We start from the raw sequence: 227,259 nt of genomic DNA, 5'->3' as shown, positions 1-227,259 counted from the left end.
GAGCAGGCCACCTTTGTGGGCGCCTCAGCCATTTTGGAAGCGCAGCTGCGCCAGCTGGAGGCCGGGGGCGCCATCCTTGAGCAAATCCGCCGCGCGCGCAGCCAGCTCAGCCCCGCGGAGCTGCGCGTGGCCGAGCATGTGCTGGCCCACGCTCGCACCGTGCTGAATGACCCGATTGCCGAAATCGCACGCGCCGCGCAGGTCAGCCAACCCACGGTCATCCGCTTTTGCCGCTCGCTGGGCTGCGAGGGCCTGTCAGACTTCAAGCTGCGCCTAGCCTCAGGTCTGACGGGCACCATGCCCGTGACCCACACCCAGGTCACGCCCGCCGACTCCATGCTGGAACTGGGCGCCAAGGTGTTGTCCAACACCGCCTCGGCCGTGTTGCAAGTGCGCAGCGCCCTCAACCGCGACATGATTGACCGCGCCGTGGCCCTGCTGCTGCAGGCGCGGCGCATCGAGTTCTTTGCCGTCGGGCACTATGGCGTGGTGGCCCAGGACGCGCAGTTCAAATTCCTGCGCTTTGGCATTCCCAGCAGCTGCAACACCGACCCGCGCCTGCAAGCCCTGGCCGCCGAGGTGTTGGGCGAGCAGGATGTGGCCGTCATCATCAGCGCCAGCGGCAAGCTGCCCGAGCTCATGCAGGTGGCTGAAGTCGCACGCGCGCGGGGCGCTAAGGTGCTGGCCATCACGGCCAGCCAGTCGCCCTTGGCCAAAAAGGCCGATGCGGTGCTCATCGTCGACCATGTCGAAGACGTCAGCGTGCAGCTGCCCATGATCAGCCGCGTCCTGCACCTCTTGATGGTGGACATCCTGGCCGTGGGCATGGCCATGCGGCGCAACCCCGAGGCCGCGCTCGTCACGCAGACTCGCGAAGCGCTGGATGAATCCAACAGCGCAGCCCGCCCACGGCGCGGCGCCGACAGCAGCGCGCCGGGCGTGAGCCTCTCGCGCCTGACCTCGCACAGCCACTAAGGCCTGTGCAGCTTCAGCCCTGCAGGCCCTCAAAAGTCGTGGCGTTGATCCAGTCCACGATTTGCGCGTTGGTGTATTGGCCGGAGGACTTGAGCATGGCCACCACCGGGTCGCAGGCGCGGGCGAAGAAGATGTAGAGCGGCAACTCCGGCGGCAGCTCGGGGCGGATGTCGCCGCTGGCCTGGGCCTCGGCAATCCAGATGCTGAGCCGGTTGCTCAGCGAAATGAGCCGGTCCATATAGGCGTCGTTGGACTGCAGCGCAGTGCTGAGGCTGGAGTTCTGCGCGGGCAGCGTGGGCATTTCGCCCTCCAGCTGCGTGAGCATGGCCCAGCCCGTGAGGGCTTTGAGCTGCTCCAGCGGCGTGGGCAGGGGCTCTAGCGCGCGGCGCTCGTCCACAAAGGCCAGCGCCCGCTCCAGCACCGCCACCATGGCCGCACCGGCCAGCTCCTCTTTGGACGGAAAGAGCCGGTAGAGGCTGGCCTTGGCCAAGCCCGCTTCGGCCGCCACCTCGTCCATGGTCATGGCGTCATAGCCCTTGGTGGCCAGCAGGCGGTTGACCGCGCCCACGATGGCTTGTTCGCGCACGCGCTGGAGCTGCTGTTTGATCGATGCTTTAGGACTCATGACGGCTCCATTCTAGAGGCGACAGACCCCAATCAAAACCCCCAAGTCCATGGTTTGAACTTAATGGTTGCATTTTTGGACTGATGAGTTCACACTTTGCCCCAGAGAGTTCAAAACACAGGAGCATCTATGCCTCGCGTCGCCGTCGTCGGCTCAGGAATTGCGGGTTTGGCCGCTGCCAGGCATCTGGTGCAGGCTGCAGCCGGCCTGGAGGTGGTGCTGCTGGAAGCAGGCAGCCATTTCGGTGGCCACGCCCATACGGTGGACGTGACGCTCTCGGGCGTCAGCGCCGGGGTGGACACGGGCTTTTTGGTCTTCAACCACCGCACCTACCCCTTGCTCAAGCAGCTGTTTGAAGAGCTGCATGTGCCCACGGCGGCGGCGGACATGTCCTTCTCCGTGCAAGTGCCGCAGCCCGACGGGCGCCCCGGGCTGGAGTGGGGCGGCAGCTCGCTGCAGGCCGTGTTCGCCCAGCGCCGCAACCTGCTCAAGCCGCGTTTTTGGTGGATGCTGCGCGAGATCGTGCGCTTCAACCGCCTGGGGACCGAGCTGGCCGTGCAAGCCGAACAAGGTCTGGCGCCAGCTGAGGTGATGCAGCAGCCCGTGGGCGACTTTTTGGCCCAGCACGGCTTTTCGGCGGCGTTGCGCGACGACTACCTGCTGCCCATGCTGGGCTGCATCTGGTCCTGCCCCACGGAGCAAATGCTGCGCTTCCCGCTGGCCACCTTGCTGAGGTTCTGCCACAACCACGGGCTCATGCAAATCAGCGACCGGCCGCAGTGGTACACGGTGCAAGGGGGCTCGCGCCAATACGTGCGCCGCGTGGTCGAGCAGCTGCCCGACGCGCGCCTCAACAGCCCCGTGCTGGCCCTGCACCGCCAGGCCGACGGCGTGCTGCTGCACACCGCGCAAGGCGCGCAGCACTTCGACGCCGTGGTGCTGGCCTGCCACAGCGACCAGGCCCTGGCCCTGCTGGGCGGCCAAGCCAGCGAGCCCGAGCGCGAGGTGCTGGGCGCGCTGCGCTACCAGAACAACCACGCCGTGCTGCACACCGACGCCAGCGTGCTGCCCACGCGCCGCGCCGCCTGGTCGGCGTGGAACTACGAGCGCGCCGCGCAAGTGGGCCAGGAGCACAGCCGCGTGTGCCTGCACTACTGGCTCAACGCCCTGCAGCCCCTGCCCTGGCAGCAGCCGGTGATCGTCTCGCTCAACCCCGCTCGCCCCATTGACGAGCGCCAGGTGCTGCAGCGCATCGACTACAGCCACCCGGTGTTTGACCTCGCCGCCATTGCCGCGCAGCAGCGCGTGGGCGCCTTGCAGGGCCAGCAACGCACCTGGTATTGCGGCGCCTGGCTGGGCTATGGCTTTCATGAAGACGGGTTGCGCAGCGGCCTGGCCGCCGCCCAAGCGCTGCTCGAACAGCGGCCCAGCTGGCGCACCAGCGCCGCACAAGGTGCCGCATGAAACTCGCCCTGCAGCCGCACATCGGCATTGGCACGGTCTGGCACCAGCGCCTGCGTCCGGCGGGCAATGCCTTTGCCTACCGCGGCTACTTTGTGCTGCTGCCCATGCGCACGCTGCGCCACACGCCCTGCGCCGCGCTCAAGCGCAACCAAAAAGCCGCGCTGCTGAGCTTTCACGATGCCGACCACGGCGAGGGTGGCGCCGACGCGCTGGCCTGGGTCGAAGCGCTGCTACAGCGCGAGGGCGTGAGCGATGCCGATGGCGAAATCTGGCTGCAAACCCTGCCGCGCGTGCTGGGCTTTGCGTTCAAGCCCGTGAGTTTTTGGTATGCGCTGCGCGCCGACGGCTCGCCCGCGGCCGTGGTGGCCGAGGTGAACAACACCTTTGGTGAACGCCACATCTACCTGCTGCGCCATCCCGCCTGGGGCCAGACGGTGTGGGCCGACAAAGCCTTTTACGTCTCACCCTTTTGCCGCGTTGAGGGGCAGTACTGCTTTCGCTTTCGCATCACCCCCGCGGCCGCGCACCGCGCCGCTGCCGTGCAAGCCCGCGTGGACTTGTACGACGCAGACGGCGCGCTGATTCAAACCAGCCAAAGCGGCCGCCTTCAAGCCCTCACCCCCGCCAGCGCACGGCACGCTTTCTGGAGCGTGCCGCTGATGAGCTGGGGCGTGGTGTGGCGCATCCACTGGCAGGCGCTGCGGCTGTGGCTCAAGCGCGTGCCTCTTGTTCCCAAACCTGCTGCGCCCAAGGACTTAGCCTGACCATGAACACCACCACAGCCCCCCTGCGCCCAGCGGCAGCACAGGCGCTGCCAGCACAAGCTCCGGCCACTGTGCGAGCCACGCTCAAGCTTCTGCAACAGCTGCCCCACGGCCAGCTGGAACTGCACACGCCCGATGGCCACACCCTGTTGCTGGGCAAGGCCGACGCCTCCGCCCACGGCCCGCACGCCATGCTGACCCTGCGCGACTGGCGCGTGTTCAGCCAGGTGCAACTGCGCGGCGACATCGGCCTGGCCGAGAGCTTTATCGACGGCGACTGGGACAGCCCCGACCTGAGCGGCTTGCTGGCACTGTTTCTGGCCAACCGCCGCCATATCGAAGCGCTCATTTACGGCAACTGGTGGGGCGGCATGCTGCACCGCATCCGCCACCGCATGCGGCGCAACACCCTGCGCGGCAGCGAGCGCAACATCCACGCCCACTACGACCTGGGCAACGCCTTCTACAAGCTGTGGCTGGACCCCAGCATGAACTACAGCGCCGCCTGGTTCCAAGACCAGGACCCGGCTGAGGTGCCGCTGCACGAAGCCCAGCTGGCCAAGATGCGCCGCGCGCTGGACGAGTGCGGCATTGCACCGGGCCAGCGCTTGCTGGAAATTGGCTGCGGCTGGGGCGCCATTGCCGAGCTGGCCGCCCGCGACTACCAAGCGCAGGTCAGCGGCGTGACGCTGTCGCGCGAGCAACTGGCCTGGGGCCAGCAGCGCCTGCAAAACCTCGGCCTGGCCGATCGGGCCCAGCTGCACTACCAGGACTACCGCACGCTGGCTGCGCAGCACGCCGCAGCGCCTTTTGACGCGGTGGTCTCCATCGAGATGTTCGAGGCCGTGGGCGAGGCTTACTGGGAGGCGTACTTCCGCACCTTGCACAGCTGCCTCAAACCCTCGGGCCTGGCCTGCGTGCAGACCATCACCATCGACGACGCGCTGTTCGAGCGCTACCGCAGCGGCACGGACTTCATTCAGCAGTACGTCTTCCCCGGCGGCATGTTGCCCAGCCCGCGCGTGTTCGAAGCCCAAGCCAACAAGGCGGGGTTTGAGGTCGTCAAGCGCCTGGCCTTTGGGGCCGACTACGCCGAGACCCTGCGCCGCTGGCGCGACGCGTTTTTGGCCGCCTTGCCGCAAGTGCAGGCGCTGGGCTTTGACGAGCGCTTTGTGCGCATCTGGCGCTTCTACCTGGCCTACTGCGAAGCGGGTTTTGACAGCGGCAGCACCGACGTCATGCAGTTCACCCTGCGCAAGCGTTGAACACCATGCCCAGCCCCACCACCCCAACGCTGCGCCGCCGCACTGCCTTGCTGGCCACGGCAGCTCTGCCCCTCACGCTACTGCCTTGCACCATGACACAAGCCGCCACCGACACCGCCCCAGCCGTTCCCGCCGAGCTGGCCGCGCTCCTGCCCCAGGCCCGTTTGGTGGGCAAGGGAAGCCTGCGCTTTTTCGGGCTTATGGTCTACGAGGCCAGGCTGTGGGCCGCGCCGGGCTTTGAGCCCCAGCGCTGGGAGCAGCACGCCTTTGGGCTGGAGTTGCAGTACGCCCGCAAGCTCGAAGGCAGCGCCATTGCCGAGCGCTCGGTGGCGGAGATGCGCCGCATCGGCCCCTTCAGCCAAGAGCAAGCACAGCGCTGGCTGGCGCTGATGACGCGCGCCTTCCCCGACGTGGTGGCGCAAGACCGGCTGCTGGGCTGGCACCGCGGCCAAGGCGAAGTGCGCTTTTTGCACAACGGTCGCCCCACCGCAGACCTCACCGACGCCGACTTTGCGCGCCTGTTCTTCGGCATCTGGCTGGCCCCGCAGACCTCGGCCCCGGCACTGCGCGAGGCGCTGCTGGGCCTCAACACACGCTGAAGCCGCCCATGACCACGCCCACCGCCCCCGCCCTGCCCTGGCGCCTGGGTGCGGGCTATGGGCTCTTGGCCGCACCGCTGGCCTTTGCCTCGCTGCCGCTGTATGTGCTGCTACCGCACCACTACGCGCAGGTCTACGGCGCGCCGCTGGCGGCGCTGGGCCTGGTGCTGCTGGGCACGCGCGTGGCCGATGCACTCATCGACCCGGCCCTGGGCCGTCTGGTGGACCGCTGGCTGCGCAGCGGCAGCCGCCAGGCCCTGGCCGCAGCCAGCCTGGCCGCCGTTTTGATGGCGCTGGCCTTTGCTGCGCTGTGGTGGCCGCCGCGCGCGCCTGCGGCCCTGGCAGGCACGCCCTGGCTGCTGGGCTGGTTGGCCCTCACCCTGCTGCTGTGCACGCTGGCCTATAGCGGCTTGAGCATCCTGCACCTGGCCTGGGCCGCACGCTGGGGCGGCCTGCCCGCCTGGCGGGCCCGCGTGGGCGCTTGGCGCGAGGGCCTGGCCCTGGGCGGCGTGGTGCTGGCCTCGGTGCTGCCCACGCTGGCCGGCCTGGCGCTGACCTGCGCCGTGCTGGCCGCCTTGCTGCTGGCGGGCCTGCTGGCCCTGCGCACCCTGCCAGCCAACCCGCTGAGCCAAGCACTGAACCACGCAGAGCTCACCGCCGAGCCACCGGCCACCGACGCTGCCACGCCCAGCGCCGCAGCCCCCGCGGTGTGGCGCAACCCGGCCTTTTTGCGCCTGCTGGCCGTGCACCTGTGCAATGGCGTGGCCGCAGCCACTGCCGCCACGCTGCTGCCCTTTTTTGTGGCCGACCGGCTTCAAACCCCGACGCTGCAACCGCTGTTTTTGCTGGGCTACTTTGCCGCCGCAGCCCTGGCCTTGCCGCTGTGGGTGCGCGTGGTGGCCCGCCTGGGCTTGGCGCCGAGCTGGCGCCTGGGCATGGTGCTGGCCGTGCTGGCTTTTGCGCCCACACCTTGGTTGACTGAGGGCGACGCCTGGGCCTTTCTGGCTGTGTGCCTGCTCAGCGGCGCCGCATTGGGGGCCGATCTGGCCCTGCCCGGCGCACTGCTCACGGGTGTCATTCACCACGCCGGTGCACAGCGTCAGGCCGAGGGCGTCTACCTGGGCTGGTGGACCTGTGCCACCAAGCTCAATCTGGCCCTGGCCGCTGGCCTGGCTCTGCCACTGCTCGCCGCCCTGGGCTACGAGGCCGGCACGCGCAGCAGCGCGGGCTTGCAGGCCCTGGCCTGGGCTTATGGCGGCCTGCCCGTGCTGCTCAAACTCTGCGCCTGGGCCCTGCTGCGGCGCAGCGAACACCATCACCCCACCTGGAGCGCCCTGTCATGAACCCATCCCTCGCCCCCCGCAGCACACGCTCCCCCAGCCGCTGGCCACACTACCTGCTGCTGAGCGCCGCCGCCTTGCTGAGCGCTTGCGCCAGCCCACAGGTGGAGGACTACCGCGCCGAACAGCCGGTGCTGGACTTGCGCGAGTACTTCAACGGCCCCTTGACGGCGCACGGCATCTTCACCGACCGCTCGGGCCATGTGGTCAAGCGCTTCACCGTCACCATGACCGGCCAGTGGCAGGGCGACGAAGGCGTGCTCGACGAGCACTTCCTCTACAGCGATGGCAGCACCCAGCGCCGCGTCTGGAAGCTGCGCCACTTGGGCGATGGCCGCTACAGCGGCAGCGCCGATGACGTGGTGGGCCAGGCCCAGGGCCAGAGCGCGGGCAATGCACTGCGCTGGGCTTACACCCTGGCCCTGCCCGTGGACGGGCGCGTGTGGCATGTGCAGTTCGACGACTGGATGTACCGCATCGACCAGGGCACCGTGCTCAACCGCGCTCGCATGAGCAAGTTCGGCATCACCCTGGGTGAAGTCACCCTGTCCTTTCACAAGCCCGCGTCCGCAGCCAGCGCTGCCCCAAGGTGAACGCCATGTCCAGGCTGTGCTCCCCTCTCAACCCGCCCCTGCGCGATTGGCGCGGCCTGCCCGTGTGGCTGATAGGCGCCTCCAGCGGCATCGGGCGCGCCACCGCGCACGCCCTGCATGCGCGCGGCGCCAAGGTGCTGGTGTCAGCCCGCCACAGTGCGGCCCTGCAAGAGTTCTGCAACAGCCACGAGGGCAGCCAGGCCCTGATGGTGGACGTCACCGACGCCGAGGCCATGCGCCGCGCTGCGCACAGCGCCCTCGCCTTCGCCCAGGCCTTGGGGCACCCGGCACCCGCCCTGGTGGCCTACTGCGCCGGCCATTACCGGGCCCAACAAGCCACGCAGTTTGACCTCGCGGAAATGCAGCGCCACCTGGCCGTGAACTACAGCGGCGCACTGCACCTGCTCGACGCCATGCTGCCCGCGCTGCTGCAAGCCGGGCGCGGCCACCTCAGCCTGATGGGCAGCGTGGCGGGCTACCGTGGCTTGCCGCTGTCGCTGGCCTATGGCCCCACCAAAGCCGCGCTGCACCACCTCGCCGAATGCCTGCACCTGGAACTGCGCCCGCTGGGGCTGGGGGTGTCCATCGTCAGCCCGGGCTTTGTGGACACGCCGCTGACCCAGCAAAACCACTTCCACATGCCCAGCCTCATCAGCCCGGAACAAGCCGCCGAGGCCCTCATCCACGGCTGGGAGCGCGGACACTTCGACATCCACTTCCCGCGCCGCTTCACGCTGTGGATGCAACTGCTGCGCCACCTGCCCGACGCCTGGTACTTCGCCGCCGTGCGCCGCGCCACCCAAGGTCAAGCCCATGAACACGCCCCGACACCCTGAAGACCCCGCGCGCGCCGTGCAAGCCCTTATCGCCGCCTACGAACAGCTGCGCCCCGACACCCTGCACGAGCTGCTGGCCCTCTACGCCGAAGACGCCCACTTCAAAGACCCCTTCAACGAAGTCAGCGGCCGCAGCGCCATTGCGCGCATCTTCAGCCACATGTTCCAAGTGCTGCACCTGGCACGCTTTGAGTTCGTGCACAGCGCCGTGCAGGGCCAGGACGCCTTCCTCACCTGGAACTTTCACCTGCAGCGCCACGCCAAATCAGCGCCGCTGTGCATCCACGGCGCCACCCACCTGCGCCTCACCACCCAGGGCCTAGTGCAACTCCACCGCGACTACTGGGACGCCGCCGAAGAGCTCTACGCCAAGCTGCCCCTCTTGGGCGCACTGATGCGGACGCTGCAGCGGCAGCTGCGCTGCCCGCAGACCTGACGCCGCAGGGCGCTGCTGCGGTTCAGCCCTGCGCCCTTCTCTGCCGCTGGCCCCGCTTCGCCCGTGTCGCTGGCGGTTTGACGGCTTGCTCCGGCGCAGACACCGGCGGGCCCACCTTGTCCAGCACCTCTGGCGGCCAGGCCACCTCGTATGCCGTCTTGTAGCTCAGCCAGTTGGTCGTGGCCATCAGCACCGCCAGCGGGAGCATCAGCGGCGAGATCAGGTGCATAAAGCTCATGAGAATGGGGTTCTCGCGCCAGCGGCGCACATAGCCAGTGCCCCACACACTCACCGCACCCAGGCTGTCCCACCACGTCACGGGCACGCTGGTGTCGGCCAGCGCCTCCCCGGCTGGCAGGGCGGGGCCGTTCTCGTTCATGTACCGCCTCACGTGCTCCCACACGCGGGGGGTCGTGTATTCGCTCAGCACTTTGGCGTCACCCAGACCAAAGCCGTCCACATAGGGCGGCAGATTGCTCGGGCTGATGGGGCCTTGGAACTCGCCCGGGTTCTTGTCTCGCACCATCAGCACCAGCGTGTGGTGGGTCTGCGCGCTGCTGCCCGTGGTGGCCGTGGTGACATGGTGCTCCGCCACGATGTCGTCCCAGTCGTGTTCGATCACCAGCGCTTGCCCACGCCGCTTGGGGCGGCCTTGCTCGTCCAGGTCCTCAACAAGGCGGTAAACCTTGCGGCGCTGGCGGTCGAACAGAATGGGCAGGTCGATGGGAAGGAAGAACTCCAGGCGGCTGAAGAACCACAGGGCCCAGATGCCGAAGGCGAGGAAGAGCAGGAATCCCGGGAGCGTGACGACAAAGTCCGTCCAGTGCGGCCCCCCCATCGTCCGGTCAGGCTGCTATACATTCCCAGTCCCATGAGGGAGCACCCGAATCCAGCCCCAAGCGCGCAACCCACCCCACCGATCAAGAACACCACCCCTCGCAGACTCTTGGCTGAAGTCGTGTACTCCAGGGCGTTGGCGTACACACCACGAACCCAACCACCAGAAGTGGTTTCTGGAACTGCACGCTGGTTTTGCGGGTACACCGCAAACGGAACAAGTTTCTCTTCGCTCATGCGGGTTGCGCTTCTTTGTGACCTCAAGGCTTGGGGCGGTCACGCAGGGGGTGAACCACAGGCCCTGGACCATCGACGTAGGTGCCAGGCAAGGGTGTGGGCTGATTCACGACGCAGCGAAAGCTCTCATAGGAATAGGCCACTTTTCGCCCCCGGAAGGTTTCGCCTTCAGGAAGACGTGCAGTCCGCTCTGTCAAAACAAAGCCGCGGATCATGCTTTCGTTTGGTGGTGAGCCACGCAGCACCTTTTGCACCCCGCTGGCTGGGCCTGCAGGGTTGTGGGTCTGTTGCAGGGTCTGGTAGGTGTCGGGCGCATACCAGTCCTGGGTCCACTCATACCCATTGCCCACCATGTCGTGAAGCTTCAGCTTGGACGGCGGAAAACGACCTACCGGGTACAGATAGTCCCCGCCTCTGCGCATCTCTTCCTTCTGCTCAAAATTTGGGTGATTGCGCCCCTCCTCCAGAATGCCGTTGTCCGTCGGCGCAGGCTCGTAGTGCGTCTTGCGTCCATTGCTCGCCGCGTATTCCCACTGCGCCTCCGTCGGCAGCGCAAAGGGCAAGCCCGTCACCTTGCCCAGCCACGCACAGTAGGCCTGAGCCTGCACCCAGGTCACCCCCGCCGGGGTTTCGTCTGAGGTACGAGACCTGCGCCAACCACGGTTGGAAACCGGCTCGTCGCCTTGCGGTGGGTGCGGCGGCAGGGCATTGGCCGCCACGTACACGTCAAAGTCCCCGTACGTGACCTTGAGCTGCTGGATGGAGTAGGCATCCAGCGTCACCCAGCGTGGGGGCTTGTTGTCTTCGTCTCTGGTGTAGGGCGGGTTCCCGGTGAGTTGGGCCTCTGGGCCCAGCACCGCGCCTGTGGCCTTGAGCTCCTCCGTCATCAACGGCCCGGGGTCACCCAGCCAAAAGCCCCCGGCAGGCACATGGCTCAGCCGCTGCTTGCTGCGCTGCGCCAGCGCCTCCACGCGGGCCTGCACTTCGGCAGACGGGGCTGCGGCCCCGGTGGCCCGGGAGTCACACCCCGCCAGCGCCACGGCTGCTGCCAGCAGCACCCAGCGCGCAGGGAACGGCAGCGTCAAACAAGAGTTTTTCTTCATGTGGTTTTGTCCGGTCGGTGCCATGTCTCAAGGCTTAGGGCGGTCACGCAGGGGGTGAACCACAGACCCTGGACCATCGACGTAGGTGCCAGGCAAAGGCGCGGGTTGATTCACCACGCAGCGAAAGCTCTCATAGGAATAGGCCACACGTCGCCCCCGGAAGGTTTCGCCTTCAGGAAGACGTGCAGTCCGCTCTGTCAAAACAAAGCCGCGGATCATGTCTTCGTTTGGTGGTGAGCCACGCAGCACCTTTTGCACCCCGCTGGCTGGGCCTGCAGGGTTGTGGGTCTGTTGCAGGGTCTGGTAGGTGTCTGGCGCATACCAGTCCTGGGTCCACTCATACCCATTGCCCACCATGTCGTGGAGCTTCAGCTTGGACGGCGGAAACCGGCCTACTGGGTAAAGCATCCCGCTGTTCTTGTTCAGCGCCTTGATTTGCCCATAGGTTGGATGGTTGCGCCCCTCCTCCAGAATGCCGTTGTCCGTCGGTGCGGGCTCGTAGTGCGTCTTGCGTCCATTGCTCGCCGCGTATTCCCACTGCGCCTCCGTCGGCAGCGCAAAGGGCAAGCCCGTCACCTTGCCCAGCCACGCACAGTAGGCCTGAGCCTGCACCCAGGTCACCCCCGCCGGGGTGTCGTCTGAGGTACGAGACCTGCGCCAACCACGGTTGGAAACCGGCTCGTCGCCTTGCGGTGGGTGCGGCGGCAGGGCATTGGCCGCCACGTACACGTCAAAGTCTCCATACGTGACCTTGAGCTGCTGGATGGAGTAGGCATCCAGCGTCACCCAGCGTGGGGGCTTGTTGTCTTCGTCTCTGGTGTAGGGCGGGTTCCCGGTGAGTTGGGCCTCTGGGCCCAGCACCGCGCCTGTGGCCTTGAGCTCCTCCGTCATCAACGGCCCAGGGTCACCCAGCCAAAAGCCCCCGGCAGGCACATGGCTCAGCCGCTGCTTGCTGCGCTGCGCCAGCGCCTCCACCCGGGCCTGCACTTCGGCAGACGGGGCTGCGGCCCCGGTGGCCCGCGAGTCACACCCCGCCAGCGCCACGGCTGCTGCCAGCAGCACCCAGCGCGCAGGGGACGGGGGCGTCAAACAAGAGTTTTGCTTCATGGAATCTTGCCCGGTCGGTGCCATGTCTCAAGGCTTGGGGCGTGCGGCCAAGCCCTGCGCCCTTCTCTGCCGCTGGCCCCGCTTCGCCCGTGTCGCTTGCGGTTTGACGGCTTGCTCCGGCGCAGACACCGGCGGGCCCACCTTGTCCAGCACCTCTGGCGGCCAGGCCACCTCGTACGCCGTCTTGTAGCTCAGCCAGTTGGTCGTGGCCATCAGCACCGCCAGCGGGAGCATCAGCGGCGAGATCAGGTGCATAAAGCTCATGAGAATGGGGCTCTCGCGCCAGCGGCGCACATAGCCAGGGCCCCACACACTCACCGCACCCAGGCTGTCCCACCACGTCACGGGCACGCTGGTGTCGGCCAGCGCCTCCCCAGCTGGCAGGGCGGGCCCGTTCTCGTTCATGTACCGCCTCACGTGCTCCCACACGCGGGGGGTCGTGTATTCGCTCAGCACTTTGGCATCACCCAGACCAAAGCCGTCCACATAGGGCGGCAGATTGCTCGGGCTGATGGGGCCTTGGAACTCGCCCGGGTTCTTGTCTCGCACCATCAGCACCAGCGTGTGGTGGGTCTGCGCGCTGCTGCCCGTGGTGGCTGTGCTGACATGGTGCTCCGCCACGATGTCGTCCCAGTCGTGTTCGATCACCAGCGCTTGCCCACGCCGCTTGGGGCGGCCTTGCTCGTCCAGGTCCTCAACAAGGCGGTAAACCTTGCGGCGCTGGCGGTCGAACAGAATGGGCAGGTCGATGGGAAGGAAGAACTCCAGGCGGCTGAAGAACCACAGGGCCCAGATGCCGAAGGCGAGGAAGACAAAGAAAGACGGGAGTACAACTATGTAGTCAAACCATGTCGCTGGGCCCCAACGTCGAACAACAAACTGATCGTGCAAAACCATTCCTATTAGCCAGCAAGCGAACCCTGACCCAAGCGCGCACCCCACCCCACCGATCAAGAACACCACCCCTCGCAGACTCTTGGCTGAAGTCGTGTACTCCAGGGCGTTGGCGTACACACCGCGAACCCAACCACCAGAAGTGGCTTCTGGAACTGCACGCTGGTTTTGCGGGTACACCGCAAACGGAACAAGTTTCTCTTGGCTCATGCGGGTTGCGCTTCTTTGCGACCTCAAGGCTTGGGGCGGTCACGCAGGGGGTGAACCACAGGCCCTGGACCATCGACGTAGGTGCCGGGCAAAGGCGCGGGTTGATTCACCACGCAGCGAAAGCTCACATCGTCATAAGAAACAGCAGCTCCCTGGAAGGTTTCGCCTTCAGGAAGACGTGCAGTCCGCTCTGTCAAAACAAAGCCGCGGATCATGTCTTCGTTTGTTGGCGAGCCACGCTGCACCTTTTGCACCCCGCTGGCTGGGCCTGCAGGGTTGTGGGTCTGTTGCAGGGTCTGGTAGGTGTCTGGCGCATACCAGTCCTGGGTCCACTCATAGCCATTACCCACCATGTCGTGGAGCTTCAGCTTGGACGGCGGAAACCGGCCTACTGGGTAAAGCATCCCGCTGTTCTTGTTCAGCGCCTTGATTTGCCCATAGGTTGGGTGATTGCGCCCCTCCTCCAGAATGCCGTTGTCCGTCGGTGCGGGCTCGTAGTGCGTCTTGCGTCCATTGCTCGCCGCGTATTCCCACTGCGCCTCCGTCGGCAGCGCAAAGGGCAAGCCCGTCACCTTGCCCAGCCACGCACAGTAGGCCTGAGCCTGCACCCAGGTCACCCCCGCCGGGGTGTCGTCTGAAATACGAGCCCTGCGCCATAGCCAATTCGAGCGAGGCTCATCGCCTTGCGGTGGGTGCGGCGGCAGGGCATTGGCCGCCACGTACACGTCAAAGTCTCCATACGTGACCTTGAGCTGCTGGATGGAGTAGGCATCCAGCGTCACCCAGCGTGGGGGCTTGTTGTCTTCGTCGCTGGTGTAGGGCGGGTTCCCGGTGAGTTGGGCCTCTGGGCCCAGCACCGCGCCTGTGGCCTTGAGCTCCTCCGTCATCAACGGCCCGGGGTCACCCAGCCAATAGCCCCCGGCAGGCACATGGCTCAGCCGCTGCTTGCTGCGCTGCGCCAGCGCCTCCACCCGGGCCTGCACTTCGGCAGACGGGGCTGCGGCCCCGGTGGCCCGCGAGTCACACCCCGCCAGCGCCACGGCTGCTGCCAGCAGCGCCCAGCGCGCAGGGGACGGGGGCGTCAAACAAGAGTTTTGATTCATGTGGTTTTGCTCCGTTATGCCAGACCATCAAGCCAAGTTGTCAGGGATCAACGTGGCCCCTCTGAGCTGCGCCAAGTACAGGAATGAGTTGCCCATGGCGACCTGCGCCATGAACTGGTTGGTGTCGTTTTGAACCAGCGCGTAGCCCCGTGCAGGATCTGAGGGCAAGCGGTCATACAGCTGCTGCAGCTTGGTGTCCCATTTGCTGTCCATGGGCCCGATTTCCATGAAGTTCAGCAGGTGCTGGTAGTTGGCCTTGAAGTCACTCTTGGCGCCTTCTGGGCCCATGTGTTGCACCATGTTTTCAAACTGACTCCTGCACTGGGCCCAGGTGCAAATCAGGTAGATGGCGCGCTTACGGCGGCCCAGCATTTCCATGCCCTCGCTGTTCTCTGCCGCGTGTGTGGTTTTGGTCAAGAAGCCATGGCGGCTCATTTGCCACAGCAAAATGCCGTGGGCTTCTGGTGTGGCCAGACGCAAAGCAACCGGATTGCCAAGGATTTTGTTCATCAGGGCAACGCGCCGATCTTCCCTAGCCATCCCATCGGACAGATCGTCAACAAACTCCGCCCAGGAAGTTGTCAATTTTTCGTAAGCCGTCTCACCGCCCTCTACCATCAACACCGCCAGCCGGGTTGCTTGTCGATACGCATCCCTATGCACCACCTCCAAATACTCAAACCCGACATTGAGCAGCGCATGGAAAAACCACTGCAAAAAGCTGACCACTCGCCGGCCATTGATCTCGAGTGCGATTTCCCCCTTGGCGCCTAGACCCAGACACAGAGCGGCTTTGGCCCGGACCATAAAACGCCCTTTTTCAAAATTCACCATCAAATTCGCCCCTGCGCCCACACCCATTTGGCCCTCTAGCTTGGGGCCGACCGAGGCCATGAAGTCAAATTTGTCGCCCTTCTCCGGGTTGAGAAATTGCAAGCCGCCCACCAGTTCGCCGGAGGCCTTGACACCCGCAAAGACTTCCGCCCCAGCGCTGGCTGAGACTGTGTATTTGCTGAGATTGAGCTGTGTCGTTGGTGGGGTGGGTTTGCTGCGACGCCCGCGCACGGCGGGTCCGGCCGCACCTGCTTTGGTGGCGCTGTAGTCCAGTTCCACAGCCAGTTCAACAGCCAGGCTGGCGCCCGCGCCCGCACCGACTTTGATGGTGGCCATCAGGCGCATGGCACCGATATGAAAGGTCTTGCCCGACTTGGGGCCTACCAAGGCCCACACCCAGCCGGTCTGGCTTGGGAACACGCATTCCAGGGCCGCTTCAGCGCGGGCCACCTGAACTTCGGCCTTTGCATTGGCCTTGCCAAAGACTTTGCCCTCTTTCGGGCTCCAGCTGCCCTCCAAGCCACAGCCCAAGAAGTAGCGGAACAAATGCGCTTCGGACTTGAACAGCAGGTTGCCGTTGTCATCCAACTTGCGTTCGGAACGCAGGGCCTCGGCCCAGCTCTGGAGCTGGGGGAAAAAATGGCCCGCAGCCAAACCCCACTCAGCCTTGAGCTTGGGGGTGATCTTGGTGAATTGGTCTTTGAGGGCCTGACGGTCGATCTGCCCGTTTCTGACGAAGCTGTCGTTTTGCCGGGTGTCGGCTGCACTGAGGTTGTAAGTGCGCCAGTGGTTCTTCATCTTTTCAGAACGAACATAGGTGGCTTTGCGTCCCCAAGGTTGCGCCGGCTGCCCGGGCTTTTGGCGCATGGCCAGTGGCAGCAGACTCATCAATTCCCGGCCATTGCTCGCGCCAGTCAGATAGCCTTGGTCGCCAAGCTCATTTTTGATCTTCTCGTAGGCTTGGTCGTATTTCTTTTGGGCGGCCGTCAATCGCTGCGTCAGCTCTGTCTGAAGACCCAGTGGAGGGAATCTCTGCTCACTCAGCTCTGCCAGCGCTTCTTGCGCTGCATGGATCTCTTGCTTGGCCTGGAGCAGCTGCAAGCACAGGGCCTCCATGGCATTGGCTTCAGCCAAGAAGGCTTGCACATGCTCTTTGGGAACACTGAGCAACTGGTTGCGTTGGGGGTCAAACAGCAGCAAGCCATCGGGCGGCTCCACATGAACCTGCACCTGAGTTGGGCCGTTGGGGTTGGTGGTGGCGGAGCCCTGGTCCTGTGCCGTGGTGTTGGCGGTCATGATTTATTCGTCGTCTCGGAACAAGGAAATGGCAACAGCGCTGCTGGTGTAGACCCGCTGTGTGCGTCCCTGCGCGTCGGTAAAGCCTCGGGCGAGTACCGTGCCGCCAGCGTCTTCGATGCGGTACTTGTAGTTGCACAAGGGCTCGCCGCTTTGCTTGTCTCTCAGAACGAATTGCTCGTCGTAAACCTTCCCGGCCTTCTTCAAGCTCAATCGCTCAGCCCTCGCCCCGCCCCCACTGGTCAACTCCTTCATTCCGGCTTTGAAGTTGACCTGCCCCGGTGCCTTGAGGGTGATGTTGCCGCCTTTGATTTCGATGGCGGCACCCGCGGCGGCCAGTAGCAGGCGCTCGGGGGCTGCCACGCGCACCAGGGCTTGGGTGCTGGCGACATCCAGGGCTTTGTCGGCAGCCACTTTGAGCGCGCCGCTTTGCGCTTGCACGTTCACACTGCCGCTGGCGGCGTGGAGCTTGAGCCCCGTTTCTTGGTTGGGCTTGTCGGCGTTGGTGGCTTTGCCGTAGCTGTAGAGCACCAACCCAGCACGAGCGGCCACGCTGAGATTGCCTTGCGCGAGCAGGTTCACGTCTTGCTGGGCCGTCAGCACCATCTGAGCACCGGCGCTCCAGATTTGGTTTCGCACACAGTGCTGCCCCACGCCCTGTGCCGCGCTGAGCACCAACTCAGGCCGCGTCCAGGCGGCCACACTGCCTCCGCCTTGGTTGCTGCTGCTGATGCTGTCGGCACTGGCTTGCAGGGCCTGTGCGGCACCAAGCTTTTCAGGCGCGGGCTCACCGGGCAGGCCCGCCTTGTGCTGCTGTGCGCTGCGCGCCAGTGTGATGAGCAGGTTCTGTGCTTGTTGCAGCTGCTGTGCTGCGTCTTGAGCTTGCATTTGCGCACTGCGCGCGGCACCGAGCTGTGCCGTCAGCAGCAGCCCAGAGGCCGCCCTGAGCGCGCCCCAGCCCTGGGTGCTGAGTTCCAGCCCGTGGCCTCGCTCACGCAGCCGCTGGTTGTCTTGCTGCTGGCGCAGCTGGCCGAGTTGCAGCCGGGTGTCCAGCGTGCTGCTGGACAGTTCGATGCGGTTGGCGTCTTCGCTGTCATCCAGCACCAGCTGGTTGGCCCCACCTTGGCCCTGGGCGCTGGTGGTGAGTTCTTGCGTTTTGATGCCACTGAGCGCTGCCGCGTGCCCGTTGCCGGTGAACCAGGCTGGCGCACTGCCCAGACCCGCCGCACCGCAGACGGTGTTGCCCGCGGCATCGGCTTGGCCGCGCCCGTTGTAGAGCGCGCCCAGCACGACGGGCCGGTCAATGTCGGCGCCAACAAAACCCACCAGCACCTCTTGCCCGACGCGCGGCGTGAAAGCGCTGCCCCAGTTGGCACCCGCCAGGCTTTGCGCCACGCGCACCCAGGGGGTGGCGGCATCGTCGCGCTGCCACACAAAGCGCAGGCGAACGCGTTGGTCCCGGTCGCTGTGCACGGGGCCGCCCGTGCCCACCACATGCGCGGTTTGCACGCCATGGATGCGGGGCCGCAAGCGCATGCGCACGTCCAGCACACCGCGCGCGTCCAGCTGCTGAGGCCGCACGGCCAGAGTGTGGCGCTGCAGTTGCAGCTGCACTTGGTATTGCGTGTCCGCCGCCAGGCCCGTTGAAGCGTCTTCAGCGGGCAAGGGGCCCAGCCGCTGCAGCAGGGCTTGGGTGTCGGCGCTGAAGTTGCTGCGCGCCCGGTGCTGCGCCGCAAGGATGACGAAGCGGTCGCGCTGGGCGTTGCGGCCATCGTGCACGGGGTGCTCGGTCAGTGTCAGGACGGCGCCAGCGGCAGCTTGGCGCAGGGTGCCCTGAGCTTGCACTTGCTCGGCCCAGGCCTCCAGGGCCTGCACCTGACGCAGGGCCAGACGTTGGCCTTGCGCAGGGTCGGGGTAGGCGTACTGACCGGGCACATCCACCACGGCCAGCTCAGGCAGCGCGGCTTGCTGAGTGGCTTGGCTGACTGGGCGCAGACTGCGCGCACGGTAGTCCGCACTGGCGAGGTCCACACGGGCCGGCGCCACGGCAGCGCGCCGGCGCCACCGCGTCAGGCTGTCTTGGGTGAGTCCGGCACCGGCCTGCGTGTAGCGCACCGGCCCCAGGTCTTGGGTAAAGGCGCCGTTGTGATCGCCAATCACCAAGGTGTGCTGCCCAAACTGCCCATCCAGCGGCTGGCCCTGGTGCTCCCACCAGCACACCAGCCCCTCTTCGCGCATGAGGCGCAGCACAAAGTCAAGATCGCTCTCCTGGTATTGAATGCACAGGCTGCGAGCCGGATAGACGGCTGCATCTTGCAAAGCCCAGCGCCATTGCGGCACCAAGCGCCCCTGCCCAGCGTAGGCGGCGAACACCTCATCGAGGATTTGCGGCACGCTCAAGTCGAGGAAAACGCGCGACTGCTGCTGCAGGGCCAGCAAGGCCAACCAGGGGCGCAGCGCCAAGCGGTAGCGTGCCAGCCCACCGTCGGCCCCCACCAGTGCGGCCTCAGCGACATGGGCATGCCAAACACGGCGGCTGCCGTCGGCCAAGCCCAACTCCACCAGCACCGCTTGCCCCAACAAAGACTTGAGCGAGAAGTGGGCGTTGGTGGACAGCGCGTAGAGCGTGGCGTGAAACCCGGCCTGCGGCCTGAGGTCGGGCGCCGGAACAACGGCCTCGTGCAGCTCCAACAACTCCGCCAGCAAGGTGTCGGGCCCCAAGGGCGTGTGCACACGCAAGAGGCGCGTGCCCTGTTCCATGCCGCCCGTGAATGCGGCATGCAAGATGTCCAGGGCGGCAGTCATGGGCGCCTCGTTGAGCTGAGATTGGGCAGCGCCTCAATGCGCACGATGCGCGAGCGCGGCTGTGTAGCGAAGTGCAACCACCACTGGGAAGACCCGGCTTGCACGCGAAAGCCCAGTTCGTGTGAGCCACCTGCCCCCACCGCGAACACCGACCAAGGGTGCCGCTGCAGCGCCCGCTGCAGGGTTTGGGCGGCAGGGCGCAGGGGGTCTGCCACTTCGGCCAACCATTGCAGCAAGACCGCCGGGGTGGCATCTGTGGGCACATGCATCTGGGCCAGGCGCGCGGCCATGAGGCGCCAGGTGTGAACGCGGCAATTGAAAACAGCTTGCTCGTTGGCGTCGATCATTCGCTTGTGACTCCCCTGTCAGGCCAGCGCACTGCGCGGGCTCGCATGCGGCTTATTGAACGGTGTACCGAAACTCACCGCCCTTGCTGGTGGTGGCCTTGATGCGGCGCACGGCAATGCCATCGGCCATGCGCGCCAGCACCTGCTCGGCCAACTGCGGCAACAGGTGGCCGTTGAGGATGTGGTCCACGTTGCGGGCGCCGCTGTCAACTTCGGTGCAGCGTGCCAGCACGGCCTCGACCAGCTTGTTGTCGTACTCAAAGCTGGCGCGATGGTTTTGCTGCACGCGCTGGGCAATGCGATCCAGCTTGAGGCGGATGATGGACTCCAGCACGTCGTCGCCCACGGCGTAATAGGGCACCACCTGCAAACGCCCCAGAAATGCCGGCTTGAAGCTCTTGTAGAGCGCCGGGCGCAGGGCTTCGAGCAGCTCCTGCGGCTGGGGCCGTTCGGCCTCCGATTTGTTCAGGCAGGCCTGCATGATTTGCGACGAGCCCACATTGCTGGTGAGGATGATGATGCAGTTGCGGAAGTCGATTTCCCGGCCTTCAGCGTCGTCCATCACGCCCTTGTCGAAGACCTGGAAGAACAGCTCCAGCACGTCGGGGTGTGCCTTCTCGACTTCGTCCAACAACACCACGCTGTAGGGATTGCGGCGCACAGCCTCGGTCAGCACTCCTCCCTCGCCATAGCCCACATAGCCGGGGGGCGAGCCCTTCAAGCCGGAGACGGTGTGCGCCTCCTGGTACTCGCTCATATTGATGGTGATGAGCTTCTTCTCGCCGCCGTACAGCACGTCGGCCAGGGCCAGTGCAGTCTCGGTCTTGCCCACGCCGCTGGGCCCCACAAAGAGGAACACGCCCTTGGGTTTGTTGGGGTCTTCGAGCTGCGCGCGTGAGGTGCGCACGCGCTGCGCCACGGCCTCAATGGCATGGGCCTGACCCAACACACGCTCCTTGAGCAGCGGGGCCAGCTTGAGCACGGTGTGGATTTCGTCCTTCACCATCTTGCCCAAAGGAATGCCAGTCCAGGCGGCAACGATCTCGGCCACCACATGGCCGTCGACCTGCAGCGGAATCAAAGGGGCGTCGCCCTGCAACGCGCTCAGGGCCTCGAGCTTGCCCGCCAATTCAATCTGCGCGGCCTCGTCGATCTTGGTCCCTTGTGCGCTGAGTTGCTCCAGGCTCTGGCGCTGCTGCTGGATTTGGCTCACCAGAGCACGTTCGGCTTCGTAGCGTTGGCGCAGCGCATCGAGCGCCTGCTGGTCTTGCTGAATCTGGGTCTTCAGCTCAGCCAGCTGCGCCTCATGCTGACGCCCCGCGGCAGCTTCGCGCTCCAGCGAGGCCACTGCGGCCTGCGCCCGCTCCAGGCTGCGCAGCAAATCCTCCATGGCCGCAGGTTGTGCGGCTTGACCCAGCGCCACCTTGGCACATGCGGTGTCCAGCACGCTGATGCACTTGTCCGGGAGTTGACGGCCACTGATGTAGCGCGCCGACAAGCGCACGGCCTCGGTGATGGCCTCGTCATAGATGCGCACGCCAAAGTGCTGCTCCATCAAGGGCGCCATGCCCCGCATCATGGCGGAGGCCAGGGCTTCGCTGGGCTCCTCCACTTTCACGACCTGAAAGCGACGCGCCAGTGCGGCGTCTTTTTCGAAGTACTTCTTGTACTCGCTCCAGGTTGTAGCCGCCACAGTGCGCAGCTCACCCCGCGCCAGTGCGGGCTTGAGCAAATTGGCGGCATCGTTTTGCCCGGCCTGCCCGCCCGCGCCAATCATGGTGTGGGCCTCGTCGATGAACAGCACAATCGGGTGAGGACTTTGCTTGACTTCGTCGATGACGCCCTTGAGCCGATTTTCAAACTCGCCCTTCACACTGGCCCCGGCTTGCAGCAAGCCCATGTCCAGCACGTGCAGGGCCACACCCTGCAAGGGTTGTGGCACATCACCCGAAGCAATGCGCAAAGCCAGCCCCTCCACCACGGCTGTCTTGCCCACCCCCGCCTCACCGGTGAGGATGGGGTTGTTCTGGCGGCGGCGCATCAAGATGTCTATGGTTTGCCGAATCTCGGCATCACGGCCAATCACCGGGTCGAGACGTCCGTCGCGCGCGCGCTGAGTCAAGTTGGTGGTGAATTGGTCAAGCGCCGGGGTGCGGGTGCTGCCCTGCGGCGTGGCGGCATTGTCAGCAGCGGTCTGCGCTGCGGGGCTTTTGGCCTGAGGCCGCAGAGGCTCGCATTCAGCCGAACCCTGTGTGAGTTCTTCCAGTCGATGCTTGAGTTCATCCACCCGGAACTGCGCAAAGCCCGGGCTGGCGCGCTGCGCCAATTGGCCCAGGGTCGGCTCCGTCAGCAGGGCCAGCAGCAGATGCCCGCTGCGCACCCGCTGCTCGTGCGACTCCAAGGACGCAATCAGCCAAGCATGCTCCAGCAACTGAGGCAGATGGGCACCAAACACCGGGGTGCGCGTATTGCCGTTGCGCAGGCGTTGGAGTTCGCGCTGCAGGTCCTGTGCCAGCGCATCGGGCTGCACGTGGAAATGCCGGCACAGCACAGACAGATCGCTTTTGGGTTGCTCCAACAAGGCCAACAGCAAGTGCTCAGGTTCGACCTCGTAATGCCCGTAGGACATGCAAAGGCTGGCGGCACGCTCCGCCGCCTGGCGGCAGGAAGCGTTCAGTTTGGAGATCAGCGTTTTGAGATGGGTGGCCATGGGATTTTTCGATGGCAAAGGTCAATCGGTAGGAATGAGGTGCGGCGCCAGGCTCAATGCAGGGTCATGAGCTCGTAGCCCGCTTCGGTGCGATCAAGCGTCTCGGCACGGGTGATCAGAAAGCTGTCCCAGCCCAGCCGCGCGCTGCCCGAGTCGTCGAGCCGCACACCGCGAACGTCGGCGCCCGCAACGGTCAGGCGCACGCTGAACTCGAACTGTTCGCCGCACATCAGGCTGAGCCAATGGCGCAGCGCAAGCGCGGCCGCACCGCCGGGCAAAAAGCCGTCGAACTGCGCTTTGCTCAGCGGCCCCAAGGTCAAGCCGACGCGCTGGTGGCGCTGCCACAGCCGCTCGCCCAGCATGGCGTCGCGGCCAAGGCAAACCTGCGCCACGCCCAAGCGCGCGTGCAGTGCCGGCGGTTTTTGAACCCAGCTTCCGACAAAAGCTTTGACCTGCACGGGAACGCCAAAGTACTGCTGCAAAACGCCAACCAAAGCCGCTTGCGACATGGGGCGCCGCTGCAAAACACTGGCGTAAAAGGCCAAAGCGTCGTCAGACACACCGCCGCGTTCGCCGCCCAAACGCTGGTGCAGGCTGCGCTGCCCCAAGCCGCCCACAGCCAGCATCAAGGGCAGAAAGCGGTTGCGCCGGTCGTGCTCAAACTGGAGCTCAAGGCGGTGCTTGCGCCAGGCCTGGTAGAAAGCCAGCACCGCGCGGTGCTGGAAGATGTCCAGGAAGGCACGCGCTGCCGGGGCATCGGCGTCTCGCTGCCGAGACTCGCGTTCACCCAGCATGTCGCTGTAGTGGACCGGCAAAGCGCCGTTGATACCCAACAAGCCGAAGAAGGCGGGCGTGAGCTGCACGGCCGCGACCTGCGCCAAATCCAAGGCTTGCCCATCGACATCGCCGATGTGGGGCAGACCATCCGCCCGCCGCTCCAGCCGCAAAGCAGCAATTTCGCTGGCCGGGAATGCCAGAGACAGAGAATTGTTGAACTTCAGTTGCTTGTGCGTAGGCTGCCCACCATCGCGTTGGTGCAACCAACGCTCCAGCAAGCGCACGGCCTGAAAGAACTCATAACCGTGGGGCTCGCGCAGCAAATGCGCCAGCGCGCTTGCATGGCGACGCACCGTCTTCACAGCAGCGCCCCTTCACCCGAGCGCGGCTCAAACGCCATGAGTTCCTGGCCCGAGCGCTCCGAGACCACCTTGAGCTGCACAAAGCTGTTGAGCGTGACATACAGGCCCAGGAACTGGTTGAGCACCTGCGCAAACAGGCGCAGGCCAATGCCGGCAAAGTGCGTCTCGTCAACCGTCAGACGCACTTCCATGCCCCGCACAAAGGCCGGGAATGGCTCGCCGCTGAGCCAAGTGCTGGCGGACACATACTCCACACCGCACAGCGCATCAATCACACGGCGGTTGCTGGCGCTGCCGGGCAAATCGTAGAGACGCAACAACTCCTTGATGGCCTCTATGCCCCCTTGCGTCAAGCTCAGGTGGTTGAGCGAGAGGTGGGAAATCAGCTTCCACAACGCCCCCTGCCCGCGGCTGAATCGGTAGGCCTGTGTGGGGCGCCTCAACATGCGAATCTCCCGGCACAGCCCTCCGCCGGGAATGAACAAATCGCCGCCCGGCGAACCGACTTGCAACTGCGCGGGCAAGTCCCGATTGGTGGCCGTCACCTCCACCGAGAGCGTGTCAGTTTGCTCCTGAGCGGGGTCAAAGCCAATGTCGACAATCGACAGCTCTGTCTCGTAGCCAGGGCTGAGCTGTGCCACGTCTTCATTGCGCCTTGCATGCCAATAGCGCGGTGCCTGCTCCAGACCGGCCACGTATTCGTCGTGCTGCAGGGAGTAAAACGGCTTGAAGGCCTCCACCTGCTCGCCCTTGACGGTCTGACGGACTCGCTGCACTTGGTCGATGGAATAGACCTCATAGGCATGGGCGCGCCGCCCATCGGGCAAGACTGGGTATGACAGCGACTGATGCGTAAGCCGTATCGGGTCGGCCCGCTGCTTGAAAAGATTCACCACCGGCGCACAAGAACTCAAGAAGTTGCGCTCGGTGAGCGTCTCCAAGAGGCGTGCCTCGTCCGAGTCACTGCGCAGCCCACTCAGCACATAGTGAAGTGTGATGCTCGACGTGCCCATGCCCTGCGATGCGGTGGGCAGAGGCAAATCGACAAAATTGAATTTTTCGGGGAAGGCAAAGTACTCTGTGAGCAGCCGGTAGGCGGGATGGGTGCGGGCATCGGTCGGAACAATGGCGTCCTCTTCTGCGAACCCCACGGCACGCGGCAAGGCGTCGGGCGCGGGGCACCAGACGTCTTGCCCTTGCGCCTGCACAAAGACGCTGTTCACGCAGCCCAGCAGCGCCTCGCGCAGCGCCGCCACTTGCGAAGCCTCACCTTCGAGGTAGAAGCGCAGCGGCGCATCCGCCAAGGTGGCCCAGCTCACCAGGGGCGAACTCAAGCTCAAAGTCAGCGACAACATGGCCGAAGAGCCGGTGGGTACGAGCACGCCCTTGGGCGGGATCACAGCACCGCGGAATTGCACCGACTGCACGGTCAGTGGCACCAAACGCACCTCGGTGACGGTGCGGAACTTGCATGTCACGCCCCCTTTGAGGGGCCGGGTTTGCAGCAGCGTGCCGCGTGGCAGGGTGTTGCTGCGGCTCAACTGAGCCAGCGCCTCGCCAGCATCAAATCGCGCGATCGCGCAGGACGGAAAGGGGCGGAGGTAGTGCGGATACAGCACCTCCAAAAATGACTCGGTAAAGAGCGGAAAGTCGTCGTCCAAGCGCTTGTGGACACGCGCAGATAGCAAAGCAAACGACTCGATCAGGCGCTCGACGTGCGGGTCTTCGCCCACGTCACCTGAGAGCATCAAGCGACCGGCGATTTTGGGGTGGCGTGCAGCGAAGTCAGCGGCGTGGTCGCGCAAAAACGCCAACTCGCGCTCGTAGTGAGGTAGTAAGTCATCCATGTCAGCAGCTCCCTGTCCGCTCAAGCCGCCAGGGCGTTGCCAAAGCGCGCCTGGGTCACGCAAAAGCGCGCCACCGAAGGCTGAAGTACGGCATCAAAGCTCACCGCCTCACGTGTGGGGTGAACCATCAACATGGCCCGAATGGTGAAGGCCAGCGAGTTGATGGATTGGCCCTCTCCGCCATCAAAGCTCACTTGCACCTGGGTCAATCGCGGTTCATGGGCCTCAATGGCAGTGGCCAAGCTGCGGCCGATATAGCGCTGTTCCTCGGAGTTGGTCAGTACGCGCCCGACAAAGTCCCGAACACCAAAAGTCAGCACGGAACGGCGCGCGCAGCTGAAGCCGTGCATGGCGTCAAAGTCCATGGGCGCACGTGCGTTGAGCAGCGCCTCCAGGTCACGGGCTACGGCGTCGCGCATCTGCGCGACCGACTGGGTCATGACCACGCCAGCAGGCGCATCAACGGCCAACAAGCGGTCCAGCACGCTGCGGCGGATTCGTACGTTGGAACTCAAAATGCACCCGACAGAAATAACAAAGAAAGCGGGGCGTCCTCAAACGCCCCGTGAAATCCTGGCCCCGAACCCGTCGGGACCCTAGGACCATCAGTTCGGCGCTTCGAACACAGGCTTGTTCGTCGCCAAGCTCCACATCGCTGGGGTGCCCTTGGCCACCTTGCCATCCATGGTTTGCTGGATGTATTCCCACTGGACAGCGGCGTACTTGAGGCTGAAGGTCTCGGTCGGCAGGCCCTCACCCACGACTTCTGGGGTGACGGAGGAAATGATGACCTTCTTCAACTTGATGGTCAGGTACTGCACACGGCCTTGAGTGCCGTTGGCACGCATGAAGTGGATTTCCACGTCGTCGTACAGCGTGCCTGCGGAGCAGGCTTCCCACAGCTGCGGGCTGATGAGGTCCAGATCCTTGGTGAACACCATTTCAGCGTGCTCGCAGCGCTCTGCCGTGTGACCACCAGCGGTCGAGGCGGTTGCCGACTTGGGCTGGCGGATCAGGTGCGACCAGCTCGACACTTCGAACCAGGGCTTGCTGTGCTCTTGATCGCGCGATTCGCCCTCGATCTTCTTGCCATTGAGCGGGTTGCCGAATTTGATGTAGATGTCTTTCATGCTCATGTATCTCCCTGTTGAAGGACTACGGATTGCTGTTTACGACTTGCCCGTCGGCAGCTCTGCAACCAAACGCAGAGAGACCGAGAGCTCATCCAGCTGGAAATGCGGTCGCACAAAGGCCACCGCGCGGTACACACCCGGACGCCCGGGAACCTCGCTGACCTCGACTTGGGCCTGACGAAGCGGGCGCTGAGCGCGTAGTTCATGAGAAGCGTCGTCGGAATCAACCACGTACTGCATGAGCCAGTTGTGGAGGTAACGCTCCACCTCCAGCGTGGAGGAGAAGCTGCCGATCTTGTCGCGCATCATGGATTTCATGTAATGCGCGATACGGCACACAGCCATCATGTATTGCAGCTGTGCGGACAAGGCCGCATTGGCGTTGGCCGCTTCGTTGTCGTACTTTTTGGGCTTGTGGGTTGACTGAGCCCCAAAGAACGCCGCGTAGTCAGTGTTCTTGCAATGCACCAGGGGGATGAAGCCCAGGTCAGAAAGCTCCTTCTCGCGCCGGTCGGTGATGGCCACCTCGGTGGGGCATTTGAGTGCCACTTCGCCATCGTCTGTCTTGAAAGTGTGGGTGGGCAAATCGTCCACCAGTCCGCCCCCTTCCACACCCCGAATGGCGGCACACCAGCCATAGGTTTCAAAGGCCGCCGTCAGACGTGCGCTGAACGCGTAGGCCGTGTTCACCCACAGGTAGCGGCTGTGGTCTGCGCCGTCGACACGTTCAACAAAGTTAAAGCCTTCGGTGAGCGTGCCGTCTTTCGGGTTGTAGGGCAGACGACCCAGGAATCGCGGCACCGTCAGACCCACATAGCGGGAATCTTCCGATTCGCGAAAAGCCTTCCACTTGGCGTAGTCCACGGTGTCGAACACCTTGGAGAGGTCGCGTGGCTTGCCCATGTCGGTAAAGCCTTCCAGACCAAACAACTCCGGCGCAGCCGCAGAGATCAGCGGTGCGTGGGCTGCGGCAGCCACATGCGACAGCTGCTCGAGCAGGTACATATCGTCGGCCTGGCGCGAGAACTCGAAGTCACCCACCAAAGCGCCGAAAGGCGCGCCACCGAAGGTACCGAACTCTTCTTCATAGACTTTTTTGAACAGCGCGCTCTGATCAAAGTCGATGGCCGTCTGGAAGTCGCGAATGAGATCGCGCTTGGTGCAATTGAGCACCTGAATGCGTTGCTGCGACCCCGTGGCCGTGTGCTTGCACAGGTAGTGCAGGCCGCGCCAGCTGGACTCCAGGCGCTGGAAGTCTGGGTGGTGCATGATCTCCGAGAGCTGCTCGGAGATGAGCTGGTCGATCTCAGCCACACGCGCGTCCAAGGAAGCGGTGAGGTTGCTGGACATCACCACCGAGCCCTGCAGCACCTCGCGCACCAGCTCGGAGATGATGTCTTTGGCACGCACATGCTCGCTGGAGGAGCGCGCCACTTTGCTGTCGGCAACGATCTGGTCAAGCAGGGTCACCGATTCAGCATTTGCTGGGGCTGGGGCCGTGTTTTGAGGGATTGCGACGGTCATGGTGCTCACTCCCCTTCTTTGGCAGTCTCGTGGCTGAGTTGCTGCAGCTTTTCGGTGTTACTCAACACATCGCCCAGCAGGTCTTCGAGCTTTTCGTTGCCTGCGAGCTTGTTGCGCAAGTCAGAGAGCTTGGTTCTGGCCTCAAGCAGCTTGCGCAGCGGCTCAACCTGCTGCATCACGGCCTCGGGGCGGAAGTCGTCGATGGCGTTGAACTCGAGGTTGACCCCCAGCTCTCCGTCACCGCTGAGTTTGTTGACCACACGAAAGCCCGCTTTGGGTGACATGCCGGCCATGACGTCGTCAAAGCTATCCAGATCGATGTTGACGAACTTGCGGTCGCGCAACTTGGGCTGCGGCTTGTTCGGATCAGCCTTGCCCGTGAAGTCCCCGATCACGCCTGTGACAAAGGGGATCTCACGCTGCTCCACGCCGTTACCGATTTCCACGTCGTAGCTCAGTTGCACGCGGGGCGGACGCACCTTCTGGAGCCGCTTTTGTACGCTGTCGTTCTTGGCCATATATCTCTCTTAGGTGGATTGAAGGCTGTTGGGTGTGTGATCGAGGCGCCGCTGATGAGCGCGCTGACTAGTTGAGCTTGTCAAAAGGATTGGTCGGCTTCTTCGCTGGCAGTGGTGCCACAACCGGGGCTGAAGCTGGCTTGACCGGCGCTGTGCTTGCACCCTTTGGCGCGGCTGTGGCTGCGGAGCCCACGGCAGGTGTGGGTCCCGCACCTGGTGCAGGAACAGGAACCAAACGCTTGGGTGCTGCGGAGCGACGCGGCGTGGTCGTTGCGGGTTCAACAGGTTTGGGCACCAGCACCGGCTCACCCAAAGCCTCGCGAATGCTCTTGACCAAATCGGCGGCCTGGCGTCGGGTGTCTGCGTTGATTTCCTGATCCTGGGATTGGCGAAGGCTGGCCAGGGCAGTGGTCGCCACTCGAAGGCCGCTGACAGCCAACAAGCTGGTGGCCACACGATCGGAGGCATCGCGCTGCAAGACCTCCTGCGCGGCCAGAACTGTGTTGCCATAGTCCCCTGATTCGAAATAGCCCTCCGCCAATTTCAGCCAAGGTTCTTTGCTCGTGGGGTAGGCCTGAGCCGCCTTGCGATAGGTTTCACGCTCAGAAGTTCGCGCACCTTCTTGGCGCGACTTGGCCGCCTCGGACATGAATTGCTCGAGCGGAGCAACGGTGGGCTCCACCGGAGTGGGAGGCGGGGTGGTGGGGGTCGTGCTGCACGCCACCAAGGTGGCGGAGCAAACCAACATGAAAACCGTTCTGACGAAGGAAGACATCTGACAACCAGGTAAGTGCTTAACGACCAGGCAGCACAAAGGAACGCGCCACCCATCAGTCTTCAGGGTCTGTATTCGCATGTCGAGCAGCAATCAAGACCTGCTACTGACACCTGAAACGCAGGGCAATGTAGTGGCCAATTGAACGCTTACGCACTCCCCCAAAAGAAGGTCACAAGCCCCAGGACACGAAAGATAGGATCAGCATTGACTGACCCCTTGACATGCCGAAAGCATGCTCAAACACGGTCGATAGATCGCCCTCAAAGCCCCCTCAACTGACACCCACCCATGAGACCGAATCGCAGCCAATCCACCCCTTCAAAACCCGGGTCGAGCGGCCGATTCAAAGGACTTCTTTCACTAAGTTTTGCCGCCGCTTGCACGCTGATGACTGCTGGATGCAGCTCTGGCTCCGGCGGTGTTCTGTCCAAGTCTCTAGAGGCTGTCGGGCTCAAAGCACCAGACAACATCAACCCCACCACCATCAGTGCCGCCATGCCCAAGATGGAACGCAAAGTGACATTGAGAATTCATGCTGGCGAACAGTTAAACACCGACCCCCAGAAACGTTCGCTTGCAGTTGTTGTGCGGGTTTACAAATTGCGTGGCGTTAACGCATTCCTCAATGCCCCCTATAGCAGCTTCGCATCACCCAAAAACGAACGCGAAGCCTTTGGCAATGACCTCGTCGACGTTCGCGAGCTGGTGCTGACTCCGGGGCAAAAACACGAGGTCATCGAAACGCTCCCCGTGAGCACAAGCCATATCGCCGTGGTGAGCCTGTTCCGAGCGCCAGCGCAAGGTCGTTGGCGCTTTGCATTCAAGGCGGCGGAATCTGAAAGCAGTGGCATCACCGTCGGCTTGCATGGCTGCGCCATGAATGTGGCCGCCGGTGTCACGGAAGGTGCTGACCCCGACACCCTGCGTCTGGCGGGCGTGAACTGCCACTAGACGCCGCGACATCAACTCCCCGCACCGCGGGGAGGCAACTTGATTCTGGAGATATCCGTTTGATACCGACTTCTAAAGTTCTTTGGGGTGAGGGCCTGTTTTTGCGACCTCAGCATTTCCAACGCCAAGACAGCTACCACGAGTGGCGTCTTGCCGAGGCCATGCGTTCCTTGCATCCTTACTCTTGGGGCGTACGCAATCTGAGCATAGACACATCCGGCCTTGCCAGCGGGGTGCTGCGCTTGCAAGAGCTGGCTTTGGTGTTTCCAGATGGCGAGTTCTTCTGTGCTCCAGGCGAGGACGAACTCCCTGCAGCACTCAATCTTGCTGCGCTGCCCACTCATCAGTCTGAAGTCGTCATTCACGCCACGATTGCACCGCTCAGAACTCAGGCCAGCAACGCGGCCATGGACGGTACGGGTGACGACGGCTCGCTGCACTACCAACGCAGCACCCAGGCCCAGGCCGACTTGTTCACACAGGCGGCCCGTGCCGAAGTCATTCAGCTGCAACGCCTGGTGCGTTTGCTGCCTGAGCACGATGTGCAGCCCCATCTCGTGAGCGTTCCCGTGTGCCGATTGCGTCGCACCTCTGCGGGGGGATATGAGCTGGACGCTCGCTTCATTGCGCCGTCGCTGTCCATTCACGCCATGCCCGCACTGGGCGCGCTGCTGAGGCGCTTGCTGGACATGCTGCAAGCCAAGGTGGACGCCCTCTATGGCTTCCACCGTGAACCCTCCAAGCACGTCATTGAATTCCGCTCCGGCGACATTGCTTCTTTCTGGCTGCTGCACACCGCCAGCACCGCCTGCGCGCAGCTGCAGCATTTGCGTCAGCACCCACTCTTGCACCCCGAGCGGCTTTTCGAGCAACTGCTCGCGCTCAGTGGCGCCTTGCTGACCTTCTCAAAGTCCTACACCCTGGCGGATTTACCAGGCTACGAGCATCGCCAACCCGAACGTGCGTTCAACGCCATCGAAGGCATCATTCGCGACCTGCTGGAGACCGTGATCTCCACTCGCTACTTTGCGATTGCGCTGAACGAAACCAAGCCGTCCTTCCACCTGGGCCGACTCGACAGCGAGCAGCTTGGAGGCAACAGCACGCTTTACCTGGGCGTGAGTGCCGCAATGCCGGCCAGCGACTTGATCAGCGCCGTGCCATTGCGCTTCAAAGTCGGTGCTCCAGACGACGTCGAAAAACTCGTGCTGTCAGCCATGGGCGGTGTGCGCCTGACCCACATGGCGCAAGTGCCGCCCGCCATCCCGGTGCGCCCCAACACCCAGTACTTTGCGCTCGAGCCTCGCGGCGCCCTTTACGAGCGCATGTTGCAAGGCCAAAGCGCCACCATCTACTCGCCTGCCGGCTTTGATGAATTGCAGCTGGAGCTGTTTGTTGTCAACGCCTGAATACGGCCGCTTACCCGCTTAGCCCCACTGAAGCTCTCACCACCATGAACGCCCCCTCGCTGCTGGCCTCTGCGCCCACTACACACGCCTCCCAACTGGCCACAAGCAACGAAGCCAAAACACTGCTGGAGCTGATGTACAACGGCTTCTACATGCTGTTCCTGCTGCGCGGACGCGGGACACCCACCGACGCCGCCAGCTTTCGCGCCAAGGTGCGCGAATTTCTGCTGAGTGTGGAGCGAGGGTCGCGTCAGTTCGAGACCTCCGCCAAAGACATCTACTTGGTCAAGTACGCGTTTTGCGCCCTGGTCGATGAAATGGTGCTCATGGGCCAACCCGCGCTCAGAGCCGACTGGGAAAGCCGCCCACTACAACTGGAGTTCTTTGGCGAGCAGCTCGCCGGGGAAAACTTTTTCGTGCTGCTCGAGGAATGCCGAGAGCAAGGGCTGGAAAAGCTGCAGGTGCTTGAGGTCTTTCACATGTGCCTGCTGATGGGCTTTCAAGGCAAGTACCTGATCGAAGGCAGCGAGAAGCTGGGCTACCTCAGCGCACGCTTGGGGGACGAAATCGCCCATCTCAAAGGCCGCCGGGCTGAATTCGCGCCGCACGCCACACCGCCCGATCGCCTCAGCCACAAGCTCCGCGCCGAGGTCCCCTTGTGGGTGCTGGGTTCCATGTTTGCACTGGCTGCCGTGCTGGCCTTTATGGGCGTGCGCGGCACGCTGCAGCAGCAAACCGAGCGTGACCTGGCGCGCTACAGCCAGCTCGTCAAGCTGCCCGCACAGCAAGCCCACGTCACGATCACGCTGCCCTGATCCCTAGACCCCATAGGGGCGACAGACCCAGCAGATTCGAAAAGAGGGAGTTCCCATGTCGACATTTGCAGCAAGCCTTTGGAGCTCGCTGAGTACGCACATTCTGGGTGAACTGGCATCGCGGCTGGATTTCGCCCGCCTGCTGGACCAACAGGGGCGCCTGCTCCAGCTGCAAACCGCGCTGCCAAATCTGGCCCTCATTCCTGAGCGGTTGGTGCTGCGCGAAACCCTCAATCAGCCCTTTGAGCTGGTGCTGGATGCCCTCTCCACCAGCCGCTACCTGGAACTGAAGGCGCTGGTGGGCGAACAAGTGACGGTGCAACGCCTGCTCAATGACGGGCGCTACAGCGCCTGGCACGGCTATGTGATGGAGGCCGTGCAACTCGGTGCTGACGGGGGTCTGGCGCGCTATCGCCTGGTACTCGCACCCTGGCTGAGCTTTCTGGGCCTGCGCCGCGATTGCTTTGTCTATCAAGACAAGACGGCGCTGGAAGTCATTGAAGACATCTTCCGTGACTACCCCCAAGCCCACTACGAGCTGCGTGTGAGCGAGCCACTGCGTCGGCGCTCGGTGTGCGTGCAGTACCGCGAAACCGACCTGGCCTTTGTGCAGCGCCTGTTGGCGCAAGAAGGATTGAGCTACCACTGGCAGCATCAAGACTCCGCCCAGCAGCGCGACGGCAGCGCTCAGGCTCGCCACACCATGGTCATCTGCGACCGCCACAGCCCTCGCGACGACCTGGGCACGCTGCGATTTGCGCAAGCCGCGGTGGCTGCGGGCTCACGGGGCGACACCGTCACGCAGTGGCGCGCCTCTCGGCAGATTCAAGCCCAACATGTGGCGCTGGCCAGCTGGGACTACAAAACCCTGCATGCCACCGTCGGCCAGGCCGACAGCGCACTCCAGCTGGGCGAGCTGCCCGCGCTCAGCCTCTACGACAGCAGCGGCGCCTACCGCTACGAAGATCCGGCCCACGCGCAGCGCGCCGCGGAGTTGGCACTCAACGCACTTGAACTCAGCAGCAAGCACTATGAGGGCCAAAGCCAGGTGCGACAGCTGCGCCCCGGTGTGAACTTCGGCCTGAGCGAGCACCCCATCTGGGGACTGGATGCCCAAGGACCCCACCCTACCCGCAACGCGCAGCGTTTCGTCACGCTGGCCGTGGAGCACCATGTGGCCAACAACCTCGGGGGCGCCATGCGCGCAGGGGCGGCGCCTCTGCTGGAGCAGGCCACCGAACTTGAAAGCGGCAGCTACCGCAACCACTTCCACGCAGCACCCGCTGACGCCGCACTGGTGCCGCGTTGGCGCCCGCAACCCACCGCACCCGGCCTGCTCACTGCATTGGTGGTGGGCCCAGAGAGCGAGCCCACGCACAGCGACAGAGACGGCCGGGTCAAAGTACAGTTCCCCTGGCAGCGTGGCGTCAACCCTGCACCAGGAGGGCTGGCGCACAACAGCAGCGCCGACGCCAACGGCCAAGCCCCCGGCAACGAACAGGCCTTCACCTGGGTGCGCGTGGCACAGCCCAGCGCTGGGCCCAACTGGGGCACCGTGCTGTTGCCACGCGTAGGCACGGAAGTGGCGGTGCAATTCATCGAAGGGGATATAGACCGCCCCGTCATCGTGGGCCAGCTCTACAACGGGCAAGACACCCCCCCCTTTGCCGCCGGTCACGACAGCGGCGTCAATCACCCCGGTGCCATCAGCGGCTGGCACAGCCACAGTTTGGGCGGCGGTGCTTACAACCAATGGGTGCTGGACGACAGTACCGGCCAACTGCGCACCCGGCTGCTGTGCAGCTACACCCATGCCCAACTGGGCTTGGGCCACCTCATCCAGCAAAGCCCCAGCAGCGCACAGCGTGGGCCGCAACGCGGCAGCGGCTTTGAAGCCCTCACCCAAGGTTGGGGAGTGCTGCGTGCGGCACGCGGCGTCTTGCTCTCCACCAGCGCTCGGCCTCAAGCCCAAGGGTCACACATGGACGCCGCCGAGCCGCTGGGCCAGCTGCGCGCCAGCCAAGCGCTGGCCCAGCGGCTTGGCCAAGCCGCACAGGCCGCGGGCGCTCTGCCCCTCAACGCCGACGCCGCCAAACCGCTGTGCGAATCCATAGACCCTCAGCAAAATGGCCAGCTCAAACTCGGCAACGCCGACGGCCTGAGCGCCAGCGCTGCCGATGGCCGCAGCCCCGGCGAAAGCGCCTGCGCCTACAGCGAACCCCACCTGGTGCTGGATGCCAACACCAGCGCCAGCTTGACCACCCCCGCCAGCATCATGAGCTACAGCGCCGCCGACGCTCTGCTGATGGCACAAGCCGACACCCAGCTCAGCGCCGCCCACACCGTGAGCGCCGTCAGCGGGGGCACCACCAGCCTCTACACCCACAGCGGCGGCCTCAGCGCCATTGCGGCCAATGGCGGCACCTCGCTGCGCGCCCACACCGACACCCTTCAGCTGTGGGCCGACCAAACCATCTCACTCACATCCTCCAACGACGAAATCCGCATCAGCGCCCAGTCCAAGATTGAGCTCACCGCAGGACAAAGCGCCCTGACCCTGGACGGCGCCAACATCACCTTCACCTGCCCCGGCACCTTTGCCGTGCATGGGGCGCGGCATAACTTCCTGGGTGGGGAGAGTGGTGCAGTTGAGCTGAGCACCCTGCCCGATACACGTCTAAAGCTGTATCAAAAGCAATTCGTGGCCCGAAACGAGGTGACTGGCCAGCCTGAGCCCGGCATGGGGTATCGCATTGAATTTGGCGGCGAAGTAATTCGGGGCGTCACAGATGCTGAGGGAAAAACCGTCATCGTGCGCACTGCACAGAGCCAAGAAGTTCGGCTGTTTTGGGAGCCGCAAACCCAGGCAACCGAAGACCATTTCCTATCGACGAACACGCCAGGCTGCTAAACGTGACATCCCGAAAACAACCCGCGGCCAGTGCGCCGACCCTGTCCGGCCCTCCGGGGCCTGCTCAAGAGGTGCCCGTCGCCCCCACTCGCACAGTCACCTATCAGTTCAGCTGCAGCACGGCGAAGAACCTCGATATCCCCTACGCCATCGCCGTCGATGGACGGGCGCTGCCTCAATTTGCCACCCAACCCGGGAGGGTCGACTGCTCGCGCGAAAAGATTCAGCTGAAAGTACAGCAAGGGCGGAGAGTCTCGCTCTACCTCAACAGTGACGCCCACCCGTCCTTCCGCCAATCTCCGGTCTACGCCGTCACGGTGGGTGAGCGCGACGTCCTCGTCACCATCACCGAGAAGACAGGGCGCCACAACGACCCCGACACACCCACGATTGCCCAACAGACCGACACCCTGGACAAATACACCGCGCCGCTGACGGGCAATATTTGGATGCGCATATCCCACCGCTACACCGCCGACGAAGTCGCCTCCCGCCTGCCCGACGGCACCAGCGCTGCCGTCGCGGCCGCGGTCACCAGCATCTACCGGGGCTTGAGCGCCGCCACCTTGACCATCAACGAACCCGCCACAACCACCCAGCCTGCCCGACGTCTGGTGGTGAATTTCCGGTCAGAAAACAACCCGAGCAGCAACATCACAAACTTCAACCACCTCAGCGACGGCCTGCCTCGCGCACACCCTGCAGGCTACGCCGCGCTATTCAGTGCAGCGCTGGACGTGGGGATCGCAAGCTTGACCATGTCCTCCTGCTGGCGCCCCATGCTGGGCTCCATCGCCCACCGCGCCGGCTTGGGTTTGGACGTGGCGGTACTTGGCGGCACTGTGCTCAATCGGGAGGAGTTGCGCCAGGCCATGAAAAAAATGGGCGCCGAGCAAGGGATCGGCAACAAAAACGACAAAGACCTTGTCTCCGAGGCTGAAATCACAGCCTTTGCCGCGTATGAAAAGTCCATGGCAGCCCAAAAAGCAGCCGACGACGAACTCGACACAGCCATAGCCAAAAAAAGAGAAATCAGCAGAAAGCTTCCCAAAAACGAAGAGGCCATCAAACAAGCAGCAAAAGCCGAAGCGGACGCAAAAGAACGAGCCAAGAATGCCGCCAAGAATGCCAATGAAGAACTAAAGAAATGGACAGCAGCCCGTGATGCCAACGAACCCGATCATGTCCACCGGTATCGGGCCGCATTACTGCAATGCCGCTGCGTGCGGCAACTGTTTGACCCCTGGGTGATGGACGACAACACCCGAGACAACAAAGCCCCCTCGTCCAATATTCAGAAAACTGATTCAGAAACCAACCACGCCCACCACCTGCACATCACCGTGAGTGACGCAAATATATTGCCATGACTACTTTTTGTATTTTTCTCCGCATCAAAAAGTCAGCGCTGGTGCTCCTATTTTTATGCGCTTTCAACTCAACCATTTCCGCAACTGCCGCACCAACACCGAACCCAGACATCCCTCGCTGGATCGAACGCCCCTGGGAGTGGCGGTATATCATTTACATCACCAACAACAACTGGGCTTCCGAGCTTAAGTTCTCCAAAAAATACGATGCAACCAAACAAGGTAACTACAAGTTGCTTTCCTGGGAAACTGCAGCACCCGACCCGCTAAGCATCCCCGCGGAGAAGAACTATCGATCAGACCATCCAACGGTCGACGTGGTTCTTTTTGAATTTGACAAGGACGGACTCATTCTCTCCGCCCACAAACACCCGACACCTTTGCGTGGACGCCTTGAGTCAACCAAGCATGTAATGCTGGCGCCGCAGAACACAGAGTCTGAGGGGCGCTATCTGCTGGCAAATTGGTTCTTGGGCTATAGCGAAGACAGTCCACCCTGGATGGTTGGGATATGTGATCTCAATCAAATCCCTTCCCCCTCTCCGCTGGCGGACTCCCTGTACCTTTACGGTGATAAATTCAAAATGAGGCCTTATCGCCCAACCACCGGCTGCCGGGAGTGGGCCAATCAACTCACCAACCCAGACCGTCCGTATATTGACGTCACCAGCTATATCCCCAAGCATTTAGACCCCGATGAGCCGGGCACTTATGTCCACCCCATCATCGGTTGGGCCCGCTGGGAGGACCCGCCCAAGCCCGTCATCGGCAAGGAAAGAAATACCTGGTACTGCCTGCACGAATGCCCGAACGGCGAGGCCCCTGGCCCCATCCCAGACATCCAGGCCTGGGCCCAGCGCCATGGCTGGCATGCCCCGCTGCCGCCCACACGCATCCCCGTCTTCCCAGACAACCCCGCCAGGCGCGGCTTCTACCCACTCTCGCCGGATGAAGTGCCTCCACCCCCTAAACCCAAACGGCCAGGCAAGCGCGCGGCAAAGCCTTAGCGTCACCTGAGCTGCGCCGTTTCCTGTGGTTCGGCGCCATGTCGCGGCCAGCTGGGGTTTAGCGGCCAGATTCCGGTTCTGGGACGCCGAGCAGTTCTTCGATTTGGGACAGGGTGTTGCTGTCCTTGGTGACGGCCCGAAGCCATTGATGCAAGGGCATGTCGCCCCACTTGGCGGCGCGCTCGGCCAAATAGGCCACAGGGCTGTGGGGCTCGGTACGGCGGAAGTAGGCCGCGACGAGGCGCAGCTGCTCCAGCGCTTGAGCGCGGCTGGTGGGTGCCACTCCCATGCCCGCGGCAGGCAGCTGGGCACGCTCTGCCTCAGGTGCTGAGTCGCTGTCAGCGCTGGGCTCGGGCGTCCCGCCCATGTCGCGTTGCAATCGTTCCAGCGAATGCAACACATCGCCCAAGCATTCGCGCGCCGCAACAAAACCTGGACCGTCCTGCCCGAGGTGGTGGTCGACATCGGTTTGGAGTTCGGCCAAGGCCTCTTGCGCCTCGCGTACATGCGCTAGCGCTTGAATCACCTCAGCCACAGGCGTGGCTTGCTGGGCTTTGGCCAAGGCGTCTAGCAAGGCCTGAGCTTGCTCGTCACCATGATCACGCGCGGCGCCAGACTTTTGCCGAATGCTGTCAATTTGCTTGAGCGTATAGGTGTTCTCAGCACTTCGCAGCAGTGGCACGTCCTGTGCCCAAACTTGCAGCTGAGTCAACAGCCAGTTGACGCTGCCGATGCGCAACTCAGGATCGCCTTCTTCGGGCAGTGGATGCACTTGATCCCAGTAGTTGCGCACCAAGCCGGCGTAGAGCCGCAAGCCGCTGGCAAGCCCCCCATACCCATGAACACGTGTGGCGGCCTCAGCGTACCAACCGGCGATCCGCAGGTCTTTGCTGCGGGTGCTCAGCAAGGTCTGGCACAGCTGCAGCAGTCCAGGCCAATCGGCGCGCTTGATTTCGGTGACCCACTCGCCCTGATCCAGCGTCGGATCGTCTTGGCGCCTCATTTCGCGCATGCGGTCGAACTCAGGCGAGAAACTCATATCCAACCCGCAGGGCGTGTCGCCATCCAGCGGGCGTTGCAGCATGTCGATGGTGCTCATGTCTAAGACGTGAAACTGATCGGTTCATTATGGCCAAGCTAGGCCACCAACACGGCATGGTTCAGGGGGCAGACGGTGTGCGTAAAGAAGGGTGAAGTCCCAAAAGCCAAGCCCCTGCCCATGCGATGCTTGCACATGGCGGTGCTTGCGCTGCTGCGTCCATTTCCAATGCCAACAAACGCCGCAATATTCATGTTCGTCTTCAAGCCAAATGTCTTGCTCCTGGCTGGTCTGAGTGTGTTGAACCTCAGCACAGCGGCCTGGACCCAGAGTGCCGCCGCAGAAGCTCAAAAAGTTGAGTCCCCGGCTAAGGCAGCCAGCGAGCCCAACCGGCTCGAGACCGTGCGCGTGCAGGGCAGCGCCAGTGATGAGATGCAGCGCCGTGCGGCCACGGCGGCGCGCATCGTCATTGGGCGCGAGGAGATTGAGCGCTTTGGCGACGCTAGCGCTGCAGAGCTGCTCAAGCGCTTGCCTGGCGTGACGCTGGGCGGGCGGCCGGGCCGCGGTGGCGAGCCGCGCATGCGCGGCATGGGTGGGGGCTACACGCAGATCTTGGTCAATGGCGAGCGCATGCCGCCGGGCTTTTCGCTGGAGCAAATTCCGCCCGAGCAGATCGAGCGCATCGAGGTCATGCGGGCGCCCACGGCGGAGTTTGGAGCGCGTGCGATTGCCGGCACCATCAACATCGTGCTGCGCGAGGCGCTGCAACGCCGGCTCAACGAGCTGCGCCTGGGGCTGGGCATGGAGCAGGACTTGTACTCGCCCCAGCTGAGCTGGCAGCGCAACGACCGCGTGGGCGAGACCGGCACCTACACCTTCAACCTCAACGGCCAGGTGCAGCTCCGCCTGGATGAGATCGACACCCTCAACCTCACGCGCTGGACACCCAGCGGCGAGCAGCGGCAGATTGTGCAGCGCGGGCAGAGCGACAGCACGCAGCGCTCCTTGCACTTCGGAGGCCGCGTGCAGTGGCGCCTGGGTGAAGGCAACACGCTGGCGCTGCAGTCCTTTGCCGCTTTCAATCGCAACCGCTCAGGCACGGACCTCACGCAGCAGATCAGCCGCAGTGCGCTGGCCCCGGCGCCCTCCAACTTCGATGAGGCTCACACCCAGGGCAGCAACGACTTCGACATGCTGCGCCTGGGCCTGCAATGGAACCACAAGCTGGGTGCAGACACCCGGCTGGAGCTGCGCGCCGGTGGGGGCAACGCGCAGTCACGCAGCGACAGCTTGCGCCGTGAGCTGCTGCTGGCCCAAACCACGCGCACCCAGCAAGACAACAGCGAGGGACGCAACCGCAGCTGGAACCTCAGCAGCAAGCTCTCGCACCAGCTCGGTGATGACCACAGCCTGGTGGCCGGCGCCGAAGCCGAAGGCAACCGCAGCACGCAGCAGCGCAGCTGCTTGCAAAACGGCCTGGACTGCAGCGCCCTGGCGGACTACGGCGACAACCCCACGGCGGGCACGCAGCGCCTGGCGGCCTATGCGCAGGATGAGTGGACCTGGGGGCCGAAGTGGGCGTTTTATGCCGGGCTGCGCTGGGAACAAATCAGCACCCACAGCGACCGTGCTGCACAGCAGCTGCGCCAAAGCAGCGCCGTCACCACGCCCTTGCTGCACGCGCTCTACAAAATCGACGAGCGCAGCAAAGAGCAGCTGCGCGCCAGCCTCACGCGCAGCTACCGCTCGCCCAATCTGCAGGACTTGATTGCGCAGCCCAGCATCAACAACCAATTCCCTTGCGTGAACGCGGCAAGCTGTGGTGCCAACGAGTACGCCTACCCCGACCGCATGGGCAACCCGGAGCTGCGCCCGGAGCTGGCCACGGGGCTGGAGCTGGCCTATGAGAAGTACCTCAGCAAGGGCGGTGTGCTCAGCGCCAATGTGTTCGCGCGCCGCATCACCGACTTGATACGCACCACACCGCAGCTCGAGAGCGTGAGCTGGGCGGCCGTGCCGCGCTGGGTGAACAAGCCGCGCAACATCGGCCAAGCGCGCACCTACGGCGTGGAGCTGGAGGCGAAGTTCCGCCTCGACGAGTTCCTGGAGGACGCGCTGCCGGTGAACATCCGCAGCAATCTGAGCCTGTACCGCTCACGCGTGGAGGGCATTCCCGGGCCGCACAACACACTGGACCAGCAACCGGGCTACACCGCCAACCTGGGGGCGGACTACCGGCTGCGCAGCCTGCCGCTGAGCCTGGGGGCCAGCCTCAACCTCACACCGCGTCAGGTGATTCAGCAGTCGATAGAAAGGCGTGCCGAAAGCGATGCCAAGCGGGTGCTCGATGCCTATGCCACTTGGACTTTCAACAGCGCGCTGATGCTGCGCCTGTCTGCCAGCAATGTGCTGGCGCAAGACCATGGCAGCAGCAGCTACACCCTCGCCCCCGGCATGGAGAGCTGGAGCCGCAGCCAAGGCCGCAGCTACCGCGCTATGCAGCTGCGCCTGGAGTGGAAGGTGTGAGCACTGGCCGACCCGCCACATAGCAGGCGTGCAGGTGGCGCTCGTCGGCCAGGTTCATCCAGGCGAACACGCGCTCGTGCAAGGCTGCGGCGCGTGACTGGCGCCAAGCGTCCACGGCGCCACAGCTCCAGTCCCACACGCAGACATCGGCCATGGTGCCCTCGCTGAGGTGGCCGATTTCATGCGACAGCGACAGCGCCTCGGCCGCGCCCAGCGTGGCCGCATGCAGCCCCACCCAGGCGCTCAGGCGCTGCCCGCCCAGGGCTTGCAGCTTGTAGGCGTCGCCCAGGTTGCGCAGCAGGTTCAGGCTGGTGCCCGCCCCCACATCGCTGGCCAGCGAGACTGCCAGGCCCGACTCATGCGCAGCACGCCAATCGAACACGCCGCTGCCCAAAAAGAGGTTGGATGAGGGGCAATGCGCCACGTGTGCGCCGCGCTGGCGCAGCACGGCACGGTCCTGCTCGTCGAGCCAGATGCCATGCGCCATCACCGCGCGCGGGTGCAGCAGCCCGGCTTGCTCGTACACATCCAGATAGCTGCGCGCTTGGGGAAAGAGTTCAGCCACCCAGGCACATTCGCTGCGGTTTTCGGCCACATGGGTTTGCATGTAGAGGCTGGCATCGCTGCGGCACAGCGCGCCGGCCATGGCCAATTGCTCGGGCGTGCTGGTGGGGGCAAAGCGCACCGTCACCGCATAGGCCAGGCGGTCCACGCCGTGGTAGCGAGCGATGAGGTCTTCGCAGTCCTCACGCGCTTGCTGCACGTCGTCGCGCAGGCCGTCGGGGGCGTGGCGGTCCATCAGCACCTTGCCGGTGATGAGGCGCATGCCGCGCGAGCGCGCCGCTTCAAAAAGAGCTTGGGCCGAGTGCTTGTGCACGGTGGGGAAGACCACGGCCGAGGTGCTGCCGTGCGCCAGCAGCACCTGGATAAAGCGCTCTGCACCCTCTTGGGCCACCTCGGGGTCGCCAAAGCGCATTTCCGCAGGGAAGGTGTAGCGCTGCAGCCAGTCCAGCAACTCGGTGCCGTAAGAGGCCATCACCTCCAACTGGGGCGCATGAACGTGGGTGTCGATAAAGCCCGGCAGCAGCAGGCGCTGGCCATAGTCCTGGCGCAGCCAGCCCTCGCCAGGGTCTTGGGTCTGCGCACCCACAATGCGGCCGTCCTCGATGAGCAACCAGTGCTCAGGGCGCCAGCGCACGGCCCCATCGTCAAGATGGGCCCATTGCGGTTTGGCGGTGAAGTCAAGCAAGTTCCCTTTGAGCGCAAGGCGCTGGGCGCCCGCTTGATCCACCACGGTCATAAATCAGTCGTCAATGCAGCAGTTGGTCGGCGTCGGCGGCCACATCACCCGCAGCGGTGATGCGCTCTTCCAAGAATGCCAAGTCTAAGTGCATGTGTTCGATCAGCTCAGGCACGGCCGCACTGAGCGCATGCGCGGGACTGTCTTGCGCCTGTGCGGCGTCGGCCAGCACCTCGGCCAAGTGCAGCACGGCAGCCATGCGGCAAAACGGTTTGGTCTCGAGGGGTTCCCCCGCATCGGAAAAAGCGCGCACCAAGGCATCAGGGAAGTGCCAGTGGCTGGCCAGCGTGGCGGTCACGTCCGCGTGCGTGCAGCCAAAGCGGCTCATCTCCAGCGAGTAGCGCGAGCCCGGCTCCTGCGCATGGGCCTCCACTTCGGCCACTTGATCCGGATCGCTCATGGCCATCATGAGCTGGCCGCAGCGCATCATCAGCCCGGCCAGGTAGGCGGTGTCGGCGTCCATCTGCAGCATGCGGCTGAGGATCTTGGCGTAGTTGGCCGTGGCCAAGCTGTGGCGCCAGAATTTGTCGCGCGGCAGGCCTTTGACATCCGGGAAGGCTCCCGCGACGCAGGCCGCCAGGGAGAGGTTGCGCAAGGTGTCCATGCCCAACGCCGCCGCCGCGTCGGGCAGCGAGGAGATGGTGTGCGAGGGGCAGTAGCGGGCTGAGTTGGCCAGGCGCAGCACCTTGGCCGAGAGGGTGGCATCTTTGCCAATGAGCTCTGCCAGCTGGCCCAGCCCGATGCGATCGTCGTCAAAGCTCTTGAGCAGCTTGGCGGCCACTTCGGGCATGGTCGGCAGCTTGGCGTATCCGGAAAAAAACTTTTCTGCTGCAGCTTGCACTGGAACCTCCTTCAAATTGAACGTAGCCCTTGGTGTTCGGCATGCGTCCGGTCCAGTCTAAGCGCGAGCCCCTCAAATGAGGGGGAAATTTCTGATGACTTTTTAACGCCACTCTACGGCGGCAATCGGCAGCCTGGGCAAGGCCCGCCTCAGCACTGCGCCAGGGCCGCCAAGCCCTCGGGGCGCAGCACATGAACGGTGTAGCCCTGCATGTCGATCAAGCCTTTGAGTTTGAGCTGTTTCATCAGGCGCGAGAGGGTTTCGGGTGCGATGGCCAGCTGCGCGGCGATGTCGCGCTTGCGCTCGCCCAGCGCCAGGCTGGGCAGGCCGCCCGCGCGGCGCAAGAGCCAGGCGGCCAGGCGCTTTTCGGCGTCCAGGCGCATGAACTCGTGCGTCAGCCCGCTGAGCTCGGTGACTTGGCGAGCCATGGCCTGCAGCAGCGCGTCGGCCAGCTCCGGTTGGCGGCGCAGCACATGGCGCAGCGCCAGCACAGGCAGCGCCAGCAGTTGCGCGCTGCTTTGCGCCCAGATGTCCTGGGCGCTGGCTTGGTGCAGCCAGGCGCTGGCCAGATTCAGCCACTGCGGCCCCCGCACGCTGCGCTCCAGCACTGGGGCCTCGGTGCTGCGCAGCTCACCCACGCCGGCCTGGCCTTGCAGCAGCGCCAGCACGTCGGGCTGGGTTTGGCTGTGGCGCAGAATCAGCGCCCCGGGCTCTACATGGCGCACCACGGCACGGGCCTGCAGCTCGCCCAGCAAGTGCGCCCCGACACCGGGCAGCAAGCCCTGCCACATACCCAGGGCGGGCTGGTCCGGGTAGGCCGATGCACAAGTCTCAAGCGAAGCAGAACATTCCATGGGCACGGTGCGCCATGCGCGACAAGTCAGTTCATGAAGCCTGCACTGTGCGCCAGTAGCACAGGCGAGCACTTGCGCTGTGTCAAATGGCTCTGCACCTGGCCCTGGCGGGCGTACCGCGCCCACGGCTCACGCTGTGCAAACCTTCGTCTGTCGCAAGCTCAGGCCACAGCGAAGAACGCCAGCACCAGCGCTGGGCACAATGGACTGCACTTCACAGCGTGCGCCGCAGCCTTGGCAGCGAGCGCCCGTGCTTGCGATATGGAGATTTCCCTCATGACCCACCGCTTGAAATCAGCAGCAGCCCTGGCTTTGTGCCTGGGCGCGCTGAGCACCCAGGCTCAAACCGGCACCCCAGCGCCTTTGAGCTACCCCGAGACCGCCAAGGTCAACCAGGTCGACACCTATCACGGCACTGCCGTGGCCGACCCCTACCGCTGGCTGGAAGACGACAACAGCGCCGAAACCAAGGCCTGGGTGAAGGCGCAAAACGCCGTTACCGACCGCTTCCTCGAGGCCATGCCGCAGCGCCAGCCCACGCGAGCGCTCTACACCCAGCTCTACAACTTTGAAAAGTTCGGCCTGCCCTACAAAGAAGGCGGCCGCTATTTCTGGAGCCACAACAACGGCCTGCAGCCGCAGTCGGTGCTCTACACCGCACGCACGCTCAAAGACAAGCCGCAAGTGGCTCTGGACCCCAACACCCTGTCCAAAGAAGGCACGGTGGCGCTGGCAGGCACGGCTGTGTCACGCGATGGGCGGCTGCTGGCCTACGGCGTGGCCGGTGCGGGTTCGGACTGGGTGACTTGGCGCGTGCGCGATCTGCAAACCGGCCAAGACCTGGAAGACCGCATCGAGTGGGTGAAGTTCTCCGGCGCGGCCTGGACGCCCGATGGCAAGGGCTTCTTCTACGCCCGTTACGACGCGCCCAAGGCCGGTCAGGCCCTCACAGGCGCCAACTACTTTCACAAGCTCTACTACCACCGCCTGGGCACGCCGCAGAGCCAAGACTTGCTGGTGGCCGAGAACCAAGCCGAGAAGGAATGGGGCTTTGGTGCCGAAGTCAGCGATGACGGCCGCGTGCTGCTCATCAACGTCTGGAAGGGTTCAGCGCGCAAGAACGGCCTGATGCTGCTGCCGCTGACGACGCGCGGCGGCTACGACGCCCAAGCCAAGCCCGTGACGGTGACGCTGGACTTCGACGGCGAATACAGCCCCGTGCACATCGACGCCAAGCGCCTGGTGCTCAAGACCGATGTGGGCGCGCCGCGCGGCCAGCTGCTCTACGTGCCGCTGAACGCAGGCCTGAAAGTGGCCGAGCGCAGCCAGTGGCGCACCCTCGTAGCCGAACACACCGACACCCTGCAAAGCGCCAGCGCCGTGGGCGGCCGCTTTGTGCTGAGCTACCTGGCTGACGCCGCCACGCGCGTGGCCGTGCATGACGCCAAAGGCCAAAAGCTGCGCGACCTGCAGCTGCCCGGCGTGGGCTCGGCCGGTGGCTTCCATGGCCGCTGGAGCGACCGCGAGACCTTCTTCAACTACACCAGCTTGGTCAGCCCCAGCAGCATCTACCGCCTGGATGTGGTCAGCGGCGCTAGCAGCCTGTTCAAGCGCCCGCAAACCGCCTTCAACCCGGATGAGTTCGAGACCCGCCGCGAGTTCGTCACCAGCAAGGACGGCACGCGCTTCCCCATCTTCATCGCTCACAAAAAAGGCCTCAAGCTCGACGGCAACAACCCCGCCCTGCTCTACGGCTACGGCGGTTTCAACGCGCCCATGACCCCCGGCTACGGCGTCACCGCCGCGACCTGGATGAAGATGGGTGGTGTGTACGTGCTGGCGGCCATCCGCGGCGGCGGCGAGTACGGTGCGGCCTGGCACGAAGCTGGCACCAAGCTGAAGAAGCAAAACGTCTTTGACGACTTCATCAGCGCCGCCGAATGGCTCATTGCCAAGCAGTACACGCAAAGCGCCAAGCTGGCCATCAACGGCGGCTCCAACGGCGGCCTGCTCGTCGGCGCGGTGCTCAACCAGCGCCCTGAGCTCTTCGGTGCTGCTGTGCCGCAAGTGGGCGTGATGGACATGCTGCGCTTTCACAAGTTCACCATCGGCTGGGCCTGGGTGCCGGACTACGGCAGCTCGGACAACGCCGAGGAGTTCAAAGCCCTGCTGGCCTACTCGCCCCTGCACACCATCCGTGATGGCAAGCGCTACCCGCCGGTGATGGTGACCACCGGCGACCACGACGACCGCGTCGTGCCCGCGCACAGCTTCAAGTACACCGCCGCGCTGCAGGCCGCCAACACTGGCTCGGCGCCCAAGCTCATCCGCATCGAAACCGATGCCGGCCACGGCGCGGGCAAGCCCACGGCCAAGCTGATTGAAGAGCGCGCCGACATGCTGGCCTTCTTCGCCCACAGCTTTGGCATGCAAGTCAAGTAATCCGGGCGCTTTGCGCTCCGGACGGGCGTAAAAAAGGGTGCAAAAACCGTTCAGGCAACTGATTGGATTTGCGCCCTTTTCTCCAAGGGTTTCATCAAACGCTGCCAGGGCATGATTTGCACCTGTGATGGAGACCGCGCCTGCAAGCCCTCTACGCCACAGCTCTACACGCTGCGCTCTCAACCAGCGCGGTGTGTCTGGGTGGCGTCTGCCGCGCCACTGCCTGCGCCCGCTGCCTTCCCAACCCGGAAGCAGCGGGCATTTTTATGGCCTCAATCAAAGCCAATAGGCCAGGGCAAAGCACAGCACCATCAGAACGCCCAGCGAGAGCTTGACCACCAGGCCCAGCACCACGCTCAAGCCCGCGGCCGTGCCCACGCGCAGTGCCTGCGCCGCGTCGCGTCGCGCATGCCATTCGCCGGCGCTGGCCGCCAGAGCCGGCCCCAGCAGCAAACCCCACCAGCCGGTGAACAAACCCGCCACGGTGCCAGCACCTGCCGCGGCCATGGCTTGGCGGCTGGCCCCGGCCTGACGCACCGCAATGAGCGCGGCCACATAGTCCACGCCCCAGGCCAGCACTGCCAGCACGGTGATCAAACCCATGGTCCACCCGCTGACCAGGGTAAAGCCGTCGATCGCCGCCCCCAGCCACAGCCCCGCCAGCACCAGGGGCGAGCCCGGCAGCAGCGGCAACACCATGCCCACCAAGCCCACCACCACCAGGGCCACCACACCCAACCACGCCAACCATTCCATTGCTCAATCCCTTTCTCGCATGCAGCCCCAACACCAGCTGGAGCAGCTCAAGCTGAGATGGGGGGGGCACAGCGCTCACCCAAGCAGCAAGAAGCGAAGCCCACCTCAGAAAATCATGCAAGGTCGCGCCAGAAATCGTCCAAATGGGTAAAGCCCCAGTCTGAGGCCTGCTCGCGACCGACGATTTTGTCGGTGCACCCCGGGGCCGCCAGGTCCAACAACTGTTGCGGCAGCGGCATCTGTGATTTGGTCGAATACATGACCTTGACCTGCGGCGCAGTCGGCGCATCGGGGTTGTGCCCCACCACCACGGCCAGGCGTGTGGATTGCAAACGCACCAAAGTACCCACGGGGTAGATGCCCACACACATCACAAACGCGCGGAACACCGCTGGGTCGAAATGCGTCCCTTGCCATCGCGCCATGCGCGAAATCGCTTCGGCGGGGTCCCAGGGATTTTTATAGGGGCGCAACGAGGTCACGGCATCGTAGACATCGCAAACCGCACCCATGCGTGCCAGCAGGGAAATGGCCTCCGCCGCCAGCCCGTTAGGGTAGCCACTGCCATCGAGTTTTTCGTGGTGGTTGAGGCACACGTCCAGGGCACCAGCGGGCACGCCCTTGCCCTCGAGCAACCAATCGTGCCCTCGCTGCGGGTGGGAGCGCATGAGCGCAAACTCATCATCAGTGAGCTTGCCGGGCTTGTTCAGAATCGCCAAGGGAATGGCCATCTTGCCCACATCGTGCAACAAGCCTGCCATGCCAGCGGCACGCGTATCCTCCTCGCTCAAACCCAGCTGGCGCGCCAGCGCCACCATGAGCGCGCACACAGCCACCGAGTGCATATAGGTGTAGTCGTCACGGCCCTTGAGCCGTGCCAGGCTGATCAGGGCCGAGGGGTTGCGCTGCACGGAATCGGCGATCTCCTGCACCAGGGGCTGGCATTGTTCGGCCTGAATGGCCTGCCCCATGCGCACCTCGCTGAACATGCTGGTCACGGCGGCGCGTGAGCGTTCCACCACGCGCGTGGCCTGGGCCAGCTCGCCGGCCATGGACACACGCTTGGCCCCGCTCGGCTGGGCTGGGGGCGGTGGCTCAGGCGGCGCGGCCACGGGCGTGGGCGGCGCCACGGCTGGGCCAAGCCCGTCTGCTGGCAGCACGATGGACTTCGCCTCATCCACACAGCAATACGCCACACCGCTGCGTTGCAGCTGGTCGAGCTGCTGCGCGTCACGCAAGACGAAGCCGGCCTTCCAAAATGGGTGACTCAACCAAGAGCCCTCCAGGGACTGGATATACATCCCTAAGCGCAAGTCCTTGGTGGTGATGCGTTTGAGCATGCCAAATTCAATGTTGTGGCTGCTTCAAACAAAAGCAGCTGAGCCAAGACACCTCAGTATCGGCCAGCACCCACACAATTGCTGGGCAGATGTCACGCCGTGGCGGCGTCTAAAAGCACAAACGCCTGGTGATGCGCCAGGCGTTTGTGCTTGAGGGGAAAAAGACCGAAAAGGCTCAGCGCGTGGACGACTGCGGCACGGTTTTGAGCTCGCCGTCCAGCGATGCCAGGTATTGCGCCATCTGCTTGAGTTCTGCCGGCTTGAACTGCTTGACCTGCGCGCCCATGATGGCGTTGCCGCGGCCCACCACCGGGTTGCCCTCAGTGTGATAGGCCTTGAGCGCCACATAGAGGTAGTCGGCATGCTGCCCGCCGAGCTTGGGGTAGCTGGGGTCCAGCGGCTTGCTGAAGTTGGTGCCATGGCAGCTGGCGCAAGCACCGCGCTCAAACAGCTTGGCCACGTCTTGGGAGGGTGCGGGCACGGTCTCGGGCGCGGTGATCTTGACTTGCTGTGCGTAGTAGGCCGCAATGTCTTTGATGTCCTGCTCAGACAGCGACTGCGCAATGCCGCGCATGGTGGGGTGCTTGCGCTCGCCCTTGGCATAGGCCTGCAGGGCGTTGGCGATGTAGCGCTCGCCCTGCCCCGAGATCTTGGGGACCTTGTGAATTTCCGGGAAGCTGGCCTGGTAGCCCGGGATGCCGTGGCAGCCAATGCACATGGCGATTTTGGCCTGCAAGTTGGCGGCCTGCTGGGCCTGTGCACCCAAGCTCAGGGTGGCCAAAGACAGAAGGATGGCTTGCTGCAGCTTGATCTTCATGGTCCCGATTTCGGCTGGAGGTTGGTCGGCTGAGGTCAGTCCTGAAACCAGAATATCGGAACAGATGCGGCTTATATACTGGGTCGATCCCCTGCTGTCTTTGATACAACACATGAAATTTCACGGCACCCAGCAGTACGTCGCCACCCCCGATTTGATGCTGGCCGTGAACGCCTCCATCACCTTGCAGCGGCCCTTGCTCATCAAGGGCGAGCCCGGCACGGGCAAGACCATGCTGGCCGAAGAGGTGGCCCAGGCCCTGGGCCTGCCGCTGCTGCAGTGGCATGTCAAAAGCACCACCAAGGCCCAGCAAGGGCTTTACGAATACGACGCGGTGAGCCGCCTGCGCGACAGCCAGCTCGGCGACGCGCGCGTGCACGACGTCAACAACTACATCGTCAAAGGCCAGCTCTGGCAGGCCTTTGAGTCGGAGCAGCGTGTGGCGCTGTTGATCGACGAAATCGACAAGGCCGACATCGAGTTCCCCAACGACTTGCTGCGCGAACTCGACCGCATGGAGTTCTTCGTCTACGAAACCCGCCAGTGGGTGCGTGCACGCCAGCGGCCGCTGGTCTTCATCACCTCCAACAACGAGAAAGAGCTGCCCGACGCGTTTTTGCGCCGCTGCTTTTTCCACTTCATCCAGTTCCCCGAGCCCGAGACCATGCGCGCCATCGTGGACGTGCATTTCCCCGGCATCAAGCAAGAGCTGCTGGCCGCTGCACTGAAGACCTTCTACCAAGTGCGTCAGCTGCCGGGGCTGAAGAAAAAGCCCAGCACCTCGGAGCTCATCGACTGGCTCAAGCTGCTGCTGGCCGAGGACATTCCGGCCGAGGTGCTGCACAGCGCCGACCTGCGCGTGCCGCCCTTGGTGGGCGCGCTGCTTAAAAACGAACAGGACCTCGCGCTCTTTGAAAAGCTGGTGCAGATGCAGCAGCACCGGCGCTGAGGCACAGCCCATCGGCTCATCAGCCCCTCAGTCCAACGGGCCGCCACTGCCCCACGCGGCCCCTCCCCCATTGCTCACGGAGACCCCATGACCGCTGCTGCTTCTTTGGACCCCTCAACCCTGTGGCAGCTGGCACGCCTGGGCGCGCCCAGCCTGTGCCCGGACGGCGCGCAGGCCGTGTGCGCCCTCACCCAGCCCGAGCTGGCGCACAACCGCAGCAGCAGCGCGCTGTGGTTGCTCTCCACCCTGGGTGGCGCGCCGCGGCGGCTCACCAGCGCGGGCAGCCCGCAGGGCAAGGACGGCAACCCACGCTGGAGCCCACGCGGCGACCACATTGCCTTCATCGCGCAGCGCGAGCAAGAGGGCGTGAAGGACGAAGCGCCGCAGCTCTACCTGATCCCGCCCGACGGCGGCGAGGCGCGGCGCCTCACCCAAGTGCCCAGCGGCGTGGAGGACTTCAAGTGGTTCCCCGATGGGCGGCGCATTGCCTTCATTGCCTGGGTGTTCCCGCAGCTCAAGGGCCAGACCGCGCAGGCCAAGGCGCACAAACAGCAGCAAGAGCGCAAAGACAGCGCCTACGTCACCGAAGAAACGCTCTACCGCTACTGGGACCAAAACCTGCCCATGGGCCGGGTGCCGCACCTCTTGGTGGTGGACGTGGACAGCGGCCGCGTGCAAGACCTGTTTGAAGGCAGCGCGCATGAGCTGCGCCGCGCCGAGCCCAGCGCCACGGACTTCGACATCTCCCCCGACGGGCGGCGCATCGTCTTCGTGCACGACCCCCATCCGCACAAAGACCTGCAGCACTGCCATGCGCTGGCAGAAATCGAGCTGCGCAGCCGCCAGGTGCGCCCCTTGCTGCAAGACCCTGACTGGGACTTGAGCGCCCCCGTCTACAGCCACGCCGGCCAGCACCTGGCCTTTTTGGCGCGCCACCAGGCCCGGCGCTACACCATGCCCGAGCAGGTGGCGGTGCTGGACACCCACGGCCACTGGGCCGTGCTCAGCGAGGACTGGGATCACAGCGCCCAAGCACCGCTGCGCTGGGACGAAGACGACCTGGGCCTGCTCTTCTGTGCCGAGCACCACGGCCGCGCCCACCTCTGGCGCCTGGACGTGAAGACCTGCGCCACGCACATGCTCTACGAAGGCGGGCATTGCAGCGCCTTTGACCTGAGCGCAGGCACCCTGGTGCTGCTGCACGACAGCGCCCTGCACCCCAGCCGCCTGTCGGTGCTGGAGCAAGAAGGGCAAGAGGGCCAGGAGGCCGCCACGCAGCGGCTGCGCCGCATCGAGTCCTTCAACGACACGCTGCTGCAAAACCTGAAGCTGGGCCGCTGCGAGGAGCAGTGGTTCAAAGGCGCGCAGGGCGACGATGTGCAGATGTGGGTGACCTACCCGCCGGGCTTTAGCGCGCGGCGCCAATACCCGCTGCTGCACGTCATCCACGGCGGCCCGCACACCGCCATGGGCGACAGCTGGCATTGGCGCTGGAACGCCCAGGTGCTGGCCGCCCAGGGCTATGTGGTGGCGGCCGTGAACTACCACGGCTCCTCGAGCTTTGGCTTTGAGTTCCAGGACAGCATCACCGGGCGCTGGGGGCAGTTGGAGCTGCAAGACATCGAAGCCGCCACCGACACGCTGCTGCGCCAGCCCTATATCGACGCCAAGCGGCTCTACGCCTCAGGCGGCAGCTACGGCGGCTATATGGTGGCCTGGATGAACGCGCACCTGAGCGCTGGCCGCTACCAGGCCTATGTCTGCCACGCCGGGGTGTTTGACTGGCAGGCCATGCACGCCTCGGACGCCTACACCGGGCTGCATGAATCGCTGGGCGCGCGCTACTGGGAAGACCCGCAGCGCATTGCCGCGCAAAGCGCGCACGGCCGCGCTCAGCACCTCAGCACACCCACGCTGGTGGTGCATGGTCAGCGCGATTTCCGCGTGCCCGACGCGCAGGGCCTGGCCTACTACAACACGCTCAAAAGCCTGGGGGTCAGCGCGCGCCTGCTGTGGTTCCCGGACGAGAACCACTGGGTGATGAAGCCCGCCAACAGCGTGCTGTGGTACCAGGAAATCTTTGACTGGCTGGGCCGCCACAGCGCAGGCCCGAGCCGAGCTCAGGCACGGCGCCCGCGCAGCACCTCGGTGGGCAACACGCCAAAGCGCGCCCGGTAAGCCTGGCTGAAGCGGCTGGGGCTTTGAAAGCCCCAGCGCGCGGCCAGCGCCTTGATGGAACGTGCCTGCCCGCTGCGCAACTCCTGCTGAGCAGCCTCCAAGCGCTGAGCCCGGATATAGGCAGCGGGCGTGCAGCCCAGCTCTTTGTGAAACAGGCGCAGCAAGGCGCTCACGCTCACGCAGGCTGCCTGCGCGAGTTCATTCAAGCTCAGCGACTGCTCCAGCCGCGCATGCACCAGCGCCAACACACGCCCCAGGCGCGCCGACACTGCAGCAGCGCTCACACCATCGCGCTGCGTGAGCTGAGGCTGCAGGCCTAGCAACAGCTCCAGGCCCAGCAGCTCGCTCCAGCGCTGCAGCTGCGCACGGCGCCAAGCTGGAGGCGCCTCACGCGTGGCGGCATCGGCGGCCTGCCATGCCCCTTGCAACAAGCGCTGCGCCAGCGCGGGAGCCAGCTCGGCCGGGGCCAATGAGCGCTCCAAGCTGCTGTCTGCGCTGAGCTGCTGCAAGAGCTGGCGGTCGAGATCGAACTCCACAAAATGCGTACCCGGGGCCACCTCCACCAGCTCGGTCTGGCGTGGATCGATGAGCAGCCCCGCACCCGCACCGGCCTGTGTCCAGCCGCCGTGCTGCAGCACCCGCATCTGCCCACTCAGCGGCAAACAGATCGAGCAATTCGGTGCGTCCTCAGGTTGGGTGCGGGTGTGCACGTCAAAGCCCAAGCTGCTGTAGGCCTCCAGCATGAACAGGCCGCGGCCGGGTTGGCCATCAGGCAGCTGCGGCACAGTGCCCACCTGCAGCTGGGGCGACTGAGCCGACGCGCTGCGCAGGCGCCGCTGCGCAGCGGGCGAGACGGTGTCCAACTGCGCGAAATAGGCTTCGATGGGTGCCAAGCCGCGCAGCTGAAATTGCGCTGGCAAGCGGGTGCGGCGCGGCAGCACCTGGGGAGACAAAAGCAGGGGTTCATTCATGGCGTGTCATGACATTCTGTGACCGCCAGGTGCTGGGACTGGCACTCAAACAGGGGGGGCTCGGATACACCAAAGCCGCACGCAGGAATCGTCAGCTTGCGCCTGAAATCGTCAATCTCGAATGCCAGTGCTGGCGCAATGGCGCTGGGCGCGATACCGTGAAAAACATCACGGATCAACCTCGCGCCGGACGTCGGAGGGCTCTGCCGTTGATATTGAACAAGGATTCACCGTCATGTCTCACCGCACTCCTCTCTCCATCCCGCGTTGCTTGCGCCTGGGCACCCTGGTCTTGAGCCTCAGCGCGGCACTGCCCGCTGTGGCGGCACCCAATTTCCAAACCTGGGCGGCGCCGCAAAACGCCATCCCCATCGCTGTGAGCGGCGGCGGACAGCCCCAGATGACCGCATACACAGGCAGTGGCAGTGGTTTTTTGATGGTGCAAGCTGGCCAGTCAACGTGGAGCACGATCGGGGGCACGGGCCACAGCTTCAACCCGAAAATCAGTGCCGATGGCATGACGGTGGCACACGCCACGCAAAGCAGCGTCGACCGCAGCCAAGCCGCCCTGTATGACGTGAGCAGCGGCAGCTGGCGCGCGCTGGGCAGCTTGGGCTTTGCCGCCAACAGCAACGGTGCCTCCGGCGGCTACTACATTGAAAGCACGGCCAATGGCATTTCCGCCAACGGCCAGGTGGTGGTGGGCTCGGCCTACTCTGACGCCTCAGGCAACCGCACGCACCCGGTGGTGTTTCGCGACGGGCGTGTTTTTGACCTCAATGCCGCGGCCACCACGCAGTCCGGCATTGCTCAGTCGGTCAGCGCAGATGGTCAGACCGTGGTGGGCTACACCAGCACCAGTGCGGCGGGTAGCGTGTGGCAATGGAATGGCAGTGGCTACACAGCCACTGCGCCCAAGGCTCAGCACCCTGAAACGGGGGCGCTGGTCTCCATTCAAGCCTCCCAAGTCAGCGCCAATGGCCGTTGGGTAGCCGGAGGTTCAGTCAACGCATTGGCCAAAAACTACGGCACCGCCTTTGCGCCGGTGACCTTCAGCCCTGCCACGCTTTGGGACGCCAGCACCCAAAGTGCCGTACTGATTCCCTTTGACCATGTGATCGACACCTCGCCCACAAGCACCGATGTGATCCGCAACATGAAGGCCACCGTCTACGGTGTGACCGACAACGGCACCGTCATCGGCGCCTTCGATCAATGCCTGGGTTGCAGCACCGGGATGCTGCAGACCGACACCTGGATCTACCAAACCAGCACCGGCAAGGCCCTGAGCTTTGACGACTACTTGCGCGGTGTGGGCGTGTCGCTCAGCGCCACCCAGCATGTGTGGAAGCTCACCGCCATGTCCTCCGACGGCGACGCGATTGCCGGCATGGTCTTCGACAGCGCGACGGGCACTTCCAGCACCTTCTTGCTGAGCCAAATCAGCGCCGTCCCTGAGCCCGGCACTTGGTCGCTGATGGCCCTGGGCCTGCTGGCAGTGGCACCGCTGCGCCAGCGCCGCAAGGCCAACGAGGCCAAAGTTTGAGAACGCAAGTGCCTGTTTGAATTCGGTCTCCATTCCCCGCTTGGGCGCCCCGTCTTTGGGCGCCCTTTTTTATGCCTGCTTTGTGTCTGCTGGGCTCAGGTCTTGAGCTGGGTGTTCAGGCGCCTCACGCCCTCAGGCAGGGCCACGGCCATGAGTGGCGTGCAAAAGTGAAAGCCCTGCGCCGACAGCACGCCGCAGGAACGCACGAAAGCCACGTCGCCAGGGGTTTCCACGCCCTCGGCCAACACCTGGTAGCCCAGGCGTTGCAAGATGCCACACACGGCACGATAGAGCCGCTCACCGCGTGGCGAATCCACCCCTTGCAGCAGCGAGCGCCCGAGCTTGACGGCGTCGAAATCCGCTTCGTGAAAGTGGCGCAAATGGGTGTTGCCCGTGCCGAAGTTGTCCACGTAGATGCGCACACCGAGCTGTCGCAGCTGGGCCAGGCGCTGCCCCACCACGAGGGGAGCCTCAGTCACGCAGTCCTCCTGCACTTCCAGCTCCAGGCCTGGGCGCAGCATGGGCAGCTCGCGTAGCAAGCGCGCAAACGCCTCGTCCTGGGTGAGAGTGCCCGGCGAGATGTTCACCGCCACAGGCAGGCTGGCGATGTCCGGCGGCCAGCGCTGGCGGTCTTCATCCACGCGGCGCAAAGCCCAGCTGTCGAGCACATCACCAAAGCCCGCCTGGCCCAGCACCGGCACAAAATCCTCGGGCTGACGCATGCTGCCGTCGGGCATGTGCAAGCGCAGCAGCGCCTCCATGCCGCTCACGCGCCCCAGAGCCAGGTCCACGCGCGGCTGGTAGTGCAGCACCAGGCGCCCGTCTTGCAGCAGACGCAAAGCCTGCTGGGTGCGCTGACCCCAACCCGCATGGCCGCCGTCACTCGCACCTTCGCCCATCGGCGGCACCACACCTTTGAGTTGTGCGCCCACCGCGCGCAAGGTGGTGTGCAGCCCCGAGTCCAGCGGCAGCCACTGCCGGTACACCCAAACCGAACTCGCAAAACACAAGGCTTGCAGAGCCAACACACGCCAGGGTTGGTCCGACAGCACCCAGGCGTTCACACCGTAAGGCAGCACCCAGGATGCAGGACGCTGAATCGACACCCAACCCAGTCCAAACACAAACAGCCACACCCAAGCCACGCTCAGCAGCGGCGCCAGCACAAAGGGCAAGAGCAAGCGCGGGTTGCCCACCAGCGGCAGGCCGTAGCTCAGCGGCTCGCTGATGTTCACCACGTGAAAGGGCAGCGTCCAGCGCAGCAGCGTGCGCCGGTGCGGCGCCTGCCACCACAGTGCCAACCACAGCCCCAACATCGCCCCCGCACCGCCGGGGTAGACAAAGGCGTAGAGCAGGCGGCCCAAACCGATATCTGGCAGCACCTGCACATCACTCAGTGCACTGCCCGCGAGGAAATCCCAAATCACCGAGCCATGCACCCCCAGCCACCACAGCAGGTGAATGCCCAGCACCGACACCACCGCCACCAAAAAATTGGGCAAGGTCTCCAGCAGGGGACGCAAGACGGGGACGGGCCAACTCACCCAATGGGAGGCCGGCAGAGCCAACAGCGCCAGACACAGCAGCCAGGTGAGTGTGGCCTGGCGTGGCAGCAAGCTGCCTTCGCGTTCGGGCACCCAGCGCCGCACACCCTGCCCCACCAGATACCAGCACAGCACAGTCACCATGGGCACCAAAAAGGCCTGGTTCCACAACAAGGCACGGGCCTGGCGGATGGTGGCCCAATCGCTGAGCGACACCCCATGCACAGGCAGCAGCACCCCACGCGCGTTCAGACCCAGCAGGCTCAACACCATCATCAAACTCAAGAGCTGCAGGCCCGGCAGTGCATAGGCCCGCGCCAGCTGCAGCGTCAAGCACCAGCCCACCAACAAAGGCCACAGCAGGAGCCAGGATTGGCTCAACACATACAGGCACTGCCCCAGCCAGCGCCCTTGGGTCCAGCCGCTGAGTTGGCCCAGCGCCTCGCCCATGAGCACCACATTGCCCAGCACAAAGTAGGGCAAGAGCGTGAGAAAGCTCTCGCGCAGCGCCAGCACCGGTCGGGCGTAGCCCAGCTCGGTCAGCGCGCGCAGCCCGGGCCAGTCAAAGCGTGCGTTGCTCACCGAACTGCTCCAGCACCTGTTGCGCACTCAAGGGGCGGCCCACCCACCAGCCTTGCACTTTGTTGACCCCACAGCCGCGCACGAATTCCAGCTCAGCGGCTGTTTCCACGCCCTCGGCCACCAACTCATAGCCCAAGCTGTCAAGCGCCTGGCACAGCTCTTTGTAGAGCTGTGCACCGCGCACCGCGCCCGCCGCATCAAGCAAGCTGCGGTCGAGCTTGATGGCATCAAACGCCGCCACTCGAAACACGCGCAGGTTGGAGTGGCCGGTGCCGAAATCGTCCACATACACGCGCACCCCCATGGCGCGCAGGCGTTGCAGGCGCGCACGCACAATCTCGGGTTGGGCAATGAAGCTGCTTTCCAGCAACTCCAGCTCCAAACGGTTGTCCGGAAATTGCTCCAGCATGCCCAGAAGCTGCTCAAACGCCGCGTCTTCTTGCAAGGTACTGGCGGTGAGGTTCACCGCCACGGGCAACACCAAGCCACGCTGGCGCCAACACAGCTGGTCCTCCAACACCTGGCGCAACACCCACAGGTCAAACACATCACCCATGCCCGCCAGCGTCAGTGTGGGTAAAAATTTCCCGGGCAACACCACCTCGCCATCGGGCAGCACCAAACGCAGCAAAGCCTCCATGCCGACCACGTGGTTGCTGCGCGCATCGCGTTTGAGCTGGTAGACCATGTGCAGCGTGCCCGAGTTGAGCAAATGCACGGCCTGCTGCACTTGGCGCGAGCGCACACGCTCCAGGTGCAACTGCTGTACAAAGCGCCGCTCGCTTTCAATCTCCAACTCAGGCCGCACTTGATCGGGCGTCAATAGCGGCGGCCCTTGCCCCGCCCCGCCTTGTGCCGCGCCGCGTGCCAGCACCCAGCCAAAGACCTGCACACAAAACCCCACCCACAACAGCTGCAGGAGCAAGGCCGACCCCGACCCTGCCGACACCAACAACGGCGCACTGCCGTGACCGGCCCAGGCCGGGCTGACCCAGCCCAGCGCCTGCAATGGCCACACCACCAGCAGCAGCGCGGTAGGCAACAGCAGCAAAGGCAGCAACACACGCAACTGCCCAAACACTGGCCACATCAGCACCATGGCGATGGGCTGCTGCAACAGCGCCATAACCACACCCAAGCACCACAGCGTGTTCTGGGCTGCGGGCAAAGTACGGGGGCGCTGTGCCAGGGCCAGGGCCAGCCAAGTGCCACCGCCAAGGGTGGCCATCCAGGGCTGCAAAGCTGGGTCCATGCTGCGCAGCGCCGCGCCATCCCACCCCAGCCAGCCCATGAGCTGCAACTGCAGCATGCGCAGCAGCGCCGCCGCGCCCTCCACGAGCGCGCCCTGCCCAGGCTGCACGGTGCCCAGCGCCAACCACTGCTGCAGCGGCCCAAGCCCCAAGCCCACGAGCAACACGCCCACCAACAGCAAACAAACCAGCAAGGGCAAGGCGTAGGCAATGCAGCGCGACAAGGCCGGTGAATACACGCCCATGCTGCTGGGCTCCATGCGCAACACGCCGTGGTGCAGCCAGGCCAGCGTGCCGACGAGCAGTAGCGGCAAGAGCACGCCACAAAGCCCAATGCCCAGCACACGGTAGGCCTCGCTTTGCACGCCGTACATCAGACTGCCGCACCACAGCAGGCTCACAAAGAGCTGCATACACGCCACCACGCTGACGTCAACATTGAAGCTGCGCGCCAGCTGGACCGCCACCGACACGCCCAGCATCAAAGGCCACAAGGCCTGCAACTGCACCGCAAGCCCAGCCAAACCAGGCGCTTGCTGCGCCAGCCACGGCAAGCACAGCCCGAGCAGCGTCACCACCAAGTGCAGTGGCAACACCGACAGGTAGGCCGCCCGCAAAGCAGGCTGCAGGTCAGGGCCAGAGCGCAATGAATAGCGTGTCAGCATCGATACAACCTTGAAGCACACCCCGGGCGGCAGCTCCACGAGCTGCCGCACCATGCACCCGGCGACAAACATCCTGACACAGCGCCCAAGCGGCCCGCAATCCCAAATTCCGGGTGGCGCAAAGGGCAGACCTCAACAGGTAGGCCCCGTCTCGGCCGCCAGTGGCGCTGCTGCCCCAAATTGCAAGCACATCGCGGACACAAATGGCGGCGGCCACCCCCCGCCTGCGGCTGCGCAAGCTGCCAGAGCCTGGGCGCGCTGGCTATCATCACCCCAGCGCCTTGGCGTGCCACTCCCCCTCCTTCCGATGCTGACCTCGTTTTTCTACACCCTGCGCGCTGCCCGTCTGCCCGTGTCGATCCGGGAGTACCTGACGCTGCTCGAAGCACTCAAGGCCGGGGTACTGGACGACGACGGTGGCCCCACGCTGGACAAATTTTTCGTGCTGGCGCGCAGCTGTCTGGTCAAAGACGAGGCCTTGTTCGACAAATTCGAGCAGGCCTTTGCCAGCTACTTCCGTGGCGCCCAGCTGCAGCACGAAGCGCTGATCAAAAGCCTGCCTCAGGACTGGCTGCGCCAGCAGATGGAGCGCGAACTCACGCCCGAGCAAAAAGCCCAGCTCCAGGCCCTGGGTTGGGACGAGCTGATGGAGCAGCTGCGCCAGCGTCTGGCCGAACAACAAGAACGCCACGAAGGCGGCAGCCGCTGGATTGGCACGGGCGGCACCAGCCCCTTTGGCCACGGCGGCTACAACCCGGCGGGCGTGCGCATTGGCGGCCCGGGGCGCCAGAACAGCGCCGTGAAAGTCTGGGAGCAGCGCCACTACCGCGACTACGCTGACGACGTGGTGCTCAACACGCGCCAGATCAAAGTCGCGCTGCGGCGGCTGCGCCGGTTTGCGCGCGAGGGCTCAGAGCTGGAGCTCGATCTGGACCACACCATCCAGGCCACCGCCAGCAACGCCGGTCTGCTGGACCTCAAGCTGCGGCCCGAGCGGCACAACAAGGTCAAGCTGATTTTGCTCATGGATGTCGGCGGCACCATGGACCCGCACGTTCAGCGTATACAAGAACTGTTTTCCGCGGTGCGCAGCGAGTTCAAGCACCTGGAGTTCTTCTACTTTCACAACTGCGTGTACGACCACGTCTGGAAGAACAACCAGCGCCGCCAGCGCGAGCGCACCTCCACATGGGATTTGATCCACACCTACAACCGCGATTACCGGCTGATCTTCGTAGGCGACGCCACCATGAGCCCCTACGAGATACTGCAGCCCGGCGGCAGCGTCGAATACCACAACGAAGAAGCAGGCGCGCAATGGCTGCAGCGCCTCACCCAAGCATTCCCCCGACACGTATGGATCAACCCCGAGCCCTCTGGGCTGTGGCAGTACCGGCAGAGCATTGCATTGATGCAGCAGCTCATGCACCAACACATGTATCCACTGACGCTGCAAGGCCTGGAGCAGGCCATGCGCCAGCTCAGCAAATAGTGGCGCTGGGCCAGCGCCTGGGGACCCTCGCCGCAGCCTTGCTGCTGACCGCTTGCGCCGGCCTGCTCCCGCCCCCCCCTGCAGCTCTGCCACCGGCCAGTGCCGACGCGGCCTCCAGCCCCGCGCCGCTCACACCGGCCGTACCGGTGCGCTTCAAACTGCAAATCGAAGCTCCCAGCGCTCAGCGCGAGCTGCTGCAAGAGCACCTGGACCTGGCGCGCTTCGAGCGCTCGCCCCCCAGCGGCGGGCTCAGCAGCACAGAGCTGGCGCGCTTGGCCCTGAGCACACCCGACCAAGCCCGTGCGCTGCTGCAAACCCAGGGCTTTTTCAACCCTGAGCTCACGCTGCTGCGCCCGCCGCCCGAGGCCAACGGACTGCGCCTGCTGCAGCTCTCCGTGCAGCCCGGCGCTCAGGTCCTGGTCGATGGTGTGGACTTGAAGCTGCAAGGTGCCGTGCAGACGCAAGCGCAAGCCGAGGCACTGCGCCAGTCCTGGGCACTGGGCAAGGGAGCCGGCTTCAGCCAAAGCGCCTGGAGCGCGGCCAAGTCCGCACTGCTGACCCAGCTCAAACGCAACGGCTACCCCTTGGCGCGCTGGGTCTCCACCAGCGCTCGCGTGTACGAACAGGAGCAGCGTGTCGACCTTGAGCTCACGCTGGACAGCGGCCCGCAGGTGCTGCTGGGCGCGCTGGACATTCAGGGCCTGAGCCAGCAGCCGCAATCGGTGGTGCGCCGCCTCGCGGGCTTCAGCCCCGGTGAGCCTTACAGCGAAAAAGCGCTGTTGGATTTCCAGGACCGCCTCATCGCCACCCAGCTATTTGACAGCGCGGCGGTGGAGCTCTCCACCGAGCAAGTTCAGCCTATGGCCGATCAGGCCAGCCTGGAGCTGCCCGTGCAAGTGCAGCTGCGTGAAGCGCCACGGCAAGAGCTCACCGCCAGTTTGGGCTACCTCAGCGCCGACGGCCCACGCCTGGGCCTGGAGCACAAGCACCGCCGCGCCCTGGGCCTGAACCTGCGCTCGCACACCAAGCTCGTGCTGGGGCGCGAGAAAAGTCAGCTCGACATCGAACTCAGCTCCCACCCCCAGCCCGACATGCAGCGCACGCTGGGTACGCTCAACTTTGAACGCCAGCGCCTGGCCTCGCAGCAGCTCTACGCCGCTTGGGCGCGCCTGGGCTATGTGCGCGAAACCGAAGCGCAAGACCGCCTGCGCTACCTGGAGCTGCTGCGCGCCTGGGAGCACAGCCCGGGGCAGCCTACGCTGTCAGCGGGCGCCATCACGCTCAACCAGCAATTGGTGTGGCGCCAGCTCGACGCCAAGCTGCTGCCCACCCAGGGCTACAGCTTGGCGCTGCTCACCGGTGCGGGCTGGACCACCAACAGCAGCCAGCCCGCGGGCCCCATGGCGCGACTGAAATGGCAAGGTCAGGCCTATGCGCGGCTGGGTTCGCAGTGGCTGCTGAGCAGCCGTGCCGAAGCCGCCCAAGTCCTGGCGCGCTCCAGCCTGGAGTTGCCCGAGGTGCTGCGCTTTCGCACGGGTGGGGACGACAGCGTGCGCGGCTACGGTAGCCAAGAGCTGGGCCCCACCGACGAGCTGGGGCGCCCCACCGGCGGCCGCGTGATGCTGGCCGGGAGTGTGGAGTTCTCCCACCCCTTGCGCGAGCGCTGGCCCGGCGTGATGGGCGCCGTGTTTGTCGATGCCGGCCAGGCCGCGCAGCGCTGGCAAAGCCTGCGCCCGGACTGGAGCTGGGGCCTGGGCCTGCGCTACCGCAGCCCCGTGGGCGTGCTGCGCGTGGACGCCGCCCGCGCCCAAGCCACCGGCAGCTGGCGCTTTCACTTTGGCGTCGTCGTCGGGCTGTAGGCCCCTCTCCCCGCCCTCACGCCATGCAAAACACCCACACCGCACCCGACCCAGACTCCAACAAGGCCCACAGCACAACAACGCCGCGCAAGCCCTCGCGCGGGTGGCTGCGTACACTGCTCGTGGCGGTTGGGTTGTGCGCCCTGGCCCTGCTGCTGCCCGTCTGGCTGCTGGGCAGCCAAGCCGGCACGCGTTGGCTGCTGGGCCATGTGCCCGGCCTGCACGTGACCCAGCCCCAAGGCAGCTTGCTGGGGGACTTCCGCGCCGCGCAGCTGCGCTACGAGCTGCCTGCCCAGGGCGGCTCGGTGCAGATCGACGCGCCGCAATGGCAGCAGCTGCGGCTGCAGTGGGACGCCAGCCAGCGCTTTTGGGCACGGCTGACGCTGCGCCAGCTCAGTGCCGAGCGCGTGCAGCTGCATCTGCGCGCCAGCACCGAACCCTCGGCACCGCTGCGCGACTTGCGCCTGCCCCTGGGTCTGCAGGTGCACGCGCTGCACATCAAGCAGTTGGTGCTGAGCCCGCAGGGGCCCACGCTGCAAGACATCAAAGCCGAGCTTGATCTCAGCACCGAAGCCGCCCAGGCCCACCGCCTCACCCTGCAGCAGCTGCGCTATGAGACCGTGCAGCTCAGCGGGCAGGCGCGCATGGGCACGGCAGCACCCATGCCGCTGAACAGCCACTGGGTGCTCAACGGCCAGCACGGCGATATGCCTGCCTGGCAGCTCGACACCCAGATCCAGGGCCCGCTGCACCAGCTCGCCCTGCAAGGCCAACTCAAAGCCGCCGCACAAGCCCTGCAGCTGCAAGCCACGCTCACGCCGCTGGCCGACTTCCCGCTGCAGCAGCTGCACGCCAGCGCACAGGCCCTGGACTTGCACGCCCTGCTCGCAGCCCTGCCGCGCACCGCGCTGCACGGCACGCTGGACGTGCTAGAAAAATCGCGCCAGCTGCAGCTGCGCGCCGCGCTGGACAACCGCGCCTCGGGCCGCCTGGACGAAGGCCGCGCACCGCTGCGCCAGCTGCGCCTGCACGCGGGCATAGACCGCCAGGACTGGAGCCGTCTTGAACTGCACGAGCTGCTGCTGACCCTGCACGGTGGCGGCCAGCTCAGCGCGTCTGGCAAGAGCCAGCAAAAGGACGGCGCCCATCTGGAGCTGACGCTGCGCGAGCTCGACACCCAGCAGCTGCATCAGGCCTGGCCGCGCCTGCAGGCCCAAGGGCGCATCACCCTGCACAGCCGCAGCGCCTGGAACAGCGCCACACCGCCCACAGCCCTGCAAATCAGCGCCGAGCTCAACGGCCAATGGCTGCTGCCCCAACACCCCGCGACGGCGCTTGCCCTGGCCTTGCAGGCCGAGCTCAGCCCCCAGCTGCTGGCGGCACGCCAGTTGCGCGTGAGCTCAGGGTCGGCCTCGCTGGAAGGTCAGGCCACGCTGCGCTTGGCGCAAGCACTCAAGCTCGGCGAAGGCTGGCAGCTCGACAGCCAGCTGCAGCTCAAAGGCCTGGACCCGCTGCAGCTGTGGGCCTCAGCAGGCAGCCCCACGCGCGCCAACGAGCTCAACGGCAATATCAACGCACAGCTTCAACAACTGCCGCAGCAGGCTTGGCCCCAAGGTCAAGTCGAGTTGAACCTGCAAGCCAGCCGCTGGGCCAACACCGCACTGAGCGGCGAGCTGCGCTACGCCCGCGCGGCAGGCTCGGCCCCACCCCAGCTGCAGCTGCAAGCCCTGCTGGGCGACGCCCGGCTCAGCGCCAACACCCTGCCAGCCCCGCCCGAGACCGACCCGCGCCGCCAAACGCTGAGCCTGGCTGTGGCCCTGAACGCACCGCGCCTGGCCAGCTTGCAAGCGCTGTTGCCGCCCTCGCTGGCGCGCGCCCAATTGCAAGGCCAGGCCCAGTTGCAGGGTGAAGTCAGCCTGCAACCTGCTCAGGGCAGCTCGCCCCTGGCACTGCACAGCCGCGGCACGGCCGAGCTCAACGCCCTGCAGCTCAAGGGCATCCCTGAAGCCAAAACCTCGCTGGCCAAAGCCAACGCCAGCTGGCTGCTCAACAGCGCCACCGCCGCGCCGCTGCAAGTGCAGCTGCAAATGCAGCAGCTGCGCCACCCCCAGCTGCGCCTACAACAAGCCCAGTTGCAGCTGCAAGGCAGCTGGGCCGCACACCAGCTCACCCTGCAGTCCAACGCCCTGCTGCCCTTGCCCGCGCTGCTGGACGACACCCACGGCCCGCGCCCGCTGCCGCGCCCCGAAGGCCTGCACCCCACCGAGCTACGCCTGCAGCTGCAAGGCGCGCTCTCGGCCGCTCCCTGGCTGGCCTGGCAGCAAGGCGGTAGCTGGCAACTGCAAGAGCTGCAGTTCTTGGCCCGCCCCGCGGAACCTGAACCCGCCCCTTGGATCAAGCTGGCCAGCGGCGGCGCGCAACTGCAATTCCTGGCGGACGGCCAAGGCCTGCAAAGCCTGCGCCTGCAACCCGGCCGCATGGAGGTGCTGGACGCCGCGCTGCGCTGGGACCAAGCGCAGTGGCAGGGCGAGGCCGACTGGGCGCTGCAAGCCCAGCTCGAACCCCTGCGCGTGGCCCCGCTGCTGGCACGGCTGCAACCTCACTTCGGCTGGGGCGGTGACCTGCTCATGCAAGGGCAACTCAAGGCCAGTGCCAGCGCCCAAGGCATCAGCGTGGACGCTGTGTTGCAACGCATGCAAGGCGACTTGAGCGTTACCGATGAGCTCAACACCCAGAGCCTGGGCCTGAGCGATTTGCGTCTGGGCCTGCTGGCGCAAGACGGACGCTGGCACATCACCCAAGGTCTGGCCGGGCGCAGCCTGGGCGCTTTGGGCGGGGCCATCACCCTGCTGGCCGACAACCCCCACGCCCTGCCTGGCCCCAAGGCGCCGCTACAAGGCGTGATGCAGCTGCAGGTCCAGCAGCTGGCGCAATGGGGCTTTTTCTTCCCCGCGCCCTGGCGCGCCAGCGGCACGCTGCAGGCCGCACTCTCGCTCTCGGGCACGCTGCAAAGCCCTGAAGTCACCGGCCAAGCTCAGGGGCAGGACCTCGCCCTGCGTCAGCCGCTCATGGGGGTGGACATGCAGCAAGGCAGCTTTGCCCTGCAGCTCAACGGCAGCCACGCCCAGTTGCAACACTTCAGCGCACGCGCCGGGCAAGGCAGCCTCACGCTCATGGGACCCATCAGCTTTGGCGCACAACCCAAAGCCGAACTGCTGCTCAAAGCCGAGCGCTTTGCGCTGCTGCAGCGGGTGGACCGCCAGCTCGTCACCAGCGGCCAAGCCCAACTCACCCTAGGGCCCCGTGGGCTCAAGCTGCACGGGCACGTCGGCATCGACCAAGGCTTGTTCGACTTCTCCGCAGGCGATGCGCCCAAGCTCGACGAGGACGTGCACATCGTGCGCCACGACGCCCCCCCGACACCCAACGCGCCGCGTGATGCCGACAGCATCGATTTGCAGCTCAGCATCCAACTCGGCGAGCAGTTGCGCCTCATCGGCTATGGCCTCGACACGCGGCTCACCGGCAGCTTGCAGCTGGCGCAGCACAACGGTCACGCGCCGACTTTGCACGGCGAAGTCAAAACCGCCAATGGCCTCTTCAGCGCCTATGGTCAAAAACTCAAAGTCAACCGGGGCGTGCTGAGCTTTGTCGGCCCTTACGACAACCCCCGGCTGGACGTGCTGGCCCTGCGCCCGGGCTTGGAAAACGAGGAGCTGAGCGTCGGTGTCACCATCACGGGCAGCGCCAACAACCCGCGCATCCGCCTCTATAGCGATCCGCAGTTGAGCGACACCGCCAAGCTCTCCTGGCTGGTACTGGGACGCGGCCCCGACGAGCTCGGCCGGGGCGACACCCTGCTGCTGCAACGCGCCGCCATGGCCCTGCTTTCAGGCAGCGGGCCCAGCGCCAGCGACAACCTGCTGCAGCGCATCGGCATCGACGAGCTGTCTTTCAGCAACCGTGGCGAGGACGCCAGCACCACCGTCGTTCGACTGGGCAAGCAGATCACCAAAAACCTCTACCTCGGCTATGAGCGCGGGCTCAACACCACCACCGGCAACTGGCAGCTCATCTACAAGCTGGCCCAGCGCTTCACCCTGCGCGCCCAGGCCGGGGACTCCCAGGGCCTGGACCTCATCTGGCAGTGGAAATGGGAGTAAACCAGCCCCAAACCCGCTCACGCCATCGGGCTAGAATGCTCGGCTTACCCCGCGGCAGGATCGGCTGCAACTGCCGTCACAAAGCCCTGCACAGCTCGCCGTAGTTCAATGGATAGAACGGCCGCCTCCTAAGCGGCAAATACAGGTTCGATTCCTGTCGGCGGGACCAGTTGGGCATGCACTCAGCGCACCCCAGGTCGGGTCGCCACAAAATCCGCGATGGCCTGCGCCACGCCACCCCAGAGCGGCCCTCACTGTTACCAAATCCATCCACCCAGACTGTGGACAAATCGCTGGACAAGCTGAGGCCGGCTGCCGCAAGCCTTTGTCAGCAAAGGGGTTCCACTAGGCTGCCACAAATAGTGGCAGCGCGGCAGGCTTGGCGTGAACGCTCAGGCTGAGGTGCCCGCGCTGGGTTTTTGCGTCAGCCCCTTGGCGCGCTCGGCCAGCCAGGGCTGGACTTGGGCCAAGCGCGCTTGCAGGGCACGCCAGCGGCGACCACCCTGGGCACGGGCCAGCGTCCACCACAAACCCACGCCCGCGAGCAGCGCTGCCAAGCCAGAGAGGGTCAGCAGCGTCAATTGAGCGCCAAATGCTTGCTCTTGCTGAACCGTCGTCAGCAGCGCGCGTTGGATCTCGGGCTGCATGGCTTGTTGCTCGATTTGCAGGGCTTGCAGCTGTTCGAGCAGGCGGCGCTGCTGCGCGGTTTGGATGGGGGAGAGCCCCGCGGCCGGATTGGCGCCAATGGTCAACGTGTCCCAGGCCCACTGCAGCACCGTCCCCACGGAGGAGATTTGCCAGCCCTTGCTGTGTGCGCCGGAACGCTCCGGGGAAACCCAGGAGGACTCCATCAACCACTCCCGCTCACCCAGGGCCACACGGGTCACGCTGGGTTGCGCGTCAGCGGGCTCGGCACTGGCCAAGGCCCGCACCACACCACGGCCGCTGACGGAGTCGGTGTGAGCCACCATGTCGTGCTTTTCCGGCGCGGGTCGGCTGCCGGTAGGGGCCGCTGCCGACTCAGTGCCCAGCGCACCATTGGCTGCGGGCAAGTGCAAGGCAAGCTGCCCGCCAGAGCAAGCCAGCAGCAGGCTCAAATCGGGATGAGTCATGGGCACGCTGGAACGCACCCAGATGCTGTATTCACCACTTTCACCGGGCTGGCTCACCACGCGCTGAAGAATCACATCGTCCAGCACACGCTGACCGGCCTTGATCGTCACGCGAGCGCATTGCGGCGGCAGGGTCTGCCCAGCGGCCACCCGCACGGGGACCACCAAACGCAGTGGCTCGCCCAGCACTGAATTGAGTTGGGGGGAGCCATACTGGACCGCATGAGCCGCCGTCGAGGCCAAAAGGGCTGCAGCCATAACTACTTTGTTCAGCGTCGTCGCTGAAATATGGCTGAGATCGAAAACAGTATTGTGTTTGGCCATGACACTCCCCAATGTGGGCTTCACTCTAGCACCCACACTTTGAGCTGGCATGTGCACAAATTCACGGTATTTGGACATGTGCACCCCCGCTCGAACCCGGGTGCCGTATCTTAATTCCGATCTATACAATCGCGAGCTTTATTAGCCCCATAACTCCCGACACTCATGGCCGCAAAACGTTCTGTGCTAAGCCGCCCGCTCCGCTCTTTGTGCGCCGGTCTGATGCTCGCGGGCTGTTTGTCCAGCGTTTTCGCCGACGATGTCGGCGATGTGCTGGGCCTGCTCAACGCTGGCAAGCATGCCGAGGCGCTGAAAAAAACCGATCAACTTTTGGCCGCCAACCCCGGCGATGCACGCCTGCAGCTGCAGCGTGGCATTGCACTGTCAGCGCTGGGGCGCAAGAACGAAGCCATCACGGTGTTTCAAAAGCTGATTGAAGCTCACCCTGACCACCCCGGCCCCTACAACAACTTGGCAGTGCTCTACGCCTCCCAAGGCGACTACGACAAAGCGCGGCAGTCCCTAGAGCTGGCCATCAAGACCAACCCCAGTTACGCCACGGCGTTTCAAAACCTGGGGGATGTCTACGCACGCTTGGCCGGGCAGGCCTACAAAAAGGCCCTGGCGCTGGACAAGAACGACGTCAGCCTGCCATTGAAGCTGGCAGTGATCCAAAACGTGTTCGAGCCCACCGTGGACCCGCGCCCTGGCAAAGCGGCCAAAGCGCCAGTGCCTGCACCAGCACCCGCCCCGGTGGCGGCCGCCAAGCCCGTGGCACCTGTCGCACCCGCGCCAGCCCCAGTGGCGGCCGCGCCCAAGCCCGCGGCACCGGTGGCTGCTGCACCCGCCGCCCCCGTGGCAGCTGCTACAGCCCCAGCCAAGCCAACGGCTGCTGCACCCGCCCCAGCCCCGGTGGCCAAGGCCAGTGCCGACAGCGACCAAAAGGAAATCGAAAAGGCCCTCAAAGGCTGGGCACAGTCCTGGAGCCGCCGCGATATGGATGGCTACTTCGCCGCCTACTCGCCCGAGTTCAAAGGCAAGTCTGGCAGCCGCAAGGCCTGGGAATCCGACCGTCGCAACCGCATCTTGAGCAAGAAGAAAATCTCGGTGGAGATTTCCGATCTGGATATCAAGATCGACGGCAACAAGGCCAAGGTCCGCTTCCGTCAGGACTACAACTCTGACTCCCTGGATGCCAAGAGCACCAAGAATGTCGAGCTCACGCAGGTCAAACCAGGCCAATGGCGCATCACGGCTGAAAATTCGAACTGAGTTCCTCAACCCCGGGCGGTGCGCCTCTTTGTCGGCGCATCGCCCCGTTGACTGCCTTGCAGCGTGCGCGCAGCGCGCATGCCGCCGCGGCACAGCGCGCTGCGGCGCCGCTTCCCCGATACTTCGCGCATGAGCACCGATCGTTCCCAGCAATTTCTTGCCAGCCTGCGGCAGATCCACCAGCCGCCGCAGGCACAGCGCCGCCTCAAGGGCGCCACACACCCTGGGATGCTCGTCTTTGGTGGGCTTTTGGCATTGCTGGGCGTGGCCGGTTTGGTGTCGGCACGGGTTGAACCCAGCGACCCCAGCTCCCCCGAGAGCTCCGTGCAGCAGCTTCAAAAAGAACGCACGCTGCTGAGCGCTCGCATCGAAGGTCAGTCGCCCGAAGCTCGCCTGATGCGCGGCCTGCAACTGCTGGCCAAGGGCGAGGAAGACCAAGCCTTTGAGGCCTTTGCCTCGCTGGTGCAGCAGCAGCCCGACTTCGCACTGGCGCAGCTGATTTATGCGGACTTGCTGATGGCCCGCTCCGGGCATATGGTGAGCCAGATCGGCTCGGCCGCGCCACTGCCCTCGGAGCACCATGTCTCGCTCATGCAGCTGCGCCTGGAAGCACGCCAGCGCCTGACCGCGCTGATTGCCCCGCCCGACCCCAACACCTTGCCCAAGGTGCTGGCGGGCCTGCCAGCGGCCACGCGCCACGCCATCGTGGTGGACACCAGCCGCTCACGCTTGTTTGTGTTTGAAAACTCCGCGCAAGGCCCCAAGCTGATTGACGACAGCTACATCGCCATCGGCAAAGCAGGCACGGGCAAGCTGCTGGAGGGAGACTTCCGCACGCCGCTGGGTGTGTACTTCGTGGGCATGCCGCGCCAAGAGGCTTTTGAGCGCTACGGCGTGGCCACGCTGCCCCTGAACTACCCCAACGAGCTGGACCGCCAAGTCGGCCGCGGCGGCACCAGCATCTGGCTGCATGGCGAACGCCTGGGCAGCTATTCGCGCACGCCACAGTCCACCGACGGTTGCGTGGTGCTGCCCAACGACGAGATGGCCAAACTCGCCAAAACCGTACTGCCGCGCGAGACCCCGGTGTTTGTGCTGGATCACGTGGAGTGGGTGGACCGCGCCAAAGCCAAACCCGAATTGGCCCCGGCCTTCTTGACGGCCTTCCGCGGCTGGCAGCAGGCCAAGCTGCGCCAGGACGGGCAAGCCCTGCTGCAGTATTACGAAGCCGGGCTGGACCGCGGCTCCGACAGCGAGGCCTCGCGCCTGACGGCCAATGTTCAGCGCATGCAGCGCGGCGAGCTGCCGGTGCAAAACGTCGAGGCCACCAGCATGCTGCCCTGGGCCGAAGCGGGCCAGCCGCAATCGGTGATCGTGACCTACCATGAGTTCACGCCCGACAGCGCCCAGCCCAAACTCAAGCGCCAGTACTGGCGCGAACGTGGCGGGCAGTGGCGCTTGTTCTTCGACGGCGCCGTGGGCTGAGGCCCCAAAACCCGGGGGCGATAGAATCCGCCCCTTTTGCAACGCAGCCACTGGATCTACACCATGTACCGCTGTCAGCCACCCGCCGGTCGCCACGGCTCACGCCCTCTTTTGCTGCTTGCCTTGCTGGCAGGCAGCGCCTGCTTCGCACCCCAGGCGCGCGCGCAGGACGACAGCACCCGTGTGGTGCTGACGGAAATCAAGTCAGCGCGTAACTTCCCTGCCGCAGCGCTGCGTGGCGAACTCGTCGTCACACAGCCGCCGCTGGCCAAGCTCAACGGCCAGCTCGTGCAGCTGGCACCGGGCGCACGCATCTTCGGGCCCAGCCACCAGCTGCTGCTATCGGGCGGCTTGATTGGTGAGCCCTTGCTGGTGCACTACACGCGCGACCTCTACGGCAACCTCAAAGACGTGTGGGTGCTCAACGAGGTGGAGCGCGCCAACCGCCTGTGGCCCACCACACCAGCCGAAGCTGCGGCCTGGCGCTTCAACCCCGGCACGCAAACCTGGACCAAGCCCTGAGGGCTTGAGACCGGGCCCGCGCCCCTCTTCTCTTTCCTACCCAGCCGTGCCGGCCCCTCCGGCACGCGGAGCAGTTCCATGAGCAAAAAAGTCTTTATCAAAACCTTCGGCTGCCAGATGAACGAGTACGACTCGGACAAGATGGCCGATGTGCTGCGCGCCGCCCAAGGCTATGAGCCCACGCAGGACGTGGAAGAAGCCGACCTCATCCTCTTCAACACCTGCTCGGTGCGCGAAAAGGCGCAGGAGAAAGTGTTCTCCGACCTCGGCCGCATCAAGCACCTCAAAGAACGTGGCGTCTTGATTGGCGTGGGCGGCTGCGTGGCCAGTCAGGAAGGCGCGCACATCATCGAGCGCGCGCCCTATGTGGACGTGGTGTTTGGCCCGCAGACCCTGCATCGCCTGCCTGAGATGCTGGCGCAGCGCCGCGCCCTGGCGCAGCCGCAGGTGGACATCAGCTTCCCCGAGATCGAGAAGTTCGACCACCTGCCCCCGGCGCGCGTGGAAGGCGCCTCCGCCTTTGTCTCCATCATGGAAGGCTGCTCCAAATACTGCAGCTACTGCGTGGTTCCCTACACGCGCGGCGAAGAGGTCAGCCGCCCCTTTGAAGACGTGCTGGAAGAAGTGGCCGGGCTGGCCGACCAGGGCGTCAAAGAAATCACTTTGCTGGGCCAAAACGTCAATGCCTACCGCGGCAAGATGGGTGAGAGCGGCGAGATTGCAGACTTCGCGCTGCTGCTGGAATACGTGGCCGAGATCCCCGGCATCCAGCGCCTGCGCTACACCACCAGCCACCCCAACGAGTTCAGCCAGCGCCTGATCGACGCCTACGGCAGCATCCCCAAGCTGGTCAACCACGTGCACCTGCCCGTGCAGCACGGCAGCGACCGCATTCTCATGGCCATGAAGCGCGGCTACACCGCGCTGCAGTTCAAGAGCATCGTGCGCAAGCTGCGCGCCGTGCGCCCCGACATCCGCATTGCCAGCGACTTCATCGTGGGCTTCCCCGGCGAGACCGATGAAGACCACGCCAAGACCATGCAGCTCATCGAGGACGTGCAGTTCGATGCCAGCTTCAGCTTCATCTTCAGCCCGCGCCCCGGCACCCCGGCTGCCAACCTGCACGACGACACGCCCTACGAGGTGAAGGTGGCCCGGCTGCAGCAGCTGCAGGCGGTGATCGAGGCCAATGCCGCACGCTACAACGAAGCCCTGGTGGGGCAGACCGTGCCCGTGCTGGTGAGCGGTCGCGCACGCAAAGACGCCACCGAGCTGATGGGCCGCACCGAGTGCAACCGCATCGTGAACTTCAAGGGCGCAGACCGCCTGATGCACCAGATCATCCCGCTGCGCATCACCGCCGGTTACGCCCACTCGCTGCGCGGCGAGGTGCCGCTGACCGAGCCCACGCTGGACTGATGCGCAGGGCAGGCCGCGCCGGGCTCGCTAAGCGGGCTGGGCGCGCTCCAGGCGCCACCACTGGGCCAGGCTCTGGCCCGCCAGCATCAGCGCGTAAGTGCTCATGCTGCCGTCGCGGCCCACCAGCGCCAGGCCCAGCCCCAACCCCAGCGTGCCGCCCACACCGCCCCACAGCCACAGCCGCCGCCACCCTGCGGCGCGGGCCTGGGGGCGCCACAACAAGCACAACAGCAGGGCCATCACGGCCGCCACACACCACGGCGGCGCCAGCAAATTGCCAACATGCCACAAAGCATCCAGAGGGCTCACGCGAAAAATTCTCCGAAAAGGGTTGTGTACCGGCAAAACATGGGGCTTTGGAAGGGCTGAGCCCAGCGGGCTTGATGTCAACTCCTGCTTACAAACCGGAGCTGATTGACTTGCGTCAAGCTCACACCCTGCATCTCGGTGCCGATGAGCTGGGGGCGAATTTTATAATTCCATGTCATGACAGTTTTCACCCTGGGGCTGAACCATCAATCCGCGCCGCTGGATTTGCGCGGACGGTTTGCGTTCGCCTCCGGCCAGCTGGCACCGGCCCTGCTGCGCCTGCGTGAGCAGCTCGGCAGCGCGCGTGCGGCCACGCCCGAGACCGCCATGCTGTCCACCTGCAACCGCACAGAACTCTATGTGGCGGGCGATTTGGGCATGGTGCAAGGCGCCGTGCAGTGGCTGGCGCGCCATGGCGATGTGTCCGAGCAAGCGCTGCTGAGCCACGCCTATGTGCGCGAAGACAGCGCCGCGGCGCGCCACGCTTTTCGCGTGGCCAGCGGGCTTGATTCCATGGTGCTGGGCGAGCCGCAAATCCTGGGGCAGATGAAGCAGGCCGTGCGCGAAGCCGGTGATGCAGGCACCCTGGGCACCACGCTGCACCAGCTCTTCCAGCGCAGCTTTGCCGTGGCCAAGGAAGTGCGCAGCTCCACCGAGATCGGCGCGCACTCCATCAGCATGGCCGCAGCGGCGGTGCGCCTGGCCAGCCAGATTTTTGAAGACCTGGCCGACATCCGCGTGCTCTTCGTGGGCGCGGGCGAGATGATCGAGCTGGTGGCCACCCACTTTGCCGCCCGCAACCCGCGCGCCATGGCCGTGGCCAACCGCACGCTGGAGCGCGGCGAAAAGCTCGCCAACCACCTGGGCGCTCAAGCGCTGCGCCTGGCGGACCTGCCGCAGCGCCTGCATGAGTTCGACGCCGTCATTTCCTGCACCGCCTCCAGCCTGCCGTTGATTGGCCTGGGCGCTGTGGAGCGCGCGCTCAAGCTGCGCAAACACCGGCCCATCTTCATGGTGGACTTGGCCGTGCCGCGCGACATCGAACCCGAAGTGGCCCAGCTGCCCGACGTCTACCTCTACACCGTGGACGACCTCTCCCAAGTCGTGCAAACCGCAGGCGCCAAGCGCCAGGCCGCGGTGGAGCAGGCCGAGGCCATCATCGAAACCGGTGTGCAGAGCTTTGTGCACTGGCTGGGCCAGCGCCACACCGTGCCGCTGATCCAGGCCCTGAACCAGCAAACCGAGCAATGGCGCAGCGCCGAGCTGCAGCGCGCCCGCAAGCTGCTGGCCCGTGGCGAAGACGTGGAAGCCGTGCTCGAAGCCCTGGCGCGCGGCCTGACGCAAAAAATGCTGCACGGCACCCTGGCCGAGCTGCACGCCACCGAAGGCGACCAGCGACTGGCACTGGCGCACACCGTCTCGCGCCTGTTCCTGCGCGCCAGCCCGCGCGACCCCGCCGACTCTTAGCGGCGCGTTTTGGGGCGGGGCCTCGGCGGCCCATGCTGCCCCACCCCGCGGCCCTGCCCGCACCCGGCTTTTCGTTTTTGGCGCACACTGCGCCGCTTTGCTCACCCCTCCTCTCGCACCCGCCCCATGAAAGACGCATTGCGCCAACAGTTTGAACGCCTGGGCTACCGCCTGGCGGAGCTCGACGCCCTTTTGGCCGATGGCAGCGTGGCGGCCGACATGAAGCGCTACCGCAGCCTCTCCAAAGAGCAGGCGGAGCTCTCCGAGCTGCTCACGCGCTACCGCCAATACCTGCAGCGCGAGCAGGACTTGGCCGCCGCCCAGGAGCTGCTGGCAGCCGATGACGCCGACATGGCCGACATGGCGCGCGAGGAAATCAGCGCCGCCCAGGCCGACATGACACGCCTGGACGACGAGTTGCAGCTGGCCCTGCTGCCCAAAGACCCGGACGACGAACGCGCCGCGTTTTTGGAAATCCGCGCCGGGGCCGGGGGCGATGAATCGGCCCTGTTCGCCGCAGACCTCACGCGCATGTACCTGCGCTTTGCCGAAGCCCAGGGCTGGCGCGTGGAGGTGATGTCGGCCAGCGAGTCCGACCTCGGCGGCTACAAGGAAATCGTGCTGCGCATCGACGGCGAGGCGGTGTACGGGCGGCTGAAGTTCGAATCCGGCGGCCACCGCGTGCAGCGCGTGCCCGCCACCGAGTCGCAAGGCCGCATCCACACCAGCGCCTGCACCGTGGCCGTGATGCCCGAGCCCGACGAGGCCGAGGACATCCAGCTCAACCCCGCCGAGCTGCGCATCGACACCTTCCGGGCCAGCGGCGCGGGCGGCCAGCACGTGAACAAAACGGACTCAGCCATCCGCATCACCCACCTGCCCACCGGGCTGGTGGCGGAGTGCCAGGACGACCGCAGCCAGCACCGCAACAAGGCCAAAGCCATGGCCGTGCTGGCCGCGCGGCTGCGCGACAAGGACAAGAACGAACGCGCTGCCAAAGAGGCCGCCACACGCAAAAGCCTGGTGGGCAGTGGAGACCGCAGCGACCGCATCCGCACCTACAACTTCCCGCAGGGCCGACTCACCGACCACCGCATCAACCTCACGCTCTACAAGCTCGGCGCCATCATGGACGGCGACTTGCATGACGTCATGGCCGAGCTGCTGCGCGCGCAAGCCGCTGAACAACTCGCCGCCCTGGAAGCCTCGGCATGACCAGCCGCCTGAGCGTGACCGCCGCGCTGAGCCTGGCGCAGCAGCAAGGCCTGCCCCGGGGCGAGGCGCAATACCTGCTGCAAGCACTGCTGGGGCAGTCGCGCGCCTGGCTGATCCAGCACGACGACGCGCTGCTGAGCCCCGAGCAAAGCGCGCAGCTGCAGGACTGGCTGCAGCAACGCCTGGACGCCGTGCCACTGGCCTATCTGCAAGGGCACAAAGAGTTTTATGGCCTGAAGCTGCGGGTGACGCGCGACACCCTGGTGCCGCGCCCCGACACCGAAGTGCTGGTGGCCTGGGCACTGGAATGCCTGCAGCCCTTGCAAGCCCCTTGCGCGGCCGACCTGGGCACGGGCAGCGGCGCCATTGCCCTGGCCATCAAATCACAGCGGCCCGACGCCACCGTGCACGCCACCGACCTGAGCCCCGCCGCTCTGGCCGTGGCCCAGAGCAATGCGCAGGCGCTGGGCCTGCCGCTGCACACCCACCCCGGCAGCTGGTGGGGCGCCCTGCCCGCCGCGCTGCGCCTGCAGCTGGCGGTCTCCAACCCGCCCTATATCCGCGGCGACGACCCCCACCTGGCCGCGCTGCGCCACGAACCGCGCCAGGCCCTCACCCCCGAAGGGGACGGGCTGGCCGATCTGCGCACGCTGGTGCAGCAAGCACCCGCGCACCTGCTGCCCGGCGCCTGGCTGCTGCTGGAGCACGGCTACGACCAAGGCCCGGCCGTGGCTGAATTGCTACGCCTGCGGGGTTTTGAACAGGTGCAAACCCGGCAGGATTTGGCGGGAACCGACCGCTGCAGCGGCGGGCGCTGGCCGGGCTGAGGCAAGCGTCACAAGCGCAGCAAATAGCCCCACTCCTTCCCTCACCAAAGGCTATCCAAGCGCAAAGTCGGGGCGTAGCATGGTTCAGACCCAGGGGAGATTTCCCTGAAAGCCGCCACCCACGCTTTGGAGGTCCGCCATGCCCGCTGCCACCCGCCTTGCCAAGCCTGACCACCGTCTGCAACGCCTGCGCTGGGCCCTGTGCGCCAGCCTTGTGGGTGGGCTTTTGTACCTGGTGAGCCAGCCCGTCCAGGCCCAGGGCCTGCAGGTGCCAGCCGACACCCTCTCCCCCTGGCAGCTGCGCCTGCAGCTGAGCCAAAACACCCCAAGCAGCGCCGCACAACGCAGCAGCACCAGCAGCGTCAACCTGCTGGGCGACTACTACCTCACCCCCTCGGGCCTGGGCCAACGCACCGGCGGCGGCCTGCGCGCCACAGGCGGGCTGATGCTGGGTCCGGCTTCGCAGAGCTACAGCAGCGCCGGGCTGGCACTGGGCGCGCACACGCAGTGGGCGCCGTTTGCCTCTGCCTCGCTGCGCAGCTTGAGCTCGCCCGTGCCGGGTGTGCAGGCCGAGCCCAGCAGCCAGCTGAGCTATCTGGGCGTGGGCTATAGCGGCTTTGCACTGCGCGGCGGCTGGGGCTTCAGTGCCGACTTGGGCTTGGCCGCCCCCCTCACCCCGCGCCTGGGCGCCAATGCGCGCACGCTGGGCGACCCCAACACCCTGAGCTTTTGGCCCGTGGTGCAGCTGGGGCTGAGTTACAGCTACTGAAGCGGCGCGCGACAGTGTCCTGTGCCGCACTGGGGCCTTGAGGGCTGCCGGATAATGCGTCCTCATTGCAGGCCGGCGACGCCGGCATTGAAACCACGAGGACACACCCATGAGCGACACCCAGCAACGCATCGACGAATTGGTCAAAGGCAACCGCGTGATGCTGTTCATGAAGGGCACCGCCCAATTCCCCATGTGCGGCTTCTCGGGCCGCGCCATCCAGGTGCTCAAAGCCGCTGGCGCCACCGAAGTCAAAACCTTCAACGTGCTGGAAGACGAAGCCGTGCGCCAGGGCATCAAGGAATACGCCAACTGGCCCACCATCCCGCAGCTCTACATCAACGGTGAATTCGTCGGCGGCTCCGACATCATGATGGAGATGTACGAGAGCGGCGAGCTGCAACAGCTGCTGACGCAAGGCTGATGCACACCGCGCCCACACGTCTGGTGGTGGGCATCACCGGCGCCACCGGTGCGGCCTATGGGCTGAGCCTGCTGCGCCGCGCACGTGCGCTGGGCCTGCAAACCCACCTGGTGCTCACGCCCGCGGGCGTGCTCAACGCCCACCACGAACTGGGCCTCACGCGCGAGCAGCTCGAGGCCGAGGCCGACCACGCCCACGCCCCCGGTGACGTAGGCGCCTGCGTGGCCAGCGGCAGCTTTGCCACGGCCGCCATGGTGGTGGCCCCCTGCTCCATGCGGACGCTGGCCGCCATTGCCCACGGCCTGGGCGACAACCTGCTGACCCGCGCCGCCGACGTCACGCTCAAAGAGCGCCGCCGCCTCATCCTGATGGTGCGCGAGACTCCCTTCAACCTGGCGCACCTGCGCAATATGACGGCCGTGACCGAGATGGGCGGCATCATCTTCCCGCCCCTGCCGGCCTTCTATCACCACCCCAGCAGCATCCAGGCCATGGTGGACGACACCGTGGAACGCGTGCTGCAACTGGCCGGCATCGAGCACGCCGCGCCTCAAGCCTGGGGCGGCCTGCGCAAGAGCTGACACCCCACCAGCACCCCACCCATGTCCGAACCGATTGAACGCTGGCAGTCCTTCTACCAAGACCGCCAGCGCCCGGTGCCGTTTTTCCGGCCCGTTCCGGACGAAAACCTGGTGGACTGGGTCCCAGCGGGCAGCACTGCCGGGGGCGCCCGGGCCTTGGACATCGGCTGCGGCAATGGGCGCAATGCCCTGTTCTTGGCACGCCAGGGCTACGAGGTGCTGGCGCTGGACTACTCGGCCTCTGCCATTGCCTGGGCTCGCGAACTCACGGCCGAGGCGGCACAGGGCTTGACCAGCGGTGGGCTGACGCTGCGCCAAGCAGATGTGTTCAACACCGAACTGCCCAGCGCGGGCTTTGAGCTGGTGTGCGACTCCGGCTGTTTCCACCACCTGCTGCCCGCGCAGCGCCAGCCCTATATCGACCTGATCGCGCGGGTGCTGCGCCCGGGCGGACTGTTGTCTTTGGTTTGCTTCGCCCCAGAGGGCGGCAGTGGCCTGAGCGACGCGCAGGCCCAGGACAGCGGCTCCACCGGCGGTGGTCTGGGCTATGACGAGGCCCTGCTGCGCCAGCTCTGGAGCCCCGCCTTCGACATCCAGACCCTGCGCCGCATGCATGAACTCGACGCCAGCGCCCCCTGCTTTGGCAAGGCCTTTTTGTGGGCCCTGCGTGGGCTGCGGCGCTAACCCTGCGCCGCAGGCTCAGGCCGCGGCAAACCTCAGGGCCTCGGCCGCCACCAGGCGCGCGCGTGGGCCATAGCTGCTGAGTTCGCAGAGCGTGGCGTTGTGGTGGGCGCTGATTTGTGCGGCGCTGAGCACGCCGTTGTCCAGCGTGGAGTGGCCGTCTTGCACCAGGCAGACCTCGTAGCCCAAAGCCAGGGCGCGGCGCACGGTGGAGTCCACGCAGAAATCGCTTTGAATGCCGCACACCACCAGCTGGCGCACCCCCGCGGCGCGCAGGCTTTGCTCCAGATCGGTGTGCTGGAAACAGTCGCTGGCGGCTTTGTGGAGCCGCCAATCGCTGGGCTGCACGCTGAGGTCTGAGGCCAATTCCCAGCCCGGCTCGCCGCGCCGCATGGGGCCGCTCACAGCTTCGTGCTGCACCAGCACCACGGGCACGCCCGCGGCGCGCGCGACTTGGGTGAGCGTGTTGATGCGCGCCACCAGCGCCGCTGCCTCAAACACCTCATAGCACCCGCCACGGCACAGGGCTTGTTGAACATCCACCACCAGCACGGCGGTGCTGCGTGGGTCAAGCGGCATGGGGCAGGGGCTCATCAGTTTGTCCTAGCTTCTGCGGGGTGTGTTCGGGGTCCTGTGCCGCATTGTGCAAGCTGGCACGGTGCCAAAGGCTGCACGGTTCCAAGAGCAGGGGCGCGATTGCGCCGTTTCGGCGCAGGGGTGGCGCTGTCACCGTCGCGTTATGGGACAGCGCAACAGCCCGGGGCTGGCCCGCTGGTGTTGGCACGGTTTGTGAGTGCAATGTGTTTGGCCCGCATGGCGCGGGTTTGGCACCACTCAAGGAGACTCACATGCTGTATGCACTGCCTGGCGCCGCTGGCGCCCCTCTGAGCTTCAAGCCCCAGTACGACAACTTCATTGGCGGGCGCTTTGTGGCACCGGTCAAGGAACAGTATTTCGACGTCGTGACGCCCATCACCGGCAAGGCCTACACGCGAGCGGCACGCTCCAGCGCTGAGGACGTCGAGCGCGCGCTGGACGCCGCGCACGCCGCGGCCGATGCCTGGGGCAAAACCAGCCCGGCGCACCGCGCCAACATCCTGCTGCAGATTGCCGATCGCATCGAGCGCAACACCGAAAAGCTGGCCTATGCCGAGACTGTCGACAACGGCAAGCCCATCCGCGAAACGCTCAATGCCGACATTCCGCTGGCGGTGGACCACTTCCGCTATTTCGCGGGCTGCGTGCGCGCTCAAGAAGGCGCGTTGAGCGAGATCGACGAGCACACCATGGCCTACCACATCCACGAGCCGCTGGGCGTGGTGGGGCAGATCATTCCCTGGAACTTCCCCATCCTCATGGCGGCCTGGAAGCTCGCACCGGCGCTGGGTGCGGGCAACTGCGTGGTGCTCAAGCCCGCCGAGAGCACGCCCATCAGCCTGCTGGTGCTGGTGGAGCTGATTGCTGACTTGCTGCCGCCAGGTGTGCTGAATGTGGTCAACGGCTTTGGGCGCGAGGCGGGCATGCCGCTGGCCACCTCCAAGCGCATTGCCAAGATTGCGTTCACGGGCTCGACCAGCACCGGGCGCTTGATTGCGCAGGCCGCGGCCAACAACCTCATTCCCGCCACGCTGGAGCTGGGCGGCAAGTCGCCCAACGTCTTCTTCCCCGACGTGATGGACCGCGACGATGGCTTTCTGGACAAAGCCATCGAAGGCCTGGTGCTGTTTGCCTTCAACCAGGGCGAGGTGTGCACCTGCCCGTCGCGCGCCATCATTCATGAGTCCATCTACGACCAGTTCATGAGCCGCGCGCTCAAGCGCATTGCCGACATCAAGCAAGGCAACCCGCTGGACACTGACACCATGATGGGCGCGCAGGCCTCGCAGGAGCAGATGACCAAGATCAGCAGCTACCTGGAGCTCGGGCGCCAAGAAGGCGCTGAGGTGCTGGCCGGCGGGCAGCGCGCGCAGCTCGGTGGCGAGCTCGCCAGCGGCTACTACATCCAGCCCACGGTCTTCAAAGGCCACAACAAGATGCGCATCTTTCAGGAGGAAATCTTCGGCCCGGTGCTGGCCGTGACCACCTTCAAAGACGAAGCGCAGGCGCTGCAGATTGCCAACGACACGCTCTACGGCCTGGGTGCGGGCGTGTGGAGCCGCAACGGCAACGTGGCCTACCGCATGGGCCGCGCCATCAAGGCCGGGCGGGTGTGGACCAATTGCTACCACGCCTACCCTGCGCACGCGGCCTTTGGCGGCTACAAGGAGTCGGGCATCGGGCGCGAGACCCACAAGATGATGCTGGACCACTACCAGCAGACCAAAAACCTGCTGGTGAGCTATAGCGAGGCCAAGTTGGGCTTCTTCTGATGAGTATCAAGTGTTGAGAGCGCGGCGTGCACTGCCGCGCCCCCTTGTGGGCCTAGGATTTTTGGCAGCAGCGCCGCTGCTCTCACCACACAGACATTCACGGAGCTTCACCATGGTCAGCAGTTTCTTCATGCCCAGCGTCAACGTCATGGGCGCAGGCTGTTTGCAAGACGCCATGAACGCCCTCAAGGGCTATGGCTTCAAGCGCGCCTTGATCGTCACCGACAGCGTGCTCAACCAGCTGGGCGTGGCCGCGCGCATTGAAGCGCTGCTGGCCGAGAAGGACATCGACGCCGTGGTGTTTGACGGCACCCAGCCCAACCCCACGGCAGGCAATGTGCGCGCCGGGCTGGCACTGCTGCAGGCCAAGCGCTGTGACTTTGTGATCTCGCTGGGCGGGGGCTCGCCGCACGACTGCGCCAAGGGCATTGCGCTGTGCGCCACCAACGGCGGCGACATCTGCGACTACGAAGGCGTGGACCGCTCCAGCAAGCCCCAGCTGCCGCTGGTGGCCATCAACACCACCGCAGGCACGGCCAGCGAGATGACGCGCTTTTGCATCATCACGGACGAAACACGCCACATCAAGATGGCCATCGTGGACCGCAACGTCACGCCCATCTTGTCGGTCAACGACCCCGAGCTGATGCTGGCCAAGCCCAAGGGCCTGACCGCTGCCACCGGCATGGACGCCCTCACCCACGCCGTGGAGGCCTATGTCTCCACCGCCGCCACCCCCATCACCGACGCCTGCGCGCTCAAGGCCGTGGCCCTGATTGCCAGCCACCTGCGCACCGCTGTGAACCACGGCGACAACCTGTCCGCCCGCGAACACATGGCCTATGCCCAATTCCTTGCGGGCATGGCCTTCAACAACGCCTCGCTGGGCTATGTGCACGCCATGGCCCACCAGCTCGGCGGCTTCTACGACCTGCCCCACGGCGTGTGCAACGCCTTGCTGCTGCCTCATGTGCAGGCCTTCAACCTGCCCACCTCCGCCGCACGGCTGCGCGACGTGGCGCAGGCCATGGGCGTGGACGTGCAGGGGCTGGACGCCGAGGCTGGCGCCAAGGCGTGCCTGAGCGCCATTCGCCAGCTGGCGCTGGACATCGGCATTCCCAAGGGCCTTGCCGAACTGGGCGTGAAGGCCGCCGACATCCCGCTGCTGGCCAGCAACGCCCTCAAAGACGCCTGCGGCTTGACCAACCCACGCCGCGCCACGCAGGCCGATATCGAAGCCATCTTCCACGGCGCCATGACGGCGGCCTGAGCCGCCGCCCCGGGGCCATTTGACCCAAGGAGCTCACCCGCATGACCACCCCTGCGACCACCCCACCCCCACCGCGCGTGCTGGCCACCCCTGCCGCGCTGGTGCTGGTGGACGAGCTCAAGGCTCAACACGGCCCCGCGCTGATGTTCCACCAGTCCGGCGGCTGCTGCGACAACAGCGCCGCCAATTGCCTGCTGCCCGGCGAAATCACCATGGGCCCGGGCGACGTGCTGCTGGGCGAGATCGGTGGCTGCCCCTTCTACATCAGCCGCTCGCTCTACCAAACCTGGGCCCACACCCAGCTCATCGTGGACGTGATCGAGGGCCAAGGCGGCAGCTTCTCGCTCGAAGGTGGCACTGGCAAAGCCTTCCACACGCGCTCGCGGGTGTTCAGTGCAGAGGAGTTTGCAGCCTTGGGGGCGTTGGGCTGAGGGGAGAGGCCCTCTCCCCAACCCCTCTCCCAGGAGGGAGAGGGGCTTGAGTGGTGGCATGGCATGGCATGCCATTCCCCTCTCCCCTCGTGGGAGAGGGGTCAGGGGAGAGGGCTCCTCTCCCGCAATGCTGCCCAAATCAGCCCCAACACCGCTTCACGCTGGCTCAGCCATTGGCTGTTCCAGACGCGCAAGATTTCAAAACCCTGTGAGCGCAGCCATGCGTCTCGTGAGGCGTCGTGCTCTTGCTGGTCGTGGTGGTGCGCGCCGTCGAGTTCCACGATGAGCCGGGCCTGGAAGCACACAAAGTCGGCGATATAGCGCCCCACCGGCGCTTGCCGGCGGAATTTCCAGCCATCCAAACGCTTGGCACGCAAGCAGGCCCACAGCTGCTGCTCGCAGTCGGTCATCTCGCGGCGCAGCTGGCGTGCGCGATGTCGGGCCCAACGGTGTGTTGGAGGGCATGCCATGGCATAGGCTCTGAGCGGTACGGAGCAAAAACTCTTGCGCAGAAGCGGGGCCGTGCCAAGGTGCGGCGCAGGGTTGGTTCATCAACGGTGGGGGTGGTTGGGCCCTCTCCCCAACCCCTCTCCCAGGAGGGAGAGGGGCTTGAGTGGCGTGCCATTCCCCTCTCCCCTCGTGGGAGAGGGGCCAGGGGAGAGGGCCACCAGCCCCATCACCCCTTCGTCAAGGCCAAAAACGCCGCTTGGGCGTCGGCCTCACCCGTGGCGTGCAGCAGCTCGGCCACGCTGCCTTGGTGGCGGATGCGGCCTTGGTGCAGCACCAGCAGGCGCTGGGCGCCCGCGACTTCTTCCACCAGGTGGGTGGCCCACAGCACGGCCACACCTTCACTTTGCAGGGTGCTCACCGACTGCAGCAGCTGCGCGCGGGAAGCTGGGTCCAGGCCCACGGTGGCTTCGTCCATGAGCAGCACGCTGGGGCTGTGCAGCAAGGCGCGGGCGAGTTCGACTTTGCGCCGGGTGCCGCCCGACAGCGCGCGGCAGGCTTTGCCGTGTTCGCCTTCAAGGCCCAGGCGTTGCAGTGCGGCGTCGATGCGCGGTTCGGCCTCGCGGCGGGGCATGCCGTGCAGGTCGGTGTGGAAACGCAGGTTGGCGCGCACGCTCAGGTCCAGGTCCAGCGCGGGCTGCTGGAACACCACGCCCAGGTGCGCCAGCGCGCGGTGCGGGTGGCGGCGCAGGTCGTGGCCTTCGATGTGGATGCTGCCAGCATCGGGCACGAACAGGCCGGTGAGCAACTGCAGCAAGGTGGACTTGCCCGCGCCATTGGGGCCCAGCAGCACCACGCGCTCGCCGCGCTCGAGCTGCAGCGACACCTCTTGCAGCGCGGGTTTACCGCGCCGGTAGCTCTTGCACAGGCCCTGAGCCTGCAGCGGCAGCGGCGCGGCGCTCATGGGGCGGCCAGCAGCTTCATGCGCGCCAGCAGCGCCTGTTCTTGCTGGCGCGCGTGCAGCAGGGCTTGGCGGTAGGCCTCGGTGTCCAGGTAGGCAGGCTCTTGCTCAAAGCGCTCCAGCTCCGCGAGATGGCGCGGCGTGTGCATGGCGGCTTTGAAGACCTCGTGCAAGCGCGCCACCACGCCCGCAGGCGTGCCCGCGGGCGCCACCAAGCCCCAGGGTGAGTTGAAAACCATCTGCGCGTAGCCCAGCTCTTTCATGGTGGGCACTTGCGGCCAGCGCGGGTTGCGCTGCGCGCTAAAGACGGCCAGCAAGCGCAGCCGCCCCTGCTCCACCCAAGGGGCAAAACCGGTGGAATTGACCCCGGCCATGAGCGTGCCGTTGGCCAGCGCCAGCATTTGCTCGGACGTGCCTTTGAAGGGCACATGCGTGTACTCCAGGCCCTGGGTTTTGAAGAGATCGGCCATGGCCAGATGCGGCGTGGTGCCCACGCCGTTGGAGCCCACCATCAGCGCACCGGGGTGCTGACGGGCCCAGGCCAGCATGTCGGCCACGCTGCGCCAGGGGCTGTTGGCCGCCACCAAAAGGCCAAAGCCCGTGCTGGCCACTTGCAAGATGGGGCTGAGGTCGACCAACGGGTCCCAGGGCACTTTGTTCATGAGCGCGTGGCGCAGCACCGGCAAGGCCAGCTGCCCCACCGTGAGGCCATCGGCGGGCGACGATTTCAGCACCGGCACCACCAGCGTGCCCGAAGCACCCGGGCGGTTGTGCACCACCACGCTTTGCCCCAGCAGGCGCGCGGCTTCTTCGGCCAGCACGCGCAGCGCCAGGTCAGTGGCCCCACCCGCAGGCCAGGGCACCACCAGCTGCAGGGGCCGCGCAGGCCAGCCCGGCGGCGCGGCCTCGCGTGCTGCGGCGGCCATGCCGGCAAAGGGTGCGCTCAGGAGCCCACCGACTGCCGTGCGGCGCGTGAGATGAGCGGCAAGACAGCGTGAGGGTGAACGTGCAGACATGCAGCGACTATGCGCAGGCCCACACAGCCCTGGCGACCCCCATGCTTGCGGGGGTGTGCGGGGCGCACGACGCGCGAGGCCCGGACTTCCCCTGAGTGGCGCTGCGCACGCCATGGCACACGATGGGCATCCCTGTGGTTGCCTCTTACCTGGAGCACAAGCCATGTCCTGCCCCCACCCTGCCCGCGCTCTGGCGCGCTGGCTTTGGCTGCCCTTGAGCCTGTTGAGCAGCGCCGTGTGGAGCGGCCCAGCCGCCGTGCCGCCCGAACAGGCCAGGCTCTATGTCTCCAGCGAGAAAGACCACCAGCTGGCCGTGTTTGACCTGGAGGGCAAGGCCCTGGGCCAGATTGCCGTGTGCCAGCGCCCGCGCGGCATGGCCTTCAGCGCCGACCGCCAGCACATCCTGGTGGTGTGCGGCGACAGCAACGAGCTGGGCGTGGTGGACCGCCAGCAAGGCAAGCTGGTGCGCCGTCTGCCCTTGGGCGAAAGCCCCGAGACCCTGGCCCTCTCGCCCGACCGGCAAACGGCCTACATCACCATCGAAGACGACAGCGTGCTGGCCGCCTTTGACCTCGCCAGCGGCAAGCGCCTGTTTGAAGTGCCCACCGGGCGCGAGCCCGAAGGTGTGCTCGTCACCCCCGATGGCCACGAGGCCTACGTCAGCTCCGAGGTGGCCAATCTGGTGCACCACATCGACCTGCGCCAGAAAAAGGTGCTCAACCACATCAAGGTGGGGCAGCGGCCGCGGCGCTTTTCGCTCTCGCCCGACGGCAAGGAGCTGTGGGTGAGCAACGAGCTCTCGGCCAGCGTCAGCGTGGTGGATGTGGCCACGCAAAAAGTCAGCGCCACCGTGGCCTTCAAGCTGCCGGGCATGCGCAGCACCGACATCACCCCCGTGAGCCTGGTACACAGCCCCGATGGGCGCAGCGTGTGGGTGGGCCTGGGCCGCGCCAACCATGTGGCCGAGGTCGACACCGCCACGCGCCAGGTGCGCCGCACCGTGCTGGTGGGCAAACGCGCCTGGGGCCTGGCGCTCAACCGCAGCGGCAGCCGCCTCTACGTGGCCAATGGCCTGTCTGACGACATGAGCATCGTGGACACCGCCACCGGCAAAGCCCTGCGCAGCGTGAGCGCCGGGCGCGTGCCCTACGGCGTGCTGGTGTATGACTGAGCGGCCCTGGCGCAGCGCCCTGCTGGCTGCCCTGCTGTGGGCGCTGAGCGGGCCACTGCTGGCGGCCAAGCCTGCGGCCCCAGCCCCTGCCAAGGCTGGCGCACGCGTACTGGAACTGGCCGTGGTGGGCGTGGCCGACGACCCGCGCTACCTGCCGCGCCGCCTGGAAAAACGCTGGCCAGGGCAGAGCCTGGGGCGGCTACTGGGCGCCGCGCAACTCAGCGCCGAAGACGCACAGCTGGAACTGGAGCAAGCCCAGCTGCAGCTGCGCGTGCAAGACGCCCAAGCCCCCAGCAGCGCGGAGCTGGGGGCCTTGCTGCAGCAGCTGGGCTCGCGCAAAGTCGGCGTGTGGCTGCTGGACCTGCCCGACGCCCTCATGCCCCAGGCCCTGCAAGCCGCGCAGGCCGCGCAGGCCCTGGCCATCAACGCCAGCAGCAGTGCCGACGCGCTGCGCGCCCAGGCCTGCCGCAGCGCCGTGCTGCACACCCTGCCCAGCCAGGCCATGCTGGCCGATGCGCTGGCGCAATTCCTGGCCGCGCACCAGTGGCGCCAAGCCCTGCTGCTGCACGGCGGCCATGCGGACGACGCCGCCCTGCTGCAAGCCTGGCAGCGTGCCGCCAAGCGCTACGGCATCAGCCACACCGACACGCGCCGCTTCAAGTTCAGCACCGACCCGCGCGAGCGCGAGGCCGCCAACCCACGCCTGCTCAGCGCCGAGCGCCGCCACGACGCCGTGCTGGTGTGGGACAGCGAGGGCGAGTTCGCCCGCGCCCTGCCCTACAACACCCAGCAGCCCCGCCCCGTGCTGGGCAGCAACGGCCTGGTGGCCCTGGCCTGGCACCCGCTGTGGGAACGCTATGGCGGCCCGCAGCTCAACCGCCGCTTCAGCAAGCGCGCCCAGCGCCCCATGAGCGGGCAAGACTGGGCTGCCTGGGTGGGCGTGAAGGCCGTGGTCAGCGCCTGGGTGGCTGCGCCCGAGGCCACGCCGGTGCAGCTCTCGCAGCGCCTGCGCGCGGGCGGCGTGCCCATCGACGGCTTCAAAGGCCTGCCCCTGAGCGTGCGCCCCTGGGACGGCCAGCTGCGCCAGCCCGTGCTGCTGGGCCATGCCGATGGCGTGGCCGCCACCGCGCCCGTCGAGGGCGTGCTGCACCCCACCGACACCCTGGACACCCTGGGCCTGGAAGAGAAGGAGAGCGCATGCAAGCGCTGAACACCGCCGCCGCTGGGCGCGCCCAGCCCGTCGCCCGGGGCCTGCGCGCTGCGCGCGCCATCATCGGCCGCGAGGTGGCCAAGTTCCTGCGCCAGCCCGCACGCCTGGCCTCGGCCCTGGTGCGCCCGCTGCTGTGGCTGGTGGTGTTTGCGGCGGGGTTTTCCAATGTGTTTGGCGTCTCCATCATCCCGCCCTACGAGACCTATATCGACTACCGCGTCTACGTGCTGCCGGGGCTGCTGGGCATGGTGGCGCTGTTCAACGGCATGCAAAGCTCGCTCTCGCTGGTGTACGACCGCGAGATGGGCCTCATGCGCCTGCTGCTGACCGCACCGCTGCCGCGCGGCTGGGTGCTCACCTTCAAGTTGCTGGCCGGGGCCACGCTCTCGCTGCTGCAGATGCTGGCGTTTTTGGCGGTGGCCCGTCTGCTGGGCCTGGAGCTGGCGCTGCAGCACGCGCCGCTGCTGCTGGGCGCCATGGCCGCGGCCGCGCTGCTCATGGCGGCGCTGGGGCTGGCGCTGTCGGTGCATGTGCGCCAGCTGGAGAACTTTGCCGGAGCCATGAACTTCGTCATCTTCCCCATGTTCTTCATCAGCTCAGCGCTCTACCCGCTGTGGAAGTTCGAGGAAGCCGGGGCCTGGTGGCTCTACCAGCTGGCGCTCTTGAACCCCTTCACCCAAGTCGTTGAAGCCATGCGCTTTGCGGCCTACGGCCAATGGCACACCAGCGGCTGGGTCACCGCCGTGGTGGGCACCGCCCTGGCTCTGGCCCTGGCCATCCACGGCTACGACCCCCAGCGCGGCTGGGCGCACCAGCGCGGCGGCTGAGGCGTACTGCTGCGCGGAGGTGATTCACCACTAAGCAAAGGCGTGCCAAGTTGGCGCAGCTCTGCGCCGAAATGCCGCAGCACCAGCGTTGCCACAGCGTGGCACGGGCTTTGCACCCCAGTGGGCGTGCGGCTGCCACAGCCGCCAACAACCCCCAATGGAGGAGACCCCCGTGAAACGCACCGCCCTCTCGTTGCTTGTGCTGCTGGCCGCCACACAAGCTGGCGCCCAAGTCAGCGCCGACATGATCCACCGCGACGCCAACACCCCCGAGGACGTGCTGTCCTGGGGCATGGGCCCGCAAGGCCAGCGCTACTCACCGCTCAACGACATCAACCGCAAAACCCTCTCGCGTCTGGTACCAGCCTGGAGCATGTCTTTTGGCGGAGAAAAGCAGCGCGGCCAGGAAAGCCAGCCGCTGATCCACAAAGGCAAGATGTTTGTGACCGCCTCCTACTCGCGCCTGTACGCGCTGGACGCCAGCACCGGGCGCAAGCTCTGGAAGTACGAACACCGCTTGCCCGAAGGCATCATGCCCTGCTGCGACGTCATCAACCGCGGCGCGGCGCTGTTTGACAACCTCGTCATCTTCGGCACGCTCGATGCGCAACTCGTGGCCCTGGACCAGGACAGCGGCAAGGTGGTGTGGCGCGAGAAGATCGAGGACTACCACGCTGGCTACAGCTATACCGCCGCGCCGCTGATTGCCCAAGGCTTGCTGCTGACGGGCGTTTCGGGCGGCGAGTTCGGCGTGGTTGGGCGCGTCGAAGCCCGCGACCCCCGCACCGGCAAGTTGGTGTGGACCCGCCCCATGATCGAAGGCCATATGGGCACCCTCAACGGGCAAGACAACGGCATCACCGGCACGCTCAACGCCAGCTGGCCGGGCGACACCTGGAAGACCGGTGGCGCCGCCACCTGGCTGGGCGGCAGCTACGACCCCAGCACCGGGCTGGCCTACTTCGGCACCGGCAACCCCGGCCCCTGGAACAGCCACCTGCGCAAGGGCGACAACCTCTACTCTGCCTCCACCGTGGCGCTGGATGTGAAGACCGGCAACATCGTCTGGCACTACCAAAACACACCCAATGACGCGTGGGACTTTGACGGTGCCAACGAATTCATCACCTTCGACATGAACGGTCGGCGCGTGGGCGGCAAGGCCGACCGCAACGGCTACTTCTACGTCAACGACGCGCGCACCGGCGAGCTGCTCAACGCCTTTCCCTTCGTCACCCAAACCACCTGGGCCAAAGGCATAGACCTCAAAACCGGCCGCCCCAACTTTGTGCCCGACAACCGCCCCGGCAACCCGCTCGACGGCGATGGCAACAAAGGCCAGTCGGTGTTTGCCGCACCGGGCTTTTTGGGTGGCAAAAACCAAATGCCCATGGCCTACAGCCCACGCACCGGGCTCTTCTACGTGCCTGCCAACGAGTGGGGCATGGACATCTGGAACGAACCCGTGAGCTACAAAAAGGGCGCCGCCTTCCTGGGTGCGGGCTTCACCATCAAGCCGCTCTACCAGGACTACATCGGCGCGCTGCGCGCTGTCGACCCCAAGACCGGCAAGATCGCCTGGGAAGTGAAAAACAACGCCCCGCTGTGGGGCGGCGTGCTCGTCAGTGGCGACCTGGTGTTCTGGGGCACCCCCGAAGGCCTGCTCAAAGCCGCCGACGCCAAGACCGGGCAAGTGCTGTGGCAATTCCAGACCGGCAGCGGCATCGTGGCCCCGCCCGTCACCTGGAAGCAAGACGGCGTGCAATACATCGCCGTGGTCTCGGGCTGGGGCGGTGCCGTGCCGCTGTGGGGCGGCGAAGTGGCCAAGCGCGTGAACTACCTGGAGCAAGGAGGCTCGGTATGGGTGTTCAAGCTGCTCAAGTAAAGCGCGCCAGTGCCGCTGCGCTGCTGGCCTCGGCCCTGAGCCTGCCCAGCTTGGCCATGCCCTCTGTGGCCGACCCGCAGGCCCTCGGGCAAGGCCACGGCTGCAACTCCTGCCACGCTACGCACGAAAAAATCGTCGGCCCCGCCTGGGCCTCGATCGCACAGAAATACGCCGCTGACGCTGACGCCGAAGCCACACTGATGCAGTCCGTGCGTCGGGGCTCGCAAGGCAAATGGGGCCGCGCCGCCATGCCGCCGCACCCCAACCTCAGTGACGACGAGCTGCGCCTGCTCGTGCGCGCCGTGCTGCGCACCCCCGCCGCCGCCAAGCCCTGAGCCCCCCAAGGGGGGCCTCCGCGAGCCCAGCCTTGCAACCCAGGGCTGGGCCTTTTCCTGCCCCGCCCGGCCTACAGCACCGCGTAACGCCCGGGCCGGTGGTTCACGGCAATGAAGAGATTCATCACCACCGCGGCCAGCACCGAATAGGCCAGCCGCTCAGGGCTCACCACACTCAGCGCGCTGAGCAAAATCGTGCCGTCCATGACCATCTGCACCTTGCCCGCGCGCCAACCCCGCGCCTGCTGTAAATACAGCGACACGATGGTGGCCCCACCCAAGCTGGCGCGATGGCGCGCCAGGAACAAACAGCCCGAACCCAGCAGCAAACCGCCCAGCACCGCTGCATAAGCCGGATGAATGCGCTCAATGGCAAAGAGCTGCGGCGAGTACTCCGTCGCCAGCGACAACACGCCAACCGCCACAAACGTTTTGAGCGTGAACTCCCGCCCCATGCGCACCCAGGCAAACCAATAAAACGGCAGGTTGATGAGGAAGAACAACTTCCCCAAGCCAATGCCCGTGGCGTAATGCAGCACAAACGCCGCCCCCGCCGTGCCGCCCGTCAGCAGCCCCACCTGGGCAAACAAAATCATGGCCAGCGACACAAACAGCACGCCCGTGAACAGCGCCTGCGCGTCCTCAAACGGCGTGTGCCGCCGGATGCTGGGGTCCTCCAGCGCCTTGATCGCGGCTGGCTGCGGGTGGCGCGACGTCAAGCCACCGCGCACAGAAGGTTGGGTTGAAGAATTGGACTGCATAGCTCAAGGGTTAACCCTGAAGCATGCCATGAATACGCAGGCCCCAAACCCATGGCTGAGGGACAGCGAAGCGCAACACCACCCTAAGGCAGCGGGCCAACTCTCGGGCGTGGGCTCAGGTGCCGCTCCTTTTGGCCAGCGCCAGAGCTGCGCCAAAACCCATGAAAGTCGCCCCTCCGGCCTTGTTCAGCAAGCGCCCCCCACGCTCGGAGGTGAGCCAGGCCCGGGCTTGATGGGCAAAGAGCGCATAGCCCGTGTGAATGCACACCACGAGCGTGGCATATGAAGCCACCAAGAGGGCGAACTGCGCCTTGTGGCTCGGGCCAGATTCGACAAACTGCGGAAACACCGAGAGAAAGAAGAAAATCGCCTTGGGATTGGTCATTTGCAGCGCCAGCCCTTCGCCAAACCTGCGAAGAAATTTCGCCTCATGCACCGAGCGATTGCAAAAATTCGGTGGTGACGCCTTCCAGATCTTCAGCCCCAGATACATCAGGTAAGCCGCACCAACGAACTTCATGACGGAGAACGCTACCGCCGAAGCTGCCAATAAGGCCCCCAATGCCGTCGCCGAAATACCGGCCACGATGAACGCACCCGCAGCAATCCCAAAAATACCGCCCACCGTACCCCTGAATCCAAAGCGCAGCGCGTTGGCGATAGTCATGAGAACGCCCGGCCCAGGGCTCAGAACCGTGAGAGCCGCGACAGCGAGGAAGAGCAAATAAGAGGTCATCTGGTGGAATATAGTCAAACTTCCCGCCCGACCGCACTAGACTCGCATCAAAGCCAACAACTGCGTTGCATCCGCAACAGTGCGCGAATAGACTGGCGCACCGGGCCAGCCCCAAATCTGACCGTCGATACCCTCTTCGCAACCACCTCGCCCAACACAGGTTCAACCATGAAATTTATCACCATCATTGGCACTGGTCTCGCATTCACACTCAGCGGCTGCGCGATTCATCAAAATGTCAAACCTGTTGGCAATCTGGACCAGAAGCAGGTTTGCGTCATCGAAAACCCATCCATCAGGTCAGGATTTTTGGATGCGTACGTGAGGTCCCTCAACGCCAAGGGTTACCAAGTCAGAAAGCTGCCGCTCTCCGCGTCCCTGGTGGAATGCAACATCACCTCAACCTATACCGCCCACTGGCGCTGGGATTTGGCCTTGTATATGGCCTATGCCGAAATAAAGGTGTACAACGTCGGCAAACCCATTGGTGAAGCCAAGTACGACGCCACGCGCGGCATGGGAAGCATGAATAAGTTCATTGACGCCGACAAAAAAATCAGCGAACTGGTCGACCAGCTTTTCCCTGGGGGCGCGGGCCTGGCACCCGCGGCCCCACCCAAAGACCGTTAAAAACTTTTCACCACACCCACGGTAAGCAGCCCGTATTTATTTCGATGTGACCGGGCTGTGAGCGTGTTGTAATTCAATGGAATCTCGCCCACAAATTGATGGGTCATGAGCTGGTTTCTCATAAACACCGTTGTTTTGCCTGACAGGCGATACCCCAACTCCGCCATCAATATCGTGTTCGACCTGTAGGCTTTCCCGCCTCGCAACTCCACGATTTTGTCGACGTTATCGCGTTTCCAGTATGTATGACTGACGCCTGCTTTCGCCATCCAATTTTCCTGAACCCAAGCCACATTGACCCCAGCGCTGACAAAGCGTGAGCGGTATTGACCTTCGCGATTAACGTCGATTCCCGTTACCGCATTCGGTGTCGAAATTCGAATATCAACACCCTTCTCGGTACATGTCTGAATCACATCACTATCTGTGAATTGAACGTCATACACGCAGCCGGAACCAGATTTCCTCGTGGCCGAAACTTGGTCGAAATACACCTTACTGAAGCCGAAGCCCGCGAACCCACTGAGGCTCAACGCAGGAGTTACCTTTGTCGTAGCAATGGTGTCAAGCTGCAGTTGTAGGTCGCCTGGTTTTTTTGCGGTGACTGATGTAAATTCGTTTCCCTTGACTTTGGTTGACGTATTTCTTCTCAACTGCGGGGCTTGATTTCCCCAAGCCCCAACGCGAATAGCGGCTGAAGTATTATTATCAGGATCTGAAAATACCAGCCATTGTGCGTGCGCTTGCCACGAAGTAATGTCACCAGCGAAGCTCACGTATTCAATGTCGCGTCGAAAAACTTGAGCATCAATCCACACTCGGGGGTGGACTCGAACACCAATTCCTAAGTGGGCCCCACGGTAAACACCAGAAGGTCCATACGTACCGTCGGCACGCTTGGGTCGGAAGTCAAATAAATCAATTTTCCTATCTGCCAAGTCCACGCCAAATTCGACCTGCGGAATCATTAAAGGTTCAGAATTTCTAGCAGTAAGAAGCGTGTCCAATGGTGCTGCATTGGAAAAAACAGGGATTGTCGAAACCTGCACAAAGATCAATGCAGCAAGCGGGCGGGAATTGGCAGTTAGCGAATATTTACTCATCATGCATATCAGAGGTTTTGGCCACTCTCGGGGCCAAAATGCATGAAGGGCGGTTAACCGCCCTTCACGCTTTACGCATCAATGTCCCTTAGGACTTCACTTGATGCTCACACGACCCGCAAACGAAGGGCCTGTGACAGACTGGCTGGTATTGGGAATCGAGATGGTTGCCGTGGACAGGGCCACGCCATCCTGCAGGCGAATATTGAGCGCCTTGTCGGTAGCCACGGTGAAATCAAAATTCCCCTTCAAGTCAAGGAATGCAGAAGCTGTCGCCTTCGTCGTGTTATCTGCACTAGCGATAACCTTTTTGACGATGTTCGAATAGTTCAGCCTCAGCGCATTCTTCTCCACGGTGACAGGAGTGAATTCCAGATCCGTGATGGTCAAATTGACCACGCTGCCGTTGGATGTCCGGCCATAGGCATGCACCTTGGTTCCGGCCGGCACGCTGACAGTCAGTTGCTTGCTGGCGTCGATTTTGAACGCCACCTTCTCAATGAGAAGGTTCAAGATGCGGCCGCTGCCACCCTGCTCAAGGATAGAAAGCGCCATCGGCGCAAACACTTCAGCGGCTGGAGACCCAGTGACACTGATTGAAAAGCCAATCGTCTGCAGGCTTGGGATCTCGATGCCATCTTTGAGAGCCGCAAGTCGATGGACCGAATCGTTGATGAAAATCGAATCCGACGTCATCGACAGGTAGTCCGTGGTCGCAGTGGTGCTCAGAGGCTGCTTTGCCGGGCTTTGCAGGTTGGTAACCAAATTCTTCAGCTCCACATCGCCCGATTTGATCAGGATATGGGCTTCCGCTGCCAAGTTTCCAGCCAATTCACTGAGATTCACAGCAGTGATGTTTTTCGAACTGATGAGCGGTACGGTTGCAATGGCGTTCACCAGCGTTTGGGTGTCAACCGTACCAGATGGGGCGATCAGTTGACCAGAATTCGGCTTAGCCAAATTCTTTGCAATGCCAGAAATAATATCGCTGTAGGCCGTACGGTATTTGAGCTGGGAGGCCGGATCTTCGCCGTATGTCAGGGAGGTTGCAGCTCCTACCAGGCGGTCCACCACCTGCTGAAGAGCCAAAGTCCGCTTGCGCAGGTCCTGGTTTGCCCCATCGGCGATGTCAATTTGAGTAACATCAACTGAAGAGGGCAAACCCAGGGCAGCAGCCAAAGCCTCTTTCGACATGCCTGTACCCACCAGCATGGTCGTGGCAGGGGTCATCACAGCGCTGCCAGCAGGTGTTTTCAGCACGCCACGGAATTCATGGCCGGTGTCCGTATCGATGCCGCCAAAGCCGACGACGCTTCCCGAGCAGCCGCCAACCAGGGTATACGCCCCATTGCTCGCAGTGATTGTGCGTTCCTCACCGGAATCTGCATGCCCGTTGTCATTCGCGTCACAAAAGACAGTTGCACCCTGCACATACCCGTCAATCATCTTGCCGGAAACCGCCTTTGGCTTGACCGGCTCTTCGGCTGGGCTTGCGCCACCTCCACAGGCCGACAGCGCCGCAAGAGACGCGCAGAAAATCAGAGACAGGGTGAACTTATCGAATGACTTCATATTCAACTACTTCTAAACTATTAATCTCGCGCTTAATCGCAAGCTCCAAATCATCAACACATCACCGGCGCGCGCAAATACCCCTCAGGCAACACAAAAGAGTGCCCCTACCATATTTGGCCCGCATTAAAATGTGGCGAATTTTTGAAGTTTACATCAATGTTGATGACACCCCATGTCAATGCACATTAACACGGATATAAATTTATGAATTTATAGATATTTTGTCCATGACCGTCGACCCCATGGGCGCGCGCAAATAGCGGACTCCAAGGGAATCATGCATCCGACAATTTGAAATTAAACAAATCGGGCCAAACTCAACCCCGCACGGAATTGAGCCGATTTATGCAGCATTTACGGGGTAATGGCGCCGCAGTTTGAGACCATTGACGCCACGCCGCCCAAGCATTCACACCACCGCGCAGCCCTTGCACGAAGTCATGCAAAACCGCATCATGGCGAAATTGCTGGCCTCCAGGTCGCTGACTTCGATGTCCTAGTGATATCGGGCCTCCGGCGCTGCAAGCAGACTGACCACAGCCAGGGAGTCCAACTCCAGCACAGCCCCTAGCGGAGCATGCCCTGCAGCGCGTGAATAAGTCACACCATTCTAGGGTTGGCAGTCATCATCGCTACGTATGAAAAATTTGGCCTAAATTCAGATTTTTATATCGACAACGCCTAGCGCCACAGCCCACAAATTCTGCCCCTGGGTGAAACCCACCCTTCAAGCCTTCCTCGACACCGCATCACTACGAAACACCAGCGGCTGGGTTTCGCGCTGTTGGGGGGCTTGGCGCACGAGGCGGACCACGTCTTCGTGCTGGGGCGAGCGGCTGCAGACGGGGTCGGTGGCGGCGGGGTTGCCGGTGAGGGCGAAGGCTTGGCAGCGGCAGCCGCCGAAGTCTTTGTGGCGCTCTTCGCAGCCTTGGCAGGGGGGCCGCATCCAGGCCTCGCCGCGGTAGGCGTTGAAGGCAGGGCTGTCGTACCAGATGTCGCGCAGCGGGGTGTGGCGCACATCGGGCAGGGTGAGGCCGGGCAGTTCGCCGGCGTTGTGGCAGGGCATGGCGCGGCCGTCGGGGGCGATGCTGAGGAACACGGAGCCCCAGCCGTTCATGCAGGCTTTGGGGCGCTGTTCGAAGTAGTCGGGCACGACAAAGAGCAGGCGGCAGCGCTGGCCGATGCGGGCGCGGTAGTCATTGACCACGGCTTCGGCCTGGCGCAGTTGTTCGGCCGTGGGCATGAGTTGGGCGCGGTTGTGCAGGGCCCAGCCGTAGTACTGGGTGTTGGCCAGCTCCAGGTACTCGGCGCCCAGCTCCAGGGCCATGTCGATGATTTGCGCCACGTGCGGCAGGTTGTGGCGGTGCAGCACACAGTTCATCACCATGGGCCAGCCTTGGGCTTTGATGATGGCGGCGACGCGGCGCTTGAGGTCGAAGGTGCGGGTGTGGCTCAGGAAGTCGTTCATCTCCCGCGTGGAGTCTTGGAAGGAGAGCTGCACGTGGTCCAGGCCCGCGCGATGGAGTGCGGCGGCGCGCGCTTCGGTGAGGCCCACGCCGGAGGTGAGCAGGTTGGTGTAGTAGCCCAGGCGGTGGGCTTGGGCGACGAGGTCTTCGAGGTCCTCGCGCAGCAGGGGTTCACCGCCGGAGAAACCCAGCTGCGCGGCACCGAGCTCGCGCGCCTGGCGCAGCACGTCCACCCACTGCGCGGTGCTGAGCTCTTCGCGCCGCTGGGCGTAGCGCAGGGGGTTGTAGCAAAAAGCGCAGTGCAGCGGGCAGCGGTAGGTCAGCTCGGCCAGCAGCCACAACGGGGGGCCGGGGCGCGGTGGGCGCGGGGCCTCACTCAAACCAGCCACGCCGCCACCCCTCGCCCAGCAGGGCGCGCACATCGGGCTCGATGCCACTGCAGTCGTACTCAGACTCCAGCTCGGCCACCAGGGCGCTGATGCTGCGGCTGCCGTCGCAGCGGCGCACGATTTCGGCGGCGCTGGGGTTGAGCTGCACCATGCCTTCGGGGTAGAGCAGCACCCAGCTTTGCTGGGCGGGTTCGTATTGCAGGCGGAACAACCGACTCAGGCGCGGCCGGTTGGGCAAGGTGTCGGGGCTGCGGGGGGCAGTGGTCGTGGGGGGGGTGGTCGTGCTCATGGGCGGCAGGCCTTTTCAATGGCGTCGAGCATGCTCCAGAGGATGTCCAGCTTGAAGCGCAAGATCTCCAGCGCACGTTGCTGCTGGGCGGCGGTGGTGAAGTGCGTCAGCGTGACGCGCAAACCATGCTCCACATCGCGCGAGGCCAGCGGGATGCGGCTGCGGAAGTACTGCAGGCCTTCGGCCTCGATCCAGGGGTAGTGCAGCGGCCAGCTGGCCAGGCGGTCTTTGTGGATTTGCGGCGCGAACATCTCGGTCAGCGAGGAACACACCGCCTCCTGCCAAGGTGCCTGGCGCGCGAAGTTGAGATAGGCATCGCAGGCAAAGCGCACGCCGGGCACGACGTGGCGCAGCGACTGCAGCTCCTGGCGCGACAGGCCCACGGCCTCGGCCAGGCGTGTCCAGGCCTCGATGCCACCGGCCTCCGAGCCGCTGTAGTCGCCACTACCGTCGTGGTCCAAGATGCGCTGCACCCACAGCCGACGGTCCTCGCGATCAGGCATATTGGCCATGATGGCGGCGTCTTTGCGCGGGATGCACAGCTGGTAGTAAAAGCGGTTGGCCACCCAGCAGCGGATTTCTTCGGGCCGGCAATGCCCGGCGTTGAGCCGCACATTGAAGGGGTGGTGGATGTGATAGCCCGCGCCTTGGGCACGCAGCTGCGCCTCGAACTGCACCGCGCTCCAAGCCTCTGGGGTTGCCAGGTTCACAGCACGATCTCCAGTCCGTCGTAGGCCAGTGCCACGCCGGCGGCGCGCAGCTCGGCGTGCTCGGCCGAATCTTCACGCAGCACGGGGTTGCTGTTGTTGATGTGGATGAGCCACTTGCCGGTACTGGGGGGCAGTTGGCGCAGCCAGTGCAGCATGCCCTCAGCACCACTCTGCGGCAAATGCCCCATCTCAGCGGCGCGTTTTCCCGATAGACCGAGATCGATCATCTCGGTCTCACTCCAAAACGTACCGTCTACCAGCACCGTGTCGGCCCATTGCATGGCAGCCCACACGGGCGCGTCGATGCGGCCCAGGCCGGGGGCGTAGAAGAGCTTGCGGCCAGTTTGTGGGTTGTGGATCTTGAGCCCCACCGTATCGCCCCGGCGCGGGCGGCCACGGTAGGGCGAAAACGGTGGCGGCTGGCTGTGCAGGGGCAGGGCCTGCACTTGCAGCGGGCCCAGAAATGGGGCGTCGATGGCGCCACCATCCAGCGGCAACGCGCGCGGCGCCAGGCCGCCGTAGTGCCCCAGCAGGCGCGGCAGGCCCAGGCCCTGCTCCAGGTCGCCCAGCACCTCGGGCGTGGCATAGAGCGGCAGCGGCGTGGCGCGCTCGCGCAACATCAAGAGCCCGGCGGTGTGGTCGATTTGCGCGTCGATCAAAAGCACGGCGGCCACGCCGCTGTCGCGCAGCGCGCGCGCCGGTTGCAGCGCAGGCGTCTGGCGGATTTGCTGCAGCACCTCGGGCGAGGCATTGATGAGCAGCCAGTCTTGCCCATCTGCACTCAAGGCCACGGAGGACTGCGTGCGCGGCGCGGCGCGCAGGCCCCCAGCGCGCAGGCCCGCGCAGTTGGGGCAATTGCAATTCCACTGCGGGAAGCCGCCCCCGGCGGCAGACCCCAGCACTTTGAAAACCGCCATAGCCCCCACCTCTGTTTCAGCGGCACAACGACGCCAAAGCAGGCCCGCCCGCGCGGACTGCACAAACGCAGCCTGCGCGGGCGGGCCTGTGTCGGCGGCGCAGCACGGGCCGGGCCAGGCCCAGCACGGCTGGCCGCAAGGCCTCACGCATCAGCGATTGGCGATGTACATCGTGATTTCAAAACCGAAGCGCAGGTCAATGAAGCTGGGGGTCGTCCATGCCATGGTGGGGTCTCCTCGATGTCGTCGACGGGGTGCTGGCACAGTGTGCGCGCGGCTCAACGCGCCGCGTGGGACACCGCTTGCACGGTGACACACCAGCAGCAAGGGTGGTGCAAAACCCGTGCCACGTTGGAGCACTGCCCGCCCCGCCCTTGGCATGCCCTCACGCACCGCACCGCTGGCGTCAGCGCTTGTGCCAAACGGGTGTGCCAGCTGTTCCGATATGGAACACAGCGCACCGGCGTCAGGACAGCAAGCCCGGTGGCAGGCGGTCTTTTTTGCGATAGATGGTGTTGCGTGAGACGCCCAGCAGCCGGGCCGCTTGCGAGACATTGCCGTGGCACTGGCGCAGCGCCTCGACCATGGCCTGCAGCGCCACGTCCTGCAGCCGCGCGCCGGCTGCCGCCTCGCGTGCGGGCTCGGCAGAGGCGGTCTGCTGCGGCGCGGCGCTGGCGTCGGGGTCTTGCAGCTCATCGAAAAAGTCGTCGGGCAGGTGTTCAATGTCAATGCAGGGGCCCGCCCCGGCCATCACCACGGCGGTGCGCAGCAGGTTGTGCAGCTGGCGCACATTGCCCGGCCAGCGGCAGCGGTGAAACAGCGCCAGCACCTGCGGGCTCAGGCGCAGCGGCGTGCCGCCGCTACAGAGCTTGGTGAGAATTTTGTGCACCACCACGTCGAAGTCAGTGCGCTCGCGCAGTGCGGGCAGGCGCACCACCAAGCCGTTGAGGCGGTAGTACAGGTCTTCGCGAAACAGGCCTTGGGCCATGAGTGGTTTGAGATTTTTGTTGGTGGCACACACCAACGCCACGTCCACCTCGTACTCCTTGCTCGATCCCAACGGGGTGACACGCCGCTCCTGCAGCACGCGCAGCAGCCGCGCCTGGAGTTGGATGAGCATGTCGCCGATCTCGTCCAAAAACAAAGTGCCCCCATGGGCTTGCTGGATGCGTCCTGGCGCGCCACGGCGACGCGCGCCGGTGAAAGCGCCTTCCTCGTAGCCAAAGAGTTCGGACTCGATCAGGGTCTCGGGGATGGAGGCGCAGTTGATGGACACAAAGGGCCGCGCCGCACGTGGCGAGTCGTTGTGAATGGCCTGGGCCAGCAGGTCTTTGCCAGTGCCGGTCTCGCCCAGAATCATCACCGGAATGTCGCTGCCCTGCACGCGCTGGAGCTTTTGCAGCACGGCCGCGAGCTGCGGGTCGCCGGTGTTGAGGTAGCGCAGCCGCGACAGCGCCGGGCGCGCCTGCGCCATGGCCGCAGCCGGGGGCGCAGCGCCTGCAGACGCACCCGGCGCCGCCCAGCCCTGCACCAGCGATTTGGCCGGGCGCACGCGCACCTGCGCCACCACTGTCACGCCGTTGTGCAGGCACAGGCTCAGGGGCTGACCGGCAGCTTGGCGCAAGCCGTCGTGCAACTGCGAGACCGACAACCCAAACAGCGAAGCAAAGGTGTGCGCCCGCAAGGCACTGTTGGAGAGCCCCAGCTGGAACTGCGCGCTGCGGTTGGCACAGAGAAAACGTCCATCCGGCGTGAAGGCCGCAATGCCCTCCATGAGCGTGCCCAAAAACTCAGCGCGGGCATGAAAGTACAGGCGCATCGAGTCTTGCGTGGCATGGGCAAAGAGGCGGTTTTCAATCATCTGCGCAGACATGCGCACCAGGGCCATGGTGTGCTGGTGGTAGCTGCGCTCGTCGCCCGTCACGTCCAAGGCTCCCACCACCTTGCCATAGGGGTCCAAGATGGGCGTACACGAACAGGTCAGAAACTGGTTGGCATGCAAGTAGTGGTCACGCCCATGCACCACCACGGCGCGCTCCTCGGCCAAGGCCGTGCCCACGGCATTGGTGCCTTTGCTGCGCTCAGACCAATCCACCCCAGGCATGAGAGCCACCTTGGTGGCGCGCTCCAGAAAGTCCGCGTCGCCCAGCGAGTGCAGGATGAGCCCGCTGCGCGAGGTCAACAGCACCATGCTGTGGGTGTTGGCGATTTGCTCGTGCAAGGTTTCCATCACCGGGCTGGCGTGTTGGTAGAGCAGGCGGTTTTCCTCGCGCACGGTCGCGAGCCATCCCGGCGCCAGCGGGGCAAAGTCGGGGCGCTCATGGGCATCGAGCCCAAATGCAGCGCTGCGGTGATGGGCCTGGCGGATCACGTCGTCGTGCGGCGCCTGCACACCCAAACTGGCGTGCAGCGTGGACTGCGGGCCTCCAGGCAGCGGTGACAAATCGGCCATATGGTCTCCAGTGGCGGCGCCCGCTGCCCAGGGGGGAGCGGCGGGGGCGGGGCATCCCGGCATCAAACCGGGCTCAAGAGACGCACCGCCCCAGGCTTGCGCAGGGGTGTCTTGGGGGTGTTTGGCAAATGGATGCGACACGGATGCTCCTCGTTGGGGCACCCCCTGCGTCAGGCTGCCACATGCAAGCCCAGCGGGGCACCCCACCACAACACCGTGACACAAGCAAATCTGCGGCCAACCCGCGGGCACACCCAGCGCACACCCCGGTCGGGGGTGATGCGTCACAACTGAACAGCCTGCAACACGCCCATGGTCAGCCGCAGCGCGCGCTTGCAACACCCCGCAACCACGGGGTGCGAAGGCAGGTGGCACGGCTCTTGCCAACAACCGGGCTGTCGTCCATTCCTCCAACCTTTGACAGCTCTGTTGGCCATGCATCACCCTCGCTCACTCCCACGAACCGCCCGGCGCGCCGCCTGGGCGTTGGCAACACCCCTCTTGGGCCTGGCCTTGTGGCAGCTGCCCGCCACGCCCAGCCTGGCGCATGGCGACGTCACGCCACAGGCCGTCGACACCCGCTCACTGCCGCAGCTGGGCGCGGGCTGGCGCGACCGCAACCCCTTCAGCAACGGCCCCGCTCAGCCCGAGGCACTGCGCATTGGCAGCTCCGCCTACAACCAAAACTGCGCCCGATGCCACGGGCTGGAAGCCATCTCCGGCGGCATTGCGCCAGACCTGCGTCGGCTCGACGCCGACTGCATGAGCCTGGCTGAAGCGGCCAAACAGCAGGCCTGTCTGGCGGAGATCGACGACTACTTTTTGGGCACCGTGCGGCGTGGCCGCGCGCGCGACGGCCGCGTCTACATGCCGCCCTTTGAACAAACGCTCAGCCAAGAGGCGATCTGGGCCATCCGCACATATTTGGAGTCGCGCCGTGAACGCTGACACCTACCAGCACCCGCGCCGCCAGTGGCTGCTGCACAGCGCCGCGGCTTGCGCCTGGGCGGGCAGCATGGTGGCACGCCCGCTCTGGGCCCAAGCCCTCAGCACACCCGGCTGGGTCTCCCAGCTGCGCCAGGGCGGCCAGCTGCAAGTGGCGCTCTACAGCGACAACGCGCCCTACTCCAGCGCCCACCCCCGCGATCGCAGCAAGCTGCAAGGCGTGGATGTCGCCCTGGCTCAAGCCCTGGCCCAAACCCTGGGCCTGCAGCTGCAAGTGCTGCCCTTGATGGCGGGCGAGCAGATGCAGGATGACTTGCGGCACGCCGTCTGGCGCGGCCACCCGCTGGGCTGGGGCCCGGCCGACGTGATGTTGCACGTGCCGCAGGACGCCGCGCTGGCCCAGAACGTGCCGCAGACCCTGCTTTGCGCCCCCTACGCCCAAGACACCCTGGCCGTGCTGCACGCGCGCTCGGTGCTGCCGCAGTTGCCCGGCCCTGCGGTGCTGCGCGGCCACCCCATTGGCGCAGAACGGGGCAGCGCCGCCGCCAGCGCGCTGCTGGGCTTTGCCGGTGGAGAGCTGGCGGCGCAGCTGCACTTTTTCGACAACGGCGTGCAGGCCGCCGCCGCCGTGCTGGAGGGCCACTTGCATGCCGCTTGGGTCACCCGCGCCCAGGCCGAGGCGGCATTGCACCAGCGCGGTGACAGCGTCCATGACGCCTCGCCCTGGGCCCTGGGCAGCCCACCGCTGCCGGGCCTGCGCATCCAGGGCTGGCGCCTGGGCATGGCCGTCAAAGCCGCACATGCCGAATTGGGCGCGGCCTTGGGCGGCGCCGTGCAGCAACTCAGGGCTGGAGGCGTGTTGCGCCAGATCTTTGCGCAACAGGGACTGAGCGCCGACACCCTGCTGGTCTGAAAGCCAGCGCTGCCGCCCTCGCGTAGACTGCCGACCTGACAATGTGTTCTGGGCGCCGTCTCACGCCAGGGCTGGCCCGGATGTGCGGCTGGCTTGGCCGCTGGGGTGCCGCGCCCGCTGCAGCCCTCTTTCCTATCGTGAACCACCTCCAGCCAAGCGAAAAAACCATCGCCATCATCGGTCTGGGCTATGTCGGACTGCCCTTGGCAGTGGAGTTCGGCAAGCACCGCGCCGTCATCGGGTTTGACATCAACGCCCAGCGCGTGGCCCAGCTGCAAAGCGGCCACGACCACACCCTGGAGTGCAGCAGCGAAGAGCTGCGCAGCGCGCCGCTGCTGCGCTACAGCCACGATGTGCAGTCGCTGCGCGAGGCGCAGATCTACATCGTCACCGTGCCCACGCCCGTGGACCAGAGCAAGCGCCCGGACATGGTGCCGCTGGCGCGCGCCAGCGAGCTGGTGGGCCTGGCGCTCAAGCCCGGCGACATCGTCATCTACGAATCCACCGTCTACCCCGGCGCCACCGAAGAGGTGTGCGTACCGCTGCTGGAGCAGCACAGCGGCCTGCGCTTTAACGTCGACTTCTTCTGCGGCTACAGCCCCGAGCGCATCAACCCCGGCGACAAAACCCACCGCCTGCCCACCATCACCAAAGTCACCAGCGGCAGCACACCGGCCGTGGCCGACGAGGTCGATGCGCTCTACGCCTCCATCATCAGCGCGGGCACCCACAAGGCCAGCAGCATCAAAGTGGCCGAGGCCGCCAAGGTGATCGAAAACACCCAGCGCGACCTCAATATCGCGCTCATGAACGAGCTCAGCCTGATCTTTCACAAGCTCGGCATCGACACCCACGAGGTGCTCGCCGCGGCGGGCACGAAGTGGAACTTCCTGCCCTTTCGTCCAGGCCTGGTGGGCGGCCACTGCATTGGCGTGGACCCCTACTACCTGACCCACAAAGCGCAGGAGATGGGCTACCACCCCGAGGTCATCCTGGCCGGGCGGCGCGTCAACGACAGCATTGCCCGGCATGTGGCGGACGAAACCGTCAAGCTCATGCTGCGCAAGAACAAGCCCGTGCTGGGCGGCCGCGTGCTGGTGCTGGGCCTGACCTTCAAGGAAAACTGCCCCGATGTGCGCAACACCAAGGTGGTTGACGTCATCCACGGCCTGCGCCAGTACCACACGCAAGTCGACATCTGGGACCCCTGGGTGGACCCCGCACAGGCCCTGCACGAGTACGGCCTGCACTGCCTGAGCGCCGCCCCCGAGCCCGGCAGCTACGACGCCATCGTGCTGGCCGTGGGCCACCGCGAGTTCCTGGCCCTGGGCGAGGCCGGCATCAAAGCCCTGGGCCGACCCGACGTGGTGCTGTTTGACGTCAAAGGCATCCTGCCGCGCGGCGCGGCCGACCTGCGCCTCTGAGCAGCTCGCCTCTTGAAACGCGAGCCTTCGTCCCTATAATCACGTTATTAGCACTCGCCTAGCGTGAGTGCTAACAGTCCTCAGCGGGGCCTTGCGTCCCGACGGGACACCCCCTCTTGAGAGCTACAGTGCCGCCCCCATCCAGGGTGGCGGTGCTTCCAAGTCCATCAAGTACCGACTCAGTCAAGGAGATCAGATGAAACTGCGTCCTCTGCACGATCGCGTGATCGTTAAGCGCCTGGAAAACGAAACCAAGACCGCCTCCGGCATCGTCATCCCCGACAACGCCGCAGAAAAGCCTGATCAAGGCGAAGTGCTGGCTGTGGGCCCCGGCAAGCGTAACGACAAGGGCGAATTCGTGGCCCTGAACGTGTCTGTGGGCGACCGCGTGCTGTTTGGCAAGTACAGCGGCCAGACCGTCAAGGTCGACGGCGACGAGCTGCTGGTCATGCGCGAAGAAGACCTCTTCGCCGTGGTGCAAAAGTAAGCACGGCTACGCGCTGAACCCCAATTTCTGAATTCGGAGAACACAACATGGCAGCAAAAGACGTCATTTTCGGCGGCGAAGCCCGCGCCCGCATGGTTGAAGGCGTGAACATCTTGGCCAACGCGGTCAAGGTCACCCTGGGCCCCAAGGGCCGTAACGTGGTGCTGGAGCGCTCCTTCGGCGCCCCCACCGTGACCAAGGACGGCGTGTCCGTGGCCAAGGAAATCGAGCTCAAAGACAAGCTGCAGAACATGGGCGCGCAAATGGTCAAGGAAGTTGCTTCCAAGACCAGCGACAACGCCGGTGACGGCACCACCACCGCTACCGTGCTGGCCCAAGCCATCGTGCGCGAAGGCATGAAGTACGTGGCCGCCGGCATGAACCCCATGGACTTGAAGCGCGGCATCGACCGGGCCGTGCACGCCCTGGTTGCTGAGCTGAAGAAGGCCTCCAAGGCCACCACCACCTCCAAGGAAATCGCTCAAGTCGGCACCATCTCCGCCAACAGCGACTCCGACGTGGGCGAAATCATCGCCTCGGCCATGGACAAAGTGGGCAAGGAAGGCGTGATCACCGTTGAAGACGGCAAGAGCCTGAACAACGAGCTGGACGTCGTCGAAGGCATGCAGTTCGACCGCGGCTACCTCTCGCCCTACTTCATCAACAACCAAGAAAAGCAATCCGCGATTCTGGACAACCCCTTCGTGCTGCTGTACGACAAGAAGGTGTCCAACATCCGCGACCTGCTGCCCACGCTGGAAGCCGTGGCCAAGGCTGGTCGTCCCCTGCTGATCATTGCTGAAGAAGTCGAAGGCGAAGCCCTGGCTACGCTGGTGGTCAACACCATCCGCGGCATCCTGAAGGTTGTGGCCGTCAAGGCGCCTGGCTTCGGCGACCGCCGCAAGGCCATGCTGGAAGACATCGCCATCCTGACTGGCGGCAAGGTCATCGCTGAAGAAGTGGGCCTGTCGCTCGAGAAGGTCACCCTGGCCGATCTGGGCCAAGCCAAGCGCGTCGAAGTGGGCAAGGAAAACACCACCCTCATCGACGGTGCTGGCGCCGCTGGCGACATCGAAGCCCGCGTCAAGCAAATCCGCATCCAGATCGAAGAAGCCACCAGCGACTACGACCGCGAGAAGCTGCAAGAGCGCGTGGCCAAGCTGGCTGGCGGCGTGGCCGTCATCAAGGTCGGTGCTGCCACCGAAGTCGAGATGAAGGAAAAGAAGGCCCGCGTGGAAGACGCCCTGCACGCCACGCGCGCTGCAGTGGAAGAAGGCATCGTGGCCGGTGGTGGCGTGGCGCTGCTGCGTGCTCGCCAAGCTGCTGGTGAGATCAAGGGCGACAACGCTGACCAAGACGCCGGCATCAAGCTGATCTTGAAGGCCATCGAAGCTCCCCTGCGCGAAATCGTGGCCAACGCCGGTGGCGAGCCCAGCGTGGTGATCAACAACGTGCTGGCCGGCAAGGGCAACCACGGCTTCAACGCGGCCAACGACACCTACGGCGACATGATCGAGATGGGCATCCTGGACCCCACCAAGGTCACCCGCACCGCGCTGCAAAACGCCGCTTCCGTGGCCAGCCTGATGCTGACCACCGAGTGCATGGTTGCCGAGGCCCCCAAGGACGAAGGCGCAGCACCTGCCATGCCCGGCGGCATGGGCGGCATGGGCATGGACATGTAAGTCCAGGCTCCATGGCCTGCGGGCAGGCTTACCCATAGCCTGCCTCCCCTTCAAAACCCCGCGAGCAACCCTCGTGGGGTTTTTTCTTTGTGCCCTCCAAAAACTGCGAGCCCAGGCCTTGAGACTCACGGCAATACCCCCGCTTTCGACAAGCCGGGCTGCCACCGATTGGCATGACGTTTGCACCAGGAATCTTTGGCGTGCATGGAGCTGCCGCTGAACTGCACTGACACACCCGGCTCTGCAGCCCAAGCCCATGCCATGCCGCTTCTCGGGCCAAACCTGGCAATGGCCGGGCTTTGATAGGGGCCATGCGCAAGTCGCGTACTGGCGTCAAATTACCGCTTGTATAGGGGGACGGCCATCCGAGCGGAGCGCTTTTGCTATCAAATGGTGTGTTAATTACGCCAAAACTTCGCCCGCCGCCCATGCACACACAAGCACAAGCGCTGAAACTTCAGTCGCTGGTCGATGAGGCCATTGCATTCACCCCGACGCTGGTCTTGCAAGTCCACAACGCGCTGGACTCTGCCATCAAAACGCGACCGCAATATCAATACCTGCAGGCGGGCTGGCTCAAGCGCCGTGCCCGGTTCAGCCCGGACTTTGACGACGCTTTGCGCAGCTTGCTGGAAATCGCGCGGGGCGGCCGCGACCCTTTGCCACGCCCGCCTACAGCCTCGGGCACCACCGCATCGCTGTCCTTGATCGACGAGCGGCAAGCGCTGGAGGATGTGGGCGTGGCTCATGTCACTTCCGCCGTGGAAGAAGCCAACCGTGCCGAGCTGCACCAAATCGGCAACTACTTTGCGGCGCTGCACGGCATTGTCCGGCCGGTCAAAACCGACAACCTGCTTCGCCCGGATGTGTTTGCACATGCACTGCACCGCGCTGTGATGGGGACGGACCTGGACCAAGAAGGGCGCTATGCCGTGATGCGCCTGGCCGCTGACACCATGGCCTTGGAGCTGCATCGGCTCTACACGCTGCTGGGTGTGCGCATGCAAGAAGCTCGCCTGGCTGACATGGTGTCCAGCCATGCCGCAGGCACGCGCCAGCCCCCCCCGCCTGTCAGCGTCAGCAGCATTCGCCACACCTTGGGTGAGGCCGCGCAGCGCGTGGACGAGGTCAACCGCGCCAGCCGTCAGGCTGCGATGGATGTGCCCATCATTACCATGCGCGACTTGCTGCGCCGCTTGTTTGTCCAGATCCTCGACGACGCACGCCTCACTCCCAAGCTCAGAGAACTGCTCAGCGGGTTGCAGCCGGGATTGGGTCATATGGTTGAGCACGACCCAGACCTGATCAACTCCCACCACCATCCCGTGTGGCGGGTCTTCAATCGCATTGCCTCTCACGGCAGCGGCTACGCCAATATCGACGATCCAGACCTTCTGGCTTTTGAGGCATTTTTGACCAGGACCTTGGGGCCTTTGCATGCCAAGCCTGAGCTGCGACACGATGATGTGGTCAAGCTCGAGCAAGCCCTGGACGAATACATCACCGAGCAGGCGCTCAAGCGCGCCCAAGCCAGCTCACAGGTGATGGAAGCCATGGACCGCGAACAAAACCGCGACAGCTATGAGCGCTTGGTACGCGAACAGCTGACCGCCCAGCTCGAAGAAGCACGTGCTGGCAAGTTGCTGCAGCGCTTTTTGCTAGGCCCCTGGGTGCGCGTCATCACCCGCGCCATGGTGCGCGACGGGCGCGAGGCACCCAGCGTTTCGCGCTACGTTGGCACGGTGGATCGCCTGCTGAGCAGCCTGCTCCCCCATAACGACGAAGCTTCGCGCCGCATGCTGCGGGCCAGCCTGCCGCAACTGGTTGCCGAGCTCGAAGGGGGCATGGTCAGCATTGAGATGTCCGAAGAGGAGCGCGAAGCGGTGCTCAAGAGCCTCATGGTCATGCACACGCGCGTGCTCAGTGGCCAGCAGGCTCAGCTCGACAGCCCACCGCAAGTCGACCACCGCAAGCTCAGTTCCGGGGAGGTGCTGCAGCACTTGGTCGACGAGCAAGAATCCCAGCTGCCCTCGCGCTGGGCCAGCAGTCGCATCGACCGCGGCCACCTGCCCACCGTCCCTGTCCAGCTCTATCAGGACAGCACGGCGCACCAAAGTGCTGGCGAGGCCCGCGAAGCCTGGATTCAGCAAATGCAGGTGGGCGACTGGTACCACCTCTACATCAAGGGGCAATGGCTGTCCGTGCAATTGGCTTGGGTGAGCGAGAGCCGCCAGCTGTTCTTGGTGGTGGGGCAAGATGCCAGCGTGCGCCACACCATCACGCGTGGCGCGCTGGAGCAATTGCTCATCAGCGGGCTGGTGACGCGGCTGCACGAAGACGAATTGCTGGAGCGCGCGCTGGGCACCGTGCTGCAAGAGTTGGAGCAGTTGCCCCCACAATGAGCGCATGTTGCGTCACTCATTGCTTTTGGCCTGCGCTGTCCTGCTTTGCCCCCTGGCCACGGGAGCTGTCGGCGCCGATGCTGAACCCTCCGCTCGCCCTACCCCCCGTATAGGCCTGGTGCTTTCAGGCGGAGGTGCACGTGGTCTGGCGCATGTGGGTGTGCTCAAAGTGCTGGAGCGCGAGCGCATTCCCGTCGACTTTGTGGCCGGCACGTCGATGGGCGCCATCATCGGCGGGCTCTACGCCAGTGGTAGCACCGCGCAGGCGTTGGAGCAGGAGTTACTGCCACTGTCCTGGGAGCGGCTTTTTGCCTCCCGGGTAGACCGTCAGCACCTGTCACAACGGCGCAAAGAGGAGGACTTTGAGTTCTCCGCGGCGATTGAGCTGGGCATGCGCGATGGCGAGGTGCGCCTGCCCGACAGCACACTGTCGAGCCGCGGCCTGGAAGCCCTGCTACGCCGCCACACGCTGTCGGTCCGCCACCAGCAGAACTTTGACCATTTACCCATCCCGTTTCGGGCCATTGCCACAGACTTGGAAACCGGCGAGCAGCGCGTACTGGCCAAAGGCGACTTGGCTATGGCGCTGCGCTCCAGCATGAGTGTGCCCGGCGTGTTTTCCCCTGTGGAGCTTGAGGGCCGCATCCTGGGCGACGGCGGACTGGTCAACAACCTGCCCATTGACGTGGCCCGGCAAATGGGTGCCAACCACATCATCGCGGTGAACGTCGGCACGCCCCTGGCGGCGCGCAGCACGCTGACCTCAGTGCTGGGCGTGACGGCGCAGATGATCAACATCCTCACGGAGCAAAACGTGCGGCGCTCACTGGAGAGCCTGGGGGCACAGGATGTGTTGATCGCCCCTGAGCTTGGGCCGCTCAGTGCCACGGATTTCAACAGCGCGCGCGAGTTCATCGAGCAAGGCGAACGCGCGGCATCGGCCCTTATCGAGAAGCTTCGCCCGCTGGCCCTGAGTCCCAAGGCCTATGCGGCCTGGCGTGCACAGCGCCTGGCCCGAGGCGCCAACGAAGCCGCACCGCGCATTGCAGCCTTAGCCTTTGAGGGCAGCGCGCTCACACGCCCCGAGCAATGGGAGCCACGTCTGCATAGCCAGCCGGGGAAGGTGTTCAACAGCGCTGACGCCGAACGCGATGCGCGCTTACTCGCCTCCTCAGGCGACTACGAGCGCGTGGACTATCACGTGGAAAGCCGCACGGCGGGTGATACCTTGGTCTTTCTCACCGAAGACAAGTCATGGGGACCCAACTATTTCCGCATGGGGCTGGACCTGAGCACCGACTTCTCAGGGGAGAGTAGCTTCAACCTGCGCATCAGCCACAACAGACACTGGTTGACGAATTCCGGCACCGAGTGGCGCAATCAAATCAGCCTGGGCCGCACACCAAAATTGTTCAGCGAGCTCTACCAACCCCTGGGCGGCCACAGCAACACCAGCACGGGCTGGTTTGCCTCGGGCTGGAGCGAGATTGAACGCCGCCAGATCAAGCTCTACGACAGAGACACCGGCAGTGGCTTGGGCAGCGTGTCGCGCACCAGCGGTTCAGCCGGTTTGGATCTGGGGCAGCCTTGGGGCCAATGGGGAGAGGTTCGCTTGGGTGTAGTCACCCAGCTCTGGCGCTTCACACCCGAGCTGCTGATTTTTCCCTCCGACCAGAACGCCTATTTCAAAACCTGGCACGAAGTCTCGCTACGCCTCAAAGCTGTGGTCGACCAACTGGACTACGTCAGCTTTCCTCAGAACGGGTATAGGCTGAGCTTTGAGGCTGCCCGCGGTCGCGTGCGGGGCCCCGACCAAACCCAGGCGCAAGCACGGCGCGTTGAGCTCGTCGCAACGTCCGCCAAGAGCTGGGGCGCGCACACCCTCACCGGCCATATGCGCCTGTTCGACAGCCAGGAGTCCAAAGAAACAACGCTAGGCCCATATAGCCTGGGGGGCTTTCAGCAACTCTCGGGCTATCAGCCTGGACAGCTATTGGGTGAACGCTTGGCCTTTGCACGCCTGGGCTATCACCGACGCCTGTTGGAAGCCCCATTGTTGACGCGCGGCTTGTTCGTGGGCGGCTCCTTGGAGGTCGGCAATGCCTGGGATCCAGGCAAGAGCAACCACAAAGGGGCGCACTGGGCCAGCAGCATTTTCATCGGCGCAGATACAGGCCTGGGCCCGCTCTACCTGGCCCTGGGCTATGCCCCAAAGGGTGGCAGTGCTGTCTATCTCTTCATCGGGCGACCCTGAAACGCCGCCGCCGCAGTGCTGGCGCCGCAGCGCCCTTAGTCCTCCAGCGGCAGCTCAGGCTCAGGCTCTTGCGCACGCGGCAGCGGCGATTGCACCCACTCGCGCAGAATCAAGGCCACATCCGACACACCCTGCTTTTTCAGCGCGGAGAACAAAGACACCGAGACATCGGCCTCGTCGGTGACCATTTCGCCCAGCTGCTGCTGCACGCCAGCCAAGCTGGCATCGGCCTCTTTGCGGTTGAGCTTGTCGGCCTTGGTCAGCAACACCAGCAGGCGCACCTCACCAGCAGCCACGCGAGGCGCCACGAAAGTCAGCAGCTGCTGATCCAGATCGGTCAAACCCAGGCGCGAATCGACCATCAGCACCACCCCTTGCAGGTGCTCGCGCCGGGCCAGGTAGTTGGCCATCACGCGCTGCCAGCGCAGCTTGGCGTCGCGCGCCACGGCGGCATAGCCATAACCGGGCAAGTCAGCAAACAAAGCGTCGGGTTCGTCTTTGGGGCCCAGCGAAAACAAATTGATGTGCTGGGTACGGCCCGGCGTTTTGGAGGCAAAAGCCAGTCGCTTTTGCTGCGCCAGGGTGTTGATGGCGGTGGACTTTCCGGCGTTAGAGCGCCCGACAAACGCAATTTCGGGCAAACGATGTTCAGGGAGTTGATGCAGCTGGCTGGCGGTGGTCAAGAAGCGTGCGGTGTGCGTCCACGCTAGCGCCTGCCTTACTGGATCGGGGCTTGACAATATGATTTGTTCTGAGGTCTTGTTGTGTGCTGTACTCATGTTGCCACCGGTCTGCAAGGACGGCCATTGTAAAATTTCCCGGTTGCGGACATGGAAATATCGCTCTCATGAAAACAGCTGCACTTTGCTTGTTGGGCTTGACTTGGGCCGCCGTTTCGGTGGCCAACCCATCCCCCGCCCCTGCCAAGCCCGATTTAGCCAAAGGCCAAACCGTCGCCAGCCAGGTCTGCGTGGCTTGCCACACGGTTGACGGCAGCCGTGGTCTCCCCGCCAACCCCATCTTGCAAGGTCAGCACGCTGACTATTTGTTCAAGCAGCTCAAAGAATTCAAGAGCGGCAAGCGCGCCAACGCGGTGATGTCCGGCATGGTGGCTGCACTGAGCGAAGAAGACATGCGCAACGTGGCGGCGTTTTACGCCAGCAAGCAAGCCAAACCTGGCGCCGCAAAAAACAAAGACACAGTGTTGCTGGGCGAGAAAATCTACCGCGGCGGCCTGGCTGACCGCGGCGTTCCGGCATGCGCCTCCTGCCATAGCCCCAATGGCGCGGGCATCCCGTCGCAGTACCCACGCGTCTCGGGTCAGCACAGCGATTACACCGAAGCTCAGCTCAACGCCTTCCGCACCGGGGTGCGTGGCAACAATGCTCAAATGGCCGCGATTGCGGCCAAGATGAGCGAGCGCGAAATCAAGGCTGTGGCCGACTACATCGCAGGCTTGCGCTGACCCTATATTCAGGGCAACCTCGCCCGCTCCTGGTGCTAAAGGCCGGTGCTGACACCGGCCTTTTTGCTGGGCGTAGCATTCCCTTTCACCCCGCCAGGCTTCACCCTCGTTTGTGACCATGTCTGCAGATTCCGCCCAAGAGCCCTCCCTCCCGCCCCCCTCTGCGGAAGCCGCTTTGGGCCAAAGCGCCAAGCGCAGCCCCCGTCGGCCCCTGGCCACCGAGGCCTACGAGCTGCTGACCTCCATGCGCTTTGCCATCGCCTTGCTCACGGTGATTTGCATTGCCTCGGTGATTGGCACCGTGGTCAAACAGCGCGAGCCGCTGAACAACTACGTCAACCAGTTCGGCCCCTTCTGGTCTGAGGTGTTTGGGCGGCTGGACATCTACACGGTCTACAGCGCCTGGTGGTTTGTGCTGATTTTGGGCTTTCTGGTGCTCTCCACCAGCCTGTGCGTGGCGCGTCACACGCCCAAAATCATCAAAGAACTGCGCAGCTACAAAGAGCATGTGCGCGAGCAATCGCTGCAGGCACAGCCCCACAAAGCCCTGGGGCATGTGGCGGTACACCCCGACCAAGCGGTGGCGCATGTCTCGCAGTGGTTGGCCGATCGCGGCTGGAAGGCGCGCGCGCAACTGCGCAAGACCGGCATCATGGTGGGTGCGCGCAAGGGCATGGGGCACAAGATTGGCTACCTGGCCACGCACAGCGCCATCGTGCTCGTCTGCCTGGGTGGGCTCATGGATGGGGACCTCTTCGTCAAAGCCCTGACCTGGCTGCAGGGCAAGCAGGTCTATGCGGGTGCAGGTCTGATCTCTGAAGTCCCCCCTCAGCACCGCCTGTCCGCCGGCACGCCCAGCTATCGGGGCAATTTGCTGGTGCCCGAAGGCGGGCGCGCCGCCACGGCCATTCTCAGCATGCCCAATGGCGTGCTGCTGCAAGAGCTGCCATTTGATGTGGAGCTCAAGAAGTTCCACGTCGAGTACTACAGCACGGGCATGCCCAAGCTCTTTGCCAGCGACATCATCATCACCGACCACGACACCGGTCGCCAACGCAGCGCCACGGTGAAGGTGAATCATCCCGTCGAGCACCGCGGCATCACGCTCTACCAAAGCAGCTTCGATGACGGCGGCTCGCGCCTGAAGTTGATGGCCCGCTCGCTCACGCAAACCCAAGACGAACCGCTCTCGGCCACGGTCGGCGCCAACGCGCAACTGGGCGCGCAAGCACCGGATTTGACGCTGGAGCTCAGCGGGCTGCGCGTGATGAACGTCGAGGACTTCTCCAGCAGCAACACTGCCGAACCCGAGCGCAAGAACTTGAGCCAGCAGCTGGACCGCCATTTGGGCAGCGGCGCCAGCACCGAGCGCAACAAGCATTTGCGCAATGTCGGCCCCTCCTTCAGCTACCGCCTGCGCGACAGCGCCGGCCAGGCGCGTGAGTACAACAACTACATGCAGCCGGTGGAGATCGACGGTGCGCGCGTGCTGCTGGCGGGCGTGCGCGACACCCCCAACGAGAACTTCCGCTATCTGCGCATCCCCGTGGATGAGCGCGACAGCATCGAGCCCTGGCTGGCCATGCGCCGCGGCCTGGCGGACACGGCCACACGCGAGCTTGCAGCGCGGCGCTACGCTTTGTCGGCCGTACCGAAAGAAAGCCCGCAGATGCTGCCCCAGCTGCAAGCCACGGCGCTGCGCGCCATGACCTTGTTTGCTGGCCGTCCCGCCCAGGCGGGCTCGGACCCGCAAGGCGGCTTGCCCGCACTGCAGCAATTCATCGAGGCCGAGGTGCCGCAAGCCGAGCGCGAGCGCGTCTCTGGCGTGCTGCTGCGCATCCTCAACGGCAGCTTGTTTGAGCTCTACAAAGTCGTGCGTGAGCAGGCCAATCTGAGCGCCCCTGCGCAAGACGCCCTGACCCAGGCCTTCATGACGCAGGCTGTGCTGTCGCTGTCTGACGCCATGTACTACCCGGCCCCCGTGCTGATGCAGCTCGACACCTTCGAACAAGTGCAGGCCAGCGTCTTCCAGGTCACGCGCTCGCCGGGCCAGGCCATGGTCTATCTGGGCGCCGTGCTGCTGTGCGTGGGGGTTCTGGCCATGCTCTACATCCGCGACCGCCGCCTCTGGCTGTGGCTGGAGCCCTGCCCCAACCAGCCCGAACAGACACGGGTGCGCATGGCTTTGAGCGCCACACGCGACGGCCCGGACGTCGCCCAAGAATTCCAACAGCTGCAAGCCGAATTGCTGGGTGAACCCACACCAGCCAAGGAGCCCGCATGACCACCGTTGCCAACAAAGTCAGTACCCCTCCGTCGATTGCGCTGGGCCGTCGTGGCCTGCTGGTGACACGCAATGCCTGGGATTGGCTGTTTGCAGCCCTGACCCTGCTGGGGTGCGCCTACGCGGCCTGGCGCTACCACGCCTCCATGGATGGCTACGAACTGGCCATTCTGTTCGCCAGCGCGCCGGCACTGCTGGCCCTGGGCTGGGCCTGGCGACCTCTGCAAGTGCTCACACTGGTCAGTGGCGGTGCGGCCTTGCTGGCCATTCAGCTCTACCTCGGTCAAGTCGACAGCTTTGGCGCGGACCTGGCTGCGGGCGAGCAGCGCTTTTTGCTGAAGTACCTGCTGTCGAGCCAGAGCGCCATCTTGTGGATGAGTGTGCTGACCTTTTTGAGCACGCTGTTTTACTGGCTGGGCCTGTTCCAAAAAGGGCAACACAGCAGCGCTGAGAGCATGGGTTCGCGCCTGGCCTGGGCGGCTGTGGCCATGGCACTCATTGGCACGCTGGTGCGCTGGTTTGAGAGCCACCAAATCGCGCCCGACATCGGCCACATCCCGGTGAGCAACCTCTACGAGGTGTTCGTCATGTTCACCTGGATGACCACGCTGTTCTACCTGTACTACGAAGAGCGTTTTGCCACGCGCGCGCTGGGCGCCTATGTGATGCTGGTGGTCAGCGCCGCAGTGGCGTTTTTGCTGTGGTACACGGTGGCGCGCGACGCGCACGAAATCCAGCCCCTGGTGCCCGCGCTGCAGAGCTGGTGGATGAAGATTCACGTGCCCGCCAACTTCGTGGGCTATGGCTGCTTTGCCCTGGCCTCCATGGTGGCCCTGGCCTACTTGCTCAAAACAGCGTCGCCGCGCGCCTTGCTCATCGGTCTGGTGGCCGTGCCCACGGCGCTGGTGCTGGTGCTGCTGGTGTTTCGTTTTGGCGTCGAGCTCAGCGCTGAGACGCGCACCGGGCTGGAAGCCTGGGCGCGCAAAATGGGTGGTGTGGCCCTGTTTTTGGGCATGGCCGTGGCCCTGCGCAAACCGCTCACGGCGCGCCTGCCCGAGCTGCTGCGGCTCGACGAGCTGATGTACAAGGCCATCGCACTGGGCTTTGCGTTTTTCACCATCGCCACCATCCTGGGAGCCTTCTGGGCCGCCGAAGCCTGGGGCGGCTACTGGAGCTGGGACCCCAAAGAAACCTGGGCGCTGATTGTCTGGCTGAACTACGCCGCCTGGCTGCACATGCGCCTGCTCAAAGGGCTGCGCGGTGCGGTGTCGGCTTGGTGGGCGCTGATAGGCTTGCTGATCACCACCTTCGCCTTCCTGGGCGTGAACATGTTCCTCTCGGGCCTGCACTCTTACGGCACGCTTTGAGTTTGTGAGGTCAAGGCTGTAAGGTTGGGGGGCGGTGCCACGACTGATGGGCATCACCCAAGGAGAACGGCCATGCCATGGCGCCCTGACAGCCCCATCCCCAGCAGCGACATCACCCCGCGCGAGACCCTGCAGCGCTGGCAGCAGCAGCGCCGCAGCGGCCTGCTGCTGGCAGGCGCCCTGCCTCTGGCCCTGAGTGCGCCGGCTGCCCCCAGCAGCCCTGCGGCAAAGCCCTTGGCCGCACAGCGCTCACCCCTGCCCGGCGCCCTCAGCACCGAGCCCCCCACGCCGCGCGAAGACGCCACGGGCTACTGCAACTTCTACGAGTTCGGCACCGACAAAACCGACCCGCCGCGCTATGCCGGTGCACTGCGGACCTCGCCCTGGAGCGTGATGGTCGATGGTGAAGTCGGCAAGCCCAAGCGCTGGGACTTGGAACAGCTGCTGGCGCTGGCCCCCATGGAAGAGCGCATCTACCGCCTGCGCTGCGTGGAGGGCTGGTCCATGGTGGTTCCCTGGATCGGCTACTCGCTGCGCGAACTCATACGCCGCGCCGAACCCAACAGCCGCGCCAAGTACGTGGAATTCACCAGTCTGGCCGACCCCGCACAAATGCCCGGCCTGCGCTCAAGTGTGCTGGCCTGGCCCTATACCGAGGGCCTGCGCATGGACGAAGCCATGCACCCGCTCACGCTGCTGGCGTTTGGCATGTATGGCGAAGTGCTGCCCAAACAAAACGGCGCGCCGCTGCGCCTGGTGCTGCCCTGGAAGTACGGCTTCAAGTCCGCCAAAAGCCTGGTGCGCATCCGCCTCACCGAGCAGCCGCCTGCCACCAGCTGGAACCGCGCCGCGCCGCAAGAGTACGGCTTCTTTGCCAACGTCAACCCGCAGGTGGACCACCCGCGCTGGAGTCAGGCCTCGGAGCGGCGCATAGGCCAAGGCGGCTTGTTCGCGCGCAAGTCACCCACCCTGCTCTTCAACGGCTATGCCGAGCAAGTCGGCAGCCTTTACGCGGGCATGGACCTGCGTCGCAATTTCTGAGCGGCAAGACGGCTGTGCTCCTGCTCCCCTTGCGCGTGCAGACGCGCCTCAACCCGCTCTTGCGCCAGCGCTGGGTGGGCCGCAGCTTGACGCTGCTGTGTGCCGCGCCCTTGATCTGGCTGTTTGCGGCGGCCCTGCTGCAACAGCTGGGCCCCAACCCGGCTGAAGCGCTGATTCGCGGCTTGGGCAACTGGGCACTGCGCTTCCTGTGGCTGACCCTGTGCATCTCGCCCCTGCGCCGTGCCTGCGGCCTCACCGCGCTGGCGCCCTGGCGCCGCCATCTGGGTCTGTGGGCTTTTGCCTATGCCAGCTTGCACCTGCTGGCCTACGCCTGGCTGGACATGGGGTGGGCGCTGGCTGACATCACGCGGGACATTGCCAAGCGCCCCTTCATCTGGATGGGCCTCGCATGCTGGGTGGGCCTGCTGATCCTCGCCGCCACCAGCACCAAAGCGGCCAAGCGCGCCCTGGGCGGCCTGCGCTGGCAACAGCTGCACCGCGCGGTCTACGCCATTGCCATCGCCGTGCTGCTGCACTACATCTGGGTGCGCAGCGGCAAGCGGCTCTACAGCGAACCCCAGCTCTGGGGCGCGCTGCTGGCACTGCTTTTGGTCGAACGCTTATGGCGGCGCTTCAGCGCGAGCCCGCCGCGCTGAGCACGGATTCAGGCCTCACCCGGCAACAGCCAGCGCTTGCGCGAAGCCATCACGGCATTGGGGTATTCGGCGCGCCCACGGCTGCCGTTGTAGCGCCCCAGGGCGAGGAACAAATTGCCGCGCTCGATGTCCAGATAGTGGCGCAAGATCACGCAGCCAAAGCGCAGATTGGTCTGCATGTGAAAGAGCCGGGAGACCTGCCCATCGCCAATCACACGCGCCCAAAACGGCATGACCTGCATATAGCCACGCGCGCCGACAACGCTGATGGCGTATTTGCGAAACCCGCTCTCCACCTGCACCAGGCCCAGCACCAGGCTGGGCTCCAGCCCCGCGCGTGTGCACTCATACCAGAGCGTTTCGAGAAACTCAACGCGGGTCTGGTGCTCGGACTTGAAGCGCTTGAGCCGCTCGCTCATCTCGCCAAGCCAACGCAAGTACTGCATGCGCGCTTCAACGCTGGTGAAGCTGGGCTTGGGCGGCGCAGCAAAGGCCACGGAGCGCGACAGGGCCGAGCGCACGGAGTCCGCCAAGGGCTCTTCCAGCTGCCCGCCAGCCCAGGCCGGGAGCAGGCCCGACAAGCCCCAAGCCGTAGGCGCGAGCAAAGCCAAACGCCGGTTCACACCGGCGTCTTGTGCGCTGAATGTTGAGACGGCGGCCGGTATCGGGCCGCCCACGCGACCCTGGCTCACCGGCCCAGACGCGCTTTCAACTGCGGCAGCAGCTCGCTCAAGGCCAGCTTGGTGGCCTGCGCCTCACGGCGACCTTGCCACTCAACCTGCCCTTCCTTGAGCCCACGGTCGGAGAGGACCACACGCTCGGGCACGCCGATGAGCTCCCAGTCGGCAAACATGGCACCGGGGCGCTCGCCACGGTCGTCCAGCAGCACGTCCACGCCCAGCTCTTTGAGCTGCGCATAGAGCTGCTCGGCAGCGTCCTTCACGGCCTCTGAGCGGTCCATGCCAATCGGGCAGATGACCACTTCAAATGGTGCGATGGCCGCGGGCCAGATGATGCCGCGCTCGTCATGCCCTTGCTCAATGGCCGCGCCCAGGATGCGCGTCACGCCAATGCCATAGCAGCCCATCTCAAAATGCTTGGGCTTGCCTGTCTCGTCCAGGAAGGTGGCATTCATGGCGGCGGAATACTTGGTGCCCAGGTAGAACACATGCCCCACTTCGATGCCGCGCTGAATGGCCAGCACGCCTTGCCCGTCAGGCGACGGGTCACCCGCAACCACATTGCGGATGTCCACCACCAAGTCAGGCTCGGGCAGATCGCGCCCCCAGTTCACCCCGGTGTAGTGCGCATCCACCTCATTGGCGCCGCAAACAAAGTCGGCCATATGGGCCACGGTGCGGTCGGCCACCACCTTGAGCGGCTGGCGCAAGCCGACGGGGCCCAGGTAACCGGGCTTGCAGCCAAAGTGCGCGTCGATTTCCGCCAACGTGGCGAAGCGGAACCCGCCGCCCAAGCCCGGCACCTTGCCGGCCTTGACTTCGTTGAGTTCATGGTCGCCACGCACCAGCAGCAGCCAGACCTGGCTCTTCACCACCTCGCCGTGTTCGTTCTTTTCGTCAGTCGCCAGCACCAGGCTCTTGACCGTTTGGGCCAGCGGCAGACCCAGCAGGGCCGCCACGTCCGCACAGGTGGCCTTGCCCGGCGTGGGGGCCTTGACCAAGGGCTGCGTCGGGGCCGCGCGCTGGGCCAGCAGGGGCAGCGCTTCGGCCAGCTCGATATTGGCCGCGTAGTCGCTGGTCGGGCAGTAGACGATGGCGTCTTCACCCGTGTCGGCAATCACCTGGAACTCGTGCGAGCGGTCGCCACCAATGGCGCCCGTGTCCGCAGCCACGGCGCGGTATTGCAGACCAAAGCGGTCAAAGATGCGCTTGTAAGCCGCGTACATGCCTTCATAGCTGCGGCCCGCGGACTCGGCATCGCGGTCGAAGGAGTAGGCGTCCTTCATGGTGAACTCGCGCCCACGCATCACACCAAAACGCGGACGGCGCTCGTCGCGGAACTTGGTTTGGATGTGATAGAAATTTTTCGGCAGCTGCTTGTAGGAGCGCAGCTCCTGGCGTGCGATGTCCGTGGTCACCTCTTCCGAGGTGGGCTGCACGATGAAGTCACGGCCGTGGCGATCTTTCACGCGCATCAGCTCCGGACCCATCCCCTCAAAACGCCCAGTCTCCTGCCACAGCTCAGCAGGCTGGATCACGGGCATGAGCAACTCCACGGCGCCAGCGCGGTTCATCTCTTCGCGAATGATGGCTTCCACCTTGCGAATGACGCGCAGCCCCATGGGCATGTAGTTGTAAATGCCCGCCCCCAGGCGCTTGATCATGCCTGCGCGCATCATGAGTTTGTGGCTGACAACCTCAGCATCAGCGGGCGCTTCTTTGAGCGTAGAGATAAAGAACTGGGAGGCTTTCATGGGGAGCAAGTAACAGCCGGCTGTGCCACGCAAGAACCGGCACGCGTGAAGCCGTTGTGAGGGTTAGCGAGGAGCGCGCCGGGACGACGTCCCAGTGCAATAATCGATCCAACTAAGAAATCGAGGTTGATTATGCTCGACCGTGAAGGCTTCCGGCCCAACGTCGGCATCATCCTGCTCAACCACAAAAACGAGGTGTTCTGGGGCAAGCGCATCCGGACTCACTCTTGGCAGTTCCCGCAAGGGGGCATCAAGCACGGCGAGACGCCCGAGCAGGCGATGTTCAGAGAGCTCCACGAAGAAGTGGGGCTGCATGCCGACCAAGTGCGCATCTTGGCGCGCACGCGTGATTGGCTGCGCTATGAAGTTCCCGACCATTTTGTGCGGCGCGACGCACGCGGGCACTACCGTGGGCAAAAGCAGATTTGGTTCTTGCTGCAGCTGGTAGGGCGCGATTCCGACATGAACCTGCGCGCCACGGATCACCCAGAGTTCGACGCTTGGCGTTGGAATGACTACTGGGTGCCGCTGGAGTCAGTGATTGAGTTCAAACGCGGCGTCTACCAAATGGCGCTATCGGAGTTGGCGCGTTATTTGCCGCGCCAGAACCACCACAACCGCTACTTGCGCGCCGGCATGCGCCCGGCGAACAAAGGGGATCGGCCTCATCAACGCCCCAATGGTGCACCCGCTGCCGAGGGGCTCAACGCTGAGCCTCATCCCAGTGCGGCTGACAGCGCCGACAGCTGAATCGCGGCCTCAGGCGCTGGCTTGGGTGACGAAGCGCCCTGCTCCTAGGGCGCTATTTCTTATACCGCCGGGTGTATTGCCACCACAGGCCACGCACCGCTTGGACGCGGCGCAGCCCCCGTAGCGCCAAGCCAGCTCTGCGCAAAACCCACCGAGCCGCCTTGGCAGGCACTCAGGGTCTGCGCAAACACCTCCTGGGCGCAATCTCCACAGGCGCCGCAGGAGCTGGCCAGCCGTGTTTCTTCCTGCAAATCCTCAAAGCTCGCACCGCCTTGCTGGACGTAGCGATGGATATCACGATCAGAAACACGGTGGCAGAGGCAAACAATCATCGTGGCACCCGACGGCATGTCGGGCCTCAGGCAGGACCAGGGTGGTCGCCACGATAACGCAAACGCGAATTGTTCGCAATTGAATCCATCAATCAGCTGACGCTGCCCATCTGGCTTTGCAGATAGTTCTGCTCGCCCACCTTGCCCACCAGCTCCAGCTGGGTCTCAAGATGGTCGATGTGGTCTTCCGTCTCATCCAGCAAGTCCTCAAGCAAATCGCGGCTGACGTAATCCCGCACCGACTCGCAATGAGCGATGGCCTCTTTCAAGTGCGCTTGTGCTGCGACCTCCAGCTTCAAGTCGCACTGCATGGTCTCGACAGCGTTCTCGCCAATCATCAGCTTGCCCAAGTCCTGCAAATTCGGCAGACCTTCGAGCATGAGGATGCGCTCGACCAGCTTGTCGGCATGCTTCATCTCGTCAATGGACTCCTCGTACTCGTGCTTGGCCATCTTGTCCAAGCCCCAGTTGTCCAGCATCCGGTAGTGAAGAAAGTACTGGTTGATGGCAGTCAGCTCCATCTTGAGCTGAGCGTTGAGGTAGGCCAAAACCTTTGCGTCACCTTTCATGCGGCTCTCCTGTGTCAAATGCCACCCAACCGGATGGCGGAGTCGGATTTTCAAAACACAGATTCCGCACGTCAGCAATAACCACTGCGATGGGCCATAAACGCCAGTGCATCACATTCGCATTCATACATCGATATGAAGTCAACTCAACCTGCCAATCTTGCTATTGCGAATCGTTCTCATTTAAGATGCGCGGCATGAACAACATCACCACCCTCACCTTGCCCGCTGTCGGCTCGCTTGCCGCAGCGCCCTCCACCCACCCCCACGAGCGCGCGCCGTCTCTAGCCCCAAAGCGCCGACTCAGCTCTGAAACCCTCTTGGGCGGCGAGCGCGAAATCGAAATTGAGCACTCGGGCGCCCTCTATCGCTTGCGCCTGACGTCCTTGGGCAAGCTGATCCTGACCAAGTGACACCCTCTGCTTGACGCCATTTCGCTTCGCCCGACTGCAATCCCATGTGCGACAAGCCCAAGCTTTTCAATTCCTTGCTCGCGACATCTCCGTCTGGAGTGAGCTCTTCGCGTCACGCCGATTCGGTACACATTGATCCTCAACCTAGAGGCTCACGCCGCCGCCGTCTTTGGGAGATGCCAGCGCAGGCCTTATGTCCCGTCATCGGCGTGTGCTTGCCCATGCCGGTGTTACGCCGGGTGCTAGGCAAACTCGGCGACATCAACGTATCACCCAGTGATTACGAGCTGCATTGCGGCGCGATCAACGAAGGGGCACACCGCACGCCAGTTTCCGAGGCGCTGCAAAAAGAGCTGGACCGGCGCTACGCCACGGCTTTGCGGCTGGCAGCACAACACAAAACTGCCGAAGCACTGTCGCGCTGGTGGACGGCCTGCCTGTCGGGGCAGGATGTGGCGGGCAGCCTGTGGGCCACGCTCACCCATGCACGCTGTGACGCCGCCCTGCAAGAGCGGGTGCTGCGCGACATTCACATGCTGCAACACCAGGTAGGTGCCGCCAACCGCGCAGATTTGCAGCGCCTCGAAGCGCTGAGTGAGGAAAACGCGGTGCTGGGTCGTGAACTGGCCCAAGCCCAGGCGCGCAGCACCCTGGCATTGGCACAGCGGGCACGGGAACTCGAAGAAGAGCAGACCAAAACCTTGAAGCTGCGCGCGGAATTGATGCGCCAGAACACGCGCCTGGATTGCCTGCAACAGGAACTTGCTGCACTGGAAGCCGCCGCACCGGGGCTGCGCAGCCGTATGGATCAGGCTCGGGAACTCAATCTTCAACAAGAGCGCCTGCATGAGCTCGAACGCGCGCTGCTGCTGGCTCAACAACAGAACGAGCGGCTGCGCCAGCACAATGCCGAGTTGAGGCAAGCGCTGCAACATCAGCGCGACCGGGGGCCTAGCGCCCAAGCACAACATGAAAGCGAGCTGCTGGAGCTTGGCGACTGCGCCGTTCTGTGCGTTGGCGGGCGCCCCGCGGTGGTACCCGTCTACCGCCAGCTCATCGAGCGCACTGGAGGCCGCTTCTTGCACCACGACGGCGGTGAAGAAGATGCTGTGGCCATGCTCGACAAAAGCCTGGCCGCAGCAGATTTGGTGATTTGCCAGACCGGATGCATCAGTCACGATGCCTACTGGCGGGTCAAAGACCATTGCAAACGCACCGGCAAACGCTGCGTTTTTGTAGACAAACCCAGCGCCAGCAGCCTGCAAAAAGCCTTGCTTCACATACGCCAGGAACTGACCAGCGTCAACACGGAAGCAAACTCAGCCAAGCCAGATGCGCGCTAATCGCCCAAGCACGCCCAGCGCCACTGCATAGGGAACGGCACTTACAGGCCGCAGAAATAGAATCAAAGTCTTTCGGGAGGTTGCAAAATGTTGTCAGTAGTACGTCTCCGCCAGACCTGTGCCGCCGTGGCCCTGGTCGCCAGTGGCGCCGCAAGCGCTTTGCCCAGCATTGATCTGGGACCGGCTTCGGCTTTCAGCGGATTTTTCTTTGGCAACGTCAACGCCGCGTCTGACGTGGAAGGTCGTTTGGCCGTTGGTGGCGACCTGACCTCGGGCTTTGACATTGGCTATCGCAACCCCCTCAGCAGCACGGCACCTTCGCTGGTAGTGGGCGGCAGCGTCAATCTCAAAAGTCAGTGGGGTGGGTTCTCTGGCTCCATCTACAACGGCCCCAATTACGAGACCGACACCAACGCTTCGATTGGCCCGGGCCCCAATATTCCCTGGGTCAGCAACGGCAAAACCCGTGCGGGCGACATCGTCTATGGCTCCACCTTGGTGGCCAACAGCTGGCAGTACGGCAGCGCGACCAAAAACGCCAGCTTTATTGATTTCGCCAGCGCCAAGACGCAACTGAGTTCGCTGAGCCAGCAACTGAACTTGGCCACACCCAACGGCACCGTGACGGCTCAAGGTGGCAACTTGCTGCTCACCGGCGACGGCACCTCCAATGTCCAGGTCTTCAATCTGGGCGACCGCGCATCGATCGGCAACCTCACGCTGAGCAACGTCAAGGCCGGTGCACACATCATCATCAACAGCAGCGCCAGCAGCATCACCTTCTCCGGCGGCGTGGGTGGCGAGTTGGCGCGCCCTGCGGCCGATGATTTGCTGGCGCTGTCTCGCGACCGCCTCGTGTTCAACCTGAGCAATGCACAACAAGTGGATGTGCGCACCTTCGTCAACGGCAGCATTCTGGCCGTGGGTGCAGCCGTCACGGGTTCAGGGCACATCGAAGGCACTTTGGTGGCGGACTCCCTGTCACGCGGCCAGAACGGCACGCTGGAATTGGGCTACGAGTACTTCACGCCCTACGTGAGCCCCGTCCCTGAGCCTCAAACCGCAGCCTTGTTGGCCGCTGGCCTGGTTGGCTTGGGCTGGTTGGGTCGCCGCCGCAAACAAGCACAGAACCAGGCCTGATCGTTCACGCTTGAGACGCCAATGAAAAACCCGCCTGATGGCGGGTTTTTTGTTTTGGACTCTCGACTCACTCAGACCTTGCGGCCCGAATGAGTCAGAGGCTCAAGCCAGCTTGCCGTGGCAGTGCTTGAATTTCTTGCCGCTGCCGCAGGGGCAAGGGTCGTTACGGCCGACATGACCCCAGTCAGGTTGGGCGCCCTCAGCGCTTTCTTCGCTGACCGAGCCATCCTCGTTAGGATGGGTGTAGGTGACGTTGCTGACGTGCTCAGCGCGCTCTTCAATGGCCTGGGCAGCAGCAGCGGCCTCCTCTTCGGACTGAATGCGCACGTTGAGCAGCACGCGCGTGACCTCGGCCTTGACCACATCCAGCAGCTGGCTGAAGAGTTCGAAGGCCTCGCGCTTGTATTCCTGCTTGGGGTTCTTCTGGGCATAGCCGCGCAGGTGAATGCCCTGGCGCAAGTAGTCCAGCGCCGCCAGGTGCTCGCGCCAGTGCTGGTCAATGGACTGCAGCAGCACCATGCGCATAAAGGGCGCGAACTGCTCCAGACCCACGCGGTCGAGTTTGCTTTGGAACAGGGCATCAGCAGCGCCAATCACCGTGTTCAAGACATCCTCGTCGGTCATGGACTCGCTCTTCTTGAGCGCACCCTGCAAGTCGACTTCCAGCTGCCATTCGCTGCGCAGCACCTGCTCCAAGCCCGGCAGATCCCACTGCTCTTCCAGCGACTCCTCGGGCACGTAAGCGCGCACCACATCGGTGACCGCACCCCGACGCAGATGGGTGATTTGGGCCAGAGTGTCCTGGGCTTCCAGGATGTCGTTGCGCTGGCGGTAGATGACTTTGCGCTGGTCGTTGGAGACGTCGTCGTACTCCAGCAGCTGCTTGCGCACGTCGAAATTGCGCGCCTCGACCTTGCGCTGCGCACCTTCGATGGCGCGCGTCACGATGCCAGCTTCAATGGCTTCGCCCTCGGGCATCTTGAGCTTGTCCATGAGCGCACGCACGCGATCACCGGCAAAGATACGCATGAGCGAATCGTCCAGCGACAGGTAAAAACGCGTCGAACCCGGGTCGCCCTGGCGGCCGGAGCGGCCACGCAGCTGGTTGTCGATGCGGCGGCTCTCGTGCCGCTCGGTGGCTACCACGCGCAAGCCCCCGGCTTGCTTGACCTGCTCGTGCACCGAGCGCCAGTCGGCCTTGATCTGCTCCACGCGCTGCGCCTTGTCTTGCTCGGACAGCGCCTCGTCGGCCCACACGGCTTCGATGTCTTTGTCGACATTGCCGCCCAGCACGATGTCAGTACCGCGGCCAGCCATATTGGTGGCGATGGTGATGACGCCCGGACGGCCCGCCTGGGCAATGATCTCGGCCTCTTTGGCGTGCTGCTTGGCGTTGAGCACCTGATGCGGGAGCTTGGCGGCTTGCAGCAGATTGGAGATGAGCTCGGAATTCTCAATCGAAGTCGTGCCCACCAGCACCGGCTGCCCGCGTTCGTGGCAGCTGCGGATGTCGGCAATGACGGCGTTGTACTTTTCCGCCGGGGTCTTGTAGACCAAATCCAGCTCGTCGATACGCACGCGTTGGCGGTTGGCAGGCACCACCACGGTTTCCAGGCCGTAGATTTCCTGGAACTCGTAGGCCTCGGTATCGGCCGTTCCGGTCATGCCAGCGAGCTTGGCATACATGCGGAAGTAGTTCTGGAAGGTGATGGAGGCCAGGGTTTGGTTCTCGGCCTGCACGGCCACGCCTTCCTTGGCTTCAACGGCTTGGTGCAGACCGTCACTCCAGCGGCGGCCGACCATCAGGCGGCCGGTGAACTCGTCAACGATGGTGACTTCACCGTTTTGCACCACGTAGTGCTGGTCCCGGTGGAAGACATGGTGGGCCCGCAACGCCGCATAGAGGTGGTGCATCAGGGTGATGTTGCCCGCGTCGTACAGGCTTGCCCCCTCCACCAACAAACCAGCCTCGGTCAACAGAGCTTCGGCGTTTTCGTGGCCAGCTTCGGTGAGGTAGATCTGGTGGGATTTCTCGTCCACCGTGAAGTCACCCGGCTCGATCACGCCCTCGCCCGTGCGGGGGTCTTCTTCGCCGATTTGCTTTTTGAGCTTGGGCGCCACGACGTTGATGGCGCGGTAGAGATCGGTCTGATCGTCAGCCTGGCCCGAGATGATGAGCGGCGTGCGCGCCTCGTCGATCAGGATGGAGTCCACCTCGTCGACGATGGCGTAAGACAGCGGGCGCTGCACGCGATCCCGGGTCTCATACACCATGTTGTCGCGCAGGTAGTCAAAGCCGAACTCGTTGTTCGTGCCGTGGGTGATGTCTGCGGCGTAAGCGGCTTGCTTTTCCTCACGGCTGACATGGGCGCGATTCACACCCACCGTCAAACCCAGGAAGTTGTAGAGCTTGCCCATCCACTCAGCATCGCGCTGGGCCAGATAGTCGTTCACCGTCACCACGTGAACGCCACGCCCGGTCAGGGCGTTGAGGTAGACGGGCAAGGTGGCGGTCAGGGTCTTGCCTTCGCCGGTGCCCATTTCGGCAATCTTGCCGTGGTGCAGCACCATGCCGCCGATGAGCTGCACGTCGAAGTGGCGCATCTTCAGCGCGCGCTTGGCGCCTTCGCGGCACACGGCAAAGGCTTCGGGCAGCAGTGCGTCCAGCGTTTCGCCTTGCGCATGGCGTTGCTTGAACTCGTCGGTCTTGGCTCGCAAAGCCTCGTCGGAGAGACCCTCCAGCGCGGGCTCCAAGGCGTTGATTTGCGCCACCACACGGCGGTATTGCTTGATCAGACGCTCATTGCGACTGCCGAAAATCTGGGTAAGAAGCTTGGGCAACATGCAGCGTGGGGGGTGTTAGGTATAGGTATTGGGGGGCGAGCGATGTGCTCGGCAAATCCGATCGAGTTTAGCACCCGCCCCCCTGATATTGGGTCGACGCACGCCCATCACAAGGGGTGGCCAACCCGGGGGCACGCGGGCGGCAAAACGAGCCGGCCAGCAAGCATTGAGCGGCACCCAAGAAGCCAGCCGACACAGGGCCCCCAGCCCTACACTAGCGCCATGCGCCGGGCCAATTACCTTCGACCTCCAACGGCAGCCAGCGTTCCGGAGCCCACTCCGGTGGCTGAGCTGCTGCAGCGTCACGACGGTTTGGCGCGCCTCGGGGCCCTGCTGCATGCCTCCAAACAGCGCATGGAGATTGTTCGCCCCTGCCTGCCCGGCGCGCTGACGCGCTTTGTCACCCCGGGCGCTGTAGACGCCGAGGGCTGGACCCTGCTGGCAGCCAACGCGGCCATTGCGGCCAAGCTGCGCCACATCCACCCGCACATGGAGCTGCTGCTGCGCGAGCAAGGCATGCAGCCCTGGCGCATACGCATCAAGCTGCTGGCAGGTTGATGCCCTGCCGCACTAGCGCAGCCAGCGCTCCAGCACACGCTCGTAAGCACCCAGCACAGCGGGTTGGGTGAAGTGCTGCTGCCAGCGCTCAGCACTGCTTGCGCGCATTTGTCCCAGCACTGTGGGGCTGCCCAGCAGCTCGTCCAGGTGAGCCGACAGCTCAGAGACAGTACCAAAGTAGCGCGCCCCGCTGCCGGCCACCCATTGATTGAAGCGATTGGCATGGGCCAGCACCGCATTGCCGCAACCCAAAGCTTCCACCAAAGAAGGGTTGGTGCCGCCCACTTGGTGGCCGTGAACATAGGCAATGCCATTGACCCGCAGCGCACGCACGATGTTTTGGTCGTAAATCGCGCCCAAAAACAGCACTTCGTCGCTGGCGGCCTGCTTCACACGCTGGTGGTAGGCGTTGTCGGGACTAAATTTACCCAGCACCACCAATTTGCAGCCACGAGGCTTTTCTGAAAACGCTTCAACAATTTCCAGCACCGAATTTTCTGGCTCCGGCCTGGCAATCACTGTCAAGTAGCCCTGCGCCTGCAAACCCAGACTCTCAGGCAGCGGGTATTGCGCCTCCTCAACCGGGTCTGAACCATAGGGAATCATGGTGATCTTGGCCCCAGAGACACGGGTTTGGAGGTGTTTTTCGATCTCCGGGTGGTCGGCCACCAAGTGGTTGCCAAACCAGCAACCAAAACGCTCGTTGAGCCAAAACCATGTTTTGGCCACCACACCCCACTTGGAGCGCTTCCACTCCAGGCCATCCATATTGATCACATTGCGCACGCCCTTGAGTCTGAGCAGTGCGCAAAAAATGGCCGTATTGTAGCCCAGGGTCAAGCAAAGGTCTTTTTCACCTGCGGCGTGCCATGTGGAAATCCAGTCAAAAACAATGGTACTGAGCGCGCCTGAGCCAGACACCGGCACGATCACACGCTCCACACCCTGGTACTGATCCACGCGAATGGGCCCACTGCCTTCTTCCTGGCAGTAAACAATCACTTTCCAGCCGCGGTCTGTCAGGTAGAGCGACAAAGCCTCGGCAAAGGTTTCAAAACCACCATGTCCGGCAGGAATGCCACGGATACCCAGAATTCTCAAAACTTTTTGCACAAATCCCCCCCAATTTCCTCAATGCGGCGCAGCCAACAGTCCGTCATACAGCCGGGACATTTCCTCGACGTAGCGGCTGCGGCTGAATTTTTCTTGCACCAGTTGGCGCCCGCCCATGCCCATCTCCAGCAAGCGGCTGTCTGACTCGCCCATCACCTGGGCATAGGCCTGGGCCAGCGCTGCGGCATTGCCGCTCTCGAACAGCCAGCCGTTCTCGCCCTCGTTGATCATCTCGGTGATGCCGCCCATGGTGGCGCCAATGACGGTCTTGCCGCGCGCAAAACTCTCCAGCACGGTCATGGGCGCGTTTTCATACCACTCAGAGGGCAGCACCACGGCGCGGCAATCGTCCACCAGCTGGTGCAGTGCAGCGCCCGATTGGTAGCCCACAAAGCGCACGGGAGCCTTGAGTTCCTGGGCCAGGGCCTTGAGCTTGCTGTCGTCAGGCCCGGTGCCTGCGATCACCAGTTCCACCCCCGCTGCGGCAGCCGCCGCAATGGCGGTGTGCACGCCTTTTTCAAAGGACAGCCGACCAAAATACAAAATGTATTGACCCGGTTTGCCACTGACTTGATCGGGCACATCCGAGAAATTTGGAATATAGACCACGCGCTTCGCGTCCCAACCCCATTCGATGAGCTTTTCGCGGTAAAAATGGCTGGGCGCCACAATGGCACTGAGGTGCTTGTAATAGGTATTCAAAAGCCCACCCACACCATGCAGCGCGCTTTCCACCGCCACGATGGCGCTGGCCCCCAGAGAGCCCCGAATGCAGCGGTTTTTCACCACATTCAATACCGAGCCGTCTTTGCACTTCTCGCAAATACCGCCAGCGTTGAGCATTTTGTAAGCTGGGCAAGCGAGCTTGAGGTCATGCGCCGTCATGACCACGGGAATGCCATGCTTGCGCATGACCGGCAAAATTGAAGGCGACAAATGGTGGTAGATGCAATGCAAGTGCGCAATATCAGGCTTAAAAACCCCAAGCAGCTGCTCGAGCTTGCGCTGTGCCTCAAAGGAATAGACCACCTTGGAGGCCATCACCATCTTTTGCAAGAAGGTGTAATCAAAACCAAACTCCAACTCATCAACAAAGTACTTAGACCACTCAGAATCAACATTCTTTGGGTACTTCATTGAAAAATAGGCATTCTCCCAGCCCAACTGACCAAACACGCGCGCGTGCTCGAAGTACACCGCATCCGAACCACCGCGTCTGTAGTGGTAGCTGTTGACATTGAGTAGCCGCCGCAATTTATTCCCCCCCAACAAATGTCGATACGCGCTTGGCTATATGAGGCCATTGCATATCCGCCGTCTCGGCCCTGCAGCTGGCTTCCCAACGTGCTTGCTCGAGCAGCAGGCTGCGCAGTCCTTGCTCTAAGGCGTCGAGCATGTTTTCGTTCATGGGCACGCACAGGCCGTATTTCTGGCCGATCTGTTCTTTGAAATCACCCACATCCGTGGCCAGCACCGGGCGCGCAAATGCCAGGGCCAGTTTCAAAACCCCGCTGGTCGTACCCTCCAGATAGGGCAGTGCCACCACATCCGCGGCAGCAAAGTAGTTCTCCACCGCCTCAAAGGGGATGCGCTGGTTGTGAAACTCCAAATTCCCAGCTTCTTTGGCACTGTCAGCAAGGCTTTGTTCCTCTGCTGGGCTCAAGGATGATTTCCCTGCAATCAGGAATTTGACCCGCTCGTGTGGTCCAAACCGTTTGGCCAATTGTGCAAATGCCAGCGCGCCTTTGCGGGTCTCGACATGACCGAAAAAGAGCACCAGCTTCAAGCCCTCATCTGGCAGGCCCAAACGGGAGCGGGCTTCAGCACGGCTGGGTGCTGAGAGCTTAAACAGATCGTAGACCCCATGCGGCACCACCAGCTTGGGCTGGCGCAGGCCCATGGCTTGGAGGGCGGTGCTGGCGCGCTCGGAGTGCGCGATGTATTGATTGAAGGACTTGTAATAGAAAGCGAACGTGAATTTGCTCAAGGCGTTGGGGTAATGCGGCAAGACGTCATGCACAGTAACGGTGGCTCGCACCCCAAAAAGCCGCAGCAATCGCAGCACCAAACCATCCACCAGCGGAAACTTCAGTGGCCCCTGGAAAATATAGTGTTCGTGCCTGTGACGCAGCGCAAAGCCCATGAATTTCAGAATATCCAGCGGGTAATGTCGGCTGCGGCGAAACAGCGTCTGCACCTCAAACCCCATCTGCGTAAATCTGGGTTCAATTTGGGTGGAGGTGATCAACCTGGCCTTCTCCCCCAAGGCCTTGCACAGCGAAACGGAATAGTCAGTCAGCCCTGAATTCCCTGTGAAGCAAACAATATTTGTTTTCATTGACCATCCGTTTCAAGTGGCGCGCGGTGCACTGGCATGAACTCCCATTGCAAGAGCCCACTGAGCGATAGCGACATTTTGCCGACAGCGCCACTTAGCACTTCGAGCAAATTTGCACACCCAGACGAGATACGCTTCAGTGCTCCCCATACTGTTGCGCAAAGGACTCAGCGACGCCGAGGTGCAACAAATATTGGCGTAATGCCCAGCGCAGTCTGCGCTCGGGCGGGGTGGGCCACGGCTTCATGCAGGCTGATCTTGTCGAGCTCGGCAAGAAAGGCCTGCATGGCCTGACCCAGCACGCGCTGGAGTTGGCAGGCGGGCGCAATGGCGCAATGGCCCCCACCGGGCTCGTGGCACTCGACCAGCGCAAAGTCCTCTTCCGCCAGACGAACCACCTGACCCACGCTGATTTCTTGCGGCGCGCGCGCCAGTCTGATGCCGCCGGAGCGCCCGCGTTGCGACTCGATAAGGCCATGGCGACTGAAGTCGTGAACCACTTTGGTGAGGTGGTTGCGCGAAATGCCATAGGCCTGCGCGATTTGATCGATGGTGCTGAGTTCCCCACCGCTCCAGCGCAGCGACAGGAACATGAGCACTCGCAGTGAGTAGTCCGTATAGACGGTGAGGCGCATGGGAAGGGTGCAGGTTGCGAGGCAGTGTAGCGCTCGCCCGACACGGTTCTCTGGGGTCAAGTCCCCACGCCGAATGTGTCATTTTTTCCGATTGCCCATTAGATGTATTCTTCGCACATCTTTAAACATTCACCAGAAATACACCTTTAGGAGACTCTCATGCAAGACTTGGCCGCGGGCGTATCTGCCCTGTTGATGGGGTTTGTGCTGTTCGTCTACCTCTGGGTGGTGAAAAACAGCGGCAGCACGGCTGACGCAAAGGCCGTGAACCAGGCCAGCTACCGCTGGCGGGCGCGCACTTTCTGGGCTGCCCTGACGCTGGCACCCGTGCTGACGGCGGCCACCTTGCTGCCCTGGCCACACGACGTCAGTGCTCAAGAGGGCCATGTGGTGCAGGTTCATGCCACGGCCAAACAATGGTTTTGGGAGCTTTCAACGCAGCAGGCCAAGGTGGGCGACACGGTGGTGTTTCACGTGCGTGCGGCTGATGTGAACCACGGCTTCGCCCTCTACGACGAGAACCAACGCCTGGTGGCGCAGATCCAGGCCATGCCCGGCGTGGTCAACAGCGTGCGCCACCACTTCACCAAGCCCGGCACTTACAAGATTTTGTGCCTGGAGTACTGCGGCGTGGCCCACCACGGCATGGTGGCTGACTTCACCGTGGCAGCTGCCCAGTAAGGGGCTCATCCACCTCGCCCCTATTTGCCCCTAACGCACAACACCACCATGACTCACATCGAAAACCCAGCGCTGGATCGTCCCAGCGTTCACCCAGGCGTACGCCTGTACTTGATCACCAGCCTGGTGCTGCTGGTCGTGCTGATGATGGCCGGCGTCCTCATGCGAGCCATACAGGCAGGCTGGCTGGCGCTGGACGCGCCGCACTTCTACCAACTCATGACGCTGCACGGCGCGGGCATGGTGGGCATTGCAGGCCTGGCCGGCGCGGCCTTGGTGTGGCACTTCTTGTCGCAGCACGTTGAGCTGGACGCGCGCTTCATGTGGGCCAACTTGGCGCTGTTTGTGGCCGGGGTGCTCACCGTGGTGGGGTCCATCTTGATTGGCGGCTACGGCGGCGGGTGGACCTTTCTATGGCCTCTGCCGGCCAAGTCCATGGGCCTATGGAGCGCCCATGCGGCGGCGGCCTTTGTGGTGGGGCTGTTGCTCATCGGCGTGGGTTTTTTGCTCTTCAACCTGGACATGGGCTTGGCCATCACGCGCCGCTGCGGCAGTGTGCTCAAGGGCTTGGGGGTGGACCAGCTGATCAGCGGCCGCATCGACCCCAGCCATCCCACCACGGTGGTGGCGGCGTCCATGGTGGTGATCGTCAACACCCTGGGCATTCTCAGCGGTGCGGTGGTGCTGGTGGTGACGCTGGTGAACCTCTATGTGCCGGAGTTCGAAATCTCCGCCCTGCTGGCCAAGAACTTGATTTACTTCTTCGGCCACGTCTTCATCAACGCCACCATCTACATGGCCGTGACCGCCGTGTACGAGCTGCTGCCGCTCTACACCGGTCGGCCCTGGAAGGTGTCGCGCCCCTTCCTGGCGGCATGGGCCGCCGCCACCTTGTTTGTGATGGCGGTCTACCCCCACCACCTGTTGCTGGATTCGGTCATGCCTTCGGGGCTGATCGTGCTGGGTCAGGTGCTGTCCTACCTGTCGGGCATTCCCGTGCTGCTGGTCACGGGCTGGGGAGCACTCACCCTGGTGCACCGCTGCGGCATGCGCTGGAAGGCCCCTGCGGCTTGGTTGTTCCTGGCCATGCTGGGCTGGTCGCTGGGCGTGGTGCCTGCGGTGGTGGACGGCACGCTGCGCGTCAACCAAGTCATGCACAACACGCTGTGGGTGCCTGGGCACTTCCACCTCTACTTGGTGGGCGGTGTGGTGCCCATGGTGCTGGGTTTTGCTGCTCACATGTTCGCCAGGCCGCAGGGTCGCGCTTCCAGCCTCACGCTGCCCGTGGTTTACGGCCTGGGCACCCTGGGTTTGGGCGTGAGCTTCCTGGCTGCTGGCTGGGCCAGCGTGCCGCGCCGCTGGGCCGAACACGCCCCGGCTTGGCAGGGTTTTGACGCCTGGGGCGTGCTGGCCGGTGGCCTGGTGGTGCTGGCGGTGCTGGCTTGGGTGGTGGGGCTGCAGCGGCAGCGGCAAACCGCCTGAGGTCAGGCGCATCGCAAGGCCACAGCTCGGAACTGAAGTCCATGAAACACCGCGATCTTGCCCCCGCAGGCTTTGCCGTCCTGGTGCTGCTGGCCGTGCTGCTCACGCTGTGGCAGCTCACCTGGGGTGGGCGCAGCTTCACCAGCGATTCGTGGCGGCGCCTGGATCTGGCCGCACACCCGCGCGCCCTGCCACGCCCCGCGCTGCGCGACGAGCTGGGCCTGGCGGTGGATTGGCAGGCGCTGTGCCAGCGCCGCTGGGTGCTGGACTTCGTCTACACCCGCTGCACCAGCGTGTGTCAGGCCCAGGGCGTGCAGGCCGCGCGCATGGCGCGCATGCTGGACACCCTGGGTGTGAGCGTGTGGTCCATCAGCTTGGAGCCCGAGGTGGACGACGCGCAGGCCCTGGAGCGCTTCAAGCGCAATTTGCAAGGGCCTCAGTCAAGCTCTTGGAAGCTGGCCCACACCCGAGATGAGCACACCCTGCAGCCCCTGCTGGACAGCGCGGGCGTGGTGCGTGTGCGCGAACCTGACGGCAGCCTCAGCCACAACGCCGCTTGGTATGTGGTGGAGCCAGGCTGCCAGCTCAGCCAGGCCCTGAGCGCGCAGGAAATGCTGGAAACCGCGCAGCAATGGAGCAGCCATGCCACGCCACTTTGAGGCTCTGGCTGCCGTGCTGATGGGCCCGCAGCGTCGCGCGCTGGTCTGCGCCCTGTTGGCCTGCCTGTTGAGCCTGAGCCCAGTGCGCGAGCTGCTGCTGGCGCGCATGAGCACGCACATGGGCTTGCAAATTCCGGCACTGGTGGCCCTGGGCTGGCTGATGCGCTCAGCCCTGCCATTGCAGCGGCTCTACCGCTGGCGCCTGGGCTTGCTGCTGCTGGCCCTGGGCACGCTGACGGTGTGGATGCTGCCGCGCTTGCTGGACCTGGCCGTGCAAGACCGCGCGGTGGACCTGAGCAAAAGCGCAAGCCTGGTGCTGCTCGCCGGCCTGCCGCTGGGCTGTGCCTGGGCGCACCTGGGCTTTGTCTGGCGCGCAGCGCTGCACCTCGAAGCCCTGGCCACGCTCTGGCGCCTGGGCTGGCTGTACCTGGACAGCCCTGTGCGCCTGTGCAGCAACTACGGCTGGAGTGACCAGCAAACACTGGGCCGAGGGCTCTTGATGGCGGGCGTGGTCTACGCCACATGGCTGGCCTGGCAGGCCTTGCGAACACGCCCCAACACGGTGCCGACTGAGGCAGGAAACTTGACATGACAACGCGTCAAACCATCGACTACTTTGCCAAGGTGGCGGTCGGCAAACAGGCGCTGCTGCGCCAATCCCCCTGGGCCTTTGGCGTGAGCTCCATGCTGGGCGGGGCCTATGTAGGCCTGGGCATCGCGCTGATTTTGAGCATAGGCGCGCAGCTGCCCGCGGAGTGGCGCCGCCTGTGCATGGGGGCGAGCTTTGCGGTGGCACTGGTGCTGGTGGTGCTGGCCGGTGCAGAGCTCTTCACCGGCCACACGCTTTACATGCCGCTGGGCTGGCTGCGCCGCCAAGTCAAAGCCAGCGACGTGCTGCGCGGCTGGCTGGCGTGCTGGCTGGGAAATCTATTGGGCTCATTCTTGGTGGCGAGCTTGTTTGCCCTGGGCGGCGCCAACGGCCTGCTGGAGGACCCGCATTCGCTGCTCTACCGCCTGGCTGAACACAAGCTCTACGACCCGCCCCTGGCCCTGGTGGCGCGCGCCATTTTGTGCAACTGGCTGGTGTGCCTGGCGCTGTGGATGTGCGCCCGTGTGGACAGCGACGCCGCCCGCTGCACGGTGATCTTCTGGTGCCTGCTGGCTTTTATTGGCAGCGGCTACGAACACAGTGTGGCCAATATGACCGTGATGAGTTTGGTGCTCATTGGCAAACAGTTTGACCCCGCGACGCTGGCGGCCGCGCTCAGCAGCTTGGCCTGGGTGACCCTGGGCAACACCCTCGGCGGCGCGCTGATGGTAGGCGGTGCGTATGGGCTGGCACAGCAACCCAAGAACCCGCCGCACAGCACTGCGGCCGTAGCAACAGACGAAGGAGTCTCGGCATGACACGCGCAGGACTGTGCACCGAAGAGGACATCGAGCAACTGGTCACGCACTTCTATGCCGCCGTGCGGCAAGACGCGGTGCTGGGCCCCATCTTCAACCGCCACATCGACGACTGGCCCTCGCACCTGAGCAAGCTGGTGGACTTCTGGTCCTCGATTCTGCGCGGCACGGCGCGCTTTCGCGGCGCCCCCATGCCGGCTCACCAGGCGCTGCCTGAGCTGCAACCCGAGCTGTTCCAGCGCTGGTTGCGCCTCTTTGCGCAGAGCTGCGCGGCCCACACCAATGCCGCCATGAGCGCACGCGCCATGGAGGTGGCACCACGCATTGCCCAAAGCCTGTGGCTGGGCTGGCAGCAGTGTCACCGCGCGGGCCTGCCAGAAATTCCCCTCATGCCCATGGAGGCCCTGTGATGGACAGCACCTTGGCCCTGTTGTTTGGCAGTTTTGTCCTTTCGCTGCTGGGTTTGCTGGCATTTGTGGGCTCCATGCGCCACGGCCTGCTGGTCGAAAACCCCAGAGGGGCTGGCGTCATTTTCGAGCCCGGCGAGCAAGGCCATGTGGACGACCCGCTGGCCGCGCAGCGCCCCCACGCGGTGGCAGACCTGCACGAGCGCCTGAGGGCTGACCGCTCCAGCGCCATGCCCGTGTTCATGCTGATCCTGGCCGCCTGCTTCTGGCTGCTGCTGGGCACAGGTGCGGGCCTGGTGGCGTCGCTCAAGCTGCACATGCCGGACTGGCTGGTGGCGCAGCCCTGGTTGAGCTTTGGGCGCATACGCACAGTGCACCTCAACGCCGTGATCTATGGCTGGTCCAGCAACGCTTGCCTGGCCGTGGTGGTGTGGTTGCTGCCGCGCTTGCTGCGCACCCCTTTGGTGGGCAGCCACTGGGTGACGCTGGGAGCAGGTGTGTTCAACGCCGGTGTGGCCGCCGGCATTGGGGCCATTGCCGCCGGGGTGTCTGACGGCATGGAGTTTTTGGAAATCCCTTGGCAGATCGGCATCTTCCTGGTGGTGGGGCTGCTGCTCATCGTGGCTTCGGTGTTGCGCACCTTGGTGCGCCGTCGCACAGAGCACCTGTATGTGAGCGCCTGGTACTTCATCAGCGGCTTGCTGTGGATTTCACTGCTCTACGTGGTGGCCAAGATTCCCAACCTGCACACTGGCGTGCAGCAAGCCACCATGAACTGGTGGTTTGGGCATAACGCACTGGGGCTGTGGTTCACGCCGGTGAGCGTGGGGGCCATCTACTACTTCCTGCCCAAAATCATTGGGCGCCCGGTGCAGTCCTACAACCTCTCGCTGCTGGGCTTTTGGACGCTGGCGTTCTTTTACGGCCAAGTCGGTGGCCACCATTTGATTGGCGGCCCCGTGCCAGGCTGGCTGACCAGCCTGTCCATCGTGCAAAGCATCATGATGATCGTGCCCGTGGTGGCCTTCAGCGTCAATCAAATCGGCACCATGAAAGGGCACTGGCATGTGCTCAGGCGCTCGCCCACGCTGCGCTTCATGGCCTTTGGCGCGCTCATGTACATGCTCTCCTCGCTGGAGGGTTCGCTGGAGGCGCTGCGCAGCGTCAACACGGTCACCCACTTCACCCACTTCACCGTGGCCCACGCCCACCTGGGCATGTATGGCTTTGTCAGCATGGTGATGTTCGGCGCCTTCTACTACATGCTGCCGCGCGTGCTCAGCCGTGACTGGCCCCGCCCGGGCTTGGTGACGGTGCACTTCGTGCTGGCCAGCGCGGGCATCTTGCTCTACGTGGTGGCGCTGTCCATTGGCGGCTGGCTGCAAGGCCTGGCCATGCTGGATGCGGCTCGGCCCTTTGTTGAATCGGTCACCCTGACCCAACCCTATCTGCAAGCCCGCAGCGTGGCCGGTGTGTTGCTGACGCTGTCGCACCTGGTGTTTGTCTGGCATGTGCTGCTCTTGCTGGGCCGCCGCCCCGAGCCCGCCACGCCCCCAGCGACACCGGTTGCACCGGCTGCAGGAGCCACACATGCTCACTGACATCAAACTTCTGGGCGGCGCGGCTGCCACTTTGGGTCTGGCCACAGCCGCTTTGGTGGTGCTGCCCTATATGCAGGTTCGTGACGTGCAAGCCCTCCCGGGCAGCCGCCCCTATACCGAACAAGAGCTGCGCGGCCGCGCCGTCTACATCGCCAACGGCTGCGTGTACTGCCACACCCAGCAGCCCCGCGCGCGCCATCAAGCCCCCGACACCGAACGCGGCTGGGGCCGCGCCTCGGTGCCTGCGGACTATGTGTACGACAGCCCTCACCTGCTGGGCACCATGCGCACCGGGCCGGACCTCTTCAACATCGGCGTGCGCCAGCCCAGCCAAGACTGGCATCTGGGTCACCTCTACCAACCGCGTGCTTTTGTGGCGGCATCCAACATGCCTGCCTACCCCTACCTCTTCACGCTCAAGCCCAAGGCGCAAGAAGGCGATGTGGTGGTGAATCTGCCGCCTGCGCATCAACCCGATCAGCAAGTGGTGGTGGCTCGCCCCGAGGCTCTGGATTTGGTGCGCTACCTCCAGGCCCTCAAACACGATCAGCCCGTGCTGCAAGACCCACCGCCCAGCACCAAAACCTCGCAGGCCCGATGACATGAGTTCAGACCCAAGCCCTGGCGGCGGCACGCCGCGCCCAGCCACACCACCCAGCTTGCTGGACCCCTGCGCCACCCCGCTCTCGGCCGTGCCGCCGCAGCAGGAGCGCGAACCGCAAGACCCGCATGAGAAGACCCGGCCCATCCCCTGGCTGGCGGCGCTGGCCTTCTTGCTGCTCTTTGCCGTTGGGGCCTTGTATGTGGCGCTGGACACCCAACCCGGTGCCTCCATACACGGCGACCGCCGCAGCAGCGCCGACTTGAGCCCGGCCGTGACAGCAGGGGCGGGCGGCGCAGCCCTGGCGCCTGCGCAAGGCGCTGCCTTGTTCGCCAACCAATGCGCAGCCTGCCACCAAGCCCAAGGGCAAGGGCTCAGCGGCGTGTTCCCGCCCCTGGCGGGTTCGGAGTGGGTGCTGGGGCCGCCCCAGGTTCTGGCCGCCATCCTGACTTACGGGATCAGCGGCAGCCTGCAGGTCAAGGGACAGACCTACCAAGGCGCCATGCCAGCCTTTGGCCACCTCAAAGACGAAGAGCTGCTGGCCCTGGCCACGCATTTGCGCAGCAGCTGGGGCAACCAGGCCGCGCCCTTCAGCATGGCCGACATCCAGGCAGCGCGTGCCCTGCAGCGCAAGCAGCCCTTTGCCGGTGGAGCAGAGCTTGAGCAGCTGCCCCGCTGAGCCCCCCGGCCGCGCAAGGCCTTCGGCCTGGCCCACCTTGTGCGCCAGCGCCCTGATCTTGGGGGCGGGCCTGTGGGCGGCGCACAGCGTGACGCAAGGCTGGCGCAGCTGGACCAGCGAGGATGCGCGCCGCAACCAGGCGGCGGCCACAGGCTTGGCCCTGCCCGACATGCCCCTGCTGCTGGAAGACGGCAGCCCCGCCCAGCTGCACGCCCTGCTGCGCCAGGGCCCTACCGTGCTGATGCTGATCTACACGCGCTGCAACAGCGTCTGCCGCGTCGGTGGCAGCGACTTCGCGTTGCTGCAGAGCCAGCTGCAAGCCGCATCGCCCACAGCCATTGGGGGCTCGGCCGCGCCACCGACACGCCTGCGGCTGCTGCAGCTGTCCTTCGACACACAGGCCGACCGCCCCGCAGCCCTGCGAGCCTGGGCCCAACAGCAGCGCGCCGACCCCAAGCACTGGCGCGTGGGGGTGCCGCAAAACAGCGCTGATGCCCAAGCCCTGCTGCGCACCCTGCAAGTGCAGGTGCTGCCCGACGGGCAAGGCGGCTACGAACACGACGCCGCCTTCTTGATGGTGGACACCCAAGCCCGGGTGCGACGGGTGTTGGACCTCAGCGCCGTGGCCGATGCCCTGGCCTGGGGGCGCTGGCTGCAGCCATGAAGCTGCGCATATGGGTTTGGCTGGGTGCGGCCTTGCTGCTGAGCTACACACCCCTGCACGCCTGGCTGACCGCGCGCATGTGGAGCCACATGCTGCTGCACATTCCCCTGCTCTTGCTCTGCGGTGCGGGCCTCTCGGCCGCCAGCCGCCAACGCCACGCACCGCATTGGGCACGCTGGAACGATCAAGGCCTCAGCGGCCTGTGCGCCCTGCTGGTGGTGCTGAGCCTGGCCATGCTGCCGCGCACGCTGGACCTGGTGCTGAGCAGCCCCGCGCTGATCACCAGCAAAACAGCAGCCCTGCTGCTGGCCGGTGCGCTGTGGGCCGACAGCCTGACCCGCGCCAGCCTGCCGCTGCGGCTCTTTGCCACCGGCATGCTGCTGCCCATGATGGGCGGTCTGGCGGACTGGATGGCACTGCAGCCGCTGCGGGTGTGCCGCGCCTACACGCTGCAAGACCAGCTCGACACCGCAGCAGCGCTATGGTGGGCCTGCGCGGCGCTGGGCTTGTGGTGGCTGTGGCTGCTGCTGGCCCCCTCGCGTCGCAGCAGCCAAGCGCAACAGCCAGGTGAGCTGCGCTAGCATTGCCGCATGTCTCTTGCCCACTGTTGCGGGCTGCTCTTGACCTTTCTGGCGCGCCTGATCACCGGCATTCAAGGCCATTGGAAGGGCTGCCCTCCGGCCAACGAGCAGCGCCTTTACTTCGCCAACCACCAAAGCCATTTCGACTGGGTGCTGATCTGGGCCTCGCTGCCTGCTGATTTGCGCGCCACCACGCGCCCCATTGCCGCGCGTGACTACTGGTGCCGCTCGCCACTGCGGCGCTGGCTGGCTGAGCAGGTGTTCAACGCCGTCTTCGTCGCGCGCACACGCGCCCACCCCGATGAAGACCCGCTGGAGCCCTTGATCCAGGCCCTGCACAGCGGCGACTCGTTGGCCATCTTTCCCGAAGGCACGCGCGCCAGCCAGGCTGAGCCGCTGGAGTTCAAAGCTGGCCTCTTCCATTTGGCCGAGCAATTCCCCGATCTGCCTTTGATCCCGACCTGGATCGACAACGTGCAGCGCGTCATGCCCAAGGGCGAGCTGCTGCCCGTGCCGGTGCTGTGCACCGTCACCTTCGGAGCGCCGCTGCAACGCGAACCCGGCGAGGACAAGCGCGACTTCCTGGCACGCGCGCGGCGCGAACTCATGGCTCTGCGCCCCGGAGGTTGGAGCGCATGAACGCCACACACACCGTGTCACCGCCAGCCATTGCCACGCTGTTTCTCGTGCTGCTGGGCGGGCTGTCGCTGACCAGCCTGCTCACCCTGGCCATGGCGCAGCGCGAGCAGCGCTTGGGCCACTCGCAGCGCTGGCTGCGCTTTCGCGACGAGCTCGGCCGCGTGTGGCTGGGCGCAGCTTGGTTCTGGCTGGCCTGGTGGTCTGGGCCCTGGGCCGCCACGCTGCTGTTTGGCCTGCTGTCATTTTTGGTGCTGCGCGAATTCATCACCCTCACGCACACGCGCCGCGCCGATCACCGCGCCCTGGTCTTGGCCTTCTTCGTCTTCCTGCCTCTGCAATACCTGCTCGTGGGGCTGCAGCGCAGCGATTTGTTCAACGTGCTCATCCCGGTTTATGCCTTTTTGATCATCCCCGTGGTGAGCGCCCTGGGCGACGACCCACGCCGTTTTCTGGAACGCAACGCCAAGGTGCAGTGGGGCGTCATGGTCTGTGTTTACGGGCTCTCGCACGCACCAGCCCTACTGCTCTTGAGCACGCCCGAGCACAGCGACCGCGGCGCGCTGCTGCTGTTCTTTTTGGTGCTGGTGGTGGCCGCGGGCAAGCTGGGCCAAGCCATGGCCACGGCCTGGAGCCGACGCCGCCCACTGGCCAGGCGCATCAGCCGCAGCTTCTCACTGCGCAGCTGGCTGGCCGGTGCAGCCGTTGCCGCGCTGGCCGGCGCAGCCCTGCACACCACCAGCGCACTGCCACCGCTGCATGCCGCGGCTCTGGCGGCCCTGTCCAGCGCTGCAGGGGGCTGTGGCGAGCTCGTGATGCAAGCCCTCAAACGCGATGCAGGCGTTCAAGCCTGGGGCAACCGCAGCGCCATCACCGGCGCGGTGGGCCTGCTCGACCGCCTGGCCCCACTGTGCTTTGCCGCCCCCGTGTTCTTTCACGCCGTACGCATGCTTTAGCCAAGCCGGAAGCAGCACGGCATGAACGATACTGGCGCCATGTTTGCGCATGACGTCAGTTCTTCTCTCCCGCCCCTTGCGCTGCAAGGGAGGCCCGCGTGATGCGCATTCTGGGCATTGACCCCGGGCTGCAGACCACGGGCTTTGGCGTCATCGACGCCGATGGGCCGCGCCTGAGCTATGTGGCCAGCGGCACCATACGCACCACCAGCGGTGTGGCTCAGGGCGACTTGCCCGCGCGACTGAAAATCCTCTTCGACGGTGTGCGCGAAGTCGCCACCACCTACCAGGTCACCTGCGCGGCGGTGGAAATCGTCTTCGTCAACGTCAACCCGCAATCCACGCTGCTGCTGGGCCAAGCCCGCGGTGCGGCCCTCACCGCCTTGGTGTCTTGCGATCTGCCCGTGGCCGAATACACCGCGCTGCAAATGAAAAAGGCCGTGGTGGGCCACGGCCATGCGAAGAAAGAGCAGATTCAGATGATGGTGCAGCGCTTGCTGCAGCTGCCGGGCGAGCCTGGCAAAGACGCGGCCGATGCACTGGGCCTGGCCATCATGCACGCCCACGCGGGGGCCTCGTTTGCCGCCATGGGCAAGCACACCACCTTGCAGCGGCGCCAGCACGCGCAGTTCCGCGGCGGGCGCACCTACTGAGGCCAGCACGCCTCAGGCGCAGTGGCAGATCACCAGGCCGGAGCCAGCTCGGCAAAGCCAGCCGGTGCTTCGCGCTCGTCCTCGAAATGCACCAGCTCCCAGGCGCTGGTGTCGGCCAGCAAAGCCCGCACCAGCAGATTGTTGAGCGCGTGCCCACCCTTGAACGAGGTGTAGGCTGCCAGCAGCGGATAGCCCGCAACCTGCATATCGCCAATGGCATCGAGGATTTTGTGCTTCACAAACTCGTCGTCGTAGCGCAACCCATCGGCATTGAGCACGCGGTAGTCGTCCACGACGATGGCGTTGTCCATGCTGCCCCCCAGCGTCAGGCCGCGTGAACGCATGAGCTCGATGTCCTTGGTCATGCCAAAGGTTCGGGCCCGCGCAATTTCGCGCTTGTACTGGCCTGAGCCCATGTCAAAGGTGTAGTGCTGGCCGGTGGCCGAGACAGCGGGGTTGTCGAACTCGATCTGGAAATTCAGCGTGTAGCCGTGGTGTGGCTCCAGCCGCGCCCACATCAGGCTTTTGCCCTCGCCGCGACGCACTTCAACGGGTTTGAGCACGCGCAAAAAGCGCTTGGGCGCGTCCTGCAGCGCAATGCCGGCGGACTGCAGCAGGTAGACAAAACTCGCCGCCGAGCCATCCAAAATCGGCACCTCGTCGGCGCTGATATCCACCCGCAGATTGTCCAACCCCAGCCCTGCGCAGGCCGACAAAAGGTGCTCAATGGTCTGCACCTTGGGCTGGCCGGGGTCGCCACCAGGGCTGATGGTGGTGGCCATGCGGGTGTCGCAGACCTGATCGGGGCGTACCGGAATGTCCACGGGCTGGGCCAAGTCCACACGACGGAACACAATGCCGGTGTCCGGTGCGGCGGGGCGCAAAGTCAGTTCGACCTTCTGCCCGCTGTGTATGCCCACGCCCACGGCGCGGGCGATAGATTCAAGAGTGCGTTGCTGCAACATAGCCGTCGATTGTCCGACATCCCTTCAAACAACACCTACATCACAGCCATAGAGCTGTGCATATCGGGGGGGAATGGCGAGCAGTGCCTCAAGCCACCGGATCAGGCGCGGGGCCCGCAAGCGCAGCAGCTCGGTGCAGCGGCAGCAGCAAGCGCACCACAGTGCCCTGCCCTGGTCGGCTTTGCACATCAACTGCGCCGCCCAGCATCTGTGCCCGGCGGCGCAGTCCGCGCAAGCCGCGCCCATGCTGGGCCTGCGTGCTGTCAAAGCCGCACCCATCGTCCTCCACGCGTATTTCGACCTGCTCGCCCAAATCCCGTGTGACCACGCGCACCCGCCCTGCCCTGGCGTGCTTCAAGGTGTTGGTCAGCGCCTCCTGCATCAGACGCAGCACCTGCAAGGCATCGGGCGGCTCCAGCCAATCGAGCGGGGGCAGGTCCTGCACATCCCACTCCAAATTCAATCCACCAGCTTGCAGTCGTTTGCCCAGGCGGTAGCGCATGGTGGCCAGCAGCGACACCAAATCGTTACTCACAGGTTCCAGCGAGTCGATCACCAAGCGCAAGTCGTCCACGCACTCTCGCAGCACATCGACCACCTGGTCGTGGCGCATCAAACCTTGCTCCACCGCCACCATGGCCGACAGCAAAGAAGAGCCCAAGCCATCGTGCATGTCCTGCATGAGTCGCTGGCGCTCGCGCAGCAAGGCCTGCTCGCGCTCGGCCTGCAGCAGCAGTTCGTGCTTGTGCTGCAACTGCGCCTCCTGCTCCGTCAGGCGCTGGCTCAAAGTCTGGTTGGCCAAGGCCACAAAGTGCAGGGCTTCGAAATACCGAAAGCGCAGCGCATACAAAAAGCACAGCAACACCAGCAGCGTGCCCACGGGCATGAGATAGACATGCTCGGCGCCCCACCAGCCATCCAACATGCCCAGATCATGCAAGCCCAGGGCCATGGTGGTCAGCAATGACACTGAAAACACCTTGAGCGGCGGCGAACCCATGGCCCCCCAAGCCACCCAATTCAGCACACCCAAACCCAACATGGCTTGCAGTGCGATGGCAGCATACAGGCCCCAAAACCCATTGGGCAGCTGCCACACCGGCATGGCCGCCACGGTCAATACCAGCACCGACACGGCCATGATTCGTTTGACCTGACTCAGCCGCTGGCTGGCAAATTCCAGCACGAAAGCAAAGGTCAAAAACACCACCCAGGCCATGGAGGCTACGGCGAGCCACCAGAACCAGGCCAGCGCAGTCGCCGCATGCGGCGCCTCCACGAAATAGGGCAAGCTGCACAGCAGCCACGCCAAACTGGCCAGCGTGAACACCAGATTGGCCCGATCACTGCGCCGACGCAACCACAGCGTGAGCGCAAACAAACCCATGATGGACAGCGACAACGCCGTGGCCTGGGGCAGACCAATCTGCAAGGCCCAGCGCGCGCGGTAGCTGTCTTCCAGCGCCGTGACATCGCCCACGCTGACGCGCGACAGCACAAAGTCTTGCCCCATACGCACAGGCACAGCCAGCACCAATTCAACTTCCGGTTGTTGGCTCAGCCCGCCAATGGCTGCAGGCATGGTCACCCACAGAGGCCGTACCCATTGCTCCCGGGCATGGCGCTGGTTGTCATGAACCAGATGCCATTGCCCATCGGTACGCACCATCACGGCTGCCGCATTGGCTACCAAGCGCGGCACATACACGGCCATGCTGCTCGGCCAGCGCTCTTCCTGCAAAGTCAGGCGCAAGCGGTACCAGCGCATTTGGTAGCGGTCACTCGCGCCTGCAAGTCGCGTCAGGCGCTGCGTGTCAGGCAGAGGCACCAATTGCCATTGCTGAGCCAGATCGGGAGGAGCAAGGTCAGCCGGTAGCTCTAGCGCTCGTGCCCCACCATGACGCAACAAGGCCCACCAGCGTTGCAATTGCTCCTCGGTCCAGAGGCTGGTGGCCAACTCGGCCTCTGACAAGGTCAAAGCCACGGCCTGGGTGGGCGCAGCATCGGGTTGTGGCATCAAGCGCGGCTGCGCCCCCAGCACATTCCCCACCATGCTTCCCATGAGCCAGAGCAAAGCGCACCACAGCCTGAACCGCATGTATCTCCCCTCCCTTGCCCACGCCTGTGCCCTTTAGGGCTGTTGTTGTGCTTCGTCGGCTGGGTCATCCCGACGCGCAGGCCTTAGTCTGCCTAAAAGCAGCTTCACAAACCAAACAAATTCAAAGCAATACAAAAAAGGCCATGCTGAGCACGGCCTTTTTCTTGGTCATCAATGGCTGGCAGCACTGTTCAGTGCGGCTGCAGCCGATGGCAAAAGTCAATCTGCCTGCTTGCGCAAGAACGCTGGAATTTCGATCTCGTCCATGCCATTGGATGACAGGGCCTCGACCTTGGCTGCCGCAGTACGACCGCTTTGCCACACGCCGGGACGCGCCGCAGGCGCATCCACCGAAGCACCCAAGCCCATGCCTGCGCCGCGCATCACCACCGACTGGGTCAGCACCGGCATGTTGTCAGTGCCCGTGCGCTGAGTCACAACCTGCAGCGGTGCAGCAACCTGCTGTTGCTGGCGGCCCTTTTGGCACAAGCCCGTGGCAATCACCGTCACGCGCAGCGCGTCACCCAGGCTTTCGTCATAGGCCGTACCGTAGATGATGTGGGCATCCTCGGCGGCGTAACGCTTGATGGCGGACATGGCGCTGCGGCTCTCAGACAGCTTGAAGGTCGAGCGCCCCGCCGCGATCAGCACCAGCACGCCGCGCGCGCCAGAGAGATCGATGCCTTCGAGCAGCGGGCAGGACACCGCCAGTTCGGCTGCCTTGGTCGCACGATCCGGGCCCGTGGCCACTGCCGTACCCATCATGGCCTTGCCGGGCTCGCTCATCACCGTCTTGACGTCTTCGAAGTCAACGTTGACCAAGCCGGGCATGTGAATGATGTCGGAGATGCCACCCACGGCGTTCTTCAACACGTCGTTGGCGTGGGCGAAAGCTTGGTCCTGCGTGACGTCGTCACCCAGCACTTCCAGCAGCTTGTCGTTGAGCACGACGATGAGCGAATCGACATTGGCTTCCAGCTCCGCCAAGCCCGCGTCAGCGGCTTTGGAGCGGCGCGAACCCTCGAATTCGAAGGGCTTGGTGACCACACCCACGGTCAGCACGCCCATTTCCTTGGCCACGCGGGCAATCACAGGAGCCGCACCGGTGCCCGTACCACCACCCATGCCTGCCGTGATGAACAGCATGTTGGCGCCTTGAATGGACTCGCGAATACGCGCTTCAGCCTCTTCGGCGGCAGCCTTGCCCACTTCAGGCTTGGCGCCCGCACCCAGGCCGCTGTGACCCAGTTGCAGAAGTTGGTCTGCCTTGGAACGATTCAGGGCTTGTGCATCCGTATTGGCGACGATGAATTCAACGCCTTGCACACCCTGGCTAATCATGTGTTCCACGGCGTTACCACCACCACCGCCGACACCGATCACCTTGATCTGAGTACCTTGATCAAACTCTTCGATCATTTCGATGGCCATTTCAAACCTCCTGTCTGCTTCGAATTGTGCAGCGACTATTCAAAAAATACCACTGGGCGAAAGGTCTTTTTTGCTTGAATGAAACGTTTTGTCAACATTCCTGCCTGCTTCCGCCCGCCTTGATTCGTTTGCGTCTCAGAAATATCCCGAGAACCAGTCTTTGGCGCGACCAAACATGGTCTTGACCGAGCCCGCCTGCTGGGTCGCTTTGATACCTCGGCTGCGGGAAAGCCGCGCCTCCTCCAACAAACCCATGGCTGTTGCAGATCGGGGATTGGCCACCATGTCAAAGAGCGCGCCGTTGTAGGTCGGGTTTCCACGGCGAACGGGCTTCAAGAAAATGTCTTCTGCCAGTTCCACCATGCCCGGCATCACGGCCGAACCCCCGGTCAAAACAATCCCAGACGACAACAGTTCCTCGTACCCAGATTGACGAATGACCTGCTGAACCAGGGAAAAGATTTCCTCAACCCGGGGTTCTATGACCCCAGCCAGCGCTTGTTTTGAAAGCATGCGCGGCGCGCGATCGCCCAATCCCGGCACTTCCACTTGGTCCGCCGGGTCGGCCAAAAGTTGTTTGGCCACGCCATATTCAACTTTGATTTCTTCCGCGTCTTTGGTGGGGGTGCGCAGCGCCATGGCGATATCGCTGGTGATGAGATCCCCGGCGATAGGAATGACGGCCGTGTGGCGGATGGAGCCACCAGTGAAAATGGCCACGTCGGTGGTGCCCGCACCGATGTCCACCAGAGCCACACCGAGGTCGCGCTCGTCCGAAGTGAGCGCCGCCAAACTTGAGGCACTGGGGTTGAGCACCAGTTGCTCCACTTCCAGGCCGCAGCGGCGCACGCATTTGACGATATTTTCCGCCGCGCTTTGGGCCCCGGTCACGATGTGAACCTTGACCTCCAGCCGCCCACCGCTCATGCCAATGGGTTCTTTAACTTCGTGTCCGTCAATGACAAATTCTTGCGGCTCCACCAGCAACAAGCGTTGGTCATTAGGAATATTGATAGCCTTGGCGGTATCCACCACACGCGCCACATCCACCGTCGTGACCTCCTTATCGCGCACGATGACCATGCCGGTGGAGTTTTGACCTCGGATATGGCTGCCAGTGATGCCCGTAAATACCCGCGAGATGCGGCAGTCGGCCATCATTTCCGCCTCTTTCAAGGCCTGCTGGATGGACTGGACGGTGGCGTCGATATTCACCACAACCCCGCGCTTAAGGCCATGGCTGGGCGCTACACCCAAGCCGGCAATGCGCAGCTCGCCATTTCCCATGACCTCAGCCACCACGGCCATGATCTTGGCAGTTCCGATGTCCAAACCGACGACCAAATCCTTGTATTCCTTGGCCATGAGAGTCCTCAGTTGCTTTTCTTAGCCGTGAGCGGCTTTTGTGTGGATAACTGTGTGCTGACCCCGGAGAGTCGCAGCGCGTAGCCCAATTCGTGCCGAAGATCGGCAGATACCAATTCTGCGTGGTAGCGGGCAGCAATCACCTTAGAGCTGGACGCAAACTCCTGAAAGCGAGCTTGAACTTCAGCAGCTTCGCCACGCCCCAGCTCCACCACCCCACCTTTTTCCAGCGTCAGCCGCCAAGATCCGCGGCCGGACAAGTCCAGACGGGTCACGGCCTCGCTGAGTCGCTGCTGGCTGATGGCATTCAAGGCCTGCCACATTTGCAGCATGCGCTGGGCCGAACCTTGCGGGCCAGAGAGGGTGGGCAGGTCTTCGTCCTCGACATCGCCCACATTGGCCTGAAAGACTTCGCCAAAGCTGTTCACCAGCAAAGCCTCGCGCACGGCCTCGCTGGAGGCGTCAGCGCCGTCGACCTTGCCTTGCCACAGTGCCGTGGGCTGGTGTTCTTGCAGCGTGACCTTGATTTGATTGGGCCAAATGCGCTGCACCTGGGCTTGCCGCACCCAAGGCACGGATTCAAAGGCCTCGCGCGCCACTTGCAAATTCATGGACAAAAAGTTGCCCGACAGCCGCGGCAGCGCGTTGGCGCGCAAGGAGGCCGCGCTGTTGCGGTTCACATCGCCTTCGATGTGAATGGCGCGAATACTGAACATGGGCTGGCGTGCCAGCCACAGCACGCCAGCGCCCAGCGCCATCAAAAGCAGCAGCCCCAGCAGCGCCAAGGCCATGCCGTTCATGACACGGATGTCGGCCGGCAGGGCTGGGCTTGCGGTGTGGGGGTTGTGGCGTGCCATGGCTTGGATGGGCTCAGATCAGGACTGGCTGTCCAGGCGTGCCTGCGACAGCAGCCACAGGCAGAGCTCTTCGTAGCTCACGCCCACGGCCGCTGCGGCCTTGGGCACCAGGGAGTGCGAGGTCATGCCCGGGCTGGTGTTCATTTCCAGCAGGTAGACGCGCCCGTCTTTGCGGCTGAGCATCAAATCCGCACGCCCCCAGCCCCGGCAACCCAGCACGCGGTAGGCCTGCAGCACCAGCTGCTGCACCTGCGCTTGCCACTGCGGGTCGGCCTGTCCGACTTTGTAAACCGTGCTGTTGGTGAAGTACTTGTTTTGGTAGTCGTAGTTGCCCTGCTCGGCGCAGATCTCCACCACCGGCAGCGCCACGGCAGCTTCACCTTGGCCGAGCACGGCGCAGGTGAACTCCTGGCCGTCGATGAATTCCTCGCACAGCACTTCGGAGTCAAAGCGCGCGGCCAGCGCCACGGCTTCTTGCATGTCGGAGTAGCCGTTGACTTTGGTGGCACCCATCGAGGAGCCCTCGTGCGGGGGCTTCACGAACACGGGCAGACCCAGCTCGTCAGGCACAGCCATGAGTTGTTCGCGCTGCTGCTGGTGCTTGGCCAAGCTGACCCAGCGCGGCGTGGGCAGGCCCACCGATTGCCACAGGCGCTTGGTGGTGATTTTGTCCATGGCGATGGCCGAAGCCATCACGCCAGAGCCGGTATAGGGAATGCGCAGCAACTCCAGCGCGCCTTGCACCGTGCCGTCCTCGCCACCGCGCCCATGCAGCGCGATAAAGGCACGCTGCACGCCCAGTGCCTGCAGTTCGTGCAGGCTGCGCTGGGCCGGGTCAAAAGCCAGCACATCCACGCCGCGCGCCTGCAAGGCCGCGAGCACGCCTGGGCCTGACATGGTGGCCGAAACCTCGCGCTCGGCCGAGTTACCGCCCATCAGCACGGCCACTTTGCCCATGGCCTTGGGGTCAATCGATGCAATCTTGAGATCCAGCGTCATGGCTGATCCACTCCCTTTGTAGGTGTTGTTTCGAGCAAGGCCACCAGGCGCTGCGGCACCGCGCCCACCGAGCCCGCGCCCATGACGATGAGCACATCGCCACCGCGTGCCTGCGCCAGCAGCTGCGGCGCCAGGGCCTGCCACTCGCCCACGAAATGGGCTTCGGTGCCACGCTGACGCACGGCTTGGGCCAAGCTCTCGCCACTGATGCCCGCCAGCGGCGGCTCGCTGGCAGCGTAGATCTCGCACAGCAAGACCGCGTCCGCTGCGGACAAGACCTTGGCGAATTCGTCAAAGCAGTCGCGCGTGCGGGTGTAGCGGTGCGGCTGGAAAGCCAGCACCAGGCGCCGCCCGGGGTAGGCCCCGCGTGCTGCCTGCAGCACGGCGGCCATTTCCACAGGGTGATGGCCGTAGTCGTCAATGACCAAGGCCGTGCCCTGACCCGAAGGCAAGGCGTGCTCACCCCAGCTTTGAAAGCGTCGGCCCACGCCGCCAAAACCGGCCAGCCCGCTGCACACGGCGGCGTCATCCACGCCCAGCTCCATGGCCAGGGCAATGACCGCCAGCGCGTTGAGCACATTGTGCTGCCCCGCCAGCCGCAGTTGTACGGCCAGCGGTGCGAGCGTGCCGCGCTGGGGGTGGCGGCGCAGCACGGTGAAGTGCATGCCACCGCCGGGTTGTGCCTGTACGTCCACCGCGCGCACGTCGTTGTCCTCGCCCAGGCCGTAGAGGCGCTGGGGCCGAGACAGCAGCGGCAGGATGGAACGCACGCCGGGGTCGTCACCGCACAGCACTGCGGCACCCCAAAACGGCATGCGGTGCAAGAAGTCCACAAAGGCCTGACGCAAACGGGCCATATCGTGCCCGTAGGTGTCCATGTGGTCGGCATCGATATTGGTCACGATGGCCAACTGCGGCAGCAGGTGCAAGAAGGAGGCATCGGACTCATCGGCCTCCACCACCATCAGGGCACCAGTGCCCACATGCGCATTGGCACCTGACTCCAGCAGCTGCCCGCCAATGGCGTAGCTCGGGTCCAGGCCCGCGTGGCGCAGCACGGTGGTCAGCAGCGAAGTGGTTGTGGTTTTGCCATGCGTACCCGCCACAGCCAGGCCCATGCGCGGGCGCATCAACTCGGCCAGCATTTGCGCGCGTAAGAGCACCGGAATGCCGCGCGCATGCGCCGCCATCAGCTCCGGGTTGGTGGGCGAGAGCGCGCTGGTTTTGACCAGCAACTGCGCGTGAGCCACATGCTCGGCCGCATGCCCGATGTGCACACTGGCCCCGAGGCTGCGCAGGCGCTCGGTGGTGGCGCTTTCGGCCTGGTCAGAACCGCTGACACGGTAGCCCTGGGCCAGCAGCATTTCAGCAATGCCGCTCATGCCCGCGCCGCCAATGCCGGTGAAGTGAATGTGTTGCACGGCATGCTTCATGCGCGACTCCTGGCGGCCACCACGGCTTCAATTTCATCGGCCACCCGGGCGGCAGCCTGGGGACGGGCCAAAGCCCGTGCGCGCGTGGCCATGGCCAGACAGTCTTGGCGCGAGAGGGTCAAAACCTCAGCCAGCCGCTCGCTCGTCAGCTCGCCTTGGGGCAGATGCACGGCAGCTTGTTGCGCTGCCATGTACTGGGCGTTGTCACGCTGGTGGGCGGTGGTGCTGACCACCAGGGGCACGAGCACACTGGCCACGCCCGCCGCGCACAGCTCGCTCACCGTCACCGCGCCCGCGCGGCCAATCACCACATCCAGCTCGGCCAGTCGCTGCTCCATGTCGGTGATGAAGGGCAGCACCTCCACGTCCACACCGGGCTCCAGCCCCAAGGCACGGTAAGCCGCCTGCACGCTGGCGCAATGCGCCTCGCCGGTTTGGTGGGTGAGCAGCGGACGCTGCTCGCGCGGCAATGCGGCCAGGGCTGCGGGCAGGGCCTCGTTGAGCGCCCGCGCACCCAGCGAGCCGCCCACCACCATGACCCGCAGCGGCCCCTGGCGTGAGGCGTAGCGCTGCTCGGGTGGGCTGATTTCTTCAATGCCAGCACGCACTGGATTGCCGGTGACCACAGCCCCTGGCCGCTGCGCGCTGGGGCCATCAAAGCCGAACAACAAGCGCGTGGCCAATGGTGCCAGGGCTTTGTTGGAGAGCAGCAGTCCTGCGTCGGCATTCACCAGCAGCAAGGGGCGGCGGCACAGCCATGCCATCAAACCACCGGGCACGCACACATAGCCGCCCATGCCCAGCACGGCGTCGGCGCCGCGCGAATGAAACACGCGGTGGCACTGCTGCAGCGCACGCGCAAAACCCAGCAAACCCTTCAGCGTGTGGCGCCAGCCCTTGCCGCGCAAGCCCGCAAAGGCCAGCCGGTCCAGCGGCAAACCGCTGGGGGGCACGAGCTTGTTCTCCATGCCCGCTTCAGTGCCCAGCCATGACACCGTCCAGCCCCGGCGCTGCATTTCAGCCGCCACCGCCAGGCCCGGAATGATGTGGCCGCCCGTACCCGCGGCCATGACCACGAGGTGGCGCGTCATGAGCGACCTCCGCGCATCATCTGGCGGTTCTCAATGTCCACGCGCAGCACCACGGCCAGCGCCACGCAGTTCATGAGAATGGCCGAGCCACCAAAGCTCAGCAGCGGCAGCGTCAGGCCCTTGGTGGGCAGCGCGCCAAGATTCACACCCATATTGATCACGCCCTGCCCTGCCATCCAAATGCCTATGCCTTGGGCGTACAGGCCAGCGAACACACGGTCCAGCGCCACGGCCTGGCGCCCGATGTGAAAGATGCGGCGCGACATCCAGAAGAAGGCAAAGATCACCAGCGCCACGCCGATGAAGCCCAGCTCCTCGCCAATCACCGCCAGCAAAAAGTCGGTGTGGGCTTCGGGCAGGTAATGCAGCTTCTCGACACTGCCGCCCAGACCCTGGCCAAAAAACTCGCCGCGCCCAAACGCGATGAGCGAGTGCGTGAGCTGGTAAGCCTTGCCCTGCGCGTACTTGTCGTTCCAGGGGTCGAGGTAGGCAAAGATGCGCTCGCGGCGGAACTCGCTGAAGGTCACCATCAGCACGAAGGCCCCCACCAGCACCGCCACCACGAGGAAGAACATGCGGCCGTTGACGCCACCCAAAAACAGAATGCCCATGGCGATGGCGGCAATCACCATGAAAGCGCCCATATCGGGCTCGGCCAGCAGCAAGAGCCCCACCACGCCCAGGGCCACCACCATGGGCCAGACGGCCTGGAAGAAGTTTTCCTTCACGTCCATCTTGCGCACCATATAGCTGGCGGCATACATGGCGATGGCCAACTTGGCCAGCTCCGAGGGCTGGAAATTCATGATGCCCAGCGGGATCCAGCGCCGCGCGCCGTTGACCACTTTGCCAATGCCGGGAATCAGCACAGCCACCAGCAGGACCAAGCTCAGCACGAACAGCCAGGGTGCCCAGCGCTCCCACACCGACATGGGAATGAACACCGTGCAATAGCCCGCAATCAGGCCGGCCGTGATGTAGAGGGCCTGGCGCGCAAAGAAGTGCGTGGGCGCGTATTTGGCAAAACGCGGGCTGTCGGGCAAGGCGATGGAGGCCGAATACACCATCAGCAGACCCACGGCCATGAGCGTCAGCACCACCCACAGCAGCGTCACGTCATAGCCCTGAATGCGCGTGGGCTGGCCGCCAGAAGTGGTCACCCAGTCGCGCACGGGCACGGACTCGGGGCCGCGTGCGGCGCGCCAGTCGCGCCACCGTGCCAGCAAGCCCTGCGACGAATGGCCAGCGCTTGAACTCATACGCTGTACCCCTGGTCTTGCGCCAGCGCTTGCACGGTTTGAACAAACACCTCAGCACGGTGGGCGTAGTTGCGGAACATATCGAGGCTGGCGCAGGCCGGGCTCAGCAGCACGCTGTCGCCCGCCTGGGCCTGGGCCGCGCACCAGCGCGTGGCTTCTTCCAGCGTGGCGTGATCTTGCAGGGGCACGCCGCAGTCGGCCAGTGCGGCGCGCAGCTGCGGGGCGTCGCGGCCAATCAGGGCCACGGCGCGGGCATGCAACGCCACGGGCGTGGCCAAGGGCGAGAAATCCTGGCCCTTGCCGTCGCCACCCAAAATCAGCACCAGCTTGGCCGGTGCACGGTCGGCCCCAAGACCCAGAATGGCCGCCACGGTGGCGCCCACATTCGTGCCTTTGGAGTCGTCGTAAAAGTCCACCTCGTCCAGGCGCTGCACAAACTCCACGCGGTGCGGCTCACCGCGGTATTCGCGCAGGCCATGCAGCATGGGAGCCAGCGGACAGCCAATGCTGCTGGCCAGGGCCAGCGCCGCCAGCGCATTGGCGGCGTTGTGGCGGCCCCGCACGCGCAGGGCGTCAGCGGGCATGAGGCGCTGGATGTGCAGCTCATGCACCTCACCCGGGCGCAGCTTGATGCCGGGCTCGGGTTCGCGCGCACGCACCAGCCAGGCCATGCCCTGCTCCACCTGCAGGCCAAAGTCACCGGGGCGGCGCGGCATGTCCAAGCCAAAGCGCAGCACACGGCGCTCGATCTGTTTGGATGGGCGCCCGCGCGAGCCCTTGACCATCACGGGCGCGGGCACCAAGGCCAGCACCTGCGGGTCGTCGCGGTTGACCACCACCACGCCATCCTGGCCAAAGATGCGCGCTTTGGCGCGGCCATAGGCGGGCATGTCGCCATGCCAATCCAGATGGTCTTGGCTGAGGTTGAGCACCGCTGCGGCGCTGGGCTCAAAGCCCTGGACCTCGTCGAGCTGGAAGCTGGAAAGCTCCAGCACCCAGACCTCGGGCAGCGCCTCAAAAGGCGGTGGCACGGGCGTGGGCAAAGCAATGGGCAGCGGCCGCTCGGTGAGCAACTCGGGTTCTGCCTCGGCCGGGCTGTCGGCTGGCTCGGCTGGCTCGGCTGGCTCGGCTGGCGGCGTATCGACGCTCGCGTCCGCTGCGGCAACCTCGGCGACCTCTGCAGGCGGCAGTTCGGCGGCAAGCGGGGCTGGCACGGCGCTGCCCGGCACGGGCGGCACCCAATCCTCGCGCTGCGGCTCTTGCCCCAGGGCCTGCGTGAGCGTGTCCAAGAGCGTGGGCCCGATATTGCCCGCCAGCCCGACACGGCGGCCCGCGCACTCCACCAGCAAGGCGGTCATGCAGGTGGTGGTGGTTTTGCCATTGGTGCCGGTGATGGCCAGCACATCAGGCTTGTAGCCATAGCGGCTGCGCAGCTGCGCCAGGGCTTGGGCAAACAGGTCCAACTCGCCTTGCACGCGCAGACCCTGAGCTTTGGCGGCGGTCAGCAGCGGCGCCAGGCGCTCGTCCAGCGGCGACAGGCCCGGGCTTTTGCACAGCAGCGTCACACCCTGCAGCGCCTCAGGCGCCAATGCACCGCTGATGAATTGCGCCTGCGGGCAGGCTTCGCGCAGCGCTTGCAGCTGCGGCGGCTGCTCGCGGCTGTCCCACACCGTCAGGCCCGCACCCAGGTTTTGCAGCCACTTGGCCATGGCCAGGCCGGAGTCACCCAGGCCCAGCACCAGGGCATGGGCATCTTGGTGAAGGCGGGGGAAGTCCATAGCGTTCCCCTCTTCAGCGCAGCTTCAAGCTCGCCAGGCCCACCAGGCACAGCAGCATGGTGATGATCCAAAAGCGCACCACCACCTGGGTTTCGCGCCAGCCCGATTTTTCAAAATGGTGGTGCAGCGGCGCCATCTTGAAGATACGCCGCCCCTCGCCATAACGGCGCTTGGTGATCTTGAACCAGGTCACCTGGATCATCACCGACAGCACCTCGGCCACAAACACGCCGCCCATGATGCCCAGCACGATTTCCTGGCGCGTGATCACAGCCAGCGTGCCCAGCGCTCCGCCCAGGGCCAGCGCACCCACATCGCCCATAAACACCTGGGCCGGGTGGGTGTTGAACCACAAAAAGGCCAGACCTGCACCGCCCAGCGCGGCGCAGAAGATCAACAACTCGCCGCTGCCCGGGATGTAGGGAAAGAGCAAGTATTTGCTGTAGACCGAGGAGCCCGTGACGTAAGCAAACACGCCCAGGGCCGAGCCCACCATGACCACCGGCATGATGGCCAAACCGTCGAGCCCGTCGGTGAAGTTCACCGCGTTGCTGGTACCCACGATGACGAAGAAGGACAGCGCGATAAACCCAAACACGCCCAGCGGGTAGCTCACCGATTTGAAGAAGGGCAGCATCAAATCGGCCTTGGGCGGCAGGTCCGTAGAGAAGCCGCTTTGCACCCAGCGCGCAAAGAGTTCCAGCACACGCAAAAAGCTGGTCTCGGACACCGAGAACGCCAGATACAAAGCCGCCGCCAGCCCGATGAGGGCCTGCCAGAAAAACTTCTCGCGGCTGCGCATGCCTTCGGGGTCTTTGTTGACGACCTTGCGGTAGTCGTCCACCCAGCCAATGGCGCCAAAGCCCATGGTGACCAGCATCACCACCCACACAAAGCGGTTGGACCAGTCAAACCACAGCAGCGTGGAGACGGCAATGCCAATCAAGATCAGCACCCCGCCCATGGTGGGCGTACCGCTTTTGGACAAATGCTGCTGCACGCCGTACTCGCGAATGGGCTGGCCAATCTTGAGTTCGGTGAGGCGCCGAATCACCCAGGGGCCAAACGCCAAGCCGATGAGCAGCGCCGTCAGCGCCGCCATCACCGCGCGGAAGGTGATGTAGTTAAAGACCCGCAGAAAACCCAGCTCGCCTGGGAACATGGCCTGCAACCACTGCGCCAGACTAAGCAGCATGCCTTGCTCCCAAGGCCTGCAAGGCGGCCACCACGGTTTCCATCTTCATGAATCGAGAACCTTTGATCAGGATGTTGTCCACCTGCGGCAAAGCCGCCAGGTCTGGCCCTAGGGCCTCAATGAGTGCGGCGGTGCTGGGGTGGGCGCGGGCCGTGGCGCCGTAAGCCGCGGCGGCATCGCGCGCGGCGCTGCCTGCCGTCCACAGCGCGGCCAAACCCCGCTGCGCAGCGTAGGCACCGACCTCGCGATGAAAAGCCTCGCCTTGGTCGCCCACTTCGCCCATATCCCCCAGCACCAACCAGGAACGGCCCGGCAGCTGCGCCAGCACATCAATGGCGGCGCGCACGCTGTCGGGGTTGGCGTTGTAGCTGTCGTCGATGAGGGTGATGTGCCGCCCGCCCAGCTGCAAGCCCAGCAGCTGCGAACGCCCTTTCACGGCCTGGAAGCTCTGCAGCCCCTCGCGAATGGCGGCCAGTGGCGCGCCTGCAGCCAGCGTGCAGGCGGTGGCGGCCAGGGCGTTGCGCACGTTGTGCCAACCCGCCATGGCCAGCGACACCGGCAAGCTGCCCGCAGGCGTGTGAATCTCGAGCGCCCAATGCCCCGCACCGGCGCCAGCGCTGGCGCTCACCCACTGGGCTTGCACGCGAATGTCGGCCGGGCCTTGCAATGCAAAGCTCAGCACCGGGCGGCCCGCCGCCAGCTCCCACCACAGCGGAGCGCAGTCGTCGTCGGCCGGGAACACCGCCACGCCTGTGGGCCCCAGCGCGCGCAGCGCCTCGCCGTTTTCGCGCGCTACGGCCTCGATGCTCTTCATGTACTCCTGGTGCTCGCGCTGGGCGTTGTTCACCAAGGCGACCGTGGGCTGGGCCATGGCGGCCAGCGGTGCAATTTCGCCGGGGTGGTTCATGCCCAGCTCCACCACCGCGGCATGCTGCCACTGCGCATCGTCCTGTCGCAGGCGCAGCAGGGTCAGCGGCACGCCAATGTCGTTGTTGAAGTTGCCTTGCGTGGCCAGCATGCCCTGCGGACCATGCCAGGCGCGCAAGATGGAGGCCATCATTTGCGTGACCGTGGTCTTGCCATTGCTGCCCGTCACGGCGATGAGCGGCAGCTGGTGCTGGGACCGCCAGGCAGTGGCCAAGAGAGCCAGGGCCTGACGCGTGTCAGGCACGCACACGCCGGGCATGGTGTCAGCAGACAGCCCACGCTGCGCCAGCGCCGCCACGGCACCGGCCTCACGCGCCTGGGGCAGAAAGTCGGCCGCATCAAAGTGCTCGCCGCGCAATGCCACGAACAAGTCACCCGCACACAGGGTGCGGGTGTCGCTGTGCACGCGGGCAATGGGCGTGTCGGCCGCGCCCACCAGCTGGGCTTGCGGCAGCTGAGGCCGCAAGAGCTCAAACACCTGGCCCAGGGTCATCAACGGCAGGGGTTGGCTCACAGCCCAGCCCTCGCCAGCAGGGCCGCGCGCGAGGCCTCGATGTCGCAGAAATGGCGGCGCTGACCGGCCACTTCTTGGTAGTCCTCATGGCCCTTGCCGGCCACCAGCACCACATCGCGGCTGGCGGCGCGCGCGGTGGCTTGTGCGATGGCGCGTGCGCGGTCGGCTTCACGCAGCACTGCGCTGCCCGCGGGCATGCCTGCGGCAATGCCGTCCAGAATGAGTTCGGGGTCTTCGTCGCGCGGGTTGTCGCTGGTCAGAATCACTTCGTCCGCCAGCTGCGCGGCAATGGCGCCCATTTGCGGGCGCTTGAGCGGGTCGCGGTTGCCGCCGCAGCCAAACACCACATGCAGCCGCCCGCCGCGTGCTTGGGCCAGCGGGCGCAGCGCTTGCAGGGCTTTTTCAAGGGCGTCAGGCGTGTGGGCGTAGTCCACCACCAGCTGCGGCAGCTCCTGCCCGGTGCCCACGCGCTGCATGCGCCCCGGCACGGGGCTGACCTGCTGCACCGCTTGCACCACCGCCTCCAGCGAATGCCCCAGCGCACGCGCTGCCGCCATCACCCCCAGCAGGTTGCTGACGTTGTAGCGGCCGATCAAAGCGGTTTGCACCAGCAGCTGCTGAGCCCCTTCCACCACGGTGAAGGCCAGGCCTGCGGCCTCGTGGCGCAGTGCGCAAGCCTGCAACCGTGCCTGAGCTTGGTCAATGCCGTAGGTCCACAGGTCCATGCCCGAGCTGCCCAGCTCTGCCGCCAGACCTTGGCCTTGGGCGTCGTCGAGGTTGAGCACTGCTGCTTGCAGCCCGGCCCAGGCAAACAGCTTGCGCTTGGCCTGCCAGTAGGCAGCCATGTCGCCGTGGTAGTCCAGATGGTCCTGGGTGAAATTGGTGAACATGGCCACGCGCAGCTGCACGCCCGCGAGCCGGTGCTCCTCGATGCCAATGGATGAGGCCTCAATGGCGCAGCTGCGCAGACCGTCCGCGCGCATTTGCGCGAAAGCCGCTTGCAGGCGCACCGGGTCAGGCGTTGTCAAACCGGTGGAGGCAATGGCCGCAGCCTCTTGCGCACCCGGCACGGGCGGGCGGCCCACACCCAAGGTGCCGACCATGCCGCAGGGTGAGCCCAACACGCTCAAGACCTGCGCCACCCACCAGGCACTCGAGGTCTTGCCGTTGGTGCCCGTCACGGCCACCACCTCCAGCGCTGCGCTGGGCTGTTGGTAGAAGTCAGCCGCGATCTCGCCGCAGCGGGCCTTCAAGTCAGGCAAGGCCGCCACGCGAGCGTCGGTAAAACCAAATGCCTCCACCCCCTGCTCTTCCACCAAGCAGGTGGCCGCTCCGGCCTGCAGCGCTGCGGCGACAAACTGCCGCGCGTCCGTGGCATAGCCCGGCCAGGCAATGAAAGCGTCGCCGGGGCGCACCGCGCGGCTGTCGGTCACCAGGCGGCCGCTAGGCGTCCATTCCTGCAACCAACGGGCTGCAGCTGAGGGGGATTTGAGTCGGGTCAACATGGGTGGGTGTGCCGCTGGGCTGCTCAAAAACTTTCTTCCACCGCCTGCACTTTTTGGCTGGCGATGATTTGCGGCGTGACGTCCAAATCGGTGGGCACGGACAGCAAACGCAGGGTCTGCGCCACGACCTGGCTGAACACCGGGCCGGCCACGGCTCCACCGTAATAGACGCCGTTCTTGGGCTCGTCCACCATCACCGCCACGACGATGCGCGGGTTGGAGATGGGCGACAGCCCCACGAACCAGGACCGGTAGCGGTTGCTATAGCCCCTGCCTTCCTGCTTGTGCGCCGTGCCGGATTTTCCCCCAACGCTGTAACCGCTGACCTGCGCCATGGGCGCGGTACCCCCAGGGGCAGCGGCAGCTTGCAGCATCTGGCGCACTTGGTGCGCGGTTTTTGCCGAGAACACACGCGGCCCGTGCACGGTGGCGTTGTCTTCGCGGTGCATGAGGGTGACGGGAATCAGCTCGCCATCGCGTGCAAACACGGTGTAGGCACGCGCCAGCTGCAGCAGCGAGGCCGACAGACCGTAGCCATAGCTCATGGTGGCTTGCTCAATGGGGCGCCAGCTCTTGTAAGGGCGCAGCTTGCCGCTGACCGCGCCTGGGAAGTTGATTTGCGGCCGCTGCCCCAGCCCGATGGCGGTGAACATCTCGTGCATCTCTCGCGGCGGCATCATCATGGCCATGCGCACCGTGCCCACGTTGCTGGACTTTTGAATGACGCCCGCCACAGTCAATTCACCATAGGCATGCACATCTTTGGGCGACCAGCCGCTGACCACCACGCTGCGTGGCGAGGTGTTGATGGGCGTGTCGGGGTGCACACGGCCCGTCTCCAGGGCCTGCGCCACGACAAAGGGCTTCATGGTCGAGCCGGGCTCGAAGACATCGGTGAGCGCGCGGTTGCGCAACTGCTCGCCGTTGAGGTTTTTGCGCCGGGAGGGGTCGAAGCTGGGGTAGTTGGCCAAGGCCAGCACCTCACCCGTTTGCACGTCCAGCACCACCACCGAGCCCGCCTTGGCGTTGTGCTCGGCCACCGCATCGCGAATGCGCTGGTAGGCAAAGAACTGCACCTTGGCGTCGATGGAAAGCTGAATGTCCTTGCCGTTGACGGGCGGGATGTGCTCGCCCATGTCTTCCACCACGCGGCCCAGCCGGTCGCGCAGCACCGAGCGCGAGCCATCACGGCCCTGCAGCTCTTTTTGGAAAGCCAGCTCCACGCCCTCCTGCCCGCGTTCCTCGATATTGGTAAAGCCCACGATGTGCGCGGCGGCCTCACCTTCGGGGTAATGGCGCTTGTACTCGCTGTCCTGGAACACGCCCTTGATCTTGAGCGCTTTGACCTTGGCGGCCGTGGCGTCGTCAGCTTGGCGGCGCAGGAACACAAAGCGGCTGTCGGGGTCCAGGCGTGAGTTGAGGTCGGCCACGCTCATGCCCAGCGCCTTGGCCAAGTCTTTGCGCTTTTGCGGGTCGGGGTCGACGTCTTTGGGGAAAGCCCAAATCGAAGGCACGGCCACGCTGGTGGCCAGCACTTGGCCGCTGCGGTCGCTGATGCGGCCCCGGCTGGCGGGCAGTTCCAGTTTGTGGGCGTAGCGGGCTTCGCCCTGGCGCTGGAAAAAGTCTTCGCCGATGAGCTGGATGTAGGCCGCGCGGCCCAGCAAGCCCACAAACACCGCGGCAATACAGCCCACCAACAGGCGCGACCGCCATGGCGGTGTTTTGGACGCCAGCAAAGGGCTGGTGGAGTAGCTGACGGTGCGTGCAGGTCGTGCCCCGCGGCGGCCCCAGGTGCTCATGGCGCCACCCCCGAGGAAGCCGCTGAAGCGGGTGCTGCCGCAGGCAGCACGGGGTGCAAGCTTTGCGTCACGGCAGGCGTGATGGGGCGCATGCGCAGGCGCTCGCGCGCCACTTGCTCGACGCGCAGATTCGTGGCCTGGGCATGGCGCTCGGCCAGCAGCCGCTCATGGTCCGCGTCCAGGCGCTGCGCCTCAGTGCGGGCACGGTCCAGGTCGGCGTAGAGCTGGCGGGTGTCGTGCGAAGTCTGTACCAGGTAAGCACCCAGCGTGAGCATGAGCAACAGCAGCACCGCCGCCACACGACTCATCGACGCCCCCCACCACGACGCGTTCCGCCTGTGGGCTCGCTGCGCGCGGGCTCAAAGGGTGCGTCGGTGCGCTGCGCGACACGCAAAATGGCCGAGCGCGAGCGCGGGTTGGCGCGCACCTCGGCCTCGCTGGGTTTGATGCGGCCCAGGGCCACAAGGGCCAGGGGCTTGGGTGGCGCGAACAAGGCGCGGCGGTCCACCTGATCTTTGCTGTGCTGGGCAATAAAGGTCTTGACGATGCGGTCTTCCAGCGAGTGAAAGCTGATCACAGCCAAGCGCCCGCCTAGCGCGAGGCGAGCGGTCGCGGCGTTGAGCGCTTGCTGCAGCTCGTCAAGCTCGCCGTTGACGTGTATCCGTAGAGCTTGAAAGGTGCGTGTGGCTGGGTCTTGGCCCGGCTCACGGGTCTTGACCGTACCAGCCACGACGTGGGACAGCTCGGCCGTGGTGCGAACCGGTCGGCCGTCCTCGCGGCGAGCCACAAGCGCCTTTGCAATCGGGAAAGCAAACCGCTCTTCTCCATAGTCGCGTATCACCTTGGCGATGTGGTCCACATCAGCGTGGGCCAGGTAGTCGGCCGCACTCTCCCCGCGCGTGGTGTCCATGCGCATGTCAAGCGGGCCGTCGAAGCGAAAGCTGAAGCCGCGCTCAGGGTTGTCAATCTGCGGGCTGGAGACGCCCAAATCCAGCATCAGGCCGTCGATCTGCCCCACGCCCAGTGTGTCGAGCTCGGTGGCGAGTTCGGCAAAGGGTGCGTGGCGGATGCAAAAACGCGGGTCGTCGACCCGCGCCTCACCGGAGGTGGCGGACGCTATGGCCTCTGGGTCGCGGTCGATGGCAATCAAGCGGCCTTGCGGCGCCAGGCGCGAGAGCAGCAGGCGCGAGTGCCCGCCGCGCCCGAAGGTGCCGTCGACGTAGATGCCGCTGGTGTCGTGCAGCACGGCATCCACGGTTTCTTGCAGCAGCACCGTGGTGTGGGTGAAGGTGGGCGGGGTGCTCATAGATGCCTCAGAAGCTGAAGTCCTGCAGCACAGCCGGGGGTTCGGACTGCAGCACCTCAAGCTCATGCGCCGCGTACGCTTGCGCGTCCCACAGCTCGAAGTAGTTACCCATGCCCAGCAGCATGACGTCTTTGCTCAGGCTGGCGGCCGTGCGCAATTCCGGCGCCACCAGCACGCGCGCGGCGCTGTCGAGCTCCACGTCTTGGGCATTGCCCAGGAACACCCGCTTCCAGCCGGAGGCCGACAGCGGCAGGGCCGCCACCTTGTCGCGAAACACCTCCCAGGCCGGGCGCGGGAAGACCATCAGGCAGCCCTCAGGGTGCTTGGTGATGGTGAGCTGCCCTTCGCACAGGGCTTGCAGTGCATCGCGGTGCCGTGCAGGGACAGTCAAGCGCCCCTTGCCATCCAAGGCAAGAGCACTCGAACCCTGAAACACGATCTTTGCCACGACGCCCCACAAATTTGCACTTTTCCCCACTTTACTACCCACCCCAGGTGCGGTCAAGGCAAGGGTGGGATTTTTCCAATCAAATCAAGCACTTAGTGAAATCGTGAGCACAAATAAAAAAGTCCTTCAAAATGAAGGACTTGGGCTTCTTAGTGGAAGGTATTTACTCAATACCTCTGGCGCTACATGGCACCTTTGACGATGCGACCGGCCGTGGGTTGTATGGGCCGGGCATTCATGGGGTAGAGGCGCGCAATCATGTCCAACTGCAGCAGTGACACCGTCACCGGCTCTTGCATCACCAGCCAGAGCACCCCTTCGGTGCAGGGCGGCGTGGTCAGCGAGCCCATATAGGTGTAATAGCCCCGGCGCTGGGGCAGCAGCTGGGCCAAATCCACAGCCTGAGCGGTGGCCTGAGCCTGGCCTTTTTCCAGAGGCAACGCATCCAGCATGGACTGCAACACGGGCTGCGCCATGCCGGCCTCACCCAGCAGCGACACCACGGCCAGCCGCCCCTGAGCGTCTTTGTGCACGAGATGGACCGAGAGGTTGAAGCTGCGGCCGTTGACGCGCTCCTCACCGGGGTGGTGCAGATGGATGTGCTTAAGCTCCCAGCGCCGCCCCGCCACGCGTATGCCCGCACTGCCCTGGGGCGTGGCCTCCAGGGCATGGCCGCTGTCTTGCACGGTCAGCACCAGGGGCTTGTAGTCGAATTCAATGGGCTCCAGCGCCACCGTGAAGCTGGGGCGGATGTCGATGGGACTTTGCCGCTGGCCCTTGCTGCACAGCGCGTACTCGGGTTTGAGCTCGCCCCAAAATGCCGGGCCACCCTCGCCTTCATAAGACCAAGCCGGGCTGCGCGCCGCGGGCACGGCGGGCTTGGCCGGCACTGCAGCACGCTTGGCGTCGCCATGCCGGCCTTCACCCCCCACCACAGGGGCGGACCCACCGGGGCGGCGGTCGAGCTTGATCGTCAAAGCCTCGTCAGAGAGCCGCTCGGCCAGGCGCTTTTTCAAGGCCTCGCTGGACTCCTGCGCCCACAGCTGCGCGGGCTGGGCAAGCAGGGCCACCCAGGCCATGAGGCAAAAGCAAAGCGAGGGGCGTTGGCGTGGCGCAGACATAGACATCGCAAAAAGCGCGGGGCGATAGCGCTTCTTCGGCCCGCACGGCGCCGACTTGAGCGCCCGCCCAGCGCGGCGGGCCGCTCAGCCCCGCGGCTGGGCCGCAAAACGCCAAGCCAGCAAGCCCACAGACATGAGCGCTGCCGAGGCCAAGGCCAGGGCCAGAGTGCTGTGCATGACCAGCGGCACCACCACACCGGCCACCAACCCGTTGGCTGCGCTGCCAATGCAAGAGTGCAAAGAGGAGGCCATGCCGCGCCGCTCGGGCGCGAGGTCCAGCACCATCAAAGTCACCACCGGCACCATGAGCGACCAGCCCAGGGCAAACAAGCCAATCAGCGGAAAAGCCCACCAGGCACTGGGCGCAAACAGGGCGTGCGCCGAGACATTCACCACCGAGACCACCACCATGATGGCAAAGCCCCAGCGAATCTGAACGCGCGGTGCGATCTTCCCGGCAAGCCGCCCACTCCACCAGGCACCAGCCATGATGCCGCCGATGCTGCAGACAAAAAACACAAAGAACTGCGTGGGCGCCAGCCCCAGGTGCTCACCCAGAAACACTGGCGCAGACAGCACGTACAAAAACATGCCGTTGAAGGGTATGCCGCTGGCCAAGACCAGCGCCACAAAACGCGGGTTGCCCAGCAAGTCCCAGTAACCACGCAACAGCGGGCCCGCGGCAAAGGGCTGGCGCTGCGCCGGTGTGAGCGTCTCAGGCAGCAGCCGCCAGTTCACCAGCCACAGCAGTGCACCGACCAGCACCAGCAGCCAGAAAATCCAGGGCCAGCCTGCGTAGGTATAGAGCACACCGCCAATGAGCGGCGCCACCGCAGGGGCCAACCCGAAGAACAGCGTCACCTGGGACATCATGCGCTGCGCATCGGTGGGTGCGAACATGTCGCGAATGATGGCGCGCGACACCACCATGCCCGCCCCTGCCGACAGCCCCTGCACCGTGCGCCAAAACACCAGCTCGCCAATGCTGTGCGCCAGCGCGCAGCCCGCCGAAGCCAGCGTGAACACCGCCAGCCCCACCAGCACCACAGGCCGCCGCCCAAAGCTGTCGGACAAGGCGCCGTGAAACAGATTCATCAGCGCAAAGCCAAACAGATAGGCCGACAGCGTTTGCTGCATTTGCACCGGCGTGGCCCCCAAGGCCGCGGCAATGCCGGTGAAGGCGGGCAAATAGGTGTCGATGGAGAACGGGCCCAGCGTGGCCAGGCCCGCCAGCAGCACCGCCAAAGCCCAGCGCGGCGCGCGCCAGAGGGAGGCTGCGGGGGAAGTGGTGCTCATCGTCTCTGGGCGCTAAGGCCCGACGCAAGCGCCTGGGCAGGGTGAAAGAAAAAGTGTGAAGCAAACCGATAGGCCGGATTCTGTGCGCCCATCAACCTCTTGCGAGACCAAAGGGCGTGACCGCCATTCCTCTGGGCCGGACATCGCTGCCCGGCTCAATGCCACCTACCCGCCAGCTCTGCGAGCCGCATCAACGCTGGCCTACTTGGTGTTGCTGCGCGTAGAGATTGCCCGTTTCACCCAGACCGGGCAATGCCCGGCCTGACTCGTCTCTGTTGCTCTGATCCTCGGCTTACGCCGGGCAGCCGTTAGCTGCTACGCCGCTCTATGCAGTCCGGACCTTCCTCCAGGGCGGCGTTTCCACCCTTGCCCCAGCGGCGGTCTGGTCTGCTTCACGCCCCGATTATCGCCCACCCACCTCAGCTGCCAGCCCAAAACCGCGCAGCCCAGCAGAAATGTCCTTATGGCCACGGGGCATCAAAGCGCCGCTACCATGCCCCGACTGGCCGGGGCTGCCACGCCACTGCCATCTCGCAACAGGAGGACCCACCATGAATTACGACAACGTGCTGGCCACGATTGGCAACACGCCGCACATTCGCATCAACCGCTTGTTTGGCGCCGCCCAGGTGTGGGTGAAGTCCGAGCGCAGCAACCCCGGCGGCTCCATCAAAGACCGCATTGCCCTGGCCATGGTGGAAGACGCCGAAGCACGCGGCGTGCTCAAGCCCGGCGGCACCATCATCGAGCCGACCTCCGGCAACACCGGCGTGGGCCTGGCCATGGTGGCGGCCGTCAAGGGCTACAAGCTGGTGCTGGTCATGCCCGACAGCATGAGCATTGAGCGCCGCCGCCTGATGCTGGCCTATGGCGCGAGCTTTGACCTGACACCGCGCGAAAAAGGCATGAAGGGCGCCATTGCACGCGCTGAAGAACTGCTGGCACAAACGCCCGGCTCCTGGATGCCGCAACAGTTCAACAACCCCGCCAATGTGGCGGTGCATGTGCGCACCACGGCCGAGGAAATTCTGCGCGCCTTCCCGCAGGGGCTGGACGCGCTCATCACCGGCGTGGGCACGGGCGGCCACATCAGCGGCTGCGCCCAGGTGCTCAAAAAGGCTTGGCCGCAGCTCAAGGTGTTTGCGGTGGAACCCGCGCAGTCGCCCGTCATCAGCGGCGGCCAGCCCAGCCCCCACCCCATTCAGGGCATTGGTGCAGGCTTTGTGCCCACCAATCTGCACACCGACTTGCTCGACGGTGTGATTCAGGTGGAAGCCGAAGAAGCACGCGAGTACGCACGGCGCAGCGCCCGCGAAGAAGGCTTGCTGGTGGGCATCTCCAGCGGTGCGACGCTGGCGGCCATTGCCAAAACCCTGCCCGAGCTTGGCGCCCAGGCCCGCGTGCTGGGCTTTAACTACGACACCGGCGAGCGCTACCTCTCGGTCGAAGGCTTTCTGCCCGCCTGAGGCTGACAGCCAGGCACAGCGCGGGCCCGCGCTGTGCCGCGGCGCTCAATCGCCCTCGGGCTCCTCGTCGGCATCATCCCGGTCACGCTGAGCCTTCTCTTGCAAGGTGGCCTCCAAAGCACCGAGCTCACCCACAAAGGCGTCCACGCTGCTGGGCTGGCGCAGTTGCAGCGCCGGGGGCAGCAGTTGACCCACATAGGGCGCACGCAGCCAGTGCTGGGGATCCACCTTCTTGCCCAGGGTGAGCGCAGACACCAAGCCCGCCAACAACACCGCCACCAGACCCAAGGTCAAGCGCCAGCGCGGCCACACCAAGGTGGCATGCCACCACACCCAGCTGCTGACCATGGCGGTGAGCATCAGCCACTGCGCTGACAACAACCAGGGCCAGGACAAGATGTAGGCCAAGGCTTCGGTGCTGGTGTCCATCAGCCACAGCAACACCAGAGCGAGCAGTGCCCCCCTGAGGTGGCGGCGCCATTCCTGCTGGTGCCGAAACAGCTGGGTGAGCAGCGTCCACAGCCCCGCCCAGCCTGCCACCATACATAGCGGCACCAGCAAGGCGCTGACCCACTCCACCCAGCGTGTTTCAGGCGAACTGCTGAGCCAATGCTCGACAAAGAGCGTCAAGGTCCACAGCAAACACAGCCCCACCAGCACCCACCAGCGCGGCGGCGTGCTCTGCGCGGAGCGGCTGCCGTAGGGCAGCGGCAGCTCCGGTGCCAAGGCCTGCGTGCTGGTGCGCAGGCGCAGCATGCTTTGCCCGAGGTGCAAAACATCGCCCGCCGCCCACTCCAGCATGCGCACGCCCTGCCAGGCCCGGTCGCGCAAACGCACACCGTTCATGCTGGGGCAAAGTTCCAGGCGCGCCTGCGCGCCGTCCCAGTGCACACGCAAATGCTCCCCGGCCAAATGGGGGTCGTTCAAGACCACATCGCAGGCCAAGGCGCGGCCCACCGTCATGGGCCAAGGCCCTTTGTGGCTGGTGCGCACAGACCCATCGCGGGGGTCCAGCACCTCAATCAGCGCGATGCCGGCTTGTTCCATGCATACCCCTGCAAAAAGTGGCGGGTGAGACGTCGCGCGCTGTCCATGGTGACGCCGTTGGCGTCCAGCCGCCCTAGGGTGCCAGCCTGTGCCGCATCGGCGCTGGCCACCAGCACCGTGAGGTCGTAGAGGCCAGTCAGCTTTCGGTAGGCACTCAAACAGGCCACGCTGCGCAGCACCGGCCCGTCGTTGTTGCGCACGAATTCCTCAACGCAATGCGGCGCGGTGACGGCCGAGCCGCTGCGCCCCAAATGCTGCTTCTTGAAGGCGTCCGAGTACTGTGCGGTGAAGCGCGCCGTGCCCAGTTCACGCCCGTCGTAAGTGCTGTGCTGCACCGAGATATAGCCCGTCTGCAGCCGGTCGCTGACGTAGATGGCATGGTCCATGCGGCATTGCATGCTTTGGTAGCGCATGCCCTTTTCCTGCGTGGCGCTGCTCTTGCCCCAGCAGCGCATGAAACGCTCTTGCGGCACAGGCAGGCGGTAGCGGTCGTGGCCTGCATTGCGCCAAGGCATTTGCAGAAATTGCCCCACCAGTTCGTTTTGGTAGGCCTGCAGCTGACGCTGCAACTCTGGCCAGACATTGCCCTTGACGGGCACGGCCTGGCGGGCGCGCTGCAGCAGCTGGTTGGCAAATTCGCCCGGGATCAAAAAGCTGATTTGCTGGGCAAACATTTGACCAGCCACATTGATGCCCACCACCTCGCCGTTGTCGTCCAGCACGGGGCCACCACTCATGCCGGGGTTGAGCCCGCCTGCGTAGTAGATCAAGGGATCAAAGCTGCGCTCCACCAAGCCGTTGAAGTTGCCCTCAACGATGGCAAAAGCGATGTCCTCGGGGTTGCCCATGGCGTAGATGCGCTCGCCCTTGGCCAGCGGCTTGTCGACCGCACGAAAGCTCAGGTGGGGCATCTCTGCGGGTGCACCCACCACACGCAGCAGCGCCAAGTCGCGGCGCACATCAAAGGCCAGCACCTGCAGCTCGCCCGACTGACCCCAGGTGTTTTGATAACGCAGCCGGTAGCGCTGGGGGTCCAGCAAGAACTGGCTCACCACGTGGTAGTTGGTGATCACATGCCCCTCGGGGCTGACCACAAAACCTGAACCCACGGTGGCTTGACTGTCTTGATCCACCAGCACCGTGCGCACTTGCAGCAAGTGCTCGCGCTTGTGCTCGTAGAGGCGCTTGGCGTCAGCGGAAACGACGGGCGGCGAGGCCACCGCACTGGAGGCGGCTGCGGCGGGCAGTGGGCTTACGTTGCCCTGCGCCGCCGCGGCACAAGCCCAGCACAACGCTGCCAGGGCCCACAGTGCTTGGCGCATGGCGCCTTGCTGGATGGCGCTGAGAAACCCAGCGCGAAGGGAAGCGACGATTGTCATCAGGCGCACTCTAAGTGGTGCGCCCGAGTAAAACCATCAGGTCAAACCAGCTTCCAGGCCAAGCTGTCGCCGCCGCGCAAGGGCTTGAGGCTGGCGTCACCAAAGGGCACGGCCTCGGGCAAGGTCCACTCCGTGCGCCGCAGCACGACCTGCGCCGTGTTACGCGGCAGGCCGTAGAAGTCGGGGCCATTGAAGCTGGCGAAGGCCTCGAGCTTGTCCAGCGCGCCCGCCGCTTCAAAGGCTTCGGCATAGAGCTCCAGGGCCGACAAAGCCGTGAAGCAGCCAGCACCGCACACCGAGTTCTCTTTCATCACGCTGGCGTGCGGGGCGCTGTCGGTGCCCAGGAAGAATTTGTGGCTGCCGCTGGTGGCTGCTTGCAGCAAGGCTTGGCGATGCACTTCGCGCTTGAGCACGGGCAGGCAGTAGTAGTGCGGGCGCAGGCCGCCTGTGAAGATGGCGTTGCGGTTGTAGAGCAAGTGCTGCGGCGTCAAGGTCGCGGCGGTAAAGCGGTCGGCCGCCGCCACGTATTGCGCGGCTTCTTGCGTGGTGATGTGTTCGAACACCACCTTGAGCTCGGGGAAGTCGCGGCGCAGCGGCTGCATGACACGGTCGATGAACACGGCCTCGCGGTCAAAGATATCGATCTCGCCGTCCGTCACCTCGCCGTGCACCAGCAGCAGCAAGCCTTCGCGCTGCATGGCTTCGAGCGTCTTGTAGGTCTTGCGAACATCGGTCACACCCGCATCGCTGTTGGTCGTGGCACCTGCGGGGTAGAGCTTGAGCGCCACCACCCCGGCGTCACGCGCGCGCTTGATTTCGTCGGGCGGCGTGTTGTCGGTGAGGTAGAGCGTCATCAGCGGCGTGAATGCCACGCCTTCGGGCACGGCAGCCACGATGCGCTCGCGGTAGGCCTGTGCCTGCGCTGCGGTGGTGATGGGCGGGCGCAGATTGGGCATGACGATGGCGCGCGCAAACTGGCGTGCCGTGTAGGGCACCACGGCCTGCATTGCAGCGCCGTCGCGCAGGTGTACATGCCAATCGTCGGGTTGGGTGAGGCGGATCTCGTTCATGGGCGCAAATTGTCGCACCCGAAACCCCGCGCAGTGCAGCGCAAAGCGCAGCAAAAGGCCCGCCCGGCGCCTGGCTGAGCCGCGGCCGCGCGGCCCCCCGAATCAGTGCTGCAAGATTTTCGAGAGGAAGTCCCGCGCGCGCGGCGAGCGAGCCTCGGGCTGACCGAAGAAGTCGTCCTTCTTGCAGTCTTCAACAATGCGCCCGGCGTCCATGAAGATCACGCGGTGGCTGACCTTTTTGGCAAAGCCCATTTCGTGCGTGACGCACATCATGGTCATGCCCTCCTGCGCCAGCTGCACCATCACGTCCAACACCTCGCCCACCATCTCGGGGTCCAGTGCCGAGGTGGGTTCGTCAAACAGCATCACCACCGGGTCCATGGACAGCGCGCGTGCAATGGCCACGCGCTGCTGCTGACCGCCCGAGAGCTGGCCCGGGAATTTGTCCTTGTGCGCCAAGAGGCCGACGCGATCCAGCATTTTGAGCCCACGCGTCTTGGCCTCGTCGACGCTGCGCCCCAGCACCTTGATCTGCGCCAGCGTCAGGTTCTCCGTCACCGACAGGTGCGGGAACAGCTCGAAATGCTGGAACACCATGCCCACCCGGCTGCGCAGCTTGGGCAGGTTGGTCTTGGGGTCGGCGATGCTGATGCCGTCCACCACGATATCGCCCTTCTGGAAGGGCTCCAGCGCATTGACGGTCTTGATGAGCGTGGACTTGCCCGAGCCCGAAGGGCCACACACCACCACCACCTCGCCTTTGCTGATGGTGGTGCTGCAATCGGTCAGCACCTGAAAGGGCCCGTACCACTTGGAAATGTTTTTGATATCGATCATGTCCGCGCCCTCTCAACGGATAACGGCGATTCTCTTCTGCAAGCGACGCACCAGCATCGACAGAGAGAAACAGATGATGAAGTACACCAAAGCCGCGACCAGATAGGCCTCGACTGGGCGGTTGAAGTTTTTGCCAGTCACCTCAAAGCCTTTGAGCAAGTCATAGGCCCCAATGGCGTAGACCAGCGAGGTGTCTTGGAACAAGATGATGGTCTGCGTGAGCAGCACCGGCAGCATGTTGCGAAAGGCCTGGGGCAACACCACCAGCTGCATGGTTTGGCGGTAGGTCATGCCCATGGCGTAGCCGGCATAGGTCTGACCCTTGGACACGCTCTGGATGCCCGCACGCATGATCTCGGCGTAATAAGCTGCCTCGAACAAGGTGAAGGTGAGCACGGCCGAAAACTCTGCGCCTATGGGTCGGCCAATGAAAAACGGCACCAGCAGGAAAAACCACAAGATCACCATGACCAGCGGGATGCTGCGCATGGTGTTGATGTAGGCCGCTGCCGGAATCGCCAACCAGGGTCGGCCCGACAGGCGCATCAGCGCCAGCACCGTGCCCAGGGCAATGCCGCCCAACATGGCCACCAGCGTGAGCTGCAGCGAGAACCACAGGCCGCTCAGCACATAGTCAGCCAGCACCTGCTGCGTCAGGAAGGAGAAGTCGAGATTCATTGCGCGCTCCCAACCATGCCCGGCACGCGCACACGCAGCTCAATGAAGCGAGCGATGGCAAACACAATGATCGACGACAGAAAGTACAAACCCGTCACGGCCATGTATATCTCGATACCCCGCGAGGTTTCCTCCTGGGCCTGACGCGCGAACATGATCAGCTCAGCCACCGACACAGCAAAAGCCACGGCTGAGTTCTTCACGATGCCCATGGCCTCGCTGGTCAGCGGCGGGATGACGATACGCAGCGCCACGGGCAGCAGCACGTAGCGGTAGGTCTGCGGCAGCGTCAGCCCCATGGCCAGACCAGCCAAACGCTGGCCCCTGGGCAGGCTTTGTATGCCCGCGCGCACCTGCTCCGAGATGCGTGCAGAGGTGAAGAATCCCAGGCCCAACACGACCAGCAAAAAACTCGGCACTTGCTTGAGCACCGGCACAAGTTCCGGGATCACGAAGTACCAAAGAAAGACTTGCACCAGCACCGGAATGTTTCGGAACAACTCCGTCCAGCACTCGCCCAGCAGCACCAGCCAGCGATTGGGCACCGTGCGCAAAACCCCCATCACACAGCCAAAGCTCAGCGCCACCAACAGCGCCAGCACAGACACACTCAGCGTCCAACCCCAGGCCGACAGCATCCAGTCCAGATAGCTGATGTCGCCGCCCGAACCCAGGCAGCGTGCGATGGGTTCACCATCGATGGTATTGCGGCAGAAGACCTGCCAGTCCCACGTCATGCTCATGACGAGACCTCCTAAAGCCGACACGGCCACCCGCGCTGGGTGGCCGCGCCCTGATCAGCACAGCGCTGCAGCCCAGGGCTGCAGCGCGCAGCGTGCCATCACTTCTTGTTGTAGTCCTCGGCAGGACGGTCGTTGGGGTTGGCCAAAGCGGCTTTGAGGTTGTCGCTCATGGGCAGGCCCACGCGGGCATTGGCCGGCGGGATGGGCTGCAGCAGCCATTTGTCGTAGAGCTTGGCCAAGTCGCCCGAGGTGATCAAGGTCTTGATGCTGTCGTCCACGGCCTTCTTGAAAGCCGGGTCGTCTTTGCGCAGCATGATGGCAATGGGCTCCACGGAGAGCACTTCGCCAACAATCTTGTAGTCCGCCGGGTTCTTGCTCTTGGCAATCAGGCCAGCCAGCAGCGAGCCGTCCATCACAAAGGCATCGGCACGGCCGGACTCCAGCAGCAAGAAGCTGTCGGCGTGGTCTTTGCCAAACACTTCTTTAAAGTCCACACCCGTGGCGCGCTCGTGCTTGCGCAGGGTTTGCACGCTGGTGGTGCCCGTGGTGGTGGCCACGGTCTTGCCTGCGAGCTGGTTGATGGACTTGATGCCCGAGTTGGCCTTCACCGCAATGCGCACCTCTTCAACAAAGGTGGTCACCGCAAAAGCCACGTCCTTCTGACGCGCTTGGTTGTTGGTGGTGGAACCGCATTCGATGTCCACCGTGCCGTTGACCACCAGCGGGATGCGGTTTTGCGAGGTCACCGGCTGGTACTTGATGCTCATGCTCGACAAGCCCAGCTGCTTGCGCACGCTGGACAGCACGCGCTCGCACACATCAACGTGGTAGCCCACATAGCGACCATTGCCCAGGGTGTAAGACAGGGCTCCAGAAGACTCGCGCACCCCCATGGTGACGCTGCCGGTTTCTTTGATTTTGGCCAGGGTGTCGGCTGTAGCCACCCCTGCGATCAGCAGACCCAAACTCAGCGCAAGTACAGACTTCTTCATGAATACTCCTAGTGAACGGAGACAACAACGAACACCCCATATGGAAACATGCCTATGCATGTGGGGATAGGGAACAAATACTCATATCCCCTGAAACAGGGGAGCACTGCATTTCGGGGCCGCCGCGCAAGCGCCCGCACCACATGCCTCAGCCGATCGAGGCTTGAGGCTGGGCCAGAAAGTCCCACAGCGCTTGCGCCGCAGGCTTGCTGCGCCGCGCCACACCCGGGCGCTCGCGATACATGCGCAGCTCGATGTCCAGCTGCAACTCGCCCGGTGGTGCGGCCAGGGCCAGGCGGCCCGCACGCACTTCGCGCTCCACCGAGCTGGTGGGCAAAAAGGCCAGACCGTGCCCTTCCAAGGCCATGGCCTTGAGGCTTTCTGCCATGTCGGTTTCGTACACCGACTCCAACGCCAGCGGCGCGCTGGCGTGCTTGACGATCAACTCCACCAAGCGCCCCAGGTAAGCGCCCGAGGCATAGCTCAGAAAGGGAATCTTGCGCCCGGGGTGGCCCGGCAGGCAAAACAGGGCCGCACCTTGCGCATCGGCGCGCGCGAATGGCGCCAAGGTGTCCCGCCCCAGCGAGACCGATTCGTAGCGCTCGGGGTCCAGCTGCAGGGGTTGGCTGGGGTGGTGGTAGACCAGCAGCAAGTCGCAGTTGCCCTCGCTCAGCTGCAGCGTGGCGTCATGCACATTCAAGGCGTTGAGTCGGCACTTCACGGCGCCAAAGCGCTGGCGCAGCGACATCAGCCAGTGCGGGAAAAAGCTGAAGGCCAGGGAATGCGGCACAGCGAACTCGATCATGTCCTGCCCGGCCGACTGGTGGCTGCGCAGCATATTGCGCGTGGCTTGCAGCTGCGCGAGCAGCTCCACCGCCTGCCCCAGCAGCGTCTCGCCCGCTGCGGTCAGCCGCGTGGGGTAAGACGAGCGATCCACCAAATCCACCCCCGCCCACGCCTCCAGCGCCTGAATGCGGCGCGAGAACGCGGGCTGGGTGACGTGCCGCAGCTGGGCAGACCGCGAAAAGCTGCGTGTCTCTGCCAAGCTGACGAAATCTTCAAGCCACTTCGTTTCCACCAAACCAGTGTAGCCGCTGGCCCGGTGCTGGGGGCCAGCCCTCAGCCCGCTGGCTCGTGACGCTGTTGCTGCAACGCCCACATGCGCGCATAACGCCCCTGGGCTGCCAGCAGCGCATCGTGGTTGCCGCGCTCGACGATGCGCCCCTGGTCCATCACCAGGATTTCATGCGCACCCACCACGGTGGAGAGCCGGTGCGCAATCACCAGCACGGTTTTGCCGCGCCCGGCGGCATCCAGCTCGGCCTGAATGGCGCGCTCATTGTGGGAGTCCAGCGCCGATGTAGCCTCGTCAAAAATCAAGATCGGTGGGTCTTTGAGCAGGGTGCGCGCAATCGCCACGCGCTGTTTCTCGCCCCCAGAGAGCTTGAGCCCACGCTCGCCCACCATGCTGTTGTAGCCCTGGGGCAGCGCGGCAATGAAGTCGTGCACATGGGCAGCGCGCGCAGCGGCCTCAATCTCTGACTGGCTGGCGCCGGGGCGGCCATAGGCGATGTTGTAGGCGATGGTGTCGTTGAACAGCACCGTGTCCTGCGGCACGATGCCGATGGCGCGGCGCAGCGAGGCCTGCGTGACATCGCGCACGTCCTGCCCGTCGATGGTGATGCGCCCGCCCTGCACGTCGTAGAAGCGAAACAGCAGCCGCGCCAGCGTGCTTTTGCCCGAGCCGCTGGCCCCCACCACGGCCACGGTTTTGCCTGTAGGCAGCTCGAAGCTGAGGTCATGCAAGATGGGGCGTTGCGGCTCGTAGGCGAAGTCCACATGCTCAAAGCGCACGCTGCCACCATGCGGCTGCAGCGCCGGGGCGGAGGGGCGGTCCGCCACTTCCAGTGGGCGCTCCAGCAGCGTGAACATCTTGTCCAAATCTGTCAGCGACTGCTTGATCTCGCGGTAGAGCACGCCCAGGAAGTTCAGCGGCATGTAGAGCTGGATCATGAAGGCGTTGACCATCACCAAATCACCCAACGTCATGCGCCCGGCCACCACGCCCTCGGTGGCACGCCACAGCAGGGCCACCAGCGCGGTGGCAATGATGAGCTGCTGGCCGGTGTTGAGCAGCGACAGCGTGGACTGTGCCTTGAGCTGGGCGCGGCGCAGCTGCTCCAGGCGCTGGTCGTAGCGCTGCGCCTCAAAGGCTTCGTTGTTGAAGTACTTGACGGTCTCGTAGTTCAGCAAAGCGTCAATAGCGCGGCTGTGCGTGACCGAGTCGAGCTCGTTGAGCTCGCGCCGGAACTTGGTGCGCCACTCGGTGACACGCACCGTGAACACCACATAGACCGTGAGCGCCGCGCCCGTGATCCAGGCGAACGAGGCATCAAAGCGCGTGCTCAGCAGCGCCAGCACCAGCCCCACCTCGATAAAGGTGGGCACCACGCTGTAGAGCGAGTAGGACACCAGCGACTGCACGGCCCGCGTGCCACGCTCGATGTCGCGCGTCATGCCGCCGGTCTGGCGCTCCAGGTGAAAACGCAGGCTGAGGTTTTGCAAATGCCCAAACACCTGCAGCGAGATGGCGCGCGCACTGCCCTCGGTGGCCTTGGCAAAAATCAGCTCGCGCAGCTCGGTAAAGAGCGAGGTGGACAGGCGCAGCAAGCCGTAGGCCAGCAGCAGCCCTGCGGGCACCACCAACACGGCCTGCGCCGCACCGGGCGTGATGTTGAGGGCGTCCACCATCTGCTTGAGCAAGAGCGGCACGGCCACATTGCTGAGCTTGGCCGCCACCATGAACGCCAGGGCCAAAGCCACGCGCCAGCGGTAACGCCAGAAGTAAGGCAGCAGCTTGACAACGGCATCGGCATCGCGCCGCGGGGCTGAGCTTTGGGGCATATGAGGTTCGGGCAGTCTGGCGGAGCGTCTCATGACACGGGCTTGACGGACAATGAGCGACATTGTCTCTTGCCAAGCGAGCCCGCGATGTCTGCCTCCGCTCCACCCCCCTCCGCTGCCTCAGATGCCACAACTTGGCCACGCGAACTGGTGTTTCGCGTCATGCCGCTGCCCAAAGACGCCAACCACAACGGCGATGTCTTTGGCGGCTGGATCATGGCCCAGGTCGACTTGGCCGGGTCCATCCTGCCCGCACGGCTCTCGCGCGGACGCATTGCCACGGTGGCCGTGAACGAGTTCCTGTTCAAGCAACCCGTGGCCATTGGGGATTTGCTGTCGTTCTACGCCCAGGTCACGCGCGTGGGGCGAACCTCCATCAGCGTGAAGGTGGAGGTCTACGCCGAGCGTGACCCGGCCAACCCCCATGTGGTCAAAGTCACCGAAGCCAACCTGACTTACGTAGCCATCGACGGCGAGGGCAAACCCAGAGTCTTCGCCCAGCCAGGCTGATCCACACCGCTGCCGCCATAAGCGCTGCGCATTTGCACATGCGAAGCGCCTATTTGCAATCAAGACATGCCCCCCTAAAGTCGAGAAATCCCTACACAAGAACTGAAGGAGGCTCTCATGACTGCAAATCAAACCCAGCGTGCCATCAAACGCTTGGTGCTGGGCTTCGTCACGGCGGCGGCTTGCAGTGCGGGCGCCACCGAACTGAGCGCACAAGGCCAGGACGCGGGGTATGGCGCGAAACGCACACTGAACTTAAGCGCCAATGGCGTCACCGCACAGGACGAATTGCAAGGCCTGCGCGAGACGACACACATCACCTGGTTGGAGCAGAAAATCCTGGTGCAGCGCATTTCGGCCACAGGGCACAACAGCACGCTGATCGATATTGCCGCGGCGCAGGCGCTGGCCCAGCAGCGACCTGAGTTGTCCAGCGTGCCTGGTGGCGCGCCAGCGTCTGCCTTCCAATGGGTGCGCCCCGCCACAGCGCGGGCCGTAGCACTGCAAAGCGCAGCCTGCGTGGCGGCGCAGAACACCTTGGTCGCCATCGCAGACCGGCTGGTGAATTACTGCAGCAGCGCAAGCCCGGTCGATACCAGCCGCTGCCTAAGCGTGCTGGCGGACTACCGCAAAGCACAGGCCAGCCACAACCAAGCGGCCTGCAGCCCTGACTGAGGGGCACGCCGCCAAAGTCCCGGCGCAGGCGCGGTGCCTGCGCTCAGGGGCGCTCAATCGAATTGCGAGAAGTCCGGTTGGCGCTTTTGAAAAAAGGCCTGAAAGGCTTCTTGCGCCTCGGGGCTGCGCAGGCGCTGCACAAAGACGGCCGCCTCAGTGCGCACCGCCTCTAGCACTTGCTCACGGCTGTGGCTGCGCAACAGGCGTTTGGCCTGGCGCACGGCTGAGGGGGGCAAGGCGTTGAAGCGCTCGGCTACGCGCCGCGCGTGAGCCACCACTTCTGAGGCCGGCAACACCGCGTTGGCCAAGCCCCATTCAGCCGCCTGCTCGCCCGTGAAGGGCGTGCCCAACAAGAGCAACTCCGATGCCCGTGCCGCGCCCACCAGGGCAGGCAGGGTCAGGCTAGAGCCAAACTCGGGCACCAGGCCCAGGCTCACAAAAGGCATGGCCAGGCGCGCGTCGTCGGCCACATAAACCAAATCGCAATGGGCCAGCAAGGTGGTGCCCACGCCGATGGCTGCACCGTTGACTGCGGCCACCACAGGTTTTTCACAGCCCATCAGGGCAAACATGAACTGGAACACCGGCGCTTGCTCGTCGCGCGGTGGTGCGCCCATGAAGTCTTCGATGTCGTTGCCCGAGCTGAAGATTTGAGGCTGCCCCTGCAGCAGCACCGCGCGCACGGTTTTGTCGGTGTTGGCCGCCACCAAGGCGTCGGCCATGGCTTGATACATGGCGCCGGTGAGGGCGTTTTTCTTCTCGGGGCGGGCGATTTCAATGGTCAGCACACCTTGGTGCACGCCAGTTTTGATGCTCATGACACTCAGTCCTTCAAGAGGTGCCCCATCATGCCAGCCACGCTGGCACTTGGGGCCACAGCGTGGACTGGAATCTGGAGCGGAAAAATCCAAAATGCCCGATGCGCTGCCCGCCTACATCAGCCGGACGCACGCAGCGGCTCTCGGCCCGTGCGGCCGCGTAAAAGCGAATCAGCGATTCGGTGTTGCGCCGTGACATGTACTCATCGTCCGCAAAGCTCAGCGCCAGCAGCGGCAGACGCAACTCTGCGTACTGGCGGCGCAGCGCCTCACCGCCCTCGCCCATCATGTAGTCGGGCGACAGGCACCAACGCCGCCACTGCGCCATGACACCGCGCGGCAAATCCCCCACCTTGCGCAAACGCCGCCCCGGGAAGTAGCCAAACAGCGGCAGGCTCAAGGGCACCACCACGTACCACAGCCACCAGACATAGCGCTTGAGTTGGGCGGCGTTTTCGCGCCAATAGCCGCTGCCCGAACTCACTGTCACCGCACGGCCGACTCGGGCACGATTGGGCAGCAGGCCCAAAATCTGGCCGCCAAGGCTGTGGCCCACCCAGTGAATGGGCCGCTCGGCCTCGCTCCCAGAGCTTTGCAATCGCCGGCTCAGCTCATCCAGTGCGGCTGCGGCATCCAGCTCCGCCCAGGTGCGAATGTCCGCCTGCAAGCCACGCAGCGAGTGCTCGCAGGACGCAGGACGAGAGGCGCCAATGCCTCGATAGTCAAAACACAACACCAGCCAGCCCTGCTGAGACATCCAACGCGCGAACTCCCAGTAATAGCGCTGCTCCACGCCCATGGCGGGGGCAATCAACAGCCCCGCACGGGCACTCGTCGGGTTGCCAAACAGGCGGCCACCCAGCTCAAAGCCGTCATTTGCGCTGAATCGAATCATGCTGAGCTCCAGGGATCGAACCGGAATCTTGCATGAAGCTGCGCAGCCCTCGAGAGGCAGAAGACCGCGCAAATCGGGGAGTTACACGCGCTCCAAAATACCTGCAGCGCCCTGCCCGGCTCCCACGCACATGCTCACCATGCCCCAGCGCGCCCCTGTGCGGCGCAGGCCATGCACCACCGAAGCAGCGCGGATGGCACCCGTGGCACCCAGGGGGTGACCCAGGGCAATCGCACCGCCATTGGGGTTGACCCTGGCGCGGTCGATGGCAATGCCTTTGGCGTCCAGGTCGTTGAGCACGGCCAAGGCTTGTGCGGCAAAAGCTTCGTTGAGCTCCACCCAACCCAGGTCGCTGGCCTTGATGCCCGCCAGGCGCAGTGCAGCCGGTATGGCTTCGATGGGGCCAATGCCCATGATTTCGGGCGGCACGCCGCGCACCGCAAAGGACACAAAGCGTGCCAGCGGGGTGAGGCCAAAGCGCTTGACGGCGGATTCCGAGGCCACGATCAAAGCGCCCGCGCCATCAGAGGTTTGCGAGCTGTTGCCCGCTGTCACCGTGCCCAAGCCGGTGGCCTTGCCCGTGGGGTCTTTGGCCGCAGCGAACACCGGACGCAACTTGGCCAAGCCTTCCAGGCTGGTGTCGCGCCGCGGGCCTTCGTCCACATCAACGGTGCGCGTGCGCAACTTCACCTCGCCGGTGGCCAGGTCAGGCTGGCGATCGATCACATCAAAAGGCGTGATCTCGTCCTTGAAATGCCCGGCCTCAATGGCCGCCAGCGCGCGGCGGTGCGATTCCAGCGCGAAGGCGTCCTGCGCCTCGCGGCTGATCTGCCACTGCTGAGCCACTTTCTCGGCCGTCAAACCCATGCCGTAGGCAATGCCCACGTTGGCATCTTGCGTGAAGATGCTGGGCGACAAAGACGGCTTGTTGCCGCCCATGGGCACCATGCTCATGGACTCCACGCCACCGGCGATGAGCACCTCGGCTTCACCCACGCGAATGCGGTCGGCCGCCATTTGCAGTGCGGTGAGGCCCGAGGCGCAGTAGCGGTTCACCGTCACCCCGCCCACGCTGTGCGGCAAGCCCGCCAGCACGGCGCCAGCGCGCGCGATGTTCATGCCCTGCTCGCCTTCGGGGAAGGAGCAGCCAATGATGGCGTCCTCAATGGCCGCTGGGTCTAGGCCCGGCACCTGGGCCAGCGCGCTTTGAATGGCGCGCACCAGCATCTCGTCGGGGCGGGTGTTGCGGTAGTAGCCGCGGCCTGACTTGCCAATGGGCAGTCGGGTGGCAGCGCAGATATAGGCTTCTTGAACTTGTTTGCTCATGTCGGGCTCCTGTGTCTTGGCTTGTTCAGTTGCGCACCGGCTTGCCGGTTTGCAACATGCCCATCACGCGCTCTTGGGTCTTGGGATGCTCGATGAGGCTGCAGAAGTACTTGCGCTCCAGCGCCATCACGTATTCCTCGGTGACCACGCTGCCCGCCTCCACCTCGCCGCCGCACAGCACTTCGGCGATGAGGCGCGCCAGGTGGAAGTCGTGGGCGCTGATGAAGCCGCCGTCACGCATATTGACCAGCTGACCCATGATGGTGGCCAGGCCCGAGCGGCCCGCCACTGCAAAGCGCGCCTGCTGCGGGGGCCGATAGCCCGCCGCCGCCATGGCGCGCACCTGGGCCGAGGCCACGTGCAGCAGCTCATCCTTGTTGGGCACGATGAGGTCCGAATCCAGCAGGTAACCGATTTGCCGCGCCTCCACCGCACTGGTGGAAACCTTGGCCGTGGCCGCGTTGGTGAAGCCGTCCTTCAAGAAGGCCAGGATGTCGGCGTTGGCATTGCCCGCAGCGGCCATCTCGGCAGCACGACGCGCGATATAGGTCAGACCACCGGCACCCGGCAGCAGCCCCACACCCACCTCCACCAGGCCCACATAGCTTTCCATATGGGCCACACGGCGCGCGCAGTGCACGGCCAGCTCGCAGCCGCCGCCCAGCGCCAGACCGCGCATGGCAGCCACCACCGGCACCTGGGCGTAACGCACGCGCAGCATGGCGTCTTGCAGCTTTTTCTCTTCGCCCGCAATGCCCTTGGCGCCCTTCATCATGAAGACCGGCATCAGCGCTTCGAGGTTGGCACCAGCCGAGAACACATCGTCCGGCGACCAGATCACCAAGCCCTGGTAGCGCGCCTCGGCAATCTCCACGGCCTTGAGCAGGCCTTCGGTCACTGCCGGGCTGATGAGGTGCAGCTTGGCGGTGATGGAGGCAATCAGCACCTCGCCGTCCAAACTCCAGACGCGGATTTCGTCGTTGCGGAATTCCTCCGTGCCCGCGCTCAGCGGTGCGGGTGAGCCATCGCCCACCAGGGCTTCGGGGAAGGCTTGGCGTGCGTACACGGGCAGGGCCGTGCGCGGCTTGAAGCAGGCCTCGGCGGCACTCCACGAGCCCTGCGGCCCATGCACGCCACCGTGCTCGGCCACCGGGCCTTCGAACACCCAGCGCGGCAGCGGCGCGCTGCTGAGCGCCTTGCCGGCGGCGATGTCTTCCTCGATCCACTTGGCCACCTGGGTCCAGCCTGCGGCCTGCCACAGCTCGAAGGGGCCTTGCTGCTGACCAAAGCCCCAGCGCATGGCGAAGTCGACTTCGCGCGCGGTGTCGGCCACGCTGTGCAGATGCACGGCCACGTAGTGGAAGCTGTCGCGCAGAATGGCCCACAGGAACTGCGCCTGCGGGTTGCTGGACTCGCGCAGCAGCTTGAGCCGCTCGGCCGCGGGCTTTTTGAGCATGCGCGCCACGATCTCATCGGCCTTGCCGCCGCCGCTGACATAGCTGGCCGTGGCAGGGTCCAGGCGCTGGATGTCTTTGCCGACCTTTTTGTAAAAACCCGCACCCGACTTTTGGCCCAGCGCGCCTTGCGCGATCAGACCTGCCAGCACGGGCGGTGTGGCGTAGGTGGCGTAGAAGGGGTCGTCATGCAGGTTGTCCTGCATGGTCTTGACCACATGGGCCAGCGTGTCCAGACCCACCACGTCGGCGGTGCGGAAAGTTCCGCTGGAGGCACGGCCGAGTTTTTTGCCGGTGAGGTCGTCCACCACATCCACGCTGAGGCCGAATTTCTCGGCCTCAATCATGGTGGCCATCATGCCGGCAATGCCCACGCGGTTGGCCACGAAGTTGGGCGTGTCTTTGGCGCGCACCACGCCCTTGCCCAGGTGGGTGGTGACAAAGGCTTCGAGCTGGTCCAGCACTTGTGGCTGCGTGGCCGGTGCGGGGATCAACTCCACCAAGTACATATAGCGCGGTGGATTGAAGAAGTGGATACCGCAAAAGCGTGGGCGCAGCACTTCAGGCAGCACTTCAGCGAGCTTGCCAATGGACAGGCCCGAGGTGTTGGAGGCCACGATGGCATGCGAGGCCACGTGTGGCGCGATCTTGGTGTAGAGATCGAGCTTCCAGTCCAGCCGCTCGGCAATGGCCTCGATGATGAGGTCGCAGTCTTGCAGCAGCTCGAGGTGTTCCTCGTAGTTGGCCTGCTGGATCAGGGCTGCGTTATCCGCCACGGCCAAGGGCGCGGGCTTGAGCTTTTTGAGGCCCTCAACGGCCTTGCTGACGATGCCGTTTTTGGGCCCCTCTTTGGCCGGCAGGTCAAACAGCACCACCGGCACGCGCACATTGGCCAGATGGGCTGCAATCTGCGCCCCCATCACGCCCGCGCCCAGCACGGCGACTTTGCGAACTAGAAATCGACTCATAGGACGTCCCTCTGAAGAAATTGGCTCAACGATGAATCTCACTCAACGCGAATCCAGGTCTGGGTGCGGCCCAGCACAGGCATGCCGACGTAGCCGCGCACTTCCAGCTTTTTGCCGCCGTCGACCGGGCGCAACAGCACCTTGTAGACCTTGCCGTTGTTGGGGTCGAGGATGTCTCCGCCATCCCACAGGCCTTCCTGCGCGGCGTTCTTTTTGACGTTGCGAATGATGGTCATGCCCAGCACGGGCTGGTTTTTGCGCTCGTCGCTGCAGGCCTCGCAACGTGCTTCTTGCTTGCTGGGGTCGAAGATCTTCTCGATCTTGCCGCTGAGCACACCGCCTTGCTCGCTGACGCGCACCAGCGACTTCTCTTGCTTGGTCTGATCGTCGACGGTTTTCCAAAGGCCGCTCGGAACTGCTTGCGCCAGCGCTACGCCGCAAGTCAGCATGAATGCGGCACCAAGCCAAAGTGCTTTCATGGGTCTTCCCTCCGTTGCCAGATGTGGCGCTTTAGAACAGGTTCTCATCCATGGCCATGAGCGGCTGCAGCCCCGTGCGGCAGCTGCGAATCAGCCCCGCAGTCTCGGGCAGGAGCTTGGCAAAGTAAAACCGTGCCGTGGCCAGCTTGGCGGTGTAGAACGGATCACCGCTGGCTTGCTTTTGCAGCGCCACTTTGGCCATGCGTGCAAAGAAGTAGGCAAAGCTCAAATGCCCCACCACGCGCAGGTAGTCCACCGCAGCCGCGCCCACCTCGTCGGGGTTCTGGAAGGCCTTCATGCCCAGCTCGGTGGTGAGCTTGGTGACCTTGTCGCCCAGGTCTGCCAGCGGGTTGACGAACTCCTGCATGGCTTCGTCCACGCCCTCTTCCTCGACAAAGGCGGCAATCTTCTTGCCAAAGGCTTTGAGCGTGGCGCCGTTGTTGGCCAGCACCTTGCGGCCCAGCAAATCCAGCGACTGCACGGTGTTGGTGCCCTCGTAGATCATGTTGATCCGGGCGTCGCGCACGAATTGCTCCATGCCCCACTCGTGGATGTAGCCGTGGCCGCCAAACACCTGCATGCAGTGGCTGGTAGCGATCCAGCCGTTGTCGGTCAAAAAGGCTTTGATGATGGGCGTGAGCAGCGCCACTTCGGCCTCACAGGCCTGGCGCTCGGCCGCATCGCTGCTGGCCAGGGATTTGTCCAGCTGCAAAGCCACATAGGCCGACAGCGCCCGGCCGCCTTCGGCGTAGGCGCGCGCCGTGAGCAGCATCTTGCGCACATCGGGGTGCACGAGGATGGGGTCGGCGGGCTTGTCCGGCGCCTTGGGCCCGGAGAGCGCACGCATTTGCAGGCGTTCACGCGCATAGGCCACGGCGTTTTGATAGGCCACCTCGGTCAGGCCCAGCGATTGATTGCCCACACCCAGGCGCGCCGCGTTCATCATCACGAACATGGCTTGCAGGCCCTTGTGGGGCTCGCCCACCAAGGTGCCCACGGCTTCTTCAAGCACCATCTGGCAAGTGGCATTGCCGTGAATGCCCATCTTGTGCTCCAAGGCGGAACAGAAGATGCCGTTGCGAGCACCCAGGCTGCCGTCGTCCTTCACCACAAACTTGGGCACCACAAACAGCGAAATGCCCTTGGAGCCGGCCGGCGCATCCGGCAAGCGCGCCAGCACCAGGTGGACGATGTTGGCGGCCAAGTCGTGCTCGCCTGCGGAGATGAAAATCTTCTGCCCCGTGATGGCGTAGCTGCCGTCAGCCAGCGGCTGGGCTTTGGTGCGCAGCAAGCCCAGATCGGTGCCGCAATGGGGCTCGGTCAGGCACATGGTGCCCGTCCACTCGCCGCTGGTGAGCTTGGGCAGGTAGAGGCGCTTTTGCGACTCGGTCCCGTGCGCATGCAGCGCCTCGTAGGCGCCGTGGCTCAGCCCGGGGTACATGGTCCAGGCCTGGTTGGCCCCGTTGAGCATTTCGTAGAAGAACTGGTTCACCAGCAGCGGCAAGCCTTGCCCGCCGTGGGCGGGGTCGCAAGACAGCGCGGGCCAGCCACCCGCCACATAGGTCTCATAGGCCTGCTTGAAGCCCTTGGGCGGCGTGACGGCGTGCGTGGCCACATCCAGGCGGCAGCCTTCGCTGTCACCGCTGAGGTTCAAGGGCGCAATCACCTCGGCGGCAAAGCGCCCGCCTTCTTCGAGCACCGCGTTGACCGTGTCCTCGTCCAAATCAGCATGAGGTGGCAACCGCTTGAGCTCATCGACCGCGTGCAACAACTCATGCAGCACGAACTGCATGTCACGCAGGGGCGGGTTGTACTGGGGCATGACGGTCTCCTTGTGGTTTGCTTGTCGTCAAAAGCACTTCAGCTGCGGCGCCGGCTCAGGCCCGGCTGGCCGACATCTTGCGCTGCAGGCGTGGCTCGCGCATCCGACGCCTGGGCCAGATACGGTTGAATCACACGCTCAAAGCCGCGTTGCGCGCGCTGCACCGCCCCCGGACTGCGCAGAAAACGCGCGTCATGGTGTAGGGACAAGATCAGGCCGTGCAGCTCAAACAAGATTTGTTGGGGGTCGGCCGAAGGGTTGAAATGCCCCATCTGGCGCGTCAAGTCGATGGCCTTGTGCAGTGCTGCATGCCAATCTTTGATCATGGCCACCAAGGCATCGCGCACCGGGCCAGGGCGGTCGTCAAACTCCACCGCACCGCTGATGTAGATGCAGCCAGAGTCGATTTCCACAGACACGCGGCGCACCCAGCGCTCAAACAACGCACGCAAACGCGGCAACCCACGCGCCTCGCGAATGGCGGGAAAGAACACTTCTTCCTCAAACCGCGCGTGATATTCCTTCACCACCGCAATTTGCAGCTCGTCGCGAGAACCAAAGTGTGAAAACACTCCGGATTTGCTCATCTTCGTAACGTCAGCCAGCAGGCCGATGGACAAGCCCTCCAGGCCCATCGACGAGGCCAAGCCCAGCGCGGCGTCCAAAATCACAGCCCGCGTGTGCTGGCCTTTTTGCAACACGCGCGGGCTGGCCGTCGACGCTGCCAAGCCCGAGCGTGGCGACCGCGCAGCCGCCGCGGGCTTGGTACGAGTCGAGGTATTGATCACCGGCACACCCTGCATAAAAATTCGAACGATCGTTCTATTTTTGCCCAAAGTCACACGCAAAAGCAAATCCCATAGCAACAACAGCGCCGAATGTCTCCCGTATCCCGCACTTGAGTGCCAGGGCAGACACAGCTACTCTTGCCGACGGAGGTCACCACCGTGGATGTTCTGCAGTTGGATATCTCGGGCCGACCGCAGGCCTGGATTTCGCCCCAAGCCGCCGCCGTGCTTTACGCAAGCGACGGCGTGGCGTGGACTTTGGGGCCCCCCTGTCGCGTGCTGCGTGGCGGCCTGCAACGCACCACTGGCTTGCAGTCTCGCATCGAAGTGCACCCCATCATCGCTGTGCGGGGCAGCGTGCCCAGCCGCGCTTGGCGCCAGACCCCTGCGCTAAGCAACACCAAGCTCTTTGCCCGCGACCGCGACATCTGCGCCTATTGCAGCCACCGCCAAGTGTTTAGCGAACTCACACGCGAGCACATCGTGCCCGTGTCTCGGGGCGGCGTGGACAGCTGGATGAATTGCATCACCGCCTGCCGCTGCTGTAACGGTCGCAAGGGCAGTCGCACCCCCGAAGAAGCAGGCATGGTGCTGCACTACCTGCCCTATGTACCCAGCCTGCACGAGGACATGATCCTGCGCGGGCGGCGCATCATGGCCGATCAGATGGAGTTTCTACTCGCCAGCGTCCCCAAGAGCTCACGGCTTCACGGGTGAATCGAATTCCGATGTCAACCCAATTTGACACCCCGGCGTTTTCAAATCTCCTACATGTGACGGAGTCCCCATGAAAACATTCGCCACGGCCTTGAGTTTGGTGAGCGCTGCAGTCCTTGCTGGTGGCCTGCTCAGCGGCTGCTCCACCTCCAGCCCGGATGTGATCCAGCGCAGCGACGCACAGCGCATGTCCCAGGTGCAGGACGCGGTGGTGTTGAACGTTCGCCCTGTCACCGTTGAAGGCAGCCAGAGTGGCATTGGCGGCATTGCTGGCGGCGTGGTGGGGGGTGTGGCCGGTTCTAGCGTGGGTGGGCGACGCGAAGGCGTGGTCGCAGGCACGGTCGCGGCCGTGGCTGGGGCTGCGCTGGGCAACATGATTGAGCGCAACACCACGCGCGAAGAAGCGCTGGAAATTCTCGTGCAGCTGCGCAACGGCGAGCGCGTGGCTCTGGTGCAGGCCAAGGGCAATGAAAACTTTCAGCCTGGCGACGCAGTGATTGTGGTGAGCACCGGTGGCAAACACCGCGTGGCACGCAACCCCATGGCCACCGCGGACAAGCCTGCCAAGGCCGAAGCCGAGCGGCCTGTGCGCCTGCAAGAACCCGCTCCAGCTACCGCCAAGTAACCAAACGCTGAGGCGACCGCTCAGTCGGGCGCCTCACTTCACGCGTTGCTTCTCGAGCTTGCGCGCCAATGTGCGGCGATGCATGCCCAAGCGCCGTGCGGTTTCGCTGATATTGAAATCAGTGGAAGCAAGCATCTCATGGATGCGCTCCCACTCCAGTGTTTTGATATTGGTAGTGCGGGCTGTGAGTTCCACATCCACATCGCCCTCGGAGCGGGCAAACGCGGCCTCGATATCGTCGGTGTTGGCGGGCTTTGCCAGGTAGTGTCGCGCCCCAAGCTTGACGGCCTCGACTGCCGTGGCAATGCTGGCGTAGCCGGTGAGCACCACGATCACACACTCGGGGTGGATGGCATGCAGGCACTGCACGCAGGCCAAACCCGATGCGCCGCCACTCAGGCGCAAGTCCACCACCGCATACCCGGGCCGTTGCTGTGTCAGAACTTCGCGCACGGCCTCCAAACTGTCGGCGCGCAAGACCTGATAGCCGCGCCTCTCAAACGAGCGTTGCAGCGTTCGAGCAAAGGCGTCGTCGTCTTCGACGATCAGTAGCCGAGGTTCATCTGGGGTATCCATGGTGAACATTGTCCCGCAGCTGCAGCGCAGCCAAGGGCAGCCTCACCATGACGTCTGCCCCCCCCTGCTGACGGTTACGTATCCCCAATTGCCCACCCAGACTGCGCGCCACATTGAGCGCCAAGAACAGCCCCAGGCCACGGCCATGTTTGTCTTTGGTGGACTGGTAGGGCTTGCCCACCCGGTTCAGCATGTCTTTGGCAAAACCAGGCCCCTGATCGTGCACCACAAGGTTGAGCCAATCGCCCTCGCAAGCCGCTTGCAGCACGATGGGCTGCCCGGGAGCCGCCTCCAGGGCGTTATCCAAGATATTGCCCATCATTTGGGTAATGGCCGCATCCGAGACGATGGGGATGTCGGGCACGTCCTTGAGCTGCAGCTGCAGCTGCCCGTGGGCACGGCGCTGGCGCCAGTCGTCCACCAGCTCGTCAAGAAACTCCCCCAGCGTGGAGTGCGTCGGGGACTCACCTCGCACCTCGCCGGCCGAACGCAAGATGCCACTGACGATGCCTTTGCAGCGCTCAATCTGACGCTGCATCTCTTCGATTTCCTCGCGCAGTTCGGGGTCTGCCGCAAAGGGCCCCATGCGTGACCAGTCCCCCAGAATCACCGACAGCGTCGCCAAGGGCGTGCCCAATTCATGTGCCGCCCCGCTGGCCAGCAAGCCCATGCGCACGATGTGCTCTTCCTCAGCCGCGCGCTGGCGCAAGTCCGCCAAATGCGCGTCGCGCTGGCGCAAATTCGTACTGATGCGCTGGATGAAGAGCACCACCAGCCCCGCACTCAACACAAAACACAGCAACAGTCCCACCACGTAGTGCACCGGCAAGCGCACCACCCCCAGCCCGGGCAGCACCAGTGGTCGAAACCACAGCGCCAGCAGCGCAAAACACACGCCACAGTAACCCACCAAAGCCCAGCCATAGCGCGGTGGTAACAACACAGCGCCCACCGTCAGCTGCAGCAGGAACAAAAAGATAAAGGGGTTGGTGATGCCGCCGGCGAGGTGCAGCAAGCCCGCCAGCACCGACACATCAACGAGCAGGCCAGCGAACAGCTCGGCGCTGGGCACGCGCTCCGCATACACCGCGCGCAACCAGCTCGCGACATTGAAGAGCGCCAGCACCGCCAGCAGGCTGAGCATGTCCCGCAGCGGCAAGGCAATGCCCATGGTGGGCGGCACACCAAGCACTGTGGCCAGCTGGCCCATCACGGCCAGCCAGCGCAGCTGCACCAGCTGCAGCAGGTTTTGGCGCCCCGCCAACAGCTCGGCACGACCCTGCGCGGTAGCGGGCATCTGGGAAGAAGAGGCTGAGCTCACACCGATACTCCCGCGCTTGTCACGAGGTCGTTGGGGGACGGCGCGCGTCGCGCACCAACCAGACCATGGCACCCGCACACATCAACGCCAGGGCAAACCAAGTCAGCGCATACATGCGATGGTTGTTGCTGAAGCGCAGCACGGTCAAGCCTGGATAGGGCCAGGGACCTTTGACATGCCGTCCACCCAACTCGGCCAAAGCCTCCTGGGTGGCACCTCGCTGCTGCTGACCTTGCGGCCCTGGCCACAGCTCCACAAACACCGGCGCGATGCTGGGCGCCTGGGCACTGGCAGACAAGGTCTGCACATCACGCGAATACCAACGCCGCTCTTGCGGCAGATTGGCCTGCAAGCGGCTGCCTGCGGGCTCAGTCAGGCGCACCAAGCCCTCCAAACGCTGCAGCCCCTGAGTGGCAGCCAGTGGGTCGTGCCCAGCCTCGCGGCGCTGCACTGGGTCGCGCCAAGCCACAGGCACAAAGCCACGGTTGACCCACACCCAACGGTCTTCGGCCACACGCAGGGGCGTCATCACCCAATAGCCGCTGCCCAGCACCGTGCTGGCGTGGACATGGCGTTCGCGCTCGTGGTCCAGCACGCCTTGCACCACCACGCGGCGGTATTCCCAATCCGCCCAGTCCTTGGCGGGCGTGGGGCCCGCCAGCGGCAAGGCCACGGGCTGCGCCTTGAGCCCGTGCTCCAGGCGCTGAATCAAGTCCTGCTTCCAGGCCAGGCGTTGGAGCTGCCACACCCCTAAAGAAGTGAAACAGGCCGCCAAGGTCGCACACAGCGCCAGGGCGGCCCACAGCAGCCAACGCCGCCGGGCGCGGGGCCCAGCGTCGACAGCTCCAGTCATGACATCACTCAGGGCATGGCCCGCATATCGTGGGTGGGCATCATGTTGGTGTTCATGTGGTACATGACCCAAATCGAACCCGCCAGGATGATGGCCACGAAGATGACCGTGAAGATGGTGGACAACAGCGTCCAGCCGCCTTCCATCTTGCCGTCCAAGTGCAAGAAGTAAACCATCTGCACCACGATTTGCACCGCGGCAAAGACCAGGATCACCAGCTTGGTGGCCTCGGGCGGCAGCACCTTGGCCATCACCAGCCAGAACGGAATGATGGTCAGAATCGCCGAGAGCAAAAAGCCCACCACATAGCCTTTGACGGTGGCGTGGTAGCCGTCCAGCGGATCGTCATGGTGGCCGTCGTCGTGGCCATGTGTGTTGTGTTGAGCCGCCATCACAGCACTCCCATCAGATAGACAAAAGTAAAGACGCCAATCCAGACCAGATCCAAGAAGTGCCAGAACATGGACAGGCACATCAGTCGGCGTTTGTTCTCCACAGTCAGACCGAATTTACTCACCTGAATCATCAACACCACCAGCCAGATGATGCCGAAGCTCACGTGCAGGCCGTGGGTAGAGACCAGCGCGAAGAAGGCGGACAGGAAGGCGCTGCGCTCCCAGCTCGCACCCACATGCAGCAGGTGGTGGAATTCGTAGAGCTCAATGCCCACGAAAGCGACACCAAACAGCGCGGTGATGGCCATCCACGTCAGCACCGCCTGTTTCTTGCCGTGCTTGGCCGCAATCATGGCAAAGCCATAGGTGATGGACGACAGCAGCAGCATGGCCGTGTTGAGGGCAATGAGCTTCAAGTCGAACAAGTCCGCCCCCGAGGGGCCGGCCGCGTAGCTGCGCCCCAGCACCGCGAAGGTGGCAAACAGCACCGCGAAGATGAGCAAGTCGCTCATCAGGTAAATCCAGAAGCCCAGCAGCGTGCCCTGTTGGGGGTGGAAGCTGCCGTCGTCCCAGAAGCGCGGACGCCCGTCCGCGGTGGTGAATTGGTAAGTAGCTTGCATGGCGTTGAGTCCTTACTGCGGCTGACCCAGAGCGGCCAGTTGACGGGTGCGCTCGTTCTCGACGCGGGTCACCTCATCAGCGGGGATGTAGAAATCGCGCTTGTAGTTGAAGGTGTGAATGATCGAAGCCAACACCGTGGCAAAGAAGGTCACACCCGCCAACAGCCACATATGCCAGATCAGGGCAAAACCCAGCAGGGTCGACAAACCCGCGATCACCACACCCGCAGCCGTATTCTTGGGCATGTGGATGGCCACAAAGCCAGAGGTCGGGCGCTCGCAGCCGCGCTGCTTCATATCGTGCCAAGCGTCGAGGTCATGCACCACGGGCGTGAAGGCAAAGTTGTAGTCTGGCGGCGGCGAAGAAGTCGCCCACTCCAGCGTACGACCGCCCCAGGGGTCGCCCGAAACATCGCGCAGCTGCTCGCGACGCAGGAAGCTCACCACGAACTGAATCAGCATCGAGCCAATGCCCAGGGCAATCAGCACCGCACCCAAAGCCGCCACCTGGAACCAGATTTGCAGCGAGGGGTCTTCGAAGTGACTCATGCGGCGCGTCACACCCATCAGGCCCAGGGCGTACAACGGCATGAAGGCCATGTAGAAGCCCACCACCCAGAACCAGAACGAGCACTTGCCCCAGAAGGGATCGAGCTTGAAGCCAAAGGCTTTGGGGAACCAGAAGTAGATGCCGGCAAACAGCCCGAACAGCACGCCACCGATGATGACGTTGTGGAAGTGCGCAATCAGGAACAGCGAGTTGTGCAGCACAAAGTCAGCCGGCGGCACAGCCAGCAGCACGCCCGTCATGCCGCCGATCACGAAGGTGATCATGAAGGCCACGGTCCACATCATGGGCAGTTCAAACTGGATGCGACCACGGTACATGGTGAACAGCCAGTTGAAGATCTTGGCGCCGGTCGGGATCGAGATGATCATGGTCGTGATGCCGAAGAAGGCGTTCACGCTGGCCCCTGAGCCCATGGTGAAGAAGTGGTGCAGCCACACGATGTAAGACAGCACGGTGATCACCACCGTCGCGTACACCATCGAGGCATAGCCAAAGAGGCGCTTGCGGCAGAAGGTGGCAACCACCTCAGAGAAGATGCCAAAGCAAGGCAGGATCAGGATGTAGACCTCGGGGTGACCCCAAATCCAGATCAGGTTCACATACAGCATGGCGTTGCCGCCGAGGTCTGTCGTGAAGAAATTAGTGCCTAGGTAACGGTCCAGCGTCAGCAGCAGCAGCGTGACGGTCAACACCGGGAAACTGATAACGATCAGGATGTTGGAGCACAGCGCCGTCCAGGTGAAGACGGGCATCTTCATCAGCGTCATGCCCGGCGCACGCATCTTGATGATGGTGACGATCAGGTTGATGCCCGATAAGGTCGTCCCTACCCCGGCCACCTGCAGCGCCCAGATGTAGTAATCCATCCCCACGCCTGGACTACCCAGAATGCCTGACAGCGGCGGGTAAGCCAGCCAGCCGGTGCGCGCAAACTCACCCACGAACAACGACACCATCATCAGCACCGCGCCACCGGTGGTCATCCAGAAGCTGAAGTTATTCAGAAAGGGGAAAGCCACATCACGTGCGCCGATTTGCAGCGGCACCAGGTAGTTCATGAACCCGGTGATGAAGGGCATGGCCACGAAGAAGATCATGATCACGCCATGGGCCGTGAAGATCTGGTCGTAGTGGTGCGGCGGCAAGAAGCCTGCCTGATCGCCAAACGCGATGGCCTGCTGGGCGCGCATGAGCAGCGCATCGGCGAAGCCGCGCAGCAGCATCACCAAGCCCAGCACGATGTACATGATGCCGATCTTCTTGTGGTCGATGCTGGTGATCCAGTCGCGCCACAGCGGCCCCCAGGCCCTGTAGCGAGTCATCAGGGCCACCATGGTGGTGCCGCCCAAAACCACCGCAATGAAAGTAACCAGGATCACCGGGTCGTGAAAGGGAAACGCGTCCCAGCTCAAGCGCCCCAGCAACAGCTGGCTGAGTCCTTGTGATTCATTCATGTTGAGCCTCGCTCAATCGAAAACTTGACGCGCCACAGGCCGGTATTTCGAGCCGTGGCGCCACGTGTGTTTCGCATCCTGACCTGCGGGTCGCAATGCGGGTGGTGTCGCCGTTGCAGGGCCTCAGTTGCCCGTGCTAGGCGGCTGTGTGGGCAACGCCACAAAGCTGGCCGCGTTTGCTGGAGTGCATTCTGAAGACACCACCAGACGGCGACCCTCTCGCCAAGTCGTGACTGTCAAACCTTCCACGCTACCGCGACCTGCGCCACCAGCTTTATCGATGGCCATGATCTGGCCCATGCACATGCGTCGGCTGTCCACGCATTGATTGAGCACGGCGTCAAACAGGCCCTTCTCTACCGTGGCATATCGGCTCACGGGCACGCGGGCTGAGGGCTTTTCCAGTTCCAGGTACTTGCTGCGGTCCAAGGTCTGACCTTCGGCTTGGTTGCGCTGCACCCATTTTTGGAACTCAGCGTCAGACAGTCCGTGGAACTTGAAGCGCATGTGCGAGAAGCCGTCACCGCTGAAGTTGGCGGAGAAGCCCTCGTAAACGCCAGGCTCATTGATCACGGCATTGAGCTCGGTTTGCATGCCCGGCATGGCGTAAATCATCCCAGCCAGGGCTGGCACATAGAACGAGTTCATCACCGTTGAGGCCGTGATCTTGAACTGGATAGGCCGATCAACGGGAGCAGCCAGTTCGTTCACCGTCGCCACACCTTGCTCCGGATAGACGAACAGCCATTTCCAGTCCAGCGCCACCACCTCAACCACCAGCGGCTTGACGTCAGCAGCCAAGGGGCGACCCGGCTCAATGCGCTCCAGGGGGCGGTAGGGGTCCAGTTTGTGGGTACTGATCCAGGTCAGCGCGCCCAAAGCCAAAATAATCAGCAGTGGCGCACCCCAAATCACCAATTCCAAGCGTGTGGAATGGTCCCAATCGGGCAAGTAAGTGGCATTCTTGTTGCTCTGGCGATAGCGCCAAGCAAATAGCAAAGTGAGTGCAATCACCGGTACGATGATGATCAGCATCAGCAAGGTTGAAGCCACAATCAGCTTGGCTTGCTGTGCCGCAATGTCGCCCGACGGGTTCATCACGACGGTGTTGCAAGCACTGAGCATCATCGCCAGTGGCAGTGCCGCAGCCAGTCGAGCCCATCGGCTCCAGTGGCTTCGGTCTCTTAACGGAGTGGATTGGTGGGACATCGGGGTATTCCAGAGCCGCGGGAAAACGCCAGTTGCGCAGATTGCTGGAATGTAACTTGATTGACCCATGTCAACGATAGGACATTTTGTCCCAGGTAGGCACCATGAGCAGCACCAGCACCCTTGCCTCCCCTCTGACGTCCAAGGACTCAGCCCCTGACAACAGTCACTTGGCCCCCGGTGACATCGCCGTCGGGGTGGTGATTGGCCGAGCGTCGGAGTACTTCGACTTCTTCGTCTACGGCATCGCCTCAGTGCTGGTGTTCCCAGCGCTATTCTTCCCCGACCTCTCGAAGCTCAACGGCATTTTGTGGTCATTTGCCATCTTCTCGCTGGCCTTCATCGTGCGCCCCTTGGGGTCCTTGGCCAGCATGGAGCTGCAGCGTCACTTCGGGCGCTCGGTCAAACTCACCGTCGCGCTCATATTGTTGGGCAGCTCCACCGTCAGCATGGCCCTTCTGCCCAGCACCCAGGAGGTGGGCGCGTTGGCTGTGGTTTTGCTTGCCGCATGCCGCATCGGGCAAGGCCTCGCTCTGGGTGGCAGTTGGGACGGGCTGCCCTCGCTGCTGGCACTCAATGCCCCGGAGCATCGCCGCGGTTGGTACGCCATGTTGGGGCAACTCGGCGCCCCCATCGGCTTCCTGATCGCCTGCGCCTTGTTCGGCTACCTCTGGCGCGAGCTCAACGCGCAAGATTTCCTCGACTGGGGCTGGCGCTACCCCTTCTTTGCCGCTTTCGCACTCAACGTCGTGGCCTTGTTTGCCCGTCTGCGTCTGGTGGTGACACACGAATACGAGCGCGAACTCCAGGCCAATGAGCTGGAGCCCTGCGCAGTCACCGACCTGGTTCGCCAACAGGGTCATAACATCTTCATTGGCGCCTTTGCCGCCCTGGCCAGTTACGCACTTTTCCATCTTGTCACTGTCTTTCCGCTGTCCTGGATCAGCCTTTACTCAGAGCAAAGCGTGGGCCAATTTCTGGCCGTGCAGCTGGTTGGGGGGCTCTTGGCGGCTGCGGCCATGCCTGTCTCCGGCTGGCTGGCTGACCGAGTCGGGCGACGTTCCTTGCTAGGTTATCTGGCCGTGGCGATTGCCCTCTTTGCCTTGATCACGCCCAGCTTGCTGGGTGGCGGCACGGTGGGGCAAAACGCCTTCATCATGATTGGCTTTGTGCTCATGGGACTGTCATACGGGCAAGCTGCCGGGGCTGTCACCAGCAATTTTCTGCCCCACTTCCGCTACAGTGGTGCGGCGCTAACGGCTGATTTGGCCTGGCTCATCGGCGCCGCCTTCGCCCCCCTTGTGGCGCTGGGTTTGTCCTCGCACTTCGGGCTTTGGGCGGTCAGCGCCTACCTGCTGTCGGGCTGCGCATGCACCCTGCTGGCGCTACGTGCCAACCGTCAACTCACCGGACAGCGCTGATGCTGCCAAAGGGGCATTCTTGCTTCAGAACCTTTCTTGCACACGCCACATGCCCCAATCGCTGCCACGAACCGCCGCCCTCCTTTGCCTGACGCTGGGGGGAGGCCTCCATGCTCAAGCGGGCAACTTCGATGTTCTCAAACCCTTCCCGGCCGCAGAACCAGGCATGCGCCGTGTTGTGATCGAAATGCCGGAATTGCCCGACCAGCGCGACAGACGCGTGGAAGTTGTCATCGGCCAAACTCTGGAGGCCGACTGCAACAAGCAGCACATGAGCGCCAAGGTCGAGCGGCGTGTGCTTCAAGGCTGGGGCTTTGACTACTACGTGGTGCAGGAACTCTCCGCCCCTGCATCGACCCAAATGGGCTGCCCCGAGAACCAAAAAGCCCGGCGCGAGTTCGTCTCCGCTGCGCCCGAGCTTCTGCGCGCCTTGCGCTACAACCCTCGCCTGCCCCTGGTGCTCTACGTGCCCGACAATAGCGAAGTTCGTTATCGCATCTGGGCGCCTGGCGCCTTCTCTACAGCAACTGCACGCTGAGTGCCGGCACCACGGTGCCAAACTATCAGCAACAGGATTTGCCTGAGCAACGCTGAGAGAACAGCGAAGTATCCGCACACACAAGAGCGGCAGCTGCTGGCATGCTCACAAGCGCGGATCTCCGCTTCAGATTCCATCTTTGACACCCACCTGAGCACCATCACACCGATGAAATCGATCACGCTGATGCTGATTGGCGCCGTCTTGAGCGCCAACCTGATCTCCACAGATGCCTATGCAAAACGCCTGGGCAGCGGTGGCATGAAACGCTCGACCCCTACCCAGCAAAGCACCCAGCCGCACACGCCAGCGCAAGCGCCAACCCAACAAGGTGCTCCCGCACAGCAAGCCGCCCCGGTGAACGCTGGCACGGCCGCCGCTGGCGCTGCTGCAGCACCCAAACGCTCATGGATGGGTCCCATTGCAGGGCTCGCCGCAGGTCTGGGCTTGGCCGCGCTGGCCAGCCACTTTGGTTTCGGTGAGGAACTCGCCAGCTTCATGATGATGATGCTTCTGGGCGTGGTGCTGATGACTGTTATCGGCTACTTCCTCAAGCGCCGTGCCGCCAACCAAGCCGGCCAGGCCAAAGCCCCGCAGGCCATGGGCATGCAATGGGCCACCGCAGGCGCCCCCGCCTCCCTGCCAAGCCAGCCGGCAGCCGACCCCTTCAAGGCACCGGCGACGTTTACCGCTGCACAGCCGCACAGCGCACCCGCCAGCACTGGTGCCGCGCCCGCAGGCTTTGACGTCCAAGGGTTTGTGCAAGTCGCCAAGCGTGTGTTCATTCGCATGCAGGCCGCTAACGATGCGGGCGACCAGGCTGACCTGCGCCGCTTCACCACGCCCGAGATGTACGCCGTCATTCAGCAAGAGCTGCTCGAGCGCAAGGGTCCGCAACAGACCGATGTGGTTCAGCTCGACGCCCAGGTGATTGAGGTCACCGAAGAAGCTGGGCAAAACATCGTCAGCGTGCGTTTCAGCGGCCTGATCCGGGAACAGCAAAATGCCACCGCAGAGCGTTTCGACGAAGTTTGGCACCTGACCCGCCCGGTGGACGGCAGCCGGGAATGGGCCATTGCCGGCATTCAAGCCAGCGTTTGATTGGCACGGGTTTGGGGGGTATTTGCCTCAACCGAGGCATTAGCACTCCCCAAGCAAGAGTGCTAATATCACTTGGCACAGAACCTTGTGTTCTGGACGGCGCATCTCAAGGAGCTTGATCTGCCATGTCCCAAAGCCTTGCACTGCGTGACCCTTGGTCCATGGTGCCCTCGCTGGGCAATTTGGACGCTTACATCTCTGCGGTCAATCGCCTGCCCTTGCTCAGTGCAGACGAGGAGCAGGAGTTTGCCTCGCGGCTGCGCGAGCATGGCGATCTGCAAGCTGCCAGCCGCTTGGTGATGTCTCACCTGCGCTTGGTCGTCTCGATCTCGCGCCAATACCTGGGTTACGGCTTGCCTCAAGGCGACTTGATCCAGGAAGGCAATGTCGGGCTCATGAAGGCCGTCAAGCGCTTTGACCCATCTCAGGGCGTGCGTTTGGTGTCCTACGCCATGCACTGGATCAAAGCCGAGATCCACGAGTACATCCTGAAGAACTGGCGCATGGTCAAGGTGGCCACCACCAAGGCCCAGCGCAAGCTGTTCTTCAACCTGCGCTCCCTCAAGCACGGCATGAAGGAAGACGCGCCGGACGACCAAAGCCACCGCAACAGCATGTCTGTTGCGGAGTTGGATCGCGTGGCACAGCAGCTGCAGGTGCGGCGCGAAGACGTGTTGGAGATGGAAACCAGGCTGGCTGGCGGCGACGTTGCCCTGGAGGCTCAGACCGACGATGACGGCGAGAGCTTTGCGCCCATCGCCTACCTGAGCGATGAATCGTCCGAACCGACTCGCGTGCTGGAAAGCCGCTCGCGCGACATGCTGGCTACCGAGGGCCTGAAAACTGCCCTGGCGGCGCTGGACGAGCGCAGCCGCCGCATCGTTGAAGAGCGTTGGCTCAAGGTCAATGACGATGCCAGCGGTGGCATGACGCTGCACGAGCTGGCTGCCGAGTACGGCGTCAGCGCAGAGCGCATTCGCCAAATCGAAGTCGCAGCGATGAAGAAAATGCGCAAGGCCCTGGCCCAAGCCTGAGCTTGGGCGCAAGTTCAGCGCGCTTCGTTCAGCAAGGCTTTGATGTCAGATGCCAAAGCCTGGGCGCCTGAGCCATAGCGGGAAAACACGCGCACTCGCCCCAGCGGGTCAAAGATGAAGCTCGCCGCCGTGTGGTCCATGGTGTAAGTGCCTGACGAGCTGCCGGGCACCTTGGCATAGAACACCTTGAACTCTTTGGCCACGTCGCGCGTTTGCTCAGGCGTGCCTCTGAGTGCCACAAAGCTTGGATCAAAGCCCTGCACATAGGGCTTGAGCAGTTCGGGTGTGTCACGCTCCGGGTCCACCGTGATGAACACCCCCTGCACCCGGTCGCCATCGGCGCCCAAGTCTTTCTTCACCTGTGCCAGCTCCACCAGGGTGGTGGGGCAAACATCCGGGCATTGAGTGAAGCCGAAAAACACCACCACCACTTTGCCTTTGAAGTCGGCCAAGCTGCGCACGCGGCCATCTTGGTCGGTCAAACTGAAGCTGCGGGCATAGGGCGCGCCAGTGAGGTCGACGCCCTCAAACTTCAAGCTGGGCGCAGCCTCTTCGCGCGAACAGCCATAGAGTGAGGCCAAGGCCGGCGCCAACATCAAAAACAAACGGCGTTTCATGGTGTGCTCAAGTCCAGTAGGGCTTCAGGTAGTGATCCAGCAAGAGCGCCGCAAACAACAGCGACAAATGCCAGATGGAAAAACGAAAGATGGAGCGCGCCAGCTCGTCTGAGTACTGACGCCACAGGCGCCACGCCAGCTGACAAAACCGCAAGCCCAGCACCAGTGCAGCCACCAGGTAGAGCACCCCGCTCATGCCCGTCAGAAATGGCAGCAGCGTGGCCGCCAGCAGCACCCAGGTGTAGAGCAGCACTTGCAGGCGCGTGTATTCATTGCCGTGGGTGACGGGCAGCATGGGCAAGCCAGCCTTCGCGTACTCCTGGGCCCGATAGAGCGCCAGCGCCCAAAAGTGCGGTGGCGTCCAGAGAAAAATAATCAGGCACATCAACCAGGCTTCGTAGCCCACCTCGGCCCGCACCGCCGCCCAACCCAGCACCGGCGGCATGGCGCCCGATGCTCCGCCAATGACGATGTTCTGAGGCGTGAGCGGCTTGAGCAGCACGGTGTAGACCACCGCATAGCCGACAAAGGTCGCGAGGGTCAGCCACATCGTCAATGCGTTGACCTCGAAATACAGCAATGCCATGCCCAGGCTGCACAGCACAGCCGAGAAGACCAATGCTTGCAAGCGGCTCAGTTCACCTTTGGCCGTGGCGCGCCAAGCGGTGCGCTTCATCTTGGCGTCAATGTGCTGCTCGACCAAACAGTTGAAAGCTGCGGCGGCTGCCGCCACCAGCCAGATGCCTGCAGAGCCCGCCAACATCTGGCGCCACTGCTGGGTCGTCGGCCAACCCGGTACGGCCAAAGCCATGCCAATGACGGCACAAAACACGATGAGCTGTACAACACGGGGCTTCGTGAGCTGGTAGTACTGCGACCATCGACTGGCCGGCACTGGTTTCGAAGCAAGAGAGCTCATGTATGCAAAGTTCTATTCGTTGAAGTCTGGGTAGAAGCGTTCAGTGCACTTGTGTTGGCCCTGCGACCTTGCCGCAGGCGCGCCAGCAATACCGCCAGCAGCGTGAGCAGGGCCGCCGCACCCGCCGTGTGAGCCAAGGCAGCCAGCAAGGGCCAGCCCAGCACCACGTTGGACAAGCCCGACACCACCTGCCAAAGCACCACCCCCAGCAAACACCAAGACCAGCGCCGTCCTTGCGCACCACCCCATCGGCGCAGGGCCCAAACCACACCCAACAACACCAGCACCACCAACAGCGCACCAAGCCGATGAGTCACATGGATGGCTGTGAGTGCAGCAAACGGTAGCCATCCACCATCACGGCCCGCACCCAACTCCCGCCACAGGGTGAAGCCATGTGCAAAGTCCATCTCAGGCCACCATTGTCCCTGACAGCTAGGGAAATCCCTGCACGCCAGCACGGCATAGTTGGTACTGACCCAGCCGCCCAGTGCGGCCTGCAGCACGCACAGCGCAAACAGCACGGCCACAGCCTTGCTCAGCACGGCGGCGCCCTCGCGCATGGGCTGCGGTCGATAGGCCTGCCATTGCCATGCCAACAACACCAGCAGCCCCAAGCCCCCCATCAAATGCAGCGTGACGATGGCTGGAAAGAGCTTCATGGTCACCGTCAGCGCGCCAAAAAGCCCCTGTGCCAAAACCCACACCAGCGTCACACTGGCCCACCACGGCGACACCTGCAGGCCCACATGGCGCCGCCAACGCCAACTCAGCACAGCCATCACCAAAATCAAAAAACCCACGGCACTGGCCAAGTAGCGGTGGATCATTTCCACCCAGGCCTTGCCATGTGTCACAGGCCCCGTCGGCATGGCCGACTGGGCAGCGTGAATTTCATCGCGCGCACCAAGCGGCGACGCACTGCCATAGCAGCCCGGCCAATCGGGGCAGCCCAAGCCTGAGTCAGTCAAGCGGGTAAAGGCCCCAAAAACAACCAAATCAAAGGTCAGAAACAAGGTCAGAAGTGCCAAGGCGCGCAGGCGCAAAACAGGCGTGTTGTGCCGCTGCCTCCGCACCCACCACAGCAAGGGCAGACCGCCCAGCACAGCGCCCAATGCAAGCAGCTCAAGCAATGGAGCCAGATCAAATCCCGTCATCGATATACCCTTAGCGACCCGGCCTGTCCCAGCCTGCGTTGGCTTTGATGAGGCGGTCCAAGTCTTTCTTGATCTTCATAGGGTCAGCATCCACAGGAGCGCGCCACATCCAGCGCCCCAGGGGGTCGACCAGGTAGAGGTGGTCTGCAAGCGCGCGACCCGCGTCTGGCGCCAGCCATTGCTGCAGCGCCTCAGCGGGAATGCGCAGCACGGTGGGCGGCAGGCCCTGCGACAGCGCCTGCGTCAGCTCGGGGCGAATCGCCACGGCGTCCGAGACGATCCAAACCTTGTCCAGCTTTTCACGCTCCTTGCCCAGCATGTCGCGCAGCTGGCGCTGCATGAACAGCTGGCGTTCGCACTGCTCAGGACACGCACCGCCGCTGACCACGACCAGCAACCACTGGCCTTTCAAAGATTCTGGCTTGAGGGCCTGACCTTGCCCGTTGTGAATAGGGAGCTGCTGCGGTATTTCCCGCGTGGGCTGAATCAAGGTGCCGTATGCCGAACCCCTGACCTCAAACACATAAAACGCCATGTAGGAAGCCACCACCGGTGCCAAGCACACCAGCACCACCAGCCACAGTTGCAAAAGCGAACGACGCGGTACCGATGCGGCATCAGGGAGGCTATGCACCGTCATGGACAAAGGCTCAGACACGGCGCCGGGGAAGGATGATTTGGAACCAGACATAGAGACCCGCAATCAGTGCGCAAAGCGCGAACCATTGAAATGCATAGCCGTAGTGTTTGTGAACATCAACAGCCGGCGCTGGCAAATCCCTGCGCAAGGGGTCGGTACCCTCAGTTTGCAGCAGCACCAAAGGCGCTAGCTTCAAGCCTGACTCCAAAGCGTAAGCAGGCAAGTCGAGATTCTGCCGGATCAAACCTTCCGACTTAACGCCCTGAAAGTCCATCAAACGCGAAGGTGCCGCCGCCAAGCGCCCCACCACTTTTTGTTCGCCTGCGGGCGCACGCAGATCGGGCAGCGCCTGGCGATCTTGCAGCTGACGCGGCACCCAGCCGCGCTGAACCAAGACGCCATGCGACTGTCCCGTCAGCTGCAGGGGCGTCAGCACAAAAAAGCCCGCCTGGCCATTCATGGAACGGTTTTCCAGCACCACCGTTTTGTCGTTCAGCCACTGGCCCTCAAGCACGGCACGCCGATGCAGAACACCCACCCCACCGCCTAAAACTTGCGCACTCGTGAGCACCGGCGCCTCTCGCTGCTGCGCCATCGCAGCCTCAAGCGAGCGCTTGAAAGCCGCACGCTGCAGTTGCCACACACCCAGGGCTCCGGTCAACAAAGCGCCCAGCAGCGCAGCGACGAAGATCAATGTTTTAGAGCGCATGTGAAAGGGCAGTGGAATAATCGGCGCCCATGAAACTGCTCATCGTGTTGGCCTTGATCGGGGTGCTTGTTGCCTTTACCGGCGCAGGGTACTTCATGCTCAAACGCGGTGCAGACCGCGGCCAAATGGCCCGGGCGCTGGCGTGGCGAGTCGGCTTGTCGATTGGTTTGTTTGTATTCATCCTGCTGGCCTACGCACTTGGCTGGATTGAGCCCCGCACCCTCGCCAGCTGACACCGCTCAACAAGCGCTCCTACAAAAAAATACGCCGCTTGACGCGGCGTCTCCAGGGTTGGGCTCCGGACAAGAGCCCAAGCATCCCCGCCCTACATCCAGTAGACAACGATGTAGAGGCCCAGCCAGACCACATCCACAAAGTGCCAGTACCAAGCTGCACCTTCGAAACCGAAGTGGCGCTCGGCCGTGAAATGGCCTTTTTGCAGGCGTAGCGTGATGAACAGCAGCATGAGCATGCCCACGAAAACGTGGAAGCCATGGAAGCCCGTCAGCATGAAGAAGGTTGAACCGAACACACCTGAGCTGAGCTTGAGGTTCAAGTCACGATACGCATGGCTGTACTCGTAGCCCTGCACGATGAGGAACACAATGCCCAGCAAAACCGTCACCCACATAAAGCGGATGGTCTTGGCCCGGTCGCCAGCAATCAGGGCGTGATGCGCCACCGTCAAAGTCACGCCCGAGGTCAGCAGCAAAGCGGTGTTGAGCGTAGGCAGGGGCCATGGGCCAATGGTGGAAAAGGGTTCAACCGTGCCAGCCGGGGAGGTCGTCGCGCCCGCAGCCACGCTGGGCCACAGGGCTTTGAAGTCCGGCCACAGCAGTTGATGCTCCAAGTCACCGAGCGTAGGCACCGAATGAACCCGTGCCCAATAGAGCGCGCCAAAAAAGGCCGCAAAGAACATGACTTCCGAGAAGATGAACCAGCCCATGCTCCAACGGTAAGAGGCATCGATACGGTCGCCGTACAAGCCCCCTTCGCTCTCACTGATGGCATCACCAAACCACTGCTTGAGCGTAAAAGCCCACCACAGCAAGCCGAACAGCAGCGAATACATGCCCCATTGCTGCCCGTTTACCCATTGCCCAGCACCCAGCACCACCCAGAACAGGCCAAATGCAGCCATGACTGGGTGACGCGATGGATGCGGCACATAGTAGTAGGGCGTCTTGTCGTGAGTGGTCACAGCCGACATGCCGGTTCTCCTAAATATTCAAACACTTCGCTTGAAATCACTCAGCCACCAGTGGCCACACCACTGGCAACAATCCACTGAACCAACAGCACCAACACCAGGACGAAGAGCACGGCGCCAAGAACGCCAGCGATGATCACGTGCACCGGGTTGAGCTGAGATACATCTTGGTCATAGCCGGACTTTTTTCGAACCCCGAAAAACGACCAAGCGACGGCTCTCAAAGTCCCCAAAAACGAGCCCTTGCGCGAGACCGCCTGACGCAAATCGCCGCCCTGCGGGGTTGGTTCGTCCTGCATCAAACACCTTTGCTGCCACCCAAAGCCAAGGGCTTTGCTTGCCCCTTGCCTGCCACCTCAAAGAAGGTGTAGGACAAGGTGATGGTCTTCACATCACGAGGAAGCTTGGGATCAATGACAAACACCACCGGCCACTGCTTGCGCTCACCGGGCGCGAGTGTGTATTCATTGAAGCAAAAGCATTCCAGCTTATTGAAATACGGCATCGCCTGCTTTGGCGCATAACTCGGGATGGCCTGAGCCGACATGGTTCGGTCTTGCGCGTTACGGAACTCGTACATCACCGTGGTCAGCGCCCCGGGGTGAACCACCATGTGATTCACAGCTGGCTTGAAATCCCAAGGGCCGCGGGCGTTGGCATCGAACTCAACCGTGACCGTTCGGCTCTGATCAACCTGGGTATTGCGCAGCTCGGCGACTTCCACGCGCTCGCCCTGACTCAGCACATTGATGCCCAAAGCAGCGCAGATCGCTCTGTACATCGGCACCAGGGCGTAGCCAAACCCAAACATCAGTACGGACACAAGCAGCAGCTTGACCACCATGGTCCGGTTCGCATGCAGCAATCCGCGGGACATCCAACTGCGCATGGCGTGTGTCTCAGCCCCGTCCGAGCAGAACAATCTTGGCCACAAAGCCCAGCCCGAAGACCAAAGCCGCACTGACCAAGATGAGCGCCAAACGGATGTTGGCTTTGCGCTGCTCAGGTGTTGCCATGGTCACATCCCCCCGGCGATATCAAGCCACGATTCGGGTTGCCGTCGCGTCAAGCTTGGGCGGTGTCTCGAAAGTGTGGAACGGCGCGGGCGAGGGCACTTCCCACTCCAAACCTTCAGCGCCATCCCAGGGCTTTTGCGGCGCCTTCTCGCCCTTGCCACGCAACAAAGGCAGGGCCACGGCGAAGAAGAAGTACACCTGCATCAGACCAAAGCCAAATGCGCCGATAGACGCCAGCTGATTGAAGTCAGCAAACTGCATCGGATAGTCGGCATAGCGACGAGGCATACCCGCCAACCCCAGGAAGTGCATGGGGAAGAAGGTGATGTTGAAGAAGATCAGCGAGCCCCAGAAGTGAATCTTGCCGCGGGTCTCAGAAATCAGCACCCCGGCCCATTTGGGGCCCCAGTAATAGACGCCTGCATACAAAGCGTACAGAGAGCCTGCCACCAACACATAGTGGAAATGCGCCACCACGTAATAGGTGTCTTGAATCTGGATATCGATGGGTGCCATGGCGCAAACCAAGCCAGTGAACCCACCCATGGTGAACACAAAGATAAAGCCGACGGCCCACAGCATGGGCGTCTCAAACGTCATGGACCCGCGCCACATGGTGGCCAGCCAGTTGAAGATCTTCACGCCCGTGGGCACGGCAATCAACATCGTGGCGTACATGAAGAAGAGCTGCCCAGTCACCGGCATGCCCGTGGCAAACATGTGGTGCGCCCAAACGATGAAAGACAAGATGGCGATAGAGGCCGTGGCGTAGACCATAGAGGCGTAGCCAAAGAGCTTCTTGCGCGCAAAAGCCGGCACGATTTGGCTCACGATGCCAAAGGCGGGCAAGATCATGATGTAGACCTCGGGGTGCCCGAAGAACCAGAAGATGTGCTGGTACATGATCGGGTCACCGCCGCCAGCGGGATTGAAGAAGCTCGTCCCGAAGTGGCGATCAGTCAGCGTCATGGTGATGGCACCCGCCAGCACAGGCATGACGGCAATCAGCAAGTAGGCGGTGATCAACCAAGTCCAGCAGAACATCGGCATCTTCATCAGCGTCATGCCAGGAGCGCGCATGTTCAGGATGGTGACGATGATGTTGATCGAGCCCATGATGGATGAGGCCCCCAGGATGTGCATGGCAAATATGCCCGCATCCATGGAAGGACCCATCTGCAGTGTCAGCGGGGCATACAAGGTCCAGCCTGCAGCCGGAGCACCGCCCGGCATGAAAAAGCTGGCCACCAACATGAGGGCTGCCGGGATCATCAGCCAGAAGCTGAAGTTGTTCATCCGGGCAAAGGCCATGTCCGAGGCGCCAATTTGCAGCGGGATCATCCAGTTCGCGAAACCCACAAAGGCCGGCATGATGGCGCCGAACACCATGATCAGGCCATGCATGGTGGTGAACTGATTGAACTGTTCGGGGTTGAAGAACTGCAAGCCCGGCTGGAACAGCTCGGCGCGGATGAACAGCGCCAACACCCCACCCACCATCAGCATGGTGAAGGCAAACAGCAGATACAGCGTGCCGATGTCTTTGTGGTTGGTGGCAAACACCCAGCGGCGCCACCCCGTGGGCGCGTGGTGGTGGTCGTCATGCGCATGGCCGTGAGCCTGGCCGTGGTGATCAAGCACTGCACTCATGTTGCTTCCTTAGATGACGTCCAGTATTTACTTGCGCGCTGCCACAACTTCGGCGGGCTGAACCAGCTGACCAGTCTTGTTGGACCAGCTGTTCTTGGTGTACGTGGCCACAGCGGCAATCTCGGTGTCGTTGAGCTGCTTCCAGGCCGGCATGCCATTGCGGCCATTCAGCAAAACCTGGATTTGGTCCATGTGCTTGTCAGACAAGACCACCGCAGAGCCATCCAGCGGCAGGATGGGGCCCGCACCTTTGCCGTCCTCGCGGTGGCACACAGCACAGTTGGCTTTGTAGACCTTTTCGCCACGTACGAGCAAGTCCTCAATTTTCCATTCCTTGCTCGGATCATCGGCCTTGGCGGCAAGCTTCTTCTTCTCACCCTCCACCCATGCGCTGTATTCGACAGCAGAGACCACTTTGACGTGGATGGGCATATAGGCATGCTCTTTGCCGCAGAGCTCGGCGCACTGGCCGTAAAAGTCGCCTTCTTTCTCAGCCTTGAACCAAGTGTCACGCACAAAGCCCGGGATGGCATCTTGCTTCACACCGAAGGCGGGGACCATCCAGGCATGGATCACATCGCTGGCGGTGGTGATGATGCGCACCTTTTTGTTGACCGGAACCACCAGGGGGTTGTCGACCTTCAACAGGTAGTTGTCCACCGCTTGCGGGTGACCCGAGTCAGACATGGCACGGTGGGTCGGGTCCAGCGAGGACAGCATGGCAATGCCCTCCCCTTCACCCTTGAGGTAGTCGTAGCCCCACTTCCACTGGTAGCCGGTGACTTTGATGGTCAGGTCCGCGTTGCTCGTGTCTTTCATCGCCACGACCACTTTGGTCGCTGGCAAAGCCATCAAGATCACAATCAAAAACGGCACCACGGTCCAGGCAATTTCGACCTTCACGCTCTCGTGAAAGTGGGCTGCTTGATGGCCGCGTGATTTGCGGTGTTTGAAGATGGAATAGAACATCACCCCGAACACCGCGACGAAGATGCCCAGGCAGATGTAGAGCATCATGTCGTGCAACCAGATCTGGTCGGCTGCGATTCGCGTTGCCGGCGGATGCAGATTGATCTGATTCACAGCCGGACCACCGGGCAGATCGTTGACCGCCTGCGCAGCCTGCGCGCACAGGCAAGCCCCCCAGCCAAGAGCAACTTGGCCGAGACGGCGCAAGTCCAAATACGCGCGCGTATTCAACATCGTCATGGTCGTCACATTTGCTCCAATTCGCTTGGGTCGCCCGACAGTGAGCCAAGCATGACTCATATCAACACTATCGCAACAGGCGTGCGATAGAAACCATCCTAGGGGGTGCAAAGAAGCTGCGCTATTCGCACCACCCCTGAGAAGAAAGCAGGTATTGCTCAAAACAACACATTGCGGGCATGCCGTGCCCGGCAACAGCCTCAGCGTGGCGTTGTGCGCCGCACCATAGACCGCATGTGCTCAAGCGAAACGGCGGTTTCAGCCGCCACTGTCAAACGGGGCTGGCCTTTGAAGGCGTGGCCATACACCACCTCGAGCGTCAGTGCCAAACGCCCATCGCCACCCCGAAGTTGCTCCAGCGCCTGAAGCACCATGTCGCGCCAGCGAGGTGTGCGCAAGCCAGCGGACCGAGCAGGGGCGGTATTTCCCCCCAGAGCACGGAGGTCTCGCAGCAAGCCTTCGGGGCGTGACCAGGTCAGACGTATCGCCTCCTGGTCCATGACAGGGTCTTCAAAGCCTGCACGCACCATGGCGTCACCCAAGTCGTGCATGTCCACCCAGTCCGGCGCGACGGCACCCCAGCCGCGCTCTTGCCAGAGTTGACGCAGCTCCTTGAAGCTGTCGGGACCGATGGTGGAGAACATCACAAAGCCACCCACGGCCACGGCCTCTTGCCACTGCTTCATGCGCTGGCCCTGAAGGGCGCACCAATGCAACTCCATGTTCGACCACAGCAGCTCGGCAGCCGGGCTGGCGGGGTTGCGCCAATGTGCCGTGCTGGCCCCACGCCAACGCGCCCACCAACCGGGCGCGAGGGGCAGCTCTGTCTGGGCTCTCAGGGCGGGCGAAGCCTCCCACCACCAGTGCTGGGCATCGGGGTAGGCCGCCAGCAGCTGAGCGTGCCCGCCACCCAGCGCCGGAGAACTGTTCAGCACATGCGCAGGAACGCGCTTGATGGCCTGCAAGCGCTCGGCCATGCGCGAGGCCACTTCCTCATGCAACCAAGGCACCACACGGCTTTGCAACAGACGCCTGCGCTGGTGCAGCGCGGCTTGCTCGTCCAGAGGCAATACATCGTGTGCCGCTACGACGGAGGGCTGCTGCCCCCCCTCGGAACTGGGCTGGGAAGGCTGATCCGTGTGCATGGTGCGGCAGTATATTGAGCCATGTTCCGATCAGCAGTCATGGGGGCATTGCGTCAGGCCCGCAGCACTTGGCCTGGGCTGTGCGGTGTGTGCGACCGCTGGTGCCGCGGGCCTATCTGCCCGACCTGTCTTGAGCAGTGGGCCAAGCCGCAAACGCGCTGCCAAACCTGCGCCCTCCCCCTCCCTCCCAATGCCCGATTGAACACCTGTGGCACCTGCCTCATCCAGCCCCCGCCGCTGGACGCCTGCGTGGCAGCCCTGGACTACGCTTTCCCTTGGGTGCGGCTGATTGCGGAGCTCAAATTCCAGCAGGGCCTGCACTGGGTGCCGTTGCTGAGCAGCCTGCTGGAGCGCGCCCTTCCAGCACAGCTCTCTTGGCCGGCGCAGGCTTGCCTCGTGCCGGTGCCGCTTTCGCCCGAGCGCCTGTGCGAGCGCGGCTTCAACCAGGCGCTGGAGTTGGCGCGGCCGCTGGCGCAGCGGCGACAATACGCGCTGGCCCCCGAACTGTTGCGCCGCACCCTGGCCACCGAGCAACAAGCTCGCCTGGACAAGGAGGCCCGGCAACGCAATATGCACGGCGCCTTCCATTGCCCCATGCCATTGGCGGGGCGGCACTGCGTGCTGCTGGACGACGTGATGACCACCGGCGCCACGCTGCATGAGGCCGCTCGCAGCCTACGCCGCGCTGGCGCGGCCAGCGTCAGCGCTCTGGTGTTGGCGCGCACGCCCGCCCCTTGACCCCTGAAGACAGCGTATGTTCCACATCGTTTTGGTCCACCCGGAAATTCCACCCAACACTGGCAACGTGATTCGCCTGGCAGCCAACACGGGCTGCCAGCTGCACCTGATTGAGCCTTTGGGTTTTTCGATGGAAGACCGCCTCATGCGCCGTGCAGGCCTGGACTATCACGAGTACGCGCCGGTGCTGCGCCACGCCAGTTGGGAGGCCTTTTTGCAAGCGCAAAGTCCGGATCCACTGCGCATGTTTGCCTTCACCACGCATGGCAGCCAGCTGCTGGCGCAAGTGAATTTGTGCGCGGGGGACTATCTGGTGTTTGGCTGCGAAACCGCTGGTCTGCCGCCGGAGCTGCGTGAGCAGTTCGCGCCCGCACAGCGTGTGCGCCTGCCCATGCGTGCGCAGCAGCGCAGCCTCAACCTCAGCAACGCCGTGGCGGTGGCGGTCTTTGAAGGCTGGCGCCAAAACGGCTACGCAGGCGGCCAGTAAGCCCGCCCAAGCCGCCGCGCAACATCACCACTCAGAGCGGGCCTGGCGGCCCATCAACCGCTCCAGCGTCTGCGCCACCGGAATGCGGCCTTGCAGCACATCCACCACCGCCTCGGTGATGGGCATGTCCACCCCCAGCTGCTGTGCACGCGCCAGCACCGTGGGTGCGCTGTAAACGCCTTCCGCCACATGGCCGAGCCGCTGCAGGATGTCCTGTACGCTCAGCCCCTGGGCCAGCATGAGCCCGACACGGCGGTTGCGCGACAAATCGCCTGTGGCCGTCAGCACCAAATCCCCCAGGCCTGCGAGCCCGAGCAGGGTTTCCGTCTGGGCGCCCAGCGCCAGGGCCAAGCGCTGCATCTCGGCCAGACCACGCGTGATGAGCGCGGCGCGGGCATTGAGCCCAGGACCTAGCAAGCCTTGCTCTTGAGCCTGCAGACTGAGGCCGTCGCCTATGCCCACCGCAATGGCCATGACGTTTTTGACGGCACCACCCACCTCAACGCCCACAGGGTCGGCCGAGGAATAGACGCGCAGGCGCTCGCCATGAAATGCCTCAACGCCGCTGCGAGCAACAGTGGGGTCCGCCGAAGCTGACACCAGTGCAGTGGGCTGGCCTGCGGCCACTTCTTGCGCAAAGCTGGGGCCTGAGAGCACGCCGCAGCGCAGCGAGGGCGCGACTTCGCGCGCGATTTCATGCCCCAAGCGCGCAGTGCCCGCCTCAAAGCCCTTGCACAGCCACAGCACCGGGGCTTGAACCTGCAACTGCTGCAGCGCTGCCAGAGTCTCACGCAGTCCCGACATGGGTGTGGCCACCACCAGCACGCCCTCGCGAGCATGAGCGACCGCGGCATGGAAATCCGCACTGAGCGCCAAGTCCGGGGGGAATGCAACACCGGGCAGGTATTGCGCATTGCTGCGCTGAGCCTGCATCCGCGCCACAGCCTCAGCGCTACGCGCCCACAGCAGGGTGTCATGCCGCCGCGCTGCGGCCAGGGCCAAGGCCGTGCCCCAGGCACCAGCGCCCAGAATAGAGATCTTCATGCGTACTACGGGCGGCAGCGCCTGGACTTCAGTTGACAGCGGGAGGCTGTTGGTTGCCCTGTGCTTGAGCAGTCAGCTGGGCTTGTTGGGCCTCGAACATGGCTTGGAAGTTCACTTCCGTCAGCACCACGGGCGGGAAGCCGGCGCGGTTGCAAACGTCAGAGACCACAGCGCGCAGATAGGGGTAGATCATCTGCGGGCAGACGATGCCCAAGATGCCTTCCAGCTGCTCTTGCGGCAGGTTGCGCATCTCGAAGATGCCAGCTTGCTTGGCTTCGATCAGAAACAGCGTCTTGTCGTTGACCTTGGTGGTCACGGTCGCCGTCACGCAGACTTCGAAGATGCCGTCAGCCACCGGCTCCGCCGCCAGCGCCAGATTGATGTCGACCTGGGGTTGGCCTTGCTCCAGCAGGATTTGCGGGGCATTGGGCTGCTCCAAGGACAGATCCTTCAGGTACATGCGCTGGATCTGAAATACGGGGGCGTTGTTCTCGTCGGCCATGATGTGTTCCGTAGAAGAAAAAGCCCGCCAGCGGCGGGCCGTGACGGGCATTATCAATCAAGGGCTGCAGCCCTCAGATCAGGGTGCGCACGCTCACTCCCCCTGAAGCAGGGGCAGCAGACCACCGCGTTGATCCAGCGCGACCAAGTCGTCGCAGCCGCCCACGTGGGTGTCACCGATGAAGATTTGCGGCACGGTGCGGCGCTGGGTCAACGCCATCATGGCGTCGCGCTGAGCGGGGTCCAGATCGATGCGAATTTCTTCGATCTGCGTCACGCCGCGCTGCTTGAGCAAGGCCTTGGCACGCACGCAGTACGGGCAGACCTGGGTGGTGTACATCTTCACATGAGCCATAAGCGCTTTCTTGCAGTTCAACAGCGGCTGGCGCCCGTCTTCAGGCGGCCTTATCAACCGGCAGGCTGGCTTCGCGCCAGGCGGTCAAACCACCTTGCACTGCCACGGCCTTTTCATAGCCAGCCTTGCGCAGAATGCCAGCGGCACGATGGGCGCGCGTGCCATTGGCGCAAAACAGGACCAGCGGCAGGGCCTTGTTGGTGGGCAGTTGCTTATGCCCTTCAACTTTGGCAGTCAATGCCGACAGCGGCAGGTGGCGCGCGCCCTTGGCATGCGCGCGACCGAACTCCTCGCCTTCGCTGACATCCAGCACCACGGCTTTTTCACGGTTGATCAGCTGCACGGCATCTGCCGGGCTGATGCCGGAAGTCTTGCCGCGACCACCCGCAAACAGCAGGGCGCCAGAGGCCACAGCTGCAAGAACCAAATACCAGTTTTCGATCAGAAATTTCAAAGCAGCCCCGCCAATGTGCGTCCACAAAACAAGGGCGCGATTATAGAAAGAGGCCAGCGCTCGCGTCCGCGCGAAAACGGCAACCTAGAATTCCACAGCCTCTCATCAACACCTTGCCTTCTTCAATATGTACAAGCTGGTACTCATTCGCCACGGCGAATCGACTTGGAATCTGGAAAACCGCTTCACCGGTTGGACCGACGTGGACCTCACCCCCACCGGCGTGGAGCAAGCCCGCCAGGCCGGCCGCCTGATCAAGGCCGCGGGGCTGGACTTTGACGTGGCCTACACCTCCATGCTCAAGCGCGCGGTGTGGACGCTGTGGCATGCCCTGGACCAAATGGAGCGCACCTGGCTGCCCGTGCAGCACCGCTGGCGGCTCAACGAGCGCCACTACGGCGCGCTGCAAGGCCTCAACAAAGCCGACATGGCCAAGCAATATGGCGAAGAACAGGTGCTGGTGTGGCGCCGCAGCTATGACACCCCGCCGCCCGCACTGGAAGCCAGCGACCCGCGCAGCGAGCGCGGCGATGTGCGCTACGCCGCGCTGCAGCCCTCTGACATCCCGCTGACGGAGTGCCTCAAAGACACCGTGGCACGCGTGCTGCCGCTGTGGAATGAAGAAATCGCGCCGCAGATCAAAGCCGGGCGCCGCGTGGTGATTGCCGCCCATGGCAACAGCATCCGTGCGCTGGTGAAGTACCTGGACCAGATCGCTGACGACGCCATCGTGGGCGTCAACATCCCCAACGGCATTCCGCTGGTGTACGAGCTCGACGCCCAGCTCAAGCCCATCAAGAGCTACTACCTGGGCGATGCTGAAGCCGCCGCCCGCGCCGCAGCGGCCGTGGCCACGCAAGGCAAGGCCTGAGGCCTCAAGCCAAACGACCGCACAGGTGCGCCTGTGCACGCCGTGCGGTCGTTGATGTTTCAGCAGCCCTGACGCACAGGGCTATCCAATGCGGTTCAGTGCGAATGCGCCGCAGCCTTCTCCGGCATGGCCGATGAATGGTGATGGCTGATCAGCCACTGGCCGTTGACGAATTCGTACACATAGGTGTAGCGGCCGCTGACCTTGCTGCCGTCTTTGAAGGTGAAGGTGTAGGTGCCGACGTCTTGCGCCAGATTGCAGCCGATCTTGACGATGCGGGTGTCAATCTTGCCCTGAGGACCTTTGTCCAGGAAGTGCACAAAGTAGTCGCGGATTTCAGCGTGATTGGTGCGCACCTTGTTGGACACCGTGGGCGAGAGCACGCCATCTTTGGCGTAGTTTGCCACCACCTGGTCGGGGTTGCCAGTGGCCAGCGAGGCGTTCCAGCGGTCGAACAAGGCCGAGATTTCCTTCGCATCGGTCTTAGCACACGCAGCAGACTGCGCCTGCGCTTGAGCGGTGGCAGCAGCGGCAATCAACAGCGTGGCAATCAACGACTTTTTCATGGTCTATAGCTCCGGGTTGTGGCGCCAGACCCCCTGGCCTGACGCGTCACCCGCACTTTGCGGTGCTGAGGTGAACGCCAAAGTGTGCGATTCATGAACACAGACCAAGCTGCAAATGAACGCCAGATGAACAGAGCACCAAAGGCAAGTGCTCGGAGCGGGTTCAGTCCTCGGCTTCAATCTTGTAGCCAATGCCGCGCACGGTGCGCAGCAGTGGGGAGAGCCCGTCCAAGTCAATCTTCTGGCGCAGGCGCCGGATGTAGACGTCCACCACATTGGTCAGCGGATCCTCGCTGACACCCCAGACGTTGGAGAGGATGCGCTCGCGGCTGAACACACGGCCCGGCGCGCTCATGAGCAGCTCCAACAAAGCCAGCTCTTTGGCAGTGAGGCTGATGAGCTCTCCGGCGCGGCTGACGCGCAGGCGCTCCCGATCCAGCTGCAAATCGCCCACGCACAGGGTGCTGGCGCGCACGCGGGTTTCGCGCCCACGTCGGCACAGCGCCTCCAGGCGCGCCAACAGTTCGTCAAAAGCAAAGGGCTTGGTCAGGTAGTCGTCCGCCCCCAGGCGCAGCCCCGTGACTTTGTCTTCAAGACTGCCCATGGCAGTGAGCATGAGCACAGGCACTTGAGAGCCTTGGGTGCGCAGCTGCTGCAGCACATCCAGGCCATTGAGGCCGGGCAGCATGACGTCCAACACCATCAGCGTCCAGTCCTGAGCGCGCGCAGCCTCCAGGGCCGCATGCCCGTCTCTAACCACGCTCACGGTGTAGCCCTCGGCGCGCAAACCGCGCTCCAAAAAGTCAGCCACACGCGTGTCGTCTTCAACGATCAAAAGAGTGTTCATGAACTTGCGTCACCCATGGAGGTCAGCCGGCTCAAAGGCAGGCGAATTTGCACCACCGTGCCTTGCTGAGCGGCACTTGTGAGCTTGATGTCACCCTCGTGGGCTTGCACGATGTAGCGGGCAATCGGCAGGCCCAGGCCCAGGCCGTCAGGCCGATGGCGCCGCGCGGCCTCGCCGCGGAAATGGCGCTCAAAGACCTCAGGCAGCTCTTGCGCGTTGATGCCTATGCCCTGGTCGCGCAGCGTCAACACCAGGCGCTGTTCCTGCACCTGGGCACGCAGCTCGATCTCGGTGCCTGGGTTGGAGTAGCGCCGGGCGTTGTCCAGCACGATGCCCAGCACCTGGCGCAAGCGTTTGGCGTCGGCGCGCAAACCCCAGCCCGACGGCGTGGTGGCGTCAATCTGCCACTGCATGCGCAGACCCTGTGCGCGGGCCAGCACCTCGGCTTGCTGGCACTGGGCCTGCAGCCACTGCGGCCAGTCCAGCCACTCGCATTGCAGGGCGAGTTGCTGGACTTCGGCGCGCGCCAGCAAGGACATGTCCTCCAGCACCTGCGAGAACTGCTCCACCGTGGCCACGATGTGTTGCAGCGCCTGGCGGTACTCGGCCGCACTGCGGTCCGGGCCGCGCAGGGTGATTTCTGCTTCGCCACGGATGGCCGTGGCCGGCGTGCGCAGCTCGTGGCTGATTTCCGCAAAAAAACGCCGCCGCCGCCCATCCATGGCTTGCAAGGTGTCGTGGGCCTGGCGCAGTTCGGCGGTGCGCGACTGCACCATCTGCTCCAGCATGGCACGGTCGGCCTGCTCTTGCAGGCGGTGCTGCTGCAGCTCGGCCGCCATGGCGTTGAAGCCGCGCGCCACCTGACCGAACTCGTCGCCCCGGCTCTCACGCAGCCGCACGTTCAAATCCCCGCCCTGCAGGGCCTGCACGCCGTGCATCAGCTCGTCCAGCGGGCGGCGCAAGCTCAGCATGAAGTAACTCGCCAGAGCCACCGTCATCAAGGCCGCGGTGACCGACAAGCCCACCACCACGGCACGCATGGTGGCCAAGGCGCGGTCGGCCGCCATGCGCGAGGCCGAGGTGGCGCTGCGCTCCTGCTCGATTTCAGCCAAGAGCAGACGGCGCAAGTCTTGCCCGCGCGACTCATCAAACACCGAGCGCATGCGGCGCCACACTTCTGCGGAATCAGCGCCCGGCAGGGTGGGCGTCATGCGATGCAAGGCATGGGCGAGGTCGTCGACGTGCTGATCCAGCACGTTGAGCGAGCGCTGGCGTTGTTCACGCCGCCCCGACTCGCCAAGCTCAGACTCCAGCGCATCCAGCGCCAGGGAGCGCTCGTGCAGCTGTTGCAGCTCGCGGCGCATATCGGCCAGCAAGGTCGTGCGCACGGCCAGATCCGCCTCACCGGTCAGCAGCAGCTGCGCCGTCCAGCTGCGCAGGCGCTGCTTGTTGGCCGAGAGCTCCACAAAGCCGGTCAGGATGTCGCTGGTCAAGCGCCCGCGCTGCACCTGCTGCGCCGCCGTGTGTTGCGCCCACAGCGCCACCGCGCCTTGCAGTACAGCCAGCAGGCCCAGCACGCTGAGTGCGAGCAAAAGTTTGGTGCGAAACATAGGCGCACTTTAGCCGCGGCCCGAAGCGCACGCTTTCGCACCGTGCGGATTCAGTCGCCTTGGGTGCGCTGTGACAGGGCTTGCTCCAGCACGCCACGGGCCTGGTCGGCAAGCTCGCGGCGCTGCACACCTGCGCTCGCCAGCGGCGCGAGCACCTCAATCTCCACCGCCAGACGCTGGGCGCAAAGAATGCGCCAGAGGCTGGTCAGCAAGGTGGTGTCACCCACGTACTGAGCCGCCGCGGCAAAGCGCTCGCCCGGGGCATGCCAGCGCAACATCACCGGCTGCACGCCCAGCTGTGCCTCAATGGCCGACTGCAGCAAATTGGCATGGAAGTGCAAGATGGGCCAGCCCGGGCCGGTGGTGCCTTCGGGGAATACAGCCACCGTGCCCCCGCTCGTGAGCCGGTCACGGATGACGCTGACCATGCGCGCGGCGTCGCGTCTTGAGGTGCGCGCGATGAACAAGGTGTCGACCGCAGCCACCAGAGGGCCCACCACGGGCCAGTGGCGGATGTCGTCTTTGGCCACAAAACACACGTGCGGCATGACGGAGTGCAGCGCCGCAATGTCCAGCCATGACACATGGTTGGCCACCACCAGCCGCGCGTCGGTGCTGGCCACACCGCGCACCTGCAAGCGGATGCCCAAGACCTTGAGCAGCTTGAGCGACCACCAGCGCACCAGCGCATGGCGCTGCGCCGTGCTGCGCCCCGACCAGCCCCAGTGCGCCAGCGCCAAGCCGTGCAGCAAATGCGTCAACAGCCGCAGCAAACGCCACGGTGCCCGCACCACGCCCAGCACACTCATGCGTTGGCGGCTTCAAATGCCAGCGTACCGGCCACCAAGGTGTAACGCACGCGCCCGGGCAACTCAAACCCCGTCATGCCAAAAGCAAAAGGCGTGTGGGTGCCCTGGCTCCGCAGCGCCTCGGGCTGCACGGCCCAGCGCGCGTTGGGGTCGAACACGCAGACATCAGCCACACCACCCTCCATCAAGCGCCCAGCGCTGGCCCCCAGGGAGCCCAGGGCCGAGCCCAGCACACGCACTGGCTCAGCGCTGACCAAGGCCAGCGCACGCGCCATGGGCACACCCTCGTCCTGCGCCCACTTCAGGGCCAGGCTCAGCAGCAGCTCCAGACCGCTGGCCCCGGGCGTGGCCTCGGCAAAGGGCACGTTCTTTTCGTCTGCACTGACCGGCATGTGATCCGACACCAGGGCGTCCAAGGTGCCGTCAGCCAGCGCCGCGCGCAGCGCGTCGCGGTCGCGCTGCTGGCGCAACGGCGGCGTGAGGCGCATGGCGGTGTTGAAGAACCCGATATCCATATCGGTGAGGTGCAGCGAGTTGATGGACACATCGGCCGTAACCGGCAGGCCGCGCGCCTTGGCCGCGCGCAGCAGCTCCACGCCCGCCGCACTGGAGAGGCGGCAGAGATGCACCCGTGCGCCGGTGACTTGCACCAGCTCAAAAATGGTGTGCAGCGCCAGGGTCTCGGCCGTCACGGGCACGCCCGAGAGGCCCAGACGCGTGGCCACCGCACCGCTGGCCGCCACACCGCCGCCGAGCCACGGGTCCAGCGGGTGCAGCCAGACGGTGTAGCCGTAGGTGGCGGCGTATTGCAGCGCGCGCAGCAGGAACTGGGTATTGCGGATGGGCACTTCGGCTTGCGAAAAGCCCACGCAACCGGCTTCAGTCAGCTCGGCCATTTCGGTGAGCTGCTCGCCCTTGAGCCCGCGCGTGAGCGCGCCCAGCGGGAAGAGCCGGCAACGGCTGAGCTTGCGGGCGCGGAACTTGAGCATTTCCACCAGACCCGGCTCGTCCAGCGTGGGGTCGGTGTCGGGCGGGCAGACCAGGCTGGTCACGCCACCGGCAGCAGCGGCGGCCAGCTCGCTCTCCAGCATGCCCTCGTGCTCGTGCCCGGGTTCGCGCAGCCGTGCGGCCAAGTCCACCAAGCCTGGCGCCACCACCAGGCCCGTGGCGTCGATGACGCGCTGCGCCTCAAAGTCCTTGGGCACATCGCCCAGAGCCACGATGCGGCCCGCGGCAATGGCCAGGTCGCCCACGCGGTCCAGATTGCCAGCGCCATCGAGCAGCCGGCCGTTACGGATCAGGATCTTCATGTCTGCTAATTCCTTTTGGTCCTGTGGTCGCGTGGCCTCAGGCCTCGTTGCCGGCCAAGATGCTCATCACCGCCATGCGCACGGCAATGCCAAAGGTCACCTGCGGCAGGATCACGCTGTGCTTGCCGTCGGCCACCTCAGAGGCGATTTCCACACCGCGGTTGATGGGCCCGGGGTGCATGACGATGGCATCGGGTTTGGCCAGCTGCAGCTTTTCGGGCGTGAGGCCAAAGCTCTTGAAGTACTCGCCGCTGGAGGGCAGCATGGCGCCGCTCATGCGCTCGTTTTGCAGGCGCAGCATGATGATGACGTCGGCATCGCGAATGCCTTCATCCAGGCTGTGACAGACACGCACGCCCATGTCCTTGAGGTCGCCGGGCACCAGGGTCTTGGGGCCCACGGCGCGAATCTCGGGCACGCCCAAGATGCTGAGCGCATGGATGTCCGAGCGCGCCACGCGCGAGTGCACGATGTCGCCCACGATGGCCACGCGCAGCTGCGTGAAGTCCTTCTTGTAGTGGCGGATGGTGTACATGTCCAACAGCCCCTGTGTGGGGTGGGCATGGCGGCCATCACCGGCGTTGACCACATGCACATGCGGCGCGCAGTGCTGGGCAATCAGGTAGGGCGCCCCGCTCTCGCTGTGGCGCACCACAAACATGTCAGCATGCATGGCGCTGAGGTTGGCCACGGTGTCCAGCAGCGTCTCGCCCTTGGCGGTGGAGGAGCGCGCGATGTCGAGGTTGATCACATCCGCCGAGAGGCGCTTGGCCGCAATCTCAAACGTGGTGCGCGTGCGCGTGCTGTTTTCGAAAAACAGATTGAAGATGGACTTGCCGCGCAGCAGCGGCACCTTCTTCACCTCGCGGTCGTTGACCGACAAAAAGGTGCTGGCCGTGTCCAGAATCTGGTGAATGACGGCGCGCGGCAGGCCTTCGATGGACAGCAGGTGAATCAGCTCACCGTGGCTGTTGAGTTGCGGATGACGTTTGGACAGCATGGAGGATCTCCTGACACCGCAGCCGGGCAAAGCGACAGGCCGCGAGGTCGGTTGGGTTCATTCGTTGCGCAGGTCAAAGCTGAAGTGGCCTTGCGCATCCCGCGCCAGGCACAGCCGCTGCGGCCCCGACAGCGCCACACGCGCGGCCGAGTAAGCGGGCTCGATGGGCAGCTCGCGGCCGCCGCGGTCCACCAAGACCGCCAGCACCACGCTGGCAGGGCGGCCAAAGTCGTAGAGCTCGTTGAGCACGGCGCGCGTGGTGCGGCCGGTGTAGAGCACATCGTCCACCAGCACGATGTGGCGGCCCTGCACTTCAAAAGGCAGCCGGGTGTGGTCGCTGGCCGTGCTCATGCCGCGCGAGCTGAAATCGTCGCGGTGCAGCGCGCTGGAGATCACGCCATGCGCGATGGGCAGCTGCAGGTCCGCACACAGGCGCTCGGCCAGCCAGGCGCCACCGCTCCACACGCCCACCAGGGCCACGGATTGCGGGTCACGCCCTTGCAGCAGCTGGCGCACGCCACCGAGCAAATTCACATAAAGCGCCTCAGCATCCAGTTGCAAGCAACTCATGAGCTCTCCCTCAGGAACTGTTCCAAGATCAGCACTGCGGCGGCGGCGTCCAGGTCCTGTGCACCCTCGTCTTGGGCGCAGGCACTGGTGTAGCGCTCGTCCACCTCAAACACCGGCAGATAAAAACGCCCGCGCAGCTGGGCAGCGAATTTGCGCGCCCGGCGCGTCATGTCGTGCTCAGCGCCATCGGGGTGGCGCGGCACGCCCACCACCAGAGCCTGAGGCTCCCAGGCCTTGATCAGCACCGCGATGGGTTCAAACACCGCCTTGCCCTCGGCCTTGATGGTGGGCAGCGGCATACCATGGCCGAGCTGACGCAAGCCCTTGGCCACGCCCACACGGCGCAGGCCAAAGTCAAACGCCATCAAAGACTGAAAAGAAGCGGGGGATGGGGCAGTGTTGGGCGGGGCAGTCATGGCGTGAGGCCTCATGCGTGCCCGGCCTCCTGGCTGAGCATGCGCGGGTCAAAGCCCAGCAGCGCCAGCGCGCGGTCATAGCGTTCGTCCACCGGCGCGTCAAAAATAATGTCTGGCGAGGCGTCCACCGTCAGCCAGCCATTGCGCCCAATTTCTTCTTCCAGCTGCCCGGCCGCCCAACCGGCATAGCCCAGCGTCACCAGCAGCTTGCGCGGGCCCGCGCCATGCGAGAGCGCTTCGAGCACATCGCGGCTGGTGGTCATCTCCAAACCACCAGGAACGGCCAGCGAGGCGTTGTAGTGCCCGCCTTGCTCGTCCAGGCGCTCATGCAGCACAAAGCCACGCTCGGTCTGCACCGGGCCGCCGAAAAACACCGGCTGCGCGGCCAGTGTGTCGTCGGGCAGGTTCAACTCGACTTTTTCAAAGAGATTGCCCAAGGTCAGAGAAATGGGGCGGTTGATGACCAACCCCAATGCGCCGCGCTCGTTGTGCTCACACAAATAGACCACGGTGCCTGCAAAGGTTTCGTCCTTCATGCCGGGCATGGCAATGAGGAATTGGTTGGTGAGGTCGATGCGCTCCGAGGACATGGGGGCATTCTATTTCACCGACACTGCCCCCATGCCTGACCGCACCGACAACTCCAGCCCCGCCCTGGTGTGGCTGCGCCGCGATCTGCGCGCCCACGACCATGCCGCCCTCAGCCACGCGCTGCGCCAGCACTCCCAGGTGCATCTGGCCTTTGTGCTGGACAGCGACATCTTGTCGGCCCTGCCGCGCGAAGACCGCCGGGTGAGCTTCATCCTGCAAGCCCTGCAGGAGCTGGACACCGCCCTGCAAGCCCTGCGCCCCGGCGCCGGGGTGATCGTGCGCCACGGTTGTGCGCGCACCGTCATTCCTGAACTGATGCAGGGCCTGGGTGCGAGCCACCTCTACCTCAACCACGACGACGACCCTTTCGCCCTGGCACGCGATGAGGCGGTCACACAGGCTGTGCAGCGCACAGGTGCTGTGGTGCACAGCCACAAAGACCATGTGATCTTTGAGCGCACCGAGCTGCTGACGGGCCAAAAACGCCCCTACACCGTCTTCACGCCCTACAAAAACGCCTGGCTGCGCCGTCTTGCGGCCGAGCCCGCAGTGCTGGCCGAGCACCAAGTGGCCGCCCACGCCCACAAACTGGCAGCGCGCCCGCCGCAAGAAAGTGGCGCGCCCGATGCGAGTCGCCTGGGCTTCGAAGCCATGCCGCTGGCGCCATCTCTGCAAGGGGGCTGCGCGCGCGCGCAGCTGCTGCTGTCAGACTTTTTGCTGCGCATCGACGACTACGACCAGCTGCGCGACCACCCCGCACGCAAAGGCCCCAGCTACCTCAGCCCGCAGCTGCGCTTTGGCACGGTGTCGATTCGTGAGCTGGCCCGCGCCGCCTGGCAGCGCGCGCAGGCGGGCAGCCGTGGAGCCGAGGTGTGGCTCAGCGAGCTGATCTGGCGCGACTTCTATCACCAGGTGCTGTTCCACCACCCGCAGGTTGTTGGCGCGGCACTCAAGCCCGAATACGAGCGCATCCGCTGGGCCCAGGGGCCTGAGGCCGACGCGCATTTTCAAGCCTGGTGCGCAGGCCAGACCGGCTACCCGCTGGTGGATGCCGCCATGCGCCAGCTGGCGCAAACCGGCTATATGCACAACCGCCTGCGCATGGTGGCGGCGAGCTTTCTGATTAAAGACCTGGGCATCGATTGGCGCCGGGGCGAGGCCTGGTTTGCGCAGCTGCTGCTGGACTTTGACCTTGCCGCCAACAACGGCGGCTGGCAGTGGGCCGCCTCCAGCGGCTGCGACGCACAGCCCTGGTTTCGCATCTTCAACCCCGTGGCGCAAAGCGAAAAATTCGACCCCCAGGGCCAATTCATTCGCCGTTATGTGCCAGAGCTCGCGGCCCTGCCCGCACCGGCCCTGCATGCGCCCTGGCTGGCCAGTCCGCTGGAGTTGGCCAGTGCCGGCGTGCAGCTTGGGCGCGACTACCCGCTGCCCCTGGTCGACCACGCCGCAGCGCGGCAAACCACACTGGCGAGGTACGCCGTGGTCCGCCAAAGCTAGCCGCTGCCTGCAACCTCCGCTCACACCTTGCCCCCGCCTCCCGATCAAAGCGACAGTGGGTGCGGGTTACAGTCGACTCCTGCCGCAAATTGCGGCCCAATGCGCAACATCTCCCATTCTCCCTACCCTCCGTGGACGCCCTTCAGGTCGAACCGAACCCTTCAACGCTTTCGGGTGTGGCCCGGATATTGGCCCATTCGGGTCGGCTGCCGGCGGCCCAAGCCCAAGAGCTTCTCAAAGCTGCCGCTCAGCAAAAGACCAGCTTCACCCAGGTGCTGCTGGCCACCGGATTGCTCAGCGCATCGGAGTTGGCACACATCCTGGCCCATGCGCTGGCGCTGCCGCTGCTAGACCTCGATGCCCTGGACCTGCGGCGCATGCCGCTGGATTTGATCGACCCCAAGCTGATGACTCAGTACCAGGTGGTCCCCCTGGCGCGGCGCGGCAGTCGCTTATTCATGGGAACGGCAGACCCCACCCACGTGGAGGTGGCCGAGCGCATCAAGTTCGCCACCCAACTGGCCCCGGAGTGGGTGATTGTTGAGCAGGACAAACTGCACCGGCTCTTGAGCGAGCGCGGAGCCACCACCGCCGAGCAAATCGAGGCCGCGTCGAAAGTCGATTTCGATTTCGAAATCGCCGAAGAAACCGCCGCCCAACCCTCAGACAGCGCTGACCTCAGCGAGGTGGAAGACGCACCGGTGGTGCGTTTTTTGCAGAAGATGCTGGTGGATGCCATCAATATGCGGGCCTCGGACTTGCACTTCGAGCCCTACGAGCAGAACTACCGCGTGCGTTTTCGCATTGACGGCGAACTGCGCGAAGTCTCGCAGCCGCCCATCGGCATCAAAGACAAGCTGGCCTCGCGCATCAAGGTGATTTCGCGGCTGGACATTGCCGAGCGCCGCGTGCCCCAGGACGGGCGCATGAAGCTCAAGTTCGGCAGCAAGCCCATTGACTTTCGTGTCTCCACGCTGCCCACGCTGTTTGGCGAAAAAATCGTCATCCGCGTGCTCGACCCCTCGTCGGCCCGCCTGGGCGTGGACGCACTGGGCTACGAGGCGGTGGAAAAGGATCGGTTGCTGGCCGCCATTCGGCGCCCCTACGGCATGATTTTGGTCACCGGACCCACGGGCTCGGGCAAGACGGTGTCGCTCTACACCTGCTTGAACATCCTCAACCAGCCCGGCACCAACATCTCCACCGTGGAAGACCCGGCGGAAATCAACCTGCCCGGCATCAACCAGGTCAACGTCAACGAGCGCGCGGGCCTGACCTTTGCAGCTGCGCTCAAAGCCTTTTTGCGCCAAGATCCGGACGTCATCATGGTCGGCGAAATTCGCGACTTGGAGACTGCCGACATTGCCATCAAAGCCGCGCAAACAGGTCACTTGGTGATGTCCACACTGCACACCAACGACGCACCGTCCACGCTCACGCGACTGCGCAACATGGGCGTGGCGCCGTTCAATATCGCCTCAAGCGTGCTGTTGATCACGGCACAGCGCTTGGTGCGGCGCTTGTGCGAAAGCTGCAAAACCCCGGCCGACTATCCTCGCGAGGCTTTGCTGCGCGCCGGATTTCAGGACGATGAGCTCAACAGCACCTGGCATCCCTACAAGGCCGTTGGCTGCAACAGCTGCAACAACGGCTACCGTGGACGCGTGGGCATCTATCAAGTCATGCCCATCAGCGAGAGCATTCAAAAAATCATCTTGTCAGAGGGTACTGCCGTCGATATTGCCAACCAGGCTCGTGCAGAGGGCGTGCGAGACCTGCGCCAATCAGGCTTAGTCAAAGTCCGTGCGGGATGGACCACGTTAGAAGAGGTCCTGGCAGCCACCAACGAGTAGACACTCCCTAACAACACTACCCCAAGCGAGGGCAGGAGCACATATGGCCACCACGAGTAGCAGCGCCAGGAAAGCCAAAGACGTCAAGGAATCCATCTTTGAATGGGAGGGTAAGGACCGCAACGGCAAGATCGTGCGCG

Annotated in this window: 210 protein-coding genes, 1 tRNA gene and 1 other RNA gene (2 of these 212 running past the window's edge); 91 read left to right on the top strand and 121 right to left on the bottom strand. The window is 64.3% G+C overall.

The genetic code is table 11. From position 1 onward, the window contains the following. On the top strand, positions 1-975 hold the 3' portion of the coding sequence (locus tag ACG0Z6_RS02575) for a glucokinase (protein WP_394458498.1). Its footprint begins 918 nt before the window's first position; only the last 975 of its 1,893 coding nucleotides appear in the window; its start codon lies beyond the left edge, outside the window; its stop codon occupies positions 973-975. A 13-nt stretch (positions 976-988) separates the two neighbouring features. Here ACG0Z6_RS02575 and ACG0Z6_RS02570 read toward each other — a convergent pair whose 3' ends face one another. Next, a complete protein-coding gene (locus ACG0Z6_RS02570; RefSeq protein WP_394458497.1) occupies positions 989-1,600 on the bottom strand; it encodes a TetR/AcrR family transcriptional regulator in 612 nt (203 codons plus the stop codon). Between the two features lie 129 nt (positions 1,601-1,729). Here ACG0Z6_RS02570 and ACG0Z6_RS02565 point away from each other — a divergent pair, with 129 nt between their 5' ends. Genes ACG0Z6_RS02565 through ACG0Z6_RS02530 form a run of 8 tightly spaced genes read left to right on the top strand, consistent with a single transcriptional unit; the run spans position 1,730 to position 8,897 of the window. Continuing rightward, entirely contained in the window at positions 1,730-3,064 is a 1,335-nt protein-coding gene (locus tag ACG0Z6_RS02565; RefSeq protein WP_394458496.1) for an NAD(P)/FAD-dependent oxidoreductase, read from the top strand. Next, positions 3,061-3,828, top strand: a complete 768-nt coding sequence (locus ACG0Z6_RS02560) for a DUF1365 domain-containing protein (RefSeq protein ID WP_394458495.1) — start codon at positions 3,061-3,063, stop codon at positions 3,826-3,828. Before ACG0Z6_RS02565 ends, ACG0Z6_RS02560 begins: the two co-directional genes overlap by 4 nt. Positions 3,829-3,830: 2 nt before the next feature. Then, entirely contained in the window at positions 3,831-5,093 is a 1,263-nt protein-coding gene (locus ACG0Z6_RS02555; protein ID WP_394458494.1) for a class I SAM-dependent methyltransferase, read from the top strand. A 5-nt stretch (positions 5,094-5,098) separates the two neighbouring features. Further along, positions 5,099-5,692, top strand: coding sequence for a chalcone isomerase family protein (locus ACG0Z6_RS02550; RefSeq protein WP_394458493.1), 594 nt, complete (start codon positions 5,099-5,101; stop codon positions 5,690-5,692). An 8-nt stretch (positions 5,693-5,700) separates the two neighbouring features. Then, positions 5,701-7,035 (top strand): MFS transporter, encoded by a 1,335-nt coding sequence (locus ACG0Z6_RS02545; RefSeq protein WP_394458492.1) that lies wholly within the window; start codon positions 5,701-5,703, stop codon positions 7,033-7,035. Further along, positions 7,032-7,625, top strand: coding sequence for a DUF3833 domain-containing protein (locus ACG0Z6_RS02540; protein ID WP_394458491.1), 594 nt, complete (start codon positions 7,032-7,034; stop codon positions 7,623-7,625). The genes ACG0Z6_RS02545 and ACG0Z6_RS02540 overlap by 4 nt, the downstream gene beginning before the upstream one ends. Before the next feature lie 5 nt (positions 7,626-7,630). Further along, positions 7,631-8,461, top strand: a complete 831-nt coding sequence (locus ACG0Z6_RS02535) for an SDR family NAD(P)-dependent oxidoreductase (protein WP_394458490.1) — start codon at positions 7,631-7,633, stop codon at positions 8,459-8,461. Then, positions 8,439-8,897: a nuclear transport factor 2 family protein gene (locus ACG0Z6_RS02530; protein WP_394458489.1), complete on the top strand. Its 459-nt coding sequence runs from the start codon at positions 8,439-8,441 to the stop codon at positions 8,895-8,897. Before ACG0Z6_RS02535 ends, ACG0Z6_RS02530 begins: the two co-directional genes overlap by 23 nt. 22 nt (positions 8,898-8,919) lie before the next feature. Here ACG0Z6_RS02530 and ACG0Z6_RS02525 read toward each other — a convergent pair whose 3' ends face one another. The 16 genes from ACG0Z6_RS02525 to ACG0Z6_RS02450 all read right to left on the bottom strand — a co-directional run bounded on the left by ACG0Z6_RS02525 (position 8,920) and on the right by ACG0Z6_RS02450 (position 29,409). Beyond that, entirely contained in the window at positions 8,920-9,735 is an 816-nt protein-coding gene (locus ACG0Z6_RS02525) for a DUF6708 domain-containing protein (protein ID WP_394458488.1), read from the bottom strand. Positions 9,736-9,994: 259 nt separating this feature from the next. Next, complete coding sequence (locus ACG0Z6_RS02520) at positions 9,995-11,098, bottom strand: formylglycine-generating enzyme family protein (protein WP_394458487.1); 1,104 nt, start codon at positions 11,096-11,098, stop codon at positions 9,995-9,997. Positions 11,099-11,101: 3 nt separating this feature from the next. Continuing rightward, complete coding sequence (locus ACG0Z6_RS02515; protein ID WP_394458486.1) at positions 11,102-12,181, bottom strand: formylglycine-generating enzyme family protein; 1,080 nt, start codon at positions 12,179-12,181, stop codon at positions 11,102-11,104. 27 nt (positions 12,182-12,208) lie between these two features. Then, the gene (locus tag ACG0Z6_RS02510) at positions 12,209-13,078 is read right to left on the bottom strand and encodes a DUF6708 domain-containing protein (protein ID WP_394458485.1); all 870 of its coding nucleotides are present in this window, start codon (positions 13,076-13,078) and stop codon (positions 12,209-12,211) included. Positions 13,079-13,308: 230 nt separating this feature from the next. Next, entirely contained in the window at positions 13,309-14,388 is a 1,080-nt protein-coding gene (locus ACG0Z6_RS02505; protein ID WP_394458484.1) for a formylglycine-generating enzyme family protein, read from the bottom strand. A gap of 27 nt (positions 14,389-14,415) precedes the next feature. Beyond that, a complete protein-coding gene (locus tag ACG0Z6_RS02500; protein WP_394458483.1) occupies positions 14,416-16,518 on the bottom strand; it encodes a hypothetical protein in 2,103 nt (700 codons plus the stop codon). A gap of 3 nt (positions 16,519-16,521) precedes the next feature. Next, a complete protein-coding gene (locus ACG0Z6_RS02495) occupies positions 16,522-19,323 on the bottom strand; it encodes a type VI secretion system Vgr family protein (protein WP_394458482.1) in 2,802 nt (933 codons plus the stop codon). Beyond that, positions 19,320-19,670 carry a hypothetical protein gene (locus tag ACG0Z6_RS02490; protein WP_394458481.1) on the bottom strand — a complete coding sequence of 117 codons (351 nt, stop codon included), beginning with the start codon at positions 19,668-19,670 and terminating at the stop codon, positions 19,320-19,322. The genes ACG0Z6_RS02495 and ACG0Z6_RS02490 overlap by 4 nt, the downstream gene beginning before the upstream one ends. A 52-nt stretch (positions 19,671-19,722) precedes the next feature. Then, positions 19,723-22,380, bottom strand: coding sequence for a type VI secretion system ATPase TssH (tssH, locus tag ACG0Z6_RS02485; RefSeq protein ID WP_394458480.1), 2,658 nt, complete (start codon positions 22,378-22,380; stop codon positions 19,723-19,725). A 53-nt stretch (positions 22,381-22,433) separates the two neighbouring features. Continuing rightward, positions 22,434-23,519 carry a type VI secretion system baseplate subunit TssG gene (tssG, locus tag ACG0Z6_RS02480; RefSeq protein ID WP_394458479.1) on the bottom strand — a complete coding sequence of 362 codons (1,086 nt, stop codon included), beginning with the start codon at positions 23,517-23,519 and terminating at the stop codon, positions 22,434-22,436. Next, on the bottom strand, positions 23,516-25,366 hold the full coding sequence (gene tssF / locus ACG0Z6_RS02475) for a type VI secretion system baseplate subunit TssF (RefSeq protein ID WP_394458478.1): 1,851 nt from the start codon (positions 25,364-25,366) through the stop codon (positions 23,516-23,518). The genes tssG and tssF overlap by 4 nt, the downstream gene beginning before the upstream one ends. 20 nt (positions 25,367-25,386) lie before the next feature. Next, a complete protein-coding gene (gene tssE, locus ACG0Z6_RS02470) occupies positions 25,387-25,881 on the bottom strand; it encodes a type VI secretion system baseplate subunit TssE (protein WP_394458477.1) in 495 nt (164 codons plus the stop codon). 90 nt (positions 25,882-25,971) lie between these two features. Then, positions 25,972-26,496 carry an Hcp family type VI secretion system effector gene (locus ACG0Z6_RS02465; protein ID WP_394458476.1) on the bottom strand — a complete coding sequence of 175 codons (525 nt, stop codon included), beginning with the start codon at positions 26,494-26,496 and terminating at the stop codon, positions 25,972-25,974. Positions 26,497-26,535: 39 nt separating this feature from the next. Beyond that, the gene (tssC, locus tag ACG0Z6_RS02460) at positions 26,536-28,023 is read right to left on the bottom strand and encodes a type VI secretion system contractile sheath large subunit (RefSeq protein ID WP_394458475.1); all 1,488 of its coding nucleotides are present in this window, start codon (positions 28,021-28,023) and stop codon (positions 26,536-26,538) included. A gap of 5 nt (positions 28,024-28,028) precedes the next feature. After that, positions 28,029-28,541: a type VI secretion system contractile sheath small subunit gene (gene tssB, locus ACG0Z6_RS02455; protein ID WP_394458474.1), complete on the bottom strand. Its 513-nt coding sequence runs from the start codon at positions 28,539-28,541 to the stop codon at positions 28,029-28,031. Positions 28,542-28,608: 67 nt separating this feature from the next. After that, complete coding sequence (locus tag ACG0Z6_RS02450) at positions 28,609-29,409, bottom strand: hypothetical protein (protein WP_394458473.1); 801 nt, start codon at positions 29,407-29,409, stop codon at positions 28,609-28,611. A 198-nt stretch (positions 29,410-29,607) separates the two neighbouring features. Here ACG0Z6_RS02450 and tssJ point away from each other — a divergent pair, with 198 nt between their 5' ends. The 6 genes from tssJ to ACG0Z6_RS02420 all read left to right on the top strand — a co-directional run bounded on the left by tssJ (position 29,608) and on the right by ACG0Z6_RS02420 (position 37,782). Next, positions 29,608-30,270, top strand: coding sequence for a type VI secretion system lipoprotein TssJ (gene tssJ / locus ACG0Z6_RS02445; protein ID WP_394458472.1), 663 nt, complete (start codon positions 29,608-29,610; stop codon positions 30,268-30,270). 59 nt (positions 30,271-30,329) lie between these two features. Further along, positions 30,330-31,679, top strand: a complete 1,350-nt coding sequence (gene tssK, locus ACG0Z6_RS02440) for a type VI secretion system baseplate subunit TssK (RefSeq protein WP_394458471.1) — start codon at positions 30,330-30,332, stop codon at positions 31,677-31,679. Positions 31,680-31,723: 44 nt separating this feature from the next. Then, positions 31,724-32,494 (top strand): DotU family type IV/VI secretion system protein, encoded by a 771-nt coding sequence (locus ACG0Z6_RS02435; protein WP_394458470.1) that lies wholly within the window; start codon positions 31,724-31,726, stop codon positions 32,492-32,494. A gap of 55 nt (positions 32,495-32,549) precedes the next feature. Further along, positions 32,550-35,405 (top strand): type VI secretion system Vgr family protein, encoded by a 2,856-nt coding sequence (locus ACG0Z6_RS02430; protein ID WP_394458469.1) that lies wholly within the window; start codon positions 32,550-32,552, stop codon positions 35,403-35,405. 71 nt (positions 35,406-35,476) lie between these two features. Further along, positions 35,477-36,775 (top strand): hypothetical protein, encoded by a 1,299-nt coding sequence (locus ACG0Z6_RS02425; RefSeq protein ID WP_394458468.1) that lies wholly within the window; start codon positions 35,477-35,479, stop codon positions 36,773-36,775. Then, entirely contained in the window at positions 36,772-37,782 is a 1,011-nt protein-coding gene (locus ACG0Z6_RS02420; protein ID WP_394458467.1) for a hypothetical protein, read from the top strand. The genes ACG0Z6_RS02425 and ACG0Z6_RS02420 overlap by 4 nt, the downstream gene beginning before the upstream one ends. Before the next feature lie 58 nt (positions 37,783-37,840). On the opposite strand, the gene tssA is transcribed toward ACG0Z6_RS02420, so the two are convergent. Further along, a complete protein-coding gene (gene tssA, locus ACG0Z6_RS02415; protein WP_394458466.1) occupies positions 37,841-38,881 on the bottom strand; it encodes a type VI secretion system protein TssA in 1,041 nt (346 codons plus the stop codon). A 192-nt stretch (positions 38,882-39,073) separates the two neighbouring features. On the opposite strand from tssA, the gene ACG0Z6_RS02410 reads away from it, so the two are divergent. Continuing rightward, positions 39,074-41,347, top strand: a complete 2,274-nt coding sequence (locus ACG0Z6_RS02410; RefSeq protein ID WP_394458465.1) for a TonB-dependent receptor plug domain-containing protein — start codon at positions 39,074-39,076, stop codon at positions 41,345-41,347. On the opposite strand, the gene guaD is transcribed toward ACG0Z6_RS02410, so the two are convergent. From guaD to ACG0Z6_RS02395, 3 genes are all read right to left on the bottom strand, one after another. Continuing rightward, positions 41,316-42,647 carry a guanine deaminase gene (guaD, locus tag ACG0Z6_RS02405; protein ID WP_394458464.1) on the bottom strand — a complete coding sequence of 444 codons (1,332 nt, stop codon included), beginning with the start codon at positions 42,645-42,647 and terminating at the stop codon, positions 41,316-41,318. The two genes, ACG0Z6_RS02410 and guaD, sit on opposite strands and share 32 nt — an antisense overlap. A gap of 10 nt (positions 42,648-42,657) precedes the next feature. Beyond that, positions 42,658-43,437, bottom strand: coding sequence for an HDOD domain-containing protein (locus ACG0Z6_RS02400; RefSeq protein ID WP_394458463.1), 780 nt, complete (start codon positions 43,435-43,437; stop codon positions 42,658-42,660). 200 nt (positions 43,438-43,637) lie between these two features. Beyond that, positions 43,638-44,342 carry a Crp/Fnr family transcriptional regulator gene (locus ACG0Z6_RS02395; RefSeq protein WP_394458462.1) on the bottom strand — a complete coding sequence of 235 codons (705 nt, stop codon included), beginning with the start codon at positions 44,340-44,342 and terminating at the stop codon, positions 43,638-43,640. Between the two features lie 276 nt (positions 44,343-44,618). Between ACG0Z6_RS02395 and ACG0Z6_RS02390 the strand changes: the two genes are divergently transcribed. Next, positions 44,619-46,784: a prolyl oligopeptidase family serine peptidase gene (locus ACG0Z6_RS02390; RefSeq protein WP_394458461.1), complete on the top strand. Its 2,166-nt coding sequence runs from the start codon at positions 44,619-44,621 to the stop codon at positions 46,782-46,784. A 276-nt stretch (positions 46,785-47,060) separates the two neighbouring features. Here ACG0Z6_RS02390 and ACG0Z6_RS02385 read toward each other — a convergent pair whose 3' ends face one another. The 3 genes from ACG0Z6_RS02385 to ACG0Z6_RS02375 form a co-directional block, all read right to left on the bottom strand. After that, positions 47,061-47,540, bottom strand: a complete 480-nt coding sequence (locus ACG0Z6_RS02385; RefSeq protein WP_394458460.1) for a DUF456 domain-containing protein — start codon at positions 47,538-47,540, stop codon at positions 47,061-47,063. A 113-nt stretch (positions 47,541-47,653) separates the two neighbouring features. Beyond that, complete coding sequence (locus ACG0Z6_RS02380) at positions 47,654-48,880, bottom strand: cyclic di-GMP phosphodiesterase (protein WP_394458459.1); 1,227 nt, start codon at positions 48,878-48,880, stop codon at positions 47,654-47,656. 175 nt (positions 48,881-49,055) lie between these two features. Beyond that, entirely contained in the window at positions 49,056-49,697 is a 642-nt protein-coding gene (locus tag ACG0Z6_RS02375; RefSeq protein WP_394458458.1) for a c-type cytochrome, read from the bottom strand. Positions 49,698-49,809: 112 nt separating this feature from the next. On the opposite strand from ACG0Z6_RS02375, the gene ACG0Z6_RS02370 reads away from it, so the two are divergent. Together ACG0Z6_RS02370 and ACG0Z6_RS02365 are read left to right on the top strand one after the other, a co-directional pair. Further along, entirely contained in the window at positions 49,810-50,646 is an 837-nt protein-coding gene (locus ACG0Z6_RS02370; protein ID WP_394458457.1) for an AAA family ATPase, read from the top strand. 87 nt (positions 50,647-50,733) lie between these two features. Then, positions 50,734-52,824, top strand: coding sequence for a S9 family peptidase (locus ACG0Z6_RS02365; RefSeq protein WP_394458456.1), 2,091 nt, complete (start codon positions 50,734-50,736; stop codon positions 52,822-52,824). Here the strand turns inward: ACG0Z6_RS02365 and ACG0Z6_RS02360 are convergent. Further along, positions 52,767-53,795 (bottom strand): helix-turn-helix domain-containing protein, encoded by a 1,029-nt coding sequence (locus ACG0Z6_RS02360; protein ID WP_394458455.1) that lies wholly within the window; start codon positions 53,793-53,795, stop codon positions 52,767-52,769. The genes ACG0Z6_RS02365 and ACG0Z6_RS02360 overlap by 58 nt on opposite strands. Positions 53,796-54,030: 235 nt before the next feature. On the opposite strand from ACG0Z6_RS02360, the gene ACG0Z6_RS02355 reads away from it, so the two are divergent. Continuing rightward, complete coding sequence (locus ACG0Z6_RS02355; protein ID WP_394458454.1) at positions 54,031-55,341, top strand: PEP-CTERM sorting domain-containing protein; 1,311 nt, start codon at positions 54,031-54,033, stop codon at positions 55,339-55,341. Positions 55,342-55,436: 95 nt separating this feature from the next. Here ACG0Z6_RS02355 and ACG0Z6_RS02350 read toward each other — a convergent pair whose 3' ends face one another. Together ACG0Z6_RS02350 and ACG0Z6_RS02345 are read right to left on the bottom strand one after the other, a co-directional pair. Further along, a complete protein-coding gene (locus tag ACG0Z6_RS02350; RefSeq protein WP_394458453.1) occupies positions 55,437-57,467 on the bottom strand; it encodes an EAL domain-containing protein in 2,031 nt (676 codons plus the stop codon). Beyond that, on the bottom strand, positions 57,448-59,382 hold the full coding sequence (locus tag ACG0Z6_RS02345; protein WP_394458452.1) for an EAL domain-containing protein: 1,935 nt from the start codon (positions 59,380-59,382) through the stop codon (positions 57,448-57,450). The genes ACG0Z6_RS02350 and ACG0Z6_RS02345 overlap by 20 nt, the downstream gene beginning before the upstream one ends. A gap of 307 nt (positions 59,383-59,689) precedes the next feature. Between ACG0Z6_RS02345 and ACG0Z6_RS02340 the strand changes: the two genes are divergently transcribed. The 4 genes from ACG0Z6_RS02340 (at position 59,690) to ACG0Z6_RS02325 (ending at position 67,065) form a co-directional block, all read left to right on the top strand. Further along, positions 59,690-60,874 (top strand): vWA domain-containing protein, encoded by a 1,185-nt coding sequence (locus tag ACG0Z6_RS02340; protein ID WP_394458451.1) that lies wholly within the window; start codon positions 59,690-59,692, stop codon positions 60,872-60,874. 38 nt (positions 60,875-60,912) lie between these two features. After that, positions 60,913-62,733 (top strand): autotransporter assembly complex protein TamA, encoded by a 1,821-nt coding sequence (locus ACG0Z6_RS02335; protein WP_394458450.1) that lies wholly within the window; start codon positions 60,913-60,915, stop codon positions 62,731-62,733. A gap of 23 nt (positions 62,734-62,756) precedes the next feature. Beyond that, positions 62,757-66,896, top strand: coding sequence for a translocation/assembly module TamB domain-containing protein (locus ACG0Z6_RS02330; protein WP_394458449.1), 4,140 nt, complete (start codon positions 62,757-62,759; stop codon positions 66,894-66,896). A 94-nt stretch (positions 66,897-66,990) separates the two neighbouring features. Beyond that, positions 66,991-67,065, top strand: a tRNA-Arg gene (locus ACG0Z6_RS02325). 223 nt (positions 67,066-67,288) lie between these two features. Here the strand turns inward: ACG0Z6_RS02325 and ACG0Z6_RS02320 are convergent. After that, positions 67,289-68,266, bottom strand: coding sequence for a hypothetical protein (locus tag ACG0Z6_RS02320; protein ID WP_394458448.1), 978 nt, complete (start codon positions 68,264-68,266; stop codon positions 67,289-67,291). 303 nt (positions 68,267-68,569) lie between these two features. Between ACG0Z6_RS02320 and ACG0Z6_RS02315 the strand changes: the two genes are divergently transcribed. The 4 genes from ACG0Z6_RS02315 (at position 68,570) to miaB (ending at position 73,030) form a co-directional block, all read left to right on the top strand. Next, positions 68,570-69,604, top strand: a complete 1,035-nt coding sequence (locus ACG0Z6_RS02315; RefSeq protein ID WP_394458447.1) for a nuclear transport factor 2 family protein — start codon at positions 68,570-68,572, stop codon at positions 69,602-69,604. A 129-nt stretch (positions 69,605-69,733) separates the two neighbouring features. Beyond that, on the top strand, positions 69,734-71,089 hold the full coding sequence (locus ACG0Z6_RS02310; RefSeq protein ID WP_394458446.1) for a L,D-transpeptidase family protein: 1,356 nt from the start codon (positions 69,734-69,736) through the stop codon (positions 71,087-71,089). Between the two features lie 63 nt (positions 71,090-71,152). Further along, a complete protein-coding gene (locus tag ACG0Z6_RS02305; RefSeq protein ID WP_394458445.1) occupies positions 71,153-71,611 on the top strand; it encodes a hypothetical protein in 459 nt (152 codons plus the stop codon). Between the two features lie 78 nt (positions 71,612-71,689). Further along, entirely contained in the window at positions 71,690-73,030 is a 1,341-nt protein-coding gene (miaB, locus tag ACG0Z6_RS02300; RefSeq protein ID WP_394458444.1) for a tRNA (N6-isopentenyl adenosine(37)-C2)-methylthiotransferase MiaB, read from the top strand. Between the two features lie 27 nt (positions 73,031-73,057). Here the strand turns inward: miaB and ACG0Z6_RS02295 are convergent, their stop codons facing one another. Then, positions 73,058-73,339 (bottom strand): hypothetical protein, encoded by a 282-nt coding sequence (locus ACG0Z6_RS02295; RefSeq protein WP_394458443.1) that lies wholly within the window; start codon positions 73,337-73,339, stop codon positions 73,058-73,060. Between the two features lie 177 nt (positions 73,340-73,516). On the opposite strand from ACG0Z6_RS02295, the gene hemA reads away from it, so the two are divergent. The 7 genes from hemA (at position 73,517) to ACG0Z6_RS02260 (ending at position 79,306) form a co-directional block, all read left to right on the top strand. Continuing rightward, entirely contained in the window at positions 73,517-74,806 is a 1,290-nt protein-coding gene (gene hemA / locus ACG0Z6_RS02290) for a glutamyl-tRNA reductase (RefSeq protein WP_394458442.1), read from the top strand. Between the two features lie 126 nt (positions 74,807-74,932). After that, positions 74,933-76,021, top strand: coding sequence for a peptide chain release factor 1 (gene prfA / locus ACG0Z6_RS02285; protein WP_394458441.1), 1,089 nt, complete (start codon positions 74,933-74,935; stop codon positions 76,019-76,021). Next, positions 76,018-76,848, top strand: coding sequence for a peptide chain release factor N(5)-glutamine methyltransferase (gene prmC, locus ACG0Z6_RS02280; RefSeq protein ID WP_394458440.1), 831 nt, complete (start codon positions 76,018-76,020; stop codon positions 76,846-76,848). Before prfA ends, prmC begins: the two co-directional genes overlap by 4 nt. Positions 76,849-76,987: 139 nt before the next feature. After that, complete coding sequence (locus ACG0Z6_RS02275) at positions 76,988-77,617, top strand: hypothetical protein (RefSeq protein WP_394458439.1); 630 nt, start codon at positions 76,988-76,990, stop codon at positions 77,615-77,617. 109 nt (positions 77,618-77,726) lie between these two features. Continuing rightward, positions 77,727-78,041 (top strand): Grx4 family monothiol glutaredoxin, encoded by a 315-nt coding sequence (gene grxD / locus ACG0Z6_RS02270; RefSeq protein ID WP_394458438.1) that lies wholly within the window; start codon positions 77,727-77,729, stop codon positions 78,039-78,041. Beyond that, positions 78,041-78,622, top strand: coding sequence for a UbiX family flavin prenyltransferase (locus tag ACG0Z6_RS02265; protein WP_394458437.1), 582 nt, complete (start codon positions 78,041-78,043; stop codon positions 78,620-78,622). Before grxD ends, ACG0Z6_RS02265 begins: the two co-directional genes overlap by 1 nt. 21 nt (positions 78,623-78,643) lie before the next feature. Further along, on the top strand, positions 78,644-79,306 hold the full coding sequence (locus tag ACG0Z6_RS02260) for a class I SAM-dependent methyltransferase (RefSeq protein WP_394458436.1): 663 nt from the start codon (positions 78,644-78,646) through the stop codon (positions 79,304-79,306). 15 nt (positions 79,307-79,321) lie between these two features. Here ACG0Z6_RS02260 and ACG0Z6_RS02255 read toward each other — a convergent pair whose 3' ends face one another. Continuing rightward, positions 79,322-79,897 carry a cysteine hydrolase family protein gene (locus ACG0Z6_RS02255; RefSeq protein WP_394458434.1) on the bottom strand — a complete coding sequence of 192 codons (576 nt, stop codon included), beginning with the start codon at positions 79,895-79,897 and terminating at the stop codon, positions 79,322-79,324. Between the two features lie 254 nt (positions 79,898-80,151). Here ACG0Z6_RS02255 and exaC point away from each other — a divergent pair, with 254 nt between their 5' ends. From exaC to ACG0Z6_RS02240, 3 genes are all read left to right on the top strand, one after another. Continuing rightward, positions 80,152-81,672, top strand: a complete 1,521-nt coding sequence (exaC, locus tag ACG0Z6_RS02250) for an acetaldehyde dehydrogenase ExaC (RefSeq protein ID WP_394458433.1) — start codon at positions 80,152-80,154, stop codon at positions 81,670-81,672. A 112-nt stretch (positions 81,673-81,784) separates the two neighbouring features. Further along, a complete protein-coding gene (yiaY, locus tag ACG0Z6_RS02245; RefSeq protein ID WP_394458432.1) occupies positions 81,785-82,942 on the top strand; it encodes an L-threonine dehydrogenase in 1,158 nt (385 codons plus the stop codon). 41 nt (positions 82,943-82,983) lie between these two features. Next, a complete protein-coding gene (locus ACG0Z6_RS02240) occupies positions 82,984-83,373 on the top strand; it encodes a DUF779 domain-containing protein (protein WP_394458431.1) in 390 nt (129 codons plus the stop codon). 101 nt (positions 83,374-83,474) lie between these two features. Here ACG0Z6_RS02240 and ACG0Z6_RS02235 read toward each other — a convergent pair whose 3' ends face one another. The 3 genes from ACG0Z6_RS02235 to ACG0Z6_RS02225 all read right to left on the bottom strand — a co-directional run bounded on the left by ACG0Z6_RS02235 (position 83,475) and on the right by ACG0Z6_RS02225 (position 85,797). Continuing rightward, positions 83,475-83,843 carry an endonuclease domain-containing protein gene (locus ACG0Z6_RS02235; RefSeq protein ID WP_394458430.1) on the bottom strand — a complete coding sequence of 123 codons (369 nt, stop codon included), beginning with the start codon at positions 83,841-83,843 and terminating at the stop codon, positions 83,475-83,477. A 206-nt stretch (positions 83,844-84,049) separates the two neighbouring features. Next, positions 84,050-84,784 (bottom strand): ATP-binding cassette domain-containing protein, encoded by a 735-nt coding sequence (locus ACG0Z6_RS02230; protein ID WP_394458429.1) that lies wholly within the window; start codon positions 84,782-84,784, stop codon positions 84,050-84,052. Further along, complete coding sequence (locus ACG0Z6_RS02225) at positions 84,781-85,797, bottom strand: tripartite tricarboxylate transporter substrate binding protein (protein ID WP_394458428.1); 1,017 nt, start codon at positions 85,795-85,797, stop codon at positions 84,781-84,783. Before ACG0Z6_RS02225 ends, ACG0Z6_RS02230 begins: the two co-directional genes overlap by 4 nt. A gap of 163 nt (positions 85,798-85,960) precedes the next feature. Here ACG0Z6_RS02225 and ACG0Z6_RS02220 point away from each other — a divergent pair, with 163 nt between their 5' ends. The 5 genes from ACG0Z6_RS02220 to ACG0Z6_RS02200 all read left to right on the top strand — a co-directional run bounded on the left by ACG0Z6_RS02220 (position 85,961) and on the right by ACG0Z6_RS02200 (position 91,225). Then, a complete protein-coding gene (locus tag ACG0Z6_RS02220; RefSeq protein WP_394458427.1) occupies positions 85,961-86,968 on the top strand; it encodes a PQQ-dependent catabolism-associated beta-propeller protein in 1,008 nt (335 codons plus the stop codon). Further along, complete coding sequence (locus ACG0Z6_RS02215; RefSeq protein WP_394458426.1) at positions 86,961-88,178, top strand: type 1 periplasmic-binding domain-containing protein; 1,218 nt, start codon at positions 86,961-86,963, stop codon at positions 88,176-88,178. Before ACG0Z6_RS02220 ends, ACG0Z6_RS02215 begins: the two co-directional genes overlap by 8 nt. Beyond that, positions 88,166-89,005: an ABC transporter permease gene (locus tag ACG0Z6_RS02210; RefSeq protein ID WP_394458425.1), complete on the top strand. Its 840-nt coding sequence runs from the start codon at positions 88,166-88,168 to the stop codon at positions 89,003-89,005. Before ACG0Z6_RS02215 ends, ACG0Z6_RS02210 begins: the two co-directional genes overlap by 13 nt. A 199-nt stretch (positions 89,006-89,204) precedes the next feature. Beyond that, positions 89,205-90,890, top strand: coding sequence for a PQQ-dependent methanol/ethanol family dehydrogenase (locus tag ACG0Z6_RS02205; RefSeq protein WP_394458804.1), 1,686 nt, complete (start codon positions 89,205-89,207; stop codon positions 90,888-90,890). After that, positions 90,866-91,225, top strand: coding sequence for a c-type cytochrome (locus ACG0Z6_RS02200; RefSeq protein ID WP_394458424.1), 360 nt, complete (start codon positions 90,866-90,868; stop codon positions 91,223-91,225). The genes ACG0Z6_RS02205 and ACG0Z6_RS02200 overlap by 25 nt, the downstream gene beginning before the upstream one ends. Before the next feature lie 71 nt (positions 91,226-91,296). Here the strand turns inward: ACG0Z6_RS02200 and ACG0Z6_RS02195 are convergent, their stop codons facing one another. Continuing rightward, a complete protein-coding gene (locus ACG0Z6_RS02195) occupies positions 91,297-91,986 on the bottom strand; it encodes a YitT family protein (protein ID WP_394458423.1) in 690 nt (229 codons plus the stop codon). Between the two features lie 115 nt (positions 91,987-92,101). Beyond that, positions 92,102-92,722 (bottom strand): LysE family translocator, encoded by a 621-nt coding sequence (locus ACG0Z6_RS02190; RefSeq protein ID WP_394458422.1) that lies wholly within the window; start codon positions 92,720-92,722, stop codon positions 92,102-92,104. Between the two features lie 168 nt (positions 92,723-92,890). Between ACG0Z6_RS02190 and ACG0Z6_RS02185 the strand changes: the two genes are divergently transcribed. Then, a complete protein-coding gene (locus ACG0Z6_RS02185) occupies positions 92,891-93,352 on the top strand; it encodes an Sbal_3080 family lipoprotein (protein ID WP_394458421.1) in 462 nt (153 codons plus the stop codon). On the opposite strand, the gene ACG0Z6_RS02180 is transcribed toward ACG0Z6_RS02185, so the two are convergent. The 8 genes from ACG0Z6_RS02180 to ACG0Z6_RS02145 all read right to left on the bottom strand — a co-directional run bounded on the left by ACG0Z6_RS02180 (position 93,349) and on the right by ACG0Z6_RS02145 (position 102,253). Further along, complete coding sequence (locus tag ACG0Z6_RS02180; protein WP_394458420.1) at positions 93,349-94,455, bottom strand: hypothetical protein; 1,107 nt, start codon at positions 94,453-94,455, stop codon at positions 93,349-93,351. The genes ACG0Z6_RS02185 and ACG0Z6_RS02180 overlap by 4 nt on opposite strands. A 96-nt stretch (positions 94,456-94,551) precedes the next feature. Next, positions 94,552-96,027: a hypothetical protein gene (locus ACG0Z6_RS02175; protein WP_394458419.1), complete on the bottom strand. Its 1,476-nt coding sequence runs from the start codon at positions 96,025-96,027 to the stop codon at positions 94,552-94,554. Positions 96,028-96,757: 730 nt separating this feature from the next. Then, positions 96,758-97,918, bottom strand: coding sequence for a pyrroloquinoline quinone biosynthesis protein PqqE (gene pqqE / locus ACG0Z6_RS02170; protein WP_394458418.1), 1,161 nt, complete (start codon positions 97,916-97,918; stop codon positions 96,758-96,760). Continuing rightward, positions 97,869-98,174: a pyrroloquinoline quinone biosynthesis peptide chaperone PqqD gene (gene pqqD, locus ACG0Z6_RS02165; RefSeq protein WP_394458417.1), complete on the bottom strand. Its 306-nt coding sequence runs from the start codon at positions 98,172-98,174 to the stop codon at positions 97,869-97,871. Before pqqD ends, pqqE begins: the two co-directional genes overlap by 50 nt. Then, entirely contained in the window at positions 98,171-98,884 is a 714-nt protein-coding gene (gene pqqC, locus ACG0Z6_RS02160; protein WP_394458416.1) for a pyrroloquinoline-quinone synthase PqqC, read from the bottom strand. Before pqqC ends, pqqD begins: the two co-directional genes overlap by 4 nt. After that, a complete protein-coding gene (gene pqqB, locus ACG0Z6_RS02155; protein ID WP_394458415.1) occupies positions 98,881-99,801 on the bottom strand; it encodes a pyrroloquinoline quinone biosynthesis protein PqqB in 921 nt (306 codons plus the stop codon). Before pqqB ends, pqqC begins: the two co-directional genes overlap by 4 nt. Before the next feature lie 150 nt (positions 99,802-99,951). Next, on the bottom strand, positions 99,952-100,026 hold the full coding sequence (pqqA, locus tag ACG0Z6_RS02150) for a pyrroloquinoline quinone precursor peptide PqqA (RefSeq protein ID WP_394458803.1): 75 nt from the start codon (positions 100,024-100,026) through the stop codon (positions 99,952-99,954). 241 nt (positions 100,027-100,267) lie between these two features. Continuing rightward, positions 100,268-102,253 carry a sigma-54-dependent Fis family transcriptional regulator gene (locus tag ACG0Z6_RS02145; protein ID WP_394458414.1) on the bottom strand — a complete coding sequence of 662 codons (1,986 nt, stop codon included), beginning with the start codon at positions 102,251-102,253 and terminating at the stop codon, positions 100,268-100,270. A gap of 435 nt (positions 102,254-102,688) precedes the next feature. Here ACG0Z6_RS02145 and pedF point away from each other — a divergent pair, with 435 nt between their 5' ends. The 7 genes from pedF (at position 102,689) to ACG0Z6_RS02110 (ending at position 112,363) form a co-directional block, all read left to right on the top strand. Beyond that, a complete protein-coding gene (gene pedF / locus ACG0Z6_RS02140; RefSeq protein WP_394458413.1) occupies positions 102,689-103,201 on the top strand; it encodes a cytochrome c-550 PedF in 513 nt (170 codons plus the stop codon). Continuing rightward, entirely contained in the window at positions 103,191-104,111 is a 921-nt protein-coding gene (locus ACG0Z6_RS02135) for a substrate-binding periplasmic protein (protein ID WP_394458412.1), read from the top strand. The genes pedF and ACG0Z6_RS02135 overlap by 11 nt, the downstream gene beginning before the upstream one ends. Before the next feature lie 137 nt (positions 104,112-104,248). Then, the gene (locus tag ACG0Z6_RS02130; RefSeq protein ID WP_394458411.1) at positions 104,249-105,535 is read left to right on the top strand and encodes a nucleotide sugar dehydrogenase; all 1,287 of its coding nucleotides are present in this window, start codon (positions 104,249-104,251) and stop codon (positions 105,533-105,535) included. A gap of 196 nt (positions 105,536-105,731) precedes the next feature. Further along, positions 105,732-106,022 carry a co-chaperone GroES gene (gene groES, locus ACG0Z6_RS02125; RefSeq protein ID WP_394458410.1) on the top strand — a complete coding sequence of 97 codons (291 nt, stop codon included), beginning with the start codon at positions 105,732-105,734 and terminating at the stop codon, positions 106,020-106,022. 47 nt (positions 106,023-106,069) lie between these two features. Next, a complete protein-coding gene (groL, locus tag ACG0Z6_RS02120; RefSeq protein ID WP_394458409.1) occupies positions 106,070-107,707 on the top strand; it encodes a chaperonin GroEL in 1,638 nt (545 codons plus the stop codon). A gap of 428 nt (positions 107,708-108,135) precedes the next feature. Further along, on the top strand, positions 108,136-110,109 hold the full coding sequence (locus tag ACG0Z6_RS02115; protein WP_394458408.1) for a DUF1631 family protein: 1,974 nt from the start codon (positions 108,136-108,138) through the stop codon (positions 110,107-110,109). A gap of 118 nt (positions 110,110-110,227) precedes the next feature. Beyond that, a complete protein-coding gene (locus ACG0Z6_RS02110) occupies positions 110,228-112,363 on the top strand; it encodes a patatin-like phospholipase family protein (protein ID WP_394458407.1) in 2,136 nt (711 codons plus the stop codon). A gap of 35 nt (positions 112,364-112,398) precedes the next feature. On the opposite strand, the gene yihA is transcribed toward ACG0Z6_RS02110, so the two are convergent. After that, positions 112,399-113,142, bottom strand: a complete 744-nt coding sequence (gene yihA, locus ACG0Z6_RS02105) for a ribosome biogenesis GTP-binding protein YihA/YsxC (protein ID WP_394458404.1) — start codon at positions 113,140-113,142, stop codon at positions 112,399-112,401. Positions 113,143-113,210: 68 nt separating this feature from the next. Between yihA and ACG0Z6_RS02100 the strand changes: the two genes are divergently transcribed. The 5 genes from ACG0Z6_RS02100 (at position 113,211) to ACG0Z6_RS02080 (ending at position 119,176) form a co-directional block, all read left to right on the top strand. Next, positions 113,211-113,828: a c-type cytochrome gene (locus ACG0Z6_RS02100; protein WP_394458402.1), complete on the top strand. Its 618-nt coding sequence runs from the start codon at positions 113,211-113,213 to the stop codon at positions 113,826-113,828. 118 nt (positions 113,829-113,946) lie between these two features. After that, positions 113,947-116,112, top strand: coding sequence for a cytochrome c biogenesis protein ResB (locus tag ACG0Z6_RS02095; RefSeq protein WP_394458400.1), 2,166 nt, complete (start codon positions 113,947-113,949; stop codon positions 116,110-116,112). Then, positions 116,109-117,479, top strand: a complete 1,371-nt coding sequence (gene ccsB / locus ACG0Z6_RS02090; RefSeq protein ID WP_394458398.1) for a c-type cytochrome biogenesis protein CcsB — start codon at positions 116,109-116,111, stop codon at positions 117,477-117,479. The genes ACG0Z6_RS02095 and ccsB overlap by 4 nt, the downstream gene beginning before the upstream one ends. A gap of 72 nt (positions 117,480-117,551) precedes the next feature. Further along, entirely contained in the window at positions 117,552-118,520 is a 969-nt protein-coding gene (msrP, locus tag ACG0Z6_RS02085) for a protein-methionine-sulfoxide reductase catalytic subunit MsrP (RefSeq protein WP_394458396.1), read from the top strand. A gap of 14 nt (positions 118,521-118,534) precedes the next feature. After that, on the top strand, positions 118,535-119,176 hold the full coding sequence (locus ACG0Z6_RS02080) for a protein-methionine-sulfoxide reductase heme-binding subunit MsrQ (protein ID WP_394458394.1): 642 nt from the start codon (positions 118,535-118,537) through the stop codon (positions 119,174-119,176). 8 nt (positions 119,177-119,184) lie between these two features. Here the strand turns inward: ACG0Z6_RS02080 and ACG0Z6_RS02075 are convergent, their stop codons facing one another. Together ACG0Z6_RS02075 and ACG0Z6_RS02070 are read right to left on the bottom strand one after the other, a co-directional pair. Beyond that, on the bottom strand, positions 119,185-119,799 hold the full coding sequence (locus ACG0Z6_RS02075; protein ID WP_394458392.1) for a lytic transglycosylase domain-containing protein: 615 nt from the start codon (positions 119,797-119,799) through the stop codon (positions 119,185-119,187). Between the two features lie 65 nt (positions 119,800-119,864). Then, a complete protein-coding gene (locus ACG0Z6_RS02070) occupies positions 119,865-121,610 on the bottom strand; it encodes a proline--tRNA ligase (protein ID WP_394458390.1) in 1,746 nt (581 codons plus the stop codon). Positions 121,611-121,742: 132 nt separating this feature from the next. Between ACG0Z6_RS02070 and ACG0Z6_RS02065 the strand changes: the two genes are divergently transcribed. Further along, on the top strand, positions 121,743-122,360 hold the full coding sequence (locus ACG0Z6_RS02065) for an RNA pyrophosphohydrolase (protein ID WP_394458388.1): 618 nt from the start codon (positions 121,743-121,745) through the stop codon (positions 122,358-122,360). Positions 122,361-122,419: 59 nt separating this feature from the next. On the opposite strand, the gene ACG0Z6_RS02060 is transcribed toward ACG0Z6_RS02065, so the two are convergent. Next, complete coding sequence (locus ACG0Z6_RS02060; RefSeq protein WP_394458802.1) at positions 122,420-122,692, bottom strand: (2Fe-2S)-binding protein; 273 nt, start codon at positions 122,690-122,692, stop codon at positions 122,420-122,422. A 92-nt stretch (positions 122,693-122,784) separates the two neighbouring features. Next, on the bottom strand, positions 122,785-123,261 hold the full coding sequence (gene bfr, locus ACG0Z6_RS02055; RefSeq protein ID WP_394458386.1) for a bacterioferritin: 477 nt from the start codon (positions 123,259-123,261) through the stop codon (positions 122,785-122,787). A gap of 197 nt (positions 123,262-123,458) precedes the next feature. Between bfr and hemP the strand changes: the two genes are divergently transcribed. From hemP to ACG0Z6_RS02040, 3 genes are all read left to right on the top strand, one after another. Then, the gene (gene hemP / locus ACG0Z6_RS02050) at positions 123,459-123,674 is read left to right on the top strand and encodes a hemin uptake protein HemP (protein WP_394458384.1); all 216 of its coding nucleotides are present in this window, start codon (positions 123,459-123,461) and stop codon (positions 123,672-123,674) included. A 221-nt stretch (positions 123,675-123,895) separates the two neighbouring features. Further along, positions 123,896-125,017 (top strand): DUF2325 domain-containing protein, encoded by a 1,122-nt coding sequence (locus ACG0Z6_RS02045; RefSeq protein WP_394458382.1) that lies wholly within the window; start codon positions 123,896-123,898, stop codon positions 125,015-125,017. 87 nt (positions 125,018-125,104) lie between these two features. After that, positions 125,105-126,157, top strand: a complete 1,053-nt coding sequence (locus tag ACG0Z6_RS02040; protein ID WP_394458380.1) for a choice-of-anchor A family protein — start codon at positions 125,105-125,107, stop codon at positions 126,155-126,157. Between the two features lie 102 nt (positions 126,158-126,259). Here the strand turns inward: ACG0Z6_RS02040 and secA are convergent, their stop codons facing one another. Beyond that, a complete protein-coding gene (gene secA, locus ACG0Z6_RS02035; RefSeq protein ID WP_394458378.1) occupies positions 126,260-129,001 on the bottom strand; it encodes a preprotein translocase subunit SecA in 2,742 nt (913 codons plus the stop codon). A gap of 282 nt (positions 129,002-129,283) precedes the next feature. Between secA and ACG0Z6_RS02030 the strand changes: the two genes are divergently transcribed. After that, the gene (locus ACG0Z6_RS02030; RefSeq protein WP_394458376.1) at positions 129,284-129,559 is read left to right on the top strand and encodes a hypothetical protein; all 276 of its coding nucleotides are present in this window, start codon (positions 129,284-129,286) and stop codon (positions 129,557-129,559) included. Positions 129,560-129,571: 12 nt separating this feature from the next. Here ACG0Z6_RS02030 and ACG0Z6_RS02025 read toward each other — a convergent pair whose 3' ends face one another. The 4 genes from ACG0Z6_RS02025 to ACG0Z6_RS02010 all read right to left on the bottom strand — a co-directional run bounded on the left by ACG0Z6_RS02025 (position 129,572) and on the right by ACG0Z6_RS02010 (position 133,645). Further along, the gene (locus ACG0Z6_RS02025) at positions 129,572-130,672 is read right to left on the bottom strand and encodes a DUF1972 domain-containing protein (RefSeq protein WP_394458374.1); all 1,101 of its coding nucleotides are present in this window, start codon (positions 130,670-130,672) and stop codon (positions 129,572-129,574) included. Between the two features lie 18 nt (positions 130,673-130,690). After that, positions 130,691-131,926 (bottom strand): glycosyltransferase, encoded by a 1,236-nt coding sequence (locus tag ACG0Z6_RS02020; protein WP_394458372.1) that lies wholly within the window; start codon positions 131,924-131,926, stop codon positions 130,691-130,693. 1 nt (position 131,927) lies between these two features. Then, the gene (locus tag ACG0Z6_RS02015) at positions 131,928-133,010 is read right to left on the bottom strand and encodes a glycosyltransferase (RefSeq protein ID WP_394458370.1); all 1,083 of its coding nucleotides are present in this window, start codon (positions 133,008-133,010) and stop codon (positions 131,928-131,930) included. A gap of 167 nt (positions 133,011-133,177) precedes the next feature. Beyond that, complete coding sequence (locus ACG0Z6_RS02010; protein ID WP_394458368.1) at positions 133,178-133,645, bottom strand: RrF2 family transcriptional regulator; 468 nt, start codon at positions 133,643-133,645, stop codon at positions 133,178-133,180. Positions 133,646-133,804: 159 nt separating this feature from the next. Between ACG0Z6_RS02010 and ACG0Z6_RS02005 the strand changes: the two genes are divergently transcribed. The 14 genes from ACG0Z6_RS02005 (at position 133,805) to ruvC (ending at position 144,652) form a co-directional block, all read left to right on the top strand. Continuing rightward, positions 133,805-134,326, top strand: coding sequence for a cupredoxin domain-containing protein (locus tag ACG0Z6_RS02005; protein ID WP_394458366.1), 522 nt, complete (start codon positions 133,805-133,807; stop codon positions 134,324-134,326). Between the two features lie 48 nt (positions 134,327-134,374). Next, entirely contained in the window at positions 134,375-135,808 is a 1,434-nt protein-coding gene (locus ACG0Z6_RS02000; RefSeq protein WP_394458364.1) for a cbb3-type cytochrome c oxidase subunit I, read from the top strand. Between the two features lie 41 nt (positions 135,809-135,849). Next, a complete protein-coding gene (locus ACG0Z6_RS01995; protein WP_394458362.1) occupies positions 135,850-136,467 on the top strand; it encodes an SCO family protein in 618 nt (205 codons plus the stop codon). Beyond that, positions 136,451-137,059 carry a hypothetical protein gene (locus ACG0Z6_RS01990; protein ID WP_394458360.1) on the top strand — a complete coding sequence of 203 codons (609 nt, stop codon included), beginning with the start codon at positions 136,451-136,453 and terminating at the stop codon, positions 137,057-137,059. The genes ACG0Z6_RS01995 and ACG0Z6_RS01990 overlap by 17 nt, the downstream gene beginning before the upstream one ends. Continuing rightward, on the top strand, positions 137,056-137,874 hold the full coding sequence (locus tag ACG0Z6_RS01985; protein WP_394458358.1) for a formate/nitrite transporter family protein: 819 nt from the start codon (positions 137,056-137,058) through the stop codon (positions 137,872-137,874). The genes ACG0Z6_RS01990 and ACG0Z6_RS01985 overlap by 4 nt, the downstream gene beginning before the upstream one ends. Beyond that, on the top strand, positions 137,871-138,284 hold the full coding sequence (locus ACG0Z6_RS01980; protein WP_394458356.1) for a group III truncated hemoglobin: 414 nt from the start codon (positions 137,871-137,873) through the stop codon (positions 138,282-138,284). Before ACG0Z6_RS01985 ends, ACG0Z6_RS01980 begins: the two co-directional genes overlap by 4 nt. After that, complete coding sequence (locus tag ACG0Z6_RS01975; protein WP_394458354.1) at positions 138,284-139,882, top strand: cbb3-type cytochrome c oxidase subunit I; 1,599 nt, start codon at positions 138,284-138,286, stop codon at positions 139,880-139,882. Before ACG0Z6_RS01980 ends, ACG0Z6_RS01975 begins: the two co-directional genes overlap by 1 nt. After that, complete coding sequence (locus tag ACG0Z6_RS01970; protein WP_394458352.1) at positions 139,872-140,483, top strand: cbb3-type cytochrome c oxidase subunit II; 612 nt, start codon at positions 139,872-139,874, stop codon at positions 140,481-140,483. Before ACG0Z6_RS01975 ends, ACG0Z6_RS01970 begins: the two co-directional genes overlap by 11 nt. 1 nt (position 140,484) lies before the next feature. Beyond that, entirely contained in the window at positions 140,485-141,162 is a 678-nt protein-coding gene (locus ACG0Z6_RS01965; protein ID WP_394458350.1) for a c-type cytochrome, read from the top strand. Beyond that, positions 141,143-141,826, top strand: a complete 684-nt coding sequence (locus ACG0Z6_RS01960; RefSeq protein ID WP_394458348.1) for an SCO family protein — start codon at positions 141,143-141,145, stop codon at positions 141,824-141,826. The genes ACG0Z6_RS01965 and ACG0Z6_RS01960 overlap by 20 nt, the downstream gene beginning before the upstream one ends. Continuing rightward, positions 141,823-142,407, top strand: coding sequence for a hypothetical protein (locus tag ACG0Z6_RS01955; RefSeq protein ID WP_394458346.1), 585 nt, complete (start codon positions 141,823-141,825; stop codon positions 142,405-142,407). Before ACG0Z6_RS01960 ends, ACG0Z6_RS01955 begins: the two co-directional genes overlap by 4 nt. Positions 142,408-142,416: 9 nt before the next feature. Continuing rightward, positions 142,417-143,046 carry a lysophospholipid acyltransferase family protein gene (locus ACG0Z6_RS01950; RefSeq protein ID WP_394458344.1) on the top strand — a complete coding sequence of 210 codons (630 nt, stop codon included), beginning with the start codon at positions 142,417-142,419 and terminating at the stop codon, positions 143,044-143,046. Next, on the top strand, positions 143,043-143,999 hold the full coding sequence (locus ACG0Z6_RS01945; protein ID WP_394458343.1) for a phosphatidate cytidylyltransferase: 957 nt from the start codon (positions 143,043-143,045) through the stop codon (positions 143,997-143,999). The genes ACG0Z6_RS01950 and ACG0Z6_RS01945 overlap by 4 nt, the downstream gene beginning before the upstream one ends. A 101-nt stretch (positions 144,000-144,100) precedes the next feature. Further along, complete coding sequence (gene ruvC / locus ACG0Z6_RS01940; protein WP_394458801.1) at positions 144,101-144,652, top strand: crossover junction endodeoxyribonuclease RuvC; 552 nt, start codon at positions 144,101-144,103, stop codon at positions 144,650-144,652. A gap of 29 nt (positions 144,653-144,681) precedes the next feature. Here ruvC and lpxC read toward each other — a convergent pair whose 3' ends face one another. The 20 genes from lpxC to rnpB form a co-directional block, all read right to left on the bottom strand. Continuing rightward, a complete protein-coding gene (lpxC, locus tag ACG0Z6_RS01935) occupies positions 144,682-145,617 on the bottom strand; it encodes a UDP-3-O-acyl-N-acetylglucosamine deacetylase (protein WP_394458341.1) in 936 nt (311 codons plus the stop codon). Between the two features lie 88 nt (positions 145,618-145,705). Next, a complete protein-coding gene (locus ACG0Z6_RS01930; RefSeq protein ID WP_394458339.1) occupies positions 145,706-147,679 on the bottom strand; it encodes a sensor histidine kinase in 1,974 nt (657 codons plus the stop codon). A 255-nt stretch (positions 147,680-147,934) separates the two neighbouring features. Beyond that, positions 147,935-149,146 carry a cell division protein FtsZ gene (gene ftsZ, locus ACG0Z6_RS01925; protein WP_394458337.1) on the bottom strand — a complete coding sequence of 404 codons (1,212 nt, stop codon included), beginning with the start codon at positions 149,144-149,146 and terminating at the stop codon, positions 147,935-147,937. 135 nt (positions 149,147-149,281) lie between these two features. Next, on the bottom strand, positions 149,282-150,511 hold the full coding sequence (ftsA, locus tag ACG0Z6_RS01920; protein ID WP_394458335.1) for a cell division protein FtsA: 1,230 nt from the start codon (positions 150,509-150,511) through the stop codon (positions 149,282-149,284). 8 nt (positions 150,512-150,519) lie between these two features. Further along, positions 150,520-151,368 (bottom strand): cell division protein FtsQ/DivIB, encoded by an 849-nt coding sequence (locus ACG0Z6_RS01915; RefSeq protein WP_394458333.1) that lies wholly within the window; start codon positions 151,366-151,368, stop codon positions 150,520-150,522. An 18-nt stretch (positions 151,369-151,386) separates the two neighbouring features. Next, positions 151,387-152,367, bottom strand: coding sequence for a D-alanine--D-alanine ligase (locus ACG0Z6_RS01910; RefSeq protein ID WP_394458331.1), 981 nt, complete (start codon positions 152,365-152,367; stop codon positions 151,387-151,389). Beyond that, the gene (gene murC, locus ACG0Z6_RS01905) at positions 152,364-153,800 is read right to left on the bottom strand and encodes a UDP-N-acetylmuramate--L-alanine ligase (protein WP_394458329.1); all 1,437 of its coding nucleotides are present in this window, start codon (positions 153,798-153,800) and stop codon (positions 152,364-152,366) included. Before murC ends, ACG0Z6_RS01910 begins: the two co-directional genes overlap by 4 nt. Then, complete coding sequence (murG, locus tag ACG0Z6_RS01900) at positions 153,797-154,891, bottom strand: undecaprenyldiphospho-muramoylpentapeptide beta-N-acetylglucosaminyltransferase (protein ID WP_394458327.1); 1,095 nt, start codon at positions 154,889-154,891, stop codon at positions 153,797-153,799. The genes murC and murG overlap by 4 nt, the downstream gene beginning before the upstream one ends. Beyond that, positions 154,888-156,150 (bottom strand): putative lipid II flippase FtsW, encoded by a 1,263-nt coding sequence (gene ftsW / locus ACG0Z6_RS01895; protein ID WP_394458325.1) that lies wholly within the window; start codon positions 156,148-156,150, stop codon positions 154,888-154,890. The genes murG and ftsW overlap by 4 nt, the downstream gene beginning before the upstream one ends. Then, positions 156,147-157,928 (bottom strand): UDP-N-acetylmuramoyl-L-alanine--D-glutamate ligase, encoded by a 1,782-nt coding sequence (gene murD / locus ACG0Z6_RS01890; RefSeq protein ID WP_394458324.1) that lies wholly within the window; start codon positions 157,926-157,928, stop codon positions 156,147-156,149. The genes ftsW and murD overlap by 4 nt, the downstream gene beginning before the upstream one ends. A 13-nt stretch (positions 157,929-157,941) precedes the next feature. Continuing rightward, positions 157,942-159,123, bottom strand: a complete 1,182-nt coding sequence (gene mraY, locus ACG0Z6_RS01885; RefSeq protein ID WP_394458322.1) for a phospho-N-acetylmuramoyl-pentapeptide-transferase — start codon at positions 159,121-159,123, stop codon at positions 157,942-157,944. Beyond that, positions 159,113-160,543 carry a UDP-N-acetylmuramoyl-tripeptide--D-alanyl-D-alanine ligase gene (locus tag ACG0Z6_RS01880; protein ID WP_394458800.1) on the bottom strand — a complete coding sequence of 477 codons (1,431 nt, stop codon included), beginning with the start codon at positions 160,541-160,543 and terminating at the stop codon, positions 159,113-159,115. The genes mraY and ACG0Z6_RS01880 overlap by 11 nt, the downstream gene beginning before the upstream one ends. A 17-nt stretch (positions 160,544-160,560) precedes the next feature. Beyond that, entirely contained in the window at positions 160,561-162,069 is a 1,509-nt protein-coding gene (locus tag ACG0Z6_RS01875) for a UDP-N-acetylmuramoyl-L-alanyl-D-glutamate--2,6-diaminopimelate ligase (protein ID WP_394458320.1), read from the bottom strand. Between the two features lie 23 nt (positions 162,070-162,092). Then, positions 162,093-163,868 carry a peptidoglycan D,D-transpeptidase FtsI family protein gene (locus tag ACG0Z6_RS01870; protein ID WP_394458317.1) on the bottom strand — a complete coding sequence of 592 codons (1,776 nt, stop codon included), beginning with the start codon at positions 163,866-163,868 and terminating at the stop codon, positions 162,093-162,095. Further along, complete coding sequence (gene ftsL, locus ACG0Z6_RS01865) at positions 163,865-164,176, bottom strand: cell division protein FtsL (protein ID WP_394458315.1); 312 nt, start codon at positions 164,174-164,176, stop codon at positions 163,865-163,867. The genes ACG0Z6_RS01870 and ftsL overlap by 4 nt, the downstream gene beginning before the upstream one ends. After that, a complete protein-coding gene (gene rsmH, locus ACG0Z6_RS01860) occupies positions 164,173-165,174 on the bottom strand; it encodes a 16S rRNA (cytosine(1402)-N(4))-methyltransferase RsmH (protein ID WP_394458313.1) in 1,002 nt (333 codons plus the stop codon). The genes ftsL and rsmH overlap by 4 nt, the downstream gene beginning before the upstream one ends. Positions 165,175-165,181: 7 nt before the next feature. Then, complete coding sequence (mraZ, locus tag ACG0Z6_RS01855) at positions 165,182-165,610, bottom strand: division/cell wall cluster transcriptional repressor MraZ (protein ID WP_394458799.1); 429 nt, start codon at positions 165,608-165,610, stop codon at positions 165,182-165,184. Between the two features lie 194 nt (positions 165,611-165,804). Further along, a complete protein-coding gene (locus ACG0Z6_RS01850) occupies positions 165,805-166,743 on the bottom strand; it encodes a carbonic anhydrase (RefSeq protein WP_394458311.1) in 939 nt (312 codons plus the stop codon). 84 nt (positions 166,744-166,827) lie between these two features. Continuing rightward, positions 166,828-168,039: a multidrug effflux MFS transporter gene (locus ACG0Z6_RS01845; protein WP_394458309.1), complete on the bottom strand. Its 1,212-nt coding sequence runs from the start codon at positions 168,037-168,039 to the stop codon at positions 166,828-166,830. Between the two features lie 53 nt (positions 168,040-168,092). Further along, an RNA gene (gene rnpB / locus ACG0Z6_RS01840) (RNase P RNA component class A) lies at positions 168,093-168,433 on the bottom strand. Positions 168,434-168,590: 157 nt separating this feature from the next. Between rnpB and cysK the strand changes: the two genes are divergently transcribed. Continuing rightward, complete coding sequence (gene cysK, locus ACG0Z6_RS01835) at positions 168,591-169,505, top strand: cysteine synthase A (protein ID WP_394458307.1); 915 nt, start codon at positions 168,591-168,593, stop codon at positions 169,503-169,505. 45 nt (positions 169,506-169,550) lie between these two features. Here the strand turns inward: cysK and ACG0Z6_RS01830 are convergent, their stop codons facing one another. From ACG0Z6_RS01830 to ACG0Z6_RS01790, 9 genes are all read right to left on the bottom strand, one after another. Then, positions 169,551-170,552 carry an FHA domain-containing protein gene (locus tag ACG0Z6_RS01830; RefSeq protein ID WP_394458305.1) on the bottom strand — a complete coding sequence of 334 codons (1,002 nt, stop codon included), beginning with the start codon at positions 170,550-170,552 and terminating at the stop codon, positions 169,551-169,553. Then, complete coding sequence (locus ACG0Z6_RS01825; RefSeq protein ID WP_394458303.1) at positions 170,528-171,931, bottom strand: S1 family peptidase; 1,404 nt, start codon at positions 171,929-171,931, stop codon at positions 170,528-170,530. The genes ACG0Z6_RS01830 and ACG0Z6_RS01825 overlap by 25 nt, the downstream gene beginning before the upstream one ends. 41 nt (positions 171,932-171,972) lie before the next feature. Next, on the bottom strand, positions 171,973-173,001 hold the full coding sequence (gene pyrC / locus ACG0Z6_RS01820; protein WP_394458301.1) for a dihydroorotase: 1,029 nt from the start codon (positions 172,999-173,001) through the stop codon (positions 171,973-171,975). A 102-nt stretch (positions 173,002-173,103) separates the two neighbouring features. Next, a complete protein-coding gene (locus ACG0Z6_RS01815; protein WP_394458299.1) occupies positions 173,104-173,838 on the bottom strand; it encodes an amino acid ABC transporter ATP-binding protein in 735 nt (244 codons plus the stop codon). 12 nt (positions 173,839-173,850) lie between these two features. Beyond that, positions 173,851-174,516, bottom strand: coding sequence for an amino acid ABC transporter permease (locus tag ACG0Z6_RS01810; RefSeq protein WP_394458297.1), 666 nt, complete (start codon positions 174,514-174,516; stop codon positions 173,851-173,853). Further along, positions 174,513-175,253: an amino acid ABC transporter permease gene (locus tag ACG0Z6_RS01805; protein WP_394458798.1), complete on the bottom strand. Its 741-nt coding sequence runs from the start codon at positions 175,251-175,253 to the stop codon at positions 174,513-174,515. The genes ACG0Z6_RS01810 and ACG0Z6_RS01805 overlap by 4 nt, the downstream gene beginning before the upstream one ends. Positions 175,254-175,357: 104 nt before the next feature. Then, the gene (locus ACG0Z6_RS01800; protein WP_394458295.1) at positions 175,358-176,251 is read right to left on the bottom strand and encodes an amino acid ABC transporter substrate-binding protein; all 894 of its coding nucleotides are present in this window, start codon (positions 176,249-176,251) and stop codon (positions 175,358-175,360) included. 148 nt (positions 176,252-176,399) lie between these two features. Then, positions 176,400-177,329 carry a LysR substrate-binding domain-containing protein gene (locus ACG0Z6_RS01795; RefSeq protein WP_394458294.1) on the bottom strand — a complete coding sequence of 310 codons (930 nt, stop codon included), beginning with the start codon at positions 177,327-177,329 and terminating at the stop codon, positions 176,400-176,402. A 41-nt stretch (positions 177,330-177,370) separates the two neighbouring features. After that, entirely contained in the window at positions 177,371-179,188 is a 1,818-nt protein-coding gene (locus ACG0Z6_RS01790) for an ABCB family ABC transporter ATP-binding protein/permease (protein WP_394458291.1), read from the bottom strand. 54 nt (positions 179,189-179,242) lie between these two features. Here ACG0Z6_RS01790 and ACG0Z6_RS01785 point away from each other — a divergent pair, with 54 nt between their 5' ends. Both ACG0Z6_RS01785 and ACG0Z6_RS01780 read left to right on the top strand, forming a co-directional pair. Further along, positions 179,243-179,665, top strand: a complete 423-nt coding sequence (locus tag ACG0Z6_RS01785) for an acyl-CoA thioesterase (protein WP_394458289.1) — start codon at positions 179,243-179,245, stop codon at positions 179,663-179,665. 117 nt (positions 179,666-179,782) lie between these two features. Next, positions 179,783-180,340, top strand: a complete 558-nt coding sequence (locus ACG0Z6_RS01780; RefSeq protein WP_394458287.1) for a hypothetical protein — start codon at positions 179,783-179,785, stop codon at positions 180,338-180,340. A 53-nt stretch (positions 180,341-180,393) separates the two neighbouring features. On the opposite strand, the gene ACG0Z6_RS01775 is transcribed toward ACG0Z6_RS01780, so the two are convergent. The 7 genes from ACG0Z6_RS01775 to ACG0Z6_RS01745 form a co-directional block, all read right to left on the bottom strand. Beyond that, positions 180,394-181,158, bottom strand: coding sequence for an enoyl-CoA hydratase (locus ACG0Z6_RS01775; protein ID WP_394458285.1), 765 nt, complete (start codon positions 181,156-181,158; stop codon positions 180,394-180,396). A gap of 28 nt (positions 181,159-181,186) precedes the next feature. Continuing rightward, positions 181,187-182,053 carry an alpha/beta hydrolase family protein gene (locus tag ACG0Z6_RS01770; protein ID WP_394458283.1) on the bottom strand — a complete coding sequence of 289 codons (867 nt, stop codon included), beginning with the start codon at positions 182,051-182,053 and terminating at the stop codon, positions 181,187-181,189. Between the two features lie 81 nt (positions 182,054-182,134). Further along, positions 182,135-183,379 carry an acetyl-CoA C-acyltransferase gene (locus ACG0Z6_RS01765; RefSeq protein ID WP_394458281.1) on the bottom strand — a complete coding sequence of 415 codons (1,245 nt, stop codon included), beginning with the start codon at positions 183,377-183,379 and terminating at the stop codon, positions 182,135-182,137. A 25-nt stretch (positions 183,380-183,404) separates the two neighbouring features. Next, positions 183,405-185,801 carry a 3-hydroxyacyl-CoA dehydrogenase/enoyl-CoA hydratase family protein gene (locus tag ACG0Z6_RS01760; RefSeq protein ID WP_394458279.1) on the bottom strand — a complete coding sequence of 799 codons (2,397 nt, stop codon included), beginning with the start codon at positions 185,799-185,801 and terminating at the stop codon, positions 183,405-183,407. A 38-nt stretch (positions 185,802-185,839) separates the two neighbouring features. Beyond that, entirely contained in the window at positions 185,840-186,280 is a 441-nt protein-coding gene (locus ACG0Z6_RS01755; RefSeq protein WP_394458277.1) for a DUF2147 domain-containing protein, read from the bottom strand. 31 nt (positions 186,281-186,311) lie between these two features. Next, entirely contained in the window at positions 186,312-188,102 is a 1,791-nt protein-coding gene (locus ACG0Z6_RS01750) for an acyl-CoA dehydrogenase C-terminal domain-containing protein (protein WP_394458275.1), read from the bottom strand. A 38-nt stretch (positions 188,103-188,140) separates the two neighbouring features. After that, on the bottom strand, positions 188,141-188,905 hold the full coding sequence (locus ACG0Z6_RS01745; RefSeq protein WP_394458273.1) for a TetR/AcrR family transcriptional regulator: 765 nt from the start codon (positions 188,903-188,905) through the stop codon (positions 188,141-188,143). A gap of 144 nt (positions 188,906-189,049) precedes the next feature. On the opposite strand from ACG0Z6_RS01745, the gene ACG0Z6_RS01740 reads away from it, so the two are divergent. Then, positions 189,050-189,607 carry an HNH endonuclease gene (locus ACG0Z6_RS01740; RefSeq protein ID WP_394458271.1) on the top strand — a complete coding sequence of 186 codons (558 nt, stop codon included), beginning with the start codon at positions 189,050-189,052 and terminating at the stop codon, positions 189,605-189,607. Positions 189,608-189,677: 70 nt separating this feature from the next. After that, entirely contained in the window at positions 189,678-190,232 is a 555-nt protein-coding gene (locus ACG0Z6_RS01735; protein ID WP_394458269.1) for an outer membrane lipoprotein, read from the top strand. 33 nt (positions 190,233-190,265) lie between these two features. Here ACG0Z6_RS01735 and ACG0Z6_RS01730 read toward each other — a convergent pair whose 3' ends face one another. From ACG0Z6_RS01730 to cyoA, 7 genes are all read right to left on the bottom strand, one after another. Further along, complete coding sequence (locus ACG0Z6_RS01730) at positions 190,266-190,808, bottom strand: response regulator transcription factor (RefSeq protein WP_394458267.1); 543 nt, start codon at positions 190,806-190,808, stop codon at positions 190,266-190,268. Further along, the gene (locus ACG0Z6_RS01725; protein WP_394458265.1) at positions 190,792-192,129 is read right to left on the bottom strand and encodes an ATP-binding protein; all 1,338 of its coding nucleotides are present in this window, start codon (positions 192,127-192,129) and stop codon (positions 190,792-190,794) included. The genes ACG0Z6_RS01730 and ACG0Z6_RS01725 overlap by 17 nt, the downstream gene beginning before the upstream one ends. A 19-nt stretch (positions 192,130-192,148) precedes the next feature. Beyond that, complete coding sequence (locus tag ACG0Z6_RS01720; RefSeq protein ID WP_394458263.1) at positions 192,149-192,982, bottom strand: SURF1 family protein; 834 nt, start codon at positions 192,980-192,982, stop codon at positions 192,149-192,151. An 8-nt stretch (positions 192,983-192,990) separates the two neighbouring features. Continuing rightward, the gene (cyoD, locus tag ACG0Z6_RS01715; protein ID WP_394458261.1) at positions 192,991-193,374 is read right to left on the bottom strand and encodes a cytochrome o ubiquinol oxidase subunit IV; all 384 of its coding nucleotides are present in this window, start codon (positions 193,372-193,374) and stop codon (positions 192,991-192,993) included. Beyond that, positions 193,374-193,997, bottom strand: coding sequence for a cytochrome o ubiquinol oxidase subunit III (gene cyoC, locus ACG0Z6_RS01710; protein WP_394458259.1), 624 nt, complete (start codon positions 193,995-193,997; stop codon positions 193,374-193,376). The genes cyoD and cyoC overlap by 1 nt, the downstream gene beginning before the upstream one ends. 12 nt (positions 193,998-194,009) lie before the next feature. Next, a complete protein-coding gene (gene cyoB / locus ACG0Z6_RS01705; RefSeq protein WP_394458257.1) occupies positions 194,010-196,022 on the bottom strand; it encodes a cytochrome o ubiquinol oxidase subunit I in 2,013 nt (670 codons plus the stop codon). Between the two features lie 123 nt (positions 196,023-196,145). After that, positions 196,146-197,231 (bottom strand): ubiquinol oxidase subunit II, encoded by a 1,086-nt coding sequence (gene cyoA / locus ACG0Z6_RS01700; RefSeq protein ID WP_394458255.1) that lies wholly within the window; start codon positions 197,229-197,231, stop codon positions 196,146-196,148. Between the two features lie 104 nt (positions 197,232-197,335). On the opposite strand from cyoA, the gene ACG0Z6_RS01695 reads away from it, so the two are divergent. The 4 genes from ACG0Z6_RS01695 (at position 197,336) to rpoH (ending at position 201,325) form a co-directional block, all read left to right on the top strand. Continuing rightward, entirely contained in the window at positions 197,336-198,652 is a 1,317-nt protein-coding gene (locus tag ACG0Z6_RS01695; protein WP_394458253.1) for an MFS transporter, read from the top strand. Between the two features lie 49 nt (positions 198,653-198,701). Beyond that, a complete protein-coding gene (locus ACG0Z6_RS01690; protein WP_394458251.1) occupies positions 198,702-199,190 on the top strand; it encodes an ecotin family protein in 489 nt (162 codons plus the stop codon). 168 nt (positions 199,191-199,358) lie between these two features. Then, complete coding sequence (locus ACG0Z6_RS01685) at positions 199,359-200,291, top strand: Tim44 domain-containing protein (protein ID WP_394458249.1); 933 nt, start codon at positions 199,359-199,361, stop codon at positions 200,289-200,291. 125 nt (positions 200,292-200,416) lie between these two features. Further along, positions 200,417-201,325 carry an RNA polymerase sigma factor RpoH gene (gene rpoH / locus ACG0Z6_RS01680; protein ID WP_394458247.1) on the top strand — a complete coding sequence of 303 codons (909 nt, stop codon included), beginning with the start codon at positions 200,417-200,419 and terminating at the stop codon, positions 201,323-201,325. Between the two features lie 14 nt (positions 201,326-201,339). On the opposite strand, the gene ACG0Z6_RS01675 is transcribed toward rpoH, so the two are convergent. Genes ACG0Z6_RS01675 through ACG0Z6_RS01655 form a run of 5 tightly spaced genes read right to left on the bottom strand, consistent with a single transcriptional unit; the run spans position 201,340 to position 205,367 of the window. Beyond that, on the bottom strand, positions 201,340-201,942 hold the full coding sequence (locus ACG0Z6_RS01675; protein WP_394458245.1) for an SCO family protein: 603 nt from the start codon (positions 201,940-201,942) through the stop codon (positions 201,340-201,342). Between the two features lie 7 nt (positions 201,943-201,949). Next, entirely contained in the window at positions 201,950-202,861 is a 912-nt protein-coding gene (cyoE, locus tag ACG0Z6_RS01670) for a heme o synthase (RefSeq protein WP_394458243.1), read from the bottom strand. Beyond that, entirely contained in the window at positions 202,858-204,018 is a 1,161-nt protein-coding gene (locus ACG0Z6_RS01665; RefSeq protein ID WP_394458241.1) for a COX15/CtaA family protein, read from the bottom strand. The genes cyoE and ACG0Z6_RS01665 overlap by 4 nt, the downstream gene beginning before the upstream one ends. A 10-nt stretch (positions 204,019-204,028) precedes the next feature. Continuing rightward, the gene (locus ACG0Z6_RS01660) at positions 204,029-204,658 is read right to left on the bottom strand and encodes an SCO family protein (RefSeq protein ID WP_394458239.1); all 630 of its coding nucleotides are present in this window, start codon (positions 204,656-204,658) and stop codon (positions 204,029-204,031) included. Positions 204,659-204,668: 10 nt separating this feature from the next. Continuing rightward, positions 204,669-205,367 carry an SURF1 family protein gene (locus ACG0Z6_RS01655; RefSeq protein WP_394458237.1) on the bottom strand — a complete coding sequence of 233 codons (699 nt, stop codon included), beginning with the start codon at positions 205,365-205,367 and terminating at the stop codon, positions 204,669-204,671. A gap of 29 nt (positions 205,368-205,396) precedes the next feature. On the opposite strand from ACG0Z6_RS01655, the gene ACG0Z6_RS01650 reads away from it, so the two are divergent. Continuing rightward, a complete protein-coding gene (locus tag ACG0Z6_RS01650; RefSeq protein ID WP_394458235.1) occupies positions 205,397-205,600 on the top strand; it encodes a DUF2909 domain-containing protein in 204 nt (67 codons plus the stop codon). A gap of 92 nt (positions 205,601-205,692) precedes the next feature. Here the strand turns inward: ACG0Z6_RS01650 and ACG0Z6_RS01645 are convergent, their stop codons facing one another. From ACG0Z6_RS01645 to ACG0Z6_RS01615, 7 genes are all read right to left on the bottom strand, one after another. Beyond that, entirely contained in the window at positions 205,693-206,577 is an 885-nt protein-coding gene (locus tag ACG0Z6_RS01645) for a cytochrome c oxidase subunit 3 (RefSeq protein WP_394458233.1), read from the bottom strand. Positions 206,578-206,618: 41 nt separating this feature from the next. After that, the gene (locus tag ACG0Z6_RS01640) at positions 206,619-206,876 is read right to left on the bottom strand and encodes a DUF2970 domain-containing protein (RefSeq protein WP_394458797.1); all 258 of its coding nucleotides are present in this window, start codon (positions 206,874-206,876) and stop codon (positions 206,619-206,621) included. After that, positions 206,876-207,466 (bottom strand): cytochrome c oxidase assembly protein, encoded by a 591-nt coding sequence (locus ACG0Z6_RS01635; RefSeq protein WP_394458231.1) that lies wholly within the window; start codon positions 207,464-207,466, stop codon positions 206,876-206,878. Before ACG0Z6_RS01635 ends, ACG0Z6_RS01640 begins: the two co-directional genes overlap by 1 nt. A 10-nt stretch (positions 207,467-207,476) precedes the next feature. Next, positions 207,477-207,593 carry a cytochrome oxidase small assembly protein gene (locus ACG0Z6_RS01630; RefSeq protein WP_394458229.1) on the bottom strand — a complete coding sequence of 39 codons (117 nt, stop codon included), beginning with the start codon at positions 207,591-207,593 and terminating at the stop codon, positions 207,477-207,479. 21 nt (positions 207,594-207,614) lie between these two features. Further along, positions 207,615-209,243, bottom strand: a complete 1,629-nt coding sequence (ctaD, locus tag ACG0Z6_RS01625) for a cytochrome c oxidase subunit I (protein WP_394458227.1) — start codon at positions 209,241-209,243, stop codon at positions 207,615-207,617. A 27-nt stretch (positions 209,244-209,270) separates the two neighbouring features. Next, complete coding sequence (gene coxB, locus ACG0Z6_RS01620) at positions 209,271-210,452, bottom strand: cytochrome c oxidase subunit II (RefSeq protein WP_394458225.1); 1,182 nt, start codon at positions 210,450-210,452, stop codon at positions 209,271-209,273. Between the two features lie 200 nt (positions 210,453-210,652). Then, positions 210,653-211,597 (bottom strand): biotin synthase, encoded by a 945-nt coding sequence (locus tag ACG0Z6_RS01615; RefSeq protein ID WP_394458223.1) that lies wholly within the window; start codon positions 211,595-211,597, stop codon positions 210,653-210,655. A 198-nt stretch (positions 211,598-211,795) separates the two neighbouring features. Between ACG0Z6_RS01615 and ACG0Z6_RS01610 the strand changes: the two genes are divergently transcribed. Together ACG0Z6_RS01610 and trmL are read left to right on the top strand one after the other, a co-directional pair. Beyond that, a complete protein-coding gene (locus ACG0Z6_RS01610; RefSeq protein ID WP_394458221.1) occupies positions 211,796-212,335 on the top strand; it encodes a ComF family protein in 540 nt (179 codons plus the stop codon). Between the two features lie 16 nt (positions 212,336-212,351). Then, positions 212,352-212,822 (top strand): tRNA (uridine(34)/cytosine(34)/5-carboxymethylaminomethyluridine(34)-2'-O)-methyltransferase TrmL, encoded by a 471-nt coding sequence (gene trmL, locus ACG0Z6_RS01605; protein WP_394458219.1) that lies wholly within the window; start codon positions 212,352-212,354, stop codon positions 212,820-212,822. Positions 212,823-212,846: 24 nt separating this feature from the next. Here trmL and ACG0Z6_RS01600 read toward each other — a convergent pair whose 3' ends face one another. The 4 genes from ACG0Z6_RS01600 to ACG0Z6_RS01585 form a co-directional block, all read right to left on the bottom strand. Beyond that, entirely contained in the window at positions 212,847-213,866 is a 1,020-nt protein-coding gene (locus ACG0Z6_RS01600; protein WP_394458218.1) for an NAD(P)H-dependent glycerol-3-phosphate dehydrogenase, read from the bottom strand. 28 nt (positions 213,867-213,894) lie between these two features. After that, entirely contained in the window at positions 213,895-214,368 is a 474-nt protein-coding gene (secB, locus tag ACG0Z6_RS01595; RefSeq protein WP_394458216.1) for a protein-export chaperone SecB, read from the bottom strand. Positions 214,369-214,461: 93 nt separating this feature from the next. Beyond that, entirely contained in the window at positions 214,462-214,722 is a 261-nt protein-coding gene (grxC, locus tag ACG0Z6_RS01590) for a glutaredoxin 3 (RefSeq protein WP_394458214.1), read from the bottom strand. 40 nt (positions 214,723-214,762) lie between these two features. After that, positions 214,763-215,176, bottom strand: coding sequence for a rhodanese-like domain-containing protein (locus tag ACG0Z6_RS01585; protein WP_394458212.1), 414 nt, complete (start codon positions 215,174-215,176; stop codon positions 214,763-214,765). A gap of 127 nt (positions 215,177-215,303) precedes the next feature. On the opposite strand from ACG0Z6_RS01585, the gene gpmA reads away from it, so the two are divergent. Further along, positions 215,304-216,047 (top strand): 2,3-diphosphoglycerate-dependent phosphoglycerate mutase, encoded by a 744-nt coding sequence (gpmA, locus tag ACG0Z6_RS01580; protein ID WP_394458211.1) that lies wholly within the window; start codon positions 215,304-215,306, stop codon positions 216,045-216,047. A 95-nt stretch (positions 216,048-216,142) separates the two neighbouring features. Here the strand turns inward: gpmA and ACG0Z6_RS01575 are convergent, their stop codons facing one another. From ACG0Z6_RS01575 to ACG0Z6_RS01535, 9 genes are all read right to left on the bottom strand, one after another. Then, positions 216,143-216,613: an SgcJ/EcaC family oxidoreductase gene (locus ACG0Z6_RS01575; RefSeq protein ID WP_394458209.1), complete on the bottom strand. Its 471-nt coding sequence runs from the start codon at positions 216,611-216,613 to the stop codon at positions 216,143-216,145. A 163-nt stretch (positions 216,614-216,776) separates the two neighbouring features. Continuing rightward, entirely contained in the window at positions 216,777-217,460 is a 684-nt protein-coding gene (locus ACG0Z6_RS01570; RefSeq protein ID WP_394458207.1) for a response regulator transcription factor, read from the bottom strand. Next, the gene (locus ACG0Z6_RS01565) at positions 217,457-219,070 is read right to left on the bottom strand and encodes a sensor histidine kinase (RefSeq protein WP_394458206.1); all 1,614 of its coding nucleotides are present in this window, start codon (positions 219,068-219,070) and stop codon (positions 217,457-217,459) included. Before ACG0Z6_RS01565 ends, ACG0Z6_RS01570 begins: the two co-directional genes overlap by 4 nt. Before the next feature lie 50 nt (positions 219,071-219,120). Beyond that, positions 219,121-219,879 (bottom strand): lysophospholipid acyltransferase family protein, encoded by a 759-nt coding sequence (locus ACG0Z6_RS01560; protein WP_394458204.1) that lies wholly within the window; start codon positions 219,877-219,879, stop codon positions 219,121-219,123. After that, positions 219,876-221,189 (bottom strand): dihydroorotase, encoded by a 1,314-nt coding sequence (locus ACG0Z6_RS01555; RefSeq protein ID WP_394458202.1) that lies wholly within the window; start codon positions 221,187-221,189, stop codon positions 219,876-219,878. Before ACG0Z6_RS01555 ends, ACG0Z6_RS01560 begins: the two co-directional genes overlap by 4 nt. A gap of 37 nt (positions 221,190-221,226) precedes the next feature. Further along, a complete protein-coding gene (locus tag ACG0Z6_RS01550; protein WP_394458200.1) occupies positions 221,227-222,189 on the bottom strand; it encodes an aspartate carbamoyltransferase catalytic subunit in 963 nt (320 codons plus the stop codon). A 57-nt stretch (positions 222,190-222,246) separates the two neighbouring features. Then, on the bottom strand, positions 222,247-222,759 hold the full coding sequence (gene pyrR / locus ACG0Z6_RS01545; protein ID WP_394458198.1) for a bifunctional pyr operon transcriptional regulator/uracil phosphoribosyltransferase PyrR: 513 nt from the start codon (positions 222,757-222,759) through the stop codon (positions 222,247-222,249). After that, a complete protein-coding gene (ruvX, locus tag ACG0Z6_RS01540; protein ID WP_394458195.1) occupies positions 222,756-223,175 on the bottom strand; it encodes a Holliday junction resolvase RuvX in 420 nt (139 codons plus the stop codon). The genes pyrR and ruvX overlap by 4 nt, the downstream gene beginning before the upstream one ends. 11 nt (positions 223,176-223,186) lie before the next feature. Beyond that, the gene (locus ACG0Z6_RS01535; RefSeq protein WP_394458192.1) at positions 223,187-223,765 is read right to left on the bottom strand and encodes a YqgE/AlgH family protein; all 579 of its coding nucleotides are present in this window, start codon (positions 223,763-223,765) and stop codon (positions 223,187-223,189) included. Positions 223,766-223,796: 31 nt separating this feature from the next. Between ACG0Z6_RS01535 and ACG0Z6_RS01530 the strand changes: the two genes are divergently transcribed. From ACG0Z6_RS01530 to ACG0Z6_RS01520, 3 genes are all read left to right on the top strand, one after another. Beyond that, the gene (locus ACG0Z6_RS01530) at positions 223,797-225,266 is read left to right on the top strand and encodes a cryptochrome/photolyase family protein (RefSeq protein ID WP_394458190.1); all 1,470 of its coding nucleotides are present in this window, start codon (positions 223,797-223,799) and stop codon (positions 225,264-225,266) included. A 176-nt stretch (positions 225,267-225,442) separates the two neighbouring features. Next, positions 225,443-227,119, top strand: a complete 1,677-nt coding sequence (gene pilB / locus ACG0Z6_RS01525) for a type IV-A pilus assembly ATPase PilB (RefSeq protein ID WP_394458187.1) — start codon at positions 225,443-225,445, stop codon at positions 227,117-227,119. A 43-nt stretch (positions 227,120-227,162) separates the two neighbouring features. After that, positions 227,163-227,259: the 5' end (the start) of a type II secretion system F family protein gene (locus ACG0Z6_RS01520; RefSeq protein ID WP_394458184.1), read on the top strand. 1,136 nt of this gene lie beyond the right edge of the window; only the first 97 of its 1,233 coding nucleotides appear in the window; its start codon is at positions 227,163-227,165; its stop codon lies off the right edge, out of view.

Origin of the sequence: Roseateles rivi, from assembly GCF_043555845.1 — a bacterium.
Classification (GTDB): Bacteria; Pseudomonadota; Gammaproteobacteria; order Burkholderiales; family Burkholderiaceae_C; genus Roseateles; species Roseateles rivi.
This window is presented reverse-complemented; position numbering and strand designations above follow the sequence as displayed.

Coding starts and splice junctions, on each gene's coding strand:
- ACG0Z6_RS02570 (WP_394458497.1), bottom strand. CDS start 1,600: ATGAGTCCTAAAGCATCGATCAAACAGCAGCTCCAGCGCGTGCGCGAA.
- ACG0Z6_RS02565 (WP_394458496.1), top strand. CDS start 1,730: ATGCCTCGCGTCGCCGTCGTCGGCTCAGGAATTGCGGGTTTGGCCGCT.
- ACG0Z6_RS02560 (WP_394458495.1), top strand. CDS start 3,061: ATGAAACTCGCCCTGCAGCCGCACATCGGCATTGGCACGGTCTGGCAC.
- ACG0Z6_RS02555 (WP_394458494.1), top strand. CDS start 3,831: ATGAACACCACCACAGCCCCCCTGCGCCCAGCGGCAGCACAGGCGCTG.
- ACG0Z6_RS02550 (WP_394458493.1), top strand. CDS start 5,099: ATGCCCAGCCCCACCACCCCAACGCTGCGCCGCCGCACTGCCTTGCTG.
- ACG0Z6_RS02545 (WP_394458492.1), top strand. CDS start 5,701: ATGACCACGCCCACCGCCCCCGCCCTGCCCTGGCGCCTGGGTGCGGGC.
- ACG0Z6_RS02540 (WP_394458491.1), top strand. CDS start 7,032: ATGAACCCATCCCTCGCCCCCCGCAGCACACGCTCCCCCAGCCGCTGG.
- ACG0Z6_RS02535 (WP_394458490.1), top strand. CDS start 7,631: ATGTCCAGGCTGTGCTCCCCTCTCAACCCGCCCCTGCGCGATTGGCGC.
- ACG0Z6_RS02530 (WP_394458489.1), top strand. CDS start 8,439: ATGAACACGCCCCGACACCCTGAAGACCCCGCGCGCGCCGTGCAAGCC.
- ACG0Z6_RS02525 (WP_394458488.1), bottom strand. CDS start 9,735: ATGGGGGGGCCGCACTGGACGGACTTTGTCGTCACGCTCCCGGGATTC.
- ACG0Z6_RS02520 (WP_394458487.1), bottom strand. CDS start 11,098: ATGGCACCGACCGGACAAAACCACATGAAGAAAAACTCTTGTTTGACG.
- ACG0Z6_RS02515 (WP_394458486.1), bottom strand. CDS start 12,181: ATGAAGCAAAACTCTTGTTTGACGCCCCCGTCCCCTGCGCGCTGGGTG.
- ACG0Z6_RS02510 (WP_394458485.1), bottom strand. CDS start 13,078: ATGGTTTTGCACGATCAGTTTGTTGTTCGACGTTGGGGCCCAGCGACA.
- ACG0Z6_RS02505 (WP_394458484.1), bottom strand. CDS start 14,388: ATGAATCAAAACTCTTGTTTGACGCCCCCGTCCCCTGCGCGCTGGGCG.
- ACG0Z6_RS02500 (WP_394458483.1), bottom strand. CDS start 16,518: ATGACCGCCAACACCACGGCACAGGACCAGGGCTCCGCCACCACCAAC.
- ACG0Z6_RS02495 (WP_394458482.1), bottom strand. CDS start 19,323: ATGACTGCCGCCCTGGACATCTTGCATGCCGCATTCACGGGCGGCATG.
- ACG0Z6_RS02490 (WP_394458481.1), bottom strand. CDS start 19,670: ATGATCGACGCCAACGAGCAAGCTGTTTTCAATTGCCGCGTTCACACC.
- tssH (WP_394458480.1), bottom strand. CDS start 22,380: ATGGCCACCCATCTCAAAACGCTGATCTCCAAACTGAACGCTTCCTGC.
- tssF (WP_394458478.1), bottom strand. CDS start 25,366: ATGGATGACTTACTACCTCACTACGAGCGCGAGTTGGCGTTTTTGCGC.
- ACG0Z6_RS02465 (WP_394458476.1), bottom strand. CDS start 26,496: ATGAAAGACATCTACATCAAATTCGGCAACCCGCTCAATGGCAAGAAG.
- tssC (WP_394458475.1), bottom strand. CDS start 28,023: ATGACCGTCGCAATCCCTCAAAACACGGCCCCAGCCCCAGCAAATGCT.
- tssB (WP_394458474.1), bottom strand. CDS start 28,541: ATGGCCAAGAACGACAGCGTACAAAAGCGGCTCCAGAAGGTGCGTCCG.
- tssJ (WP_394458472.1), top strand. CDS start 29,608: ATGAGACCGAATCGCAGCCAATCCACCCCTTCAAAACCCGGGTCGAGC.
- ACG0Z6_RS02435 (WP_394458470.1), top strand. CDS start 31,724: ATGAACGCCCCCTCGCTGCTGGCCTCTGCGCCCACTACACACGCCTCC.
- ACG0Z6_RS02430 (WP_394458469.1), top strand. CDS start 32,550: ATGTCGACATTTGCAGCAAGCCTTTGGAGCTCGCTGAGTACGCACATT.
- ACG0Z6_RS02420 (WP_394458467.1), top strand. CDS start 36,772: ATGACTACTTTTTGTATTTTTCTCCGCATCAAAAAGTCAGCGCTGGTG.
- tssA (WP_394458466.1), bottom strand. CDS start 38,881: ATGAGCACCATCGACATGCTGCAACGCCCGCTGGATGGCGACACGCCC.
- ACG0Z6_RS02410 (WP_394458465.1), top strand. CDS start 39,074: ATGTTCGTCTTCAAGCCAAATGTCTTGCTCCTGGCTGGTCTGAGTGTG.
- guaD (WP_394458464.1), bottom strand. CDS start 42,647: ATGACCGTGGTGGATCAAGCGGGCGCCCAGCGCCTTGCGCTCAAAGGG.
- ACG0Z6_RS02400 (WP_394458463.1), bottom strand. CDS start 43,437: ATGCCCGAAGTGGCCGCCAAGCTGCTCAAGAGCTTTGACGACGATCGC.
- ACG0Z6_RS02395 (WP_394458462.1), bottom strand. CDS start 44,342: ATGGAATGTTCTGCTTCGCTTGAGACTTGTGCATCGGCCTACCCGGAC.
- ACG0Z6_RS02390 (WP_394458461.1), top strand. CDS start 44,619: ATGACCCACCGCTTGAAATCAGCAGCAGCCCTGGCTTTGTGCCTGGGC.
- ACG0Z6_RS02385 (WP_394458460.1), bottom strand. CDS start 47,540: ATGGAATGGTTGGCGTGGTTGGGTGTGGTGGCCCTGGTGGTGGTGGGC.
- ACG0Z6_RS02380 (WP_394458459.1), bottom strand. CDS start 48,880: ATGCTCAAACGCATCACCACCAAGGACTTGCGCTTAGGGATGTATATC.
- ACG0Z6_RS02375 (WP_394458458.1), bottom strand. CDS start 49,697: ATGAAGATCAAGCTGCAGCAAGCCATCCTTCTGTCTTTGGCCACCCTG.
- ACG0Z6_RS02370 (WP_394458457.1), top strand. CDS start 49,810: ATGAAATTTCACGGCACCCAGCAGTACGTCGCCACCCCCGATTTGATG.
- ACG0Z6_RS02365 (WP_394458456.1), top strand. CDS start 50,734: ATGACCGCTGCTGCTTCTTTGGACCCCTCAACCCTGTGGCAGCTGGCA.
- ACG0Z6_RS02360 (WP_394458455.1), bottom strand. CDS start 53,795: ATGAATGAACCCCTGCTTTTGTCTCCCCAGGTGCTGCCGCGCCGCACC.
- ACG0Z6_RS02355 (WP_394458454.1), top strand. CDS start 54,031: ATGTCTCACCGCACTCCTCTCTCCATCCCGCGTTGCTTGCGCCTGGGC.
- ACG0Z6_RS02345 (WP_394458452.1), bottom strand. CDS start 59,382: ATGCTGACACGCTATTCATTGCGCTCTGGCCCTGACCTGCAGCCTGCT.
- ACG0Z6_RS02340 (WP_394458451.1), top strand. CDS start 59,690: ATGCTGACCTCGTTTTTCTACACCCTGCGCGCTGCCCGTCTGCCCGTG.
- ACG0Z6_RS02330 (WP_394458449.1), top strand. CDS start 62,757: ATGCAAAACACCCACACCGCACCCGACCCAGACTCCAACAAGGCCCAC.
- ACG0Z6_RS02320 (WP_394458448.1), bottom strand. CDS start 68,266: ATGGCTGCAGCCCTTTTGGCCTCGACGGCGGCTCATGCGGTCCAGTAT.
- ACG0Z6_RS02310 (WP_394458446.1), top strand. CDS start 69,734: ATGAGCACCGATCGTTCCCAGCAATTTCTTGCCAGCCTGCGGCAGATC.
- ACG0Z6_RS02305 (WP_394458445.1), top strand. CDS start 71,153: ATGTACCGCTGTCAGCCACCCGCCGGTCGCCACGGCTCACGCCCTCTT.
- miaB (WP_394458444.1), top strand. CDS start 71,690: ATGAGCAAAAAAGTCTTTATCAAAACCTTCGGCTGCCAGATGAACGAG.
- hemA (WP_394458442.1), top strand. CDS start 73,517: ATGACAGTTTTCACCCTGGGGCTGAACCATCAATCCGCGCCGCTGGAT.
- prfA (WP_394458441.1), top strand. CDS start 74,933: ATGAAAGACGCATTGCGCCAACAGTTTGAACGCCTGGGCTACCGCCTG.
- prmC (WP_394458440.1), top strand. CDS start 76,018: ATGACCAGCCGCCTGAGCGTGACCGCCGCGCTGAGCCTGGCGCAGCAG.
- ACG0Z6_RS02275 (WP_394458439.1), top strand. CDS start 76,988: ATGCCCGCTGCCACCCGCCTTGCCAAGCCTGACCACCGTCTGCAACGC.
- grxD (WP_394458438.1), top strand. CDS start 77,727: ATGAGCGACACCCAGCAACGCATCGACGAATTGGTCAAAGGCAACCGC.
- ACG0Z6_RS02265 (WP_394458437.1), top strand. CDS start 78,041: ATGCACACCGCGCCCACACGTCTGGTGGTGGGCATCACCGGCGCCACC.
- ACG0Z6_RS02260 (WP_394458436.1), top strand. CDS start 78,644: ATGTCCGAACCGATTGAACGCTGGCAGTCCTTCTACCAAGACCGCCAG.
- ACG0Z6_RS02255 (WP_394458434.1), bottom strand. CDS start 79,897: ATGAGCCCCTGCCCCATGCCGCTTGACCCACGCAGCACCGCCGTGCTG.
- exaC (WP_394458433.1), top strand. CDS start 80,152: ATGCTGTATGCACTGCCTGGCGCCGCTGGCGCCCCTCTGAGCTTCAAG.
- yiaY (WP_394458432.1), top strand. CDS start 81,785: ATGGTCAGCAGTTTCTTCATGCCCAGCGTCAACGTCATGGGCGCAGGC.
- ACG0Z6_RS02240 (WP_394458431.1), top strand. CDS start 82,984: ATGACCACCCCTGCGACCACCCCACCCCCACCGCGCGTGCTGGCCACC.
- ACG0Z6_RS02235 (WP_394458430.1), bottom strand. CDS start 83,843: ATGGCATGCCCTCCAACACACCGTTGGGCCCGACATCGCGCACGCCAG.
- ACG0Z6_RS02230 (WP_394458429.1), bottom strand. CDS start 84,784: ATGAGCGCCGCGCCGCTGCCGCTGCAGGCTCAGGGCCTGTGCAAGAGC.
- ACG0Z6_RS02225 (WP_394458428.1), bottom strand. CDS start 85,797: ATGTCTGCACGTTCACCCTCACGCTGTCTTGCCGCTCATCTCACGCGC.
- ACG0Z6_RS02220 (WP_394458427.1), top strand. CDS start 85,961: ATGTCCTGCCCCCACCCTGCCCGCGCTCTGGCGCGCTGGCTTTGGCTG.
- ACG0Z6_RS02215 (WP_394458426.1), top strand. CDS start 86,961: ATGACTGAGCGGCCCTGGCGCAGCGCCCTGCTGGCTGCCCTGCTGTGG.
- ACG0Z6_RS02210 (WP_394458425.1), top strand. CDS start 88,166: ATGCAAGCGCTGAACACCGCCGCCGCTGGGCGCGCCCAGCCCGTCGCC.
- ACG0Z6_RS02200 (WP_394458424.1), top strand. CDS start 90,866: ATGGGTGTTCAAGCTGCTCAAGTAAAGCGCGCCAGTGCCGCTGCGCTG.
- ACG0Z6_RS02195 (WP_394458423.1), bottom strand. CDS start 91,986: ATGCAGTCCAATTCTTCAACCCAACCTTCTGTGCGCGGTGGCTTGACG.
- ACG0Z6_RS02190 (WP_394458422.1), bottom strand. CDS start 92,722: ATGACCTCTTATTTGCTCTTCCTCGCTGTCGCGGCTCTCACGGTTCTG.
- ACG0Z6_RS02185 (WP_394458421.1), top strand. CDS start 92,891: ATGAAATTTATCACCATCATTGGCACTGGTCTCGCATTCACACTCAGC.
- ACG0Z6_RS02180 (WP_394458420.1), bottom strand. CDS start 94,455: ATGAGTAAATATTCGCTAACTGCCAATTCCCGCCCGCTTGCTGCATTG.
- ACG0Z6_RS02175 (WP_394458419.1), bottom strand. CDS start 96,027: ATGAAGTCATTCGATAAGTTCACCCTGTCTCTGATTTTCTGCGCGTCT.
- pqqE (WP_394458418.1), bottom strand. CDS start 97,918: ATGTGCGCGCCCTGCTGGGCGAGGGGTGGCGGCGTGGCTGGTTTGAGT.
- pqqD (WP_394458417.1), bottom strand. CDS start 98,174: ATGAGCACGACCACCCCCCCCACGACCACTGCCCCCCGCAGCCCCGAC.
- pqqB (WP_394458415.1), bottom strand. CDS start 99,801: ATGGCGGTTTTCAAAGTGCTGGGGTCTGCCGCCGGGGGCGGCTTCCCG.
- ACG0Z6_RS02145 (WP_394458414.1), bottom strand. CDS start 102,253: ATGGCCGATTTGTCACCGCTGCCTGGAGGCCCGCAGTCCACGCTGCAC.
- pedF (WP_394458413.1), top strand. CDS start 102,689: ATGCATCACCCTCGCTCACTCCCACGAACCGCCCGGCGCGCCGCCTGG.
- groES (WP_394458410.1), top strand. CDS start 105,732: ATGAAACTGCGTCCTCTGCACGATCGCGTGATCGTTAAGCGCCTGGAA.
- groL (WP_394458409.1), top strand. CDS start 106,070: ATGGCAGCAAAAGACGTCATTTTCGGCGGCGAAGCCCGCGCCCGCATG.
- ACG0Z6_RS02115 (WP_394458408.1), top strand. CDS start 108,136: ATGCACACACAAGCACAAGCGCTGAAACTTCAGTCGCTGGTCGATGAG.
- yihA (WP_394458404.1), bottom strand. CDS start 113,142: ATGAGTACAGCACACAACAAGACCTCAGAACAAATCATATTGTCAAGC.
- ACG0Z6_RS02100 (WP_394458402.1), top strand. CDS start 113,211: ATGAAAACAGCTGCACTTTGCTTGTTGGGCTTGACTTGGGCCGCCGTT.
- ACG0Z6_RS02095 (WP_394458400.1), top strand. CDS start 113,947: ATGTCTGCAGATTCCGCCCAAGAGCCCTCCCTCCCGCCCCCCTCTGCG.
- ccsB (WP_394458398.1), top strand. CDS start 116,109: ATGACCACCGTTGCCAACAAAGTCAGTACCCCTCCGTCGATTGCGCTG.
- msrP (WP_394458396.1), top strand. CDS start 117,552: ATGCCATGGCGCCCTGACAGCCCCATCCCCAGCAGCGACATCACCCCG.
- ACG0Z6_RS02070 (WP_394458390.1), bottom strand. CDS start 121,610: ATGAAAGCCTCCCAGTTCTTTATCTCTACGCTCAAAGAAGCGCCCGCT.
- ACG0Z6_RS02065 (WP_394458388.1), top strand. CDS start 121,743: ATGCTCGACCGTGAAGGCTTCCGGCCCAACGTCGGCATCATCCTGCTC.
- ACG0Z6_RS02060 (WP_394458802.1), bottom strand. CDS start 122,692: ATGATTGTTTGCCTCTGCCACCGTGTTTCTGATCGTGATATCCATCGC.
- bfr (WP_394458386.1), bottom strand. CDS start 123,261: ATGAAAGGTGACGCAAAGGTTTTGGCCTACCTCAACGCTCAGCTCAAG.
- hemP (WP_394458384.1), top strand. CDS start 123,459: ATGAACAACATCACCACCCTCACCTTGCCCGCTGTCGGCTCGCTTGCC.
- ACG0Z6_RS02045 (WP_394458382.1), top strand. CDS start 123,896: ATGCCGGTGTTACGCCGGGTGCTAGGCAAACTCGGCGACATCAACGTA.
- ACG0Z6_RS02040 (WP_394458380.1), top strand. CDS start 125,105: ATGTTGTCAGTAGTACGTCTCCGCCAGACCTGTGCCGCCGTGGCCCTG.
- secA (WP_394458378.1), bottom strand. CDS start 129,001: ATGTTGCCCAAGCTTCTTACCCAGATTTTCGGCAGTCGCAATGAGCGT.
- ACG0Z6_RS02015 (WP_394458370.1), bottom strand. CDS start 133,010: ATGAAAACAAATATTGTTTGCTTCACAGGGAATTCAGGGCTGACTGAC.
- ACG0Z6_RS02010 (WP_394458368.1), bottom strand. CDS start 133,645: ATGCGCCTCACCGTCTATACGGACTACTCACTGCGAGTGCTCATGTTC.
- ACG0Z6_RS02005 (WP_394458366.1), top strand. CDS start 133,805: ATGCAAGACTTGGCCGCGGGCGTATCTGCCCTGTTGATGGGGTTTGTG.
- ACG0Z6_RS02000 (WP_394458364.1), top strand. CDS start 134,375: ATGACTCACATCGAAAACCCAGCGCTGGATCGTCCCAGCGTTCACCCA.
- ACG0Z6_RS01995 (WP_394458362.1), top strand. CDS start 135,850: ATGAAACACCGCGATCTTGCCCCCGCAGGCTTTGCCGTCCTGGTGCTG.
- ACG0Z6_RS01990 (WP_394458360.1), top strand. CDS start 136,451: ATGCCACGCCACTTTGAGGCTCTGGCTGCCGTGCTGATGGGCCCGCAG.
- ACG0Z6_RS01985 (WP_394458358.1), top strand. CDS start 137,056: ATGACAACGCGTCAAACCATCGACTACTTTGCCAAGGTGGCGGTCGGC.
- ACG0Z6_RS01980 (WP_394458356.1), top strand. CDS start 137,871: ATGACACGCGCAGGACTGTGCACCGAAGAGGACATCGAGCAACTGGTC.
- ACG0Z6_RS01975 (WP_394458354.1), top strand. CDS start 138,284: ATGGACAGCACCTTGGCCCTGTTGTTTGGCAGTTTTGTCCTTTCGCTG.
- ACG0Z6_RS01970 (WP_394458352.1), top strand. CDS start 139,872: ATGCTCACTGACATCAAACTTCTGGGCGGCGCGGCTGCCACTTTGGGT.
- ACG0Z6_RS01965 (WP_394458350.1), top strand. CDS start 140,485: ATGAGTTCAGACCCAAGCCCTGGCGGCGGCACGCCGCGCCCAGCCACA.
- ACG0Z6_RS01955 (WP_394458346.1), top strand. CDS start 141,823: ATGAAGCTGCGCATATGGGTTTGGCTGGGTGCGGCCTTGCTGCTGAGC.
- ACG0Z6_RS01950 (WP_394458344.1), top strand. CDS start 142,417: ATGTCTCTTGCCCACTGTTGCGGGCTGCTCTTGACCTTTCTGGCGCGC.
- ACG0Z6_RS01945 (WP_394458343.1), top strand. CDS start 143,043: ATGAACGCCACACACACCGTGTCACCGCCAGCCATTGCCACGCTGTTT.
- ruvC (WP_394458801.1), top strand. CDS start 144,101: ATGCGCATTCTGGGCATTGACCCCGGGCTGCAGACCACGGGCTTTGGC.
- lpxC (WP_394458341.1), bottom strand. CDS start 145,617: ATGTTGCAGCAACGCACTCTTGAATCTATCGCCCGCGCCGTGGGCGTG.
- ACG0Z6_RS01930 (WP_394458339.1), bottom strand. CDS start 147,679: ATGGGAAGCATGGTGGGGAATGTGCTGGGGGCGCAGCCGCGCTTGATG.
- ftsZ (WP_394458337.1), bottom strand. CDS start 149,146: ATGGCCATCGAAATGATCGAAGAGTTTGATCAAGGTACTCAGATCAAG.
- ftsA (WP_394458335.1), bottom strand. CDS start 150,511: ATGGCCAAGGAATACAAGGATTTGGTCGTCGGTTTGGACATCGGAACT.
- ACG0Z6_RS01915 (WP_394458333.1), bottom strand. CDS start 151,368: ATGGCACGCCACAACCCCCACACCGCAAGCCCAGCCCTGCCGGCCGAC.
- ACG0Z6_RS01910 (WP_394458331.1), bottom strand. CDS start 152,367: ATGACGCTGGATCTCAAGATTGCATCGATTGACCCCAAGGCCATGGGC.
- murC (WP_394458329.1), bottom strand. CDS start 153,800: ATGAAGCATGCCGTGCAACACATTCACTTCACCGGCATTGGCGGCGCG.
- murG (WP_394458327.1), bottom strand. CDS start 154,891: ATGACGCGCCACCTCGTGGTCATGGCCGCGGGTACGGGCGGCCACATC.
- ftsW (WP_394458325.1), bottom strand. CDS start 156,150: ATGAGTTCAAGCGCTGGCCATTCGTCGCAGGGCTTGCTGGCACGGTGG.
- murD (WP_394458324.1), bottom strand. CDS start 157,928: ATGGACTTCCCCCGCCTTCACCAAGATGCCCATGCCCTGGTGCTGGGC.
- mraY (WP_394458322.1), bottom strand. CDS start 159,123: ATGCTGCTTAGTCTGGCGCAGTGGTTGCAGGCCATGTTCCCAGGCGAG.
- ACG0Z6_RS01880 (WP_394458800.1), bottom strand. CDS start 160,543: ATGACCCTGGGCCAGGTGTTTGAGCTCTTGCGGCCTCAGCTGCCGCAA.
- ACG0Z6_RS01875 (WP_394458320.1), bottom strand. CDS start 162,069: ATGTTGACCCGACTCAAATCCCCCTCAGCTGCAGCCCGTTGGTTGCAG.
- ACG0Z6_RS01870 (WP_394458317.1), bottom strand. CDS start 163,868: ATGAGCACCTGGGGCCGCCGCGGGGCACGACCTGCACGCACCGTCAGC.
- ftsL (WP_394458315.1), bottom strand. CDS start 164,176: ATGAGTCGTGTGGCGGCGGTGCTGCTGTTGCTCATGCTCACGCTGGGT.
- rsmH (WP_394458313.1), bottom strand. CDS start 165,174: ATGAGCACCCCGCCCACCTTCACCCACACCACGGTGCTGCTGCAAGAA.
- ACG0Z6_RS01850 (WP_394458311.1), bottom strand. CDS start 166,743: ATGTCTGCGCCACGCCAACGCCCCTCGCTTTGCTTTTGCCTCATGGCC.
- ACG0Z6_RS01845 (WP_394458309.1), bottom strand. CDS start 168,039: ATGAGCACCACTTCCCCCGCAGCCTCCCTCTGGCGCGCGCCGCGCTGG.
- cysK (WP_394458307.1), top strand. CDS start 168,591: ATGAATTACGACAACGTGCTGGCCACGATTGGCAACACGCCGCACATT.
- ACG0Z6_RS01830 (WP_394458305.1), bottom strand. CDS start 170,552: ATGGAACAAGCCGGCATCGCGCTGATTGAGGTGCTGGACCCCCGCGAT.
- ACG0Z6_RS01825 (WP_394458303.1), bottom strand. CDS start 171,931: ATGACAATCGTCGCTTCCCTTCGCGCTGGGTTTCTCAGCGCCATCCAG.
- pyrC (WP_394458301.1), bottom strand. CDS start 173,001: ATGAACGAGATCCGCCTCACCCAACCCGACGATTGGCATGTACACCTG.
- ACG0Z6_RS01815 (WP_394458299.1), bottom strand. CDS start 173,838: ATGATCGATATCAAAAACATTTCCAAGTGGTACGGGCCCTTTCAGGTG.
- ACG0Z6_RS01810 (WP_394458297.1), bottom strand. CDS start 174,516: ATGAATCTCGACTTCTCCTTCCTGACGCAGCAGGTGCTGGCTGACTAT.
- ACG0Z6_RS01805 (WP_394458798.1), bottom strand. CDS start 175,253: ATGACGTGGGACTGGCAGGTCTTCTGCCGCAATACCATCGATGGTGAA.
- ACG0Z6_RS01800 (WP_394458295.1), bottom strand. CDS start 176,251: ATGAAGAAGTCTGTACTTGCGCTGAGTTTGGGTCTGCTGATCGCAGGG.
- ACG0Z6_RS01790 (WP_394458291.1), bottom strand. CDS start 179,188: ATGAGACGCTCCGCCAGACTGCCCGAACCTCATATGCCCCAAAGCTCA.
- ACG0Z6_RS01785 (WP_394458289.1), top strand. CDS start 179,243: ATGTCTGCCTCCGCTCCACCCCCCTCCGCTGCCTCAGATGCCACAACT.
- ACG0Z6_RS01780 (WP_394458287.1), top strand. CDS start 179,783: ATGACTGCAAATCAAACCCAGCGTGCCATCAAACGCTTGGTGCTGGGC.
- ACG0Z6_RS01775 (WP_394458285.1), bottom strand. CDS start 181,158: ATGAGCATCAAAACTGGCGTGCACCAAGGTGTGCTGACCATTGAAATC.
- ACG0Z6_RS01770 (WP_394458283.1), bottom strand. CDS start 182,053: ATGATTCGATTCAGCGCAAATGACGGCTTTGAGCTGGGTGGCCGCCTG.
- ACG0Z6_RS01765 (WP_394458281.1), bottom strand. CDS start 183,379: ATGAGCAAACAAGTTCAAGAAGCCTATATCTGCGCTGCCACCCGACTG.
- ACG0Z6_RS01760 (WP_394458279.1), bottom strand. CDS start 185,801: ATGAGTCGATTTCTAGTTCGCAAAGTCGCCGTGCTGGGCGCGGGCGTG.
- ACG0Z6_RS01755 (WP_394458277.1), bottom strand. CDS start 186,280: ATGAAAGCACTTTGGCTTGGTGCCGCATTCATGCTGACTTGCGGCGTA.
- ACG0Z6_RS01750 (WP_394458275.1), bottom strand. CDS start 188,102: ATGCCCCAGTACAACCCGCCCCTGCGTGACATGCAGTTCGTGCTGCAT.
- ACG0Z6_RS01745 (WP_394458273.1), bottom strand. CDS start 188,905: ATGCAGGGTGTGCCGGTGATCAATACCTCGACTCGTACCAAGCCCGCG.
- ACG0Z6_RS01735 (WP_394458269.1), top strand. CDS start 189,678: ATGAAAACATTCGCCACGGCCTTGAGTTTGGTGAGCGCTGCAGTCCTT.
- ACG0Z6_RS01730 (WP_394458267.1), bottom strand. CDS start 190,808: ATGGATACCCCAGATGAACCTCGGCTACTGATCGTCGAAGACGACGAC.
- ACG0Z6_RS01720 (WP_394458263.1), bottom strand. CDS start 192,982: ATGACTGGAGCTGTCGACGCTGGGCCCCGCGCCCGGCGGCGTTGGCTG.
- cyoD (WP_394458261.1), bottom strand. CDS start 193,374: ATGGCGGCTCAACACAACACACATGGCCACGACGACGGCCACCATGAC.
- cyoC (WP_394458259.1), bottom strand. CDS start 193,997: ATGCAAGCTACTTACCAATTCACCACCGCGGACGGGCGTCCGCGCTTC.
- cyoB (WP_394458257.1), bottom strand. CDS start 196,022: ATGAATGAATCACAAGGACTCAGCCAGCTGTTGCTGGGGCGCTTGAGC.
- cyoA (WP_394458255.1), bottom strand. CDS start 197,231: ATGTCCCACCAATCCACTCCGTTAAGAGACCGAAGCCACTGGAGCCGA.
- ACG0Z6_RS01695 (WP_394458253.1), top strand. CDS start 197,336: ATGAGCAGCACCAGCACCCTTGCCTCCCCTCTGACGTCCAAGGACTCA.
- ACG0Z6_RS01690 (WP_394458251.1), top strand. CDS start 198,702: ATGCCCCAATCGCTGCCACGAACCGCCGCCCTCCTTTGCCTGACGCTG.
- ACG0Z6_RS01685 (WP_394458249.1), top strand. CDS start 199,359: ATGAAATCGATCACGCTGATGCTGATTGGCGCCGTCTTGAGCGCCAAC.
- rpoH (WP_394458247.1), top strand. CDS start 200,417: ATGTCCCAAAGCCTTGCACTGCGTGACCCTTGGTCCATGGTGCCCTCG.
- ACG0Z6_RS01675 (WP_394458245.1), bottom strand. CDS start 201,942: ATGAAACGCCGTTTGTTTTTGATGTTGGCGCCGGCCTTGGCCTCACTC.
- cyoE (WP_394458243.1), bottom strand. CDS start 202,861: ATGAGCTCTCTTGCTTCGAAACCAGTGCCGGCCAGTCGATGGTCGCAG.
- ACG0Z6_RS01665 (WP_394458241.1), bottom strand. CDS start 204,018: ATGACGGGATTTGATCTGGCTCCATTGCTTGAGCTGCTTGCATTGGGC.
- ACG0Z6_RS01660 (WP_394458239.1), bottom strand. CDS start 204,658: ATGACGGTGCATAGCCTCCCTGATGCCGCATCGGTACCGCGTCGTTCG.
- ACG0Z6_RS01655 (WP_394458237.1), bottom strand. CDS start 205,367: ATGCGCTCTAAAACATTGATCTTCGTCGCTGCGCTGCTGGGCGCTTTG.
- ACG0Z6_RS01650 (WP_394458235.1), top strand. CDS start 205,397: ATGAAACTGCTCATCGTGTTGGCCTTGATCGGGGTGCTTGTTGCCTTT.
- ACG0Z6_RS01645 (WP_394458233.1), bottom strand. CDS start 206,577: ATGTCGGCTGTGACCACTCACGACAAGACGCCCTACTACTATGTGCCG.
- ACG0Z6_RS01640 (WP_394458797.1), bottom strand. CDS start 206,876: ATGCAGGACGAACCAACCCCGCAGGGCGGCGATTTGCGTCAGGCGGTC.
- ACG0Z6_RS01635 (WP_394458231.1), bottom strand. CDS start 207,466: ATGCGCAGTTGGATGTCCCGCGGATTGCTGCATGCGAACCGGACCATG.
- ACG0Z6_RS01630 (WP_394458229.1), bottom strand. CDS start 207,593: ATGGCAACACCTGAGCAGCGCAAAGCCAACATCCGTTTGGCGCTCATC.
- ctaD (WP_394458227.1), bottom strand. CDS start 209,243: ATGAGTGCAGTGCTTGATCACCACGGCCAGGCTCACGGCCATGCGCAT.
- coxB (WP_394458225.1), bottom strand. CDS start 210,452: ATGACGATGTTGAATACGCGCGCGTATTTGGACTTGCGCCGTCTCGGC.
- ACG0Z6_RS01615 (WP_394458223.1), bottom strand. CDS start 211,597: ATGCACACGGATCAGCCTTCCCAGCCCAGTTCCGAGGGGGGGCAGCAG.
- trmL (WP_394458219.1), top strand. CDS start 212,352: ATGTTCCACATCGTTTTGGTCCACCCGGAAATTCCACCCAACACTGGC.
- ACG0Z6_RS01600 (WP_394458218.1), bottom strand. CDS start 213,866: ATGAAGATCTCTATTCTGGGCGCTGGTGCCTGGGGCACGGCCTTGGCC.
- secB (WP_394458216.1), bottom strand. CDS start 214,368: ATGGCCGACGAGAACAACGCCCCCGTATTTCAGATCCAGCGCATGTAC.
- grxC (WP_394458214.1), bottom strand. CDS start 214,722: ATGGCTCATGTGAAGATGTACACCACCCAGGTCTGCCCGTACTGCGTG.
- gpmA (WP_394458211.1), top strand. CDS start 215,304: ATGTACAAGCTGGTACTCATTCGCCACGGCGAATCGACTTGGAATCTG.
- ACG0Z6_RS01575 (WP_394458209.1), bottom strand. CDS start 216,613: ATGAAAAAGTCGTTGATTGCCACGCTGTTGATTGCCGCTGCTGCCACC.
- ACG0Z6_RS01570 (WP_394458207.1), bottom strand. CDS start 217,460: ATGAACACTCTTTTGATCGTTGAAGACGACACGCGTGTGGCTGACTTT.
- ACG0Z6_RS01565 (WP_394458206.1), bottom strand. CDS start 219,070: ATGTTTCGCACCAAACTTTTGCTCGCACTCAGCGTGCTGGGCCTGCTG.
- ACG0Z6_RS01560 (WP_394458204.1), bottom strand. CDS start 219,879: ATGAGTGTGCTGGGCGTGGTGCGGGCACCGTGGCGTTTGCTGCGGCTG.
- ACG0Z6_RS01555 (WP_394458202.1), bottom strand. CDS start 221,189: ATGAAGATCCTGATCCGTAACGGCCGGCTGCTCGATGGCGCTGGCAAT.
- ACG0Z6_RS01550 (WP_394458200.1), bottom strand. CDS start 222,189: ATGCTGTCCAAACGTCATCCGCAACTCAACAGCCACGGTGAGCTGATT.
- pyrR (WP_394458198.1), bottom strand. CDS start 222,759: ATGAGTTGCTTGCAACTGGATGCTGAGGCGCTTTATGTGAATTTGCTC.
- ruvX (WP_394458195.1), bottom strand. CDS start 223,175: ATGACTGCCCCGCCCAACACTGCCCCATCCCCCGCTTCTTTTCAGTCT.
- ACG0Z6_RS01535 (WP_394458192.1), bottom strand. CDS start 223,765: ATGTCCTCGGAGCGCATCGACCTCACCAACCAATTCCTCATTGCCATG.
- ACG0Z6_RS01530 (WP_394458190.1), top strand. CDS start 223,797: ATGCCTGACCGCACCGACAACTCCAGCCCCGCCCTGGTGTGGCTGCGC.